This is a genomic window from Paenibacillus sp. CAA11, assembly GCF_003060825.1.
Lineage (GTDB): Bacteria > Bacillota > Bacilli > Paenibacillales > Paenibacillaceae > Fontibacillus.
Window position 1 is genome coordinate 187526 of the sequence record NZ_CP028922.1, and the last position, 230686, is coordinate 418211.

Below are 230686 nucleotides of genomic sequence, written 5' to 3' on the forward strand. Positions count from 1 at the left end.
CCGAGCGAAGATCGTCGTTCATGGTATCGGCGATGCGATGGAGATGGCACGAAGACGTAAGCTGGACAGTGAAATGGTAGCCGTGCTTCGACAGGAAGGGGCTATCGCGGAATCATTTGGCTATTACTTTAATGAACAGGGAATTGTCGTCCATAAGATGCTTACCTTGGGGCTAAAGCTTGAGGACATCATGACTACGGATACCGTAATCGGTATAGCTGGAGGACGCAGCAAAGCCAAAGCCATTCACGCCGTGCTCCGGTTCGGCCATGAAGATATTCTGGTCACGGATGAGGCGGCAGCCTTAAAGATTGTCAGCGAGCTCGATTAACTATGGTTACTCATGACAGGCCTCACGGTCTGTCTTGAATAAATAAATTAAAAATACAATTTCTGGGAGGATCTATCATGAGTGTAAAAGTAGGTATTAACGGATTTGGACGTATTGGACGCTTGGCTTTCCGCCGTATTCAAGAAGTGGAAGGCATTGAAGTAGTAGCAATCAACGACTTGACCGACGCTAAAATGTTGGCTCATTTGCTTAAATATGATACAACTCAAGGTACTTTCAAAGGCGACGTTGAAGTACATGACGGCTTCTTCAAAGTAAACGGTAAAGAAGTTAAGGTTCTGGCTAACCGCAACCCTGAAGAACTTCCTTGGGGAGAGCTTGGCGTAGATATCGTTCTGGAGTGCACAGGCTTCTTCACAACTAAGGAAAAAGCTGAGCTTCACCTGAAAGGCGGCGCTAAGAAGGTTGTTATCTCCGCTCCAGCTACTGGTGACATGAAGACGATCGTTTACAACGTAAACCATGACATCTTGGACGGAACTGAAACTGTAATCTCCGGCGCATCTTGCACAACAAACTGCCTGGCTCCTATGGCTAAAACTTTGCAAGACAAATTCGGTATTGTTGAAGGCCTGATGACTACAATCCATGCTTACACTGGCGACCAAAACACTTTGGATGCTCCGCATGCGAAAGGTGACTTCCGTCGTGCTCGTGCAGCGGCTGAAAACATCATTCCTAACACAACTGGTGCTGCTAAAGCCATCGGTCTGGTTATCCCTGAACTGAAAGGCAAATTGGACGGCGCTGCTCAACGCGTACCAGTACCTACTGGTTCCCTGACTGAGCTGGTATCTGTTCTTGAAAAGAACGTTACTGTAGAAGAAGTTAACGCAGCTATGAAAGAAGCTTCCGATCCACAAACTTATGGATATACTGAAGACGAAATCGTATCTTCCGACATCAAAGGTTTGACATTCGGTTCCCTGTTTGATGCTACTCAAACTAAGGTTCTGACTGTTGGCGACAAACAACTTGTTAAGACTGTTGCTTGGTATGACAACGAAATGTCCTACACTGCACAGCTCGTTCGTACTTTGGAACACTTCGCTAAACTGGCTAAGTAATTTAAATATTACTTGTCAGAGCTTCGCGAACTATAGAGCGGAAACATATTATCTGTTTCCGCTCTTTATACATGAAATGGTTTTTCCTTGAATTGCAGATATGTAAATTTTAAGGGTGCGGAGGAACAGTGATGAATAAAAAGAGTGTACGTGACGTAGAAGTAACCGGAAAACGCGTGTTTGTACGCGTGGACTTTAATGTACCGTTTGAAGATGGAAAGATCTCTGATGACAAGCGAATCCGTGAAACACTCCCAACAATCAATTATTTGATTGAAAAGGGTGCGAAAGTGATTTTGGCGAGCCACCTGGGTCGTCCAAAAGGTCAAGTAAATGAATCCATGCGTCTTACTGCTCCTGCAGAACGTTTGTCCGAGCTGCTCGGCAAACCGGTTCAAAAAGCGGATGAAGCTGTAGGCGAAGCTGTTAAAGCAAAGATTGATGCAATGAACAATGGCGACGTGCTTGTGCTTGAGAATGTGCGCTTCTACCCTGGCGAAGAGAAGAATGATCCAGAGCTTGCGAAGCAATTTGCAGAGCTTGCGGATCTGTTCGTAAATGACGCTTTTGGTGCTGCTCACCGTGCCCATGCTTCAACAGAAGGCATTGCTCATTACCTGCCAGCTGTATCGGGTCTTCTGATGGAGAAGGAACTGTCCGTACTGGGCAAAGCCCTGTCCACCCCAGATCGTCCTTTCACAGCTATCATTGGCGGATCCAAGGTAAAAGACAAAATCGACGTGATCGATAACCTGTTGAACATTGCAGACAACGTGCTGATCGGCGGCGGTTTGGCTTACACCTTCTTCAAAGCACAAGGCCATGAAATCGGCCTGTCTCTGTGTGACAATGATAAGCTTGATGTGGCCCTCGGTTTCATCGAGAAGGCTAAGAAGCTCGGCAAGAACTTCCAGCTTCCAGTGGACATTGTGATCGCTGACGATTTCAAAGTAGATGCAAACACAGATGTAGTAGGCATTGATTCCATTCCTGAGAAATGGGAAGGCGTGGACATCGGACCTAAGACTCGCGCGAAATATGCTGAGATCATTAAGAACTCCAAGCTGATTGTTTGGAACGGACCGATGGGCGTATTTGAAATGGAACCATTCGCTAATGGTACGCGTGAAGTTGCTGAAGCTTGTGCAACTACAGAAGGCTACACCATTATCGGCGGCGGTGATTCTGCAGCAGCTGCAGAGAAATTCCACCTTGCTGACAAGATGGACCACATCTCTACAGGCGGCGGTGCTTCCCTGGAATTCATGGAAGGTAAAGCACTCCCTGGCGTTGTGGCATTGAATGACAAGTAATGAAACCTTTATACTTATAGAGTCATGAAATCTGCAGCCTGTCCTACTTGGGTTGGGAGGGGCTGCAGATACGAAATAGAACAACAGGAGGGATGAGCCGCATGAGAACACCAATCATTGCAGGGAACTGGAAGATGTTCAAGACTGTTCCCGAAGCCAAAGCCTTTTTCGCGGAAGTGAAAGGCAAAGCGGAAGTGGAAGGCGTAGAGTCCGTAATCTGCGCTCCGTTCACGAACTTGCCAGCTCTGGTAGAAGCGGCAAAAGGAACTTCGATCAAGATCGGAGCTCAAAATTTGCATTTTGAGGATGAAGGAGCTTTCACAGGCGAAGTCAGCGGTGCCATGCTGAAGGATCTCGGTGTGGATTATGTCATTATTGGACATTCAGAGCGCCGTGCTTATTTCGGAGAAACCGACGAAATCGTCAACAAGAAGGTTCATGCTGCATTCAAATACGGCATCACTCCGATTCCTTGCGTAGGCGAGAAGCTTGAAGAGCGTGAAGCTGGCCAAACCAAGGACGTTGTAAAGGTGCAAACCACTGCAGCGCTGCAAGGACTGACTGCTGAGCAAGCTGCTCAAGTTGTCATTGCTTACGAACCAATCTGGGCCATCGGCACAGGCAAGTCCTCCACTTCACAGGATGCCAATGAAGTGATCGCGTACATCCGCAGCCTCGTTGCGGACCTGTATGACAGTGAAACTGCGGGCAAGATCCGTATCCAATATGGCGGCAGCGTGAAGCCAGAGAACGTAAAGGAATATATGAGCCAAAGCGATATCGACGGTGCGCTTGTAGGCGGAGCCAGCTTGCAACCGGCATCCTACATCTCGCTGGTTGAGGGGGCAAAGTAAGATGTCTGCACCAAGACCTGTAGCATTGATCATTATGGACGGCTTCGGTCTTCGCAACACGGTGGAGGGCAACGCGGTTGCTCAAGCCAAGAAACCGAACTATGACCGTTATCTGAAGGAATATCCAAATACGACTTTGACCGCATGCGGTGAAGCCGTAGGTTTGCCTGAAGGACAGATGGGCAACTCCGAGGTAGGTCACTTGAATATCGGTGCAGGACGCATTGTATATCAAGACTTGACTCGGATTTCCAAGTCCATTCGCGAAGGTGAGTTCTTCGACAATGAGACGCTGGTAGAAGCTGTACGTGTAGCGAAGAAGAACGGCAAGAAGCTGCACCTGTACGGGCTGCTGTCCGATGGCGGCGTGCACAGCCACATCGACCATCTGTTCGCAATGCTTGAGCTAGCTAAGAAAGAGGATATGCACGAAGTTTACATCCATGCATTCCTTGATGGACGCGACGTTGCTCCAGATAGCGGCAAAGGCTACCTGCAGCAGCTGATCACTAAGATTGAAGAAATCGGCGTGGGTAAAATTGCGACCTTGTCGGGACGCTATTACTCCATGGACCGCGACAAGCGGTGGGAGCGTGTTGAGAAGTCCTATCGTGCCATCGTGTATGGCGATGGACCGAAGTACACGGATCCGCTTGCAGCTGTTGCTGATTCTTACAACAACTCGGTATTCGACGAGTTCATGGTTCCTACCGTTATTGTCGACGGACAAGGTAATCCGGTGGGCCCCGTGGAATCCGGCGATTCCGTCGTATTCCTGAACTTCCGTCCTGACCGTGCTATTCAGCTGTCTCAGGTATTCACCAACCTGGACTTCCGCGGCTTTGACCGTGGTCCGAAGTTCCCTGAGAACCTGCATTTCGTCTGCCTGACGCTCTTTAGTGAGACGGTAGGAGGATATGTGGCTTACTCTCCGAAGAACCTCGACAATACGCTGGGTGAAGTGCTGGTACAGCATAACAAGAAGCAGCTTCGGATTGCAGAAACCGAGAAATATCCGCATGTTACGTTCTTCTTTAGCGGTGGACGTGATGTAGAGCTTCCTGGAGAAACTCGGATTCTGATTAACTCACCGAAGGTTGCGACCTATGACCTCAAGCCAGAAATGAGCGCTTACGAAGTAGCAGCTGCAGCTGTGAAAGAGATCGAAGAGGAGAACTTCGATACCATAATCCTGAATTTCGCGAATCCGGATATGGTAGGTCATTCTGGTATGCTTGAGCCAACGATTAAAGCGGTTGAAGTAACAGATGAGTGCGTAGGTAAAGTGGTGGATGCAGTAGTTGCCAAGGGCGGCGTAGCAATCATTATCGCTGACCATGGTAATGCGGATATGGTATTTGATGAGAACGGCCGGCCGTTCACGGCACATACCACCAATCCGGTTCCATTCATCGTAACTTCCCATGATGTAGTTCTGCGTGAGAGCGGTATTCTGGCCGACGTAGCGCCTACAATTCTTGACCTGATGCAGCTTCCGCAGCCTGCGGAAATGACAGGTAAATCTATGATTGCAAGCCGGAAGTAAGCCTTCCGGAATACTTAACATCAATTAAAAAATAACCTTTAAAAGGAGATCTTTCACATGACGATTATTTCTGACGTATACGCACGCGAAGTCCTTGACTCCCGCGGTAACCCAACAGTAGAAGTAGAAGTATACCTTGAGTCCGGTGCTATCGGACGCGCTATCGTACCTTCCGGTGCATCCACTGGTGCTCACGAAGCCGTTGAGCTTCGCGACGACGACAAATCTCGTTACCTGGGCAAAGGCGTTCTGAAAGCTGTTGAGAATGTTAACGAGCTGATCGCTCCAGAAGTGATTGGTATGGACGCTCTTGACCAACTTGGCATCGACAAGCTGATGATCGCTTTGGACGGAACACCTAACAAAGGTAAATTGGGTGCGAATGCAATCCTGGCTGTATCCATGGCTGTAGCACGTGCAGCAGCTGACGCTCTGGACCTGCCTCTGTACGTATACCTTGGTGGATTCAACGCTAAGCAGCTTCCAGTACCAATGATGAATATCGTTAACGGCGGCGCACACGCTGACAACAACGTTGACGTTCAAGAGTTCATGGTTCTGCCAGTGGGCGCACCTAGCTTCAAGGAAGCACTTCGTATGGGCGCTGAAATCTTCCACAACCTCAAATCCGTACTGAAAGGCAAAGGCTTGAACACTGCAGTTGGTGACGAAGGCGGCTTTGCTCCTAACTTCACTTCCAACGAAGATGCTCTGTCCTCCATCATCGAAGCGATCGAAAAAGCTGGTTACAAACCAGGTGAAGACGTATTCTTGGGTATGGACGTAGCTTCCACTGAGTTCTACAAAGACGGTAAATACCACCTGGAAGGCGAAGGCAAATCCTTCACTTCTGCTGAGTTCGTTGACCTGTTGGCTTCTTGGGTTGACAAATACCCAATCATCACGATCGAAGACGGCTGCTCCGAAGACGACTGGGAAGGTTGGAAATTGCTCACTGAGAAACTGGGCAACAAGATCCAACTCGTGGGTGACGACCTGTTCGTAACGAACACTGAGCGTCTGTCCAAAGGTATTGAAGATGGAATCGGTAACTCCATCCTGATCAAGGTTAACCAAATCGGTACCCTGACTGAAACCTTCGACGCTATTGAAATGGCTAAACGTGCTGGTTACACAGCTGTTGTATCCCACCGTTCCGGTGAATCCGAAGACAGCACAATCGCTGACATCGCGGTTGCAACGAACGCTGGCCAAATCAAAACAGGTGCTCCTTCCCGTACAGACCGTATTGCGAAGTACAACCAATTGCTCCGTATCGAGGATTCTTTGGGAGAACTGGCTCAATACAACGGCCTGAAATCCTTCTACAACCTGAAAAAATAAGAAGCCTCCCCGCTTCATAGGGAATAAGCTTCTGAGAATAGCCCAAGACCCCAGGTTCTGCTTATGAGGACCTGGGGTCTTTTTTATTCGGAGAGGCATTATAGATTCGACAAGTAACTCGTCATAGAAGTGTCGAACTGTCCCTGTCGTGAATCAGGTATAATGGAATTAGTGGCAACCGTATATTTATATCAAATGGCAAAGGGGGGAGAACGGATGAAGCATACTTTTGAGCTGAATGCGGTCTGGAACGGCGGGCGCAATAGCGAGGGGACAATTGAAGCAGGCAAACTGAAGACACAAATCTCCATTCCAACGGAAATGGGTGGCCCGGGTGTAGGCACTAATCCGGATGAGATGCTGCTGGGAGCGGCGGCGACCTGCTATTTGATATCTCTTGCGGCTATGCTGGAGCGGGCAGGCATTGAGACAGTGAGCCTGACTCAGCAGTCTGAGGGGATTGTAGATGTTACAAATAACATTTTTACGTACGAGCGGATCATTCATCGCCCTCATATCGTACTCAAAGCAGGCAGTGGAGAGCGAGAGGTTGAGCGGGCCCGGCTGCTGGCAGGCAAGGCAGAAGGCTCATGCATGATCTCTCGCGCTATTAACGGCAATGTAGGGCTATCCACAGAGCCGATCATTCGCATAGCTGAAGCTGAAAAGAAATGAAGATACGAAGATCTGATCAAAGGTAAAAGGCTGAGATCCGGCTGGCTCATCAGGAGCGCAGGGGATTTCAGCCTTTTTTATTCATGATGCAGTTAGCCTTGAAGCCCCATCGTCTCGGCAATCAGATGATAGGACCGCAGGCGTGCATCGAAATCATGGATCGGTGCATTGATCAGCAGTTCATCGGTCCGGTACTGCTTCGCTAAGAGCAGGAGCTTCTCCTTGACCTGTTCGGGAGTGCCGATCACGCGGAAGCTCCTTGCTTGCTGGAGACGGCCACGATCATAGTCCGAGTAATGATAGGCCTTGGAGGTGGCGACAGCAGGCAGGTATGGCATCTCCATGCCCTGCTCCAGCGCGAGGAAGTACAGCTCTGTGCTGCTTGCCAGGTCGCTTGCTTCTTCTTCAGTCTCCGCACAGATGGCCAGAACCGCGGCCAGGGAGCGAGGCTGCTGCTCCATTAAGGAAGGAGCGAATTCTTCGTGGTACATGGCCGTCGACTCCTCCCCGCCGGGCGTACCGAAGAATTGGGCGAACGCATAGGACGCCCCTACCTCGGCTGCAAGCTTAGCTGTACCACCGCTGGAGCCGAGGAGCCAGAGCTCGGGAGCCGTAGCTACGGAAGGGGAGGCCAAGAGACCCCTGAACCGGTGGCTGTCCGGCAGAGCATCGTGCAGGTAGGCGACAAGGTCAACCACCTGCTGGGGATACGGGTCGGCCGTATGGTAGCGGCCCTCCTGCAGCGCTCGGGTTGACAGGGGACGCCCACCGGGCGCCCGGCCCACACCGAGGTCGATTCTGCCGGGATACAGCGCTTCAAGCAGCCGGAAATTCTCGGCGATCTTATAGGCGCTGTAATGCGGCAGCATGATGCCTCCCGAGCCTACCCGGATGCGGGAGGTATGGGAAGCCAGGTGAGCGATGAGCACCTCGGGGCTGGAATGGGCCAGGCTGCGTGAGCCGTGGTGCTCGGAGACCCAGTAGCGCGAATAGCCCAGCTCTTCGGCTTTCTTGGCCAGCCGGGTCGTATTCGTGAGCGCCACAGCGGGGCCGCTGCCTTCTAATATATGAGATTGGTCAAGAATACCAAGCTTTAACATGTTAATCACCTCGTGATTCACTTTATCAGACCGCTCTGAAGAGGTCAAAATAGGTGTAATAAGGACAAGGTATTTTCCTGGACTTGTATAAGTATTCTTGTTTTCAATATGGAGCTGTGGTACACTATAAGTACTGTTTATGTTCACGGACTTATGGATAGTATGAGATAGATGTAACCAAGCTTAGGAGGTGGATTGAATGGATATCTTTTTGAAGGTGCTGCTTGTTATCTTTTCTATCGGTTTGATTACGGTCGTTCTTCTGCAAAAAGGAAAGAGCGCGGGCCTTTCCGGTGCCATCTCCGGGGGTGCGGAGCATCTGTTTGGCAAGACCAAAGCTCGGGGTATGGAGCTGGTTCTGGAGCGCGCAACAGTGGTTATGGGCGCTGGATTTTTCATCGTCTCCATTGTCGTCGCAGTTTTTCAGTAGTCATAAATAAGCTAATGATCGAAGCCTTCGTCTTCCTTTCGGAAGAGGGGGCTTTTTTTATTGCCTGTTCTGCAGGCTGCGCCCGAGAAAATAAGGAAGGTAGCGTCAACTTTTTTCCCTTGTCGTTTTTCTCCGAAAATATTACAATTTTATTATACAACTTGGAATACATGACAAAAACTTACGGTGAACAAGGAGTCTGAAGAGAGTCGGAACTTAGTTCCCTTCAGACCGCTTGAAATTAGAAAGAAGTGGAGGCGTTTTTGCATGTACAAGCTGGTGCAAACGGATAGGGAGCTGCAGCAATTTAATGGAATCTGGACCAAGGCCTGGATCGAGAAGGGATTTGAACTGGAATTTTCGGAAGGAATCGTGGACCGGATTTTGGTCTATGACGAACTTTGCCAGCCGGTGGGAACGGTGGAGATTAAGCCCTATCTGGCGGGCAGCCCTTTGGATGAGGTTGCGCCCTTTCAGGAGCAGGACATTCTTCAAGAATCCCGTGAATGTGGGTTACTGGCAGAGGTAGACAAGGTCGCGCTGCTCAAAGAGCACCGGGGCAAGAACATTAACCGCCTGCTTTCGACTCTGACGCGGTATGCAGAGGATCATGACATTCACTATTACGTGTCTTTACTGGATCCAATTTTGTACCGTGCTCTGCGTATCACCTTTCATCTGCCAATGGACCGGGTAGGCGGCAAAATATTTTATAAAGGAGCGGATGTCATCCCTATCATAATTCATGCCAAACAGATTTATAGCCATAAGGGGGATTATGACTGGTTCTATGTACCTGCTGCATCAGAGCAGACTATGGTACTAGGTTAGCAAGGAAAAGCACCACTGCATACATAATAAGCACACATACGCAGCAAAATGAGCTTGGATAGCAGTAAATAGAGGCCTTTCCCGGAGAACACCGCGGAAAAGGCCTCTTCTTCGTTGTATAGGAAGCGGATTACATCAGGATGGGTGGATTCTCGTGCTGTTCAGTCCAAGCGCTATCCTGGTGTGGCTTGGAAGGGTCCGCGCTCTCTGCGCTGCCCATCTCGGACTTCTTGTTGGACAGCTTCACAATAAGGTCATTTAACTCCTCATAGTGATTCACAATCTCGTTGATCTTGCTGTCCTGGGTCTCAATGCCGGCGAGGATCTCTTCTACAGCCCCCATGTTTTGCTGCGTGCCCTCGGCAAGGGTTAAGATCTCAGCGGTAATGCGCGCATGGCTCTCATGAATCTGATAAACGGATGAATTCATAAGGCCGGATTGCTCATGAACATGAACGGCATTGCGAGATACAGCTTCAACAAGCTTCTGTACCTCCTGGGTTTCTTCTTCGCTGTTATGTATAGCTTGGTGGCCCAGCTGAATCTGTTCAGCGGCCTGTCCAATCTTATTCATGGTATCGTTAAGGATTTGGTCAATTTCAGCTGTGGAGCGGCGGGAATCCTCGGCCAGCTTACGGATTTCTCCGGCTACGACAGCGAACCCTTTGCCGTGTTCCCCGGCATGAGCGGCCTCTATGGCTGCATTCATGGCCAGCAGATTGGTCTGACTGGATATATGCTGGATGGTCTGAACCATTTGTCCAATTTGCTGGTTCTTCTTATTTAAGTCTTCCATAACTTCTACCGTAAGTGTGGTCATATGCTGAATCTGGGTGATTTGCTGAGAAAGAGAAGACATACGTTCACCTGCGGCGGAGGTGCTGGCCAGCGTCTCTTCAGAGATCCGCAGCAGCTCGGCAGAGCCTTCGGTGGTCTGTTCTACCATAGTATTCAAGCTGTGAACCGATTGCGTCATATCCTGCATGCTCTGAGATTGGCGTTCCATCGTGCCTGTCACTCCGCCGAAGGTCAAGGTCACTTCTTTTGAGATCGAGCTGGTGACATTTACATTGTCACGAAGCTGAGTACTGAGCCTGTTCAGAATCTGAATGGATGACTGCAGTTCATTCAGCAGGGATTCACTCTGCATCCGGGCCTCTTCGGTGTCCTTCTGCTTCTCCAGGACGGTGCGCTGGAGCTTCTCGCTAAAGCGCGCAGCAAAGGCTAAAGCCGCTGTAATGAAGGCCAGGAATAGCAGCAGATAGCTGAGCATCTCTCCCTCAAATAGCTTATCGTGATAAAAGGGCACCTCAAAGAAATAAGTTGTGATCCCCATGGCAAGCACACCGGCATAAATAATGGGTTTGTAGTTCGCATAAAGCGTCATGAGGCCGATGTTAACGTACAGCAGGAGATAGGTGCTGATGAGCGGGTCCGGGTCGTGGTAAATCAGAAGAAAGGTAAGCAGAGAGGAGATGGTCGGGATGACATACATGACATAAAGGGTGCCCTTCTGTGCGTAGGTCATGTAGGTAGCTACCGTGCAACAGACTCCGCCGATAACCAGCAGGGTCAGCAGAATAGAGGTTTCCACGCCGATCATCAGATCTGTCAGGACCCCGAGAGCGACCATAATCCAAATGATCTTCACAAACATTTTGTTGCGTTTTTGGAGTATGAAGTTGTTTTCCATGGTTCCACCTTTTCTATAGAATATTGGAAATGAGGCTCCTTCTCTTTTGTCGGCTAACAGGGAGGTTTTATTTAGAGAAAGAAGGATAACAAACGATGGGGTGGGCTAACAAAATAGACTTTATTAGTTTAGACCCCTAGCAAACGTAGAGCAGTTCATTCTCGTGATGAATTGTGTTTGTTGCACTGTGTAAAATTATGACTCCTATACCATTATAAAGACAGATTAAGCAGATTGCGATATGGCTAAAGAAATCCATGCTCTGCCTCGGGTTTATTGGCTGTGCTTTGAGACATACGATTTTGGGGCTCTAGCAGGATGTGGAGGGTTGATTTCGTGTATACTAGGGTATATAGATGAAGAAGAAATTTATGGAACAATTAAAACGCACGGAGGGCGAAGTGTAGTAGTTCCGTTTTTTCCTATTCGTACAATAAATTAACGGCGGATCTAATGCGTATTGAAGCTATCGCTGACGGAATACTACATATTATTTGGCTAAATAGACAAGCCGCCTTGAGGTGAGATAATGATTACAGAATCAACATTGCTTGATTTCATGCGGGAGACCGCTTATAAACCAATGACTTATCAGGAGTTAGAGGAGCATTTTCAGATTAAGGACGCTTCGGAGTTCAAGGAGTTCCTCAAGCTTCTCAACAGATTGGAGCAGGAGGGGAAAATCCTGCTTACCCGCACACAGCGCTACGGCGTGCCAGAGCGTATGGACCTGGTGCGGGGACGCCTGCAGGCTCATGCCAAGGGCTTTGCCTTCTTGATTCCCGAGGATCGCGAGCATCCGGATGTCTATATCCATGCGAACGATTTGAAGAGCGCCATGAACGGAGATACCGTTCTAGTGCGCGTCAGCGCCAGAAGTGTTGCCGGAGGCAAGCTCGAAGGAGAGGTTGTTCGTATTGTAACCCGGGCCGTTACTCAGGTTGTTGGAGTATTTCAGCATCAAGAGACCTATGGCTTTGTCGTGCCGGATGATAAGCGGATTAACCGGGATATCTTTATTCCGGGTGATAAGTTTGGAGGCGCGGTCGAAGGGGAGAAGGTCGTTGTCCGGATCGTTAACTATCCGGAGGGACGAGCGGCGGCAGAAGGAGAAGTTATTGAAATTCTAGGTCATAAGGATGACCCGGGTGTAGATATTCTCTCCATTATTCGCAAGCACCAGCTGCCGGAGGCTTTCCCCGATGAAGTCATGGAGGAGGCACAAGCTGTTCCTGATACGATTGACCAAGACGAGATTGTAAGGCAGGGACGGCGTGATCTGCGCGACAAGGTGATCGTGACCATTGACGGTGAAGATGCTAAGGACCTGGATGACGCGGTCAACGTGGAGCGGCTGCCGAACGGGAATTACCGTCTTGGTGTGCATATTGCCGATGTAGGCTACTATGTGCAGGAGAAATCGCAGCTTGACCAGGAAGCCTATAATCGGGGCTGCAGTGTCTACTTGGTAGACCGGGTGATCCCGATGCTTCCGCATCGCTTGTCCAACGGCATATGCAGCTTGAATCCGAAGGTGGACCGTTTTACCCTGTCCTGTGAGATGGAGTTTAACGAGCATATGAAGGTCGTGAAGCACGACGTCTTCACCAGCGTAATTCGGACCAAGGAGCGGATGACGTATACAAATGTCCGCAAAATCCTTCAGGATGAAGATCCGGAAGTGACTGAGCGTTATAGTGATCTGGTGGAGAACTTCAAGGACATGCGCGACCTGGCGCTGAAGCTCCGGGCGAACCGGATGCGCCGCGGGGCGGTTGACTTCGACTTCGAGGAATCCAAGGTCATTGTGGACGAGACGGGAAAAGCGGTCGACATTGTGAAGCGCGAGCGCTCCATTGCTGAGCAGATTATTGAAGAGTTCATGCTGGCAGCTAACGAGACGGTGGCGGAGCATTTCCACTGGCTGAAGGTTCCTTTCATTTACCGGATTCACGAGGACCCGGATCCCGAGAAGCTGATGAACTTTATGGCCTTTGCGGCCAACTTTGGCTATAGCGTGAAGGGTAAAGGCAACTCTATTCATCCGCGGGCCTTGCAGACCTTATTGGAGGACATTCAAGGGACAAAGGAACAGACGGTGATCAGCACGATGATGCTGAGATCGATGAAGCAGGCGAAATATGATGCTGAGAGCACCGGCCACTTTGGGCTGGCAGCGGAGTTCTATACGCACTTCACCTCGCCAATTCGCCGGTATCCTGACCTTGTGATCCATCGGGTGATCCGTGAGGTGATCGAGAATGGCGGGACACTGCCTGCGGATCGTCAGGAATATTTGGCGAGTCGTATGAAGGACATTGCGCAGCAATCGTCCGAGCGGGAACGCGTCGCCGTTGAAGCCGAACGGGATACGGAGCAGCTGAAGAAGGCGGAGTTCATGCTGGACAAAGTCGGCGAAGAATTCCCGGGGATTATCAGCAGCGTGACAAGCTTCGGTATGTTCATCGAACTGGAAAATACCGTCGAAGGCTTGATTCGTCTCAGTGCCTTAACCGACGACTATTATCACTTCCATGAGCAGCATATGGCGCTCATCGGGGAGCGCACGTCGAAGATCTTCCGGATCGGAGACGAAGTGAAGATCCGCGTGGCGCGCGTAAATATGGACGACCATACCATCGACTTCGAGATGGTCGACATGAAGCCGCGCAGCCGGGAGGATCGGCCGCGCGGAGGCGGCGGAGGCGGCCGGGGCAAGGCCGGCCGTAGCAAAGCCGGCGCGGGCGAGGCGGTCTTCGCCGGCGGCGGCAAGCGCGGCAAGAAGAAGCGCGGCGCTGGAGCCGCCGCGGCGGGTGCTGAGCCGCGCAAGGGCAAAGGCGGGCGCAGCGCCGACAAGGCGCCTGCTGCCGCGAAGCCGGCCGCGCCGAGCTTCGGCTTCGGCAGCGGCAAGGGCGGCTACGCCAGCGGCTCGCCCGAGGGCTACTCGCGCGACGGCGGGGCCGGTGCGCCGGGCGGCGGATCGCGCCGCAAGAAGACGTCGGCGAGCGGCATCTTCAACGCCGCCGGTGATGGAGGCGGCGCAGCGGGTGAGGGTGCGCCGCGCAAGAAGCGCAACAAGGGCGGCCGAGGCAAGGGCGCGAAGAATAACGCGACCGCCGCTTTTGTTCGCAAGAAGAAATAGCAATTTCTTGTGTTGAATGAAGGGTGTAAGAGGGTCCCGGAAATGCGGCATTCGTCGCCTTCCGGGGCTTCTTGATTTTGACGGGAGCAGTTGGTACAATTGAGGTCTAGTCTGAAGTCGGGTGTGACTTAAGATAGGAATCTGATTGAAGGAGTGAGAACATGGGTAAGAAGAGTGACGGGAAGGTTCTGGCCCAGAACAAGAAGGCTTCCCATGACTACTTCATTGAAGATACGATTGAAGCCGGCATGGTGCTGACCGGGACGGAAATCAAGTCGCTGCGGGCGGCGCGCGCCAATATTGGCGATGCTTTTGCCACCATTCGCAACGGGGAGATTTTTGTACACAACATGCACATCAGCCCTTTTGAACAAGGGAACCGCAACAATCCTACCGATCCGACACGTACCCGCAAGCTGCTGCTGCACAAGTCGCAGATCAGCAAGCTGCTCGGTCAAGCGAAGCAGGAAGGCTACACCATTGTGCCGCTCAAGGTCTATGTGCGCAACGGGTATGCGAAGCTGCTCCTGGGACTCGGGAAAGGGAAGAAGCAGTATGACAAGCGGGAATCCGCGGCGAGAAAGGATGCACAGCGCGATATCCAGCGGGCGCTGAAGGAGCGCCAGAAGATTGCCAGATAAGACTGAAGTTGGCTGAAGTGATGGTCTTACAGAAGTGGCATGAATTATGCAGGTTTCCAGTAAGTTTGCAAGCATTGTGTTGTATGGTATGCTATAATAAATGATATAAGCACGGTACAGCATGATGGATATACGCTATACCGGAAGACGTCCAATTTTTTATGGAGGAATTGGATGGTCTATTGATTTATCGTTTGCCTATTGCCGGGCACCGATTGATCCTTAAGCAGTACCCTTTTTAATTCGGGGGCGTTTTTGGATTCGACGGGGGTTGTTCGAGCATGGGTAGCGGGTAGTGGGGACGCGTCCACTTCATCAACGCTAAAGCCTATTAAACGGCAAACAACAACAATCTTACGCTCTCGCAGCTTAATAACCTGCAGACGTGCTCTCGCTCTGTATCGCCCATGTACCGGGATGAGGGCTCAACTTTAGTGGGATACGCTGTCTAGTCTCCGCCTGCGGCTAGCTGAAGAAGACAAACAGGCTGACCCTTTCGAGATCCGGTTACGGGGAGCTTGACTGGGTGACATCAAAACTGTGACTACACCCGTAGAAACCTATGTGGCGTTGCCTTCGGACAGGGGTTCGACTCCCCTCGCCTCCATACTTTATTAGAGAAAAGCGGCCGACACGGCGGCTTTTTTTTCGTTCAATTAACTCTCACCAGCTAAGGTTATGTAGGGACATGGTTAACAAAGAAGTGGGAAGCTGGCGGAAATAAGATAGAGTTGTAAATTGGATTCAGTTGTGTTATAGTTAACTTATTGGAATTTCAACCTGAGATCACATATTGTAGAGGGTTATGATTTTGATTAAGTAGCCTTGTACAATATGTGATTTTTTTTTAGAAGTTGAAGATCATGTAAATATAAAAATATGGAGGTAATTGACCATGCAAAAAGGAACAGTAAAGTGGTTTAATGCAGATAAAGGCTTTGGTTTTATTGAGGTTGAAGGCGGAGACGACGTATTCGTACACTTCAGTGCAATTGTTAGCGACGGCTTCAAATCGTTGGACGAAGGTCAACGCGTTGAATTTAATGTAGTACAAGGCAATCGAGGCCCACAGGCCGAGAATGTTGTTAAACTATAAAATGGTTGTTAGAAAGTCCCAAACTTAGTGTTGGGGCTTTTTTTCGCTCATTATTCCAGAAGAGAAAGAGGGTTACTGTTTGTACTATTCAAGGAAAAGACCGATGATTGATCTTCCACAGGAAATGACAACTATATGGTCGTGCACCAATGAAAAGTGCAATGGATGGATGAGGGATAACTTTGTTTTTTTGAATCAACCCATATGTGGCCAGTGCAACTCCTTCATGGAGAAGAGTGAGAAAATGCTGCCTATTTTGGCTAATACAAGTCCTAATCAGACGAAGCACTAATAGTTGAGGATCAGTGACATCACAAATGTCACACTACACCCGTAGAAACCTATGTAGCGTTGCCTTCGGACAGAGGTTCGACTCCCCTGGCCTCCATAAAAGTAAGACGAAAAGCCTTCAGCCATTGATGTGGTTGTTGGCTTTTTTATTGTGATATAATAATGTTCAACAATTAACGGAAAGCATTAAGGAGGTCATTGTTATGGCAGTAGATCGAGAACAGCTTCAGAATATACTTAAGAAAGCCAATCAGCGTGCTCGTCAACAAGCCAAGCAATCTGGAGCATCCCTTTACTATATAAAAGATAACAGACGTATTCGTGAAGATGCAGAAGGTAATAAATTCGAGATTGTTTTCGATTCCCAAGGAAAGCGGACGGAGCGGAAATATTTTGAATAATAATAAACCTGTCATGACGATATTTGCCGGTACCAACGGTGCTGGTAAAAGTACAATAAGCTTGCAAATGAGGGAGTTTATTGGAGAGGTTGTTGATCCTGATCAAATTGCTATGCGGCTCAATTCTGAAGATCCGCGAAGTGCGGATTTGTCAGCAGGTAAGGAAGCGATCAAAAGGATCCGAGCACTGATTCACTCTAATAATCATTTTGCTGTGGAAACGACACTTTCGGGTACATTTTTTTTAAGACATATGCAGCTAGCGAAGGAAAAAGGTTATGCAATTGTAATGTATTATATTGGCCTTCAGGATGTACAGATGCATATTGATCGTGTGGCTTCTCGTGTAGAGCAGGGAGGTCATTGGATTGCAGAAGAGGATATCCGTTGGCGTTATGGACAATCGTTGCAGAATCTAAAGCCTGCTGTGAGCATAGCAGACCAGCTCATTATTATTGATAATACATTTGAACCTACGATCATTGCGGAAATTCGGCAAAATCAATTAATTTACCAAACAAATCAAATACCGAGTTGGTCAAAAAGTGTACTCGATCTATTTAGGAGTCGTTGACATCAAAACTGTGACTACACCCGTAGAAACCTATGTGGCGTTGCCTTCAGACAGGGGCCAGGCTTTCCTTGCCTCCATACTAGAAGCCCGCTCTGTTGAGCGGGTTTTTGCTTTTTAAAGAGTGAAGTTGAAAATTAAATGTAGACATCATCATTTTGAACCTGACCAACGCTCTGATAGACTTTTGTCGTTTAGATTCCATATCCTTTTTCCGTTCAAAAGCTGCGCCAGCGATTTTTGAATTCAAATCTTTTGTATGGTGTCCTGGAATGCGCCATACCCGTTTGTTTTTGCAAACTTATCAAAATTCTGACCTTTTATCATATTGGATAAGCTCGATTTTCGAATAAAACTGCAGCTGTTCTCATATGTCTCTCTAATAGGGAGTCAATTATTTCTGTTTATTCTTTGCAGCTGAATGATCTTAATTTGATATTGTAAGTTTATTCCCATCCGTTTATATTGGGGGTATGATTAAAATGTAAATAATGTAGATAATTGGTGCAGATACACTTAATTATTGATCAGATTTCATTTCTGAAGTCATCGTTAAATGATAACGCTTCAATCTCAAAAGTATCATTATCGTTTGGGATGACATCCCTCAGAATACGACATTCCTATTACCGGATGCATACGGTCGAAGAGGAGGTGCTCCGTTTCTGTAGAGCTAACGGCTCACTTTGCTGTACAAGGATTTTTGAAATCCTTGTGTTGAAAACGCTAACATCTGGGTGAACGGGAAAACAGTAAGGGTAACCGGTCTGCATAAAGTGAATTGGACTCAACTGCTATGGGGTGATCCTCTACGATGAGTGGAAGTTTACAAACACACGGTAGAATTTGAACTAGCAGGAGGGGAAGAAAGGATAAGCAGTTTGCGATCTTGGGATTTAACTGTGCGCTGTGATCCATTCGTTTTGGAGGAAAATATGAAAGGAGAAAATAGAATGAGAATAACAGCTCCCGAAGGATACGATCAGTACAGGGAAAATATAGCCCGTGGAAACGTGGAAATGGTGGAGTATATCTCTAGGGCGGTAGGGAATCCCCGTAAAACGAGGATATATACGCCCCCAGGATATTCTCAAGACCAAACGTATAACGTGCTGTACCTTTTGCACGGTATTGGAGGGGATGAAAACGAATGGTTTAACCATGGGCAGCCCCATATCATTCTTGATAACCTGTACGCTGACGGCATGCTGGAGCCCATGATCGTCGTATTTCCTAACGGCCGAGCCATGCCGGATGACCGTCCTGTTGGAGATATTTTTGATCCTGAGAAGATCCAGGCGTTTGAAAGGTTCGAATTGGACCTGCTCCAGGACCTGATCCCATTTATTGAAACGAATTATAAGGTATCGACAGACCGGGAGGGGCGTGCGATCGCCGGTTTGTCCATGGGCGGAGGGCAATCCTTGAATATTGGCTTGAATCATCTCGATCGGTTTGCCTGGATCGGGGCCTTTTCCCCGGCACCTAATACTAAAGCTCCCGAGCAGCTCATTCCGAATCCGCAGGAAGCGGCAGCCCTTCTCCGACTGCTTTGGCTTTCGTGCGGCGATGAGGATAATCTCAAGCATATCAGCGAACGGACTCATGCTTATTTGGCGGAGCACGGTGTGCCTCACATCTGGGCGGAGGAAAGCGGCGGCCATGATTGGCCCGTATGGAAAAACGATCTGTATCATTTTTCCCAACGGTTATTCAAAGGTACAAAGTGAGCGGAAAGTCTTGCAGTTCATAAGGAGGGTGTAATGATAGTGAAAAAACAAGGATTGAATCCCTATCTGCCATCATGGGAATACGTGCCTGACGGAGAACCGTATGTTTTTAACGGCAGAGTTTATGTGTATGGTTCGCACGATCGTTTTAACGGACACGCTTTTTGTTTAAATGACTATGTGTGTTGGTCGGCACCCGTGGACGATTTGGGTGACTGGCGATATGAAGGTGTGATTTACAAGAAAACGGATGACCCGCTTAATCCGAACGGGAGCATGTGCCTATATGCGCCGGACGTTACCGTCGGTCCAGATGGGCGGTATTATCTCTATTATGTTCTGGATAAGGTTTCGATCGTTTCAGTAGCCGTCTGTGATACGCCAGCTGGCAAGTATGAATTCTACGGTTACGTCAAGTATGCAGACGGCACACGCCTGGGTGAAAGAGAAGGCGATGAGCCCCAGTTTGATCCGGGTGTGTTGACGGAAGGGGAGAGAACCTACCTGTATACCGGTTTCTGTGCAATTGGAGACAAATCCAGACACGGTGCAATGGCCACGGTGCTTGGCCCTGATATGCTGACGATTATAGAAGAACCGGTATTTGTCGCGCCGAGCGAACCTTACAGCAAGGGCAGCGGGTTTGAAGGACATGAGTTTTTTGAGGCTCCTTCCATAAGGAAGAGAGGCGATACCTATTATTTTGTCTATTCCTCGATCGTCATGCATGAATTGTGTTATGCTACCAGCCAATTTCCAACCAAAGGATTTGTCTATCAGGGGGTTGTCGTAAGCAACAACGATCTTCATATGGATTCCTCCAAGCCAGCGGACAAACCGATGTATTACGGCGGAAATAATCATGGCAGCATCGTCCACATCAATGAGAATTGGTTTGTGTTTTACCATAGACATACCAACGGTACAGCTTTTTGCCGGCAAGGCTGTATCGAGCCGATCGTATTCCGGGAGGATGGAACGATTCTTCAGGCGGAGATGACCTCCTGTGGTCCAAACGGGGGACCGCTTGCGGGCCGAGGGGAATATCCCGCTTACCTGGCATGCAATCTGTTTTGCAAAGATGAGCAGATGTATACAGGGGGGTTCGATCAATCCGGGGCATGGCTGGATAGCCGTTTTCCGAAAATAACCCAGGATGGAAAAGACGGGGATGAAGAAGTCGGGTACATCGCCAATATGACGGATTCCGCTACGGCCGGTTTCAAGTATTTTGACTGCCGTGGAATCCGGAAGATTAAAATCAAGGTGCGCGGATATTGCCACGGCGCCTTTGAGGTGAGAACAGCTTGGGACGGCCCGGCCCTCGGAAGTATACCGGTTAATTCTTCGAATATCTGGACGGAGTATTCTGCTGATCTCGTCATACCGGACGGCATACAAGCGTTATATTTTACATATGTAGGCTCGGGAGGCGCAAGCCTGTCCTCGTTTACATTACTTGGAGATGAGTAGGGATATCATGTAAAAAAAATCGGCCTTGTTCGCACCGTATGCGAAGAGGCCGACTTTTGTTCTTCTTCAGTTTGACCGAATTATATCGATCATTCGTTTTTAGATTTACTTATTTCAATTTCCCTGCACGGATGTCGTCAGTCATCCCTTTATAAGGCGCTTTGGAAATGAGTTCTTCATTGTCAATACCGGCATTTTCCAAAAATGTGATATCGGCAAATTCAGGAACAACATACTTCGGATAAGTTTCATATTTTTCGCGCGCTTCTTTCATTAATTCCAGATGATCATTTTGATAACAAACCGTAATTTCGGGATGTTCATGAACCCATTTTGGGAAGAAAATAACACCGTGCATTCGTTTTTCATTCGGCATAAAGTTCAAGGAAACGTCTGTCCCTGTTGGCTCGGTCCATGATACTTTATAAACGCCTTCTGTTAATTTTACAATATCAACTTCCTGGTCGCGCACCCAGCGGCCCGCAACCATGCCGCTATGGATACGATAATCAATGGTATGGTCATTCTTGATGTAGATTTCGTATTCCCAACCAATTTCATAAGTATAAATCATATGGCTTCCTACAAAGTCTTTTAAAGCTTCTTTCGGTTGCATATGGATTTCTCCTTATTTAAATATTTGTCTGCATGAACAATGTTATTTCATATCCCGCCAGTTTTGGATATTGTTCTCCCAAATATATTTATATTTTCCAATAATATCCCTTGCTGTTTTTGGCTTTTGTCCAGTCAAAGTCTCAATAGCATTGGAGTGAACGTTTAAAAGCCCTTCTTTGATGCTGGCATCGGTTGTCACGAGATCATCGCCGCAGAATGGAACAGGCGAGCGGGAGAAATCTCCGGTAATTTCCCTAGGAATGTGCATTTTTTCTAGGTGTTTATAATATTGCTCCGCATCTACAGGAATATATTCCAGGTCTCTACCTGAAACTTCTTTAATGAGGTTGCACAGATCCCTTACGGAAACAGATTCTGATCCTACGATATTATAAGCCTCGTTGTCTTTACCTTTTCCGAGTAGGGCTGCGGCTGCTGCCCTTGCGCAATCATCTTTGTGAACTAAAGTAGCTCGTTCTTCACCGGCAGTGCTTAGCCATTTATTGTCGGACATGAGTGCCAACATCGTATACATCGTCAGATAGTTTTCTAAATATAAGTTATTTCTCATTGCATTGTAAGCAATACCTGTTGACTTTAAGTAGTTTTCAGTTGCTGTATGGTCTGGAGTTACAAAAACGTGAGCGTAATTAGGATCTGTTGCACCTATAAATGAACTATACGTAATGTGAGAGATTCCTGCTTTGATTGCCGTATCAATCGCATTTTTGTGTTGTTCGACTCTTCTGCCTACTTCAAGGCCAGAGACAATATAGATACGGTCACCATCTTTGAAAGCCCGTTCCATGGATGGAATGTCATCGTAATTGATTTCAAAGATTTTGACTCCCGCATTCTCCCAACGTTGAACCGTGTCTTGGGGAATTCTGTCTTTCTTCATGCATGTGAAGGTTAAATTGCGGCCATCTACTTCTGCGAGCACCGTTTCCGCCACACGGCTTGCTAGTTGACCATCTACGCCTGTTATAATATAACGCATGTTTATTCCTTCTTCCCTAGTGATTTATTTCACAAGGTAAGAATAGCATAGGTTGACACTAGAGTGAAATTACCCTATGTTATGATTTATAAAAAAGATTTATTATTAAAAGGATGTTTTAAATGAATATTCAGCAATTAAAGTGCTTTGTTTCTCTTGCCGAGACCCTGAATTTTTCAACAACAGCTGAGAAGTTAAATTTGACACAACCTGCTGTAAGCCATAACATAAAAAGTTTAGAAAATGAGCTGGGAATCATTTTATTTGTTCGCAACAAAAGGACTGTTAATTTGACTTTAGCCGGCAATAGTTTTTACGAAGATATGGAAGGACTTCTGTTTAGATTAGACCAATCGATTAAGAAAGCAAAACTGCTATCGGAGAAATACGAAAGCACTTTGGTTATCGGATACACGGAGACTGTTTTTGAGAAGAAAGTTTTGCCGGACATGATTAGGCGATTTAAGGAAAAATACCCGCAGATTCAAATTCAGTTGAAAAAGTCTAATTTGACTAGAGAGAAAGAAGACTTATTAAACCAAAAGTTTGACGTCATATTTACTTCGGATGATAATTTAGGAAAGGACATCGATTTTTGTTTTTATCCGGTACTTCAAGGGTTCTATGTTTGTGTATTGCCCCAAAATCATCCTTTCGCGAATGAAAGTGTGCTGGACATCGAACAATTAAATCATCAATCGATCATTTTATTTGACGAGCACCAATCCCCCCCTACTCTAAAAAGGATGAACAAGAAAATTACGGAGAATTGTCCTGATTCCATTTATACCTATGGAGATACCATAAATACAGTGCATACCATGATAAAAAGTGATCTTGGCGTTTCGGTTCTGCCGAACTTTGTGATTGGGGAGGACAGCGAGATCGCCGTTGTTCCTTTAAGCTATACTGAAGAAGTGGTCTACGGTCTTGCTTGCCTTAGAAGCGAAGAGCGCTTAGAAGTAAAACGCTGGATTTCAACTATAAAAGAGTTGCTCACTTAAAGGGATGAAATTTTTAAAACTCCTGTGTGACTTTGTAGAAAAACTGTAGACCAAAACAATGGAAGAGAATAAATGGTGGCAGTAAGAGTCTGTCAGGATTTAGTAACAGAAGCTGCGATGGGGTAAAAAATCAAGGACGAGAGTTCGACTCCCCTCACCTTCATAGGTAGGATGAGAAAAAGCGACCGTGATTGGTCGCTTTTTGCATCTTGGAAATTAAAAGTTGCCAATGCCCTCTAATAATTTCGGTCAATTCCTCGAAAGTGAATGGGGTTCAGTATTGAGTTAAACCCTTGATCCCGATTAATTTTAAAGGGAATTTATGAGCTATCCATGGCACCTAATGCGAGGGCGGATAATTAATTTTATAAGCAAAGAATTTCATTATTAATTAACTGAAAAGGAATACATATTTTTTCTTGGCCGAGATGTGACATAATCCCTACCACGGTAGTGCCAGAGAAACCTTTATATTTGATGAAATAGGAAGTAGAAATAATACGGTAAAGTAGTGACTCAAAAAACTAGGTCTAAGGGTAGAAAAAATGTTAAAAAAATGAAACTTAAAAATCAAAAGAAATCATAGTATGTGGTAATATGTAGAAAAGGGGGAGATAGTTTTGAGAAAGACTAGTTTAGGGATTTTAACTTTGGCACTGTTATTACTGGTTACTGCATGTGGCGATGCCACATCTACATCAACAGGAAAGCAGAATGCTAATACTTCTGTAAAGGATCAAGGCACTGTAAAGAACGTAAATAATGAGCAAACAGGTGATGCTGTTAAAGCAGAACCGGCTAAGGAACCTGAAGAGCAGAAAGAGGCTGTCTACAAAGTAGGGGACAAGTTCAATCTAGGCAATTGGAAAGTTGTTCTTAACTCCTTTGAGTTCAATCAAAAAGTCAGTGATAAATACTTTTCTTCTAGTGCTGATGAGGGCAATAAATTTTTAATTTTAAATTATACAGTTACTAATGAAGGAACGGAAGCAGACAACTTTACGTCAATGATTGGCGGAGTCGAAATGAAGGCAATATTTAAAGACAAGTATGAGTATAAATATACGATCACGATGATAGATAAAGACTTTGGCAAAGAAAGTATTAAGCCACTATCTTCAAAAACTGGATTTGTTGTAATAGAAGTTCCTGACGAAGTATCTAAATCAAAGGATGGTTTGATTCTAAAGCTTGCAAAAGATAAAGACAAGGCCACTATTAATTTAAGATAGCTGAAGTTGCTGCCACTAGTATGAAGGAACCGCGAGCTTTAGGGAGAAATCCCTTACGCTTGCGGTTTTTTTGGAGTTCCACCACTTTGTGTCCATTATCGCTTCCTTGGACTCGACGGGGCTGGGTAAACCACTTCTGCTCTAAGTCTTCGGGTTTCTCTGAAGTCGAGTACGACATCCTCAAGTCTGCAACAAAAGCCTTCAACTGGCCTTTCTTTTTTTAGAAAACAACAACCCAGCACCTTATCGGTGCTGGGTTTGTTATGTTTCCCTCTAAAAACAAGTAAATGACACAATGCTTCTGAGATCGACTCCAGTAAATACCCATATTCGACCGGTCCATCGAAAACCTGCAACGGATGTACGCCCTACAAAGGTTGGGAAGAACCAGAATGAGTTCCCATTTCTCAGCCACACATAGGTGTTGCGGAATAAACAACCGACAATAGCTCCGGGATCAATGGCGAATGCTGTAGCAGCGGGCTGTGGTGGTGTAAATGCTGGAGGAGGCGAGGAGGGGGGCTGCTGTGTTCCTTGTGGTCCTTGAGGCGGTATGAATGACATAAGACTTCACTCCTTTTAGGATTGATTAGGCCTATAACAATGAAATGGTGAGTAAATTGAACAGCACTAGGGGTAAAACATAACCACTTTGGAAACCAGGAACAAAGCCTCGACTAGCCATCTGGCTTGGTAATCTTAAGTACAAAATTCCTCTTTCGCTGTGAATAAGTAATCCTTCAAAAACATCACCATCTACGGTTTCCACTCGAACAAGTTTATTAACATGGATTTTACATATACTTGCCATGTGGTCTTGAATGGATTTTAAGTTATGCATAGTAGCTGGGTCCATTTGATATAGTGTTGTTTGTTCTTGTTGTCCCTGCTGTTGTAAGCTCATGGTCTTGACCTCCAATTCAGATTCATTCATTTTCTTCATCGTATGCAGATGCCTATAGGTGAGTGACTAGCTGCAGCGTGATTATGTATGAAATTGTATTGACAAGTAGAATAAGGAGGAAGATAATTGCTGCAAATTAGGCAGTTAATTCCAATACTCAGAAGGCGGCAGTTTCTATTCAGTGTATAAATTAAGCTAAAGGCCTATCAAGCAATCCTAAATCTATTAGCATGAAGGATGATGGTTATGAACGCTTTGGAAATGAAGCAGGTTGCCAAGCAGTATCGGATTCACGGGAACCGTAATACCATGGCTCTGAACCATGTGGATATGGTCCTGGGAAACAACGAGTTTGTGGGGATCATGGGAACCTCGGGCAGCGGGAAAACGACTTTATTAAACGTGGCATCCGGCATCGACAAATGCGATGAAGGGGAGATTCTCATCGGCGGCTGCAATATCTGTGAGATGAAGAAGAACGAGCTCTCCTTGTTTCGGAGGAACCATATCGGCATGGTATTTCAGGATTTCAATCTGCTGAACAGCTTGACGGTTCGAGAGAACATCCTGGTTCCGCTGATTCTGGACAAGAATACGGAGAAATTGGAGGGGGGGGAGGCGGAGATAGAGCGTCTGGCGGAGATGCTGGATATCGGGTCGATTCTTGATCAATATCCATATGAGATTTCCGGCGGGCAGCAGCAGAGGGCGGCCATCTGCCGCGCGATTATCAATGATCCCGAGATTGTGTTTGCCGATGAGCCTACGGGAAATCTGGATTCTCAGTCCTCCGAGAAGGTCCTGTCCTATTTCGAGCTGATCCATCAGACCCGTGAGGCGAGTATTCTCATGGTGACGCATGATCCTTTCTCCGCCCGCCACTGTCAGAGGGTGATCTTCTTGCAAGACGGTTCCGTGCTGGGTGAGATCCGCAGGCAAAGCGACGATAAGGAGAAGTTTATGAATCGAATTCTGGATGTGCTGCAAAGAGGCCGCGTATGAGAACGCTCGCTCTCAAAATGTTCAAGGCGAACATTCAGCAATACCGTCTGTTTATCCTGTGCAATTTGGCGTCGGTTGCGATTCTATATAGCTTTATCGCCATTTCTGTCAATAAATCCTTTAAAAACCCTACCCTAGTCGATTCCATGATTTCGAGCAATATATATGCTCCGACGGCGCTGGTCGTCCTGTTCAGCTGTCTGTTTATTCCCTACACCCACAGTGTATTTATGAAGGTTAGGTCTAAAGAGTACGGCATATTGCTGACGCTTGGCATGACGGAGAACGAGGCAAGAGTTCAGGTTCTGATCGAGAACCTGGTGCTGTGCATTTTCTTTCTGGTATGCGGACTGGGCGCGGGTACCCTGCTGTTGTTGTTCTTCTGGAGATTTATCCGGTATGGAATTGGAATTTACGGCATCCCGATGACGGTCTCTCTCACAGCCTATAAACTGACAGCGCTGTACGCGGGAGGCATATTCATGCTGTCGTTGGCCGTTAATCTGCTAGGCATGCTGAAGAGCAGCATATTAGAGAAAATCAAATATACCGATAGAACGGAGAACGGTGGACATGCCAGGGTCTGGCTGTGCGTAGTCGGTGCAGGGTTAACGGTGGCTTCCTTTACCATTATGTTTTTCTTTTATCATATTCAGAGCAATATTTGGTTCGTCAGCTTGCTGGTGTGCGTGCTGGGCTCGCTGCTGATTTTTTTCAACGGGAGTGCATTGATTGATTACTTCAAGCGCAAGCACCCTAAGCCGTATCTAAAGCGGCTCTTTCTGCTGTCGGACATGAAATATTATTATCGCAAGAACCGAACCATTTTTTTTGTGACGAGCTGGATATTCTTTGCCATCCTGTTCTTTATCATGTTCAGTCTGGTAACCTACCCCAACTTTACGCGTAACGCGGTTACTTACCATCCGTACCATATGGTTTATACGGAGATTGAAGGCAGCTACCGGCCGTTGGGAGATCATGAAGTCCAGAAAATTGCAGAAGCTCATGATAATCGGGTAGTCCGGGAGGACAGCATAAAATTCGTCAGGAATAATGCCTACACGGTCTTCGACGTTGCGGATATCAACAAGCTGTTGGCAAAAAGCTACAAGGTTCAGAAAGGCTCGGTCCTCTATGTATATCCGTATGATGTCAACGATGGGTATGAACATGTGACGGATAGGAATATTGCTGATTTCCGGATGGATTCATCCGAAGGGGCTAGGTCTTTTTCTGTTCAGGATACGGTAACGGACCCCTTGTTTGGACAGGTGGGCAGTATATCCGGCCGGATTTTGGTGGTCAACTCGCAGGACTATTCATGGATTGCCTCGCATAGTGACAGCTATAAAATCAGCGGGTTGCTGCATGCTTATCATTTCGCCGACTGGAGGCATTCGAAGGGCGTTGTAGAGGATGTAGCGAAGAAGCTGCACGAACAGAATGGGGGCGATCCGCAGGATCGTTTTTATCAGATTAGCTCCCGAATAGCGGCTTACCGAACCGCGCAGCAAAGCTCCAATTTCTTAACATTTGCCGTGTTGTATGCCTGCTTGTTGTTATATTTCTCCGCGATCGCTATGATTCACTTCAAATTGAAGATGGAATCTATGAGTGACAACAAGCGGTACCAGGGCTTATATCGAATTGGATTGTTGGACGGGGAACTGAGGACGATGATTGATCGAAAACTCCGCGTAATTTTTGGCGTCCCATTTGTTTATGCTGCAGTTCTAACGATCGCGTACAGCTATTATATCAACAGCTCTTACGGCTACGGCCTAATCGGCCTGGCCAGTGCCGCTGTAACCGTATCTATCTTCCTTCTTCTGCATATTACAGTATATCGCTGCTATGCGCGCAGCTCCTTTCGACAAGCGGTGGCGGGGATAACGGGGATTAAGTGAGGTTTTGAACGGCATAGGACATGATCCTTCTCCTACAATCTTGCTGATTCCCAAAGAAATAAACCGCCCTCTGCACTTAAGACAAAGACAAACTCGCCCTCATATGGAGCGTGAATACGCCGTGGAGTTTGTTATAGACATTGCTAAAAACTTACATCTGTTATAAACAATTTCTCATATTTTGAAAGAACATTCTGAAGAAAAATAAACAAGCATCCGTTCCTTCTTCATTGAATTGATAATTTCAGTTCCTTTCTTATTTTAAACCTAGTAATCGTAAAAATAATCCAGGTAACTGATTACATTATATGTGGGGGTATTAAATTGAGAAAAAGGTTAATTTCTTTGTTCTTATGTCTGCTATTTTTGAACAGTACACAGTTAAGTATGACCTCAAAAGTGGCTGCAGCGAGTAGTTATAATGGGGCGTAGGGACAGGCAACTCTAAAATATAAAGATGAGTATAATAATGGGCAACTAAGCATTCAAGCATTAAATAACGGTGTTAAAATAACTTGGACTGGAAAGGAAACATCGGTAAATTCATTCCCAAAGGGTACTTTCAAGCTAGTAAAAGAAGTCACTATTGCAAATACAGAAATGAAGAAAATTGGAACCTTCTTAAGTAATTTTACTGAATTACATATAGAGCGTTTAAACTCGAACAATTTAAAAGATGCAGATTTAATTTATTTCGGAGTATGGCATAACTTTGTAAATAATTTCAACTCCACAATTTCAAACTATAGTGGTGGTCACCTGTTTATTTCTAAAGCCAAGATCGAGCAGTCGATAAAGAAGTTTTTCAATATTAAATTTAAAAGTCACAAATCTATACAAGGAATTAAGTTCAATGGAAAAGGCTACGTGTTTGATGGAGCATCCGGGGATCCGGTTGATTACGTTAAGGTAATTAATGTATATGATATGGGATCCAGTACGTTTGAAGTTTATGGTGAATTATATGCTGATCCTTATAGCTGGGTAGAAGCCGTTATTAAAAAGATTACAGAGAATAAGAAATCGAGGTATATTTTAATATCCTTATCAGTGAAGAATTAGAAGTGAAGAAAGGGCTCGCTACAGGGCTGTTTGGCCTTCATCTGTGGTTTTTTGGTTTTCATTGAAGGGACATTTATATGCTCAATTCATTCTGCCACCATCCATAGCACCGTGAGTGCTTTTTTTTTGTCTTCTTTTCCGGACTGCAGCTAGTACTGCGTTCAGATGACGGCGATTGCTTCTGACAGCAGCCTTTTAAATTTTTCTTCATGGGGATTTGTCTATACAGCGGAGAAGTCTCATGAATATGCTCTCTATATCTAAAATCCCAAGAGGGTAGGGTGATATCGTTGACAATTGGGAAAATGAAAAAGTACAGGGAGATGCTAAGTATCCCTGGTTTACGTCCACATTTACCTGAAACTCACTGGGCGACGAATTCCAGGATTTTAAGGATGCTGAAGGTCCACTCCTCCCTCTTTATAAAACCTAACCATGGGAGTGGTGGGAGTGGAATCATCCGTGTCAGGAGATTAAGAAGGGGGTATGAGGTTCGGTGTGGTTCAAGCCGGAAAGTTGTTGGACCGTCCTCCGTTTTAAGAGCAATTCATTCATTTCGGAAACCAAAGCATCGCTATTTGGTGCAGAAAGGTCTGCGATTAGAGAAGTATCATGGAACGATCTTTGATATCCGTGTATACCTGCAAAAGCCAAAACAAACTTGGATGATTGCGGGTGTAGCCGCACGTATTGCCGCACCCCATAAATTTGTGACCAATTACCATAAGGGGGGGCATGCAGAATCTTTGCAGAGGGTCCTCTTAAGTCTGTTTCAGAATAATCAAGCGAAAGTGGATGCCTATCATCAAAAAATAAAAAATATATCCATCACTGTTGCCCGAACCGTGAATAGGAGTCATCCCATTCATGAATTAGGAGTTGATCTTGCTATAGACAAGAATGGCCGGATTTGGATCATTGAAGCTAATTCACATCCGGGCCATATGTTGTTTACTCAACTCTCCGATCACACCATGATCAGAACGATTATGCATAACAAACGACTCATCGGGATATAAGCCTCGTATTGTTCACTTTATAGGCAAGGAGCAGAGTTTTAATGAAAAAAACAAAGGAGCTTAGAAACCTGATTGAATCCGAAAAGCTTGGATTTATCATGGAAGCCCATAATGGACTGTCTGCCAAAATCGTTGAGGAGGCAGGCTTTAAGGGGATTTGGGCCAGTGGATTATCGATCTCTGCGGCGATGGGAGTAAGAGATAATAACGAGGCCTCTTGGACACAGGTCTTGGATGTATTGGAATTTATGAGCGATGCGACGTCCATTCCGATTCTGCTGGATGGAGATACAGGATACGGTAACTTTAATAATGCTAGGCGCCTGGTCAAAAAGCTGGAGCAGCGGGATATTGCAGGGGTTTGTATAGAAGATAAGCAATTTCCTAAAATGAATTCTTTCATAAGCGGCCAATTACAGCCTATGGCGGATATCGAGGAATTTTGCGGAAAAATCAAGGCGATGAAAGATACGCAGACCGACGATGATTTTATGGTTGTAGCTAGAGTAGAGGCATTTATTACAGGGAGAGGACTCGGCGAGGCGCTGCGGCGAGCGGAAGCATACCGGAAGGCAGGTGCCGATGCAGTGCTCATCCACAGCAAGCGGCCAGATATTATGGAGATTGAGGCGTTCATGAAGGAATGGGCGGGAAGATTGCCCGTAGTGATCGTGCCTACGAAGTATTATTTGACGCCAACCGCCAAGTTTAGAGAGCTGGGGATTAGCCTTGTGATTTGGGCCAACCACAACTTGAGGTCATCCATTAAGGTTATGGAACAAGTGTCACGCAAAATCTATCAGGATGAGAGTCTTGTCCATATCGAGAAGGATATCGCAAGTATAGAAGAAGTGTTTAGGCTCCAAGGGGCAGAAGAACTGAAGGCTGCCGAACAGAAATATCTCCCGGCATCCAGCCCCGGCTCGAACGGGGAGATGTAATGGACACAGGAATTTTTGGAGAAAATCTCAGACAATTAGGATATACCTTCTACAGCGGAGTGCCCTGCTCTTACCTGAAAAATTTAATCAATTATGCGATTAATGAATATGATTATGTGGCCGCGGCCAACGAGGGGGATGCCGTTGCTATCGCATCTGCTGCTTATCTAGGAGGGCAGAAGTCGGTTGTGCTTATGCAAAATTCAGGTCTCACCAACGCGATTTCACCGCTATCCTCCCTGAACTACCCTTTTCGTATTCCGCTGCTTGGATTTGTCAGCCTTCGCGGAGAGCCAGGTGTCCCTGACGAGCCTCAACATGAACTTATGGGCAAGGTCACGACGCAAATGCTGGAATTAATGGACGTGGAGTGGCAGTATCTCTCCAGGGATTTGGAAGAGGCCCAGAAGCAGCTGATTCAAGCCGATGAGCTGGTTGCGCAGAATCGGCCCTTCTTCTTTGTGGTTAAGAAAGGGACCTTCGATACAGAACCTTTGAAAAAGCAGCAAAACCTCATTCATTCAAACGAGATTATTCGTCGTGTGTATAAAGACAATCAGAGGCCTACACGGCATGAGGCATTAGCTGTGATCAATTCGGTCAAGGACAAGGAGACGGTACAGCTTGCAACCACCGGCAAAACAGGACGAGAGCTCTATGAAATTGAAGATTCCGCCAACAATTTGTATATGGTGGGCTCTATGGGATGCATTAGTTCCTTCGGACTTGGACTCGCCCTAAGTCAGCCTGACAAAAATATTGTGGTGATTGACGGAGATGGCTCTTTATTAATGCGCATGGGAAGTCTGGCGACAAATGGGTACTACAGCCCTGGCAATATGATTCATATTCTGCTCGATAATAATGCTCACGAATCGACAGGCGGACAAAGCACAGTGTCCCATAATATTGATTTTGTAAACATCGCCGCTTCCTGCGGTTATACGAAGTCGATCCATGCCCATAACCTCGAAGAATTGGAAGCTTGTATGCATGAATGGAAAAAGACTAAAGGGCTTACTTTCCTGTATATCAAAATATCCAAGCAGTCCAAGGAGCAGCTCGCTCGTCCGGCTATAAAGCCTTACGAAGTAAAAGAACGATTACAGCGGTTCCTCCAGATCGATTCCATAGAGATCAAGGAAGTGGATGGCTCATGAGTCCCGCCGTAAAGAGAAATATTTTGCTCACTCCAGGTCCGGCAACGACAACAGAAAGTGTGAAATGGTCCCAGGTAGTCCCGGATATATGCCCCCGCGAAGCCGTGTTTGGCGAAATTATGGAGCATATTTCTACGGAGCTTACTCATTTGGTTGGGGACCCGGAACATGATCAGACGGTACTGTTTGGCGGATCAGGTACTGCAGCTGTTGAATCCATGATTAGTTCCGTCCCGGGTCATAACGCCATGATCATTGTGAATAATGGCGCTTATGGAAAGCGGATGTGCGAGATCGCCGAAGTCTACGGCATCAATTATTTAGAATTCAAGAGTCCCTATGATGACGCTCTTGATTTGGATGCGTTAGAGAAGTATATCCAATCCTCTGACCGCATTATTTCTCATCTGGCCGTAGTACATCATGAGACAACAACGGGTCTGCTGAACAATGTGGAGGAAATCGGCTTATTGTGTAAAAAGCATCAGATCGACATGATGGTGGATGCGATGAGTTCATTTGCCGCCATCCCGCTTCAAATGAAGAAGATGAACATTTCGTTTCTCGCATCGAGTTCCAATAAGAATTTGCAGGGGATGCCCGGGGTTTCATTTGTGATAGCAGAAAAAAGTAAACTAGAAAATTTGAAGGAGAAGAAACCGAGAAGCTATTATTTGAATCTGTACGCCCAATATCAATATTTTGCTGAAAAGGGACAGATGCGTTTTACACCACCCGTACAGACCTTGTACGCGCTTAGGCAAGCCATTCAGGAGTTAAAGCAGGAAGGTGTGGCCCAACGTTACGAAAGATACAAGGCATCTTGGAAAACTTTAATCAGCGGCCTAAAGAGGCTGGGATTAACCTATCTCGTCCCTGATGAGTATCACTCCAAGATAATTACGTCCATTCTTGAACCTTATTCGGGTTTTGATTTCGAGTCGATGCATGATTATTTTTATAGCAAAGGCATTATGATTTATCCTGGCAAACTAGATGGACTGAAGACGTTTCGGATTGCCAATATCGGGGATATCACGTCCAAGGATATCGAGGTATTTTTGGAATTGCTAACAGATTATCTGGGCAACACGAAGTGAACATGAGAAAGGTGGACTCCCATGAGATCGTTAACAAAAAATAAATGGAAAAAGTATTTGTTTTTAAAAAACTATGGTCCCCTCGTTCCATATTTGCCCGAAACTCAGAGGTTGAGCGGCCACTCCTTTAACGCTCTTTTGCAAAAATACCATAATGTCATTGTGAAACCAGTATGGGGGAGCCGCGGCCGAGGTGTCATTCAAGTCTCCTATTTGGGGCACAACAGGTATGCCATACACTATGAAAACGTGAGAAAAGTTGGGCGAGGAAGAAGGAATGCCTATCGTTATATCCGGGGAAAAATCGGTCCTGCCGAATATATGATCCAACGAAGAATTCATCGCCCGACCATAAACAATAGACCCTTTGATATGAGAGTGATCGTTCAACGGAAACAATACTCCTCTCAATGGGTAGTTACGGCAAAGGTAGTCAAGGTCGCAGGCAAGGGCTACATTGTCTCCAACAATTCGCGAAGTAAGGGGCAATTGCTTAAGTTTAGTACGGGTATTCGGAATTCATCCATTAGGCACCTGCCTATCAATGCTTTGGAATCGCAGATTAATGGAGTTTCAATTCTTACCGCTAAGAGATTGGCAAGGTTTTTCCCTGGGCACCGTATTTATGGCCTGGACATTGCAACCAATCAGCATGGGCGTGTTTCCATTATTGAAGCCAATCTTTATCCGTCAATGTCCCATTTTTATAAACTGAAGGATAGAACGGTGTATCAGCGAATACTAGCCTATAAGCAAGGATGGTAGAAGCAACTTTATGACAACCAGTTGGACAGGGAAACAACTCTAACGTTCCCCTATGAATGATAAAAAGGTGACCTGAATAGGTTGCTTTTTTGTTATTTCAAAAGGAGATGGAAGATCTGCGTAGTATGTTTTAATTAACAGTAGTTTACTTCTAAGGGAGGTATAATTTGGATAACACTTGAATTTGCTGAAAATCTATTTTGGAGAAAATCCGGAGGGGATGTATGAGTAACTATAGTTTGAAATTTTCTCTGTTAGGCCTGTTGGTATACGCATTACAGCTGCTTCCTAATATCATTTGGAAGCTTGCGCCCCCAGCGAATAATGTACTTACGAAAAACAGCTCTCCCTATAATATACTAAATATTATAGAGGGATTGTTTGGGATGATCACCGTTATTCTTATGATTGTTCTGATCAGTAAAGGTGAAGGAAAAAGCAGCAGCCTTTATATTTGGCTAGCTATTATTTTTTTGGCAGCCTATTATATTTCTTGGATTTTCTATTACAGTGGGGTGGTTTCTCCATGGTTATTGATCCTAGGGATTGCCGCCATGCCGCCTTTGTATTTCTTTTTTGCCGGGCTTTGGATGAGAAACTATGTTCTTCTCGTGCCCTGTGCTATTTTTGGGGTTGTTCATATTTTAATTACGTGCAGTACTTATTTGAAAGCTTGACGCATTATCTTAACACCTACGCAGTATATTCACTCCCTTCATCAGTTCCCGAAGACCTTGTGGTTAGATCATCAGGTTTCCCCTGAGGACGGAACTTTCTCTGTCAGGCTTGCCTATAGATCCGGCGGGTTATGGAGTGTGCTAACCTATTGGATTTCTTCTGGCTGCAGGCAGTCTTCAGGCGAACTTGCGAGTATCATTCATGGGTCAAATTAAAAAAATCCACAATCTGTGAGGATTGTGGATTTGCTCTTCTATAGTAATGCAGTTTATGAATCTTAATTGAAAAAAACTAGCTATTTCGCGTTCTCATCCGGCTGATGAATGCCGAAGATATTGCCTTCTGTGTCGATGTAATACCCTTGCCAAGCCATTCCGGGCAAAGCATGTTTGGCCACAGCCACCTTGCCTCCAAGATCAAGGATTTTTGCCTCAGTAGAATCATAATCTTCAATTCCCATGGTGCATGCGTAACCATTTACGGCCTGACCAGGTTCTGGAGCAGGGCCTTGGCGCTGCATTAAAGCTCCGTTAACTCCAGGCTCACTTGCTTCGCCAGTTACAGCTCCGAAATAAGGAACTCCCGCATAGTCAGTCCAATCCTGAAACGTCCATCCAAATACCTCACCGTAGAACTTCTTGGCACGCTCCATGTCATCCACATGGATTTCGAAATGAATTAATCTGCCCATCATTGCCCTCCTCTAGAGTTTGCATGAACTTCTACATCTACTTCTACCTGCAGGATGAACTCTCCTTCTCTAATATTAAGAATAATCCTTGATTGATTCTAATATTACAGTGGTGTTATAATACACGCATGAAATATTAACGATGAGGAGTCTCTCCATGAACCAGCTTTCGAATGTTGAATTTATGCTATTGCAAATTATTGCGGAATGCAATCAAGCGTCAGGTTACGACATTAATAAGTTAATCGATCAACGCGGCTATCGGGAATGGGCGAATATCGGTACGACTTCGATTTATGCAGGGCTGAAGAAATTGAGCAATAAAGGATTGATCGAGTCTGAGGATTCACGCGAGAAGTCCGGTAAAGGACCTATGCCGATCCGATTTGTCATAACGGAAGTCGGTATGACTACGCTGAGGAATGAAATCATCGCCTGCCTATCTTCTTCGCGAGAGCGCGATAACCGATTCGATCTAGGGCTTGCCGCTTTATCCTTTATCGATAAGGACGAAGCGATTGACGCTTTGCGGAAACGGCTAGATTTTCTTGGGGAAACTTTAAAAAATATAAGGCAGAAGTACGAATCGCAAGGCCACACTCGCTTGCCGCTGTACGTAAGGGTACTTTTCCTTCATCCGATGAGTCTTATTGAGAGTGAGCAAGCTTTTGTTACGAAAATAATCAATGAATTGTTGGAGGAGACGTAAGGTCATGCCTAATATCATTGAAGGTTTCAGTCCTTTTCAAGGGGAACATTGCGAGACGACAACAATAGGCAATTTACTTCAATTTGCGGGAGTCCGACTATCGGAGCCGATGTTATTCGGCCTTGGGCAAGGGTTGGGATTTATTTATTGGGATTCGAAGGGGATGGACTTTCCTTTTATAGGGGGAAGGGTAAAGCCGGATGAATTAGCTGCTTGCCTAGCATCCCGGCTCAACTTCATCATCAAGGCGAAAGAAACTTCGTCCGTTGAAAAAGCGTGGCAGAACGTACGGAGCTTCATCGAATGCGGAATTCCGGTGGGGCTTAAGTTGGACTCCTACTATTTGGATTATTTCACGAACAAAGTGCACTTTGCAGCCCACTATGCGGTAATATACGGCATGGATGACGAATACGCCTACATGGCGGATACTAGACAACAGGGAGGACTTGTGAAGACGAGCTTGGCCCATCTGGCTATGGCTAGAAACGCAAAGGGACCCATGAGCTCCAGAAATCGTTCCTTTACGATCGAGCCGATCGGCACCCAACCGCCGCTTCTGCCCGCTATACGTTCATCCTTAACCAAGAATGCATATGACTATTTGAATCCGCCTATTCGCAATATGGGCAATAAAGGCATTATAAAAATGAGCAATGAAATCCTGAAATGGCCTTCTCGCAGCAAGAACTTTGAGCATGATCTATGCTTGACTGCGTTATTAATGGAAAGAGCGGGAACCGGCGGCGCTTTGTTTCGGAATCTATATCGAGATTTTCTAAAAGAATGCGTGGATCTGTTTGGAGACTCAAAAGTAGAACAGGCATACTTGCTGTTTACTGAAATCGCTCCAATATGGGTTAACGTTTCTTCTTTGATTGACCTTGCAGGAAGAACGGGAAACCCGCTGGAGCTATCCCAAGCTTCCAAGCTTTTGCTCGAGATTGCGGATAAAGAACGCATAGCTATGGGGTTCTTATGTAATTAAGAGGCTGAGTTCCTAGATAGTTGTTGCTTAGGAAGCCATTTTCTGAATTTCGCGCTGGCTCTGATCCTCCATGCCGAAGAATTGTAAATCAGCAGATACAATGCTAACATAGCAGCAACCGAGCATATAAGTTTATTGTTGAAAAGGATGTGCAGAATATGCAGCTTACTCTGGAGAAGGTAGAGACAAAAGATCAGGTAGCTTCACTAGCGCAAATGGCGGGTGAGATCTGGCACGAATATTACATTCGTATCATATCTAAGGAGCAAATTGATTACATGGTGGAGAAGTTTCAGTCCGTACCTGCCATTACTCAGCAGATGGAGTCGGACGGTTACGAGTATTATTTCCTGAATGCAGGCGGTACCAACGTTGGATATGTGGGCGTTAAGCCAGAACAAGACAAGCTGTTCCTGAGTAAATTCTATGTTTTGCAGGCACAGCGGGGAAATGGATATGCCAGTCAGGCGATGACTCTTCTGGTCGATATGTGCAAGCAGCGGGGTCTGCGGGCCATCTGGTTGACGGTCAACCGGCATAATGATTCTACGATTGCTGTTTACGAGAAAAAGGGATTTAAGACCGTCCGCACCCAGGTTGCGGATATAGGTGGCGGCTTTGTGATGGATGACAATATTATGGAGAAGACCCTCGTATAATCAATATTTGGTGAATCAGCTTAGGAGCCCCAGATAGTCATGAGAGATGACTTAGGGGCTCCTTTTTGTGAGTTTAATTTCTTTAGTTCATTTTATATAGCTACGTGGTGCGCATAGGGGAGCCTAGGATTTACATGCTTACCTTTTCCCCTGTAATTGCTGACCGCTCGATGGCTGTGATTAGTTGATGCAATTTCCATGCCTCATAAAAATCCGGCGTTTCACGGGTATGGCAGAGGATATCCTTCGCAAAAGACTGGTGGGCCCGATATACATTGGTAAAAGGAGCTTTGGACTCATCCTCCTTAACTACGATGAAATCATCAGGTTTACTGCTTGCAATACTCTGAGATGAATCATACTTCGCCAATGCGACACGAAGCCCGCCATATTGCGGATGGCCGATAGACTTGGGCTGGGTGAGTCTGATGACCCCGCATTCTCCTTGGATCTCCAGGCAAAACTCCGGATAAGCTCCTCCTTGCAGATGAACGCTGATGGGGAGATACCCCTTTATTTTCCCTTGGATGAGGTATTGATCTTCGGTGTTCTTGTCGACGGTGCCGTCATGATCTGTCAGCCGGGCTTCTGTATAGTGCCTGTGATGGCTTGCTTGAACCTCGGTAAATGGGCCGAGAACGTAGGTTGCGATATCTAGCGCATGTCCTCCATTAATGCTCAGCAGGGTCGCTCCATTTCTTCGATCAAGGATATAGCTGCTGGCCTGGTCCACCCAATTGCCCTTGGCCTGTGTGGAGACCTTCATATGGACCGACAAAATTCTGCCGATCTCGTCATGGTCTATCATCTGCTTGACTAGCTTCACCTCATCAGACTGGCGGGATTGGAGGCCAATTGCATGCTTGACGGGAGACTGCTTGAGCTCCTTCATGATCATCTCAGCTTCGCGGTGATCTGCGGCGAGAGGCCACTCGCAATAAAGGTGCTTGTTCGCCCGGATCGCCTCTTGTACGATTTCCTTGTGAAACGGAGCTTTGACGCTGATAACGACCATATCTACGTGATCTGAGGCAAGCATTTTCTGATAATGATCGTAAGCTTCGATGTCTCCAAGCTGTCGTGCGGCTTCTTGGGCAGAAGCCATATTTGTGGTAGCAACAGCCGTAATCTGATGGTTCTTGCTCTCGATTAGGGCGGGAATATGTGTGGCGCTGGCCCATCGGTTCCGCAGGGAGCCTCCGATAATGCCAACTTTGATTCGTTCATCGTTCATGAAGCTTTCCTCCTCTTATGCAGGTAACAGCAGTATAAAACGTTGTAGATATCATGAATAATGTTTATATTTGATGGAGATATCATTTATTTTGATAGGAGAGGGGCGGGACAAGTTGGATATAGAGAATATGAGGGCCTTCATTACTGTGGCAGAACATCAGAGCATCTCTACGGCTGCCAGAGAGCTTCACCAGCTCCAATCGAATATGACTGCGAAGATCAAGCGAATCGAAGGCGAATTTGGCAGAGAGCTCTTCTACCGAAGGCCAAGAGGGGTGGAACTGAACGAAGAGGGGAAGAAGCTCTACCTACAGTTCAAGAAGATCGTGGCCTTGTGGGAAGAAACCCGCAGTATGATGCACGAAGAGGCTCCGCTGCTGAGGCTTGGGCTCATGGTCAGCAAGAACCCTGCGAGCTTTGATGAGGCCATGCAGGAGTTATATGAGAAGTATCCGAACCTGGGCGTGACGATTAGAACGGGAAGTGCCTCCAAGATTGAAGAGGAAATTGCAAGTGCTGTGATTGATCTGGGGTTTCTCGTCGGGACAACGCATCATGGATCGCTTCATTTCAGAAAGTACGGTTCCGAGAAATTGGTCCTGGTCGGCAAGAATATCCATAAGCCTCTTGGGGAGATTTTAGCCCACGATCAGCTCATCGTATCCTCTCAGAACTGCTACTATAAGAAGGTATTTGACGTTCTACGGGAAGAGCACGGCGTGTCAAGATCAGACTTTGTTGAAATTGCCGCACTGGAATCTATGATCAAGATGTGCCAGTTGGGGATGGGGGTAACCTTAATCCCGAAATCCGATCTGGCCAGATTGGGAATAGCCAAATTTAGAGAGCTGGATCATAGCTGCTGCATCATTGAGAAGTATATCTGTACCCGAAAAAACCACATCGTCACAGGGATTGAGCAGCAGCTGATCCAGAGGATCGTCACCACCAGTTAAGGCTAGTGATGTGATAAATGTCACGGAAAGCAGATGTCTAAATTTTGAATAATAGCGCTAGTAATAATAATACTCAAAAGGAGGCATGGGAACGTGACAGCTAGTCGTGATTCCGTGGAGCAAGATTACATTATTGAGCATCTGAAAGATCGATTTGGATGCAGGGTGCTGTGGAGCGAAGGGCGTCCATGCCTGGAGTATGAGAGCGAAGAACAGCTGAGTCAAATCACTGAGTACATACAAGTTAAATTTGAGGTAGAGCTGCTGGATGTGTTTTTTACCGCTGTTGAGAGCCTGCCGATCGAACCCTAGAGTTTCATACAGCCGGAGTTCCTGATAGTAGCCGGCCCAATGCATGAAGGCTCATTCCTTCTTATACATCAGTTGGAATGAGCCTTATTACAAAGTGAGATATTTAGTTCTTCCACGGCAACGTGGTATACGACGGTAAATCGACGGACCAGTTCACATTTTTGAACTTCTTCTCTACAACGGTTCGTTTCAGCGTTAGTGTTGAGATGTTATCCGGTACACCTTTTACTATGAAATTGAATTCATCCCAGAAGTTCTCCCCATTTTCCATGGCATGTGAATATCCCTCTCGCTGAACGGAGTACTCGGTTCCTTTCGAATCAAGGGCAACCCATTCCTCTGAATGATCCACGTTTGTATACAAAGCGGTACCGCTTAAGCGGAGGTTCCTTGTCCCCGTATCAGGATCTGTTTCAACACGCTGCTTCTTCAGGGTAATCTTGTCCCCTGCATCTTCAAATACGACAGGCTGCTTTAGTAGCTTGGCCAGGTCAATTTTAACCGAAGCCTCTTGGTTTATCGGCAGACTGTACCCATCAAGTACAAACCGGACGTGTTTGAGCTCTGGTGATACTATTTTTGTTAACCATGTTCTGGACCAATGGACCACACTTGAGTTAGGGTTGTATACTTGTCTAACTTCGAAGGGGCGGGAACTATCGCCAAAATACTTCACCTTCTCCTGGGGATCGTCGGTTTCGAGATGATACCAAAGCGTAACATAGCGTCTCCAGTCCGGGCCGACCCGTCTAGCCAGTGCTTCATTTAGGCTTAGATCGATATCCAGTCGCAATCCGTTCGGGGTCCGAAAAAACTGCTTCATCCCCATCTGCAGCCCTTCCGGCGTAGTATAGCTCACGCTCAGCTCCTCTTTATTTCCCAACTTTTTGGCTTGGGCCATATCAAGAGTGAACTCAAAATCCCATTTTACCCCGACTTTTTCGCGCTTCATACTGTCCTTCTTAGTCGCCCAAATATGATCCGCTTTACCCTGGACGATAATCTGATCTGGCGGCGTGTCTGTGAACAGGAATACATATTCCTCAAAGTTTGGACTTACGCCTCCTAATGAGGTTGCTGGACTAGCAACCACGTTACCGGCCGGATCCTTGATATAGATGCCGCCATCCTCAAGCGGAGAATGGAGGAACTGGCCGTCCGGACCAAAATGCTTAGCGATGATCACGATCCGCGAATTGTCGACCATCACATTTTCAATTTCAAATCGATATCCCTTATTCTCTAATTTAATGTTCGGATGGGTGACGAGGCCCAGTTGCTTGGAAGTCATGTAATCGTCGTATCCCATCCAATCCTTCATATCAGCCTCGGTAGAGACGGAAGCTGATGCGGCTTTATCATCGCCCTCCACCTTGGCGTTGGTTAGAGTAATGCCCACAATTATCGCGATGATGATAAGGCTTAGGGCCGTTCGTTTTACTGAAGATTTTTTAAATAACGCAATCATCGTAATTCTCCTTTTGATTTCCCGGCGGTTCTTGGAAAAATAGGCGGCAGCAAGCAGCCCCGGCGGCCTTCCCGCCAAGGTTTCGAGCAGCTTGATGAGGGTGTATCCATATTGCCTTGCTTCATCCGGATCGATATACGAAACCGTCTTGGCGTCGCACGACAGCTCCTGATCCTCTCGCATTTTGCGATAGGCGTACCATAAGATCGGATTGAACCAGTGAATGATTAGAAAAATCGTCATGGCCCAGTTGAAGGCAATATCCTTTCTTTTGTGATGAACCAGTTCATGGAGGAAGATATACTTGATTTCATTCGCTGAGAATTTGTCCACGAGGGTCGTGGGCAGCAAGATGCTCGGTGACCACAGTCCGTGCAGTGCCGGGCCAACACCTTGCCTTGTCATCCGCAGCGAGATTGAACGTCGAATGCCCAGCTTGTCTTTACAAGACTGAAGCAGCTTCAGAAGCTCTGGGTTGGTCGTGTCAGAAGAGCCATTAACCATACTTCTGGTAAATTTCCGGTTAACCCGGATAAGGTGAATGGACAGCGCGAGGGCTCCTATAAGCCATATTCCAAACAGGACAACATAGGTGATATCTGCTGTAGTTAACTCGACGTGATGATGGGATGAAGGGTTCGCCGACTCTACCTGTGCGTCTGCTGACGCTGTACGGTATGCTGGGTTGCCGCTAACATCGATGTTGCTGCTTGGCACTGTACCTTCTGTTGCTGGTTTTGCCTCACCGGCGCTCTTCAGTTCTCTGTCCGCTGCTTCCCCCATCCACGCGTCTATCCTAGAGCTTGGCTCGGAAACGGAGAACAGATTGTAGATGCTGATTGAGCTTTCAGGGACCCACGGAAGCAAAGCCCGAAGGAGGACGACCAGCCATAGTGCATACTGCCACTTCACCGGAAGCCTAGTCTTTAGTGTCCATTTAAGAAGCAGCACCAAGCCAACCAGGATACTGACCATGACCGAGGTTTCGAACAGCCAGTTCACCAAGTGGGGAATCCGCAACTGAGCAGTCATCACAGCAGTCACTGCCATATTCATTGCCTATCCTTCTTATTGTCGAGAATTTGCTTGAGTTCCTTAATTTCTTCCTCGGTGAGCCGCTCCTCTTTCAAAAATTGCGCAAACATCGGCTTAAGCGCGCCTCCGAATAGCCGCTGTAGAAACGATGCACTTTCTGCTCTGACACATTCCTCTTCTGATACAAGAGGGGTGTAGTAGTAGGTCTTTCCTTCCTTGTAAAAGTCCAGTGCCTTCTTCTTCAGCAGACGATTGATCAAGGTCTTAATGGTTGCTGGCTTCCAGTCTTTATCATCACTTAGAGCGGCAATGACGTCATTTGCTGTGGCTGGTGATATTTGCCAAAAAATCTTCATCACATCCCATTCGCTTTCGGATATCCGTGGAATTTGCGGCATACTAAATCCTCCAATTAAAATTTACAAGCGTAATCGATCGATGCCCTAAAGTTTACAACTGTAAACGGACCTTTGTCAATAACCCGTGGGAAGTGACTTATTTGCTCTAAAACTTGATGCACACGGGGAAAGGAGCGAGCCCCTCACTCACGCAGAATGTATCGTGCAAGGCTAGACGAGGGGGGAAAGGACAGCTGGGGCTGCAGCAGCAGCTGCCAGCGACAGATCATTAGCGGAATACGATCCTCACCGGGTGTATATGATATTGAACAGCTGCTGAAATTAGAGGATATTTTGCCATCAATCGAGAAGTTTATTTCAATACAGTTTAGGATTCATGAGGAGGGGGAAGCATCGAAAAATAAATTATGAAGACTTGATGAAGTCGTTTGACAATGAGACTCATTCGCATATAATAATTATTATAAATAAAGTTTAGGACGGAGGACGGTTTAATACTTGTCTTTCAAGTTCTATACTAATAACGAATCAAAAATTTCTAGGAGGTATAGTTACCATGGCATTGATTGGAACAGAGGTACTCCCTTTTACAGCACAAGCATATCACAACGGTGAATTTATTGAAGTTACTGAAGCAAATCTGAAAGGAAAATGGAGTGTAGTTTGCTTCTACCCAGCAGACTTCACATTCGTTTGCCCTACAGAGCTTGAAGACTTGCAGGATCAATATGCAACATTGAAGGAACTGGGTGTTGAAGTATACTCCGTATCCACGGACTCCCATTTCGTTCACAAAGCTTGGCACGACAGCTCCGAAGCTATCGGCAAAGTAACTTACATCATGATTGGTGACCCTTCCCACACGATCTCCCGTAACTTTGACGTGTTGATCGAGGCAGAAGGTGTTGCTAACCGTGCAACCTTCATTATCGACCCAGATGGCGTGATCCAAACTGTTGAAATTACAGCTGATGGCATCGGACGTGATGCAAGCACATTGATCGACAAGATCAAAGCTGCTCAATACGTTCGCAACCATCCAGGTGAAGTATGCCCTGCAAAATGGAAGGAAGGCGCAGAAACTCTGAAGCCAAGTCTTGATCTTGTAGGCAAGATCTAAGGAGAGAATAGATTATGAAACTGGATGCAGACATAAAACAGCAACTGGAGCAATACCTTCAGCTTTTAGAAGGCGATGTTCTGCTGAAAGTTAGTGCTGGAACGGATTCGGTATCCAATGACATGCTGGACTTGGTTCATGAACTGTCCAGCATGTCCAGCAGAATTACAGTAGAGCAGGCATCATTGCCTAGAACTCCAAGCTTTAGCGTGAACCGTGGCGCAAGTGAAGACATGGGGATCACGTTCGCTGGGGTTCCGCTCGGCCACGAATTTACATCACTAGTTCTCGCTTTGCTTCAAGTTAGCGGAAGAGCTCCTAAGGCTGAACAAAGCGTAATTGACCGGATCAAAGGCATTCAAGGTGAATATCACTTTGAAACTTATGTAAGCTTGTCCTGTCACAATTGTCCGGATGTCGTGCAGGCGCTGAACATGATGAGTGTTCTGAATCCGAACATTACCCATACCATGATCGACGGTGCAGCTTTCAAAGAAGAGGTAGAAAGCAAGGAAATTATGGCGGTACCTACCGTGTATCTGAACGGGGAATTCTTTGAGAGCGGCCGAATGACTATAGATGATATCCTCTCTAAGCTGGGGACTTCGGATGATGCATCTGAGTTCGCAAGTAAAGAGCCTTACGATGTATTGGTTGTCGGGGGCGGACCAGCTGGGGCAAGTGCAGCGATTTATGCAGCACGCAAAGGGATTCGCACAGGGATCGTTGCCGAACGCTTTGGCGGACAGGTCAATGATACCTTGGGCATCGAGAACTTCATCAGTGTGAAATACACCGAAGGGCCTAAGCTCGCTGCAAGCCTTGAAGAGCATGCGAAGGGTTATGGCATTGACATCATGAAGGCACAGCGTGCGAAGCGTCTTGAGAAGAAGGACCTCGTCGAGATTGAGCTGGAGAATGGCGCGGTTCTGAAGAGTAAGACGGTCATTCTCTCCACGGGTGCCCGCTGGCGCAACCTGGGGGTTCCTGGTGAAGCGGAATTCAAGAACAAGGGCGTGGCTTATTGCCCGCACTGTGACGGTCCTCTATTTGCAGGAAAGCATGTAGCAGTCGTTGGCGGGGGCAACTCCGGCATCGAGGCAGCGATTGACCTCGCAGGCCTTGCAGAGCATGTGACCGTGCTGGAATTCATGCCAGAGCTCAAGGCAGACTCTGTCTTGCAGGAACGTCTGAACAGCTTGCCGAACACGACCGTCATCAAGAATGCTCAAGTGAAGGAAATTACCGGAACGAGCAAGGTTGATGGTATCAGCTACATCGAACGCGAGAGCGGCGAAGTGAAGCACATTGAGCTGCAGGGTGTATTTGTGCAAATCGGCCTCGTGCCTAATACAGACTGGTTAGGGGATACCGTTGAACGTACACGCACGGGTGAAATTGTGGTGGACGCTCATGGGGCAACTAACATTCCTGGAGTATTTGCAGCAGGGGACTGCACCAACACACCTTACAAACAAATTATTATCTCGATGGGATCAGGCGCTACAGCGGCGCTAGGCTCCTTCGACTATCTTATCCGCCATCAGTAATTTTTTATATTTGGGGTATATTAGAAAGGCCACCTATAGAAGGTGGTCTTTCTGTGTATCCGTAAGTTGGACGGATTGCTGCTCTTTAATACTTAATTTTGATGGTGTCCCCTTGGACATATACTCCTTCAGATCGTGCAATAGGCAGTTTCTGGTCTGCGGTGAAGCCGATCGTCTCCCCATCCCGCAGTGTCACATCTTCTTCTACCACATAAGCGGAAATGGTAATGAGGAAATCCCTCAGCTCATTAGGTGAAGCCTGGCTGTTTAGAATTTCAATTTCGTCTTTGCCAAAGGTGCTTAAGCCATAGGTATATCCGCTGACCCCTTCCTCTGTGGCTACAAGGCCAAAGTGAACCAGGTTAAGCAGAGGTACGACCTCGTCAGACTTCATCATATTAGCAAATTCTATGTAAAGCTCGGGTTGAAAGACGGTGCCAGAGGTATAGATACCTATGGCATTCGGCAGCTTCAGGCAGCTGGCCGCCACTTTGGTGTAGAGCTTGCCGCTCTCAAGCGGAGAGCCGGAACGGGTGAATACGGCCAGAATGATCTGCGCGACATGCGTCCGGGTGACCTCTGCGGCTTCTTTCCATAGGTAATTCCCCTGGGCAAAATACTCAGCTTCTCCGTCCGGTACAGGAGCCTTCACAAAGCTTAAGGCCACCATGAAGTCATCTGCATTGAAGACGAGAATTCCTTCCTTCCCTTCCTCTGCACTAGATTCTTCCCCTTCGGGAGGGGAACAGGAGATATTCCAGTCTTGAAGCAGATTATTCTTGATCTGGTCCATGTCGCATTCAGGGGAATTCAGCAGAATAAATCCGTTGAAGATGCCGGAAGAGTCATCATCATCCCCGCCGGATTCCTGCTGTGCTTGCTCTTTTTCAATAGCAGCCGCCTGCTGCATCCAGTATTCACGGATCATCTCTACCATGGCGATAGCTTCTTGCTTGGCTGTGGCCGGATCATAGGGCTGCATCTCGCTGAAAATATGGCCGCAGTGCTCTGTATCGGCTGCATGCTCGTAGCCTCCGCATACGCCGAGAAGCCACTTGCCGAGCATATTTTTCTTGTACCGGAAAATATAGTAGTGCATGCCGTGCAGATCAAATTCCTCGGCGATTTCAATTCGGCTGGGTTTCCGGCCGAGCTCGTGTTCGTCTGCCAGCCAGTCAATCATAGACTGCATGGCTGCTTGCTGTTGGTCTGTCATAAGTTTCCCCCTTTGCAATGGCGAGTATTGCTGATTCTTATTGTGGCCAAAGCTTATTTTGTGTAGGCATATCTGGAGTTGAAGGTGTTATGGCTCCACCAAAGGTACATTCTACCAATTGCAAAGGCGCGATTCAATAGATTGGCTGTTCAATGAAATTTGGAATAGAACAATTTCAATTTGAAATATTTGATTTTCATAAGATATGTCCCATAATCCTTGAAGATCCTCCACAACTTTTTTTATATTATTTAAGCCCAAACCATGTCTTGACTTATCTTGCTTGTTTGATATGAACAAACCTTTATGATTTTTTATGATTTTATGGGTATAAGGGTTTACGACCTTTATAAAGAGAGAATCATTCATGTAATGAATGTAAATATTTATATAGGGCTTAGAACCACTTATTTTTCTGCAAGCATCAATTGCGTTATCCAGAATATTTCCCAAAATGATACTCATTGCTATACTATCTAGTTGTAGGCTAGGCGGAATCTGTATGTCCAAATGAACCGGAATATTTAATTCGCGAGCTACTCTTTGCTTATAGTTGATGATGGAATCAATAATAATTGAGCCCGTATTACAACACTCTGACGTTTCATTAATGGTACCTAAAAGAGCATCCAGCTGCTTCATACTGGTTGTCTCATTTCCGGACTTTAATTGCGAGCGCAGGCCTAATAGTATATTTTTAAAATCGTGCTGAAACCTACGCATTTCCTCTTCCCTACTCTTGGTCACTAGGTATTGATGAATGTAATAAGCATTTTGCTGTTCCAGAAGGCTGTTTTTGATGTGGGCAGATTGGATACGCAGGATACGGTCACACAAGACCAGGACCAATAAATTGATAAATAGTAAGCTGCCTGAAAGAACAGGGAACATAGCGGGGTATAATCGATACCATGGATTTGCAGAGATTTGGTGAATTCCTATGATACTGAATAGCGGGCATAAAAAGAGGATCATCCAATACCACTTGCTTAAGTGTCCTTCTCCAATAAATTGGGCTAGTCTTAATATCATTTGCAGAAAAATAAATATAAGAAATTTTGAAAAAAATAATGTAAAGATATATCCTGTCATATCTTGAGCCTGAGCAAGGACAGCTGTATCAGTTAGTATAATCACCACGGTTATTACAAAACCTATCCCCATTTTCCATGCTATTTGACCTTTATAAAGGAAGTTGCATAATAGGATAAGCCCGATATTAAGGCATAAGGTAAGGGCTCCCGACAAAGGGCTGAAGTGTAACGTTAAACTAAGCATATAATATAAGCTATACCCTAGAAATATGAGGGATTTACCAAATACACTTGTTCCAAAGACTTGCTTATAAAAATAATGAATAATAAAAGGAATCGAAATAAATGTGATTGAATAAAACAATTCCTCAATGAGAAAATTGTCCAATTAGATTCCCCCTGAAGTTTAAATAGCTTTTTTTAACGGAAGCTGTATATCGCTCACTAATAGGAATTTCCCGGCCACTTAGCAGTATTATCTTTTTTGCAGTGATTTGTTTCACATGATAAAAATTTATAATGTAAGATTGGTGAATCCGGATAAATTCATCACTAAATAATTTATCGTTTTCCTTATTTAAAGTACTGTAGTACTCAATCGATTGTGTTGATGTGTGAAGAATGACTTTTCGGCAGTTGCTTTCCAGATATATGATTTCCTTGAACGGAATGAGGAGCTCACTGCCTCTTAGTTGTACTGGCAGCAGCCGTCTTCTGTTCGATCTGCGTTTAATTTTTTGGATGGCTATCTCTAACTTTTGCTCAAATTTGGTAGACTGTATAGGTTTACTAATAAAACCTGACGGTTGTACATCAAAAAGCTGCAAGTGATATTCCTCATGACTTGATATGTAAATAAGCTGCACCAGGTCATTATCTTCATCTTCTCTGAGTATATGCCCTACGTCTATTCCATTTAGTCCACTCATTTCAATATCCATCAATATAATTTCATATTGACAGCTATGCCGAATTTCTTCAGTTAGTTTCTCTCCGGAGTAGAATATATCGATCTCTAGGGCCACCTCGTTTTTTTGTTGAAAGGATAATGCTAATTCTGCAATCTGCTCTGCCATTTGAACATCATCTTCGCAAATAGCAATACGAATCACTAGAACCCGCTCCTCTATAATCAATCTATTTTTCCTTTTTATAGATCTAATTAAATTATAATCATATATCTACTTATTTTCAAAAATAATCCAAAACAAATAAAACCGCAAAAATTACATTTTTAATCTCACTTTTTACATCAGGTGCTAACCTTGTTTCGGATTGATGTATTATTCAGTCAGGCAGAATTATTGTTACAGGAAGAGGGTGCGAGGACTTCTTGAATATTCCGGTTTTTGAAGCTAGGGGATTAGGCAAACGATACGGAATGGCATACGCCCTGCAAGATGTTGATATGGTTATAGAACAAGGCGATATCTATGGGCTTATTGGAGAAAATGGTGCAGGCAAGACAACCCTAATGAGGATTATAAGTGGCTTGGTGTATCCATCTGAGGGAAATATAGTCTTATTCGGTCAAAGCAAACCAAGAGATATTATTCAGGCTAGAAAACGACTGGGGATTTTTATTGAGAGACCAGCTTTATATCCACATTTAAGTGCATTTGGTAATCTAAAGTTTTATAGCGGATTATATGGATTTGGTAATAATTCAAGAATTCGTGAAGTTTTGGAGTGGGTATCCTTATCGGATGTAGGAAATAAAAGAGTGTCACAGTTTTCCTTAGGGATGCGTCAAAGATTAGGGCTTGCTATTGCGTTGCTGAATCATCCGAAGTTCCTTATTTTGGATGAACCTATTAATGGGCTTGACCCCGCAGGGATCGTAGAAATAAGAAATATACTGACTAGATTAGTTCATGAAAATGGAGTTAGCATTCTTATTTCTAGTCATATTTTGAGTGAGTTGCAGCTTCTGGCAACGAAGTTTGCTTTTATTCATAAGGGACGATTAATAAAAGAACTAACGCATGAAGATCTGATCCAATCATCGCAAGTACAATATCGAATTAAGACTGCGAACACTTCAGCTGCAGTACAAATACTTCAACAGGAACTCAATATACCCAATATTATGGTTTCCAATGGTTCAGAGGTTTTTATACCAAAAAACAAGATTGAATTAGAGGCTTTGTTATCTATATTTCTTAAAAATGAGATACAGATTGAGGAAATTAGTCTTTCCTCAGTCAACCTTGAGCAATATTACATGGATCTAATAGGGGACAAGTAATATGAAGAATCTTCAAAGGACATTGACTTATTATATCTGGCGCGACCAGACATTCATGGGAATAAGTTTATTTATCCTAATTGTCGGATTTATGCTTCCTATCTGGGTGGGGAATAAGACAGGATTTCAGTTTGATAACTGGATGGCACCATTAACCTTAGTTACCCCATTGTCACTGTTTTTTTATTTTGTAATTCCTCTGTATTTAAGCTTTTTCCTTACAGAGGGCTTCGAGTATGGTTCAATCAAACATGTTATTGCTTCTGGTTATAGCAGAACAAACTATATAATGGGGAAATACCTATCATCAATAAAAGTGATTGTATGGTGGATAGTTCAGTTTTTCGGAGTCTTCTATATTGTATATTTATTAGCCGCTTTGGTGTCCGGTTCGAGTATAAAGCACGTGAATTTAGGGCATGACTCGATGGTCTCCGTAAGTGTAATATTGCTCAATGTTCTATATTTAGCTGCTTATGCGGCGATTATTATGCTAATAGGTGTCATGGTAAAACGAACAGCAACTGCTGTAGTTGCAACTTTCATCGTGGTATTTGGGGATTTTATGATAAGCGGGTATTTTAGGGAGAGCTCGTCAGATTTCTTATTGTGGTTATCTAATCATACATTTACAACACAGATTATGAAATTTTCAGGAATCTACGTCTTAAATTCCGAACAAATTTTACTATCCGGAATTTCAGAATATTCTATGACACTGGTTATTCCCCTTATCTGGATAAGCTTGTGCTTAAGTCTAACCTACCTACTATTTAGAAGACAGGATATCCAATTCTAGGGTTAAATCACATTTTTTACTCCTAGGATCCTGGTGTCCATTTCTATGGTATTGATTTAACAGACTGGGGGAATTTAATGTGAGTCAAAAGGTGTATTTGAGTGTCTTAGAACTTTTTAAACCTTATAAAAAAAATATTGTTGTGATCAGCATTGTAACATTACTAACCTCAGTGGGGAGCTTTCTAACTCCATGGCTAACCCAACAGCTTATTGATAAAGGGATTATGCAATCGGATTTTAATCAAGTTTTACAATTGGTTACTTTACTTTTTCTGGTTTTCCTTGTTCAGCAGATTTTTGGCCTTATTCAATTTTACTTTTATCGAGACCTAAGTGTAAGAATTCCTTACGACCTAAATTATAAAGCTTGCAAACATGTATTGAAACTGAAATCGAAATATTTTAAAGAAAGAAACTTTTCAGAGGTAATGTCAGAGATATTTCAGGATATTAATAATATATCTTCGCTAACAGGGAACCAATTTTTAACTTCATTCGTCAGTTTGTTCAAAATAGTAGCAGGTTTAATTGCATTATTTTTTATAAATTGGAAGTTGACATTAATTATGCTTGCAACTATACCAATAAAGTTGCTAATTAGCGTATTCTTTTATAAGAAACAAGTCAGGATTTACGAGCTCATTATGTCTTTACAATCAAAGTTCGCTGTTTGGCTTAGTGATACCATTAGCGGAATGACTATCATTAAAATGTGGGGAATAGGTAATCAACGGATAAAGAAACTGCTTAATATATTGGAAGATAGTAAAACAGCAAAAGCGAAATTAATGTGGTGTAGCTATGTAGACAGTATAGCCAGTTCTTCTTTAGTAACAGTGTTTACATTTCTATTGTATGTATTTGGAGCTTTACTCATTAATAAGAATGACATAACAATAGGGGGACTTGTATCCTTTGTGGCTTATACTGCTTTAGTTTTTGAGCCAATAAATATATTGTCGTACCTAATGACACAATTCTCTAGTGTAAAACCAGCATTTACAAGATTCATAAAATTTATTAGTACAGATACTGAAAATGATAAGAGTAATTCGGCTCATCTACCCTCTAGCGTTCAGATTGAGAATATAACCTTTGATCATGTTTCCTTATTCTATGATAAGGAGAGAGTCTTAAATAATATTAGCTTCTCTATTTATAAAGGAGAAAGAGTTGCTATTATTGGCCCAAATGGTAGCGGGAAATCTTCTCTTATTAGTTTATTACTAAGACTTAATGATCCAGATGGAGGAAGGATAGAGATTAACGGTACAGATATAAGTGATTACACTTTTGACTCATACAGGGCATTGTGGAGTTATATGGCTCAAGATAATTACATTTTCAATGATACAATAGCCAATAATATTAATATCGATGAAACACTAACTAAAGGGCAAATCCTCGAAAGCTGTGCAAAATCAGGAGCTATGAACTTCATTGAGAAGTTACCTAATAGACTTAATACCCCTGTAGGTTTTAACGGATCTAAATTATCTGGAGGACAACGTCAGAAGGTTGCGTTAGCTCGGGCACTTAGTAAAAGAAACACAAAAATTCTAGTGCTTGATGAGGCAACTTCTAATTTTGATTATCCTTCAGAGCAACTATTTTTTGACACAATTATGGCCTCGGAAGACCGTTATATAACAATCATAATTACTCATAGACCAGAATTACTTAAGAAAGTGGATAAAATTATTTATTTAAATAAAGGAAGTATTGGTGGAATAGGAACTTTTGAATTTCTTTATTCTAATTCAGATAGTTTTAAAGATTATCTTGAATATGTTAAGAAAGAGGAGGACCAATATGCCGTTTATTCCTTTTCAAACCAGACCTAGTCTCTTTTATGTTTATGATATGAATAAAAATAGTATCTTTAAAATTAAAAGCCAACAATTTGAGTCGTTAATAAATATTAGTAATGGATCTACTGATAAAAAGGATTTGGAGATATATGAAGAGTTTCGAACAAAAGGTATGTTGTTAGATTCACCAATTGAGAAAGTTGAACATCCCGCTACAGAATTACTGGATCAACAGCTGGAAAGATGTGTGAATTCTATCACATTTCAGATGACACAGAATTGTAATTTAAGATGTGGTTATTGCCCATACTCAAATTTTGGTATCTATGATAACCGACCCCATAGTTCAAAGCATGTATCCCTGGAAATATTGCATAAAGGTATAGATTTTTTAATAGATCACTCTAAAGATGTGGATCATTTACATGTTTCATTTTATGGAGGAGAGCCGCTATTAGCAAAGGATTTAATAATTGAAACTATAAAATATACAAATAATAGGGTGAATGGTAAAGGGATTTCATATGGAATGACTACAAACGGGACTTTGCTTAAAGATGATTTTATCAGGCAAATAAAAGATTTTGATATTTCAATTATGATTAGTTTAGATGGTCCTGAAAAAGTTCACAATATCCACAGAACCTATGTTAATGGTAAAGGTTCGTACGAGACAGTATACGAAAATATCAATTTCATAAAAAAGAGCTATCCAGAGTTATATAAAAAAATAAAATTTAATACTGTAATTAGTCCTGGTAGTAACTATGAAGAAATTTATCAATTTTTTAGAAACGAAGAATTAGCTGACTTTTCAAAAGTAAGTCTTAATACCCTTTCAACAAACTATACTGAGGAGACTTTCTATTATGGGTCTAGTTTTTTCGAAGAGAGAAACTTCGAATTATTAAAAACGATTCTTTTATTATTGGGAAAGTTAAAAAATGAACCAATTACACATCATAAGAATGACATTGAATCTTTATTTAGCTTGAAAGAATTTTTTACTCCGATAAAGGAAACTTCGAAGGTTGCTCATCCCTCTGGCACCTGTATTCCGGGGCTAAAAAAACTATTTGTTGATGTAGATGGTAACTTCTTTCCATGTGAAAGAATTGATGAGAATTCAGATTTTATGAAATTGGGGAGCGTTGATAAAGGTTTTAATATTGATAAAGTACGAGAAATTCTAAACGTTGGAACGGTGACTGAGGATGTTTGTAAAAACTGTTGGGCTTTCCACTGTTGTTCCTTCTGTCCTGCTTCAACTGATAATGGAAAAGAGAATAAGTATGTAAGAAACTATAAATTAAAAAAATGCCATAAAGTAAAAGAACAAGCCTTGGAAAAGTTAAAAAATTATACTCTTTTGAGAGAATATAAATTCCAATTCAATAAGGAGTTGATTTTATGAAGGAGCGTATCGCTATATATCCATTTACGAGAGAATTAAGTTCTTTTATTTTATACAAAGATCAACTTAAAAATTACGAATTGGTTTTTGCTATTACTCCTAGAGGATGGGATAAGTTTGAAGATCAAAAGGATCGGTTTGCGAAAATAGTACTGGATGAAGACACATTTTATTTAAATCAATGTATTAATTATGTTGATGTTTTATTACTTTGCAAACCGATCTTGAATGTTGACCTTTCCTTATATGAGAATATCATAAAGCTAGCAAAAATAAATGGAGTCAAAGTAGTATATGTTGAAGAATTAGAAGCATTACTCATAAATAGGATTCAAAATAACTGGGAATGTTTAAAGTCACATGAAATTGTAGAAGTAAAAAGGCAAGAACAATCGAGTATTGAGGTACCCGTCATTTCAGTTATAGGTATAGGGGAAAATTGCGAAAAATGGGATGTTCAACTCGGTTTACGTGACTTTTTTCTCAAAAAGGGCTATAAAGTCAGTTTAATATCTAACAACAAGCTATTAAAATTATTTGGAGCATCCATTTTTCCTCCAGTTATTAATAGTACCGAATATAAATTTGAGCAGCAGGTTGGAGCAATAAATTCTTATATAAAGAAAGTTGAATTAATGGATTCTCCAGACTTGATAATTATTGGTGTCCCCGGAGGAATAATGAGATATAACAGGTATGTTCATAATGGTTTTGGATATGCTCCCTTTTTAGTAAGTAATGCGTTTATACCTGATATCACGGTTGTTAGTCTCTACTGTGGTTATTATGAGAAAGAACAATTAGAAGAAATAAAAAGAACCTGCTTGTACAAATTAGGAGTTAATGCAAACTACTTTCATATTTCGTCTAAAGTTAGCCAATATAATTTGGAGTCTAAACAAATAGATTATTTTTCTATTGATCAAAACTATGTCAATGAACTTGTTGAAAAAAATAGTATTAACGGCGCCTTTTTCAACATTAATAAAGAACCAAAAGAAGTATTTCAAAGAATCCTGGAAGAACTACATCATAATATTCCTGTTATGTAAGGGGGTTAAATCTGATGGATCAAAATCATCTCTATAAAATTATTCGGGAAACAGTTTCTCTATATATTGAAGAATATGATGATGATACAAATCTATTGGGAATCACACCAGTTAGAAATATTATATACATTTTATCAGATTTAGAAAAAGGCTTAAGTTTCGTAATTGATGATTTCTTTATAAATGAAGTAAAGCAGTTTAGTATTGATAACTTATGTAAAGTGATACCAAAATACTTATTTCAAACAGCGAATAATTAAAATTCACTATGAGATTGTTAGATATAAGAGATGTATTCAAAACAGAAGATCAAGCTATAGAAAGAGGTGAAAGACATGCTGGAATTGAATAAAAATGCATCGCAACAAGCTGCTCCTGATGTATCGACATTTGCAACTTGCTGGTGTATGTGTCTATGCCTTATATTTACTGAGAAAAGACATAACGATCAGTTAGACGCGCTCAATGGTGTTAAAAACTAATACTGTTTTAGCTAACGTTATATCTATATCTTTATAAGTTAACAATTGGCAAGCCTTTTCTATAAGAAATTAGTTTTAACTTCTGTTTTGGATACATCCCTTATGTTTAGCATTTTCCTTGTATTTAGAAGAAGTACGACAACTAAGTTTTAGTGAAGTAGCCGTATATAATATAGATATTTATTTGTTTGTTGACACTTTTATTGGAGATAAACCTACAACCATATACTTTTTTTGAAAATAAAAAAACACCTTATAAGAGTATGAAGTGCACCCCTTAGAATAGGCATTGGAAAAACCCCAGGGTTAACCGATGAATTCTAAGGGGGTATTTTTATGGAAACTAAAGGTCAAAAGTTTAAGATTAAATTGAACTATTTTACTTTTAGAATATGTTGGAATCCCTATGAAATACTAAATATAACGGATTCTCGATTTTGTTTACCCAATCCAGATCCAATGAAGTTTATCTTATACGAAGGTAATGATGATACCCTATATATAACTAAAGAAAAGGAGATAAGCCAGCAAATTTCGGAAAAGGTGCTGAATGAGGGGCTGAAGGTGCCTGTGATTGGCCTCGGAACATACAGTCTTAAGAGAGAAAAAGGTGTTAAGGCGATGGCGGGGGCTATAGATGCCGGTTACCGTCTGCTTGATTCGGCGTTTAATTACGAGAATGAGGGGGCACTTGGTAAGGCGATTCGGCAGAGCTCTGTTCACAGAGAAGAGCTGTTGGTCTACTCGAAGCTGCCTGGGTCCTTATTCAACTAACAACAACGGATTATATATTTTTACTTTTTGGAAAATCCCTTAGTTTTCCGTATAATTAAAAAGGTGATATTTGGGAAGGGAGAGATACTGTTTGGCTGACAGACAAAAGCGAGTTTCATTTTTTAAAAAATCTTGGGTATCAAAAATTAGTGTATTTGTATTGTCACAAATCATTTTTATTTTCTTTGAAAACACAGGGTGGATGCCAAATTATAGAGATATTGATGGAACATTTTTTGGGAGAATTACGGAGTCGTCAATTTTTAAAGAGTGGTTTACCTTTTACGAAACACCACAATTGAATTTGCTAACCGTCTTTTTCGCCATCTTTTTCCTTGTGCCTGGAATAATTAGTGCGATAATTTCGCTAAGTAAGCAAACTAAACATGAATAAAGGTTATCCATAGCAATCCAGATCCGGTGAAGTTTATCTTATACGAAGGTAATGATATCCTATATAACAAAAGACAAAGGAGGCTTTCTTAAGATGAACCAGCAAATTCCGGAAAAGGTGCTGAATGATGGGCTAAAGGTACCTGCCATCGGCCTGGGGACATACAGTCTTAAGGGAGAAGAAGGTGTGAAGGCGATGGCGGGGGCTATAGACGCTGGTTACCGGCTGCTAGATTCGGCGTTTAATTACGAGAATGAAGGAGCTCTTGGCAAGGCGATTCGGCAGAGCTCTGTACCTAGAGAAGAGCTGTTAATCTGCTCGAAGCTGCCTGGGCGCCGCCATGCTTATCAGGAAGCATTGATGGCCATTGAGGAGTCGCTATATCGGGCAGGCCTGGATTATTACGACCTCTACCTGATTCACTGGCCTAACCCCAAGCGCGATCAGTATGTGGAGGCCTGGCAGGCTATGATCGAAGCGAAGAAGCGGGGCTATATCCGCTCGATTGGGGTTTGTAACTTCCTACCGGAGCATAATGAGCGCCTTATTCAGGAGACTGGGGTAGCGCCGAGCCTGAACCAGGTGGAGCTTCATCCTTTCTTCGACCAAGCTTACCAGCGGACGAAGGATGCGGAGCATGGCATTGTGACTGAATCATGGAGCCCGCTGGGCCGCGGCCACAGCATCCTGCAGGATGAGAAGATCGGCAAGGTAGCTGCCGCTCACGGGAAGACGGTCACTCAAGTCATTCTGCGCTGGCATATCCAGCTGGGAGCGATTCCGATTCCCAAAGCGGCCTCCTTGAAGCACCAGAAGGAGAATCTGGAGATTTTTGGTTTCGAGCTGTCGGAAGAAGAGATGAGTGTCATCTCCTCATTCAGCCGCGAGGATGGACGTCTATGGGGACAAGATCCGAGTGTTTATGAAGAGCTGTAGCTACATAGCTAATGTATAGCAGAGAAGCATCAATCCCAAGGGATCGGTGCTTTTTTGCTGTATTCATATTAACCATAATGACAAGATAGTTAATGTAACAAAACTACAAGATTTTGCAACAAAACGCGAAAAAGTAGTGTTTGCTTGGTTTAGCCTATAATATGGGTTTTGAGAGAGGAGGACATCGAAATGCAGTTCATATTTGAGGCGGATCCCGGCATGGACCAGGGGACTGCCAGAGTTACCACCCATCCCCAGGAGAAAGCACAGTGGGGGAGCATTAAAGAAGCTATTAGCCAGACTGAGAAGAAAATTATTGCGATCAGAGCCCGGAACAACCGTCAAATTCCGCTCCCGGTGAGTTCTATAGCTGTTATCCAATCCGAGGATCGGATGTGCTGCGTCCGAGTGATTACGGGAGAAATGTACCTGATCCCAAAACGATTAAAATTTGTGGAAGAAGACCTAAGCAAGTCCTGCTTCTTGAAGATCAACAATCAAACGGTGATCAACACTCGTTATATTAAGGAGTTCTCCTCAACCGAGCATGCGAGAATCGAAGTTACGCTGAAAGATGGCACCAGCTATTTAGTAAGCCGGCATTATATCAAGAAATTTAGGGGGAGTTTGACATGATTCATCAGTTAAAGCAATCGTTTTTTCAAGTATTCACCATCACCATGTTGTGGGTCATTCTGTTGTTAACGGTGTTCTTCAGAGACCATCCCATCCCCATGCTCTATCTATGGAATGTGGCGGGTATCGCTTTGATTGCTGCTGCGCTGTTTGGGGTTATGTACAACGCTTTGTGGAATTATTTCACGTTAAAGCCGGCATGGAACATCCTGATTTCTTCATCCTTCAACATCGCTGGCGGGTTAGCCGGAATATGGCTGTTCTCTACAGATATGTTCAGCATAGTTATCCCTTGGTGGCCAGGAATGCTGCTCTTATCGGTCATCCTGCATACGATAGCCTTCTATTTTTATGCTAAGAAGGACAGCAAGAGAAGCGCGGAGGCGCTGAATCGAATTCTTAAATAGAGATGTTAAAAATGGGGGAATCGCAGTGATTCCCCCTGTGTTCTATATTATGACGGCTCAACGCCATAGATTAGCTTGCCTTTATAGTACACCGTTATCCGCTTATTCGCGGAATAATCGGTCATGGCAGGAACGAAGGAGTAGTCGTCTGCCTGATTGTATGCGGCCCAGTTATCTTTGTGTATGCGGAACTGAATATCCCCAGTGCTGCCCAAAGCGGCCAGATGGCCTGCATCAGGTGCGAATGAAAACTCTGCATACGTATCAGCTCCAGCAACAGGAGTCTTGAGCGGAACAACCTTTGTGAGCAAATGCGATTTGCCTATCTGTGCATAATCGATTTCAACCGTCTGAGCCGAGCTGTCTTCACTTGTATACCAATAGCGGATCGTCAGCTCATGCAGCGGTAGTGGAGTCTTGGAACCATTATGAAGCTGCAGACTGGCCCGAATGGCATTCGATTCGGAATTCGTCTCCCCGGCACGGTAGAAAGGGGTCGCCTGAATAGACTCCGGCTCCGGCTCTCCTCCAGGGCTGCCAATAGGCGTGAAGGTTACCGGTTTCATGAGGCGCTTTAGCATCTCCTGCTTCGGCCGGTTCCAGGTGGCCCAGTCATCGAGCAGCAGCCCTCCGGTGTCTCCGCTGTTCGGGTTCAGCGTCCAATAGGTCCAGTACAGCTTATGGTCTTTGATATAATCTACGAGCGCATTTTGCCACTGGCCTTCCGCGGAAGTGGTATCGACACTTCGTCCGCCAAATTCGCCTACAAGTAGTGGTGCAATGCCTTCCCTACTAATATAACCCCAGGTTGCATCCCATAGGGCAGGCAGATTCGCGGGAAAGCTCGGGTCGCTGAACCAGGACTGGGAGGCTACGCCAGGACCGTAATCATGCGGGGAGTAAACCAGCCGCCCAGGCACCTTCAGCTCTACGGGATAATTCCGTACACCCGTTAAATTGCCGCCCCACCAATACTTACTGTCATTGCCCTTTACGTTCTTCTCAATTCCTTCAACGATGATCAGCCAGTTCGGGTTCGCTTCCAGAATGGCATTCCCTGCCCGCTGTGCAGCAAGGCGCCAGTCTGTGGCTGGATCGCCCGTTCCCCAGCTGGCCGGTCCATGCGGCTCGTTATGCAGATCTGCCCCAATCACTGTAGGGTTGCCTGCATACCGCTTAGCCAGCATTACCCAGTCGCTGATCCAGCGTTCTTCAGGATAGGCAGCCGTGTACCACAGCTCGGATTGGCCGCCAGAATCTGGCCGGTGCCGGTCCAGGAAGATGCGAATGCCGCGCTCCCCGGCCTTCTCGATCAGCTTATCCATGATCTCGATAGGCTTCAAGCCCGCCAGATCAGGGTTCTTGGCAACATCGATACTGTTGGCCCGGGAGTCGGCATCGAACATTTGGCTTGAGAAGGGCAGCCGGATCAAGTTATAGCCCTCGGCTTTTACCTGATCCAGCATATCATCCATGGAACGAGACCAGAGTCCGTGTGGAGAGTAGTTGCTGGTCTCAAAGCCAAACCAGTTCAGCCCATTAAATACGGCCGTGTTCCCATCAGCATCCACAATGCGGCTGCCCTCGGTGTGGAAATAGCCTGGGGCTCCTTCCGCTTTCTGTGCATGGGCATTTCCGCCCGCATACGTTAAGGCGCCAGCGAGCAGCGTAAGTGCTAAGAGCAGCTTCCCGGTGCTTTTTAATTTTAAGATCATGCTCTGCCTCCTCATTCTTTAGGAATTGTATCAAGACTGTATATCATACGAGGAGAAGGAAAGCGTATTCACGTCCTCTGTAAATTTTACTGTTGACGATCTTGTGACATGGTCGTAAAGAAAGCTCTACGGTCTATTCAATAATCAGCATATCATTCTCATCAAACTGCCAGGAATCCGCATAGGCCACTTCCCAGTAATAGCCGTCCGGATCTCTGAAATACCCGCTATAGCCGCCCCAGAATACAGTCTCAGGCATTTTGGCAATGCTTCCACCGATCTCTTCAATCTTTTGAAAAATGGCGTCGACTTCTTCCTTGGACTTGGCGTTGTAGGCTAAGGTGATCCCTGGAAATCCAGTCCCTGGCTGCGGCGGGGCGTCTGCATGGATATCCTTGGCCAGCTCTTCCAAGGGGAACAGCTCCAGCTTGGTGCCGTTGTTGTTGAAGAACACGATTCCCGGCTGCTCCTCTTTGCTGGACGTAGTGAAGCCTAATCCATCCCGGTAAAAAGAACGGGACTTGGCAATATCACGGACTCCTAAGCAGATTAGATTGATGCGGTTCATAGGCAAACTCCTTTAATTTATTTTTTTAATAGTACCACTATATAGGGAAAGGACATATACGTTTATGGTAATATTTGGTATATGGGTAGGCCTGTTGAACATGATGTAAGGGGGGGGGGATAGTGCTTGAAGAAGAAGATCCTCGTGTCGCTTGCCGCGCTTTCGCTGTTAGTCCTGATCGTCTGGACGGTGGATTATACAGTCAAAGATAAGCGGTTTGAGAGGCAGCTCGATAAAGAGTCGAAAGTGCTAACTCAGCTTTTTATCTCAAAGGTTAAGGATTTCCTTCCGCTGAGTCAGGAGGAAAGGAAGCTTGTCGAACAATATAGAGCGAAGTACACGGACGATGCCAAGTTCAGCCAGGATCAAGAAAGGTTGGCTAGGGATATTGCAGAAAGTAGATTGGATCAATTCAACAGCTATTTGCAGGAACTCAGGGAGGAATTGCGAATATAGGGGGGAGCTTCTCTATTTATATAAAAGGAGATCTGGATATGGAGATCAAGGTGCTTAAACGTTATACATTGGAAGACCAAAGGGAGCTGGGGGAATATGGCTATACAACTTTTGAGAAATATAAGGTCAAGAAGGAAGAGACGGCATGCAAGACTACCATCACTGTAGAACTCGTTCATTTAGAAGAAGCGTATGTGAAAGAATACGAAAAAGACGCTGCAGACTTTGACAAGTATGAACAAATCCTTTCCTACGGCTTCTCCCTCGGGGCCTTCGCCAATAATGAGCTGCTGGGCGTGGCGATCTGCGAACCTTATTATTGGAACAACACTTTGTTTATATGGAATTTCCATGTGTCAGGAAGGCACCGGAGAACCGGTGTAGGCAGAAGGCTCATGCAGGCTGTGGAGGAGCTGGCAAGACGTGAAGGATTCAGAGTGATCGGGCTGGAGACTCAGAATACAAATGTGCCTGCGGTTCAATTTTATAAGAGCTGTGGCTATGAACTAGGGGGAATCGATTTGTCTTACTATACTAATGATGATGTTGAGAACGGGGAGGTGGCTATTACTATGAAGAAGAAACTAGACAGAACATAAAAATAGTACTAGATTCGTACGATTCTATTATAGAAATAGCTGTCGTTTTCTTATATGATCTACATAAATACAGGAAAGATTTGGAGGATGAGTAGATGAGTATAGAGAAAATTGGAATTCCATTGGAAGGGTTTCCAGAGTTCAGCAGAAAGGTAGCAGCAGAGGGTGCCGTATTGTTGAAGAATGAAGGCCAGGTGCTTCCCATTCGAAATGATGAAAGCGTTTCGATTTTTGGCAGAACCCAGGTGAATTATTATCGAAGCGGTACGGGATCAGGGGGCAGCGTGCATGTGGCGTATACAACCCATCTGCTCGGCGGCTTGCGGGATAAGAAGAGCATTAAGGTCAATGAGGAACTGGCCGCAGTATACGAGAAATGGATTGAGCAGAATCCATTTGATAATGGCGGAGGCGGATGGGCCGCAGAGCCGTGGCATCAGAAGGAAATGCCCTTGACGGATGAGCTGGTTGCAGAGGCCAGAAGCAAGTCCGATAAAGCTGTTGTAGTCATTGGACGGACAGCAGGTGAAGATCAAGATAATGCCATTGAGCCGGGAAGCTATCTGCTGACCGAAGACGAGAAGGCGATGCTGAAGGCAGTCACCCGGCATTTCGAACAGACCGTGGTTGTGCTGAATGTATCCAATATTGTGGATATGAGCTGGTTGAGTGCTGCCGATTACGTACACCCGATTGCGGGCGTTATCTACGCCTGGCATGGCGGCATGGAGGGGGGAAATGCCATTGCCGATGTGCTTGCCGGAGAGGTGACGCCAAGCGGTAAATTAACCGATACCATTGCCTATTCCATTGAGGATTATCCATCGACCCGCAATTACGGGAACGAATTCAAAAATTTCTACCAAGAAGATATTTATGTGGGCTACCGGTATTTCGAGACGTTCTGCCCGGATAAGGTGCAGTTCGCATTCGGGTTTGGCCTGTCTTATACGGAGTTCAGTGTGGAGCCTGAAGAGGCCAAGCTGACTACCAGAGACGGAGAACTATATATTGAAGTGACTGTTGCGGTAAAAAACACGGGCAGCACCTTTGCAGGCAAGGAAGTTGTTCAGGTCTATGTGGAAGCGCCGCAAGGCAAGCTGGGCCAGCCGGCCAGAGCACTGGCTGCGTTCGGGAAGACCGGCCTGCTGCAGCCGGGACAGTCGGAGCGTCTGACGATCAGTTTCCCTGTAAGAGCTATGGCTTCTTATGATGATGGCGGTGTAACGGGCCACCGGTCCGCCTATGTGCTAGAAGCGGGGACATACAAGGTCTATGCGGGCAGCAGTGTGAAGAATGCCGCGCTTGTCAGTGTAGACGGACAACCCGGCTACGTGGTGGAAGAGCTTCAAGTGGTGGAGCAGCTGGAAGAGGCGCTGGCGCCGACGGAGAGCTTCACCCGGATGAAGCCGGGTGCGCGCAAGGAGGATGGCACCTATGAGCTAACCTTCACAGAGGTGCCGCTGCAGAAGGTTTCGATGGAGGAGCGGATCAACAGCCGGCTGCCGCAGAGCTTAGAGCAAACCGGCGACCGCGGTTATAAGCTCAAGGATGTGGCTGCGGGCAAAGTGAGCCTGGAGGCCTTCATCGCTCAGCTTAGTGATGAAGATCTGGCCGCGATTGTTCGCGGCGAAGGGATGAGCAGCCCTCTTGTTACGTCGGGAACGGCCTCGGCTTTTGGCGGCGTAAGCGACCAGCTGCTTGGCTACGGCATCCCGGTGGGCTGTACGGCGGACGGACCATCCGGAATTCGGATGGACAGCGGGGAGAAGGCTACCCAGGTATCTATTGGTACCCTGCTTGCTGCCACCTGGAACGTGGATTTGGTTGAAGAGCTCTATGTGATGGAGGGCCGGGAGCTGGTAAGGAATCAGATCGACACCCTGCTTGGGCCGGGTCTCAATATTCGCCGGAGCCCGCTGAATGGGCGGAACTTCGAATATTTCTCAGAGGACCCGTATGTATCCGGCGTATTTGCCGCAGCCTGCACCCGCGGCATTCGGAAGGGCGGCTCCCATGCGACGCTGAAGCATTTCGCCTGCAATAATCAGGAGAAATACCGGAGCAAGGTGGATGCGATTGTCTCCGAGCGCGCGCTGCGGGAGATTTATCTGAAGGGCTTTGAGATCGCCGTGAAGCAGGGCGATGCTCGTTCCGTCATGACTTCTTATAACCCTGTTAACGGGCATTGGGCGGCTTCCAACTATGATTTGAATACGACCATTCTTCGCGGGGAATGGGGCTTTAAGGGTATTGTTATGACCGATTGGTGGGCCGTGATGAACGATGTGGTACATGGAGGGCCTGCGGACAGGAAATATATGAACTGGATGGTTCGCGCACAGAATGATCTATATATGGTCGTGGCAAACTATGGTGCAGAGACCAATGTGTGGGGAGACAATACACTGGAATCTCTAGAGAACGGCACTTTAACCCGTGGGGAGCTTCAGCGCTCAGCGATGAATATTTGTAACTTCCTCATGGAGGCCCCTGTGTTCTCCCGGGATCAGGTGATCGAGGAACATGTGCAGGTCTTCAAAGCTAATGCAGCTCTGAAGGCGGAGCAGGCTCAAGGCTTGGCTGAACAGAATCAGATCAAGTTAACCGCTGATTCGGCTCTGATGAACGTAGTACAGCCCGGAGTATATCGGGTCTTCGTGAATCTCATGTCGCAAGGCAGTGAGCTGGCCCAGAGCGCATGTAATTTGTCACTGAACGGACAGCTGGTTACGACAGTTCAGACGAATGGGACGGATGGGCGCTGGATGACCCAGAAGCTTGTGAAGGTTGAACTTGAGACGGGGCTTTACGAGGTGAAGCTGGATCACATGAAGCCAGGTCTTCAGATCGACTGGATTGAATTCAAGAAGCTATAATCTGAGGTTAACAACATCGGGCGAATCACGCGGCTGACAGGCGGCGTGATTCGCTTTTTTTGTTATGGTCTAGAGCAGCGAATCTCGAAGGAGTGGCAGGGTGCAGCAGTGAATGCCCCCGCCCAGCTTCTCGATTTCGGATATATCTACAGGAATCACCTCAATCCCATGGTGTGACAGCAGGTCCATTGTGTATTTCCCGCTGCTGGAGAACAGCACTCGCCCAGGAGCTACAGCGAGTCCGTTTATGGCAAGGGCCGGGTCTCTAGGATCGACGTGAAGCATTTCGATATGCCTCTGATGAAGCCCGTCCAGGAACCAGAAAGGCAGCAGGGCAATGTTCACCAGAGCCTTATTCTGATCAACCATCAGGAAGGCTTCATCCAAATGAATGATCGATGCCGGGAGCTCCACTGCGATGAGTTCAATGTTCTGGATGGAGAGGATCTGCTTGATCTGCTGAATGCCCTCCGGGTTTACCCGCTCCGACCGGCCGATCACGGCCGTATGCTTGTCCAGCATGATAAAGCTGCCGCCTTCTGCGAAGCCACCTCCCTGAACGGTGCCCAGAATCGGTACGCCAAAGCGGCTAAACGTCTGCTCGGCGAGCCTCGTCTCCCCATAGCGGATGTACAGAGTGAAGCGGGACAGGATGACCCCGCCTGGAATCATCATTCCGAGGTCCCGGGTGAACATCGCTTCCGGCCAGGGATCCGTTTGTCCTTCCAGGTAGACGATCTCGGCTCCTTCCTTCTCAAGCGCACGGGTCAAGGCCTTGTGCTGTGCCTTGACCAGCGCGGGGTCGGGCAGCTCTGATGGGGAATTATTGTGGGTATTTCCTTTAATCTGGTGAAGCAGCAGCGGCCCTGATTCAATCTGTCCGCTCTGCTCATGCAGCTTGGTGATCTCATGACCTGGGCGATGCATGAGCACCTGTCGGATCTGGCCGGTAGGATTGTCGACTCCGAAGTTCTGCCCCCAGATAGTCTCCATGAGCATACGGTTATGAGAATCCTCGCTTACAAGTTTTCTGGACAAGTAAGGGAATTTATAGTGCATGAGATGGTTCTCCTTTACAGCCGGTTTGGATAAATATCATCATTCCCGTTATTGGGCAATTCATAAGTGTGCCACTAATTCACTTGATTGCGCTTGGGTTCTGTCCTTTTCTGCACCTTGAATCGAAGTTTTAATATTAAATTACTAGGAGAGCATATTTTGTAAAAGTATGAAGTTTATATGAATCAATAGGTATATTTCTTTACGAATGGAATAAAAAGTAATTTACTATACTGTATAAGTTGAACTATTGATTTACGGTAGCCGTCCCAGATCTCTTAATTCGCTTCTTCAGAATCATTTCACAATCTTATCCTTTGGTAATTTTTAAGTTCAACTTATGTAGAGGTAATAGTAGGGGAGTTGGATAAAAGTGGATAAAAATTATTTGGTTCGGCATGTATGGGAACACAAGACTAAATTAATTGTTTGTTTTATATTGCTGGTTATGATTACACTACTTAGCATTGTACCTGGAATATTAACTAAGAACATATTTGATAAAGGGATAATGGTTGAGAATTTTAGATATATCTTCATCAGTGTTGTTATGCTGTGTGCAACTTATATCTTAAACGGGGCTTTAACCTATATTTCTAATAATCTGAATATAAAGGTTACGCAGAATGTTTTATCTGAAATATACAAGGAATTGTTAGTAAAGATTTTGAAAATGCCAATGGATTTTTTTAAAGATAAGGAAAGCGGGTATATACTAAGCCGTTTAAATGAAGTGAACCAATTGAGCTCGATATTGTCGCTTACAGTTCTACAATCCGTTATTGGTGTATTCCAGTTTCTTGGTGTATATACGATTTTAATTATTACAGATTACAAGATTACATTACTTTTCACGGTCATAATCCCGCTATTTATAATAGTGCCCAAATATTGTAACAGCAAACTGACTGGTTATTCCAAGAACGTGTTCGAAAAAAACTCCGTCTTGCAAGGGAAAGTTGTACAAGCGATTAAAGGAGTCGAAGAAATTAAGACCTTATCTTTAGAAGAGGATAAGTCGAAGGAATTGAGTGAGATTGTAACTGGGCTAAAGACATTTCAAATTAAGCAAGCGAATGTTTTTTCAATAAGTTCTGTTTTTTCGTCGGGATTAAATAATATCGTAAGCGTCTTAATTTTATTGGTTTGCGGTTATTTCGTCGTGTTTCATCATCTTTCACTAGGTACCTACATGATGTTTTCTATGTACATTCCAATTTTATGCGGCAGCATTCAATCGATTACAACAGTCTTCGTTCATTTGAAACCTACTATGATCAGTTTTAAGAGAATTGAAACATTTTTTTACGAGGTTGAGGAGGAGGAAATGAATTGTAAACTCCCCATCGATGAAATCAGAACGATAACGATCGAAAACTTAAATTTTAAATATGCTAACCATCCCAATCTCATTATAGAGGATCTGAATTTGACGATTGAGGCGAACGATAAGATTTTAATAACGGGTAAAAACGGCTCTGGAAAAACAACTTTGTTAAGACTCTTGCTAGGTTTATATCGCGTTGATGATGGAAGGATCTTGGTAAATGGTATGAATATCAATGATATAACAAGAGATTCGCTAAGGAATAGAATCAGTACGGTATCTCAAAAAATCCATTTATTTAATGACAGTATTAAAAACAATATAATTTGTCATTATGATGTTGATCCACAGCAATATTCAAAAATCTTAGATGCCGTTAATTTAGCAGACTTTATTCAAACGTTAGAATTAAAGGACGATACGCTTGTCGGTGAGAATGGGGTTAACCTATCAGGTGGTCAAATTCAGAAAATTGCCATTGCAAGAGCCTTAATTCGCAATGCGGATGTGTTCCTTTTTGACGAATTTTTAAGCAATGTCGATGATGAGAGCAAATCAATAATAGAAGTGCTACTTCAAGATATGCTGAAAGATAAAATCTGTATCTTTATAGAGCATCAACCGCTATTCGATAGCATATGCAATAAATTGGTTAATATGGAGAAGGCTAATTACAGCTTAGTCCAGTAACATGAAGGCTTGTTTGCGACTGCTTGCTACGAAAGCTGAGTTAATAAATAGTCATTTATAACTATGAATTTATATGGTAAGGAGGATGGCTTCCTAACAGTCATTTTTTTACAATGTTAATGCTAATTATTAGAAAGAGGGATTCGAAGGGGGCTGGAGGCCAAACAATATATCGTTATGATCTGCTGAGGTACTTTTTTGGAAAATGGGAGGGAAAGGGATGTTAAAAAAGGTAGTTCTCATCTCAGCTTTGCTGCTTGGCAGTCTGGGTCCAGGATTTACAGCAACAGCGGCTGAGGATAGTGTGACCAATGAGATTAAGGATTCTATTGTCTTAGCGATCGACAGCTCCAAAGCTTATATCAACGGCAAGCCAGCTCGAATTGATAACAAAGACCAGAGCATTGTCCCTATTGCAGATAAGGGAAACACACTAATTCCACTGCGGTTTGTAGCGGATCAACTCGGCGGCAGCCTGACCTACAATGCTAAGAGCAAAGAAATCACCATTAAAGCAGGCGGCAATACAGCCAGAACCAAGGTGGGTGATTCCGTACTATACATAAATGAGAAGAAGACAGCCATGAATACAGCAAGTAAAACAGTAAACGGAACCACGTATCTGCCTTTGAGAGCTGTAGTGGAGGATGTGTTCCATAAGAAGCTGTATGCAAAGAACGGCATTATCGTCATCAGCAACGAGCCTAAGACCCTCACGGACAGCACGCTTACCAAGCTTGCGAAGGAGCTGAAGCCGTATCTTATCTATACAGGCGGTGAACAGCTGCTGAATATATATTCCGATGGAACTTATACTTATCAGGAGTTGGCGAGGGATGATACGGAGATCATTAATGACGGCTCTAATAGAGTGGTGGATATAGTCAACGGGTACTATTATCTTGAATATAATAATTACCAGCCAAACAATTATATGATTCATAAGGTAAGTCTGGATGGGAGCTATGTGAAAACCCTGAAGCCGAATATTCAGGAATATGATTCTCTACAGGCCGTTGGAGGCGGTTATCTGTACTTTCTGAATCCTAACCATAACATTACTAGAGTTAATGAGAACAACCTCTCGGACCGCAAGGTAATTGGTAAGGGGTATTTCTTAAGAGATCAGGCTTATATTAGGAATGACCAAATTTGGTTTACGGACCAAGGGGATGATGCTGACCAGGCTATCTATACGATTTATAACGGGAAGAAGACCCGGATTACGGGGAAAGACTGTTATCTCTATTATGTTCATGATAATTGGATCTATTATGGGCATTATGAGAATAAAGGATGGGTTTTGTACCGGATCACATTAGGCGGAGGGAAGAAGACAAAGCTAAGCGGAAATGAGGATATCCTTGAATCTGTGATTTCCAATAACAAGATCTATTACCTGGACCACCGTTCCAAGACGGTTAAGGAAATGAACTTGGACGGTTCGAACAAGAGAGTGGTCTGCAAGCTAGGAAAGCTGGGTGGAAGCATATTTGCAGGCAGTAAGGGAAATATTTATTTTACAGAAGAGGATCAGTACCTGGTTGGTTCTTCTCAAGCATTATACAAAGTGAACACGGCGACCGGGGCCAAGAAGCAATTAGTTAATATTGATCTCGATTTCTCTTCTTATTGGAGACGCATTCTGAATGTGCAGGAGCTTGGAGATAATGTCTATTATACGGTGTACAGCAAGGTCTATCGGGTGAAAAATGACGGGACCGGGCTAAAGCCGATTGATCATTATTTGGATGGGTATCGTGATCCGGTAGGTCTAAGAATCAATTGAAGATGAATCAGAACCCCTTTCTGTCCTTGCAGGCAGCAAGGGGTTCTTTTTTGCAGCATTACATATAATAGTTGTCGCTTCTTACAGGAGTTCCCGCCGGGGTTGTGCCATAGGCATGAATATAGGTATTCATAGTTGTATCTTTGAGGGTTGGAACTTGATAGTACCCTTTTTGATTAGCGTATTGAAAAGCCTCATAAGCCATATCTGCAGCTTTGTTGGCAGCCGCCTGCATGGTTTGGCGAAGCACCGGATGGGCCATCTCAAGCGTGGCTTTCATTTTCATGTTAGCGGATTGCTTATGGCAGCCTACAAGACAGAGGGCCACGTCCGCATCGTCAATCTGATCAGTGTTCTGCACAGGGGCTTGAGTCTGCGGCTGGTGCAGACCGTACATAGGCTGGAACGAGTTGGTGGCAAACGGTCTAACATTGACCATGTTTTTTTGCATACGCTGCGGCATGGCTTGGGAGGCCCCTAACGAATGTGCCAGCTGCACCATGTTATTGTACTCCATGGTACATGCATTGAAATGGTTGTTGATCATGGTTTGCAGCTGTCCTTCTCTAGCAAAGGGGCGATACAGCTGCAGGGTGTTCAATCCTTGGATCGTCTCGTTCAAAACTTCATGCAATTCCAGAACCTCGTGTGCACCAAGTGTGTTCATGATTGTGCGAACCCTCCATAAAGATAGTTTTTTTACTTTATAAGTCTGTACAGAAGGAGGCTGGACCATTCACCATTTAAGGAGTAATTAGGTAATTTATCGCAACATTCAAACGTTGAGGCCGTCTGTATACATGAGGTGATCCAATGAAGAAGCTGGGATTTTTATTGATGATAGCTTGCATTGTCCTGACCGGATGCAAGAGCTCCAAGGATAGCGAGAGCACCTGGCCGGAACCGGGTAGAGTGCAGGAGGGTGCGAACCAAGACCAGGCGGGCGGCAGCCAGAATGGCAGCCTTCATGTAACAGAAGAACAACCGGCTGAACCGGCAGATGCAACGAACAAGCCGGTTACAGGCAATGAGCATGATAGCACACAGCATTCCGCAGCATCGGCTGGGGAAGGGGAAGCTGGAGCTGGAGCCGATACAGGCACAAGTACAAGCACTAGCAAAAGCACTAGCAAAAGCACTAGCAAAAGCAAAGGCGACTCTAAAGCACAGTCAAACTCCTCGCAAGTAAAGACTAAGCAGGCTTATCTTCAGAAGCTGGAAGACGTGGAGAACAGCCTTTCCGACCTGGAAGAGTTGGACGCTGGAGATATGGTAGAAATGAACGAAGCTGCTGCAGAGAGGTACAAGCGCTGGGATAAGGCGCTTAATGAGATATATGGAGCGCTGAAGAAGCAGCTGTCCAAGGAAGAGATGGCGAAGCTGAAGCAGGAGCAGCTTAAGTGGATCAAACATCGGGATGACCAGGCTGAGGAGGCCGCATCGGATAATGAGGGGGGGACTCTGGAATCGTTCGCGCGGGTCTCAACACAAGCAGAGCTGACTAGAGAGCGATGTTATGAATTGGTTAAGACTTATATGAAGTAAAGGAAGGCGCCTGGATCAGGCGCCTTTGCTTGTTGGACGACTACTCGAATACCGTTATTTGAAGTTTAGGACGCTGGCAGCGCTAATTCTTGAGCAGAGCAGGACCATTCAAATCTCGGTAGGCCTCGGCTGTCCGCTCCAACTCTCGGAACCATAGCCATCGCATCTCTATCCGTTCTTGTTCTTGGATGCACCACTGGGCTGCCACGAAGAAGCACTGCATGGCAGATAGCTTGTAGTCAAGGAGCAGTAACTCCCAGGAATAGTCTGTGACTCCAAGCTGAACTAGCTGTTCGTAGTAGGCTTTCAAAACGGCAGTTTCATATTGCCGTCTAAGGGCAGGCTCCCACCAGAGGACCATCATATAGGATAGATCGCTTGGGCCCAGCCAGCTCGTTAGAGACCAATCGAAAGGCTGCCGATCAATCAGATAGATCTCCTTGTCTGTTGCCTTGGAGGACAGGATGTTGCCAGGATTCAAGTCGCCATGAACCAGGGTTCCCTGGTCTGGGAATGTCTCCTGTCTTCGCAGCATGGCCTTCGGCAGATCGTGAAATACCTGCTGAATCATGCTGCGGTATTCCTCATATTCACTTTCCGGCAGAGCCTGTAGGATAGGGGCCAGTCCTTGCTGCATATAGGACAGATACCGGTGAATCTGATCGGAGCTCATGGAGGCATAGCCTGGATCCTGCTTGTGGCGAGTCCCCCAGTAATAGCTGTGCAGCTTGGCGGCAGCGCGGGCACAAGCCTGCCCGTATTCTAATGTAGGCTGGACTTCCCAGCCATTCTGATGCGTGGAAGATAGATCTTCCAGAAGCAAATGATAACCGGAGTGTTCATAAACAGCGTCATAGCAATAGGGGATGGGTGCATCCGCCAAACCAGCATAGTCCCTGGTATAGTAGTGAACTTCAGAGCTCCCGAAGGGGCCTTGGCATAGCTTAAGAATCAGACTGTTCGGAAGCCCGGTGCCTGCATTCTGATATTGCAGTGAGATCTTATACACAGTGGAGTTCTTAGCCTCCAAGGGCTGAATGGTGAAGCTCGCAATTTGATTGCTATTAGGCAGCTTCCCTGCTCTGATCAGGCAGCGCTGAAGGTAATCCAGGCTAAGCTGTGCCTGGTCTGTTGGATCTGTAATAAGATGAGATCCCATATCACCAATTCCCCTTCCAATATACGGATATCTTGATGGTAGCAGATCATTCAAGATGTATCCAATATAGGGGGACGGGATTTTTCTATGTTACAGCGATATAAAAAGAAGGCCCGCCGAAATAAGCAGGCCTTCACTTTCTTATGACGAAATCAGTGGTTGGTATTCACAACCAGCTGGGATACCTTCATATTCTTCAAATAGTATTTGCCGCCAACCTGGAAGAAGGTGGCGTTAGCCGTTATCGTTCCGCCCTTGATTGTAACGGAGGTGTCATCTTCCGGCTGTATCGAGTATTGAGAGTATCCGTGATCGTACTCGTTGGCCATCTGGAAGACAGCTGTGTATTCTTTGAGCTGGTTAAGTACACGATCGGTTTGAACCAGGCCGCGCAAGGTCTCCTCATCTGGATAAGTCAGGCCGAAGACCAGGCATTTGGCCGCACCGAGCAGACGCTCACTGGAGAATACTTCGTTTCCTCCGGTAATCTGTGACTCCTGTGTCTGAAGCTCTCCAATACGAATAGCCTTCTTGTCCTTGGACAGCTGATCGTACAGCTTGTTGAGGTCCTCCAGGGAAGAATCATCGACATAATCGGTGGCACCTGGGGTCTCCTGGGCATCGGGCACCTTCTCTTCCAGCGCTAGTTCACGAACATGGAGGGTATATTTCCCAGCCTGGTCAGGCTGGAAGGTATAAGCTTCCGTGGAGGTAACTCCGAACCGGATATACCTGAACGGTTGAGAGGAGTCCTGCGCTTCTCCCATCAGTTGCCGCGGATAAGAGCCGTCCTTGTTCATCCAGTAAAGTTGACCATCCCGGTCATAGAAGATCTTGCCGTTATGAATCAGAAACTGGCCTACGGGTTCCTCATTCAGCTGCACGATATTGCTTCCAGAAGTGCTCCGTTTGTAGAGCCTCGAATTCTCTGTATAGTAAATGGTGTCCCCGTCCACTTGGAAGTTACTGAGATGAATGCCGTCAAACAGCAGCTTCCGGGTGTAGGAAGGGTCATTAATATTAATAGCGTACATGTTATCCTTCTGCATGGTTTCTTCGGAAGAGTAGTACAGGGTATCGTGCGCCAGGTTGAAATGAAGTGCGGCTCTGCCGTCATCGGACAGCATTTTGACATTGCTGCCATCCACATTGGCTACGAGCAGCAGGTCCTGCTTGGCCCGAATGCCGACCTCGTCTTTGGAGATGAAATACAGCTTGCCGTTATAGACCAGTGCCTCAATGATGATGTGTTCCTTCCCATCCGAAAGTGTGATAGGCTGAGGCTTCTCATGGGGTCTTACCTTCCATAGCTTTGAATTGTTAAGATAGTAGATCCAATCTTGATCCATCCCGATCAGGGTGATGTTGCCATACTCTCCCTCGGCGGAATCGAGCAGATAGTTGGTGTCGTCAGGATTCTTGGCGTCCCAACGCAGATTCTTGTCATCGGACAGAATTACAGCCTGCTTGGTTTCTACGGCGAACAGATTTGGGGTGATCGTGCCGTCTTGATAGCCTATGGTCAGATTTTCAAAATCTAGCTGGTCTGAAGCCTTCTTGGTTTCTTTTTCTGAAGCTTGGCTTCCCTGCTTCTGTGAGGTGGATGCTGTTGTTCCCTGGTTATTGTTCTGGTTCTCCTGGCTTTGACAGCCGCTGGCCAGCAGGCTAATCGCCACTAAGCCAGCTAGGGGAAGTCTTCTAAGCTGTGCGTTCATTCTGCTATGTGCTCCTTCTAGTTGTTGTGATCCTTGATGCCTAGTTGATACTGAATGAATAGGACAAAAGATCCATTCATATCATATACTACCAAGGATAAAAATAGTATAACTATTGTGAATCGTGAGCGCCGGTTTTACGAAACAAATTAGAGAACTGTACGAAACAGCCTCTGAAGTTACAGGTTGAGCCGTTAGGCCATCCAGTAGCTTCAGAGGCTGTTTGCTATAAGCTATAAGCCTTCTATTAGAGCTGAGTTACAGTTCGTCAGCGATCCCAAGCAACGCGATCCCTATAATGACACACACGATCACGGCATACTGCACCTTGTTCAGTCTCTCCTTCAGGAAGATCCGAGAGAGGATAACGGAGACTATGCTATAGGATGCGATCAGCGGAGCTGCGATAATTGCATTGCTCGACATGGCGAAGACATAGAAGAACTGCCCGGTTGTCTCAAATATAGCTGCATATCCTTTTACACGCTCGTGAAAAAGATTGAAGGATTGCTTGCGCACGATCCGAAGGTAGGCATAGGCCAGTACAGCGCAGATGAAGAAGGTATATTCATAGGCAAGCAAGGCAGCGTCCTCTTGAATGAGCTTCAGCTCATCCAGATAAATGCCATCCGCAAACGTGCCGAGTCCATCAATAATGCAGTAGAGAATTGGGAACATAATGGCCATGAAGCCAATCTGATACTTCTTATCCGCCTGGGTTAGATTCGCCTGCAGGGCGCCTTGTTCAGACCTCTTCTCCAGCACCGCAATGCCAATCACACCTGCGGTAATGATGGTGATGCCAAGGATTTGAATGACGTTCAGTGTGTGGGTGAAGAAGATGAACAGGAGCAGCGTAGTGACCGCCCCGGAGGAATTTTGCACCGGAGAAGCGATGGACAGCTCAATATACCTAAGGCCAATATAACCGATGGCCATAGATAGGATATAAAGTGCCGATACGGGGAGGTAGCGCATCATATCGGCCGGGTGAAAGTCGAGCCCTTTGAACAGCATGTAGCCGGTGGCATGAACCCCCATGACCAGCCCGACCATGATTACAATGCGAATATGGCTGAATCGGTCGTCCGGATCGCTGCCCTTCTTATAGAATAAATCGGCGGCTCCCCAAGCTAGGGCCGTTAATAGAGCAAATGCAAACCACATGAACAGAACTCCTTGATAAAATTCAGATTTGCCCAGGTACCCTGAGCCTACTTATTATAAAAGACCACCGGGTTCTACTGTCAATGACATAGATAGGCAATACGGCTGACTTATTGATTAAGTTTAATTTTCAAAAATAGTCATGATCCCTGGTTGAAAAAGAGACGCGGAATAGGTTAGTATAGCTATATAAGATGCAATTATGTTAATTTATTAATAATTATATTAATGAAGTATAGGAGAATGACCATGACCACTTTCCGAAATGAATTGATTGCACATTACAGGTTCGACGATGCAAGCCATGTTGCTAAGGACAGCTCAGGCCAGGGACAGGACGGCACCCTAGCAGGGAAGACTCCGCCTGTAGTGTCAGAGCTGGGCGGCAGAACTGCGGTTACTTTTGCAGGCGGCAAGAGCGGTACTTCTTATATTCAGCTGCCGGCGGATTTACTTAAAGATGTAAGCGATAACACCGGTGTAACGGTGACGGCGTGGGTGAACTTCGGCAATGGCTCTGATATGTGGGAACGGATTTTTGACTTTGGAGGAGGAGACGGCTCACCTTATCTTTTCCTGAACCGAAACCTGCGGGGCACCCTCTTTGCTGGCGAGGAATTGTCCGTGGACCCGGGAAGAGGCTTCGTGCGCGATGAATGGATGCATGTAGCGATCTCTGTGCTCGGTACGAAAGGCGGTACCCTAAGCAGCGCAGGCGCCACGCTTTATGTCAATGGTGAACTGATGGCCGACGGAATGATCAGCCAGACGTCAAGCGGCAATTACGCTAAGCTGCGCAGATGGTTCGAAACCTTTGCAGACTCTTCCAATTACAGCAGCAACTATATTGGACACTCTCAGTTCGAAGTGGACTCGGACTTTGCCGGTGCTTTGTCAGACTTCCGTATTTATAAGGCAGGCTTATCCATGGACGAAGTCATCGATGTCATGTGTGAATCACTGACCGATGAAGAGGTCGTGAAGCTGGCCAGAGATAAATATTTGACCTTCCCGACCCTGGTGGTAACCAAGGATCTGTCCTTGCCAACTTCACTGATGGGCGGCAAAGTGCGGGTGGCCTGGAAGTCCAGCCATCCGGAGGTTTTATCGAATAGCGGCCAGGTGCAGGCCATTACGTCAGCGCACGGCGTAACCGTAACAGCGGTGCTGACTCGGGGCACAAGCTCCATTGAGCGAAGCTTCCAGATTTCGGTGCTGCCGAAGGAGCTGCCGCCTTATACGCTGACCATTCATGGCGGCAAGGATGCGCTGGATGTCAGCGAGGTCATGTATGGGCTGTTCTATGAGGATATTAACAATGCAGCCGATGGCGGAATTTATGCGGAGCTGGTACAGAACCGTTCCTTCGAATCCTTTGCATTTGATACGTATAATCATGCATCCGGTGAATGCGGCTGTTCCACAGGCCGGAACCGCGAGCCGCTGTTCGCCTGGTCGGGCGATACCGACAAGATGACGCCGAAGAACAGCGGGGGCTTGAATGAATTTTTCGGGATTACAGACAGAGACGTGAACGCTTATTACGTGACGGTAGCGGATGGGGCGACGATCCGTAACAAGGGCTTTGCTGACAGCAACCAGCACTGCGCTATGTCGATTGTGGAGGGTTCCAAGTATGACTTCACGATCTGGGCAAAGGCGGAGTCGGCGGGCACCATTACCCTTCAGCTGGAAGACTCGGAAGGCCATGCGATCAGCGACTCGGTAACCGTAGAGGTGGAAGGCGGAGGCACCTGGAAGAAATACGGAGTGGAATCCCAGCTGGTGCTAACCGGTAATAAGACAGTGCTTGGACAGCTTGTCCTTACCTTCAGCGGCGAAATCTCCATGGATATGGTATCCCTGATGCCGCGTGACGTATGGGGTGCGGAGGAAGAGGAGCGCTCGCAGTCAGCGCATGCCAACTACCTGGGCAACCCGAACTACCGCCTGAGAAAAGACCTGGTGAATGCCTTGGTGGGCCTGCATCCGAAGTTCCTGCGCTTCCCTGGCGGATGTATCTCCGAAGGATCATTTATCTGGGAGAACGTCTACGATTGGAAAGAGTCTGTTGGCCAAATTGAGCTGCGCAAGGAGAATTTCAACGTCTGGGGCTATATGATGACCATGGGCCTTGGCTATATGGAATACTTCCAGCTGGCGGAAGACCTGAATGCCGCCCCCCTTCCGGTCATGGCCTGCGGTGTGCTGTGCCAGGCGCGTTCGGACTATGCTCATCCGGCTGGCGGAGCGCTTAGAGATTACTATATTAAGAACTTTACCGATCTCATTGACTTTGCGATCAGCACAGACTTCGAGAACAACGAGTGGGCAGCGATGCGGAAGTCCATGGGTCATGAAGCACCGTTTGATCTTCGCTATCTGGGCGTAGGTAATGAGAACTGGGGCACTGAATTCTTCGCGAACTTTGAAGTCTTCAAGACATCCATTGATGAATACATGGAGAAGAACTACCCTGGCTATGAGCTGCACATTATCTCAACGGTTGGCGCGCAGGCCGATGACGATGCTTATCAGCAAGGCTGGAAGTTCCTCAGCGGGAACATGACCGGGTCCGCGAAGGTTGCTTTTGCAGACGGTACGAAGGTTATTGAAGAGACGGTAACCTGGTACGGCAAGCAGAAGGACTATATGGATACGATTGCGGATGAGCACTATTACCGTTCCAATGATTATTTGCTGAATAACGTAGATCGTTACAATTATTACTATAGAGCCTATAACAGGGATGGCAGCATAGATTGGAAGAAGACTTCCAAGGTATTCGTAGGTGAGTATGCTTCCACGGATAAAAATACACTGGCAGGCGCGGTTGCTGAGGCGGCCGTAATGACCGGCTTTGAGAACAACGCCGATGTCGTGCGGCTCGCCGCTTACGCGCCGTTGTTCAACAAGGTGCTGACCGACGGCACCTACCGCTGGACGCCGGACTGCATCTGGTTCGACGATGAGACGGTATGGTTCACGCCGAACTACTATGTGCAGCAGCTGTATGCCAAATATCTGGGCACCAAGGTGCTAAGCACTTCCTTCTCGACGTATCGCCACGGCAAGAAGGTGGAGCTGATTCCTTACGGCGGCATTGAGATTGCTACAGGCCAAGCGGAAGTGGCCGTGAAGCGCGTCACGGTCACCTCGAACAAGGATGGCAGCATCCTGCTGGACCAAGACTTTACACAAGAGCTGAATCCGGCATGGCAGACCATTCCTGGATCTGCAGGCTATACGATCGATGCGGAGAAGGGGCTAGTCTTGAAGGCACAGGAGAGCGGCCTGAACGGCTTGTATATCCTGAACGACAGCTGGACCAACTACAAGGTAGAGGTCGTAGCAACCCGGATGTCCGGCGTTGATGGCTTCTATGTAGGTGCAGGCCTTACGGATATTACGCCGGATAACAAGGACGTTATCGAATATGCCATCGGTTATGGCGGCAACGCTACCGGCGTGAAGGTTTATAAGCAGGGAGTCGAGGGCTATACTTTGGGCGATTACTCGTCCAGTACGGCGGCCGGTAACATGAGAGCCGCCAATTATGAAAAGCTCTCGGACAATACGGAATACACGATTACGGTGAATTACGGTGGCGAGACGGGAGGCAGTCTGATCTGCTCCTATACGGACGGGCAGACAACGAGCAAAGTGCTGGACTACAAGCTTGAAGCGTATAACCGTGACGTGTTCAACTCGGTGACCTGCGACAACGAGCATGTCTATGTGAAGCTGGTCAATGCGGACGCTGTAGATAAGGCGACCCAGCTGGAGCTGGAGGCGCTGGAGGTGGCGCCATCCGCGAAGTTGATCACTTTGACAGCGGACGCTTCCCTGGTGCGGGTGCCGAACGTGAACAAGAAGAACGATGAGAAGGTCGTGCCTAGCGAGCAGTTTGTACAGCTTGATGGAGGCTCCATTCTTCTGAATCTGCCTGCGCATTCTGTCAATGTGCTGGTACTGGACTTCAAGGCGTAAAGATCGAATAGCATAGAGGTACAGGGCCGCCTTCAGTAGGTGTTAACTACTGGGGGCGGCTTCTTGTATTGCCGGGAATAAGATCTATTATTTCGTGCCTATTGCTAATGTGCTTTGATAGGTTCCATTTCTCATAACGAGAAAAGGGAGATCGCACCAGACTGAAAGTGCTACTCCGTAATCTACGGATCCGCCTGTCTGACCCGTGAGAGGCTTTGAGGAAATAGGGCTGCTTGCGGGTTTTTAGATTAATGTCCAGAATAAGTGAGAGAAAAGCGGATGAACGCCAGTCTTAGTAGTGACATAAATGAACATGCCACACCCTAAGAGGAGGGGAGCAAGTGGGGCTAACTGATGATTATTCTATTATTGAACAGGTACTGGGTGGTGACAAACAGGCGTATGCAGAGATTGTCCAGCGTTATCAGAATAAGCTGTATGGGCTATTTCGCAGGATGGGTTCATCCGAGGCAGATGCGGAGGACCTGACCCAGGAGACCTTGGTCAAGGCTTACCGCAAGCTGGCTTCGCATCGTCCGGATCGGAGCTTTGCGGGCTGGATTTATAAGATTGCCATCAATCTGCAGAAAGACCGCGGACAGAGGAAAAGGCTGGATGCAAGCTCACAGGAAGAGCGAAGTGAATCGGAGACGCCGGAATCCAAGCTGCTGCAGAAGGAGCTGCGGTCCGAGCTGGACCGCCTGCTGGAGAGTCTGCCCGACCATTACCGGCTAGTGCTGATCTTGCGGTACACGAATCAGCTCAGCCATGAGGAAATCGCCGAGATGACCGGCATGTCTGTGCGGAAGGTGACCAATGTGGTGTATCGTGCGAAAGATCGTCTGCGCAAAATGCTAAGAGCGAAGGAGGGACACGGCTATGAATTCCTGGGATCGTACAAGAATAAAGAAAGCCGATCTTAAGAAGCGAGCAGGTCAGGTCACAAGCAATGACCGAGCCTGGGAGGAGGCGCTCTTCGAAGAGAGTTTGGACAGTGATTTTACGAACCGTGTGATGCGGGCTCTTGAGGGTGCTCAGATAGAGTCGGAAGGGGAAGGGGCGAAGAGAAGCGGCCTCATGGCGGAGGCGTTGACCCAGGAGCCTACTCTATCTGCTGTATTGTCTGAGCCCATTGCTCACGCCTTGAAGGAAGCGGCTGACCTGGAGGGGGCCTCCTCCATCGCAGTCCAGGCAGCGCGGCAGCGGAAGAAAGAGCGTACTGCTCGGCGCAAGGTCTGGAGCGGGGCTGCGGCGATCATATTGCTTGCAGGCGGTGTATTGCTCTATACGCAGCCTACCCTTGCAGACATGGTGCGTTCGCTTTTTGCCCAGGGGAGCTATATTGATAAAGGCATGGAGCAGGTCAAGGACGCCGGATTGGTTCAGATTTCAGGGGTCAGTGCCGAGGACCAGGGGTACACGCTCAAGGTCAATGAGGTCATTGCGGATTCTACCCGGCTTGTGATCGGCATTGAAGCTGCGGATGCGAAGGGGAACCCCGTGTCTCTTGAAGGTCTGACGTCGGAATATACGATATTTGATAAGCAGAGAGGCGAGCACGGACTTATTCCTTATACAACCAGCTCAGGCGGAAACAACACGGTCCAGAGAATCAATTTTACATTCATGCGGCCTGTTTTGACCGATCAGCTTCAAGTCAATGCGATGATTAATGGATTCTACATGCGTACCGGTGAAATGGATACAAAGCGCATCGAGGGGGTGTGGGACCTGAAGTTTGATGTGGATCTGAAGAAAGCCAAATCGCTCACCCTGCTGACACCCTTAGACCAATCTTACGAGACACCGGGCGGTGTGAAGATTCATATGCAGGGGGCCAGCCGAACCCCAAGCGGTGGTTCGCTTGAGCTGACCACAGAGCTGTCTGCGGCGGCAGCAAAGCGAGCGGAAGATGGACAGAGCGGCTTTCACGAACTGGAATTTCACTTGGAGGATGCCTCGGGGAACCTTATTGGCGAGAAGCCGGATACCAACATGGAGTCGCAGCGGCATTATGAGCTGGATCGCTGGAGCGGGGAGAGACGATGGTTCTTCCAGTTTGATAATTTTGCTTATGACAAGCAGCCTATTAAGTTTGTGCTGGATGGTTATCTGATTCGGGAGAAGAGCGCGGAGACGATTGAACTGAATACGGCTCCATCCGCCTCCTGGCCTGTCCATTATAAGGATGACTATGATGACTTCCTGCTGCAGAAGATGAAACTTGAGCCTGATCCCGAGCATGAAGGGAAACAGGTTATGGTGATCCCGGTCAGCGGCACATTTAGCAGCTACCGGTTTGAGAAGGATCAGTGGGTGGCTACAGACGATAAAGGGCAGGAGTATTCGGTGAGTTACCGCGGTGGTTATACTATGGATAATCGAACGAAGCTTGCTCAGCCCACAGAGGATGCGGGGTTTCATGTAAAAGGGCTTAGGGAAGTGCCGAAGAAGCTGACCCTCAAGCGTACCGTGGTCAATCGCTTATACAGAGACGCGCATTGGTCGTTCTACATTCCGCAGACGGGAACGAGTGGCGTCATTACGGAATAAATAAACTTAGGCGGCACCCCGTGAAGGGTGCCGCCATTTATGCCTTATATCATATTGCTGCTTACGACCTTTTCCTCCGCCGCATTCTCGGTTGATGGCTTATCCTCCTTGTCGCTCATGTTCATGGCGAGCCGGATTCCGAGCCCGGCAAGGCCTAAGACAGCGGATAGCACGAGGATGTAGGTTTGCGACAGCTCCCACTCCTTGAAGATAACCAGTTCGCTAGCGCGAAACGCAAGGTATGCTGGGATAAATCCTGCGGCGAAGGACAGCATTTGCTGGTTGTCCTTGGAGAGGGAACTCTTCTGAATACTGTAGACCATAAACAGGGTCAGGTAGAATAGCGTCAGCAGGGTCAGTCCCAACTGGTAGAAGATCAGTTCGCTTGGTGAGGCTACGCCGTCGTCAATAACTTTTGTAAAGAATTGTACAATTTTAACCGCGAGCACCCATCCTCCGAAGAAGAACAAGATTTCAAGCAGCGCTCGCTTAAGATAGCTTTCCTTCAAGAGCCCATCCTTCTTCTCACGGATCAGCTGAAAGAGAACTCCTAAGAAAATTCCTCCGCACCAAATGTAGAAATAAGCTGGCAGGTGTCCGTCAAAGAAGTCCGACAGCTGCCGGATTCCCTCTTTAAAGGTTAAGGCAATGAATGCGATCATGTTGATTCCCCCTAAAGTCTGAAATGAATTTGCGTCATCTTCGCGTCTTTAAATGAGCCGCTGTGTTCATTACCTATCGTAGCAGGCTGAGTTTAACGGAAGCTTACCTCATGTTAAATCCGGGCTGAATTATGACCCTGGGGGCTGGAGCATTTGGCTGGTGAGGAACAGGAGCTGTAAATAAATTATTAAGCCACCCGGGTTAACTGTACAATCCTCTTCTCGAATCTCGCATTTAATAATAGCGATAGAAGCGAAAGGAGAGGATATATAGATGAGCCGGAAGCAAGCGATATATTCAACAGGTATCTTGCGACGCCCGGGCAATGTCAGATATGCTCTGGTCGATGTGGTGAACCTGAATCGGACCACCAGTCGCAATGTTACGGTGGAGGTGTTCGACTGGTCCAGCGGCTCGCCTGTTGCATTGCAGATACAGCCGACTGGAAGTCAGCGGTGCAAGGTAAAGGTAGGTCCGAATCAGACTGTATATTTATACGCAGATATTTCAAATGTGAGATTTAAGTATGAGGTCCGTGTAAGCCGGATTCTGGACCGCAGACTGATTGCTAATGTGTTCGGGGTCACGAATGTTCCATATGCGCCACAGGAAGGCGGAACAGTGCTTCAGCGCAATTTGGTGAAGATCAATAGAGTTTGCTAGGATAAATGAATATTGCTTCATAAAAAAACTGGTGGCCGTAATAGCGGACACCAGTTTTTTCGGTAGTTTTATTAACTTTCATTCCATAAATATTCCCTTTTAGGGGCTTGATAAATTATTTACTTGGGATAAAAAATACCCCAGTTATGTAACTAGGGTATTTTATAGGTGCCGAATTATTTGCTGACGTAGACATTTCCACCCGTAGCCACCGATGCCGAAAGGTTATTTTGCGCTTTGATTATATATGTCCCGGCATTAACATCTGTAAAGGTTTTAGAAGCTGGGGCTCCAAGTGCTCCTCCTACACTCGCACTAACAGTGAAAGATACGGACTTACCACTTACAACGTTGTAAAGATAATAGGTTACGTTAGCAGCCTGGCTACGATCTTCATTTCCGTTAGTGTCTTTTACATATTGATCTACCATAACAGTGACAGTCCCGGAAGATCCCACTTTAAAGCTCTGGCCTACATTTACAGTGTCCTCTCCCTTTAAAACAGTGTGCCAGTTTGAAACCGAGCTTGCTGCGAAGGTAGGAGAAGAAGCAAACAGGACAGAGAACAAAAGTGTAAAAACAGCCAAAAACGGAATTCTAAATCTCTTCATTACTGCCATAACTGTAACAGCTCCTTTATGTAATAGATTTGCGGTTAACAACCGCTGAGATAATACTATCAAAATATTCCATATATTTCAACAAAAATATAAAAATGTATAATTATGTTATTCTATATCATAGAATGATTTTGGATAACCCTTTTAACCATTACTGAGTTTGGCATCGTCCATCTGTAAAACCTATATCAACTGTGGCGAACACTAGCGATTTCCTGGAACTCCTCTTGATTTCCAAGCGGACGGGACAGCTCGTGACAGCGGACAATTTGGGGGCCATCCAGCTCATAGATTGCGATCAGCTCGACTTGTCCGCGGCTGCCGTTCTTCTTCACGATTTCTACGGTGTAGCGTAAAGCAGCTGTCTGTGAGGACTGGTCAAACAGCATGTCCTGGAACGGGGATAGAGTGAGACTCTCCACCAGCTCCCTGAGCGTAGCAATATGGCGGATGAGCTCCGCGCGGTCTGACCGAACGCCGTCCGTAATCTGGATATACTCTTCCTTGAAGTAATGTGGAATTTTATCTGTGTTCATCTCAATGACAATGTCTTGATACATGCGTGTTAGCAGTTCGACCGCTTCGGCCTTGTTCATCATAATCACTCCTAGCAAGTTAAATGAGTTTGGACCATTCGCCGAGGAAACGGAGGATGACCGCCAGCTCTTCATCAGAGAAGCCGTCCAGCAGCTCGTCATACCTTGCTCTGACCTGCTGATGCAGCCTGTCGTGCTTTCCGGCCAGCTCCTTACCCTGGCTGGTAATGTCGTAGTAGACTTCCTTGTGACTCGCCGCTGTCCTGATGGCTGTGATCAGCCCATGCTGGGTAAGCAGGTTTACGGCCTTGGTAACGGCAGGCTTGGACACGTTAAGCTCCGCAGCCAGCATCGTGTTGTTCAACTCGCGGGGTTTTTGGTTCACAAGGGATAAAATGTGCAGCTGGGTCACGCTCCAGGCTCTGACGGTGTCTTTAATATCCTTAGCCAGCCTTTGTTCTAGCGTGTTCTGCGCCTGTATCTTTTTCTCTCGCTTGAGAACAAACGCCTGAATGGCCTGAAAGACTTCTTCGTGGTGGTTCTTAGATTTCATGAGGAGGCCTCCTTAAATAATATTAACCGGTTAACTATAGTTAGTTTACTGGTTAACTTTATTTGTGTCAAATGCATATTTATTTAATTCTATTAGTTTTTGAGGGGTTCAGATATTCAAATTAAGGGCTAGTTGATTAGTTTGCGAATATAGATTGACATTTGAAATTTCGGCTTTTATAATCGTTACCAATAACAGGCACCGATCAAAGACATGGTTTCCTTCACGAGCTGCCCAGAGAGAGAAGTAGAAGCTGAAATCTTCTCCAGCAACCGGATGCGAAGCTACCCCTTTGTAGCCGTACCAGGAACCCGGACGCGCCATAAACGGCTCGGCGGAAGTAATGGATACCGGTTCATCCCCGTTAGCGGATGCACGTAATGAGGATCTGGCAGAGGTAAGCGGCCGGATCGAATTAGGGTGGAACCACGAGATTGAACGCACTCGTCCCTTAGTGGATGCAGTGCTTTTTTGCGTTCAAATCTTATGGATAAAGAGGGATAACTTATGTCAGTACAAGTCACTTTGCCGGACGGAAGCGTTAGGGAGTACCCTGTGAAGACAACGATTTTGGAGATTGCAGAATCGATCAGCCCAGGGCTGAAGAAGAATGCGGTGGCCGGGAAGCTAGCAGGTCAGCTGGTCGACCTCAGCCGGGAAGTGGAGCAGGATGCGAAGGTAGAGATCATCACACTCGATTCGCCGGAGGGGCTCGAGGTATACCGGCACAGCACCGCTCATCTGATGGCGCAGGCGATCAAGCGCATCTATGGCGGCAAAGCAGTGAAGCTCGGGATCGGTCCTGTCATTCAGGATGGATTCTACTACGATATCGATATAGATAAGCCGCTGTCGGTGGATGACCTGGCGGCCATCGAGAAGGAAATGGCGAAGATTGTGAACGAGAATCTGCCCATTGTCCGCAAGGTGGTGAGCCGGGCAGAGGCACAGGCGATGTTTGAAGCGGCGGAAGAGCCGCTCAAGCTGGAGCTCATCCGTGATTTGCCGGAGGATGCTGTTATCACGATTTACGAGCAAGGAGAGTTCTCCGATTTGTGCCGGGGGCCACATCTTCCGTCTACAGGCCGAATCAAGGCCTTCAAGCTGATGAGCGTTGCCGGTGCTTACTGGCGCGGGAGTGCAGATAACAAGATGCTTCAGCGAATTTACGGAACAGCCTTTCCGAAGAAATCCCAGCTGGAAGAGCACCTGTATCTGCTGGAAGAAGCCAAGAAGCGGGATCACCGCAAGCTAGGCAAGGAACTTGGGCTGTTCATGTTCTCCGAGGAGGCGCCAGGCATGCCATTCTATTTGCCGAAGGGGATGACCCTGCGTAACGAGCTGGAGAGCTTTGCCCGCGAGCTGCAGCGGCAGCGTGATTACAGTGAGGTACGGACTCCCCTGATGATGAACAAACGTCTGTGGGAGCAGTCGGGCCACTGGGACCACTACCGGGATGATATGTATTTCACTCAGGTGGATCAAACAGAGTATGCGCTCAAGCCGATGAACTGTCCGGGCCATATGCTCGTGTTCAAGAACAGCCTTCACTCCTATCGCGATCTTCCCATCCGCATTTCGGAGTTCGGCCAAGTTCATCGTCACGAGATGTCAGGGGCGCTCAGCGGGATGATGCGGGTGCGGACCTTCTGTCAGGACGATGCCCATTTGTTCGTGCGTCCGGATCAGATTGAAGAAGAGATCAGCCGGGTGATCGATCTGATCTCCCATATCTATAAGGTATTCGGCTTTGAATATACAATTGAGCTGTCGACCCGTCCGGAAGATTCCATGGGCTCCGATGAGCTGTGGAATGAGGCAGAGCAGTCGCTGAAGAATGTGCTGGACCAGTTGGGCATTGATTACCGCCTGAACGAAGGGGACGGCGCTTTCTATGGCCCTAAGATCGACTTCCACATTCTAGATGCCCTGAAGCGCAGCTGGCAGTGCGGCACCATTCAGCTTGATTTCCAAATGCCGGAGAAATTTGATCTGTCCTATATTGGCGAGGATGGGCAGAAGCATCGTCCAGTGGTGATTCACCGGGCGGTATACGGCTCCATTGACCGCTTTATCGGCATTCTGACCGAGCATTTCACAGGGGCCTTCCCGGTTTGGCTGGCTCCGGTTCAGGTGAAGCTGCTGCCCGTATCGGATAACTATGTCGATTACGCGCTTCAGGTGAAGAAAACGCTGGAGGAGGCTGGCATTCGCGTGGAAGTGGATATTCGCCGTGAGAAGCTGGGCTACAAAATCCGGGAAGCGCAGCTGGAGAAGGTGCCTTACATGTTCGTGCTGGGTGAGAGCGAGAAGAACACCGGCGCCATTTCCGTACGCAAGCGGGGAGACGGAGATCTTGGCACGAAGAATACGCCGGAGATTGTGGAGATGATCCTGGAGGAGATTCGGGTAAGACAATAAAATGAATATTCCGCTTTCGGGATAGGGATTAAGTTTCCTTCAGATGATCCTAAGCGAGCAGCAGACAATAAAGGTCTGCTGCTCTTTTTTTTATTTCTGGACACGCAAATTTACATATGCTTAATGAATCTCATTACTATTTTATATAAATTTCCATTTAATTCTAGAATTTGGGCGATATACTCATCCCTTAGCAAGAATTTTGTCGAAAGATTAACACTGCATCAACAAAGTCCTGCCGATCCGTTAACAAGTTTAATATATCGTTGATTACATAGTACATAACTGAGATAGGAACCGATTATGAAGTGTTAAGAATACGGGGAGGACTGTACAACCATGAAAACGTCAAGAAAAAGCAAGATCACGGTCGGCTTATCGCTATCCTTGCTGCTCGGCACGCTGGGCAGCGGTTATGCGGGTTATGCGGGTGCTGCCAGCCTGCCAAGTTCCGTAGAACCGAAGGAGCCGGCCTATGGGTATTTTGTAGATCATTACAAGAATAACACGAAGGATAATAAGACCCCGGAATCCAATCCGACCATCGGCGTGCTTGCTGGTTTCGAGAAGCTTTGGAAGCCCGGGGCAACTTGGGACGGCGGCACCAAGCTGAATCAGCAGCTGCTGGATGCTAATATTCAGAAGGTTGTGGATATCACCACCAAAAGGACGCCTGAGGAAGCTGAGAGAGCTTATCTCGACGATCAGCGGAATCAGAGCTACAGCATGATTGACGGCTTGGGGCCTCTTACTGACGTATACAGAGCCCAAGCGGGTGCTACGACGACAATTCCTGCTGTTCCGGCGGATGCCACTGTGAAGAAGTATGAAGATGAAGGAACGAATTCGGGAGTGAAGGATTCCAGCTTAGGCAACATGGTGAACTTGGTGAACACGTTGCGGGGCAATTACTCCTCTACCAATCCGGCTAAGGCCTACTTCAACTATCCTCGTCCTTTCCGCTGGAGTGAGGATGTCAAACTGCTGCCTACCCTGGTTCCGGCTAAAAAATCCGATCCGAGCAGTGACGGCGGCTATCCGAGCGGTCACACCAACGCTGCCTATCTGACCGCCTTCGCTATGGCCTATGCCGTACCGGAGCGCTACCAGGAGCTGCTTACCCGTGCCTCCGAACTCGGGAACAACCGCATCGTTGCCGGCATGCACTCGCCGTTTGATGTGATGGGCGGACGTGTAATGGCGACAGCGCTGGCTGCCGCCATTCTGAATGATCCGGACAACAGCAGCCTGAAGAAGGCGGCTTATGAGGAGGCGCACACGAAGCTGCTGACCCAGAAGGGCAGCTCTGTAGACCGCTACAGTGACTATAACAAGAACAAGCAGCAGTATACCCAGCGGCTGACTTATGATTTCCCGCAAGCAGGCGCTGCCACTGAATCCATGGTTGTACCGAAGGGAGCGGAGGTGCTGCTGGAGACACGCCTCCCGTATTTGGACAGCACACAGCGCCGCTGGGTGCTGGCGACGACCGGTCTCCCATCGGGGTATCCGGTACTTGATGATGCCGAAGGCTGGGGACGATTGAATCTGTTTGCTGCGGCCGATGGCTTTGGGGCCTTCGTGAAGGACGTAACCGTGAATATGGACGCATCCAAAGGCGGCTTCTATGCCAAGGACCGTTGGCGCAACGATATTTCCGGCAGCGGCAAGCTGACCAAGCAAGGAACAGGCAGCCTGGCCCTTGCTGGCAATAACTCTTACACCGGCGGCACACAAATCGACGGCGGTACCCTATCCGCCGAATCGGCGGCTGCGCTCGGCAGCGGCAATGTCACGAACAATGGAGGAACGCTCAGTGAGAGTGTCTCCGGCAAAGTGACCATCGTCGGTGATTACAAGCAAGCGGCAAAAGGCACCTTGGAGCTGACCCTTGGCAGCCAGAGGGATGTGCTTCGCATTAAAGGTAAAGCGGCATACGGCGGCAAGCTTCGCCTGCACTTTACGAATAATTATGTGCCTGCCGGCAAGGTGATGATTATCACCAGCGGCATGCGACAGGGTCAAGCGGCCTTCTCTTCCGTGGAGACGACCGGATTACCGGCCGGCTACAAGGTGAAGTTAACCTATAACGCTCACAGCATTCAGCTGGAGGTTATCAAGAAGAAGTAATCTATCTTTAACAATGCCAGGCTCCAAGCTTTAGGGTCCCTCTGCCACTTTCGGCGGGGGGACTTATCGATTAAATATGAGTCTCTTCGTTGACATCTCCGGCGCCCGGTGGTAACCTCTACCAGAGGCGCACTATGACCTTTGTTCATTCTAACCCGCAGGTAGAGATACCTGACTTTTTTATGATTGCAAGTTGTATGATGACCGCAGGCAGGACTCTTCTATAGGAAGAGTTTTTTTCAGGTTTACAACCCATTATAAGCGAAGAATGTGATCCTATGGCTCAGCCCAATGTAGTGCTTAGAAAGCAGAAACAAAGCTTTTTGGATAAGTATTTCTCCGGAACGTCCATGAATTACCGGCAAATGATTGCTCTATTCCTGCCGCTCCTGATCGACCAGGCCTTTATTGTAGGCCTTAATCTGGTGAATACCGCGATGATCAGCTCGGCGGGTATGGCTGCGGTCAGTGCGGTGAACATGATTGACTCCCTGAATATTTTTCTAATCAACGTATTTGTGGCCGTATCTACCGGGGGAACGGTGGTAGTTGCGCAGTACAAAGGCAGTCGCAATGAACTGATGGTCTCCAGAGCTACTGCCGGAACCGTCTCATCCGTCTCCTTAATGTCTCTCTGTATCGGTCTGCTAATGATTGTATTCTATAATCCGGTTCTGAGTCTGCTATTCGGCAGCGCATCAGCGGATGTCATGACAAATGCCAGGACCTATCTGATCGGCAGCTGTACTTCCTTTCTGGGAATTGGCATCGTGGAAGCGGTTTGCGGTGCTTTGCGGGGAATCGGGAAGACGCGGGCATCTCTGTTCCTGTCGCTGATTATGAACCTGTCTTATGTCGCACTAAATATCGTGTTTATCAATTGGGCGGATATGGGTGTGTTCGGAATGACCATCGCTGTCAACATTTCCAGATATGCGGCGGCAGTCTGTGCCCTAGTCTACTTGATTCGTGTTGATGTTGACCTGCAGTATCGCTTGAAGGATTTATTGTATTTCAATTGGAAAATGCTGAAGAAAATCCTGTTCATCGGCCTGCCGTTCGCTGCAGAGCAGATGTTCTTCAATGGCGGGAAGATTCTCACCCAGATTTTCATTGTCAGCCTGGGCACATATGCCATTGCTACTAACGCAATTTGCTCTTCGCTGGCCGGTGTGTTCCAGATTCCAGCGAATGCCCTGTCCCTGACCATTGTGACAGTCGTCGGGCAGTGTATCGGCAGCCGGAATATTGCGGATGCGCGGAAGTTCACCAAGTCCTTCTTATGGTTGTCCTCCGCATCTTTTATAGTGATGGGCCTGCTGCTGCTGCCGTTCTTCAAGCCGCTGGTAGGGCTGTTCCATCCGCCTGCCGAGATCGTAGATGATATTTTCCTGGTGATCCTGGTCAATACCATTGCTCAAATTCCGCTCTGGTCCATCAGCTTTATTACACCATCTGCGCTGAGAGCAGCAGGGGATTCCAAGTTCACCTCGATCACATCCATGCTCTCCATGTGGCTGTTTCGGGTAGTGCTTGGCTATATCCTCGGCATCGTGTTAGATTACGGAATTTTAGGTGTCTGGCTAGCGATGGACATTGAATGGGGAATCCGGGGCGCGGTGTTCCTATGGCGGTCCCGAGGGAATAAATGGGAGCAGCACCGGTTGATTGATTGAATTGTATATAAGGGTTTGCTAGGATTTAAGGACGCCTTTGGTAGGCGTCCTTTTTCTATGGGTTTCTATGGGACCTATTCCCCCCTTGGTTCCTAATTCCTCACCCGATGAGTCTGTAATAACCAGAACTGTTTGGCTGAATATTGTGGTGTGTAAGGAGCGAAGCGGGCTTCATTTCTGGTTCCTCTGTTAGGCCCTTGCTTTAGATAGCGAACTTAACCGCCCCTAATCTGTCGTTTGATCAAGTTCCTGATTAGAGCTATAATAGGAACCAAATGTGTACATTTACAAGTGAAAGAGAGCGAGAACACTATGGGGCGTAAGTGGAATAATATTAAGGAAAAGAAAGCATCCAAGGATGCAAGTACAAGTCGTATATATGCTAAATTTGGACGTGAAATCTATGTGGTAGCCAAGCAGGGCGAGCCGGATCCGGAGTCGAACCAGGCTCTGAAGTTCGTGCTTGAACGCGCGAAGACCTACAATGTGCCGAAGGCGATCATTGACCGCGCCATCGAGAAGGCCAAGGGCGGTTCGGATGAGAATTACGATGAGCTGCGTTATGAGGGCTTTGGACCGAATGGTTCCATGGTTATTGTGGATGCCCTCACGAATAATGTAAACCGCACAGCGCCAGAAGTGCGTTCGGCCTTCAGCAAGAACGGCGGAAGCCTCGGCGTTAGCGGATCGGTGAATTACATGTTCGATTCCACAGCGGTAATCGGCGTAGAGGGTAAGACCGCCGATGAAGTGCTCGAAATTCTGATGGAAGCGGATGTGGATGTGCGCGATATCCTGGAAGAGGACGAGTCCATCATTGTGTATGCAGAGCCGGATCAATTCCATGCTGTGCAGGAGGCCTTCCGGAACGTTGGGATCTCCGAATTTACAGTGGCAGAGCTCACGATGCTTCCGCAGACGTTCGTGACGCTGCCGGAAGAGAGCAAGGCACAGTTCGAGAAGCTGATTGATGCTCTCGAAGACCTTGACGATGTGCAGCAAGTCTATCATAACGTAGATTTTGAAGACTGATCGCTGACGACCAATTCAAGTGATGCGAATAAAGGGACAGGCCTGTTTAGAACACTAAAGCAGGCTTGTCCCTTTTTTGTTTTTCCTGAACATCTACACCGTCCCCCTCTGAATCAGCCTGGCGGTGATATTCATCATCTTAAGGCATAATGCTCTACCTTCTCGGTCAACTGAAAATGTAAGGGATGAAACGCGCGTTCCATGTCAAACCGAAAACAAGAAGCCGAGCCTTGGAATGAAAGAGCAAGTCTAAGCACATCCTAATGCAGTATCCGGAAGAGACCTTTTGACCCCGAAAGAGAGGAACAGCCAATGGGTGAACAGCATGTAGAGCAGCATTCAAGCCGTCCATCTGGACGGACAATTGTAGCCATCGGGTCCATTCCCCTGATCATGACACTGGGAAATTCCATGCTTATTCCGATTCTGCCAACGATGAAATCCGAGCTTCACTTGTCATCCTTCCAGGTGAGCTTGACTATTACAGCATTCTCTTTGGTGGCAGCCATCTTTATTCCGATTCTGGGCTATTTATCCGATCGTTTCTCCCGTAAGGCCGTTATTATTCCTGCTTTGATTCTATATGGGGTAGGCGGAATATTGGCGGGGCTGGCCGCCGCTCTGATCCCGCACCCCTACGCCTGGATTATGGTTGGTCGAACGCTTCAGGGGATGGGGGCTGCAGGGACGGCACCCATTGCGATGGCGCTTACCGGGGATTTGTTCAAAGGCAGCGATGAGAGCCGGGTTCTCGGACTGGTAGAAGCCTCTAACGGCTTCGGCAAGGTACTATCCCCAATTCTGGGTTCACTTGTCGCTTTGCTGATTTGGTACGGAGTGTTTTTTGCTTTTCCCATCGTGGTGCTGGTGTCCATTATTCTGACCTGGCTCTTCATTAAGGAGAAGGAGAAGAAGAAGGAGCCGCCCAAGCTTAAGAAATACGTGAGCGGTCTGTTCAGTGTGTTCAAGCATGAGGGCAGATGGCTGTTTACCGCTTATCTGGCCGGAGCTACCTGCCTGTTTACACTGTTCGGGATTTTGTTCTTCCTGTCGGACGTGCTGGAGAAGATCCACCATATTGATGGCGTAGTCAAAGGATTGGTGCTGGCGATTCCTCTGCTGATCATGTGTACAACATCCTACATTACCGGCAGTAAAATAGGGCAGAACCAGCGTTTGATGAAGAAGCTTATAGTGCTTGGCTTCGCTATGCTTACCGTTTCTTATGCGCTTCTGTCTTTTATAAATAACCTGACGCTGTTTATTTCCGTGCTGGCGATCAGCAGCTTGGGAACAGGCCTGACACTCCCTTGTATTAACAGCTTTATTACGGGGGCCGTAGGCAAGGAGCGAAGGGGCTTTGTCACCTCATTGTATGGTTCTGTTCGGTTCTTCGGGGTGGCCATAGGCCCTCCGCTATTCGGATGGTTGATGGAATGGTCCAGAGTAGGCATGTTCCTGTCCATCGCCGGGCTTACTTTTTTGGTGGGGCTGCTGGCTCTGTTCTTGATCCATGGCGGAGAAGCGAAGAGTGGGGAGGCCCAAGGTAAGGGGAAGGGCGAGAAGAAGAAGCGCCGCAGGGTGATTCGCAATTTGAACCCGATGGGCGGCAGTTAAGCAGTAAAGGCAAGAGGCTGTCCGCTAAACAGGACAGCCTCTTATTTCTTGCGCCAGCCCTGGGCGGGCAGAAAGCTTGGGTACAATCGGCGCAGGGGAAATTCGTGCAGCCAGCTTACAATCCGGGTGGATAGCCACTGGCAAATCAGTGCCTGAATGATGATGGCCCAGTCGATGACATAGGCGGTGATGAGGAAGATCAGACCGTTCATCCAGAACAGGGATTTACCGGGGTTTGTGCCCCTGTACTTGGCGATGGCCAGAGAGACAAATCCGATCCCCCCGTTAGATACACCTTGTCCGTACAGAACGGAAATCCCTGTTCCGAGCAGCACGGAGCCGACCAGCAGATCGATCCATACATTGTGGAAGGGTGAATGGAAGAGAACTTCAAAGACCTTCACGGACATGGAAGTGACAGTGATGACGCCAAGGGTGCCAAAGGCGCTGATGCCCCCGAGATATTTAATCGCCAGCAGCAGGAACGAAAAGTTCGTGATCCATAGGCCAATGCTCAAAGGAATTTGAAACCCGTAATTAAGCAGCACCGCTAGCCCTGCTCCTCCCCCTGAAGGAATGGCATGAGGGAAGAGGAAGACCGCCATCGCATAGCCCTGGAGCATGGATCCGGCGAGAATCAGAAGGCTTTTGGTGCACAGGCGGCGAAATCGTATCGCTGTGAATCTCATTCGGCGGGGATTATTGTTCAAGGGGGATCATCCTTCATCCTAGGCTAGTCCTGCTTGAAACTAATGTATGCGTCCCCGAAGATATAGATGCCACAAATATGAAAATATGAGAACGGCCATCTGGCCGGAAGCGGCCTCTAAAAGAAGCACTTCCGGCCGAATGGCCGTTCTAACAATGGATACCTATTCGAAATAGGGATTCCCAGAAGATCAGTTCGCTTCAGGAACCGCCGCATTGAAGGCGAACTCCCGCTCTTCACTTCGCGGCTTGGACCGTGGGGTAGGCTCAGGCTGCCCGATAATTCTCCGCAGGATCTGGTTGACGACCGAGGTGAAGGCGGCATGATCCCGCTGTCTGGGGCGCGGCAGCAGAATCGGAACGTCGGCTTCAATGCTGCCCTCTTGAAGCAGAATGACCCGGTCTGCGAGAGCCACCGCCTCCTCCACATCATGGGTGACAAGGAGCGCCGTAAAGCGGCTTCCTTGCCATAGCTCCTCTACCAGGCTCTGCATTTCGAGCCGGGTAAGCGCATCGAGCGCGCCCAGCGGCTCATCGAGCAGCAGCAGGATGGGCTTATGAATCAGAGCGCGGGCCAAGGCGACGCGCTGCTTCTGGCCGCCTGACAGCTTGGCAGGCCATTCCTCCTGTTTGTCTTCGAGTCCTACACTGCGCAGCACTTCCTGGGCCTCCTTCCGCCGGTCGCCCTTCAGGCCTAGCATTACGTTGTCCAGCACCTTTTTCCACGGAAGGAGACGGCCGTCCTGAAACATCATGCAGGCCTCGGTATTGAGGCCGCTGAGCGGCCTATCCTGGATCAGGATCTGGCCGCTGCTGGGCTTCTCAAGCCCGGACAGCAGGCGCAGCAGCGTGCTTTTCCCGCAGCCGCTCTTGCCGACGATGGCGATGAATTCCCCCTGCCGCACGGTCATGTCCAGCTGCTTCAGAACCTCAACCTGATGATAGCTTTTGTGCAGATTGTCCAGCATCAGATGGACCTGGTTGTTCACGGTCATCATGCACTCCTCCTCAATGTCTCTCTACCCGCTTTTTTCTGGTAGCCGGGATGCCACTTCAGCCATCTCTTCTCAAAGTAACGAGCGATGACATCTGACAGCTTGCCTAGCAGGGCGTATATTAAGATGCTTAGGACAATGACATCCATCTGCATAAATTCCCTGGCGTTCATAGCCATATACCCAATGCCGGAGGTAGAGGAGATCGTCTCTGCCACAATGAGGGTAATCCACATAATGCCTAGCGAGAATCGGATTCCGACCAGAATGGAGGAGAGTGCGCCGGGGAAAATGATATGAAGGAACAAAGGGAAGCCTTTGAGTCCATACATGCGCCCCATCTCAATCAAGCCTTGATCCACGGACTTAATCCCGTGATAGGTGTTTAAGTACACTGGAAAAAGCACGCCCAGGGCCACAAGGAATATCTTGGCCTCCTCGCCGATCCCGAACCAAAGGATCACCAGGGGGATCAGGGCGAGGTGGGGGATATTGCGCAGCATCTGGATGGAAGTATCGAGCAGAACCTCAGAGCTGCGGAACAGTCCATTGAGGAGGCCCAGCACGAAGCCGATGGAGCCTCCGATCAGAAAGCCGATGGAGGCTCTCCAGAGGCTGATCCACACGTGATGAAAAAGCTCACCGTTCTGAATCAGCTGAACGGCTGCCAGATATACATCCGAAGGAGCGGGGAGAATTCGTGTGGGCACAATCCCCATCTTCGTGGATAACTGCCACACGATCAGCAGCAGGAGCGGAATAGCCCAAGGAAGCAGCTTATATAGAATTTGGGAATAGGATGGCTTCAACGGGACTCATCCTTTTCTTTAAATTTGTAGACCCGCTCCGCGATGTTCACCTTTTTCGGAATGATCTTGAGCTCATAGAAGACGTCTGCAATTTGCTGCTGCTCGGCAATAATCTCCTCATTTAGAGCATCAAGGCCGTACTCCCGGCGTTCAACCGCTAACTGCATAGAGGCTTCATCAATGCCGAGGATGGAGGATAGCAGCTTGGTCAGCTCGGCAGGATGTGCATTGGCCCAGTCCGAGGCCTTTTGAATTTCCTCAACAACGATCTTAACGAGATCCTCATGCTGCTCCGCGAATTTCTCGGAAGCCAGGAAGAAGTCACGATCTGTCGTCAAGCCTTCCCCGCTCACCAGCATGCGTGCTCCCGCAGCCTTTTCTGCATCTGCTGTGAAGGGGTCCCACACGATCCAGGCATCAATCTTGCCTTGCTCGAAGGCGATTCTGGCATCCCCTGGTGACAGGTAGGCTGGCTTGATGTCGCTTGGAGTCAGACCTGCCTCAGCCAAGGCCTCCACGAGGAAATAGTGGGAGCTGGAGCCCTTGGCAAAACCGATCGTTTTGCCCTTTAGGTCCCCGATCGTCTTGATAGCAGAGCCCTGCTTAACGAGGATGCCGGAGCCGCTGGACTTAGGCTTGCCTACAGCTACGTATACCAACGATGAGCCTGACGCCTGAGCAAAAATGGGCGGAGAGTCGCCGGTTCTTCCCAGGTCCAGACTGCCCGCATTGAGGGATTCCAGCAGCGGCGGGCCTGAAGCGAATTCATACCACTCCACGGTGACGCCAAGCGGCTTCAATCTCTCTTCAAGCGTCCCTCGGGTCTTTAAAATAATCAGCGGCCCATTTTTCTGATAGCCAATGCGAACGGTCTTCTTGGCATCTGCTTTGGCCTGCTTGGAAGCTTCCCCGATAGAGCAGGAAGACAGCACGGCAGTCATTAGGAGCAGCAGGCTGAGCCAAACGGCCAAATACCTTTTTGTCGGCATGAAAGTAACCACATCCCCTCTTTGTTTGTTCTTGCTAAGACCATGGCGGCGACTGCGCCATCAGTTACTTTATAGGGTATGCGCCCGCAGCGGATAGGTACCTGTCTAGGAGAAGAAGGAGGTTCTTCAGCTAAGCGAATGGCGTACATGCTGTATTCCTTCTCGGTGACAGGCTTAAGCGGCCTGAGAAGGTTACTGCCTGGAAGGAGTTCTGTGAATGCCAGGACCGAGAAACAAAATGACAAAAGCCCCGCACCCTATTTTAGGCAATAGGGAGGCGAGGCTTCTCCAAACTCACATTCATGTCATGGCCGAAGTCCTTGGAATGCAAGGCGGACGAGACGCTCTACATATTCGTCATTCAATACTTCGCCGGTAATTAGTAATCTGTAGAAGATAGGGCCGTAGATAAGATCCGTGTATAATCCGGCATCCAGGTCCTTGTCCAGTTCTCCCCGCTGCGCGCCGCGTTCCAGCAGCTGCCTTGCCTCCAAGCGGCGAGGCTGAAAGTATCTGGTCCGGTAGACATCTGCCAATGCAGGATCGGACTGTCCTTCTCCAATGATCTGTGCAATGATCTTGCCCTCACGGCTTGTCATAAAACGGGTGACATTCGTGGCATGGATGAGAATATCATCGAAGATTGAGCCTGTATCGGGTATGGGCAGCCGCTCTGAAGCCGCTGAGAGGAATCCGTCCATCACAACGGCCGACTTATTGGGCCACCACTTATAGATCGTAGCCTTGCTAACACCGGCCCGCTCCGCAATTTTCTCTACAGTAATTGCTGCAAAACCCTTCTCTAGCAGCAGTTCGTAGGACGCGTTCAAGATGGACTTCTGAGTTTCCATATTGCGTGGACGCCCTCTTTTTGCAGTCATAAGCTACACTCCCTTGCAAGATGCCCTTGTAAAATACCGTACAAAAAGAAACCATACGTTCATTATACAAAATGTTTGTTAAAAAAACATCAGCGCGCCTATTTACAAAACGATACGTTCAGTATATTATTTAATCATAATTAATAAACTAAACGTTTAGTATTGAAAATCGAAATGGATGCTTCAAAGTGGGTTTAACCTTATCCTTAAAACGAAATGAGGGAGTTATTATGCAAAATCAACAAAGCGAAAATGTCCCGTCTATCTCCAGATGGATTACGTTCCTGTTAGCGGCAGGCTGCGGGATTATCGTCGCCAATCTCTATTATGCTCAAACCTTGATTGGGCCGATCAGTGCAGCTACCGGCCTGTCCTCGGCGGCTGCAGGTATTATTGTCACGATTACTCAAATTGGCTATGTGCTGGGGCTGCTGTTCATCGTGCCGCTGAGCGACATTTTGGAGAATCGACGTCTTGCTGCAGTATCCTTGGTTGTTGTCGTTATTGCCCTGGCGGTTGCGGCTTTCTCCGGCCACGCCTCACTCTTCCTGACCGCCTCCTTCTTCATCGGACTGGGCTCGGTAGTCGCTCAGATTCTTGTGCCTTACGCCACATACCTGTCCTCGGAGGAACAGCGCGGCCGCGTGGTAGGGAACGTGATGAGCGGCCTTCTGCTCGGGATTATGCTATCCCGGCCGCTTGCCAGCTTTATCGCCAGCTTCTGGAGCTGGCAGGGTGTATTTATTCTGTCGGCCATTTTAGTTCTGCTGCTGATTGTCGTGCTCTTCAGAAAGCTTCCGGAGCGTGTGCCAGCCCGGACGATATCCTATGGCCAGCTCATTGCTTCACTTCCGGCGCTTCTCGGCCAAATGCCTGTACTTCGTCGCCGCGCTCTGTATCAAGCCTTCCTGTTCGGGTCCTTCAGTCTGTTCTGGACGGCGGTTCCCTTGCATTTAAGAGATGAGTTTGGGCTGTCCCAGCAAGGAATTGCTTGGTTTGCCTTAGCAGGAGTAGGGGGCGCTGCAGCGGCGCCGATCGCCGGAAGACTGGCTGATAAGGGATGGACCCACAGACTGACCGGTCTTGCCATCGTGATTGCTGTACTGTCCTTCTTGCTGGCCTTCGTTCTTCGGGGGCATTCCACTTGGGTCCTTCTCCTGCTGGTTCTTGCAGCGATTACACTGGATATGGCGGTATCGGGAAATTTGGTTCTAGGGCAGCGGGCCATTTACTCCTTGGGAAATGAAGCAAGAGGCCGCCTGAACGGTCTGTTCATGGCCATTTTCTTCATGGGGGGAGCCGTCGGATCATTTGTGGGGGGCTGGTCGTATGCGCATGGCGGCTGGCATCTTACATCCTTAATCGGAATGATCCTGCCTCTGATCGCTTTGCTGTACTACTTTACAGACAAAAGAGCTGCCATTCAGCTGGCTGGCAAATGACTCAATTGAACTCAGCCTGCTGCAGTTTTTGAACTAGGCAGTCTATAATGCAAACGGACTCCCATCTTTGGGAGTCCGTTTGTTGTGAAGCTGTTGCTGTATAGATAGAGACTTTAATTCTCGCCCCAGTTACGGTCACCTGACAAATACTTCTCCGTCAAGATCGAGAGCAGCTGAATTCCGACCTCGTTCTCCCCGCCTTCTGGAATGATGAGATCGGCATATTTCTTGGAGGGTTCAATAAAGGCTTCATGCATCGGCTTCACCGTCGTCAAATACTGCTGGTGAATGGACTGGATGGTCCGTCCGCGCTCCTCGATATCCCGAAGCACCCGGCGCAGAATCCGTACATCGGGGTCCGTATCGACAAACACCTTAATGTCTAACAGGCTGCGCAAATTCTCGTCAGCCAGCACAAGCAGGCCTTCAAGAATGATGATATTATTCGGCTTCAGCTCCACGGTCTCGGTTGTCGAGCGAGCATGCTCTGAGAAGTTATAAACCGGTGCCATGGCAGCTTGTCCATTTCTTAAAATAGTGAGATGCTCAATCAGCAGCTCATTATCGAAAGCGAACGGGTGATCATAATTGATCAGACTTCGTTCTTCGAGGCTTAGATGTGAATGATCCTTGTAGTAGTTATCCTGAGATATAAACGTCACTTTGCTTGAGCCAAGGCGCTCAATGACAGAACGGGCTACGGTCGTCTTGCCGGAGCCGGTGCCGCCGGCGATTCCAATAATAAGCATGTGTTTCAATGACCCTCCTAAAGTATTCCCTTTGCAATTCCAGTATTGTAGCATAGTAGGCGCTTTTTTTCATCCTGACAAGGGGGAATCGGCCGCGGTATCTTTTATAAATTTCGACAATATTATGGAGGAACATGCAAATTCAAAAAAAGACGAGCCTCCCTATGAAGATCATACATAGGAGGGACTGGAAGCCGGACAGCCTAATTTCATTCGCTCTTTTGGCTGCGGCAGCTTGACCGAATAATAAACAAGAGAAACTCTTTCTTTCTCGTGACGAAGAGCTTCTCTTGTTATGCATAGCTTCATTTGGATAATGTTCCTGAACAGGAGTTACCCGCCAATCCCTTGCCGCAGGGTAAACAGGTCCTTCAGCTCCTCGGTTGACAGCTCGGTGATCCATCCTTCGGTGCTTGAAATGACATTGTCGCTGAGCTGCTGCTTGCTCTCCAGCATCTCATCGATCCGTTCTTCCAGTGTTCCTAGAGCAATGAACTTATGCACCTGTACATCCTTTGTCTGGCCCATCCGGTAAGCGCGGTCTGTGGCCTGATTCTCCACGGCGGGATTCCACCACCTGTCGAAGTGGAAGACATGGTTGGCTGCCGTCAGATTCAGGCCAACGCCTCCCGCTTTGATGGAGAGGATGAATACATTTGGCTGCTCCTCCGGAGGAAGCGACCGGGATTGGAACTTGTCAATCATCTTGTCCCGGGCGGTCTTGGGGGTGCTGCCGTTCAGATAGAGCACCGGCTCTTGAAGCTCCTGCTGGAGCACCTGCTGGAGCAGCAGCCCCATGCCGACATATTGGGTGAAGATCAGACAGCGGTCGCCTTCTTCCCGAAGCTCCTTCACCATGTCGAGCAGCCGTTCCAGCTTGGCTGAGCGGGAAACCGAGCGCTTACGGTCTTCCGGGTCCCATCCGTCTTCGGCGCTTAAGGGCAAGGCTTCCTGGGTTAGCAGTACCGGATGGTCGCACAGCTGCTTGAGCTGGGTGAGGGCGGACAGGATGGCTCCCTTGCGCGCTATGCCTTCAAGCTGCTTCATGCGCTCCATCAGCGCATGTACTGTCTGCTCATAGAGTGCGCTCTGTTCAGGGGTCAGCGGGATATAGATCTTCGCTTCATTCTTGTCCGGAAGGTCAAGCTGGATCGCCGGGTCCTTCTTCTTGCGCCGGAGCATGAAGGGGTGAACCAGCTTCTGCAGCTCCTTGGTGCGGTCTCCATTACCGTCCTTCTCAATCGGCTGGATGAAGCGGTGTTGAAACACACGGGCACTGCCGAGGTAACCCGGATTCATAAAGTCATACAGCGACCACAGCTCGGTCAGCCGGTTCTCAATGGGCGTCCCCGTTAGCGCAATTCGGTGCCGGGCCGGAAAGCTCTTGACGGCGGCGGACTGCTTGGTCTGTGCATTCTTGATATTCTGCGCCTCATCTAGGCATATGGATGCCCAGGTTACTGTGCACAGCAGCTCCTGGTCCAGGGTAGCTGTGGCATAGGAAGTCAGCACAATATCAGCCTGCTTCACGGCCTCCTGAAATGCTTCTCCGCTTAGGCGGCTCGGGCCGTAGTGGATCATGATCCGTAGGGAAGGCGCGAAGCGGGCCAGCTCTTTCTGCCAGTTGCCCAGCACCGAAGTCGGGCAGACCAGGAGGGAGGAAGCCTGCGCGGCTTCCCGGCTCTCCTGAAGCTGGAGCAGATAGGCGATAAACTGGACGGTCTTGCCGAGGCCCATGTCATCCGCGAGGCAGGCCCCGAGGCCGAAGCGGCGCATCAGGGAGAGCCAGGAGAAGCCTTCCCGCTGGTACGAGCGCAGCTCGGCACGGAGCCCTGCGGGCTGCGGCAGCAGCGGCAGCTCCGAATGTCTGCCGAGCTGGGCGATGAGCTTCGTCAGATGCTCGTTCAGCTCCACCTCCAGGCGCACGGGCGCATCGGGGCTCTGTTCAGGCTCCTCTGCCTCCGCCTGTGCCTCGGTCTTGCCGCGCTGGTCCTGGCGATCCTGCGTAAGATGCAGATGCAGGATATCCTGGAAGGACAGGCCCTGCTCCTTGTCCACCCCGTTCATCGCCCGGTGAATCTGGGCGAGCAGGGCCGGGTCCAGCGGAACCCACTGGTCCCGGAAGCGGACAAGCCGCTCTCCCCGGGCGACCAGCTCTTCGAACTCGCCTTCGGTTAGGTCGCTCTCCCCGATGGAGATGCGCCAATCGAAGCTGATGATAGAGTCCAGCCCGAATAGGGAGCTGCCCCGGCTGCCTTGGGCCTGGGAATCGCCCTCCTCCGGCTTAACCTTGGCCTTAAGCCGTGGCTTCTTCCGGCGGGCCGCTTCCCACCAGGCGGGCAGCAGCACCTGCCAGCCCGCCTCCAGCAGGCGCAGGCTGTGCTGGGTAAGGAACTGCCATGCGCCTTCGCTGCCGAGCGGGCGGCTTAGCAGATCGTCCGGGCTGCCCGTGAGCCACGCTCCGGGCAGGACGCTGCGAAGGCGCTCCAGCCAGCTGGCGGAGCGCTCAGCCGCGTGGCCGTTCCAGGCTTCCGGCCACGCACCAAGGGCCTGTCCGCCTTCGTTCAGCTGGACAGGATAAAGCGCTGCAGGGTCAAGCTTGTCCTGCAGCACTAGATTGAGCCGCCAGGAGTCATGCTCCTCCTCCGGCTCCAGAAGCTGCAGCGCAGGCCGGAAGGGGGCTAAGTCGGTACGCCAGCCGATCGCCACCAGCCAGCTCTGCGCGTCTAGGCCAGCGGCAGGTATGCCGGCCCTGGAGAAGAGCTGGGGATATTCCCTGCGCAAGTCGGCCGCAGCTTCCTCTGTGCCATACCAGCGGTCGTACACGCAGGCAGAGAAGGCAGCGGAGAGCCCTTGGCGGAATTCGTCTATTTCGCTCGCCTCGAGGAGAAGGTTCAGCTCATGCGGCTCAAGCCCTGCCTCATCCCAGGTCCAGACGAGTCTTCCGGTAGCGCGAAAGTCTACGAAGCTGGGCAGATATCGCTTGGCATCAATACACTTCATCAGCACCGGAGCAGCCTGAGCCAGCATAGAGGCTTCTTCGGCCCAGCTCCATTCCATATGCTGAAGCAGCTGGGGATCCGCCCAGAAGGGGAGGACCTGCTCGGCTGGAAGCAGGATCAGATCAATGTCTTGTACCTGCTTAATCTCTAAGGCAGTGCCGTAGAAGGAGGCCTCATGCCATGCGAATAAGCGATCCTTCAACTGTTGTCCGTTCAGGCTGCCCAGCTGCTGCGCTGTCCCGTGGATCAGCGCGTCTCCGTGGGTGCTCAGTGTAACCTGTATGGTGATATGGTCTATATAAGGGTTCATCATAACAGCTTTCCTCTCTGAAGCTCCTCTTGGAAGGCGCGAAGCCGGCTGTAACGGCCGATCAAGCCTTCCAGGAATTCCTCCCATCTTGCTTCCTGCTTCAGCTTCTTGTACAGCTTGGCCAACCGCTTCAGCAGCTTGACCGCGTCCTTGTAGCTGTCCCGATTCTTGTGCAGGATGTATCGCTGCACCGCTTGATGGTAGAAGGGAAGCAGCAGCTCGGGAGCATTCTTCTCTACCGGCGCAAGCTCGGTCACTCGGAACTCAAGAGGCTCCCGGCCTGTGCTGAGCTGGTAGTCCATCCATCGCTGCCACTTGCCGTGCTTCAGCAGGGCTTCCTGATAGATGCTGCTGGCGCTGGGCAGCATGCGGATGAGAGATTCCCACATGTGCGACTCCGCCTCCGGCAGCTGCTTCGTGACCTCCTCCCAGTAACTCAGATAGTCATTCAGCATAGAAGCGCGAGCGCTTGTGAGCAGAGGGCCGATCTCGATCAGCCATCGCTGAAGCCTATCCCAGGCCTGGAGATGCTGCAGCTCACGAAGGTAGTAGAACAGCCTGCCGGGATGAATATGGAAGCTGTTGTTCGCTTCCCTTAGTTTATCCCAAGCCTCCTCATCCTGATGAAGATAGAAGTGCATGGAGCTTTGAGCAAGCAGCCAAGACAGGCGGGACAGGGCGGGGCCTATGGAATCCTCGGCCGTCTCCAGCCGGCTAAGCTCCTCACGGTATGCCTCTGTGCCTTTAAGACCCGGCCGGTTCCAGGTCTGCCAGAGCTGCTCATAGAAGCTCAGAAAATAGCTGGAGCTCTGGGGTTCGGTGAGCATCTTATCTCTTAGGTAATCCAGGGTCTCCTGAAGGCGCTGCGCCTCTTCCGGCGCTTCTTCAGCTTCAAGCTCCAGCTTCTGCTGAAGAAGCTGACTCACGGCATGGGTCAGGTCATCGGCGGCAACCTGTGTGTAATAGCCCAGATGGAGATTGGTGTGTAGACCTTGCTGAACAGGCTTGATCAGCTTGTCCAGGACAAACAGATGGGCATGCAGCTCATACAGCTGCTCCAGCCCTGGAGCAAGTCTAGGGTTCAGCGCAAAGATAAAGTCCAGGGCGCTCTCTGCATACCGGCTGCCGGCTCCTGCCGTTCCGATAGGCGCTGTACAGGCCTCGAAGAGCTCGTGCCACTTGGTGACGGGCATTCTTGCGAGGCCGCTTGCCTGGTCTCTCCACCTCATCGCAGCCGCGGCCTTCAGCTCACCCTGTTGGGCGCTGCTTCGGCTGAGGGCCGCTTGATGAGAAGGTGGGGGCGTACGCTCAAGGGCTAGAGCGGAATGAGCGTTCACCAGGGCAGGGACAGACCGCTGCTGGAGGTGAGCGTACTGCATCAAAGCCGCGGCCATATGCTTGCAGCACTCGCCGACCGGGCAGCTGCACCGGCTGCTTGTGAGAGAATTCAGCTCGATGTTGACCTGGTAGAGCTCTGTTCCCTGAACACTTGCCTCAATTCGTTCAGGTTCTGGCATGCTGAACTCCCGAATGCGCTCTTGCTTATAGTATTGGAATCCGCGTTTGAGTGTTAAGTCTTGGAACGAAGTGGCGACATGGGAGCGAAGCTCCTGCCACTTTGCGTCGTTAATAGGATAGATAGATATCATGATAGATCTGCTTCTCCTAGAAGAGATTTAGGTATAATCTAATCTATCACAGTGACCGTATGATGGAAATGCCAATCCCTTCCTTATGAAGGCGAAGCAGAGTCATTCTTCTTCTGGCTTGGCCGCTTTTTTTTTCGAAGCAGCATAACGACTAGCAGCAGAAGGGGAAGGACCATCTGAAAGATTGGAGATGTCCAGCTGACCGTGATGTGGAGCCCTACCCATAGATATTCTGTGTAATTGTTGGACAGAAAGGATAAGGCCAGAATGACCAGCCCTGCAGGGACCGCCCATTTCTTATAATTAATCCCGGTAATCCGTTGAAATCCAACTACGGCACCAGAGAAGAAGGCGGCGATCTTGATGCCCAGGCCAAGGAACAGGATTAGGGTGAAGAGGGCGTCCGTACGCTCAAATACCTTGGCGATCTGAATGAGCTGGACAACCTCTAGCAGCGGGTAAGTAAGATCGGCGGCGATCGCAGGGCCGAGCACTAGAATATTGATCTGATTCAGAATCATCAGGATAAGAGCTATACTAACGTAAGCAGTCAACACGGATCTGTTTAATTTGGGGTGTGGTGTTACAAGCTTGAAGAAGACCAGGAAGAGCACGAGCTGGCCGAAGGGAAAGGAGACGATTTCAGGTATCGCAGCCTTCAACACAGGGCTCCATCCGTTGTCGAGAACCGGCTTCATGAGCTCCCAGTCGGCCATTCCCCTGGCCAGTACGAAGAAGACAATCACTCCATAACCCAGTACCATAATAGGAAGCAGGGATGTGCAGACTAGCATGAGCATCCTAGGGCCATAGCGTATCGTGTTGGTGACTACAGCAATGGCGATGACTAGAATGAAGGCTAGAGGCGTACGGTTCAGCAGGGTGAGAACCGTCAGTTCTCCCAGGTCACGCAAATTTCGTGAAGCTTCATACAGGAAGTAGCCAATGAATAGAAGCCCGATGAATCGCCCCAGCCATTTCCCAAAGTAATTGAGGCACATTTCATATAGATCCCTCTGGTTATCTAAATGCTGAATTAGCAAATACATCAGCAGCAAGATCAGTCCTAGACCTGCTCCGATGGCTACAGCCAGCCAAGCATCCTGCTTGGCTTCGGCGCCGATTTGGAACAATGTTGTGCTTCCGACTTCGAATAGAGAGAGAGTGATGACAACTTCAGACAGACGGGTATTTCCTTTATTCATCGCATAAGCCCCTTTATCATTGAACCAAGTGATTTCCTATCCCGTGCATCTTTATGAGTTCTGCCATAGGGATCTGAAGGACTTCTGAAGGATGCCTGGCCGTTTGATCGTTGCATCAACATGAATGTCCAGCTCGATTTGAGCCAGTTCCTCGGCCCACCGCTCTTTAATTTTCCTCCAGTCCCGGGGATATTTCCGATGCACCTTGTCGGCGAAGCCTGCAACATCGACCCGAAGCCTGCGAATCGCCGTCATTCCCGTCTCCATCTCTTGGGCAATTCGCTTCTCCAGCTGGGTTTGCAGCTGCTTGATCACGCGGGGCTTCGATAAGTCTTCTGTAACGTCTGTTCCCAGCAAGACTCCATTTACTTTGGCCTTAACTTGCATTACATAGTGATCGTCCCTCTTGATCGGCTTGATTCTAATGCTGGTAGATCTGATTCGAACTGAAGACAGTTGACTGTCTGCTTCAGACTCCTCCGCATCAGGAAAGGGGATAGAGATGACCGATTCTTTGGTTTTCCCGATCAGCCAGGTTATGCCCCTGCTTTCTGCAGGATCTAGTAGGTCTACGATCCGGTCGCCTTGGAAGATAGCCAGCTTGGTCAGCTTGATCTTCGCGGGCGGAGAAGTAGACTTGTTAACATCAAGCGATTCAAGGGATTCCCTGCCCTCGGTGCTGTCGTCCCCGGCAATAGAAATAACAGGAATAGCGGCCCCTTTGGCATCCGAATTCAGCCTTTGTCCAAATTCAAGCATGTTGATCGAGGGATAGATGGAGGCGGTTTCGTTCTCCTTACGAATAATTTCTGCAAGACTTGCGCCAGGTAATTTCTCTGGAGGGATGAGCATGCGCAGCATCTCTTCGGCTGTTCCCTCCGTGACGAACAGCAGCACGGTCTCCCGTTGTTCAGTATTCCGGAAATAAACATCGACAATGGGGCTAATGCCTTGCCTTGCCGCTTCTCCTCCGATCACAAGTGCGTTGTTATGAGACACATAGAGCCGTCTCGCATTTTCCAGATTCGTATAGTTGTTAGCTTCTTGAATGGTCTTCGCCTGGGTGGAAAAGGTATGCACGGCCGGCTGGGAAGAGGAGCCGGAGGATCCTCCTCCCGATCCTGAAGACATGACAGAGGGAACGATCATTTGATAGGAGACCCTCCACTCCTTATCTTTGCGATCCAATCCGGTTGCGGATGTAATCCCCAGTTCGTTGAGCTCTGTACGATTCCAGCACCCGGACAGGCTCATTCCCATAGCTAGAGATAGGCAGGCTGCTTTAAGTAATCGCACTCTAGTTCCCTCTCCTTCATGGTAGTTGATCGAAATTCTCATCTTCAGCAATATGCTGGGTCCGAGGCTCTTGGTGCGCTGCTTGCCGATAGCGGCTCTTTGTGATAATGACAGGCCGGGTCTTCATTCTCCACCAAGGCAAACGGACTATGAAGTCCTTCATGTTGGACCAATCCAGTGGCGCGAGCGGAACCATATAAGGAACTCCGAAGCTGCGAATGGATACCAGATGGACCAGAATAGGGACCAGTCCGACCAGAATACCAAATAGGCCAAGGGTTCCAGCCAGCAGCATGAGCGCGAACCGGAGAAGCCGGACGGCGGAGGCCATATTGATCGCAGGCAGCACGAAGTTAGAAATCGCCGTGAATGACACGACGATGACCATGGCGGCAGATACCAGACCGGCCTGAACGGCGGCCTGCCCCAGTACGAGAGCGCCCACAATGGATATAGCCGGGCCAATCGCCCTGGGCATCCGAACCCCTGCTTCACGAATGACCTCGAAGGTCAGTTCCATCACCAGGGCTTCCAGCAAGGCGGGCAGCGGTGTTCCCTCACGCTGCGCGGCCAAAGTAATCAGCAAGGTGGTAGGGAGCATTTCCTGCTGGAATGTGGTGATGGCTATATAAACAGCGGGAAGCATCAAGGCAACAATGAATGAGACCAACCGGACCAATCTAAGGAAGGAGGATATGTCGTACCGCTGGTAATAGTCCTCACTGGAGGCAAAGAACCTGAAGAAGGTGACGGGAGCAAGCAGTGTAAACGGAGTTCCGTCCACAATAATTGCTACTAAGCCTTCCAGCATCCCTGCGGCGACGGTATCCGGACGTTCTGTATTGTAAATGGTCGGGAAGGGTGTATAGGCCCCGTCCTGAATAAATTCCTCGATATAGCCGCCCTCCAGGATGCTGTCCGTATCAATTCTATCCAGCCGGGCCATCACCTCATCGACCACGTCCTTGTTCGCAATTCCATTGATATATCCCACGGCCACTTTGGTCTGGGTATATTGTCCGAGCGTCCGGGTTTCAAACCGCAGGTGAGGAGAACGGATTCTTCGCCGCAGCAGGGCAATGTTCGTCCCGATTTCTTCTGTGAATCCCTCCTTAGGGCCGCGGATGACTGTCTGGGTGGAGGGCTCTTCAATCGAGCGACGACTTCCTCCGGGGATGGAGAAGGTAAAGGCCTTCTTCATTCCATCGATGATGACGGCAGTCTGACCTTCCAGAATGGACTGAACAAGCGGCCCGTCCGATTTCACAACACTGATTTGGCTGACAGGAATATGCTCTTTAAGCCATTCCTCAGGCTGTGGATTCTTGAGCGTCTCTTCTAGAGAGAGGGAGAGCAAGGACCGCATCAGCGTGGATAGCAGCTTCGTATCAACAAGACCGTCAACATAGCAGACCGCTATCCGGTGCAGCTTATGGCTTGCATCTCCAAGCTCCTGAAGGATAATGTCTGGGCTGTTGCCTAACTGGCTTCTCAGAAATTGAAGGACTTCAGGAACCGAGCCGCTTTGCAGAATACTGGAATTGCTCTCATCAGAGGGCATGTCCTGGGTAGCATTCCGTTTAGCGCGTTTGCCTGAGAAAAAGGTTTGTATGATTCGGAGAAATATAGACATGGCAACGCCTTCCTTTTTATTGTTACACTTAATTTGCTTGAAATTGGATTTTTTATACGGATTATCATGCTAGATTGGCTAGGGGATGGCTAAATCTCCAATTTTACCGGTGAATGTGATAAGTTAGAGAGAACAATATTTGTTGCTAAGACAACTAAGGGGGCGGCGATTTAGGATGAGTAACATCACATTGGCAGAGGCCTTCGGCCGTGCTGTGTATCCTCTGACCGGGCATGGAAAGCGAAATGTCCAGGTGCTGAAGGATGTGCTGAAGAACGTGGATGGAGATTTGGATAGTGACTTTTACGGGAAAGGGGATCTGATCTCAGAGTTCGAGACGAAGCTCGCAGCTTATTTGGGCAAGGAATCCGCGGTGTTCTTCCCAAGCGGAACTATGGCTCAGCAGATCGCACTTAGAATATGGTGTGACCGCAAGGGAGTCGCAAGAGTAGCGTATCATCCGCTGTCTCACTTGGAGATTCATGAGGAAGATGGGCTTAAGAAGCTGCACCATATAGAGCCGATTCTGCTTGCAGAACGGGACCGGTTAATTCGCCTGGAGGATGTCGTTAACTTACAGGAGGAGATCTCTTGTTTGCTGTTAGAGCTGCCGCAGCGAGAGATCGGCGGCCAGCTTCCGGCTTATGAGGAGCTTGAGCAAATATCCGCGTACTGTCGGGACAAAGGGATTAGGCTGCATTTGGACGGGGCCCGGCTGTTTGAAATCGTACCTTATTACGGGAAGTCCGCTGCTGAGATCTGCAGTCTGTTCGATAGTGTCTATGTCTCGTTCTACAAGGGAATTGGCGGTATTGCAGGGGCAATCCTGGCAGGGAGCAAGGACTTCACTTCGGAATCAAAGGTGTGGAAACGCCGGCACGGAGGGGATCTGATCAGCCTTTATCCTTATATCTTAAGCTCGGATTACTATTTCGAGCAGAGAGTGAACAAGATGGAGCAGTATTATGAGGAGGCGAAAGAGCTGGCTAAGCTGTTCAATGGCTGCCATGCAGTATCTACCTTGCCTGCGGAGCCTGTATCTAATATGTTCCACGCTTATTTTGCAGTGCCCAAAGAGGTTGTTGAGCCGATTCTGATCGAGGTTTGCGAAGAGACAGGCGTGGGAATTGCCGCCTATCTTGCTGAGCGGGAAGGGAATCGCTGTACTTACGAAGTGAGTATCGGAGAGCGCTATGCGAATGTGCCGAAGGATCGGCTTCGCGAAGCATTTAAGCTGCTGGATGAGAAATTGAAACAGATAGGAGCGTAAGACCCCGACAGGTCTTATGCTCCTGTATCCGGGAGAGTCCGGCACGCCTTAAGTGCCGGGCTTATATTCGTTTGGAGATGAAGCAGGGAGGAGAAGAAACGTGTGAAGATATCTGGATTTTGGACCTCAAGGTTGGCCCGATGGGTCGTTACGATTCTAACAGCAGGTATAGGAGGCGCCTTATTTACTGTCCTTCAGCTGCCCATTCCTTGGCTGCTTGGCCCGATGATTGCCGCTCTGATTGGCGCAAGTATCTGGAGAAAAGGATACGACTGGCCGCCCCAGGCTAGGGATACGGGCATGATCATCGTGGGTTACACGATCGGCCTATCCCTGACTGCCTCGGCTCTTCGGCAAATGGCGGGTCAGCTGCCGAGTATGCTGCTCATGACTTTGCTGCTGCTGACGATGTGCTCGGGAATTGCCTTTGTCGTATCCAAGCTGTCGGGGGTGGACTATATGACGGTGCTCATGGGCAGCATCCCTGGCGGACTGACCCAGATGGTTGCTCTGGCGGAAGAGACCAAGGGAATTAACATCACTGTTGTTACCGTAACTCAGGTGATCCGGCTGATGATGATCATTGTCAGCGTGCCCCTGCTCGTATTCAGTCCTTTGCTCGGGCTGACGCATACTGGCGGGGCAGCCCCCTCGGCGACGGCTGCCCTTCACCATGGCTGGGGAGAGCTGTTTCCTGCAATGCTGATCTTTGCTCCGGTGTGCGTGCTCTGCGCATGGGGCGGGAACAAGATCAGATTTCCGACCGCGTTCCTGCTCGGACCAGCCCTTGCTACCTGCACTTTGCAGCTGCTTGGCTTGGAGGGCCCCCAGCTTCCAGCGCTGCTGGTGGGTGCGGCCCAATTGATGATCGGCACTCATGTGGGGCTGATGCTTAGACCCGGTCAGCTCGCAAATAAGGCCCGCTCCATATCGCTGGCTCTGGCAAGTGCGATTGTGCTTATAGCAGGCTCTGTAGGCCTCAGCCTGATCTTGTCCGGGCTGGAGCACGTGTCGCTGGCGACCGCCCTGTTAAGCCTGGCTCCCGGCGGCATGGATCAGATGGGCATCATGGCACAGGAAGTCGGCGCCAATTTGTCCATGGTGGCCGGTTATCAGCTGTTCCGCACCTTCTTTATCTTCCTCGCCGTGCCGCCGCTCCTGCGGCTTCTGATCAGAGGAGCATCCCGACGTAAGGCCCGTATGGGGGGAGAAGAGCTTAATGAAAATGCCTGAACCACTTGGGCCTACAACCGTTTATGCCCGGCTCGTCTGATCGGAGGCGACTATGTCCGGTTCGTCTGATCCGGGGCCAGTTGGCTCTCTAGCTGAAGCGCGAGGCGAAGAGAACGCGCAGCTTGTTCCAGCGTGAGGAGTGATTCACCGGGCTTGGCAAAGCACTCTAAAGCGTGCTTCAGGCTTGCTTCGTAAGGATTTACCGGTGTCAGAGACAGCACACGCTCCCCGGAAGGGGTGTATTCCTGAAGAGAGGAATGAATCTGCCCGTTTCCGTCGCTTTCCCGGTAGCTTAATTTTCCCTCTTCAAAATAGGCGTCATACCCCACCGTGAAGGGATAGGCCTCGGGCATTTGCGAGGAAGCTAATACTTCAGCGAAGGTACCTCTCGATTGGTAGAAAGCCCGAACGAGAGATTGCTCGGGCCGATCCACGGGCTGACTTCCCCAGAGGTTCATCAGCTCGGGGGCTTCTAGGAGCCATGTGAGCATATCCAGCTCATGGATCATCAGCTTAACCGCAATGGCATCCAGGCCCAGATTTCCCCATAGCGGGGGAGTCTCCCGGAACAGGCTAACGGACAGGAGTTTGCCATAGGTCCTGTTCTGAACCGCTTTATGCAGATAAGCATAGGCGGGATCAAACTTGATGAATTGATTCACCAGAATCAGTCTTCCATGCTCCTCTGCCGCCTTTCTCATAAGCTCTGCCTCCTCTAGTCCGCAGCAGACAGGCGTTTCACAGAATACATGCTTCCCTTGCTTGACCGCCTCTACCGCGAAGCGGCTGTGCAGTGAAGAGGGCAGGCAGATGTCAACGGCATCAATGCTCGGGTCCAGCAGGATATCATCGGCAGAGCTGGTCACTGTAACACCAAGTTTGTCCCTCAGCTGTGTGAGCTTCGATGGATTTCTTCCGAAGACAACGATTTTATCCACATCCTTGATTTGTGCCAGCAGCTTTGCGTGATAAGCGCCAAAGCCGCTTCCTAAGATCCCGATGTTCATTTCCAAGAACCCCCTTAGTCATCCTAAGGTTCATGATACAATTTCATTGTTGCCAGCTGTATGTCAGCATTTCGTAAGGTAAGAATAAATTAATTCCAATTGTTCATATTGGAGGCTTGTTATGAGAGTGCACCGCTTAATTGCGATACTTCTTCTTATTGAATCTAGAGGGAGAATGAAGGCGAAGGAGCTGGCCGAGGCTTTGGAGACTTCGGTACGGTCAATCTATCGCGATGTCGATACCCTTGCGGAAGCCGGTGTTCCGATTGTGGCGCTTCCCGGTCCGCAGGGAGGGATTCAGCTGATGGAGGGCAGTCATGTTGCTCTGAACGGGCTTCATGGCGATGAGGTGATTCACCTCTATTTAACGGGCATGGGGATCTATTCCCCCGAGTCTACCAGGGCTGGGCTGAAGCTCAAGAATGCGCTCCTGAAACTGGAAAAGACGCTTCCCGACTCTTATCAGCCAGACCTTGCTAAGGCCAGAAGCCGGTTTTATTATGACGAACGGCCCTGGTGGTCAGAGCGGGCGCAGATCCCTTGTCTGGAGACGCTTCGAACCGCAGTCTGGCGGTCCAGGCAGGTGCTCGTGAAGTACGGGAAGACAAGCGGTTATATCTCGTCCCGTCTTCTCTCTCCCTATGGCCTGGTGGTTAAAAGGGGTGAATGGTATTTAGCCGCTTTCTGCCGGGAATCAGGTGGAGTTCGAACCTTCAAATGCGAACGTATTCTGGAAGCAAGGTTAACAGATGATACCTTTGACATTCCGGAGGCCTTCACCCTGCAGGCGTACTGGCATAGTCAAGAGGAGCAATTCAAGCAGGAGACTCGGGCTGCAGAGCATTATGCTGTAGTCTTAAAAATAATCCATACCGATGCTTCAGCCAGCCTTATGAGCAAGCTGGACGTTATGAATATTCGTCAGGAAGGAGAGAATCTGTTCCTGACGGTTAATATGTTTGGAGAGGCTGCCGCCAGACGGGACGTGTTGGAGTTAATCGGTCAGGCACAGGTACTGGAGCCGCCAGAGCTGAAGGCATATGCCCGAGAGCAGCTGCAGCGGATCTGCATGCTGTATGAAGAGAATTTATCACCCAGAATCTGAAGAGAGGTGCTGGTCATGAATATGGAGAAGATTCCGAATCAGGGCGGGAGCGGGGACAGTCTTCCCGCAATCTTCGTCAAGGAGGGGGCGCTCCAAATTGCAACGCTGGGGATGGGATGCTTCTGGAGCCCGGAAGCGCTGTTTGGGCAGCTGCCGGGTGTCGTGCGCACCCGGGTCGGCTACGCTGGAGGGACAACTCCGCATCCGGTATATCGGGAGATGGGGGATCATTCGGAGACCGTTCGGCTGGAGTTTGACCCGAATCAGATTACGTTCCGCCAGCTTCTGGAGGTCTTCTGGGCCCATCATAATCCTGCGAATATCAACGGCTACAAGGGACGGCAATACTTGTCCCTAGTGCTGTACCATGATGAGGAGCAGCGAGCGGCTGCGGTGCAGCTGATGGCGGAGATGACCCGCGGCGGGAAGGAACAGCCGGCTACGGAGGTCGCGCCTTATGCTGCTTTTTACCCTGCAGAGGACAGACACCAGAAATACTATTTAAAGAGATACCCGGATGCCGTAGAGAAGCTGAGCTCGCTGTATCCTTCAGAAGCCCTTTGGGTGAATTCAACGCTAGCGGCCAGATTGAACGCAATCGCTAAGGGCTATCTTAATTTAAGCGCTCTCCAAGACGAGATTAGCGGGTGGGAAGCCGGACAAACAGACCGTGAGCGGATGCTAGGCGCCATTAGGCAGATTAGATGGTGAGAGCCGTAAGAACACATATAGGCATTTTTTATCTTGCCTCCTTAGCCGTCTGAAGTAGAGAATAAGCCTTGAGAGGGACGGGGCACTGTACCCGGCTGACAGGAGGTAGATCGTGTGAATACAAGGCTCGTCTTGGTAGAAGGCTTACCTGGCTTCGGCAAATCGACCATTGCCCGGCTTATGAGCGAGGTGTTGACCGAACAAGGAATGAAGGTCCGCTTATTTGAGGAAGGTAATTTGGAGCATCCAGCGGACTATGATGGAACCTCGTATTTTACAGATGACGAGTTCGCTGAGCTGATATCGGAGTTCCATGCTTCTGAAGAATTTGAAGGGCTGCTTCAATCATGGGCGGTAAGGCACGGGGGTGGATGGCTGCTTCCGTACCGCAAGCTGCTAGAAGGAGCAGGTTCGCAGCTGCCCGAAGAGCTTGTCCGCCGGATGGCCGAGGGCGATATCTACGAGCTTCCGTTCAAGCTAGGGCGTGAGCTGATCACCGAGAAATGGAGAAGGTTCGGCGCTGCTGCTGCCCAGGAAGATTGTGTGTACATATTTGATTGCTGCTTCATCCAAAATCCGGCGACGCTGGGGATGATCAAATATGATGCCCCGAAAGAGGAAGTGGCTGGCTTCGTGATGGACCTGGCCGAAGCCGTAAAGGCGCTGAATCCGCTGCTCATTTATGTCAATCGGGATAATCTGGAGGCTGCCTTCTTAAGGGCGGTTAAGGAGAGACCCGAGGCATGGTCGGAAGGGTTCATTCCCTATTACACAGAGCAGGGTTACGGCAGACGCCGGGGTCTTAGGGGGCTGGAAGGAACACTGGAAGTTCTCAAGAGCCGAAGGGAGTTTGAACTGGAGCTAATTGAGCAGCTGGAGATGAATAAGGTGCTGCTGAATAACTCGCAAGCAGATTTGCATGCAGCTAAGCTTGAACTGACCCGGATTCTTCCGCAGTTCTAGATTCACTCCCCAAGCAAGCAGGCATATTCACTTTATTGACATCTCATGCTTTGCTTGTTAAAGTTCTTGTATAAAGTAATTTTATTAGAGTTCATCCATACGACACTGGGAATGTTACCATTTGGGCATAACCTGAACGCTTCTGCTGCATTTTATGATGCAGCGGGGGTTGTTCAGGTTTTTTTATTGGCCGGAGATGGTAAGTTCCCACAAGAAGCTAACCACTCATTTGGAAGGAGAATGAATATGTCTAACTTTAGATTTCCTGAGAATTTTTTATGGGGAGGCGCCATTGCTGCGAACCAGGCTGAAGGCGCTTACCTGGAGGATGGCAAAGGCCTGTCCTCAGTAGATTTGCTGCCTACAGGGGAGAACCGCAGAAGCATTATGAAGGGGAATGTTCCTTCATTCACCCCGCTTGAAGGTGAGTTCTATCCTTCTCATGAAGCGATCGATTTCTATCACCATTACAAAGAGGATATGGCTCTGTTTGCAGAGATGGGCTTCAAGGCGCTGCGCGTGTCGATTTCCTGGGCGAGAATTTATCCGACGGGTGAAGAGGCGGCTCCGAATGAGGCTGGCTTGAAGTTCTATGATGATCTGTTCGACGAAATGCTGAAATACAACATTCAGCCTGTCGTAACACTGGCTCATTTCGACGTGCCTGTGGCCCTGGTTGAGAAATACGGCAGCTGGAGACACCGCAAAATGGTTGAGCTGTTCGAAACCTACTCCAAGACCGTGTTCGCTCGCTATAAGGACAAAGCGAAATACTGGATGACCTTCAATGAGATCAACATGCTGCTGCACCTGCCATTCCTGGGAGCTGGCCTTGCGTTCAAGGAAGGCGACAATATCAAGCAGATTCAGTATCAAGCAGCGCATCATCAGCTGCTGGCCAGCGCCTTGGCTGTTAAAGCCTGCCATGAGATCATTCCGGATGCCCAAATCGGCTGTATGCTCGCTGCCGGCAGCTTCTACCCGTTCACATGCAATCCTGAAGATGTGTATCAGGGCATGGAGAAGGACCGCGAGTCTTATTTCTTCATTGATGTTCAATCGCGCGGAGAATATCCAGGCTATGCGAAGCGCTTCTTCCGGGATCACGGGTTGAACATTGAGATGCAGCCGGAGGATGCAGAGATTCTCAGAGAGGGAACGGTCGACTACATCGGCTTCAGCTACTATTCCAGCCGGACGACCAGCACAGACCCTGAGGTGAACAAGAACATGACGACCGGCAATGTGTTCGGCTCGGTGGCGAACCCTTATCTGGCTAAATCCGAATGGGGCTGGACGATTGATCCGAAGGGCTTCCGCATTACGGCTAACCAGCTGCATGACCGCTATCAGAAGCCGCTGTTCGTCGTTGAGAACGGATTCGGTGCCAGCGACATCGTAACACCGGAAGGCGAAGTGAATGACGATTACCGGATTGACTATCTGAAACGGCATGTTGCGGAGCTGGGCGAAGCGATTCAGGACGGCTGCGAGATCATTGGCTACACCAGCTGGGGGCCGATTGATATTGTCAGCGCCTCTTCCGGTGAGATGAAAAAGCGTTACGGCTACATCTACGTAGACCGTGATAACGAAGGCAAAGGAACGCTGAAGCGGATTAAGAAGAAGAGCTTCAGCTGGTACAAGAATGTGATTGCATCAAACGGCGAGAATCTCGGCGAATAATACTCTTGATCCTAAAGATACAGAAGAAGCCCTGGTTATCCAGGGCTTCTTCTGGCTTTCAGCAGGGGAGGGAAAAGGCCCCGGCATACTTTAATTGATGCAAAATATAGCCTTGTTCACTTGTTCTCTTGCACCACAAGGTCCTCGCCGATCACGATAACCTCTGTCTCCAGGTTGACATTGAACTTGCGGCTGACGGTCTCCTGAATCAAGGCGATCAGGTTAAGATAATCCTGTGCTGTAGCATTGTCCACGTTGACGATGAAGCCGGAATGCTTGCGCGACACTTCGGCGCCGCCGATTCGGGTACCCTGAAGCCCGCAGTCCTGAATCAGCTTGCCGGCAAAATATCCTTCCGGACGCTTGAACACACTTCCGCAGGAAGGATACTCAAGCGGCTGCTTGGATTCCCTCGCATGGGTCAGCTCATCCATTTTGGCCTTGATCTCGGCCGGATGCCCGAGCTCCAGCTTCATAGTAACCTCAAGGATGATGTAGGGTCTGCCCATAAATACGCTTGTTCGATACCCGAGCAGCAGCTCCTCGCTCTGCAGGGTCACGATGTCCCCTTCCGGGGTAACCACGACGGCGGATTCCACCACATCAGACATTTGGCCGCCATAAGCTCCGGCGTTCATGTAGAGTGCACCCCCCACTGAGCCCGGGATGCCGCAGGCAAATTCCAGACCGGTCAGGCTCTCGGCCAGCGCCCGTCTGGAGACGTCTATGATGGCAGCTCCGCCCTGCGCGGTCAAGGAATGCCCATCTATCCGGATGCTATTGAGGTGCTGCAGGGACAGGGTGATGCCGCGGATACCGCCGTCCCTGACAATCATGTTGGAGCCGTATCCCATCATGGTCAGCGGAATGCTGTGCTCAGCGGCTCTCTTCACGACAGCGGCCACTTCATCTACCGTGGTTGGAGAGATGAGCACATCGGCATCCCCACCGAGTCGTGTATATGTGTAATTTCGAAGCGATTCGGAATATTTAATATGGTCTGCGTCAAAATCCTTAAACAGAGATTTGCATAACGATTGATAAGCGTTCATCTTATATACCACCTTGTCTTGAAAACATCGTATAGGTTATTATACGCTAGCTGGCCTAATTTTGCCGCAGATATCCGAGCGATACTAAGGATGAGTATAGGAAAAGCCGCTAATAATGCAGCTTTGCTATGAATGAAGCAAGCAGGTGCATGTGGGGCGGCGCAGCTTTTTATTCTGGGTGAAAGCGTTGACAAGGTTATTGGCACCAGCTAAACTAGGACGTAATCGAATAGATCCTATTTAGGGTTGTTACTGCAAGGCAGGCAAAACCTAAGCCGATGAAATTTAAGATCTTAAGGATCTTAGTTTATTTTGTCGTGCTGATGGTTTTTTCTTTTTTTCAGTAAAGTAGAATAGAGCAACAAGTCCAGATTGAGGGTATGAAGGATGGGGGACGGCATGAAAATAGCTAAGGTCATCAATAACAATGTTATCAGTGTTCATCAGGCAGACGGATCAGAGCTGGTCGTTATGGGCAGGGGGATTGCATTTAAGAAAAAGCCTGGCGATGCAGTGGACGAAGACCGGATTGAAAAGGTGTTCGCGCTCAAGAACAAGCAGACCTCTGATAATTTCAAAATGCTGCTGCGGGAGGTTCCCATTGAGCTGATCGTAATCGTTGAGGAGATCATTGATTACACCAAGAAGAATCTGGGCAAGAAATTGAATGAGAATATATATGTATCGCTAACGGATCATATCAACTTTGCTGTAGAGCGCCACCAGAAGGGACTGGAGATTAAGAATGCCCTGCTCTGGGAAATCAAGCAGCTGTACAAGGAAGAGTTCCAGATTGGGCTGAAGACGCTCGAGCAGATCAAGCGGAAGCTGGACATTGACCTGCCCGAGGACGAGGCGGCCTTTATAGCAATCCATATTGTCAATGCGGAGATGAATGAGGAAGTCCGCACAACGATGGACATCACCAAATTTATGCAGCAGATTATCAATATCGTCAAATATCATTTTGGCACGGAGTTCGAAGAGGAGTCGCTGAGCTATTTCCGGTTTATTACGCATCTCAAGTTTTTCGCCCAGCGAGTGTTCAAGGGTACGCACTATGAGGATAACTATGACCATCTGTACGATCTGATTAAGGAGAAGCACAAAGAGGCTGCGCTGTGCACCGAGAAAATCAAAATGTTCGTGGAGAAGGAATACAGCCACAAGCTGACGAACGAGGAAATGCTGTACTTGACCGTGCATATCGAGCGAGTGGTCAACCGCTAAAGGCTAAACATGTCGAATTATATAAGTTTTACATTGAACTTTCTATTTTCACGGCCTAATATGGCCCTATAACGTTCATTTCTTTAGTTCATTCTATATAGATAAAAAAATGAAATGTATGCGTTGACAAAGAAAAGAAAGCGTTATATTATAGAGACATCAAAACTGAATCACATCCATTGGGATTGTTACTGGTTATGCAGGCAAAACCTGAGTCGTGAAAAATAGCGAGACTTATGCTCGTCTACTATTTTTCAAGGCTTGGGTTTTTTTATTGCCTATATTACCCAATTAAATCCTGTTATTCAAGAAAATAGGGAGGTCTTGGGCATGAATTATGAGCAATTAGCCAAAGAAATAGTGCAAGGTGTAGGCGGAGAGAAAAATGTCGTCTCACTCGTCCACTGTGCAACACGCCTGCGTTTTAGTCTGAAGGATTTGTCCAAGGCGGACAAAGCGAAGCTTGAGAAGACCGATGGAATTATCACAGTCAAGGAAAGCGGCGGACAATTCCAGGTGGTCATCGGTAACAAGGTGCCTGAGGTCTACAATGCGATCGGGCAGGTGTCCAATATTCTAAGCGATTCCAAGACAGAAGAGAAGGCTCAGGGAGGCAAAAAAGGGATTGGCGCTGTAGTCGATGTTATTTCCAGCATCTTCGCCCCGCTGCTTGGCGTGATGGCGGGAGCCGGTATTCTCAAAGGCCTGCTGCTGATCTTCAGCAATTTCCACTGGCTGGAGAAGACGGATACAACGTATATCATCCTGTATGCTGCAGCCGACAGCCTGTTCTACTTCCTGCCATTATTGTTAGCGGTTACAACGGCGCGGAAGTTTGGCGGTAATATCTTTACGGCGCTAACCATTGCCGGAGCATTAGTCTATCCTACGATTATTCAGTTGAAAACAGACGGAACCGATACGCATTTCTTCGGTATTCCGGTCGTCATGATGAGCTATTCTTCTACGGTTATTCCGATTATCTTAGCCATTATCGTTATGAGTAAGCTCGAGAAGTTCTGTAACCGCGTTATTCATGAGAGTGTGAAGAACTTTATCACACCATTGATCTCACTTGTAGTGATGCTGCCGCTGACCCTGATCGTATTCGGACCGATCGGCGTGTATGTCGGCAATGCGATTGCCGATGGCCTGCTGGCTGCCTTCTCGTTCAGCCCGCTGCTCGCTGGTGCTATTCTGGGTGCATCCTGGCAGCTGCTCGTTATCTTCGGGGTTCACTGGGGCCTTGTGCCCGTGTTTATTAACAACATTGCTGTATATGGCAAAGACGGCATCAAGCCGGCCGCAACGGCATCTGTCTTCGCACAGACCGGCGCTGCATTCGGCGTTATGCTGAGAACGAAGAACAAGAAGCTCAGAACCCTTGCAGGTTCCGCAACACTGTCCGCCTTGTTCGGCATTACGGAACCAGCGGTATATGGGGTAACCCTTCCGCTGAAGCGTCCGTTCATTGCTGGGCTGGTTGGCGGAGCCGTTGGCGGTGCCATCATAGGTCAAGCCGGCACCCAGGCCTTCGCTTCCGGCGCACCTGGCCTGCTGACCCTGCCGATCTTCTACGGTCCAGGCGGACAAGGCTTCCCTGGCCTGATTATTGGGATCGTGGCTTCGTTCCTGATCTCTGCTGTACTGGCTTATGTGCTTGGCTTTAAAGATCCGGTTGAAGAAGACAACAAGACAGAAGTACCTGCAGAATCGGTTGCTCCTGTGAATGGCGATTCAGATAAAGTGAGCGAGAAAGCGCTTAGCCCGCTCAGCGGAACTGTTGTGGCTCTGTCAGAAGTACCTGATCCAGCCTTCTCCTCGGAGGCTATGGGTAAAGGCGTGGCGATTGAGCCCACATCCGGACGTGTAGTGGCTCCGTTCGACGGAACGATCACTGTCGCCTTCAAGAAGAAGCATGCGCTGGCTGTCGTGTCGGACAGCGGTGCTGAAGTTCTGGTTCATGTAGGCATTGATACCGTTAAGCTCAACGGGGAGCACTTCACCTCCCACATCAAGGAAGGTGATCGGGTAACAGCAGGACAGCTGCTGCTCGAATTCGACCTCGAGAAGATTCGTGAGGCTGGCTACCCTACCGTTACACCGGTCATCGTAACCAATACGTTTGACTATACAGATGTGCTTCCTCTCCAGCAGGGACAAGTCAAGGAGCAGCAAGAGCTGCTGCAGATTGTCGGCAATGACAAAGAAGCGGAAGCGTCGTAAGAAAGAGCAGTATTCCGCAAGCTCAGGAGTTGTGTACTAGGATAGTAAAATGACAGCAGGCTGCCAGGTAAAGGCAGCCTGCTGTCGTTATGAACATTATAAATGCAGCTGTTGATTGGCTCATTTCCGTCAGCAGGACTGAACCTGTCGTACGTGGTGAAGATTACTAGCAGACTTAATGCTCTCTTTCAAAAGTGATTGTTTTCACAAAACATCAGGAGATTATGTGGTATTCTCAAATAAAACAAACACATACAACATGATAACAGGTATTTAATGACCAGAACAAAGACAGTTTGTCTATTTGAGATAGAAGACCTGTCTTAAAAGTCCAAGGAGGAATAAGGATGAGTTCAACACATGTTGTCTATGTACCCAGCACGAACCTGATGGGAAGAGGCTGTCTTGCTGATATGGGGCCCTATGTTGCAGAGCTAGGCTGCAGGAAGGCGCTGCTAGTCACGGATAAGTTTCTGAACCAGAGTGGAATTGCGGACAAGGTGAAGCAGGTGCTGAGCGGTGCTGGTGTAGAGGCTGTGGTCTATGATGAAGTGAAGCCCAATCCTACGACGAAGAATGTCCAGGACGGGGTGGAATTGTTCCAGGAGTCGCAGTGTGAATTCATCGTCTCCGTTGGCGGAGGCTCGCCGCAGGATGCGGCCAAGGCGATCGGCCTGGTGGTGACGAACGGCGGGGATATTCGCAGCTATGAAGGCGTGGGGAAGACCCGTCACAAATCCGTTCCGATTATAGCGGTGAATACAACCGCAGGCACCTCCAGCGAATATACTATTAACTATGTGATTACCGACGAGGACCGCGGCGTAAAGATGGTGATGGTCGACAAGAACAGTCTAGTGACAATCTCGGTCAATGATCCTGAGCTGATGACAGGCAAACCGGCTTCTCTGACGGCAGCCACCGGTATGGATGCCCTGACACATGCCATTGAGGCAATTGTGACCCCGGGCGCTTTTCCCGTGACAAATGCCACAGCACTTGCCGCGGTAGAGATTATCTTTAATTATTTGCCCAGGGCTGTAGAGAAGGGAGAGGATATCGAGGCGCGTGAGCAGATGACCTATGTCATGTTTCTTGCTGGGCTTGCCTTCAACAATGCCGGGCTTGGCTTTGTGCATGCGATGGCTCATCAGCTGGGCGGAATGTATGATCTGCCGCACGGGGTCTGCAATGCCATGCTGCTCCCGATTGTAGAGCGGGAGAATGCGAAGCGCAGTCCGGCGAAGTTCCGGCTAATTGCTAAGGCCGCAGGGCTGGACCCGGCCGGCAAGTCTGATGCTGAGTGTGCGGACGAGGTCATTAAGGCCATTCAGGACTTGTCTGTGAAGGTGGGCATTCCTTCCAAGCTGAGCAAGCTGGGCATTCAGGAGGTAGACCTTGAGTTGCTGGCAGACAATGCGCTGAAGGATGCCTGTGCTCCCGGCAATCCTTATCAGCCGACGAAGGATGAAGTTATTGCGATGTTCAAAGAGATTCTGTAATTCATAATAGATTCATAATAAAGCGGCGGTCCAAGGTTAGTGCTTTGGGCCGCCGCCGTTTTGTCTCTAGCTAATCAGGTGGGCACTTGCTTAGAAGGGATTAGGCGAGAAGCCAAGATCAAGAGTTCATTTATAGGCAGGATTGGGGTAAACTAGTTAGATAAACTTGTACAAGCGGCGGGTTTACCAGAATTTTAAGAGCAGGTGATATCCTCATGAAATTATTAACACTGAACACGCACTCTTGGCATGAAACCGAGCAGCTGGAGAAGATCCGGCAGCTGGCCGATTTTATTCTGGATCAGCAGGTCGATGTGATCGCTCTGCAAGAGGTGAATCAATCGATGGAGGAGGCGGAGGCTGAGCCTTCGGTTTTATCTAAATTTTATGCTGCCGATCCGGGTGTGCGAATTAAGCAGGATAACTATGCACTGCTGCTTCAGCAGCAGCTGTCCGATGCGTATCATTGGACTTGGGTTCCGGTTCATATGGCAGCGGGAAAATATGATGAGGGCGTGGCGATCTTGAGCAAGACGCCGATTAAAGCAGCCTTCAGCCACTATGTATCGGACATGCAGCTATATGATAACTTCCGTACCCGCAAAATTCTCGGTATAAAGACTACCATCAAGGGGCAGGATACGTGGTTCGTGAGCGGCCATTACGGCTGGTGGCACGATCAGGCAGAGCCATTCCTGGGGCAGTGGGTGCGCACGGAAATTATGCTCAGCCGCTATAAGAAGGAGCCGCTCTTTATACTGGGCGATTTTAACAATGCTGCTGAAGTCAGAGGGGAAGGCTATGATTACATCCTCGGCAAGGGCTGGCATGATCTGTACAAGCAGGCAGCGGTTCGCGATGAAGGGGCGACGGTGGTCAAGGCGATCGCAGGCTGGGAGAACAATCAGGAGACGCTGCGCATCGACTATATTTTCTCCAACCATCCGGTGAAGGTGAAGTCTTCCACGGTAGTGATGAACGGCAAGAACGGAGCCGTCGTGTCGGACCACTTTGGGGTGATGGCCGAGTTGGGATAGGATAGTTGCCCAGCGAGAGGTAAAGTAAGGAGCTGTTGTTCACTTTGAAGACTAGTGAACAGCAGCTCCCTTTTTTGATTGTGCTAACAACCTCTAATGATAGGATAAGCCAGGTCTGCATAAGGTGTTGAATAAATTCGGGAGCAATTTCTCACGCTAAGAACCATCATAGGACAAGGTGGGGTAACTAAAGGTATGGATACAGAAATGGAATACGGCAGCGATTACAAGTATATCCCGACATCTTCCATGGGAAGCGGTCTTGGCACTGAAGTGCTTCCGGATTTATATTGCCATACGATCCAAATTGTTAACGTCTGCCTGGTTGGAAATTCAGGGGCGAAGGATTTTGTTCTCGTTGACGCAGGCATGCCTGGATCAGCGAATGAGATTATCTCTATGACTGAACAGCGTTTTGGGGCCGATTGCCGCCCTGGAGCCATTCTTCTAACTCATGGACATTTCGACCATGTAGGAGCCGTGATTGAGTTGGTCGAGCATTGGCAGGTTCCTGTGTACGCCCATGAGTTAGAGCTCCCTTTTTTAACAGGGAAAATGAGCTATCCGGAGCCAGATCCAACTGTAGAAGGAGGGCTTGTCGCCAAGATGTCTCCGATGTTTCCTAACGAACCTATAAACCTGGGGGATCATGTGCAGCCTTTCCCGGCTGACGGGAGCGTGCCCCAATTGTCAGGCTTTCGCTGGATTCATACGCCGGGACATTCACCAGGGCACGTCTCTTTCTTCAGAGAAGCTGATCGGGCGCTGATTGCAGGCGACGCTTTTGTTACCGTTAAGCAGGAGTCGCTCTATAAAGTTCTAACTCAAGAGCAGGAGATCAGCGGCCCTCCGCGTTACCTCACTACAGACTGGCAGGCGGCTTGGGACTCCGTAAGAAAGCTAGCTGATTTGCAGCCAGCGGTAGCGATTTGCGGACACGGTATGCCGATGGCTGGTGAAGTATTGTCAAATGAATTGGAGAAGCTGGTTAATGAGTTTGACCGAATCGCTATTCCTGACTACGGTAAATATGTTCATTGACATTAAGCAAACCGGAACAGACCGGCCAATGGCCGGTCTCATGCTTAGTGCAAAATATTTGAAAGAGGGCTTCGGTAGGCGCTGGAGAATCGCCTAATTCGTCCGAGTGAGTGTTTTGGTCATTATATAATCAACTTGCTCTTCATCCCCCATATAGAAAGAGTGAGCTCCCGTTTGAATAAAGCCCATTTTTTGATAAAAGGCTATAGCGTTCTTATTCTTCTCCCAGACTCCTAGCCAGACCTTCTTCTTATTCCGTTCTACCGCAATTTCTATAGCTTTATGAAATAAATATTTCCCAAGTCCCTGTTTATGATATTTCTTCCTTATATAGATCCTCTCGATTTCAAGAGAGTCATGGTCCATTTCCTCAGATTGAGCCTCATCGGTGTTTACTTTTAAGTACCCCGCAACTTCCCCATCCGCATAAACAAAATAAAACTCGGAAGAGAGGTTAGTCAATTCTTGTTTTAATTGCTCCACATGAAATGCTCTTTCCAAGTAGGCTTTCATATTTTCGGGGGTATTCTGATCTTTAAAAGTCTCATTGAATGTCTCAATACTAATTTCTTGAAGTAGGCTTAAGTTTTCTAATGTGCATTTTTTTAGGGTTGGGGTCATAGCTAGTTGTCCTCCTCTTAGCAAATCAGTAAATTCTCTTATTTCCTTTTTTTACGAACTCCCAATCTTTCTCTACATTTTTTCTGACCCTTTGCAGCAAGGCAAAGATGGTATCTATTTCACTTTCGGAGAATCCGGCTAATGCAACGCTGTTGGAATAATCGTTTTCCCTTCTAATAAAAGGGTAGACCGATCTTCCCTTCTCTGTAGGAAACAGTTTTTTTATTTTTTTGTTGGTGGGATCATCCACCTTCTCAATGAACCCATTGATTTTAAGCTTCTGGATGGCGCGAGCAGCTGTTGTTCGGTCTACCTTGATCATTTCGGCCAACTTTTCTTGAATGATTCCTGGATTTTCACATATGCGAACGAGGTACAGGTACTGCCCTTTGGTAAGGTCATATTGTTTAAATTCTATATTGCTGATGGAATCCAATGACCTGGCAATCATTCCAACCTCACGTAGAACTTCCTTCATGTTTGCACCCCCCCCCCCGCTAATCATTTATTTTTCATATAAGGTAAGAAAAGAGTACACTATTTTTGTTGTATTTACAACAAATTTCCCTTGTTAGTTTATGTATATCATTTCAAACAATAGCAAAAAACGACGGCAGGAATCGCTCCGTAGAGTGCGAAATTACCTTAGTGATCTAAGAAAATTCACATGTAAATGGGGAGCCTTCGCATGGATATGGAACAGAGAAAGGCCTGGAATGCCGGGCATAAGCTGCTGACTTCAATCATCCTCAAGCCAGAGGAGCATGCCAGGGCCCAGGAGCTGGCCTTAAGCCAGCATGCGGCCTTGTATTCCTCGCAGGTGCGTTCTACCGGAAAGTCTACTCTCGAGGATGTTCTGCTGCAGGATCTGAAGGAGGACACCTGGCGTAAGTACCCTGTGGTGACTCCGGATACGAAGAACTCTATCGTGTGGCATCTGTGGCATATTGCACGGATTGAAGATATTACACTCAACCTGCTCGTGGCGGGGACTCCGCAAACCTTGGATATCGGCGGCTGGAATGAGCGGATGAACATCCGTTTTCGCCATTCGGGCAATGAAATGACAGAGGAGGAAATTTCGGAGCTGACTGCGGGAATGGACCTGGAGGCACTCATGGCTTACCGGGTGGCTGTGGGCTTAAGAACAAGGCAGATTATTCAGAATTTGCAGCCCGGCGACTTTAAACGGAAGGTGGAGCCTTCCCGGCTCAGCAGGTTACAGAAAGAGGGGGCCTTAAAGCCGGAGGCGCAGTGGCTCCAAGATTATTGGGGCGGAAAGATCACTGCCGGACTGCTGCTTATGCCTGCTACAAGGCATAATTTTGTACACCTCAATAAATCCCTGAGGATTAAGAACAAGTTGCAAAAGTGAAGTAAGGTCTGCAGATCCTAGCAGAACCGCTATTCAAGGAACTGGCATAACAGGATCATTTTTGAAACACTACATAAGAACGAATACGGAAGGGAATTGCAGGATGATACGCAAACCATTAAGCAGGGGTCAGCGAATCTTTTATTACTGGCTATGGGCTGCTTAACATTGTCTTTCATCGGCCGGCATGATCAGCTGTCTGATTCTCTTGCAGGGCTGCTGCTATGGAGCATCAATTGGGCTGAATCTCTTGGTCCTCAGCGGGAGGAAGTTTCGTTTTCTGAGATAGGAATTCTGAAGTGACAGAGGTGTTCAATTGCAGCTTAAGTGCCTGGCAACCGGTTTGTGCCGGACCGGGCTTTTTTTGTAGGGAAGGGAGTGAGGTTGGAGCTGTACGTCTAGCTGGCCCTCTTCCTAACTTTAGTTCCTTGCCGCTTCATGGTATGATTTGTCCTGCAAATAGAGAAATGGAAACGACCGATAAGGAGGCTCCGCCCTAGAATGGAAGCATCCGCACAACAGGTGGCGCAGTGGATGGTGGAAGAGATCCGGAACAAAGGAACTCTGCACCAGGCTGATGCCATAGCGTATGTTAAGGCGCATTTTGGAGATGAATTTGTTTTTGTGAATGAGAACGGCAACTCATCACTGTCCAAGGACGTGAAGAAGGCCTTTCGCAAGCTGCATGGCGGCAGAATTGCCTGGGACCGTGACGGTTTCTTCTGGGCTTGGACTTGAATAACACTTGGTAAAGGGGGGAGAGTCATTCATGGCACAGCAGAAATATTACGTAGTCTGGGTCGGTGTCCAGCCGGGCATTTACACGGACTGGCCGTCGTGCCAGGCCCAGGTGCAGACGTTCAAGGATGCGAAATATAAATCCTATACTTCACGAGCTGAAGCAGAACGAGCGTACCAGGAAGGCTGGAAGAAGCACTGGGGTCAGAAGGCGGCCGGTTCGAAGACCAGAGAGAGTAGCTCAGGTGCGGGGAAGACGGTGAGAGGCGGGAGCTCAACAGCCGCGGCACCGGCTTCCACGGCGGAGATTGATTATGACAGCATCTCGGTGGATGTGGGAACCAGAGGGAATCCCGGCCCCATCGAATATCGGGGAGTCGATACCCAGACGGGGGAGACTTTGTTCGCTAGAGGCCCGATTCCGAACGGAACGAACAATTTGGGGGAGTTTCTTGCGATTGTCCATTCCTTGGCTTATTTGAAAAAGCTGGGGAGCAAGAAGACAGTCTACAGCGATTCTCGTACTGCCTTGAAATGGGTACGGGAGAAGAAGGTGGCTACCAGCCTGCCGCGCAACGCTTCGACACAGGAGGTCTGGGACCTTGTGGATCGCGCGTTAAGCTGGCTGAAGAACAACAGCTATGAGAATAAGGTGCTGAAGTGGGAGACCCAGGAATGGGGCGAGATCAAGGCGGACTACGGACGGAAATAAAATGAGGATACCTTAGAATGAAAGCATAAAGCAGGGGCTGTGCCATGGATCAAGAGATCTTGATCCTGGACAGCCCCTGCTTTTGCTGTTAGCTGTGTGCTTCCTGGGTTAGAATGTTAGAGCTTCAGGAAGCCTGTTACTTAATCTCAATGGTGTGCTCTGCCGTGCTTACGGCCCCTTTGTCATCAGTAACGGTCAGCGTAACCACATAGGTGCCGGATTCCTTGAATTTGTGACGGACGGAATCTCCGTCATCCTGCTTGCCGTCGCCGAAGTCCCATGCGTAGCTGACGATTTCACCATCTTCGTCATAGGAGTCTTCCGCGCTGAATTCAACATTCTTCTTCTTCTTGGCTTGATCCGGTGCGCTGATGACCGCTACCGGGGCCAGGTTGTCTTCGCCGCCGCTGCCTTCGCTGCCAACGTACAGCTTGCCTGGAGCTTCGACTTGAGTCTCGTTCCCGGCAGCGTCGCGAATCTTGATGACGATGAGTCCGCCATCTACGACCAGCTTGGCTGGAATCGTATATTCAGCCTCATAGTGTCCTGGCTCAGTCTCCGTAAGCGGAATGCCGCGTGCCGAATCGAGGGAGAGCGGCAGCTCCACGTGGAAGCTAGCGGTCAGACCTGGAGCGCTGTCGAAGGAGACGCGAAGCGTCTCGCCTTCCTTCAAGTTTACGTCGCTTTCAGGCTTAATATTGGTGATCTCAGGAAGCGCGAGATCTACATGAACCGTCCGAGTGACGGTTGTCTCATTGCCTGCGCGGTCTTTGGCGATCACGGTGATCGTATTCTCGCCTGGATTCACAAGCAGGCGATGTGTGAAGGCGTGATCGTCGCCGACCGTGACAGCTTCGCCGTTCAGGGTTACCGTGTCCAGGAACTCATCCGTTACAGTTCCTGTAACTGTGAGAGCCTCGGAGTTGATGCGGGCCCCGTCCACGGGAGAGGTAATTGTAAGTTCAGGCAGTGTCTGATCGAGAGTAACCGTAACCGGAAGGGAACGGTCGGTAATCTTGCCGTTTACTACGGCTTCAGCCGTAAGCTCGTTTACTCCGTTGGCCAGCTCCACTTGCAGGCTGAACTTACCGTCCTTGACCTCACCGGTTCCGGCTATTGCCGTACCGTTGTATATCTTCACCTCAGCGCCTTCCACAGGCAGGGTGCCTGTAACCGTGACTGTGGATTCTTTGGTGAAGCTGTTTGCCTCCGGCGAGGTGATGACCGGAGCGTTGACTGGGTACCGCACTACGGCGCGGATCATGTAGTTGCCTTCATCTTCCGGAGATTGGCTCCAAGCTCCGCTCACCTGCTGCCAGCTGCGCAGGGCATTCGGGCTGCTCTCGTCTGTAGCAAGTCCCGGTGCGGCAGTCCCGGCAGCCGTCTGTGTATAGACGATATAGAAATCGCCTTGAACGGTAACCGGCTTCTCTAGTGTGACTACCGTCCACTCGTTGTTGCGGAGGGCGGTGCCGTCATATGGGCCGGCAAGCAATCTTCCCGGTGCGCCGTTTGCGCCGGAAGCGTCATATACGGAGTATTTGAACGCGGTGCCGCCTGGGACCGGCCATTCGGTATTCCAGAAGCGGAAGGAAGCTCCGGTTACTTGAGTGGCTTCGGCCTGATCCGGCGTGAATCTTACCGCCCAGCTGTTGCCTGCGGCGTTGAAGGATCGCGCATTCTCAGGGGTGCCATCGTCATAGCTAATCTCGCCCGGGAAGCCGATAAATGGCTTCAGTTCAATTTGAACCGGCGTAGACTCATTAGGAGCTACGGTAACCGGGACATCTTTGCCGTAATATTCATCGGCAGATACAACCAGGGTATAGCTGCCTTCCTGTACATCCAGGGTGAAGGTTCCATCTGCTGCGGTCTGAACAGCCGCAACCCGCGGATCTTCAAGGACGAATACTTGCGCACCGGCAACCGGCTCGCCGCTGCGTTCGTCAACAATGGTGCCCTCAATGATGCCATGAGGAATAGGCTTCAGGCTGAAGTTCACCTTGGCTGTGCTTCCGTTGGCAATCTTGACAGGCTGCGTCTGCGGATAGTAGCCATATGCTTCGGCCTTCAGCGTATAATCACCTGCTACATGGGTGAAGTTATAGCGCCCTGTAGCGCCGTCAGTCTTCACGGAGCGACCTGTTTCGACCACCGTGACGGTAGCGCTGGCAGGGAGGCTGGCTGGGCTGATTACGCCTTTGCCGTCCTTGGCGGAAATGCTGTCACCGGCCTGCACGGCTTGACTTGCAGCCTGGCGGGCAGCAAGTGCTGCACTGTCTGTGGTGCTGGTAATCTTGAAGAGCGGGCTGTCGTATTCAGGCTTTGCTTTATAACGGTCCAGCTCTTTGGTTGGAGCCGGCTTCTTGGCGCCTTCCGGTGCAGCTACGCTCAGCACACTTACATTGTCAATGTACCAGCCAGCCTTCACGACAGAGTTATCTGCCTTCAGATGGAATCTTAGCTGCACTTCATGACCTGTATAGGCGTCCAGATCATAAATGGCAGTCTGCCACTGTTTGCCTTCCGTACTGTGAGAGAAGCGTCCCAGTTCGGTCCAAGTGCTGCCGCCGTTTGTAGTGATCTCAACGGTTCCAGCGTCATACTTGGTCTCAATTTCATACCAGTGGGAGAAGCTGAGCGCCGCATGGCTTTGAGCACTCAAGTCGATGACTGGGGAGACCAGGGAAGCATCTGTGCCATTCTCATAAGTAGAATCCAGGTCGGTGCCCCATACATTCGGTTCGGAGACAGCCGCTGCTGGTCCGGGTGCGCTAGGTACTCCGCGCTCCCATTCATCTCCTGTACCGGAATGGGTCCAGCCACCATCGGAGTCCCTGTCGAAGTTATCGCTGAACAGAACTTCGGGCAGTTGAACCGTAACAGAGGCTTCCGTGGAGCGTTCGCTCTCATTGTCGCTGTAATCTTGAGCGGTAACCGTGTAATAGTAAGTGGTATTGTCCTCCACATTGACATCCGTATAGGAAGTGCCAGGAGTTACTGCAATTTCTTCATATCCGCTTCCGGAAGTCGTGGAGCGGTATACTTTGTACTGCTTCAAGTCCTCCGCTTCGCTGGCGTTCCAGGTCAGATTCACTTGACCGAGGCTTGTTGTCGTGGCGGTCAGTGAGGCAGGAGCTGCCGGAGCTTCCGCATCCGGATTCGTGACGGCAATGTCGTCGATGTACCAGCCAGCCTTCTGTACGCTGGCATCGCTTGTAATGTTGAACAGCAGGTGAATCTGCTGTCCGGCATATGGACGCAGGTCTACGTACTGCTTCTTCCAGCCGCCGCTTGCGCCGGTGAAGCTGGCCAGAGGAACAAGCTCCTGGCTATTGCCTTCTGTTGCGAGATAGAGGGTGCCGCGGTCCACATTGTTCTCAAGATCATACCAATGCTTGAAGGAGAGGAAGGCTCCTTCCGGGCTGTCCTTGAGATTGATAGTCGGCAGGGCAATATACGCATTGGAGTTGGCGGCGTAGGTGCCTGTCAGGTTGGTGGCGATTAGCTTGTTGCCGGAATAGGCAGCTCCAGGTCCGCTGACAGGAGTTCCCCAAGTCCAAGCGCTGCCGGTTCCTCCGGTGGTAAAGCCTGCGTTATCTGTCTCGAAGTCTTGGAAATATTCCGGCTTCACGCCGTCAGAGACCTGTACGGAATACACTTTGCTTTCCAAGGAATTATTGCCGTAATCATTAATGCGGAAATAGTATTCCAATCCGGCGCTTTTGATCAGGCTAGCCGGTATAGTAGTCTCGTACTGTCCGTCGGTGCTCGTGCCGGATACGCGTTCCAACGGAAGATATACATAATGCCCGCTGCCAGCCGTTCTTGCAAAAACTTCGGCAGAAGTCACCGAGACGTTGTCGGTAATACGGGCGGTAATTTTGGCATCGACGCCGCTATAGAGAAGTGTAGGCGCAGTGTGCTCAAGCACAGGGTCCGCCTCATCCTCTCCAGCTGTCGTCACCTTGCCGGACACGCTTCCCACGCCTTGAAGGATAGAGCCTACGGCATCCAGGGCATTAATGATGCCGTGTCCGTAACCATTATTAGGCGAGGTCGGGAATTGGCTGTCCGTACGCGGCGTAGCCGTGTTTTGGATAATTTCCTCCAGCTGGTCCACGGTCAGAGAGTGGTTGGCCTGCAGCAGCAGAGCAGCCAATGCGGTCGTATGGGGACCGGCCATGGAGGTGCCGTTCCATCCGCCCTCATAATTGCCGCCAGGGACCGAGGAGCGAATATTGACGCCCGGTGCGGACACCTCAGGCTTCGTCTCTCCGTAAGGGGAAGGGCCTAGGAGGGAGAAGGAGCCCAGGTTCTGGTTAATATCGGTGGCGCCTGTAGCGAACGATTCCGGATAGTTCGCCGGGTTGGCTACAGAGCCGGGACCTCCCGGATTGGTGAGGGTCGTGTTGCCGGCGGAGAACTCAGGGAAGATCTGCGCAGCTCTCCAGGCTTGCACCATCGGCCGGAACCACTCATCCATACCGGCTCCGCCGCCCCAGGAGTTGTTCACCACGTCCGGAGCAAGCTCAGGATGGAGGTTGCCATTGCGGTCAACCGGGGCAAGCAGCCACTGGCCGCCATCCAGGATGATGGAGTCGGTGGTCTCCGGATTGAAGATGCGCACGGCGATCCATTTGGCGCCAGGGGCGACCCCAATCTGGTTGCTGCCGTTCTCTTCAGAGCCGACCATCGTTCCCATGGTATGGGTTCCGTGACCGTCGCCATCCTGCGGGAGACTGGCCCTGCTGTGCGGGTCATACCAGCTGAGCTCCGGATTTACGACGTTGCCGGAAGCATCGAGGCCGCGCCATTTCCGGGCGAGCGCAGGATGGGTGTAATCTACGCCCGTGTCCAGGTTGGCAACGACAATGCCTGTGCCGTCGATGCCCTTTGCCCAAACCTCGGGAGCATTAATCTGGGCGATGTTCCATTCGATCTGATCTGAGTTCGCTGCCGGTTTGGAGGCAGCATCCTTAGTAGGTGTGCTGTCCTTGGAAGCAGCGTCCTTAGTAGGTGAGCTATCTTTGGCAGAGGAGTGGTTCTTGGTATCTTGAACAGCTGGAGCGGTAGTCGCCTTGGAGCTGCCAGCAGCTGATTTGTCGATCTCAGCTTTGTCCAGGTGTCTTACCTCATCGGGCAGAATCTTCTCTACCTCGGAAAGCTGAGAGAGGCTCTCCATGACATCCTTCGTACTGGTCACGGCAAAAGCGTTGACGATAAAGTAGCTCTTAAACTCTTTGACTTGCCCTTTCTTCTGCTCTTGCTCCAGCAGCTTCTCTACCTGGGATTGGCTGCGGGCCGCTGTCTCGCGCAGTGCGCTTACGACCGAGGTGCGGGCCGACATTTTGGCCGCAGACGGAGTGGCTTTGTTCAGGGTGGCCTTCTGGAGAGCGTTCTTGGCGACAGAGACGGTATCGGTCTGTTCCTTCATTTTGACCAAGTAAGTAACATATTCATCGCCTTCAAACAGCTTCTGAAGCTTCTGGCTGATCTTCTCCTTGGCAGGCAGCGCGGAGCTTGTAGACAACCCGGACTTCAGAGAGATGCTGGGCTTCTCGGCATAAGACGTAGGGGCCAGGGTCAAGGTAAGAACCAGGGCTAAGCCGAGGGAAAGATGCTTGCGAAAGCCTTTTCCAATCATGTTTACTTTTCCACTCCTTTTACTTGGTATTGTAGTGCGAACAAGCTCTGAGCGGATTCTAGGAAGTTAGAGTACAGCTTACGGTCAGATGCCTCGCCTATGACGGGCAGCGCTACTCACATCACCTCCCTTCAAGTGGAGAATGAGATCTATAGGTAGAGTTCTTAGATGATGATATAAAGTATTTCTTTAGTTCATTCTATATAGATGGTGAAAAAAGGAGTTGAGCTAGAATGACATGCAAGGTGGAGAGTGAATCTATATACAGGTGAATGTATGTGAGCCATTTCGGCGAATTGAGTAGAGTGAAGGATAACAATCGGGTATTGAATGTGATTGGATATGTAGGAACCAAGCTATGAATTTAGAAATAGTATAATATTGTAAATTTACATACACAAGATATTTTTTTACATAATATAGAATTGAATCTTGAGACATGCAAAATTAAATTTATCGCTGCGATGGATATAGGTGTGCTGTCAAAAAATCAGGATTTAAGAACTAGGCAGCAAAGAGGACTAAATACGGATTAAATAGCGGTGATACATTTTTTCTTCAAATTAAATTGTTAAAAGTAGGGGATATGGGCGGCGAGAAGGGTAAATGATACGAAATAGATATTTAATCCAAGGAGGGTTGCAGTATGCAAAAAACGAAGATCATCTGTACACTTGGCCCGGCCTGCGATGACCCTGAAGTGCTGAGAGGGATGATTGAGGCTGGAATGACCGTCGGCCGTCTGAATATGGCCCATGGGGAGCTGGACGATCATGTGAAGCGGATTGATAATGTCCGCCGGGTGGCGAAGGAACTGAACACCTTTGTACCGATCATGATGGATATTAAAGGGCCTGAAGTCCGTATTGGCAAGCTAAAAGAGTCGTCGGTGCTTCTGAAGGCAGGGGATGAGCTGACTCTGACCTCGGAGCCGGTGCTCGGAGATGCGAGCCGAATCTCTGTCAACTACCCGGATATGCCTACGGTGGTTAAGCCTGGCGACCGTATTCTGATTGATGACGGGCTTATTGATCTGACCGTTCAAACGGTTGAGGGCACAGAGATTCACTGCACCATCGTCAGCGGTGGGGTGCTTAAGCCGACCAAGGGCGTCAATCTGCCGGGGATCAAGACGACGCTTCCCGGTGTGACGGAGCGTGATATTCGCCATATCGAGTTTGGGCTTGCCCATAGTATCGAGATGATTGCGGCCTCTTTTGTGAGAAAAGGGGATGACATCCGGGAAATTCGCAGTATTTTGCAAGAACATAATGCGCCGGATGTGCAGATCATCTCTAAGATTGAGAATGGGGAAGGAATGGAGAATCTCGACGATATCATTGCGGCTTCTGACGGAATCATGGTCGCCCGCGGCGATCTCGGGGTAGAGGTCCCAATTGAGGAAGTGCCGATGCTGCAAAAAGAGATGATCGACAAGTGCAACCATGCCGGTAAGCCTGTCATCGTGGCGACCCACATGCTGGAGTCGATGCAGGTGAATCCGCGACCAACCCGCGCAGAGGTAGGAGATGTCTTCAACGCGGTTATGCAAGGGGCGGATGTAGTGATGCTGTCGGGTGAATCGGCAGCTGGGAAGTACCCGGTTCAGGCAGTGAGAACTATGGCAGCAGTGGCCCGTAAGGCGGAGAGTGTGATGGATTACCGGGAGCGGTTCGATAAGAAAAGAGCGCGCCATGCTTCCGACATCACTGAGGTTATCAGCCAAAGTGCAGTCAACGCCTCCCTGGAGCTGGATGCGAAGGCCATTATTCTCTCGACCGAGAGCGGATTTACGGCCCGCATGGTGTCCAAATACCGTCCGATGGCACCGATTATCGCTGTAACCCCGCATCAGGAGGTGCTGCCGAAGATCTGCCTGCTGTCAGGTGTGATTCCCGTGCTCGGAGATAAAGTGACCACCACCGATGAAATGTTCGAATCAGCGATCCGGAATGCGGAGAATACAGGCTATATCAAGAAGGGCGACACCGTTGTCCTCTCCGCCGGTCTGCCTGTAATGCAGGCGGGCACGACCAATCTGGTCAAGGTACAGCAGGTGTAAAGGGTAAGCGGCGAACGTCCTCCGATTGAAGGAGGCTGGCGAGCTGTATTTATATCTGTATCGCTGGATAATATCCCATCCGAATAAAGGGCAGTTCCAGGTCATCGCTCAAATGACCCGGAACTGCCCTGTTTGTTGTTACTAGGCTGAAGTTGAAGACGCCTTGGAAGGCTGCCTGAAGACACGACGGCCGACCTTCCGGCTGCTAAGTGCTAGCACGACTGCTTTGGCTGCCCCAAGGCAGAGTAGTAGAATTGAAAGGATCAGTAGTGCATGGGCAATTCCCGGCATATAGGCCAAGGCTGCAGGCCAAGGTCCAAGCCACTTGGGACAGAGGACGAGCACTGCTATCGGCAGCAGCAGATTAAGCAGGACTGCAAAGGTCCCATGCCATGCGAGTCGTGAGGCAGGCAGGGGCGAGCTGTGCGCCCATTTGAACAGGTTATATACCGTCCTTGCCATCATGATTATAACTAGGAGAAAAGCGGCTGCGATCAGCCCATAACTCAGCGAATAACTGGGCAGGCCGTGATACGAAGGAGACCGTCCGTCCTGAACCATGGCATCCAGCTGATTCGCAATTTGGTCGTATCCCGAGATATTCAGCGGATCCATGGAGTTGGCGAGAACAACATACCCGTAATCCCCTCGAACTTTCAAGTAAGAGTAGCTGTTCTCCGTATTTCCCTGGATGTACATGGCATCATTCTGAAGTACCCAGCCCATGGCGTAGAACTTGCCATAACCCATCGGAGCGGCTTGCTTATGGAGCAGAGACAGCCCCTGATTCGATATTAGAGTAGGGGTTTTAAGCGCCCGGGCATTGAATTGAGCAATTAAATACTGGCTCAGATCCTCCGCGCTGGAGGCGATGCTTCCCGAAGGGGCTCCTCCCGGATGGTTCCTCCAGGGGGTTGGTGTCATATCCCCTAAGATGGGCTGGTACCCTCCGGCTAGGCCGGCCCTTTTCGCTTCATTCAAGGAGGCAAAGCTGTTCTTCATATTCAGCGGCAAAAAGATGTGATTACGCACATAGTCGGCATAGCTCTCGCCGGACACCTCTTGGACGATTCCGCCTAACAGGTCGTAATTAAGCTTGGAATCCTGATACAGGCTTCCAGGCGGTGTCCTCAGGGCGTAGGGGTTCATGCTCTTCAAATGGTCGAACAGACGCTTATGGTCATAGATAAGAGAGCTGAGCCCATCAGCGGTTGAAATTCCACTGGTCTGGTGCAGCAGGTGCATGACCGTGACCTGGCCGGAAGCCTGCTCCCCCTCCGTTCGGAACCAGGGCAGATAGCGCTGAACCGGGGCTTTTAGATCGAGCTTACCCTGTTCCGCCAGCTGCATGACGGCAATGGCGGTTAGAGATTTGCCCGATTGACCGAGCATGACCGGTGTCTTGGGAGTCATTCGCCGATCATGATCATCGGCAGTCCCATAGCCTTGGAGGTACAGAATCCGGCCTCCCTTCACAATGCCTAGGGATAGTCCGGGGATGCGAAGACGCTTCATCATTTTATGGATATAGCGGTCTACCCGGGCACTATCCAGCTCTGCGGAAGAGGAACTGGCCTTGGCAGTTCGGCTTAGCCAGGGGTTGATCAGAATGGCTACAATGAAAAATATGGACAGAAACTTGCTCATGTGACCTGTGAAAAAATTGCTTAGGGTACTGCTCATGTAGTAATTCTCTCCTTTTCAGGACGTCAACAATATTTATGTATTGTCATTATCTCTCTATATTGTAAAGGAATTGGTGCCATCTGAAACTAGACTCTGGTCTAAGCGTGGGGGAGGCGAAGGTCTTGCTCTCGTCCGGCCCCTGGTCTGGGTATCTCTGCCAACCCGGCTTCCTTGCTCTTGTTGTTTCGTACGATAATAAGTTATGAAAATACTATACTTCATAGTAACACAGGCTGCAGGGCCTGTTCACCTCTTCAAATTTAATGGGTCGCGGGGCGGTCAAACACCATTCGGTTCTATTATTTGTGTACACAGACTCTAGGATCTGGCTCACCGGGGTTTCATACTTCTCCCATCACGTCTTGATGGCCGAGCCGGTAGCATACAGCTTTTTATCTTTCCCCCATGGATCACATATTCCTTTTCGAACAACTTGGTTTTCAGGTCATGGTCATACGTTAGAACTCCTGCTGTTAATTCTGTTGTTGTGGTGATGACGACCTTGCTGTTGAATACAAAACCGTCCTTATACTTGGGCATCTCTACCAGTATTCCTCCCGTAATTCAGTAAAGACATTCGTCTGCCAGTTGGCTTCACTATACGAGGCCATAATCAGCAGAACATTCTGCTCCTTCACTTCCTCGAAGTCCAATCTTTAGGATAACGAAATTGAAGCCCTCTTTGTTTATCTTTAGGGAGTAGAAATTTGTCCATATCTGTTACAGACGGGCTTGATGGGTTGAAACGGGCGTCATCATCCGCGGAGGCTGAATGTTATAGGGCCGTATAAGGCCGTTATATATAGAAAGTTCAATGTAAAACAACTTTAGTTCAATCTGTATAGCCCCTTTAATGGTGTTCCCTTCTTAATCATCGGCTTGTTTCCATTTTCCAATTAGGGCCTGTCCGCAAGCCATCTTCTCAACACAGACAGTCGCTAAAGGCTGTCTATTTCGCTGTTTCCAAGTATAAACAGAGATAGTTAACCTTATTGTTAATAAATATAATTACATATTTACAAAATTATTAATTATTGCTACAATGCTATTTGAAAGCGCTTAACAAGCGTGTGATTAACGATTTTACAGAAGGGAGGTTCATCGCTTCAGCTTGACGCTTTGATGTCCGAAAGAGGTTGGATTACCAATTTGCGAATTAGAAAGGGGTAAAGTATGCGGCGTAATTTCCTGTATGTACTTAGTGTAGCTGCCCTCTCGGCAGCAGTAGTGCTGCCAGGATCGGTCGTGGCGGGCAGCCCGAACGCGTCTTCTTCAGTGCAGCAGCAATTTATCCATAAAGCTAAGGGGCTGGCTCCTGTGTTTGAAAATGCATCGGTTCATGATCCTTCGGTCATTAAAGTTAATGATACCTACTATGTATTTGGCTCCCATTTAGCGGCTGCAAAGTCTAAAGATTTGATGAAGTGGGAGACGATAGCCTCGGGCGTTCAGGATGGCAATCCGCTGATTCCTAATGTCACTACAGAGCTGTCTGAGGCCTTGAAATGGGCACAGTCCGATACGCTTTGGGCGCCGGATGTCATTCAATTGAAGGACGGCAAGTATTACATGTACTACAACGCCTGCAAGGGTGATTCTCCGCGTTCAGCCATGGGGATTGCAGTGGCCGATAAACCGGAAGGGCCTTATAAGGATATGGGGATTTTCCTGAAATCCGGGATGTGGGGCGAAGCGAGCGAGGACGGCACGATCTATGATGCTGCCAAGCATCCGAACGTTGTCGATCCGCACGTATTTTTTGATAAGAACGGGAAGCTCTGGATGGTGTATGGCTCATACTCCGGGGGGATCTTCATCCTTGAGATGAATCCGGAGACGGGCAAGCCGCTGCCTAATCAGGGATATGGGAAGAAGCTGACTGGTGGCAATCACAGCCGGAGTGAAGGGCCTTACATGCTGTATAGTCCAAAGACCGATTATTACTATCTGTTCCTGTCCTTTGGCGGGCTGGATGCCGTTGGCGGTTACAATGTCCGTGTTGCGCGTTCCAAAACGCCTGATGGGCCGTTCTATGATGCGGCAGGCAACGATATGCTTCAAGTGAAAGCAGATCCCGCTAAGCCCCTATTCGATGATAAGTCGATCGAGCCTTATGGGGTCAAGCTGATGGGCAACTATCTGTTCCAACGGGAGCTGGGGGACCCTGGGACGGGAAGTGGAACCGGGTATGTCTCTCCAGGCCATAACTCTGCGTATTATGATGAAGCGACCGGCAAGCATTTTCTGATCTTCCATTCGAGGTTTCCGGGAAGAGGGGAAGAGCATGAGATTCGCGTGCATGAGATGTACATGAATTCCGAAGGCTGGCCTGTGGTCGATCCTTACCGCTATTCGGCGGATGCTCCAGAGCTTCGCAAGCTTAATAAGCAGGAGATTGCCGGGGAGTATGCTTGGGTTAACCATGGCAAGGAGATCACTGCGGATATTAAGCTATCTCAGTCTGTCCAGCTCAGCAAGGATGGCAAAGTCAGTGGAGCTGTAAGCGGCACATGGACCCTGGTGGGTGACAAGGACATCCGCCTTACGGCTGGAGGCAGCGTATACTATGGGGTGTTTGCCCGTTCCTGGGCACCTGAAGCTGGGGCGTATGTACTTACCTTCAGCGCCTTGTCGTCCGACGGAGTTGCCGTATGGGGCAGTCAGAAGCCAGTTCTGAAGGACAAGGAAGTTATCGCTGCCGTTAAGAAGGAATTGACCCTTGGGGACACCAGCAATGTATTCTATAATCTTCAGCTGCCAAGAGAGGCCACGCACGGAAGCGTCATCAGCTGGCAATCTTCCAATCCGTCCGTCGTATCGCCAGAAGGAATGGTCAGCCGGCCGGCTCCCGGCTTGGGAGATGCGACCGTGGAATTGACGGCTACTATCCGCAAAGGGAAGGAGTCTGATACGAAGCGGTTCCGCCTGACTGTTCAGCAGCAGGCATCTGGTCCGCTGCTGGGGCAGTATAGCTTCCCTGAGTCAGGAACGGGACTGGCCAAGGACACCAGCGGCAATGGCTATCACGGTCAGCTGTTCGGAGGTGTTACAGGGACCCCGGACGGGAAGCTGGGTGCAGCAGCTGTGTTTAACGGAACCGACAGTTATATTTCGCTCCCCGGTCTGATCGGCGATGCTGAAGATTTCACCTTCACAGCTTGGGTTTACTGGAACGGCGGGGGAGCATGGCAGCGGATCTTTGACTTCGGGAACGGGATGACGAAGCATATGTTCCTGACGCCTTCCCAGCATACTGGAGTGCTTCAGTTCACGATCCACGATCAGGGTCAAGATCAAAGTCTGCTGGCAGCCGAGGCTCTTCCGAGCAAGCAATGGGTTCACGTAGCCGTAACCTTGCAGGGAGACAAGGGAACACTGTATGTGAACGGTAAGGAGGCGGCTGCCAGTGACAAGATCACTTATAATCCAAAGGAGCTTCAAGTGAAGGAAGCCTATCTGGGCAAGAGCCGCTATACGGCAGATCCATTCTTCCAAGGGAAGCTGGATGAAGTGAAGGTTTATAACAAAGCTCTGACGCCGCTGGAAATCCGGCAGCAAGCAGGACTTGTACCGGCCTCTTCCTAAGGCCGAAATGAAAGAGGGGTGCTGATCAGGCCATAATTGACCTGATCAGCACCCCTCGGCTGTTAATTACATCTTGAATTTGCTTACTGTCTCTTGGAGCTCCTCTGCCATTCTGCTAAGGAGAGCCGAAGAAGCGCTGACCTCCTCCATGGAAGCGAGCTGTTCTTCCGTGCTCGCTGCGACTTGCTCGACGCTGGCTGCGGTATCCTCTGAGATCATGGCTACCGCTTCAATGGATTTAAGCACCTTCACCGAATCGGCGACCATAGTCTTCGAGGCTTGGGAGACCTGTTCGATCTCACGGGTCACTCCGGTAATGGAGTCAAGAATATGTCCGAAGGCAACCCCTGCAGAATCCGCCCGGTCAACGCCTCTTAATACCTCTTGAATCACCTGTTCCATGCTCGCTGCAGTCATCTGGGTATCCCGCTGAATCGCAGTTACTGATTCGGTAATATGACTGGCCGAGCTGCCGGATTGATCTGCAAGCTTCTTAATTTCGGAGGCGACTACAGCAAATCCTCTGCCTTGTTCCCCTGCTCGTGCGGCTTCAATGGAAGCGTTCAGTGCCAGCAGATTGGTCTGCGTGGCAATCTCGGTGATGACTTGTGTGAAGCTGTCGATTTCCTTGGATCGTTCACCAAGGCTGGTTACTTCCTGTGCCAGCTTTTTCACCGTCTCCCCAATAGCCTTCATCTGATCCACAATGGATTGAACACTGGAGTTGCCTTCTTCGGCAATCTTCTGCGTATGCTCCACGGATTGCACTACGTCCTGCGTGCTGTGCGAGATCGTCTGCATTTGGTCAGCCATCCGGTTGATGTCTTCCCGGGTGCTGGCGATCTCATTCACCTGCATGCCGGTGCCGAGAGATACCAGCTGTGCCGTTTCGGCCACCTGTTTGCCAGATGCTGTAATTTGCTCGGAGCTGGCGGACAGCTCTTCAGCAGAAGCGGCCAGCTGCATGGAATTGTCGTTGACTCTGAAGAGCAGAGAGCGCAGCGAGGCTGCCATCGTGTTGAAGTTTTGGCCCAAAATCCCCAGCTCATCATTTCGCTTGACGTTAATATCCTCTGTAAGGTTGCCCTCGCTGATCGCCAGAGAAGCCCGGCTGATTTGGCCGAGGGGCCGCAGGATAGAGAAAATAATCAAAACGACGAGCACGGCGCCTACGATCAAGGAAGAGACCAAGACGATGACCGTAGATTTGAGAATTGGAGCGGCCTGCGATGAGACCTCGGACTGGTACATGGTAGCGGCAATTTTCCAACCGGTAGATGAGTTGGTGGTGAAAATCATCTTTTTTGCCTGATGATCAATTTCATAGTCGAAGCTTCCGCTCGCATCCTTGTAAATGCTCGTGATCATGGGGTTGTCTTCGGCTTTAGAGCCGATCTCACTGGTTGGATGATAGACGAACTTTTTATCTTGATCGAGCAGGAATACGTAGCCTTCAGCTCCGATCTGAACACTCTTCGTAACTATGGACATTTTCTCAATGGTAACGTCTATTCCCACCACGCCCTGTCCGTCTTGCGTGGCTTTGGCCACGGTAACGACCTGGTTGCCGGAGGTTACGGATTTATAGGGAGAGGTCACAACAACCTTCCCCTTGTTAGCCATTGCTTGCTTGTACCAGACTCGCAGAGTCGGGTTATAGTCTGCTGCTATTTTGGTGACATCCGAGGAATCCAAATATAAGCCTTGACTTGTTGCAGCGTATACCAGCTCAGTATCATTGTCTGTGCCTTTTAGGATTCTCAGCTGCTTACGCACAGTGTCACTGGTTCCAAGGTTGGATTGGCTTCCCGTCTGGACGCTAGTCATATCTGCATTTTGTGCTAAAATCTCTACTTCTCTCTTCTTACCGTCAAAGTAGTCGTTAAGCAAGGCGTCGAGCAGCCGAACATTCTCTTCAGCGGTCTGCACCATCTGCTTATCTACATTCTGCTTGGCGGTCTGGTAGGACACGATAGAGAGCAGAATAGTAGGTACAATCAGGAGGAATGCGAAAGCACCGATCAGTTTATTCTTAATGGAGAAGAATACGATTTTATTAGTGGATCCCTGACTTCCCCTGATGCGTTTGTTCCATAGTTTTGCCATCGGTTGCGTGCACCCCTCTATTAATGAAATATTATTATGATAATTATCGACAAAAATCGTCATTTTTTTTAGTGTTTCATAAATAAAGAATTTTTAAGGAAAGTTAGAGCGCTTAGTTGCTGACTACTTAAGCTGCTCCCCTTGTGAAGGATTCCAAAAATGCATAAAAAAATGACCCTGATGAATGAAAAGATCATCTGGGTCATAGTTCAAGAATCTGATGGGTCTTCTACTTAGATGAACATAGATGAACATAGATGAATATAGAAGAATCATGAGTTATCGCTGCTTTATTGACTGGGTGTAATTTTAAGTATATATGTAGGATGTTCTAGGCCTGTTGCTTCATAATATTCATGGCGGGTGTACTCAAAGCCAAGCTTTCCGAGCAATTTGGCGGATGCTGTATTCTCCGGATGATGTCCTGCCACGATGTAATCTGTATTCAGATTATGCCGGGCGTGATCTAGTACTGCGGATGCTGCTTCAAAAGCGTATCCTTTGCCCCAGTATTCGCTTTTGAGATGAAAACCTAATTCAAATGCTTGTATTTCCTTATTGTATGGCCGCAGTCCACAACAGCCTATCATTTTGCCATCTTCTAGTTCAAATAAAGGCCAATACTGAACCTGATAATTTAGATTATTTTGAATCTCTTTTAATAATCTTTCGCTAATCTCCTTTTTGGAAAACGCACCCTTCGCGCTAATGAATCGGGCTACTAGCGGATCTCCCCATAAATCTATGGCCAAATTCAAATCACTTGAGTGCCATTCTGAAAACCCTAAACGAATGGTTTGAAAAATAAACTCTCTCATCAAAAGTCACGCCTTTCCCGGGGATTGTGATCAATTCTAATAGAAGTCTAATCAGCTTATGAAAAGGCATAGACAGCTGCTGTCTATGCCTTATCTCGCGTTCAAAAGCTGCTTTAATTAACCATCCTACCCTAGCTGCAAACTTAGATAATGTTGTACGGGGTATGCACACTCTGGGTCACAACTTCTCTCAGCTCAGCCAGATGATTTACATATTGCTCCTGTGAGATGAGTCCGGCTTCAAAGCGCGATTTCAGCTGGGAGGCCAGCTCCTTCACCTGAAGATCTACCACTTCCAAGGGATCGGCCTGATGACGTTCGGCTAGCATTGCCAGGCTTTGCCCGCTATAGAGTGCGTCCTGAAGCTCTTTGTCCTCCGACATGCCGAGTAATGGGAGCAGATCGTCCTCTTCATCCTGACCCTGTGCCACCGCGACGACAGGCACCTGGATGAACGGATAAGCCATGGCTTGATGGCCCCATGCTGCACCGCCAAGACTGAGGAAGAAGGTCAGAGTTCCCACGATCAACAGACGTTTTTTATTCATAAGATAACCTCATTTCTATGTATATAACATGCAGTTCATTTGATGATTTGAAGGAAGTGTCTATATGTATATTAACCATTCAACCTTAGGATTACCTTAAAGGCGGTTGAAAGATCCATAAAGCTTCGCCCGAAGGTGAGGCTTGCTTCATTTACGAAGCAATCTTACAAAGGTTTCATATTGTCTTGATGATCCACTAACATTAGCTTGGTAAATTGGACTTGCAATCCCAAATTAAATACAGCAGGGTCTGAGTCCTGGAGAAAACCCTCTTTCGGTATGGTCACGATCTGTGTGCAGTTATTATTATGCTGCCGCAGTGGTTGCTGGTGCCGAAGTGAGGGTTATTTTGCGTTCCTAAAAATATAGGGCTCAAGCCTAATCCAGGGTGAGGGAGGAAAGAGCGAGCTTAGTTACAGGAATGCCTCGTCAGAATTCCGCAAATCTTATTCATAATGGAGAAGGAGGATGGTAATGAAGAACGGTTCCAGGTACTTATCCATATTCATGCTGATGACAATGGTGGGCGGTACGGTCTTGACAGGTCTAGGTGCACCCCATGCTTATGCGGATTCCCCGTTCCCGGGTACGGAGAGGAAGGCTATGGAGGTCCGCAAGGCTGTATCAGCTCCGGTGGTGGACGGAAGGCTTGAGGAATCTGCCTGGCAGATTGCGACCCCGCTGGACGTAGCAACGGTGCAAGGAGCAGCCGGGGGCGGCGAGTTCGGCCTGCTGTGGGATAATGATTACCTGTATGTCGGAGTGAACCTGAGGGATGACCAGCTGATTTATAACGGTAACGGAGCGTGGTTCGAGCAGGACAGTATCAGTCTGTTCCTTGACCCTACCAAGCATCAGTCTGCTCCGTTTGCGGAGCAGGATATGCAGCTGGGGATTGTATACCAGCCGGATACGATGGAGCCTGAGTTTCACTTTGGAGCGGCGCTGGACAATCACAGCGGCAAGGACGAGAGCCGGATTCGCCGTGCGATCAGTAAGACCGGCATGGGATGGACGGCGGAGATAGCAGTCCCATGGGATATGCTTGGCTTCGATCCCCGCCGGGATAAGGAAATGGGCTTTGAGATCTCGGCAACGGATCGGCAAAACGCAGACGATTCGTCAGCGCAGGTCACAAGGTATTGGACCGCTTATCAGAAGACCTCCTTCTGGAACGATACAGAAGGCTATGGGGTGATCACCTTCCTTGATCAGCCTGTGGGCGGAGATGAAGGGGGAGGCGGCAGTGACAATTCCGTGCTGCTGAGTGAATCCTTTGACGGATATGCAGCCGGGGAAGCGCCCGCGGGCTGGAGTCCCTTCAGCAGCGGCGGTGCCCCGGCCATGACGATCGTAGAATCTCCGGAAGGCGGAGGAGTGCTTCAATACGAAGGAACTTCCCCAGGGATGCTTGGCGGGATGATAGCCCCCGTCCAAGGTTCGGACTATACGGTGGAGACGGACATCAGGTTCGAGGAGGCTGGGGAAGAAGGCGGCGCCGCAGTGCTGTTCGGCGGCAGCAACAGCGGGTTCGACTTCCATTACTTGAAGCTGAAGCCGGGTGGCAAGGCCGAGTGGGGCCAGCTGTCAGCGGCGGGAGGACGCCAAATGCTAGCCGAGGCGGATTCCGCTCCCTTGGATCTCGGGAAGCGTTACAAATTGAAGCTTCGTGTCTTTGGCGAGCAAGCCCAGGCTTCAGTTATAGATCTGGAGACTGGTGGGGAGCATCAGCTGGGTAAGCAGACACTGCCTGCGCTGCCTCCCCAAGGCCTTATTGGGCTTGGTGCGGAAGCAAGCAAGGTACAGTTCGATAACGTGAAGGTTACACGCCTTAAGGCCGAGCGCCTGGACCTTGCGTTGGAGGATTCCTTACAAGCACTCACAGGCCCAGTAACGGTCACGGGAAGTGTCTATTATTCGGACGGTGCTACTGAGGAGGTGGAGCCTAGCTTAATGAAGCTGTACTCTTCGGATGAGAGTACTATCAAAGTGGTCGATAACCAGCTCTATCCAATTAAAGAAGGCAGCGCGGTGATCAAGGGGGTGTTCCGCCAAGCCGAAGCTGAACGTACGGTCACGGTGACCCCTTCTATAGGCGGGGTGTCTGTCGTTACTTTGCGTCCGGAATCCGGTTATGTGCTTGCGGTCACAGGCGAGCCTATGGATATTTCCAAGCTGAATTTCAGCACAGAGCTAAGCGACTTCTCCAAGGGAACACTTCGCGGTGATGAATTGGAGTGGAGTTTTGACAGCGCTGCGGTCCGTTTGACGGATGGCCGCATCCGCGTGCAGCAAAAGGGAGTCTACACAGCCACGGTCAGCAAAGATGGGGCAACTGCGAAAGTGGTCATTGCCGCTAAGGATCAGGCAGATTCTGAATATGTTCTCTATGAAGAGAACTTTGACCAGCTTCAGAATGGAACACTGCCTGACGGATGGACGCGCATTGAGGGAGCTACGGCCTCTAAGGCTGCAGTTAAGGACGGAGGCTTTGAGATCTTAGCCGACCAAACCCCGGATAATCCAATCCGTGTGCTGCTTCCGCATGTTTTGGAGGTATTCGGAGACTATACCATTGAAGCGGACATGAGTTTCTTGTCGGCTAATGATGCGGCAAGATGGAACTCCCTCATGTTCCGTATTCAAAATCAAAATTACCCGTACTACCAAATGGCGGTTCGCAGCGACGCGACGGCTGCCAACGGTGTGGAATTCGCTGAACGAACCAAGGCTAACTCTTGGAATGTCATGGAGCGCGGCTCCCATACCGAACGGCTGGAATTCGGCAAACCTTATCATTATGCCGTAAAGGTTAAAGGTGCCAGGGTACAGGAATGGATCGATCATCGGCTGATTATTGATACGGATCAAGCGGGAGCCTATCTGCAGGGAGGCATCGGTCTACAGGCGAACGGCAGTACCCTGCGCGTTGACAATCTGCGGGTCACGCTGCAAGATAAGGCGCTTCCAGCCCTTCCGGCCGAACGGTTCGTGCAGGTTACTGAGCCGCAGACGCAAATTGCTGCAGCCCCTTCGGTTGTAACCGAGATTCAGAGCGCAGAGGATCTTGCTAAGCTGCAGGGGTCGACGGTCCCGGCCACCGCCATTCTGCATGTGAATGCGAAGCTTGAGGTCACCGATGCGGCGGGCAAGAGCAAGCTCGGTCAGCTGGAGCAGGTGTTAAATGCGCTTGGGGGGAGAAGTATTCCGGCCTTCTACATTCGTGATGATGAGTCCGTAATCCCTCTAGCGGATCTGCTAAAGAGCCAGGGGATTGAGGATGCCTTCGTGATCTCGGACGATGGAGAGCTGGTGAAGCGGCTGAGAGCCGCCGTGCCGATGATCCGGGGGATCGTTGATTTTACCGGGAAGACCGTGAAATCCGAAGAGGATCTGATGGAGATCCGCAGGGAGACTACGCTCAGCCAGGCGAAGATAGCTTTGCTGTCACCAGAAGCAGCAACCCGCAAGAAGACCGATTATTTGGAAGAGCGGACGATTGTAGTATGGGCGAAGGAGGACGGGAAGGAGACCACTGGAAATCTGTCACTGCACCGCCTGATTACCGCAGGGGTAAACGGCATGGTCACATCTCGTCCGGAAGCGGCATTCCAGGCATTGGAGCTCTATAATCATGAGGCTACGCTCATCCGCAAGCCGTATTTGATCGGTCACCGCGGCATGCCGGCGAATTCTCCAGAGAACACAATTGAGAGCAATCTGCTCGCGTACGAGGCAGGAGCCGACTTCATTGAGAATGATATGTATTTAACCAAGGATGGGAACATCGTCATCATCCATGATTCGGTCCTGCAAAATACGACGAACGGCAGAGGCAACGTCGAGGATTTCACTGTAGAAGAACTGAAGAAGCTGAATGCGAATAAGCCTTATCCGCAAGGGTTCCCGGATGTTAAGATTCCGACGCTTGGCGAGCAGCTTGATCTGGTGAAGAGCAAGGGAATTATGCTGTATGCCGAGCTCAAGACGAGCACGCCGGAGGCGGTGGATGCCTTTATCCGGATTATGAAGGAAAAGGACGCCGAAAGCGCAGTGAACACGATGTCCTTCACTGCAAGCCAATTGAAGCGCATGGCCGAGCTGATGCCAGAAATGCCGCTGGGACTGCTGACGGGCGGATATGCCAGCGAGACGAATGTGAACAAGTCCCTGCGTGAAACGCAGAAGCTTCTTCAAGGCTTAAATGCGACCTTTAATACGAGCTACGGCGGCGTAGGTAAGAACTTCGTTGAAGCTGCTAAGCATCGCGGAATTCTGATCTCTCCATGGACGCTAAATAACAAAGCGGAACTTATGAAATTTTTCAAAATGGGTGTCTATGGATTGACGACAGATTACTCGCTGTGGATGTCAGACTGGGCTGCCTCTGTGAAGCCTGAGCAGGACAGCTACAAGCTTCGCGCTGGGGAAGCACAGAAGCTAAAGGTGCAGGTGCAGACCTACAAACGGGAGGAACAGCTTCAGGCGCCAGAAGTCGTGGTCATTGACGGACAGGATGTGATCCAAGCCAGCGGAGACACAGTGACTGCGAAGAAGGCGGGGCAAGCGCATGTGCTGCTTCGGTATACGGCTTCGCTGGAGCCGGGGAATGTGTATGATCTGTACTCCGAGCCCGTTGCGATTACAGTAACAGGCAGCGGAAGCCCTGGCGGCGGTTCGGGAGGCGGCAATGATGGAGGTTCCGGCTCGGGTTCCGGCGGAGGAAATGCTGGAGGGTCAGCAGCGGGAGCTTCTGGAACAAGCAGTTCTGGGAATTCCGGCAGCCAGCCGGGGAATGCCTCGCAAGGCAAAGGCTCTGCCAGCAGCCCGCTGGCCGCTGTGGAGGGCAAGCTGGACGGAGCGGCTGTGAAGCAAGCCTTTGCGGAGCGGTCAAAGGTGTATGCCACCTTTGAGGACGCAAGCGTTCAGCTTCCGGCTAGCGCCTTGCGCGAAGCCGCCAAGCAGTCTGGGGCCAGCTTGAGCATTGGCAACAGCAGCGGCGCTTATCAGCTGCCGGTATCGCTGCTGGACCCTGCTGTCCTCGCGAAGCTGCTCGGCGCCAAGGAAGAAGAGCTGAGCCTGCGCTTTACCATTCGCGAGCTTGGCGCAGCGGAGAGCAAAGCGGTGACGCAGGCGATCACCGCAGCCGGCGGCACGCCAGCAGCCGGCGCTGTACAGTTCACCGCCGAGGCGGTGAACGCAGACGGCCAGGCCCGGCCGATCAACTTCGGGCCGGCCTATGTGACGCGCGAGCTGCGGCTGAAAGGCGCCGCAGCTCCGGCGGGAATAACCGGGCTCGAATATCGCCCGGATAAGGGCGAGCTGCGGTTCGTACCGGCCTTGCTGGAGAATGGCGCAGGCTCGGCAGGGCCACTGGCCTTGCTGAAGCATAGAGCGAGCAGCGGCATCTATACGGCTGCCGTGTTCAACAAGAGCTTCGCCGATCTGGATGGCCACTGGGCGAAGGAGAGTGTGGAGCAGCTGGCAAATAGGTTGCTGCTTAAGGGAACAGACGCCTCACGCTTTGAACCCGGCCGCGAAGTAACCCGGTCGGAGTTCACCGTGATGCTGGTGCGGGCGATCGGCCTGCTGCCGGCAGCTTCGCAGGCTGGCTACGCCGATGCCGGAGCCTGGTATGCAAGCGATGTTGCCGCAGCAGCTGCCGCAGGAATTGTTACCGGTCTTGGCGACGGAAGCTTCCGTCCGGATGACAAGCTGACGCGTGCGCAGCAGGCCGTTATGATTGCCCGTGCACTTGCGGCAGCGGGCTCTGAGGTGAAGGTATCCGAGGCCCGTCAGCAGGAGCTGCTGGCACGCTTTGCGGATGGCGGCAACCAGGCCTGGGCTAAGCAGGAGGTCGCAGCTATGCTGGAGGCTGGCCTGATGAAGGGGACTGGAAGCGGAAGGCTGGATCTGGATCAGCGGTCTTCTCGGGCTGAATCGGCCGCGTTGCTGGCACGTATGCTGATTCATCTGGGCTTCATGAAATAGAGGTTAAGACGGAGTTACATTAGAGCGAGCAACGAAAGAGCGGGCTGCGAAGCCAAGTGATCTTATAGATGACTTGCGGGCAGTTCCGCTTCTTTTAATGGTGTTTTTTTGCCTAAGCTTACATAGCAATGACATTAGCTTGGTAGAGTAGAGAAAAGCGGCAGTTATAGGAGGCTGCCTACTCACTTTACTTTTAACCAAAGATGAGGAGAGACAACTATATGCTGAAGCAGGATTTGTACCATTATTGGGACGCTGCCAGGATTATTCCAGCTGTACGCAGGGCTCACGATTTGGAGGCGGCGTGCCAAAGCCCGTGGCCGGTTATATTTTTGCTTATTGGAGATTTAATGACAGCGGAGGACTATGTGCGGCAAGGACTTGCGGCAGGCAAGCAGGTGTTTCTTCATGCGGATTTTATCTCCGGCCTGGGCGGAGACCCGATTGTTATGAAATACATCGCGGAACGTGCTCGCCCAACAGGCATTATTTCGACGAAAAGCCATTTTGTAAAGCACGCGAAGAAGAATGGCATGAAGGCGATTCAGCGAGTATTCTTGATCGATACATCTGCACTAGAGCATGGGATTCAGAATATTGAGCAGAGCGCACCGGACGCTGTGGAGATCATGCCGGGGCTGCTGCCCAAGGTTATCGGCCGGATGAGCTCGGCTACCAGGCTGCCGATCATTGCTGGCGGATTGATTCAGGATCGAGCCGAGGTGGAGCAGGCGCTAGCCGCTGGAGCGAGTGCCGTGTCCATGGGTGCAAGGCAGCTGTGGCAGTAAGAATAGAACGAAATTTTACCAAAACCCGCGCCCAGCTTAACGCTCTGATAATAGTTCTTCCTTATAGTGAAGTAGTAATAGACAACAACCACATAAATTAGGGTGCGAGCCATAAGAGAAAACCCTTTATCAGTTGACTGGAAGAACGTCCGCCGTCATTTTGGACGCCTGTTTTCCTGTGCATATTGATAGAGGGTTTTTTTGTGTTGTCAGAAGGGAGCTGCTTAAGAGACTTGCGGGATTTAATGAAGTATGACGGTTATTTCTTCGATCTGGATGGGACGGTGTTCCTTGGTCAGCGGCTGCTGCCCGGGGCAGCAGAGGCGCTGGAGAGTTTGCGCGCTCAAGGCAAGCGCCTGCTGTTCCTGAGCAATACCACTACACGCACCCGGGAGGAATGCTATCTGCGGCTTACCGGGCTTGGCATTCAGGCCCACCGACAGGAGATGGTGACCGCCGGATGGATGTCGGCTCTTTATTTAAGGGAGCAGGCAGGGGAAGTGCGGGTCTATGTCATTGGAGAGCCTGCCCTGGTGCTGGAGCTGGTTGAACAAGGCGTGCCCATCACGCTGTATGTGGAGGAGGCTACCCATGTACTCGTCGGGATGGATATGCACTTTAACTATGACAAGCTGCACGCGGCCGCTAAGGCCGTCCGCAGAGGTGCGGCGTTAATTGCTGCCAACCCGGATACATGCTGCCCAGTCGAGGGCGATTTGCTCCCGGATACCTGGGCGATTGTACAGGCGATCGTGACGGCAAGCGGAGTAAGGACGCATGCGGTCATGGGCAAGCCGTCCAGCTATTTCGCCCAGAAGACGCTGGAGTGGAGCGGCCTTGAAGCTTCCCGGTGTCTGATGATCGGCGATCGGCTGGATACCGATATTGCCTTCGGGCTGAAGCATGGGCTGGGGACCGCCCTGGTGCTCACCGGGGTGAGCGGCGGAAGCGAGCTTGCCGCATCGCCTATCCGTCCTGATTATGTCTGGGCTTCGCTGCATGAGCTGGCTTCGGTATTTACCGTGTAGATGTAATTTAGCGCTGGCTTCATACTGCCATGACCCCGGCTTCACATTTGACTGCTAGAGTTAGAGGAAACGGCAGATACGATCATTTCAATTTGAAGGAGATGAAGGAAACATGCGCTTTAAGCGACTGAAATGGATCAGCCTCATTCTGAGTATTCTGATGGTGACCGCTTGCGGCAGCGCGGCATCCTCGAACAAGAATAATACGGCATCCCGGAATAAGGAAGATGTCTCCGCGACCAAGACGGCTTCAGCTTCCGGAGATAAGGTGGAATTAACTTTCTATTATCCAATCTCTGTCGGCGGTCCGCTGACTCCCACGATCGAAGGAATGGCTAAGGACTTTATGGAGGAGCATCCGGATATTGTGGTTAAGCCGGTCTATACCGGCAGCTATGCGGATACAGCGGTGAAGACGCAGGCTGGCGTTCAGGCCAAGACGCCGCCTGATGTAGCAGTGCTTCAGTCGACTGAGCTGTTCAGTCTGCTGGATATGGACGCGATTCTTCCGCTGGATGACTTTATTGCCAAGGAGGGCGGCGACAGTTATCTGTCTGATTTCTATCCGGCCTTCCTGTCCAATTCCCAAACTGGCGGTAAGACGTACAGTATTCCGTTCCAGCGCAGTACGATCGTCCTCTATTACAACAAGGAAATGTTCAAGAAAGCCGGGCTGGACCCTGAGAGAGGACCGAAGAGCTGGGACGAGATGAGAGAGTATGCTAAGAAGCTGACGAAGGATGGCGTCTGGGGACTTGAAATTCCAGTTACCGGCTTTGCCTACTGGATGCTTCAGACCTTCTCGCTGCAGAACGGCACGAACCTGATGACAGAGGACGGGAAGAAAGTCATGTTCGATAATCCGCAGGTGAAGGAAGGTCTGGAGTATTGGTCCAACCTTGCGCTGAAGGACAAAGTCATGCCGGAAGGCGCCACGGACTGGGGCACGGTTCCGTCCGACTTCCTGGAAGGCAAGACGGCGATGATGTACCACACGACGGGCAACCTGTCGAACGTGAAGGCGAATGCGAAGTTCGACTTCGGCGTCTCCTTCCTGCCAATGAATAAGAGCTATGGCAGCCCTACCGGCGGCGGCAACTTCTATATCTTCAAGGGCATCGACCAGAAGAAACAGGAGGCGGCCTGGGAATTCGTCAAGTTCATGACGGAGAGTAAGCGGGCAGCCCAGTGGAGTATCGACACCGGCTATGTAGCGGTTAAGAAGTCCTCTTATGAAACGGATCTTATGAAGAAATATACGACCGACTTCCCGGCTGCACTGGTTGCTCGCGATCAGCTGGAATATGCGGCAGCAGAGCTGTCGACCCACAACAATGGCAAGGTGATGAAAGCGCTGAGCGATCAGGTTCAAGCCGTGCTGACAGGCGGCATAGCCCCGGCTGATGCTCTGAAGAAGGCGCAGGAGGAAGCGGACCGGGCTTTGGCCCCTTTTAACAAATAGGGATTACTAACCCACAGGGAGGACTACCCTTGCTAAGCAAGAGATCCATATTAGCTTGGAAGAATAATGCGTTTGCCTGGCTGCTGCTGGCTCCGTCCCTGCTCTTTTTGTTCTTGTTCACCTTCTATCCAATTGGGCGCACCCTGTGGCTGAGTCTGCATCAAGCAGACTTGGCTGCTCCCGCGCCCCTGTTCATAGGTGCGGACAATTACAAATGGCTGGCGGGAGACGGTCTGTTTTGGAAGGTGATGCAAAATAACCTTTGGTTCGCGATAGGCACGGTGCCGACGTCGCTGGCCTTGGGGCTTGCGATGGCAGTGCTGGCTAATAAGGCGATTCGAGGCACGAGTTTCATCCGGGTCTCCTTTTTCTACCCTACGATGATTCCGATGATTGCTGTAGCGAATATCTGGCTGTTCATTTACACTCCGCAATACGGTCTGCTAAGCCGGCTGGTAAAGTCCATGAGCTTGCAGGATATGAACTGGCTGGGCTCACAGGATGTGGTGATGTGGGCCATGATTGTGATGATTGTATGGAAGGAAGCCGGATACTTCATGATTTTCTATCTGGCCGGCCTTCAAAATATCTCTCCGGAGATTTACGAATCGACCCGGGTGGATGGGGTTAGTCGGTGGAAGGTATTTCGCAAGATTACCTTTCCGCTGCTGATGCCGACAACCCTGTTTGTGTCCATTGTTGCCTTAACGAACTCCTTTAAGCTGGTCGATCATCTGATGATTATGACCAAGGGAGGGCCGGATAACGCAAGCAATCTGCTCCTCTACCATATTTACGAGACAGCATTCAGTTTCTGGGATCAGGGCATGGCCTCTGCGCTAACAATCATCATGGTGGCGATTCTGCTGCTGCTGGCAGCCTTCCAGTTCTTCGGACTGGATAAGCGAATCCATTACGAATAAGAGGTGAGCGTGGTGCGAAGCGGACAATTAACTTTAAGGCAAGAACGGAAGCTAATCAGAGAGAATAAAAAAGAAAGCATGCGCTTGCAGCGCATGGCCCAGAGGGCGGGGCGATGGCTGCTTTATCTATTTGCGGCGGTGTGGCTAATCCCGCTGGTATGGATGACCATGACATCGCTGCGTCCAAAGCAGGTCGCCCTGTCGCCAGGGTTGTCTCTGGACTTTACGCTGGAGAATTTTAGACATGTCTGGTCGGCAGCCCCCTTCACCGAATATTACCTGAATACGGTGCTCATTGTGGTCGGGGTGTTCGCCGTGCAGCTGCTGACCGCCACGATGGCGGCTTATGTCTTTGCCCGGGTCGACTTTTTCGGCAAAGATTTTGTGTTTATGCTGTTCCTTGTTCAGATTATGGTTCCGGCAGATGTGCTGATTTTTCCGAATTATACCGTCTTGAAGGATCTGTCTCTGCTTGATACGAAGCTTGGCATTATGCTGCCTTACTTCGCCTCGGCCTTCGGCATATTCCTGCTGCGGCAGATGTTCAAGTCGATCCCCCATGAGCTGGATGAGGCGGCTACGATGGAGGGTTACTCCCGCTGGAGGATTTTGTGGAAAATCTATTTTCCGCTGGCCCGGCCAACCTACATCGCGTTCGGCCTTGTGTCGGTGAGCTATCATTGGAACAATTTCCTATGGCCGCTGATCGTGACGAACTCGGTAGAGAACCGTCCCCTTACAGTGGGGCTTGCGATCTTCGCCCAATCGTTCGAGACGGGAGCACAGTGGACAGAGGTGAGCGCTGCAACACTGCTGGTCATAGCGCCGCTTGTGGTCTTGTTCCTAGTGTTCCAGCGACAGTTTATGAACAGCTTTATTCAATCGGGAATTAAGTAAGTGAGAGCACTTTGGAGAGTGAAGGAGTGAAGGGATGACACAACCTATGAGAGCTTCAATCTCGACCTATGCCTTATCCGATCTTCCGCTCGAGGAGGCCATTGACAGGCTCATTCAGGAGGGCTGGAGAAGCATTGAGATCATGGCAGAAGGGCCGCATGGCGAGTTGCTGGGATGGACGAAGGAGAAGGTGGATGACTTAAGGCGGATGGGCAAGCAGCATGGCATAAGCTTCTCCATCCATGCGCCGATCAAGGACTGTAATCCTGCCGCAGCGAGGCCGGATGTTATCCGTGCTGCGGCAGAAACTGTCCTGCATACACTGCATCTTGCAGAAGAGCTGGGCTGCATCTATATCGTCCTGCATCCCGGCGAGCTAGCCGGGGGCAGCTCAGCTCAGCCGGGGCGTTCCTTGGAAGACGAGACGCTGGAGCGGGTGATTACCTTTCTGCAGGTGATTCTGCAGGCGTCCGAGGATTCCAAGGTGATCATTGCGCTGGAGAATGTGCCGCCTTATCCGGGCCTGCTTGGCACAGAGCCTGGTTTTCTGGAGCGAATCGTTCAGCGGCTCGCTTCACCGCGCATCAGGCTGATCTACGACTGCGGGCATGCGCACCTGCATGGGGATGGAGCCTGCCTCAGCATGCTGAGAGCCATGCTTCCCTACCTTGTCGGCTTACATCTTAGCGACAATTTAGGGCTTCAGGATGACCATTTGGCGCTTGGCACGGGAACGGTTCCAGTGGAAGCAGTGCTGGCCCTGCTGCAAGACTCTGGCTTTACGGGTTCCAGCGTGCTTGAGGTTCGCGATTATGCCGCCGTAGAGGCATCCCTTCCCCTGTTACTTCACCCATTTGCCAATCGCGTAGCATACCGGAATCAGAGCAATCCATATGATCAGATGCATGGAGAAGAGCACGATATGATCCAGACTAAGCACGAGAACCACCGAAATAAGTAAGATGGCAGCGGCAGCAAGCATACCCCAGACCACGCGTTTAGGGTATGTTTTTCTTTTGGGCGCATGAACCTCTCGTTTGGCTTGCTCTGTAAGGGAGAAAGTCTGCTTGCCAATGAACATAACGATCAGCCAGGCCGCAAGAATGATGAAGGCTGTGGATGAGACAAATCCTAGGGTGACAGGAATTTGATAGCCGCCATCTGCATGAAATCCGTTGCGCAGCCATTCTCCTACAGGTTTGGAACTAAGAAGCTGAATGAAGAGCAGTATAGGTAAGCAGGCTGCAACGATGGAGAGCCCTTCACGAATGCGCTGGCCCGGCGTCTTGGGCGTAGCATTTTGAATAATTTCGTCGCAGAATGCACGGTAGTCTGTTCCGAATACCTTGGCAAGATCATCACCCCGTTCTTGTGCAGACAGTGCCATATCCAGTAGATCCTCTCTAATTCGCTCTACCTGTTCATCAGGGAGCGCACTGACGCGTAGATAGACGACCATGTCGGTCAGAATGTCCGCGTTATGCTTATTGAGCTTCTGATCCAGCTCGTTGTTGGTCCTGCGTAGGTGATTCAAGGTTTGATAGTTCATCATAATTGTCTCCTTCCGATGTGAATAACCGCTTTACAGCGGAGGTGATCTGTATCCAATTGTTCTTGAATTGCAGAAGGGATTGCTGCCCCTGCTCGGTCAGCTGATAGTATTTCCGCTTCGGTCCAAGCGGGGATTTCTTCTGCTTAGCTAGAATGAGCCCGTTCTTCTCTAGGCGCATAAGCAGCGGGTAGATCGTTCCTTCCGAAATATCGGGAAGGCCGCTCGCTTTGAGCTTCTCGGATATTTCATATCCATAGGTTTCGCTTTGACTAATGACGCGAAGGATGCAGCCTTCAAGGGTACCCTTTAGCAGCTGTGACTTCTCGGCCATCTCATCACCTACCTTGTAATACATAATAGATATGCTATATTGTATAACATAGTAGTTGTGTTGTCAAAATACACCTTTCTAATTTCTGTGAATGAAGTGTGGAAATTGCTTGAAACCCCTCATTTTTTTGACCAAAAATCCCAAATAAACAGCAAAGTTGGTCGATATAATAGTAGAACATTAATTTCTGGAAGAGGGTACATAGAAAATGAACACTCTAGATGCAGTTATCGCGGCAATGCCCGTGGTGGAGCAATTGCTTCAGGAAGATGCGACCGTAACGATTTATGACCGAGAGAAAATTCTATATGTTCTGCGGAATCCATCCGGCCTTAAACCGGGCGCTCCCCTCTTGGAGAGAAGTCGGAATTTTGGTGATCTGAAGAACGGGAGAGAGAAGACGGTGCTTTATTACCCGCCTGAAGTGTTTGGCCTCCCTCTGAACTCCTTGCAGGTGCCTATTATGGACGAGCAGAATGAAGTTATTGGGGTAATTAACGTTACTTACAACTTAGAAAACCAGCAGAATTTACAGAGGTTAATGAATCAATCGGAGGAAATCATCGGCCGCCTGGTGGACAGCGTACAGCACGTGGCTGCACACTCGGAGGAGCTGAACTCCACGACTGATGAGATGCTCCATAATACGAAGCGGGCGGTCGAGAATTCATCGAATGTGACTGAGGTAGCCAGCTTTATTCGGGAAATCTCGGAACAGACGAATCTTCTGGGGCTTAATGCGGCGATTGAAGCGGCCCGTGTGGGGGAGGCTGGTGCTGGATTTGGAGTAGTTGCTAAAGAGATTCGCAAGATGTCTGTCGATACCAAGGAAGCTACAACGAGGATTGAAGATTCTCTGAAATCTGTGAAGACTTCCATGCATTTGATGGAGACGGAGCTCTCTGAAATCGCAGCTTCTTCTCATGAACAAGCTCTGCTTGTTACAAGCTTCATGGAAGCCATCGAGCAGTTGAACACGACGAACAAAGAGCTGAAGGAATTTGTGGAGAAATTTATTGATCTTCAGGAGTAAATATATAGGATCTAGTTGGATTAAAGCTAAAGCTAAAGCTAAAGCCTGTGTTCCCTGGAAAGGGCACGCAGGCTTTTTTTGATCTATTACTTAGTTCCATTTTTCTTGTGAAAGAGGAATATCACCCACCACAGCAAGATGAAAGTGGCCCAAGATTGTGCAGAAAATTATAGGATGTAAAAGACACCATGACCCTCCGGAGTTTGATGTTGAAGTACTAAAAAAGAACTATTGGTAGATATTTACTACCGAGGACTCTAGGCCCTTTTGGAGAGAAGCTTCATTACGTTAGGATAATGTACGGAGCTTAAGCGATAATGAAAAGAAGGATGGGAAGAACGTGAATCAAGGGAGAGGGTTTCCGGCCTATGACAGACTATATCCTGTTGAGCCGATGAGAAGGGCGTGCTACGGATATGGCTTCTCCATCGTGGTTAGAAGATGGGCAGCTGCGGTCATTGATTATATCGTGCTGGCCGCGTTGGTTGCTGGGTTGGTCACGATTAATCTATGGACCGGCATCCCGGAATGGCCGGGCTTTATAACATTTATGGTCACTTTTACCATGTTATTGGTATTTGCCTATTATTGGCTGCTGGAGGGGTTCACCGGCTTCACCATCGGTAAATTTCTGCTGCGCATTCGGGTACTGCAGGGAGATGGCCGTGTACCGGGACTGCTAAAATCCCTGCTTCGGACCTTGCTGCGTCTGATAGAGCTTAATCCGTTCCTGTTAGGCGGACTCCCGGCGCTAATCTGTACAGCAGCGACGCAGAGCAAGCAAAGACTCGGCGATATGGCCGCGCATACATATGTAGTAAAGCTTGAATCCCTTCCTGCAGAACAAAGAGGCAGCACAAGGGTGCTGGTTAGCGCCTTTTCCGTGGCAGGCATTCTGGTATTAGTCATGGCTGCACTAGGAATTAGAGAGATCATTCATCGTGAGACAGCTACACAACCTGTGATGAGTAAGGATATGCCCATACAGTTGTCAGTGCAGAAGGACTGGAAGGTCTTTGAGGAGATGTCAGGCAAGAAGCTGTTTTCCCTCACCAATGAGAAGGAGGACAGCGACGTTATGGTGGCATCTGAACCTCTCGAGAGCTTGGATGGGGACGTTCAGCTTCAGGATTATTTCCGAATCATGAGGGAGACCATGCTTGGGGAAGCTGCGAATGATGACTCCAGCATTATTGAGGCTCCTCGGATGCTTGAAATTGACGGTCATGAGGCCATTCTGTTCAAGTATAAGTCTAGCTTAGGTGAAGATAAAATGAATTATGTCTGGAGTGGCGTGCTGAAGACGGATAAATATATCTATCAGCTGAATGCCTGGACACCAGAATCAAGCAGTGAGAAGGTTCAGGAGGAAGTCGAGAAGGTGCTGCTCAGCTTCCGCGAAGTGGACCCGGAGGGAGACAGCATCTAGGGAGCAACGATGAATAACGCCCGAAAGGATGATTCACATCAAAACAGTGCTGATCAGGTACCTGCAGCTGGTTGGCTGGGGATTGCTGGTGGCCGTGGGGCTGTTTTTTTACTCTTGAAATAGCGGCCATGGGTGTATTAGCTCTTTATGATTTCAAGTATTGAATAGATCTAGAACTTGGTAAGCTAAGCCCAAAGGAATGGCAGTTTAGGAGAACCCTAGACTGTCGTTTTCTTGTTTTGAAAAAGCCCCTTCTTTTCCAGCCCTATGCAGGGCGGGGAAAAAGGGGCTAAAGAATAAGTAATAAGTCCGCTCTTATTCGAATTGCGCCATGTGCTTATCAATACCTTTGAAGTATTGGTCCAGCAGCTTGCGTCCGGCGTCAATTTTGGCATTAGCTTGTTTGTATAGGTTTGTGTTGATTTTACTTGAATAGAGTGCTTTCTTCATCAAGGTTAGCCCTTGCAGCTGAAGGGACACACCCTTGATGTAATTGTTGTGATTTTGGGCCAGGAAGCTGTTCGAAGTCTTCACCGTCTTCAGGCTGCCCAGGAATTTGGTGTAGTTCGGAATGATGGTCCCGTTAAAAGCGTAGTATGCCTCTTTTCTTGTTTTAGAGGTTACGTAGCGGTATTTATTGTACGTATCCAGCGCCTTAGTCTCATAAGGAATGATCTTCTCCAGCTGTGCCATGTAATTCTGCGTCTGCTGCAGGAGGAGCAGGTAAGCAGGATCATACTCCGTGGAACTGGAAGGATCTGTGCTGCTGCCATTGTCCGCCGGTGTGCCTGTAGAGGTTCCAGTGTCTGCTACTGTGAAATTAAATTGAACCGGATCATAGCCGTTAGCACTCACAGTGACAGAGCTTGTGCCTGGGCGGAGGGCCTTGACGGTCACGCCGCCAATACCGTCCATTGTCGATACAACTGCTGGATTTCCGGCTTTGCTGGAAATGTCGGTGTACAGCACTTGCTTCAAATCGCATTGTAGTTGGATATAGCCGCTGCCTTTGGAATAATCGTCAGAGACGATTAAGTCCGTCTTGTCTACCGTAATTGTGCAGACCTCCTTGAGCGACTTGGTGGCCGCCGCAGAGGCACCAGCAGGCAGAACCGCCATGCTGACCAGCAGGAATGTGAGGAGTCCTGCCATCATTTTCGTAAACTTCATGTGTCGTTTTCCCTCCAGACAATCTTGAAAGTTATGGCCTGGGTGCATGATTGTAACCAGGTTATATTTACCACTGCTTATGATAGTGACATCTGTTATCGGCTGCAAGACCTAAACCGAAAGCTAGGTCTTAAGACCTGGTTGATGTACTGAGAAGGTCGGGGAAAGTGGGGGCTAAATGGACTGGGCCAGGCGAAAGCCGAGGTCGTCTATACGAAAGGTGGGATGGCTGCGCCGGCGGCATGTAGCCCCGCAGCCCCTGGCTTCTTCAGCCCAGCTGCCTCCCCGGAAAATGCGGTAAGGGCCGTACACCTTCTCATCATATAAATCCCAGCACCATTCCCATACGTTGCCTAACATATCATACATGCCCCAGGCATTCGGTTCCTTGCTTCCTACCTCATGGGGTCCCCCTCCGGAATTCTCCTCATACCAGGCAATCCGGTCAAGTTCTCCGTACCTGTATCCCGAACTTCCTGCTTTACATGCGTACTGCCACTCAGCCTCAGAAGGAAGCCGGTAACCGTCTGCATCTTCATCCCATGCTACGTGTTCGCCATCTTGGCTGAGGACATAGCACTCTTTCAGACCAGCCCTGCGAGACAGCATGTTGCAAAAGCTAATGGCCTCGTTCCAGGAGATATTCACCATCGGTTTAAGCTCATCTTCCATAAGACTATGAGAGGGGTCCATAACAGAATAGTACAGACCGTTCGTTACCGGATGAGTGGCCAGGCGAAAGGGCTTAATGTGGATGGTCCAGGTGCTCTTAATTCGGTCGTCTCTTAACTCGATCTCTCCCCCGGGGATTTCCGCCATGGGGAAGGGGGACATAGCATGATTTAGCTTTTCAGACACGCTGTAGCCTCCTAATTAGATTTTTTCATGAATCTTACCTTATATATGTTGGGCCATCAATGGCAATTGCAATGATAGGGAGAGATCCTATAAGGACGCGATGGAGAAGCTATCATCTCCGGCATTTCTAGAAGAGAGGCAGCACCTTAACTTAGAAAGTTGGAAGCTGCCTCTATTTAAATTGAAGGGAGGTCTTTTTTCGTGAGCCTAGGCTTTAATTAACGCTATAGGTTGTTACAAAGGAAGGGCGAGGGAAGATGGAGGGTTTCTGCTCGGTCAGCCCGTCCTGGCTATCACGCTTGCGATGTGCATGGCTATATGCCTGAGAGTTCTGCCAAGCTTCAAAGTCGGCTTCTTCTCTCCATAAGGTAAGAATGACATAGGTATCGCTATTGAGCGGGCGAAGCACGCGAATGGCGATGAAGCCGGGCTCCTGTTCAACCTTACGAGCCCGGTTCATAAACCGCTGTTCAAAGGTGCTGTGTCCTTCCTCTGTGACAGGGATATTATTCAGAACAGCAAAGCCGGCTCCAGATAGCGTGCCCACGGCGTCAATGGCCTCATAGTATGCCGGACTGCTTGCAGGCTCAAACTCAAGGGGGGTATTCGATTCAATCAGATGCAGCTTATCCTCCGCCCCTCCATAGAGAGTAAGGGATGTGTGAGCCTCTAACTCTTCGGATAACGGTGTGCTTGCCAAGTAGATGTACATCGTCTATAACCTGCCTTTCCTGCAATAGATGGTATGGGTCTTGTAGTTGTATTGTAACTAGCCGCCAATCGAAAAACAAACGAAGGGCAGAAGAAGAAAAGAGCAGCCCCACAGGTTATATCAACCTCTGAAGCTGCCCCATCTTACTTAGCGATTAGTTTACCTTTTTGATTCTTCCATCAACCTTGGCCTCGATGTTCTTGCCTTCAAATTTCTTGCCTACATACTCAATGAATGCATCTAGGTCAACTGGACCTGGGGTCCGGTTGGTTCCCTCTGTCAGCTTCGTATAACTGTCACCGCCCGAGGCCATGAAGTCATTTACAACGATGGTGTAGGTTGCTTTGTCGTCCAGCTTGGAACCGTCTGTTTTCTTCATCTCAACGATACGCTGACCTACAGGCTTGCTGTCATCATAGCTGTAGGTGAAGCCGGAAATTTGGCCGATTCTGGTCTTGGAACCTTCCCATTGCTGCTCCATCAATTCCTTCATTTGAGCTCCGGTCAAGGTTAGCTTGATCAGCACGTTGCCGAAGGGCTCAATGCTGAACATGTTGCCGTAAGTAATGTCACCTTGCGGCAGATCGTTGCGGATTCCGCCAGAGTTCATGAATCCAAAATCCGCACCCATAGCTTCGCGCATGCTGTCAGCAATCAGGTTGCCCAGTGCGGATTCACCGCTGGCGCTTGCTTCACGGGTAATGGCTGCGGCTGTCTTACCTACCGGTGCATTCATAACGGGCGCATTCTGTGCCTGGTAATCTGCAACCATCTTCGTAATTTCAGCATCTGGCGTGATGCCTTCCTGCTTTACATTTACGATTTCCGCTTTTTTGGCTACGACATCCTGTGTGGCACGGTCGATCTCTAGGTCAACGTCGGAGAAGGCTGTGCCGTAAGAATAGGTTTCAATAATAATTTTACCGTTCACTACCGTATTCAGTCCGCCATGGTCATGGCCGCCGAAGATGACATCGACTTCAGGGTCCACGCTGTTCGCAAGATCGACAACTTCACCGGTTGGTGCTGTGCTGGACCCAGCGAACGGATCATGGGCAAGCACCACGATGGACTTGACGCCTTTGGCTTTCAGCTCGGCTACTGCTTTATTGACGGCCTCCGTCTGATTGGTAAAGGTGAGTCCTTTGACGCCCGACGGGCTAACGATAGTAGGCGTGATATTGGTGATGACGCCGATAAATCCGATTTTTACGCCGCCTACTTCCTTGATCACATAAGGGTCCAGGAAAGGTTTGCCGTCAAGCAGAACATTTGCTACGACATAAGGGAAGCTGGCGCCCGCAAAGTCATTACCCGATTTAGGGTTCTTACCGCCATGGATTAAGCGCAGCGCTTCTTGCGGGCCTTTATCAAACTCGTGATTTCCTACCGTACCGACAGCGAAGCCGAGACGGTTCAAGAAATCAATCGTGGGCTCATCCTGAAGGAGGGCGGATACCGGGGAGCTGGCTCCTACGGCATCCCCTGCATGAACGAGCAGGGTGTTCGGATTGGTCGCTTTGTATTTCTTCAGGTAGGCTGCCAGGTAATCGGCTCCGCCCAGGGTGGAGGTTACCTTACCGCTGGCATCCTTCACTTCTTTCTTATAGTCAAGCTGACCGTGGAAATCGTTGATCCCGAGAAGCTGTACAGCAATGTTCGTGATCAGCGTATCCACAACTTTGGCCGCCTCGGCGCGTGTAGCCACCGCCTTAGGCACAAACAGATTTGCTCCGCGCCCGTTCATCACGCCGCGGTCTACAACTACTTGAATATCATCCTTAGCCCAGCTGCTGATGTTTGCACTATCGCCATAAGAAGCTGTGGTGCTGACCTTGATCTTCTCGCCTGCTTTGTAATCCAGTGCACGCTTGGCGAGAACAGCCATCTCCTCACGGGTAATCGGCTGATTAGGTGCAAATTGACTCTTGCTTACACCGGAAATCAGACCATTCGAGGCTGCGGCTTCAACCGCCTTGGCGTACCAGCTGGATGCCGGCACGTCTGTAAAGGCTGCCTTGCCGTTAGATTTAAGATCCAGCGCCTTCACCAGCAGGCTGGCGAATTCCGCGCGAGTGATCGTGCCGCTCGGGTCGAATTGTTCAGCTGTTTTGCCTGAAGCGATATGCTTGTCTGCAAGGTCAGTAATGTAGCTATGAGCCCAGTGGGATGCAGAGACATCTTTGAACTGAGCGGAAGCAGCTGGGGTTGTCTTAGTTGGAGCAGGAGTAGGAGCCGGTTCGGACGGCTTAGCAGGTTCGCTTGGCTGAGCCGGTGCTGCCGCTCCTGCCGCTGCCGGCGATTTGCTCAGATCCAGCTTGAAAATTCCGAAGCCCTTATCGTCGGTTTTGCCTGTATAAGTAATATTGTTCGTTTGCTTGGCGTACGCTTCCGCTTTCGGTGAAGATGTGAACGTTACATTCACGTCCCCACTAATCGGAGCGATGGACCAGTTGTTGTCTGCAGTCGGATTAATCTCCTTGTTGGCAGAGATATAATCCATGAGAATTTGGCGGTTCTCATCCGGCCCGTCAATGACATAGGTGCTGCCTTTGACACCCGGGAAGTTGCCGCCGCCGCTTGCGCGGTAATTGTTCGTAGCGATGATAAAGTCCTGATTCGGATCAACCGGCTTACCGTTATACTGCAAATTGATGATCCGGCTTGCGCTGGCATCGTTCACAGTGCCGTCGGCCTTGTATTTCGCCGGCTTGGTGACATCGATCTGATAGGTTACGCCGTCAATAACATCAAAATTATAGACCGGGAAGGCGGCATTCAATAGAGGCTGCTCTTCCTTCTTACTTGGATCAATCTGATTGAACTTGGCCGCAGTCATTTCGAGCCATTCCTTCACCGTTGAGCCCTTAACGAGGATAGCCTTCAGGGTATTGTCATACAGATAAAGGTCTCCGGCACTCTTGATGGCCAGCGGCCCCTTGGCAATATCCGTATACTCTTCCGGACCATTACGGCCCGCTTTGAATGGAGCGCCTACGGACAGGATCGGGGTATTCGCATATTGCGGGAGATTTTTCTTCACATAATCCGCGACGTATTCCTTCTGCGCGTTGGTTACGATCTGAACGGAAGGGTCGTCCTGCACCAGTGCGAAGTAGCTGTGAATCGGCGCGGTTGTCGTTCCGATGGGGCTGTTCGTGTACTTAATGGTAGCTTCATGGCTTGATTTCACGGCTTCCGCAATCGCTGGATCAGGATCAGCCAGTGATTTCTTAGCTGCAGTGTCGTAGATCGCCTTGGTGGACGACTTGGAGGCTGCAACCTTCCATTTTCCGTTCTCTTTCTCCAAGGTAAGATCAATGATGCCCAAGTTGCTGCCGCCGTAGCCTGCTTGAACAGCCGGAACGCCGTTGATGGTTCCTTTTGCGTTATCTACAGCAGGGTTAACCTTACCGGAAGCATCCTTGAACAGAGCATCCAGGGATTTATCATCATTCGTAGGGAAGACCTTGTGGGTATGGGAGAAGGTAATGGCATCTATGCCGGGCACCTTGCTCAGCGGCAGGATCACGTCTTCATCCATAACGCCTGCTTTGGCATTCCCATTAAAGCCGGAATGTGCCATCACGATGACAACATCAGCACCCTTGCTCTTGATCTCAGGAACAAACTTCTCTGCAGTGGTCACAAGATCCTTGGTGATGACCTTGCCTTCCAGATTGGCTTTGTCCCATTCGGTAATTTGCGGAGCTACAAGGCCGAGCACGCCAATCTTGAGCGTCTGCTCTTGGCCGGCTTCATCTTTATAGGTTTTCGTAAGAATTTGATAAGGCTGATAGCGATTTACATCGTTGTCCGGATTGTTATCTTTGTCGTCAACATAGATGTTTGCATTCACATAAGGGAACTTCGCGCCTTTGATGACTTGATCAAGATATTCCAGGCCGTAGTTGAATTCGTGATTGCCGAAGGTAGCGATATCATAACCCATGATATTCATGGCTTGGTATACCGGATGAACCTCCGTTCCCTTCAGAGGGTTAATCAGAGCCTCATAGGTTCCAAGCGGTGTTCCCTGGATCAGGTCGCCGTTATCGACAAGCAGCGTATTGGGGACTTCTTGTCTGGCTTCCTTAACCAGTGTGGCAGTTCGGGTAAGGCCTACAGTAGGTGCATCGGCGCTCTTGTAATAATCGTAGGACATGATGTTGGTATGAATGTCCGTGGTCTCCATGATTCTCAGCTTAAGGGAAGCTTGGTCTGCAGATGCAGCTGAAGCCAATGCTCCGCTAAATGGCATAACCAGAAGGCTGAAAGTCAAGGAGGTTATTACAGCTTTACTTAGTTGTTTCCTGAACCCTTTCCTCACGAAAAAACTCAATCCTCTCCATGTAATTTTATGTAAATCGATTTAACTACCTTACTATCATATAGGAGATTGAGAGAAATATATAGGCTTTTTCATAATAATGTTCATAAAAATGAGAGTTGTAAGCGATTTCTAGTAAATATATCGCATTAAAATTCACCAAAACACGAACGTTATACGCTATAGGTCATGGGAATGTAGAGTTATTTTTCTGGTAAAAAGGAACTAGAAATGAGTCCTTTGGGCAGGGAGGAAATTGGGATCCCTTCCCGATCGCTAAGGGAGGAAGAAATTTTTTTCCTTGCTTAAGGAAACTTTTCCCTGGGAACGCGCGTCTAGTTTAGCGAGATAATCTCACGAACCCTTTGGGAGGATGACAAAGTGAAAAAACTATGGATCGCCCTGACGGCGGGCGTAATGATGTGTTCGGTCCCTTTTCCGACACCAACACATGCCGCAACGAGTAAGAAGAGCATTGCCATTTATATTGATGGAGTGAAGCTGGCAACGGATCAGCCTCCGGTTGCTGTGCAGGGGCGCACCCTGCTCCCGTTCAGAGCGATATTTGAAGCGCTGGGCGCACAGGTGAACTGGGATCAGCGCACGAACACCGTATCCGGCTATAAGGCAGGAAAGTCAGTATCACTAAAGTTGGGCTCGAAGACCGCCAGCATTGACGGACAGAAGGTAAGCCTGGATGTACCTGCTCAGGCGCAGCGGGGCCGCACGCTGGTTCCGGTTCGCTTTGTTAGCGAGGCGTTAGGACAGGGAGTAGACTGGAATCCAGCTACGCAGACGGTAACCATCACTTCTTCTACTGTAGATGAAGGAATTACTGCAGCTTCCTATGTGAGTGCAAGAACTATAGGAAATAGTGGGGATGGACGTGACATTCAGGTCGGCTTTGCTAGAGTAAGCAATGAAAGACCGATCGCGCAGTACCGGGTGCTGATGGTGAAGACGAGTAAAGCTTCTTCCTTTACGTTAGCTGACGCTAAGGCTGTACCTAGCGGAAGATACACGGTTACTTATCCGAAGGGAAGCGATCAGACCGTGAATTTGACTGCCCAAACCCAGGATACGGATGGAGAAGTGCTGCGGTCGAACCAGAGCTATACGGCTTTTGTGCTGAGTGTGGGCTCTAGCTCAAACCAGTATGCGCTGTCCAGCGGTTCTCCGTCTGTGGCGCCGAACTCTGGCAACTCGGTGGCTGCAGCTACGAATATAAGAGCTATGGATACGGCCGATTATGGAGATGGCCGTGACTTAACGGTGAGCTTCACCAAGGCTTCGACAGAGAGCGATATCAGTGGATACCGGGTAATGGTCGTGAAGACCAAGGATGCCGGTAAATTCGATTTGGCTGCCGCCAATGCGGTATCTTCTTCGAACTGGACTTCGGTTTCGAAGAACGGAACGACCTTATCCACGGTGCTATCCTCTTCTTCCCGCGATACTTCCGGTGAGCTGATTAAGAACGGGGTGCCTTATACCGTGTTCGTGCTGTCCGTCAGCAATTCGAATACGGTCGCCAATAAGTTGTCGGCGGGCTCGTCTTCGATTACTTTAGGATATGGCTCTGGCTACTTAGCCGCTCCTGTCATCACGTCGGTTAGTGATGTCAGCGATTATGGAGATGGGCGTGATCTAAGAGTGAGCTTTAACAGATCCTCGGACGAATCACGCATTGGCTCGTACCGCATCATGGTTGTCAAAGAAAGGGATGCGGGCAGCTTCAGCTTGTCTTCGGCGAATAATGTATCCAGCTACAATTATACGGTCGTCGGCAAGACAGGATATAATATCAGCCAGGTTCTATCCTCTTCGGCTAGAGATGTGAACGGGGATTATATCCGCAGCGGCATCAGCTACCGGGTATTTGTCCTGGCGGTTGGTGACTCTTGGCAGGGCACAAATGTACTGTCTGCTCCATCGAACTCGATTACGCTGTACAGTAACACAAATGTTGGGGCGCCTAGCAATGTGAATGTATCGGACATCAGCGATTACGGGGATGGCCGCGACCTGCAAGTGGCCTTCACCCGGGCGGCGAATGAATCGTATGTAAGTTCCTATCGCATTATGGTTGTTAAATCGTCAAGGGCCGGCAGCTTTAATCTATCCGAGGCTAACTATGTATCCAGCTATAATTACACATCCGTCTCAACGACAGGTTATAACCAGAGCAAGGTCTTGTCGGCAGGCGCGAGGGATGTTGACGGTGATTTAATTCGAAGTGGCGTAAGCTACCGAGTATTCGTCATGTCCGTGGCCTCGAACAGCTATACGGCCAGCAATGCGCTCTCTTCGCCTTCTGGATCAATCGTACTGTCGAATCAGGTTAACATACCGGCAGCTTCGAATGTAAAAGCGGCGGATGTTGCTGATTATGGAGATGGCCGTGATCTCAAGGTTGCGTTCGATCGGGCTTCCAATGAGTCGAATATCGGAAATTACCGGGTTATGGTCGTGAAGGCTTCGAATGCCGGAAGTTTTAACCTGTCCGTAGCTACTGGAGTCTCCAGCTATAATTATACGCTTGTCAATAAGAACACCAATAATCTGACGCTCACTCAAAATACGAGGGATGTCGATGGGGACATGATCCGCAGTGGGGAAAGCTACCGGGTGTTTGTGCTGTCGGTGGGAATCGGCAGTTCGTCAGGGACTTACGCACTGTCCTCTCCTTCTAACGTTGTTCAGCTTGCAGCGAACCAGACGATGCCTGCGACCAATGTAACAGCGAATCTGGCTGGGAACGGCAAGGCGGTTACAGACATTCAAGTAGGGTTTGCACGTGCTGTAAATGAAGACAATATTTTAGAATACCGCTTGATGTTAGTCCCGGATTATAACTGGAATTCATTCAACCTGGATGCGGCGAATAGAGTGCCAGCCGGCAGCTATATCCAAGTCTCCAGAGGAAATGATTACAATAGTTCGCTGGACGCCTCCGCTAAGGATGTTAACGGCCAGCCTATCACTGCGGGAACCAGCTATAGAGCCTATGTATTGTCTGTTGCTAAGGCTAACGGGGCTTCGAACACCCTGTCTGCGCCTTCTTCCGGATCTGTTCTGCTGCCGGTTCCTCAGCAGCAGGCGCCTGTAGAGGTTCAAGCGGTGACGAATGTAGGAACTTCGGCTAATGCGAATAAGATCTCCGTAACCTTTACAGCGCCGCAGGATACGAGAGGAATCACCAGTTACAAGGTATTTGTTGTTCCTGTGACGCAGGATGGCAACTGGGACGTGAAGCAGGCGAAAGAAGCTGCGCAGCTGCAGCTGGGTGCGAATAGTACCGAATTAACCGAGCAGCAAGCAGATATCCAGAACGCACCGCTCAAGAAGGGAGAGGCTTACAAGGTATATATTCAATCCGTGGCTGATGGGCAAAACACGGTGAGCAAGCTGTCCTCTGCTTCTCCAGTAGTATCGATCCAGCAATAATAGATATTTATCCGTTTAAGAACCGGCAGGATCCCTGATCCTGCCGGTTCTTCTTTTTTTACCTAATAGAGGGTTAACTGAATTGATAAATGACAAAATTCGGCAATTTTCATTATTTCTTCATTAATAAAAGGTACTAACTTTTAAAAAGTGTGTTTCAATAGGAGTAGAAGTGATTAATAGGATATATGTACTAAAAATTTATGCAGAAAGGAATTGAAACTAGGTCATAATGACTGTTATTTGTGTCTTGGATTTCATTATTACAGAGAGGAAGGATAACAAAGAACTATTGTCAGTATTTCAATTTATATAGAATGAACTAAAGAAATGAACGTTATAGGACCGTATTAGGCCGTAATAACAGAAAATTCAATGTAAAACTTTAGTTCAATCTATTTAAACAGAGAAATTACAGGATAGAGGGTTATGAAGATGAACATACGTAATAAACTATACTGCGGATTTATAAGTGTACTGTTAATCACGTTTATACTGGGAGCCATCAGCTTGGTCGAGCTTCGAAGGGTAGACCGTACATATTCTGATTTAATTGATGAGCGAGTCGCTAAGATCATGCTCTTGGATGATATTAAGTTCATTTCGGCCAGTCAGGCTGAGAATTTACGGGGGTATTTAATTACAGGCAGCGAAGAGGGGTTGCAGGAGTTCAAATCAGATCAGGAGCTGTTCACAGCAGATCTGAATAAGCTTGCGGGGCTGGTGTCGTCCTCGCAGGTTAAGGGGATTATAGAAGAGCTGAATCAAATGGAAGCGAAGTACAAGGACGTAGGCAGCCGATTGATCTCCTTGAGGGAGAAGAACGATCTGGCCGGTATAGCTGAACTTGTCGAGAAGGAGTGTATTCCGCTTGCTGCGCAGATGACTAACAAAGCCGAAGAGCTTAGCCAGCAGCAGCAGAAACTGCTGAACCAAGCGAACGAGGACACCACTGAGCAGGTTATGGGAATTCAGAGCTTGATATTCTATCTCATTGTTATATGTATCATTGTAGGCCTGGTCATTGCCTATGTGATCAGCAGAATGATTTCACGTCCGGTGGCGTCCATCGCCGCAAAGGCGAAGCAAATTGCCCAAGGAGACCTCACCGGAGAAGACCTTGCTATTAAGAACAAGGATGAGACCGGAGTGATGGCAGCATCCTTCAATGATATGAAGCACAATCTGAGAGAGCTGATTGCCCGCATTAATGACAGCTCAGAGCAGGTTGCGGCCTCTTCCGAGGAGCTCTATGCAGGTGCGGAGCAGGCTACCGCCGCTGCGAATCAGGTGGCGACAGCCGTTCAGGAGGTTGCTGGAGATGCGGATCGCCAAATGAGCAGCACACAGGAGAATAAGAAGGCCCTGATCACCGGGGCTGAGAGTATCCAGTATATTGCGGAATCAGCGGCTCACGTAATGGAGATGTCGGAGAGCGCCCTTCAGAATGCGGATCAGGGGGCGAAGCTGATTGATCAAACCATCGAACAGATGAAGAAGGTCCGTCGTTCTGTGCAGAGCTCTTCCATTGTGGTGAATACGCTTGGGGAGCATTCCAAGCAAATTTCAGGTATCGTGGATATTATTCATGATATTGCAGGACAGACGAATTTGCTGGCGCTGAATGCTTCGATTGAGGCGGCCAGAGCTGGAGAACAGGGCAGAGGTTTTGGCGTTGTCGCAGGAGAGGTCAAGAAGCTGGCTGAACAGGCCAAGGAGGCCTCTGAACAAATTGCCGAGCTGATTCAAGGGATTCTGGAGCAGGTTGAAGGAGCTGTTACGTCAATGGAAGCCGGGGCAGAGGAGGTTGCTGGAGGAACGGATCTGGTGAATCAGGCTGGAACAGCCTTCTACGATATTCTATCCGGTTTGCAGCATGTGACAGGACAGGCCCAGAAGGTTGCCGAAGCAACAGAGCATATCTCTGCCGCCACGCAGCAATCCTTGGCCAATGAGGAGATGATGGCATCCCTTGCTGCGAAAATATCGGATAACTCTCAAGGAGTAGCGGCTGCCTCGCAAGAGCAGCTAGCTTCAATGGAGGAAGTTTCCGCCTCCGCCGATTATCTGAGCAAGCTGGCACAGGAGCTGAGGGGCGAAATTCAGCGTTTTCAGGTATAACAGTGAGATCAAAGGGACTACAGCCTCTGCTTCTGCTTCGGCTCTAGTCCCTTTTTTGTTATTACCAAATTTAGGCCGGAACACTCTGCCTAGCCTTCTGCAGCAGATCGGCAATTTGCTGCTCATAGCTCACTAGGTTCTGCTGATGCTGAACAAGCTGTTTTAAATCAGCGGTCAGAGCGTTCAGGGTTCTGGCTGCAGCAGAGGGGTCCGTTTTTCTCAAGGCCTGCTTGAAGTCCTTCCAGTGTGTTCCGGTTCTCTTGGCTACGGTGCTGAGTCTGCTCTTTTCCGATTTGATCTTGGATTTATAAGAAGTTATGGGGGAGAGCATACCTTTGGCCTTCTTGACTTGCTGGGTACGTGCCTGTTTAGCTTCACTAAGCATCTGCTGTTTAAGTTTGATCTCGGCCCGGGCGAGCTGAACAGCCACCTTCATGCCTTCGGCCTGTGTCTTAAGGATGGCATTAAGGTCTTTATCCTTGAGCCGTTTGGCGGACGTGATCCTGCGGTTGAGAGAGGTGTAGAGGTCAAGCAGCGGCTGGTACCTCGCTTTGGTCTGACTAAGCTCACGTTCCAACTGGCTGATTCGAGACTTTCCAATCTCTTGAATCTTCTTGTTGAGGAGCTGCTGCGTGGATTCATTGCTTAGATGCATACTCTTCACCTTGGTCTCCTGATTCTGCTCCTCCTGATGAAGGGACGAAATGCTGCGAAAGCCTGTTTGCAAGACTGTCTTATCGTCCTCCTTGGCCTTTGCAACGGTCTTGTTGAAGGACTGCTCCAGCGCTGCTGTGAATTCTAAGGGAGAGGCAGCGAGGAGCCGAGGGGCGGGCAGCAGCATCAGAAGAACGATGATAGCCCCTGATAGGGCCAGCTTAAGATAAGATTTCATAGATTAACCTCCTGTCTTCTTATACGTCCTGGTATTAAGCGCAAAAAAGCACCGGGGGGAAAAGCGGCATGCCGCTCTTTCCCTCCGGTGCTTCCGTAAGGTGTACGTATAAGAATCGTTTTGTTTTGTAAAATATAACCAATTCCTGCTTATTTGTCAATCTTTGATTCAAGATAGAGCATACCCTATAGCCATCCGCTAGAAGTCAGACAGCAGCTCCTCTAATCTTAAAATACCGATTAGATGTTCCTCCCGGCGCGCGATGCCGAGAAAGTAACCTCCAGTGATACCGCCGAGAAAGCTGGGAGGCGGCTCGATCTGCGGATAATAGACAACCCGGTTGGCCTGGTCAGCAATGAGGCCGAAGGTCTTTCCGAGAAGCTTAACGATCACAATCCGGGTGGTCTTGGAAGGCAGAACTGAGCTGAAGCCGAACATTCTGCGCAGACTAATTACGGGAACAAGCTGGCCTCGTAAGTGGGTGATCCCTTCGACTGCAGGGTGGCCTGTGGGCAGCTCGGTAACCGGAGCCATTTTAATAATCTCCTGGATTTCATGTATCGGAATCGCATATACTTCCTTCTCCACCATCAGCTCAATATATTGGCTCTGCTGTAAAGAGGTCATGTGCTTTCCCCTTTCGTAATCGTGGATCATTGGATTCTAAAGATAGCTACAGACTGATTCAGCTCTTCTCCCAGGCGAGCAAGAGTCTGGCAGGTAGCTGCGGTCTGCTCGGAAGCAGCGGCTGATTCTTCGCTCGAGGAGGAGATGGCCTCTACCGATGTCATTACCTCGGTTGCCTGTGCGGATTCCTCTTCGCAGGCTGCTGCAATTTCGTTGACCTTCAGCGAGGAGTTGTTCACCATATCGATGATTTTGCCGAAGGCCGCGCCAGTTTGCTCGGACTGGGCGACACTGTCCAGAACGGCTGACACGCTCTGCTTGGTGTTCTCCTGCATGTTCTTGATAATCGAGGTGATTTCCTTGGTGGCGCTGCTGCTGCGCTCGGCAAGCTTGCGAACTTCATCTGCAACGACGGCAAAGCCGCGTCCTTGTTCTCCGGCCCGGGCCGCTTCAATGGCGGCATTGAGGGCGAGCAGGTTCGTCTGATCCGCAATATCATCAATGACCTCAATGATGTCACCGATCTTGCGGGAATCCTCTTCCAGCAAAGACATGGAGGTGCTCACGGCTTGCATTTTATTCAGGGAAGCTTCAACAACCCTGCCGCCTTCATGCGCGGTTTCAACGGTGGTGTTCGACAGGTCGGCGGCTTCCTCTGCGCTGTGTGCCACAGAGTCAATAGCCACGGACAGCTCACGGAACAACTCGGTAATGTTAGCTGCTGAGCTGGCCTGCTGCGAGCTGCTGCTGGCGATCTCTTCGGTGCTTGCCGAGATCTCCTGTGAAGAAGCTGCCACGTTCTGGGCGCCGTCGATGATGCCGCCGATCAGGTCGCGAAGACTATCGATCATCCGATTGATGGAGGAGGAGAGAATTCCTACTTCGTCCTTGCTGTCAATCGTAGACTTGCTGCGCAGGTCCCCATCGGCAACTTTAGCGATCAGCGCTGAGATTTTCTGTAGAGGTCCGGCAATCGAACGAACGATCAGGATGCCGATCAGTACGCTGAACAGAATGGCAACTAGAACGATAATAATCATCAAGGTTAACGAGGAATGATAGGCATTCGTGGATTCTGTGCTTGAATCCTGAGCCAAATCGGAATTGATTTTGATTAATTGCTCGAGGAAGCCAACAACTTTATTTCCGCCTTGCGTCAGCTCCCCGGCTTTGAAAGTATTAAACTCCGTTGGATCTACGGATCTTCCCAGGGTGACCGCCTTTTGAGTCAGCTCAGCATAATCTGTGATCGCCGTCTTAAGGTTCGCCAGCGCCTCCTGCTCTGCTTGAGTGGTGGCAAGGGGCTCGTAAGATTTTACTTTGGCATCCATGGTTTTCTGCTCTGTCTGAATGGTCTCGATGAACCGGTTCATGGCCTCATCATTTTTTTCTGTGCTTAAGTCACGAATGGCGACTCTGATTTTCTGGAAGCTGATTTCAGCCGCGGATAGATCGCGTACGGAGATCAGATTGTTCGAGTACATCACGGTGCTGTTGTTATTCATGAGACTTAAATTGCGGTAGGAAATCACTCCCAGCACGCCCATCAGCAGGGTGACCACCAGAAAAGCCGACATGATTTTTGCTGCTGTCTTCATGTTAAGAAACCACTTCATTTTACCATCTTCCCCCTAGTGCATCTGAGTCCTTATTGCGACAAGAAAACAGATATAGTGACATATTAGTCTATATTTCGACAACATTATTCAAAAAGTGAATAGATATTTTAAAATTTTCTTTTCAGGTAAAATCATAGTCATAATAGCAATTAGATTCCAATTGTTGTAAAACCTTAACCGTTTTGATTTTCGACAGGAGTGCCCCTGAAAATTCAGTTGCGGCCGGGCTGGACATTTACTATGATCAAGACAACTAATATGTGCTAGTAGCTTATAGGTACTGACATCAACAGAGATGCAGCCGAGGTAGGTCGGCTTGCCGCAATAGAGGAGGCCCCATAGATGAGTTGCGGAGCGGATGACCGCATGATCTTCGAACAATTGTATGCAAAAGCTCCTATAGGAATGGTTGCCGTCGTGTCTGATCCGGATAGAAGAGTATATTGCAATGAGGCCTTCTCCAGGCTGCTCGGATGGACAAGGGAAGAGATGGAGTGTCGTCTTATGTCGCCTTCCGGAGATTCGGAGCGAAGAGAGCTGGACAAGGCTTGGAATAAGCTGCGAACAAGTACAGTTTCCGAGTTGGTTATTGAAGGTGAATATCCCCATAAGCAGGGTTATGATGTTCGTATTTCTTTGCACTGCCATTCCATCCGGGCTGAGAGTGAGCCTTCCCGGATAACTATGATTGCCTATGCGAGTTTGGTTAAGGACAGGGAGGTGATTGATAAGCAGACGATCCAGGGAGAGCTGTTCTCTCTGGTGACCAAGAATGGACAGGATCTGATCACCGTCAGTACAGCCGATGGAGTCATTCAGTCTGTCTCGGGTTCTGTGGAGCGTCTGCTTGGCTATAAGCCTTCTGAGATGGTGGGTCGCCATCGTTCAGACTTCTATCATCCAGAAGATGTGAAGGAGATGATGCAGCCGGGCAAGCTTTATTCCGATCATGAAATCTTCACGCGCAGAATCCGGCATAAGGATGGAAGATATCTGTGGTTTGAAACCTCATTTCAGCTGATGCGGGGTGATCAGGGGAGAATTGAGCGGGTGCTTGCGATCGGGCGCAACGTGACTGAGCGCAAGGTCAGTGAAGAGACGCTTGCCCAAGCACAGCGTATTGCAGGGGTTGGTTCGTGGAACTGGGATATTGTTCAACGGAGACTGTACTACTCAGAAGAAATGCGGCGAATTTTTGGCTATGGGCTGAAGCCGGTTGAGGAGGATTATTCAGGGGTGCTGGCTTGTGTCGTTCCTGAAGATTATGAACGTCTGGATAAGGCGGTGCAGCAGACACTTCGCGATGGATCTGCCGGCGAGATTTCCTATCGGATTCAGCTGCCGAGCGGGGAATTAAGGTATGTTAGAGCCCAATGGGAATCAACGAGAGGTTCGTCAGGAGAAGCTGTGTATATGGTGGGAATGATGCAGGATATTACGGTATTTAGGGAACTGGAGCAACAGCTGCGTCAGAGTGAGCGGAATTATCGGATGATTACCGAGAGCTCCCGTGACTTCATCTCAAGAAACACGATTGAAGATTATACCTTTCTATACTGCTCCTCGGCTTGCAGCCGTTTGCTTGGCTATGGTCCGGAAGAGATGCTGGGGCAGAGCGCATTCTCTTATGTACATCCTGATGATGTTCCTGTGCTCAAAAGATATCAGACTGACAGTCTGCACAGCGGTACGATGCTGCCTGTGTCCTTCAGATACCGGCATAAGGATGGCAGCTACGTCTGGTTCGAAGCGAACAGCCAGTTTATATATGATGATGAAGGCCGGCCGCAGGAGATCATCTCGATTGCGAGAGACATTACGGAGCGCAAGCTGTTTGAATTTATGCTCAAGGAGAGCGAGCAGCGCTACAGATCCCTGTTTGATTATAACCCTGCAGCGGTATACTCCATGAATCTTGATGGGGACTACATGACCGCAAATGCGAATTTGGAGAAAATTACAGGCTACACCCTTGAAGAGCTGCTCGGGATGTATTTCGGACCCCTTGTATCCGAGAAGGACCTGCCTAAGACTTTGCATCATTTCAACTTGGCCAAGCAGGGGCACCCGCAAAGTTATGATCTAACTATTATTCATAAAGAAGGCTACCCTGTCGAAATTAATACGACGAATATACCGATCATTGTAGATAAGGAAGTAGTCGGGGTCTTCGGCATTACGACAGACATTACAGAGCGCTCTCGCCACATTGCTGAGATTGAGAAGCTGAGCAATGAGTACACGCTGATTCTTAATGCGGTGTCCGAAGGCATTATCGGCCTGGACCGGGACGGAAGAACCCGGTTTATCAATCCAGCTGCTGTATCCATACTCGGAATGGAAGACGTAGAGGAAGCAGAGCAATTCAGCTTAAGTCATATTCGGGAGATGAGCACTTCCGGCAGCTATGAGCTGCTGGAGCACTCCCCCATGCTTCAGGCCGTTCGGAACGGAAAGCATATTTCCGGCAAGGAGGTTGCCTTCTGGAGAAAGGATGGCACCAGCTTTCTGGCCGACTATCAGGTTACGCCTCTGTATGATAAGGGAGAGAGGATCGGCGCGGTTGTCGTGTTCCGCGATATTACAGGGGAGAAGGAAATTATTCGGGCCAAGGAATCGGCAGAGCGGGCGGATCAAGCGAAGTCGGAGTTCCTGGCGATCATGAGTCATGAACTGAGAACGCCGATGAACGGTGTGATGGGAATGACCGAGCTGCTGCTGGATACGGAGCTGACTGAAGAACAGCGCAGCTATGCGGAGATCATTAACCAGAGCAGCTCCTCCCTGCTGCATATCCTGAATGAAATTCTGGACTTCAGCCGGATTGAGGCAGGGAAGATGATCCTGAATCATGAGCCGATTGATACCCTGTCCGTACTCCAAGGCGTGCTGGATCTGTTCCGGTTGAAGGCTGAGGAGAAGGGGGTTGCGCTTGACGGTGAGATGGATGAGCGGGTACCCGCTGTCATTATAGGGGACAAGGTGAGGCTGCGTCAGGTGCTGGTGAACCTTGTGGGCAATGCGGTTAAATTTACGGAAAAGGGGCGAATTGACGTCAGCATTTCTCTTGCTTCAAGCAAAGGGCAGCGGCCAACCTTGATTTTTCGTGTGAAGGATACGGGCATTGGCATTCCGTTGGAGCGTCAGGACCAGCTGTTCCAATCCTTCTCCCAACTGCACCCCGCTATTAACCGGAAATATGGGGGAACCGGACTGGGGCTGGCCATCAGCAAGAAGCTTGTGGAGCTGATGGGCGGTACGATTGGAGTAGAGAGCCGGGAAGGACAAGGTGCTTCTTTCTTTTTCACATTGCCTTCAAGCTCGCTTGAGGACTCGGCTAATGCTTCAGGTAGGGAGTCTAAGGAGGGAAATTCGGGACCGGAGAGGGGGTCCGCCGAGCATGCAGACAAAAGCAGCGCCCTTCCATGCAGAATTCTTATAGCTGAAGATCATCCAGTGAATCAGAAGCTGCTTCTGACCCTGCTGCGCAAAAAGGGCTATGAGCCCGATATGGTCGAGAACGGGAAACTGGCGGTGGAAGCCGCCTTGACCAAGGAATACGATCTAGTCTTCATGGATCTCCAGATGCCTGTGATGGATGGGCTGACAGCCTGCCAGCTAATCCGAAGCCAGCTGGCGGAGCAGCCGCAGCCGCGAATTGTTGCTGTAACGGCGTTCGCCAGACGGGAGGATCAGCAGCAGTGCCGCCAAGCGGGCATGGACGATTTTATCGGCAAGCCTGTTCTAGCCTCGGAAGTTGACCGGGTGCTTAAGAGATTGGGATTTGGAGTATAGAAGCAACAAAGCACAAGTGGCGCCATAAGTTACGAAAGCGCCGCTTGTGCTTTGTCATGCCGATTATTGCATGATCCAGTATTGATGGATTAGATTATAACGGTTAACGGTCTTGTAAGAGTGGCCCCCCTCGAAGGAGGATCAGGCCTCAGGCTGATATGAGGCAGGCTTCCGGGCCGCATGGGCCGGCGGCTTGCGGTTGACCAGCAGGATGCTTGTAACAATAAGAATAAGGCCAAGCAATAGGTACATCGTAAAAGGCTCGTGCAGAAACACGATGCCGCAGACTATGGCTACAAGCGGAATCAAGAATGTATAGGAAGCAACCTTGCTTGCTTCTCCCGCATTCACAAGCTTATAGTAGATCAGCCAGCCGATGGCAATGACGAAGATCGAGATGAAGAGCAGATCCAAGGTGAATGGCGTATTCCAGTGGATGTCGCTCCACTTCTCTGTAGCTAGGCCTCCGGCCATCAAAAGGATACCACCGATCACACACTGCAGGGTAACGAGCCAGATGGAATCCACACGTCCGCCGATCTTCTTGACGTAGATCGTGCCAAGCCCCCAGCTCAGTGCAGAGCCGATCCCCAGCAGAATCCCTGCGATGGAGATATGGCCAGATACACCTCCAGCACTTACAGCGGCTACTCCGGCAAATCCGAGGATGAAGCCGATAATTTTGCGCAAGAACATCGGCTCGCCCAGCCACAGCCAGGAGAAGATACCGACGAAGACCGGCTGCAGGAACACGATGACCGAGAACAGTCCGGACGGCAGGTAACGCAGCCCGATCGTTTGCAGTCCGTAATAGAGCGTCACATTGACTACAGCGGATATGAAATAAATCGACCAAGTCTCACGGAATCGCAGCTGTTTAAGCCTTGGCAGAGCAACAAACAGCAGCACCAGGCCGCCCAGCAAGGTGCGAAGCCCCGAGAAAAGCACGGGGGGTGTGTATGCAAGGGCATATTTGGACAAAGGCCAATTGATACCCCAGATGAGTATAAGGACCGCTAACAGCAGAAGGCTGCGCGATCTGGATAGTTTAACCATGACTTTTGTCACTCCTTATAAAGTCGATCCCTTCATTATGCTACAAATTCGTCCAGAAATAAATGTAAAGGCTTGGTACTCACGGAGCATGCGCTTACATTCTGACAAGCGTTATAATAAAAGGATATGAAGCCGTAGACTTGGTCCGCGAGAGGATGACTTCGGCCGAGGAACTTAAGAGAAGCGGAGGAATGACAGATGAAGCCGACCGATTATTCAGAATCAGGACAGCCTATATATAGGTATGAAGATCAAGAGACGAGAGAGTGGTCCCCGGCAGAATATGGAGAAGAGGGTTGGAGCGAGAAGATTGTGGAGCACTTTGAGAAGCATATCGGGAAGATAGATATGGTGTTCCATGAAATTGTCTCTGAGACGATCCACGTAGATGTGTATCACATTCTGCCAACACCAGAGCGGAATTTCCACACCCTATTCACCACGGGGATGAGCTATCTTCCAATGAACACTCCCGAAGAGCTGGAAGGCGGGCAGTATGCAGAGCTGATGATCAGCCTGCCGCCCACCTGGCCGATCAGCGAAGAAGCGTTCAAGAATGAGGACTGCTATTGGCCGGTGCGATGGCTTAAGGTGATTGCCCGGTTTGTTCATGACTACCAGACCTGGATGGGCTTCGGGCATACAATGCCAAACGGCGATCCGGCAGAGCCCTTATCCAGCCAGACGAAGCAAAGCGGTATCGTACTCTTGCCGCCCATCCAGGTGCCGGAGTCATTTGGAGAATTGCAGATGGATGAGGAGCGGAGTGTTAACTTCTATTCGATCGTACCGCTTTATCCAGAAGAGATGGATTTCAAGCTAAAGCATGGCATTAATGCACTGCTGGAGCGCTTTGATGAGCATGGTATTACAGAACTGGTGGATTTGAAGCGCAAGAACGTATGTAAGCCGTCTTCTCTTTTGAAGTTCTGGAAGAAGTAATACAGCTGCTAGGTATAGATAGAGCTAGATATAGATAGAATAGTTCTTCATGAAGCTTGCTATATCATGAACCTAACTACATCATGAACCTAACTACATAAGAAGGGGCAGTCCCAGAAGTCATGCTCATGACCTTGGGATTGCCCCTTTTACGTTGCTGTTTAAGATGCTTGAGGTTTGATTTAGTTATACAAGGCTTCGAGCTCATCCACGAGAGAGCCTACATACGCCACAGCCCGGGAGATCGGCTCAGAGGTAGTCATATCGACACCCGCCAGCTTCATCAGCTCAAGCGGTGTCAAGCTGCCTCCCGCCTTGAGCACCTGAAGCCAGCGGTCTACAGCTGGCTGGCCCTCTTCACGGATCAGCTGGGCCGCTGCGGTAGAAGCGGTAAGACCGGCTGCATAGGTGTAAGGGTACAGGCTCATGTAATAATGAGGCTGTCTCATCCAGGTCAGCTTAGCTCCTTCATCCAATTCCAGCTCGTCGCCCCAGAACTCCGAGAGCACCTCGCCCTTCAGTCTCGACAGCGTATCGGCCGTAATCGGTTCATTTGCTTCAGCAAGCTTGTAGACCCTGCGCTGCAGCTCGGCCTCCAGCAGGTGAGTTACATAATTGTGATAATAGGTGTTCAGCAGCTGCAAAATGATCCAGCGGCGCATTCGCTTGTCTTCGGCGCGGGACAGCAGATGATCGGCGAGCAATAGCTCGTTCATAGTCGACGGCGCCTCAATGAAGTACAGAGACGGACGGGCATTGGTCAGGCGCTGGTTGCGGGCTGCCAGCATCAGGTGACCGGCATGGCCTACTTCGTGCGCGAGCGTAAAGGTGCCGCGCATATTGTCGGCCCAGGTAACCAGGATGTAGGAGTGCACGCCATAGATGGACGAGCAGAAAGCGCCCGTGGATTTACCGGCGTTATCGGCATAGTCAATCCATCGCTGGGAGAAGGCGGACTCTACAATTTGATCGTACTCGGGACCCAATACCGCGAGAGCCTCCCGAATGGTGGAGCAGGCCTCCTCATACGTAATGGACGGGTTAAACTCCGGATCGAGCGGCGCTTTGAGATCGCAGAACATCAGCTTATCCAGGCCCAGCTCCCGCTTCTTGAGCGCGGCCAGTCTGCGCATATGCGGTGCCAGCTCCGTGAGGAGCGTATCGTGGATATTGTTATACATCTCCCGAGTAACCTGCTGCGGCTGAAGCAGCATATCTGTGACCGAGCTGTATCCGCGGAGGCGGGACAGAACGACCTGTTTCTTTACTTCTGTAGCATAGCTCTCCGCAAAAGTATGCCGCGATCCATGCAGCGACTTGCTGAACGAGGCGTATGCCGCCCGGCGCAGATCCGTATCTGCAGACATCTCGTATTTATTCTCGTACAGTCGGAAGGAGACAGGCTTGGTGCCCTCACGGGTCGTTATATCGTCAAATGTCATGTCCGACAGCTTGCCGCGAAGATAGATGCGGTACGGCGCACCGAGCACCTCGCCAAGCGAGGCCAAGGCTTCTTCCGTCTCCGGGCTCAGTCTGTGCGGCTTCGTGTCCAGCAGGCGGCGCAGGCTTCGCTCGAAGGGGGCAAGCCCTGGTTCTTCTGTAAAATAGCGCTCGATCAAATCTGCCGGCAGCTCCAGAATCTCGGACTCGATGAAGGTCAAAGACGATTGAATGCCGGACAGCACATCCCCAATCTTGGCCGAATTGGCCAGGTTCTTAGGGTTCGTCCCGTCTTCAGACTGGCGGAGACGCGCATAGGCACCGACTTTGCCTGCCTGCTCTGTCAGAGCTTCCTGCTCAGTCAGGCATTCCAGCAGCAGCTGGGCGCTTTCGCCCAGACGGCCCTTAAATCTTGTCAGCTTGTCAGCCTCGGTCTGTACAGCCTTCAGGCCGGCCTCCCAAGCCTCCTGAGAGACGAACAGGTCATCCAAATTCCATGTGGCAGCGGTAGGCACCTCGGAACGTGTCAGAATTTTGTCCATATAACGATTGCTCCTCTCTGTTATGTAAGTATATCTATCATAGCATAAATATGCAGACATACGCAGATCGAGCAGCAGAAAAGTTAAAAATAATTAAACCGGAATCTCCCGGGTTCCGCGGTGCATGTCGGCCTTGCATAACGGGCAGGCCTTATGAGTGAGCCGGGCCTCCTTGTCGCTTGCGATCCGCACCCAGGCGATGCAGCCCGGCTTGCTGCAGACCCAGGCCGGCACGGTGTGAGTCCGGCGCGCCCGCGCCGGGGCTTGAGCCTGCTCGGCCCCGGACCCATACGCCGCCCGCCGCGCTCCAGGCGCTGGAGGCATCTTGGCGGAAGCGGCAGTTCGTGCCGTGCCGCCGCCCATGCCGCCCGTGCCGCTCTTGCCGTCCGCAGCGCCAGGCTTGGCAGAGCGGAACGCCGAGAGCAGGAAGCGGGAGACGTCGGTCTTCTTGCCGCGATACCGGGCAGGGGAGCTGAGGAACAGCTCCTCCCGGGCCCGGGTAATCGCAACATAGGCCAGGCGGCGTTCCTCTTCAAGCGCGGCTGCGCCTTTCTGCCCGGCGTCCAGCTTCGGATGAATATCCTTCATCCGATCCGCATCGAGGGCCGAGCTGTGCGGGAGGCTGCCTTCCGAAGCGCCGATGACGAAGACGACCGGGAATTCCAGCCCTTTGGAGCGGTGAATCGTCATCAGGGCAATCCGGTTGCCTTGTTCCCGCAGCGTCTTCGGCCGGTTCTGCTCAGTCCTCGCAATGAGGTCTTCAACGAACTGTATGAACTCGGCCACCGTGCTGAAGCGCTCTGCCGAGGTCTCCAGCTCGTCGAGCAGCTCCTTGAGCATTTCCCGGTGCATTGTTAGGGCTCCCCGATCATCCGCCTCCAGGTAGCTGTTGTAGAAGCTGGTACGGATGTGAAGAATCGCCTCGTTCGGCTTCATGGTGCGGAGGGAGCGGATCAGCTCCAGCCGGTCCTTGATCTTGGCCAGCTGGAAGTCCTTGAGGCCCGGCAGGGTCAGCAGGTGAACCAGCGGTCCTTTCTTGGCCCGGATGGCCTCCTGCTCCAGAATGTGGGCCATGCCTTTATTCCGGTTAATGTACATCGACGGAAGCACGCTTTCCATGGCCAGGAAGTTGCGGCGGTCAAGGGAGAGCCGCAGGTAGTCGATGACCGGCTGCACGATCCGGTGCTGGTACAGCAGCTGTCCGTCGCCATAATCAATGTAAGGCAGATTCCGCAGGATCAGCTGCTCCAGGATGGCGCGGTTGTTGCTGGCTGCCCGGTACAGTACGGCGAAGTCGCCGTAGCTGCGGCGTCCGCTCAGAACCTCCTCCTCGATATGCTCCAGAATGAACTCCGCCTCTTTGTCCGTCGTATACGGACGAATATATTTCGGGAAGGCGCTTCCTTCTCTAACCGTCTGCAGCGTCTTCACCCGGCGCTTCGCATTGTGGCGGATCACATCGTTGCCCAGGCCCACAATGGCGGAGCCCGACCGGTAGTTGATATCGAGCGTAATGACCCGCGCGTCGGGGAACTCTTTGTCGAAATCGAGGATGAATTCGCTTCTCGCGCCGTTGAAGGAATAGATCGTCTGATCATCATCTCCGACGACCATGAGATTGCGGCGCTCCCCTGCGATCATCTTGACCAGCTCATACTGAAGCAGGTTGGTGTCCTGGAACTCATCCACCATGAGGTAGCGGAACCGGTCCTGCAGCCACCGCAGCTGACGCGGCTCATCCTTGAGCATTCGGTAGGAGCGGAGCAGGACATCATCGAAGTCGATCTTCCCGTTCTCGATTTTCCAGTGCTCATAGGCTTGGAAGATTCGCTTTACCTCTCGCTCGGACTCTGTCTGCTCCGGGAGTTCCTGAACCTCGATGAGGTTCATTTTATAGGAAGAAAGCAGGGAGAGCAGCGTCTCCGGCTGGTAGGTATCCTGGGGCAGCCCTTGCTCACGCATGATTTGCTTGAGCAGCAAATGCTGGCGTCCGGTCTCGGCGAAGATCTCGTCCGTTAGTCCGCGGCTGTAGAGGAAACGCAGGAAGAACGCGTGAAAGGTTCGCGCCTGCAGGCCGCTCAGATTATAATTCTCCAGGCCGGGCAGGGTGCTGATCCGTTCGCGCATCTCGGCGGCTGCCTTGCTGGAGAAGGTCACCAGCAGAATGCTGGACGGCTGGATGCCGCGAACGTCAATCAAATAGCCGGTGCGGCATACCAGCACCGAGGTCTTGCCGGAGCCGGCGCCGGCAAGGGTGAGCAGCGGTCCGTTCCCATGGCGGACCGCTCTGAGCTGTGCACGGTTCAGCAGGATACCGTGCTCCTCCAGACGCCGGAAATAGCCGGCGTCCCGGTCTTCCGCGCTGACCAGCTCCCGGCTGGTGCGCGCGGAGGCGAGCCGTGCGCGGGGGATGCTTCCTTCCGCGCCGAAGGGTCTATTTTGAAATAATCCAGATGGCATCTTATTCACCTTGTTCTAGTAGAAATTACGGGTGCTTTCTGAAGAAAGCGCATTTCTCTAATATAACATAGACGCTCGGCCCAGCGTGCGGGAAATATCGGGAGCAAGCTAGGAAGTGTAAGGATTGTGGCGGATGTTTAGGTTTGCTGCAAAAAGGGAAATAGGTTTAGGAGAAGCGAATTCAAGCTTAGGAGGAATGAAAATGAGAGAGACTATTCAAGAGGGCAACGGCTTTGTGATGAGGGAAGACGGCGAGGCTGTCGCTGAGGTGACCTATATTCCGCAAGGCGATGCCCTTGTGATTGACCATACCTTTGTCTCTGAGGCATTGCGGGGGCAGAAGGTCGGGGAAGAATTGATTAAGCGCGTAGTGGAGCATGCTAGGGAATCGGACATGTTGGTGGTCCCGGCTTGCGCCTATGCCCATGCGTTGTTTAAGCGGCATAAAGAGTATGGTGACGTCTGGAAAAAGTAGCTTTATACACGTTTTGAGATCAGCCTTAAACCTGATGGGAGGCCGCCTTTTGTCCGGGTGGCTTTTTCCAGCTTGAGAAGTGATTGAGACCCGGGACGGAATAGGGTATGATGAGCTTTGGATTATTCAAAATTATAGATGACCTGCATACAAACTTTATAAGAAATGAGTTGATATAGATGAAACCAGCAGAGCAGAATTACAGTATGCCGCCGGAATGGGCTCCGCATGAGCGCACCTTCATCTCCTGGCCTGTTCAGGAATCCATGGTGTATCCGGAGGATTATGAAGCCGTCTGTGGCGGCTACCTGGAATTGATTCGGGCGATTGCCGAATTCGAACCGGTATCTGTAGTGGTGAACCCGTCCGATGTGTCCCGGGTGCGCGCGTTGTTTACGGAAGACAACATTGAGATTCTGCCGGTGGAGCACAGCGATGCTTGGCTTCGTGATAACGGCCCTACCTTTCTGGTGAACGAGCAGGGGGAGCGTGCCGGGGTGAATTGGATTTTCAACGCTTGGGGCGGTAAATACGAGCCGTGGGACCTGGATGATCATGTTGCCCCGCAGCTGCTCAGCCGCTTTGGCATCAAGCAGTTCGATGCTCCGCTTGTGATGGAGGGCGGGTCTTTCCATGTGGATGGGGAAGGCACGCTGATTACCACAGAAGAATGTCTGCTCAATGACAATCGGAACCCGGAAATGACCCGGGAGCAGATTGAAGCTGCGCTTAAGGATTACCTGAATGTGCAGAAGATCATCTGGCTAAAGCGCGGTTTAAGCGGGGATGAGACGGACGGTCATGTCGACAATGTTGCCTGCTTCGCGCAGCCGGGCAAGGTTCTGATGCAGGTTTGTGATGATCCTACGGATGAGAATTATGAGATTACACGGGAGAATTTGAATATTCTGAACACGGCTGTGGATGCTAAAGGGCGTCCGCTTGAGGTGATCCCGATTCAGCAGCCGCCGATGGCGAGCCATAATGACTCGCGTCTGACGCTCAGCTATTTGAATTTCTACTTTGTTAACGGGGGGATTATCCTTCCTGTATTCGGCGGAGCCGCAGAGGCTGCAGACCGCCTTGCAGCACAAGTGCTTCAAGAGACCTTCCCGGATCGCCGGATTCGCACAGTGAACGGGATGGCAGTGATCCGCGAGGGCGGGAACGTGCACTGCACCACCCAGCAGATGCCTGCAGGGAATGCTGTGTAAGGCCTATTCTATATAGATTGAACTAGAGTTTTACATTGATCTTCCTATATATAAGGGCCTAATAAAGCTCTATAACAATGATATGAGGAAAAGAGGCGAATTTTTGTGAGAAAAGTAAAAGTGGCAGCGACTCAGATGAGCTGTTCCTGCAACGTGGACGAGAACATTGCCAAAGCGGACTCCTTGGTTAGACAGGCGGCAGAGAAGGGAGCCCAGATCATCCTGCTTCAGGAGCTGTTCGAGACACCTTATTTCTGTCAAAAGGAAAAGTCGGATTACTATCAATATGCCACCGAGATGGAGAGCAATAAGGCGATCAACCACTTCAAGAAGCTGGCCAAGGAGCTGAAGGTTGTGCTCCCGATCAGCTTCTATGAGAAGAAGAACAACGCCCGCTACAATTCCCTGGCTGTTATTGATGCAGACGGAGAAGTGCTTGGCCGTTACCGTAAGAGCCATATTCCCGATGGCCCGGGCTATGAGGAGAAATTCTACTTTAATCCCGGCGACACCGGATTCAAGGTTTGGAACACCCGTTACGGCAAGATCGGCGTCGGCATTTGCTGGGACCAATGGTACCCGGAAGCGGCCCGCTGCATGGCTCTGATGGGTGCAGAAATGATCTTCTATCCGACAGCCATCGGCTCTGAGCCGCAAGATTCCTCCATTGATTCTAAGGATCACTGGCAGACCTGCATGCTGGGGCATGCTGCATCCAATCTGATGCCAGTGATCGCATCCAACCGGATCGGTGTGGAAGAAGATGAGGAATCGAAGATCACCTTCTACGGCTCCTCCTTCATTGCAGGACCGCAAGGCAACAAGGTTGCGGAGGCGGGACGCACCGAAGAGACCGTGCTGGTTGCCGAATTTGATCTGGATGCGCTGGAGACCCAGCGAATTGAATGGGGCATCTTCCGCGACCGCCGTCCGGATCTGTACAAAATTATTACATCCTATGACGGCGAATTGATGATATAACACATGTTAGATATACTTAGCCCTGTGAGACCCACGTGCACAGGGCTTCTTTCTTTCACGGCAGATAAGAAAGGGATTATTCTTATTTGCCAATTCATTTTCTATTTGATAAGGAGGATACATACGATGAAGCTTATGCTGATCTCAGACATTCACGGCTCGGCAGCTTGGCTGCGCAGGGCATTGGAGAAGGCGGACGAAGAGCAGCCTGATTACTTGATTATGGTAGGGGATTATTTATACCATGGACCGCGCAATCCGCTGCCTGACGGATATGACCCCAAAGAGGCAATCCATTTGTTGAACTCACGCAAAGAGCGGATTATAGCGGTTAGAGGCAATTGTGATTCCGAAGTGGATCAGATGATGCTTGAGTTTCCAATGATGGGCGACTATGCTGTGGTGCTGGATGAAGGCCGGCGCATCTTTGTTACACATGGTCATCTGCACAGCATGGACCAGCTGCCGCCGCTGAAGGCGGGGGATGTGTTTGTGCAGGGGCATACCCATGTGCCCGTTGCAGAGAAGCAGGAAGGAATTTATCTGGTGAATCCCGGTTCGATCACTTTGCCCAAAGAGAACTATCCACCGTCCTACGGCATTCTGCATGCGGGCAAGGCGGAGATTAAGAGCTTTGAAGGTAAAGTGATCAAGAGCATTACATTTGATGAATAGTTATACAGTAAGCCATCCAATTTTGATAGAAAGTTACAATTTTTTTGTTGGTTAGTTTTGCTTCCATCCGTTAACCTATAAATAAGCTAATTATTAGAAATTTACATAGAAATTTATAGGAGAGAGGAAGGCTGGCATTGAAACGGAAAGCTTGGATGGCCTTAACAACTTCCGCCTTATTGCTTCTGGGCGGTTCGGCAGCTGTCTATGGAGCCGGCGTGATTCATTTGCGGATCAACGGAAATACACCTGTTCAAATTTCGGCGAATGCCGTTGATGGACATATGATGGTCCCTTTGACGGAAATCGCCTCCGCCTTGGGGAAGAAGGTTAAATATGATGCCAAGACCCGTACCGCATTTCTAGATGATCAGGAATCTGTTATTGCGAAGAAAGCAGGAGTTCTGGAAATCACCGGGACGAAGCAGGATGGTATGTATGTAAATCTCAAGCTCAAGCATAATGACATCGTGCGCAGCCCGGGATGGATGAATATGGCGAATCCCTCTTACGCGCCTCAGATTGTTCAGGCCGACCTGAATAAGGATGGTGAACAGGAGACGGTGATCGTTTTGAATGAGGGGTATGGAACAGGCGTCTATTTGACTAAAGCCCATGTGATGGATTCTCATCTCATCGAAACTCCGCTCGAGGACCCGCTGATTGCCGTTGGCAGACAAGTGCACATGAGCTTTACAAAGGATGGCGCACGCTTGGACTTGAATGGTAAGACCGTCACCGTTCCTTCCAGTCGCATCGTCAGTGAACCCAGTTACCGATTTGAAGCGCCAGGGGTTGGTGCAATTATTAGGTATTCCATTCAGGACGATCAGCTAAAGGCAACGCTTCCGGTGCAGGTGTCACTTGGAGAGTTTATTGGTGATCTCGAGCTGGAATATGGGTATGACAATGGCATTTATCAAGTGAAGCGAATGACCTTTGTGGAAGATGCCTTGAATTGAATATAGCCCTGAATTAAATATAGTTAGGATAGCTGAGAAGAGTCCCCTCGGTGCCAAGTTTCGAGCTAGGCTGAATCCCTTTATAGGTTCAGCCTGAGCCTGCTTAGCTGGAGGGGATTTTTGCAGTGGATTCGTTTCAAGGGTCCATTTCTATGTATACTATATAAAATGAACTAAAGTTATAGGGCCGTATAAGGCTGTTATATAGAGAAAGATCGATGTAAAGCTTTGGTTCATTCTATATATAGAAAATAGATAATTTGCAGATTTGCTGCAATAGTTTGTAGCCCTTGCTGCGTACGGCGGGGATGCATTTAGCTAGATCCGAAGCGGCCTGATACCGGGTGCGGTATCACGGAGGACAAGCATGAATTGCTTCATTCCTTCTCGCTGCTGCATCCCCAGCTGAACTGACAAAAGCGGAGGTACCGGCTGTTGACTACCATCTGCAAAAAGCTTGCCCGAGCTGATGGGGGATCTATTGTCATAGACAGCAGGAGAAGGGGATGGTTTGGTCTTTCCGCTTCTTTCTGCCCTTCGGCCAGATTCAACTGCCTGAGGAACAGAAAGCAGATGCGGCTGTTACCTTGACCTGTATCTGGAAAAATTATAAGGGATCTTTGTCTACAACAACATAACAACATGTGGTGATGAAAATGGATAAATGGGAACAAATCGTCTCCGCAGATGGTTATTTGATACCGTACAACCTGAGCTTCAGGGAGTCATTGTACCAAGGGATGAACGGAAGACATGTGGAACGGTTCAAATTGGCGTCCGATGCAGAGACAAGCTATATCTTTAAGCCGGTCACGCAGGTGGGGCAGGCGGAGCGGGAAGTCTGGGTATATGAAAATGTGCTTCCCTTGCTTCCGAAGATTTACCCGAGACTGCTGGCGAGGTCCTTAGATCCGGCGGCAGGCTGGATGATCTATGAGGATCTCGGGCACCTAAGTCATGATCATGGGCCCGAAGATCTGAACGCCGTAATAGAGGCGATGGCTCAGTGGCACCGCCTGCCAACGGATAGCTGGATAGGTGCAAGACTTGTTCCGCCCAAGCCAAGGGTTGAGGCCATGGCGGGCGAGCTGCTCCAGCAGGAAGCCAAGGTAGCGGGCTTCATGAAAGAGCTGCATTTGCCGGGGCGGTTGCTGGGTGATATTGCTGAAATTAGTTCAGGATTAGGTAGGAACCATGTTCCCTTGGTTCTGTCGCATGGAGATCTTCATGCAGGCAACTACACAAGAATAGAGGGGCGGCTGTATGTGCTCGATTGGGAGCATGTACATCTGAACACGCCCTATTGGGATTTGTATCATGTGCTGGACATGTCTCATCCCATCTTTCCGCGTAAGGCTCCGCTGACCCACAAGGTGAGAGACCGGCTGCTGCGGAGGTATTGGCAGCTGTATGTACCTCGCAGCAGTGATGCATCCGGCCGTATATTTGCCAGGGAATATTATCTATTTGCCATGGTATTCTCGCTGTGGATGCTCTTGCTGATCGACAAGGACCTCTCTCACGGAGGAGGACCCTGGTCTTCGGATCAGCTTCGGATACAGCAGGAGGAGACAAAATATAGCCTGCGGAGCTGCGCCCGCAGCTTGATGGAAAGCGACAAGGCGGCTTCTGGCGGTAAGAATAATGAAGCTGCTGGATAAACTAGGGTAAGGTGATGAAGATGAGCAAAGTTGGATTAGTAATGCGAAAAATTCAGTTCACGGAGGCCCAAGGCCCTAGGGTATTTGCAGAACGGTTACAGGCAATTGGCCGTGAGCTGGGTGTAGAGATTGTATTCATTTCTCCTGAAAGACATGTAAGCGGCCATGACTGGCTGCCAGGCTATGAGCATGAGAAGGGTGACCTCGTAAACTACGATATTGTGCTGGACCAGATTTATGCGCAAGGAATTGAGCATGTTATATACACGGTGTCTGGTTTTACCTTTTTGAAGATGTTTATCAAGAATAGCGTCCTCTTCCCGCACAGCTTTCCCGACCCGGCCCTAACCGGGTATGAAATGATGAAGCCGTTCTACACGATGGTAGATAAGGCGGTCGTGCAAACTGACTTTCTGAAGCGGCAGCTCGCCTCCCAGTTCGGGGTGACAGACACCACGGTTATACCTATAGGCTTCAGTGAGAGCCTGGCGGAGAAGCACTTCGACCCCAGTCAGGTTGTAGAAAACAGAATTCTGTGGATCGGCAGGGATGAAGAGAACCGCCGCCCCGATCTGGTGCTGGAATATGCACGGCGCAACCCAGACAAGGAAGTGTTTATGGTGTTTGGGGGCGAAAGATACAGGGAGAGCACTAAGAAATATGATATTCCCGGCAATGTGAAGCTGCGCTTCGCGTTAACCCAGTCTCAGGTGTTCGAGCTGATGAACTCGGCCAAGGTATATTGGAGCTGCTCCAAATTCGATACCTTCGCGATGCCGCTTACCGAAGCGCTCGCCATGGGGAAGATTGTTGTGAAGCCGGAACATCCTTGTTATGACCATATCAGCTCCAGCCATGCCTTTGCAGGGAATGAGAAGAACTGGTTCGAGCTGGTGAATATGGCGGCTGCTTCTCCGCGGAGTTGGTCTGCCGAGAACCGGGACTATGCCTTTGAGAAATTCTCCAGCCGCGTCATGAAGGAGGGCTACCAAAGCTTCTTCAGCTCTTGGTTAAGCACAACCAGATAAAAATATAGGTAGTGAGAAGTACTAGGAACTCAGCTTTTAAGCATGGAATAGGCTCGTTCGATAATCGTACTGGATTGGCGTTCCCAGCTGAGAATATGTTGCTGCTGAGCACTTGCCTCGCGCAGCTTGGCAGCAGCTGACGTTAACGCTAGGAGCGCCTGCGCAGCGCTTCCTTGCTTGACGGCTGCATGGAAGGACTTCCAAGCCGCGCTCCTTCCCTTCTTCAAGGAAGAAATGTCAGCTTGTGCTGTCTGAACCTTCTTCTTGAGCGGTGAAATTTCGTCCAGCACAGCCTTGATTCGCTTTACCTCGGCTGCCGCAGCCTTCTTGGCGGTGCGAAGGGCGGCTTGTCTGCTCTTGATATCAGCCTGTGCCTGTTTCACGGAAGGCTTTAAGCGGTTGATCTGCAAACGAAGCAGATCGGCCGCTTTCTTGTCTTTGCGGGAGTTGGCTGCTTTCAGCCGCTCGCTCAGCGATTTGCTGCGGGCAAGCAAGGGGGCGTGGCGGCTCTGGGCTGCTTTGAGCTCGGCTTCAAGCTGTCTGACCTCAGAACTACCGACAAGCTTTAATTTCTCCCGCACGGACTTCAGCTTAAGATTGTTGGCCTTGCAGACGGCTTGAATAGCAGCGTCTGTCGTTGTAAGGGCCAGCTCCATGCCCTGCAGGGTACTATAAGCAGCATCCAAGGAAGTTAGTTCGGGATTGGATAGCTCTGTCGTCTCCGCTTCAGCTGTGAGAGGCTGGGCAGCGGCGCCCAGGATAGAGATGAACAGAAGCAAGGGGAGCAGCCTGAGGAATGAGCGGGTACAGCGTGTAATAAACATGGGGAAACCTCCTTATAAATACAAAATGAAATTGGACAAGATGCACGCAAAAAAGCACCACAGGAGAGCAGCGCCTTATGGCGGCTCTTACGTGGTGCTTCCAACGTGATAACATTAAGTTATTTGCTGTTACCAATTATATACAGACCTCAGGTAGAAGTCAATGAAAAACGAACTTATGTTCTAGTTTGATTTGTCTCTGAAGTTTAATCGCCTAGATTGCTTTGGGTTTAGGCTTGTTCTTTCACCAGGGCAGGTCCAAGGTTCTCAAGCTTCCGGATGATCTCCTTCTGCCACTTCAAATCACCGAGCTGAACCGCGAGATTCAGAAGATCCAGATAGTCATCAACTTGTAGTGTGCATCTTTGAACAGTCTTCATTAATCAGGTCTCTCCTTTGGAAGTAACTAAGAATCACAGATTAAGTTCTATATCGCCAATAATGATAATCATTATCAAATTCTTTTTTTATATTATGCACTAATTTTCAGGATTTGCAAAGTTAAAAGTGGGAAAAGTCATAGATAATTATGAGAAATTCATGAATACGGTTCCTTCAGACAGGTTTCATGAAGCAAAGTTTGTGTTATAGTACGGGAAATAACTGTTAATGCGGAGGGACCATGGAGACAGAATCTTTATTTAAAGTTGAGGAGCTGGCTTTAAAGAAGCACAAAATTTTCAAGCAAAGCTGGATTCGTTATCTCGCGCGCTCTATGCTGGCCAGTATGTTTATTGGCTTCGGCGTCATCGTGGCCTTTAAGACAGGCAACTTTTTCTATTTAGAGCACTCCCCGCTGACCTATCCAATGGCAGCCATAACATTTGGGGCGGCCATAATTCTGATCGCTTACGGCGGTGGAGACCTGTTTACCGGGAACACCTTTTATTATACTTATGCTGCGCTGCGCAAACGGCTGGGCTGGGGAGAGGTGCTCAAGCTGTGGGGCTCAAGCTATTTAGGGAATATCTTTGGTGCGTCGGCCTTTGCACTGTTGATCTTCTTAACCGGGCTTTTCAATGATTCGTCGGTTAACGGCTTTCTCTTAAGTGTTGTGGAGCATAAAATGCATGCACCGACTATGGAGCTCTTCTTCCGGGCGATTCTCTGTAATTGGCTTGTCTGCCTGGCGTTCTTCATTCCGATGTCGCTCCAGGGCGACGGGGCGAAGATGTTCGCCATGATGCTGTTCGTGTTCTGCTTTTTCATATCGGGATATGAACACAGCATCGCCAACATGTGCACATTTGCCATTGCGCTTGTGCTGAATCATCCGGGCACGATCTCCTTCGAAGGCGTGGTGTACAACCTGATTCCGGTAACTCTCGGCAATCTGGTTGGCGGCGTATTGCTGATGGGCTTCATGTATTATTTCGTGAACAAGCCGTTCCTGGATGAGGAGCAAAGCAGAAATAAACTTCATTAAGCATTAGAGGGGGACAAGATGAAGGAACATCAACTAGGGGCTGCGCTGTCTGAACTGCTCAGCGGGCAGAATCTGAAGGACAAGCAGGGGGAAGCGATGATGCTTCTTACAACCGATGAGGATGGATGGCCGCATGTGGCGATGATTAGTGTTGGAGAAATCGTAGCTTTAGAGGACGGCAGCTTGCGCATCGGCTTATGGCCAGGCACCGCCACCAGCAGCAATATTCGGCGGACGGGCAAGGCGACGCTGGCAGTCTTCTATAGCGGAAGCGCCCATTATGTTCGGTTGGCTTTATCGCCGCTTACGGCATCCAGCGAGTCTGCCTATCCTCGGGATCGTTATGCGGCTGAAGTCGTAGCAGCCAAAGAGGACAAGGCGAAGTACGCAGACATCATCAGCGGGGTAACCATTCGTCTGAAGGAGCCGGAGGAAGTCATTGCTCGCTGGCAGGAGACTGTACGTGATCTGAAGGATGACTCAGTCAGGGATAGTTGACAGTGAGATAGAGATCAGCAGCCATTCATTGGTGGGCTGTATAAAGGAGCACTGATCGGTACAATGGCCGAGAGGTGCTTTTTTGCATCTATTAATTAATATATTCATTAATATATTAGTGATGTTATTGACCTGAATGTGGAACCATGCTACATTATCTTTGCAAATGTATAGATTATTAATTAATAAAAACATTAACAAAATTATAACAGTGGAAGGAAGATGAGGAGATGACTTCAATGCTTAAATCTCGAATGGTTGTAGACAAATCGTTTCGCATCGCTGAGGTGGATTCCCGAGTCTATGGGTCATTTATCGAACACTTAGGACGCGCGGTTTATGGCGGGATTTATGAGCCTTCTCACCCGACGGCAGACGCTGACGGATTTCGCGGTGACGTTAAGGAGCTGCTTAAACAGTTAAATGTGCCGATCATCCGTTACCCTGGGGGCAATTTTGTATCCGGTTACAATTGGGAGGATGGTGTGGGACCGGTAGATCAGCGGCCCAAGCGCTTGGATCTGGCATGGAGAACCGTAGAGCCCAATGAAGTGGGCACTAATGAATTTATCAAGTGGGCGTCAGGGATTGGATCTGAGGTTATGATGGCCGTCAATCTGGGGACGAGAGGGATCGACGCGGCTCGTAACCTGCTGGAGTACTGCAATCATCCGGGCGGAACGTATTGGAGTGATCTGCGGAGCAAACATGGAGTGAAGGAGCCGCATCGGATTAAGACCTGGTGTCTGGGGAACGAGATGGACGGTCCTTGGCAGATCGGACATAAGACCGCTGAGGAATACGGAAGATTAGCCTTGGAGACAGCCAAAGTCATGCGGCAGGTAGATCCAAGCATTGAGCTGGTGTCCTGCGGAAGCTCGCATACCGCAATGCCTACTTTCCCTCAGTGGGAGGCAGAGACATTGGACCATACTTATGAAGCAGTAGATTATATTTCTCTCCATCAGTATTACGGCAATCGGGATAATGATACTGCTAACTATTTGGCGAGATCCATGGACATGGATCATTTCATTCATACCGTGACTTCCACCTGTGATTATATTAAAGCTAAGAAGCGCAGCAAGAAGACGATGATGCTGAGCTTTGACGAATGGAATGTATGGTACCACTCTAACGATGCCGATACGAAGCTTGATCCTTGGACGATAGCTCCGCCTCAGCTGGAGGATGTATATAACTTTGAGGATGCACTGCTTGTTGGCAGCATGCTGCTGACCATGATCAGACATGCGGACCGCGTGAAGATGGCTTGCCTTGCCCAATTGGTGAATGTCATTGCACCGATCATGACCGAGAATGGGGGACGTGCTTGGAAGCAGACGATTTTCTATCCATACCTGCATGCTTCCCAGTATGGACGTGGCGTGTCTCTGATGCCGGTTGTAGATTCCCCGGTTTATGATGCGCAGGACTACACGGATGTTCCTTATTTGGATAGTGCCGTGGTGTACAACGAGGAGAGCGAGGAGCTGACCATCTTCGCTTTGAACCGCCATCTGGAAGAAGGGATGGAGCTGGAATGCGACGTCCGCAGCTTTGAGGGCTATAAGGTCACCCAGCATCTGGTACTGGAGCATGAGGATCTGAAGGCTGTCAATACGGCTGCCGAGGAGAAGGTTAAGCCGCACGCCCAAGGCGATGCGATCTGCCAAGATGGGAAGGTAACCGCACATCTCTCCAAGGCTTCATGGAACGTGATTCGTTTGAGCAAATAAGGCTTCGTATAAGATGCAAAAAATGAAGCGGGAGCTTCTCTTCTCCCGCTTCATTTCGTTTATTCAAGCGCTGCGGCTTGGACTAGCTTGTCATAATACAACCGAAGCACAATATCCTGGTTGTAGTTGCCGAAGCCTCTGCCGTACAGGGTCATTCCTCCGATATTCTTGGCATTCTTCTCTACAGCCATGCGCAGGGTCCACTGCTTATCACGGACATTGATCTGGTTAAGCGTCACACCGGATAAGTAATGCCCGTCCATGAACGAGCCTTCCTTGGTAATGGTCAGATGCTTGAGCAGTCCATATTGGTTGATGCGGTCCGGCCACCAAGCCGGGTTATATTTCCCGCGCCGGTCTCCGTAGTCTCCAGGACTTGTCCAAGTGCCGATGTACACCTCATTCAAGTAGAACGAGATATCGGACGGCCAGCTGTTATCGGTCAGAGGAGCTTCTGATGCGATTTCCATCGTGATAACAAGCTCCAGTGGATCTTCGGTGGAGAGAAGGAAATTGGGCACCTTGTATTCCACAAAGCCTTCGTTGAACCATAAGATCTTGGCTTGGAAGCGTTCCGGATCGAAGAAATAACGGGGATCATCCAGTTCACCGATGAATTTGTCAGGGCTGGCAAGCCCGCAGGTCGGTTCTACCTGAAGATCAGTGTAGTGACCGATAGAAACTTCGGTCTGATGGAATTCACGGATGTGCTCCATCTTGCCGGGAAAGAGAATAAGCGCTTCTTCTACCTGCAGGCTGCAGATCTTCTGTACGCCGCCCCTTCCGGGCTGCATGCTGGTGCTGATTAGGCCGGCTTTCTCCAGCTTTTTGATATGCATGGTCATGATGGCGCTCGTTAAGCCTACCGCTTCAGCAAGCTCACGAATATTCATAGGGCGCTTGGCCAACAGGTGAATAATTTTATGTCTGACACTGCTCGCAAGAGCTTCATATACAGGCAAAGATTTATCTGAAATATCAAGATTCATGGGGGAGCCTCCAATAATAATCAGTCCTCATATATTAACAACTATATCTTTATATTAATAAAAATACAAACGATTTAATCGCTTTGAAATGCAAAAAAGGGAGGAATTGTTCATGAGGCACCATGAGCTGGCGGTAACACCGCCTTTGGGCTGGAATAGCTGGGATTGCTACGGGGCAAGTGTCACCGAGGAGGAAGTTCGGGGAAATGCCGAGTATATGGCCCGCAATTTGAAAGAATACGGCTGGGAGTATGTAGTGGTCGATATTCAGTGGTACGAACCGGGGGCGAATTCCTCTCGCTATCGTCCGTTTGTACCGCTGGAAATGGATGAGCATTCCCGCCTGATCCCCGCCTCTTGCCGGTTCCCTTCAGCGGCGGACGGACAAGGCTTTAAACCCCTCGCGGATTACGTCCATGACCTTGGTCTGAAATTCGGGATTCATATCATGCGGGGCATTCCAAGACAGGCGGTGCATGCCAATACTGCGATTAAGGGCACGCGCGTCAGGGCTCGTGATATTGCACACCCTAACTCGATATGTCCATGGAACACGGACATGTACGGGGTAGATCCACAGGCGGAGGGAGCGCAAGCTTATTATGATTCCCTGTTTGAACTGTACGCACAGTGGGGCGTGGATTTTGTAAAAGTAGATGATATTGCCGATTCGCGCCTATATGGGTATCATGCGGGAGAAGTGGAGCTGATCCGCAAAGCGATTGACCGCTGCGGCAGAGAGATGGTGCTCAGCTTGTCGCCGGGCCCTGCCCATCTCGATCAGGCTGAGCATCTGGCAGAGCATGCGAATATGTGGAGAATGACCGATGACTATTGGGATTACTGGGAGCTGCTGAAGGGCATGTTCGAACGCTGTGAGAAGTGGTATCCGCATGTGGGACCGGGACACTTCCCGGATTGTGACATGCTGCCGCTCGGCCATCTGGGGATCCGCTCTGTGGATGGCGGCGGGGATCGCTTTACCCGCTTCACACCGGAGGAGCAAGTGACGATGATGACCCTGTGGTGCATCTTCAAGTCTCCGCTCATGTTCGGGGGAGAACTGCGGGATAACGATGCCTGGACGCTCTCCCTGCTCACGAATCGGGACGTGCTGGAGGTGAACAAGCGGGGAATGGAGCCGCGGCCGCTGGTTCGGGAGGAGGATTTCACCGCCTGGATTTCCCGCGGGAAGGACGGATCAAGGTATGTAGCTGTCTTTAATCTCGGAGACGAGCCGATAATCCGTGAGCTTCCGCTTCCGCTCATAGAGCAGAATGGCTTTATCTGCCGGACAGCCAAGGAGCTGTGGAGCGGCCGGATAACGGATGTTGAGGCCGGCTGTCCATTCGAGCTTCCCGCACACGGAGCGCAGCTTTACCGGCTCGAAGGCTTGTAAAAGGACAATCTTCAAGGCTTCAGGGACATGTATCCCCTGAAGCCTTTTTCACATCGTTTTTGGGTTGAATTTAGACCTTCTTCCCTACAGCAATCCATCGTCCGTCAACATCCTCAAATACAAATTCCTTGTTATTGTAGTCCGTAACTGACAGGGGCCGCACGATCGTAACCCCCAGCTGTTCAAGCTCGCTCTCTAATCCTTTCTGATCGTCCGTAATAAAGTATCCGTCATAGCCGTAGCCGTGAAGCTCCCGGTTAGGCACAAATGACTTATGCTTCGATTGGGTGAGCACGATTTCAATGGAATCTCTATAGAGACAGATGTGAGGCTCTGCTGCATTCAGGTAATGGACTGCCCGGAATCCAAGCCGCTCGTAGTAATCGGCCGTCCGCATTATATCAGGCGCAGGGAAAATTTGCAGACAAGCTAAGAAGCCCTGTTTCATCGCTATTCTCTCCATCTTATATAGTAGTATTGCAGATCGGGTGATGTCTCTCATAGACTACCATAGTCAACGAACCTGCTCTAGGTAGAAAACAATTATAATGCTCCTATTAGAAGATTAAGGCCTAGAAAGCGGAAACTTACTCATGAAAATAGAATATAGCCGAATTTTCTGGGGGGATGGTTTGTATCAATATTGTACTATTTCTATTTATATAAATATCATTTCGTTCCTGAGAAGGAGCAGTTATAATATGGTGTAAATTTAGACTGTGACTGATTCGGATCGGAGGGAGCACTATGAACAATGTGACTCAACTAGGATATGCAGCACTGCTCCCGAGCTGGATGCCGGACATACTGGCCTTGGACAGGCCGGTGGTTGCCTGCTCCTGGGCGCTCGCGGCAGCAGCCACTGCCGGTATGGCGGTGGCTGCGATCGTCCTTAAGGCATATGTGAACAAGCTGCGCCGTCAAATTGCTGTGGAGCGGAGCGAGCACGAACGGAACATAAGGCATCTGGCTTATTACGATGCCAGCAGCGAGCTGCCTAACCGGCTATCCCTGCAAGAGGAGCTGGCCCAGGTGCTAAGCCGGGCCAATCTGAAGCAGGCCGTGCTGATGTACATAGATACGGACCATTTCAAATACATTAATGACACGATGGGCCATTCATTCGGAGACCGGCTCATGCGTGAGGTTAGCGGTCGGCTTAAGCTCTTGATCCCGCCGGAAGGCTCGATCTTTCGGATCGGCGGTGACGAATTTGTGATTTTACTGGAGAGCACCGTAGAACAGCCAACGTGGTCCAGTCTGCCCGAGCGGATCGTCAGAGGTTTTCATCTCCCTTTCATCATCGGAGAGCATAAGATGTTTTTGTCTATTAGCATGGGAGTTGTATTCTACCCCGAGCACGGGAATACGCCGGATGAGATGCTGATCAGTGCCGAGCTCGCCATGTATCGTTCCAAGGAAGCGGGAAGAGCTTCATATACGCTTTACCACCCCTCCATGCGCCAGGCGCTTAGCGACCGGATGAATCTGGAGAAGCATCTTCGCGGCGGGCTTGACCATGATGAATTCCAAGTGTATTACCAGCCTCAGATTCTGGCGGAGACCGGGAGAATCACCGGGTTTGAGGCGCTGATTCGCTGGATGAGCCCGGAGCTTGGCACCGTCCCTCCAGCTGAATTCATCAAGGTTGCGGAAGATAGCCGAATGATCATTTCCATCGGGGAATGGGTGCTTCTTACAGCCTGTGCGTTCCTTAAGGAACTGCATGATCATCATCCGTCTCATTCCGAGCTTATGATCTCGGTCAACATTTCGGTGATTCAGCTTCAGCAGGATGACTTCGAGGGAACGGTATTTGGCATTCTGGAGGAAGTGGGCCTTAAGCCAAGCTTTCTGGAGCTTGAAATCACAGAGTCTGTCTTTCTGGAAGCCACCGACTGCCTCACAGATAAGCTGCAGCGGCTGAAGGAGGCAGGAATCCGTATTGCCTTAGATGACTTTGGAACCGGATATTCTTCGCTAAGCTATTTGCAGCGCCTGCCCATCTCAACACTCAAGGTAGACAAGGCTTTTATTGATCAATTCACCGAGAGCGGGAAGGGGAGAGCGCTTGCGGAATCCATTATTCTAATGGGACAAGGTCTGGGACTCGAGGTTGTCGCCGAGGGCGTGGAGAAGCCCGAACAATATGCTCTGCTGAGAGAACGGCATTGTGACCGGCTTCAGGGGTATTTGTTCAGCAAGCCGATCCCTGGGACAGAGGCGGCAGCTATGCTGGCTACTCAGGTTTGATGCTCAAGGCGAGAAGGTCAGGGCGGAGTCTGTTGCTTCACTAACGGTATAATGCGGAAGAACAGGCCGGCCTTACCCGGCAGAAATGCATGATATCATTTAGCCTGAAGAACCTCGGGGGGCAAGAACGTGGGAATCGGCAAGTTTTACAGAAATTATTATAAGAACAATTTGTTCATGAAGATGATCCTTCTCTTCTCAGTTATAACGATCGTGACGATTATCGCGTTCTCCTACTTTATGTTTATATCCATGTCACAGACCGTGATTCGCCGTGAGTTGGACAATCAAAAGGCTGCGATGGAGAGCGTGGACAATTACATTCGTCTCCGCTATGAGTCGGTTCAATCTATGGCGCTGGGCATTTACCGCAATGAGGCGCTATCAGCGAATGTGGCTTATTTTCTTGAGCATCCGTATCAGCAATATCTTCAATACAGCATTGATCAGTATTACAACTCGGCAGGGAGCTATTCTTCCGATGCGCTGCAATATTTCAAAAATCAGCTGGACGAGCATGGAGAAATCCGCAACCTTATGCTGTACAGCTCGGACCAGCAGAATCTGTACACTTATGATCAGAACAAGCAGTTCAAGATGATTTCCACCAATTATGTCAGGTCCTATGTTCCGGATGCGATGGCGCTGGAGACCAAGAATGTGGCGCCGCCGAACTATTGGGTACGCAAGGCGATTGGACAGATGGACCCCCGTCTGTATGCCGTGAGAGTGCCGCTGAATAATAAGCAAACACTAAAGAATATCGGCCAGCTGCTGGTATACTTTGATTCTGAGCAAATTTCGAATGCGCTTACAAATTATAAAGACAGCTTAAAAGGGACGATTGTTGTGCTGTCTGCAGAAGGACAGGTCTTATATGACTCGTCTGGACGCTATTACGGCCAGAAGTATCCTTACGCGCAGCAAGCTGAGATGTTCTATGAAAGCTCGGAGTCAGGCACGGTCCGTGCCGGGGAAGAGATGTACATCAGCAGGCTGGCATCGACAGAGGGCGGGTACCAGATCGTCGGTGCTGCTCCAGGCAGGGAGATTTCCGCCGCCTATGCAGGACTGCGAAATACTATTATGACCATCAGCGCCATCTGCATCCTGTTCGCTGTGCTGATTCCTTCGTTATTTGTCATTAATTATGCCAAGCGGACTAATCAAATCATCAAGTTCACACGCAGGGTGAAGAACGGAGATTTGAAGGCCCGGATTCAGGATTACCGGGAGGATGAGCTGGGCCAAATCTCCAAGAGCTTTAATGACATGCTAGATGAGCTTAACTTGTATATTGACCGAGTCTATAAGGCGGAGATCAAGCAGAAGCACACCGAGCTTGCGGCGCTGCAAGCGAGGATCAACCCCCACTTTCTGTACAATACGCTTGAGGTTATCCGAATGCGTGCTATCTCTCAAGGAGCAAGGGATGTAGGGGAGATGATCTACAGCTTATCCGTTCTCTTCAAGAGCTTTGTACAGCAGAAGCGGATACAGACGCTGAAGGATGAGCTTGAAGCCTGTCGGCTGTACCTGGAGCTGTTCCGGATCAGGTACAAGGATAAGTTCTCTTACTCTATTGAATCGCCTGCGGAGCTATCCTCCAAGCGTATTCTGAAGCTGTCGCTTCAACCGATCATAGAGAACTATATCGTTCATGGCATTCGCACGGATGCCGAGGATAATCGGCTCAGAATTGCGGTTTGGCGGGAGGGAAACACCATCAGGGCGATTGTGGAGGACAATGGAAGAGGAATTGATTCTTCGCGTCTTGAGGAGCTTCATACCGCTATCAACCAGCCGGAAGAAGAAGCGGAAGGGTCCTTCGGGCTCCGCAGTGTGCATGCAAGACTGCGTTTTCTGCACGGGCAGCCTTACGGCCTGTCCATTGAAAGTGAGCAGAATGTAGGAACCCGGGTGACGATTGTCTATCCGCTGCTGGAAGGAGAGAGTGCAGAGCATGTATAGAGTTTTTATTGTAGATGATGAGCCGTTCATCATAGAGGGGCTGTACGACATTATAGATTGGGCTGATTACGGTCTGGAAATTGTCGGCCATGCGGGCAATGGACAGAAGGCGCTGGAAGCTTTGAGGCATACGCCGGTGGATGTCCTGATTACAGACATTTCCATGCCGGTTATGAATGGGCTCGACTTGATCCGCGGCGCCAGACAACAGCGACCGGAGCTGAAGGCGATTGTACTGAGCGGCTTCAGCGAGTTTGAATATCTGAAGGAAGGCATGAAGCTGGGCATTGAGAATTACCTGCTGAAGCCGATTAATGTGGATGAGCTGTCCTCTACCTTGACAACGACAGTAGCGAAGCTGCACAGCTCCAAGACCGATTCTTTGCTGGATGCTTACGGCAAGCAGATCTTAAAAGACAATACGCTGTACCGCTGGCTGATGGGCCAGATCGCCCCTGCAGAATTCAGAGAACGCGCTGAGCTGCTGGGCCTCTCCTTGAATCAGCCCTATATTGCCGTAGCAGTGCTGCACCTGCAGCGGGGAGACTCGGGTCGACTGCTTGAGAAGCTGAACGACAGGCTTAAGGATAAAGAATCTTACGCCGTTTTTCGGGATGTGGACGGGGATCTCGTCATAGCGGCTGCTCTGCCTCATTGGGTCGAAGGGAAGCGTGAGTTCCTGGAGCTGATGGCTGAGCTGGGCGAAGAGCTGGAAGAAGAGAACCCGGTTCAAATCGGAATTGGCAGTATTGGGCAGCTGCCGGATGAAGCGGTGCTGAGCTATGAGGAAGCTAAGAAGTCACTTCAGTATTTCCTGATCTATCCCGAGCACCGTCTGATCGACTACAGCCTGCTGCCTGCGAATGAGCGCATAAGCCGCCCTGAATTTCCGGTGGTCTGGCAGGACTATGCCAAACTGATTCTGGCCAAGGATAAGGATCAGCTGCTGGCGAGGATTGCGCAGGACTTTGAGGACATGCAGGCGATCCCTGGCGTGACACCGGAATACGTTCAGGATGCAGCTTTGGAGCTTATGGTGAGGTTCAAAATGACACTTCAGGACATCAAGCATACGGAAGAGTCGGATCTGTTCCGGCAGGGGTTTGACTGCATCCGCAATGCCTCGTCCTATACAGAGCTGGTTGAAGCGATTGGGGACGTCGCGTGCCGCGTGATTGAGTCCCTGGTCAAGGATGTAAAGAGCCCTGTCGTTCACCAGGTGCTTCGTTATATTCATGATCACTATGCGGAAGAGCTCTCTCTGAAGACGCTGGGAGCTCATTATCATATTCATCCCGTATATCTCGGACAGCTGTTCCATAAGGAAGCGGGCGAGACCTTTACGGAGTACATCAACAAATATCGGGTAGAGCGGGCGAAGGAGCAGCTTGTGGCGACGAATTTGAAGGTGCATGAAATTGCTCGGAGTGTGGGGTACTGGGAGACAGGCTATTTCTATAAGCAGTTCAAAAAGTACGTGGGCATCTCACCGACCGAATACAAAAGCCTGCATTAATATACAACCGTTGTGTTTGTAATTTATTGAATAGTCTGATGAGAGAGTTGGCTTATCCCATTTATGCCCGACAGCCTACGCAGAGGGATTCAGAGTTTATGCAAAACTGAACATGCGGCTAACATTTCATGTAAGCGTTTATCTTGTTTTTGTGGGGGAGCGTCCTAAGACGATCCTCTTTCTTTATTTTGTACATGAATTTATTAAGTTTCTCTTCTATTTGAAAATGCTTTCATTGGTTACAGTTAGGTTAGTTCCTAGAGAACAGACGGACCATCGAAGAGATTAGAGTCTGCCTTTGGTCACAGTCCGAAACAAGCTGAATAGCCATTCAAAAGGGAGGATTCATTGATGAGCAAGAACAGAAAAAGTTTCTCATTTGTACTCGCCATGTTGATGGCGGTTACACTCATCCTCAGTGCATGCGGCGGAAATAAAGATAACAGCAGCAACAGCGCAGCTACCGGAGACAGCGGGGGAAGCTCGGATAAGCCGGTTGAACTGATCTGGTATACCATCGGTACTCCACAGAAGGACGTTGACCGGGTGATGGAAGAGGTCAGCAAATACACGAAAGAGAAGATTAACGCCACCATCAAGATGAAAATGATTGACTGGGGCGACTATCAGCAAAAAATGCAGGTGCTCGTAGCTTCAGGCGAGCCCATGGACATTGTCTTTACCTCTTCGGGCGGCTTTGATTATGTGCAAAATGCAAGAAAGGGCGCCTTCCTGGCACTGGATGATCTGCTTCCGAAATATGGTCAGGACCTGGTAAAGACCATTGATCCAGCGTTCCTGAACGGGTCCAAGGTAGACGGACACAACTACGGCATTCCAGCCAATAAGGAGCTGCCGCAGCAGGAGGTATGGCGCTTTAATAAAAACCTGGTTGATAAATACAAGCTGGATATTTCCAATGTACGCAGTTTGGATAGCCTAGAGCCGCTGCTGAAGACAATCAAGGAGAATGAGCCGAATGTAACTCCGTTTGGCATGGATAAGAACTATGTCCCTTATGTTCCATATGACTACATCATTCAGAATTTGCCGATGGCGGTGAAGCTGGATACGACAGACTACAAGATTGTGAACATTCTGGAGACTCCGGAAATGAAAGAAGCACTAACGACGATGCACAAATACTATAAAGCCGGTTATGTGTCTCCTGAAGCTGCTACCACAGGATCTACACAGGATTTGACTACCTCCGGGAACTGGCTGCTTGACCGTGCACAGACCCAGCCGCTGGCGGATAACTCCTGGAGCGCAAGCTATGGCTATCCTGTAGTATCCACTCCAGCAAGTGATGCCATTATTACTAATACCTCCGTACAAGGCTCAATCATGGCGATCTCTGCGAACTCTGAGCATCCTGAGAAAGCGATGGAGTTCCTGAACCTGCTGAATACGGATACTAAGCTCCGCAATATGGTGGACTCCGGGATTGAGGGTGTTCATTATAAGCTGAACGGCAACAAGATTGAGAACCTTCCAGAATCCAAGAACTACGATATGCCATCCTACTCGCTGGGCAACAACATGCTGCTCTACCTGAACCCGAACGATCCGGATAACAAATGGGATGAGTTCAAGAAGTTCAATGCGGAAGGCAAGGATTCCCCGATTCTGAGCTTCAACTTTGACAGCACCAAGGTAGCTAGTGAGATGACGGCTGTGCAGAATGTCAAAGAACAGTTCTGGGCCTCTCTGATGACAGGTACAGTAGATCCGGCAACATACCTGCCAAAGACGATTGAGAAATTTAAGCAAGCGGGCCTTGATAAGGTAATGCAAGAAGCGCAATCCCAGTTAGACGCTTGGAGAACCGAAAACGGCAAATAAATTTCTATCAACAGACGACCAAAGGATCGGGCGGGTGAGCTAACGCCCGGTCCCTTTTTCTATACGATACTTCATTTCCATTAGGAGGGAATATACACGATGGCTGCGTTCTTCAAGAACCTCTTCAAAAATAAAGTGATGCTGTTCATGGTGCTGCCGGGTGCGGTTTGGTTCTTCTTCTTCTCCTATCTGCCGTTGGTAGGTACCATCGCAGCCTTTAAGCAGTACCGGTTTAGCCGAGACGGCTTCTGGGCGAGCCTGATGGACAGTAAATTCGTGGGCTGGGATAACTTCAAATTCCTGTTCAGCACGGATGATGCCTATGTCATCACAAGAAATACCCTGCTGTACAATATCGCTTTTATCGGCCTGGGGCTGGTGCTGTCTGTCCTGATGGCCATTGTTTTGTCCGAGCTGGTCAATAAGAAGATGGCAAAAATTTATCAGACCGGCATGTTCCTGCCGTATTTCCTGTCCTGGGTTATCGTCGGCTATTTTGCATTCAGCTTCCTGAGCATGGACCGCGGCCTGCTGAACCAAGTTCTGGGCTGGTTCGGAGTTGAGAATATCCAATGGTACTCTGAAACGAAATACTGGCCTTATATTCTGATCCTAGTCAATCTGTGGAAGGCCATCGGCTATAACAGCGTCGTCTACCTAGCCTCTATTATGGGAATTGACCGTTCGCTGTATGAAGCAGCCATGATTGACGGCGCTAACAAGTGGCAGCAGATTCGCAGAATCACTATTCCGATGTTGTCGCCGATCATTATCATCATGACCCTGCTTGCGGTCGGCAAAATCTTCTATGCGGACTTCGGCTTGTTCTATCAGGTGCCTAGAGATTCAGGGACGCTGTACTCCGTTACCAACGTTATTGATACGTATGTCTACCGCGGCCTAAAGACCACCGGGGAGATTGGAATGAGCACGGCAGCTGGCCTGTATCAATCTATCGTGGGCTTTGTGCTGGTGATGATCTCTAACTTTATTGTGCGCCGGGTCGACAAGGACAGTGCCTTGTTCTAAACATCAATCGAAGGGAGTGTGTCACCTGTGGCTGAGGCTATTCGAAAAAAAGTTCGCGACTTTCATAATATCTCAACAGGCTGGAATGTCATTTTTAATCTAATCGCAGGCATCTTTGCCTTCCTGTGCGTATTCCCGTTCCTGTTCGTCGTTATCATCTCCTTCACGGATGAGAAGACTCTGGCTTCAGACGGATATCGTCTGATTCCTGCAAAATGGAGCCTTGAGGCTTACCGCTACGTGTTCCAGACAGGCGATATGCTGCTTCGCTCTTACGGGGTGACCATCCTCGTTACGGTGATCGGCACGCTGATCAGTCTGGTGATGATCTCGCTCTATGCGTATGCCATATCCCGCAAGAGCTTTGCTTACCGGAGATTCTTCTCCATCTTCGCTATTGTGACCATGCTGTTCAACGGCGGGATGATTCCAACCTATATGGTTGTCTCCCAATTGCTCAGCATGAAGGATACCATTTGGGCGCTCGTGCTGCCGCTGGCCATGAACGCTTTTTATATCATGATTCTGCGCACGTTCTATGCCACCAGCGTTCCGGACGCCATTATTGAATCCGGCAAAATTGACGGAGCTGGCGAGTTCCGCATCTTTCTGAAGCTGGTGCTGCCGCTGTCCCTGCCGGGCCTGGCGACGATCGGGCTGTTCAGCACGCTCGGTTATTGGAACGACTGGTTCAATGCTTTGCTCTATATTGACAACCCGAATCTGGTGCCGCTGCAATCTATGCTGATGCGGATCGAGTCCAGTATGCAGTTCATTCAGCAGAACTCCCAGAACAGCTCGATCAGCATGGCTGCGCTGCAGAACATGCCGCAGGACACCTCGCGCATGGCGATGGTTGTGCTTGCTACCGTACCGATTATTTTTGCCTATCCGTTCTTCCAGCGTTATTTCGTGCAAGGCCTGACGGTTGGCGCCGTGAAGGAATAAGATCACTTTAGTCAGGTGGGGGAGATTAAATGGAGACTATTGATTACAAAGATAAGACTAAGCCTGCTGCAGAGCGAGCGGAGCATCTGCTCAGCCTGATGACTACGGAAGAGAAGGTGGGCCAGCTGGTACAGCCCTTTGGCTGGCACATGTATGAGCATAAGAATGGCCGGATTACGTTGACGGATTCCTTCAAAGATCAGGTGGCACGCGGCGGAATCGGCTCCCTGTACGGCGTGCTGCGCGCCGATCCCTGGACGGGAGTGACGCTTGAAAAGGGTCTCTCCGCCAGGGAGGGAGCCGAAGCGGTGAATGAGATCCAGCGCTACGCTATGGAGCATTCCCGGCTGGGTATCCCGATTCTGATCGGGGAGGAGTGCTCTCATGGCCACATGGCTATTGACGGGACGGTGTTCCCGGTGCCGCTGCTGCTGGGCAGCACCTGGAATGTCGAGCTGTATCGCGACATGTGCCGGGCGGTAGCACGGGAGACCCGCGCTCAGGGCGGCGCGGTGACATATTCGCCCGTGCTGGATGTGGTGCGTGACCCCAGGTGGGGACGCACAGAGGAGTGCTTCGCCGAGGACCCCTATCTGATCGGCGAGTTCGCCGCCGCATCGGTGGAGGGGCTGCAGGGCGAAGCCTTGGACCGCGTAGACAGCGTAGCCGCTACGCTGAAGCATTTTGTCGGGTACGGCAGCTCCGAAGGCGGCCGCAATGCCGGGCCGGTGCATATGGGCTGGCGCGAGCTGCGCGAGGTGGACCTGTACCCGTTCAAGCGGGCTGTGGAAGCTGGGGCGCAGTCGGTCATGCCGGCTTACAACGAAATCGACGGCGTGCCTTGCACCGTAAGCCATGAGCTGCTGGAGCAAATCCTCCGCAAGGAATGGGGATTTGACGGAATGGTGATCACGGACTGCGGCGCGATTGATATGCTGGCCGCCGGACATGATGTGGCTGAGGACGGCTTGGATGCCGCAGTTCAGGCCATCCGGGCAGGGATCGATATGGAGATGTCCGGAGAGATGTTCGGCAAGCATCTTGTCGAGGCGATCCGCCTTGGCCGGCTGGAGACCGAGGTGCTGGACCAGGCGGTTCGGCGGGTTCTGCTGCTCAAGTTCAAGCTGGGACTCTTCGAGAATCCGTATGCCGATCCTCAGCGGGCGGAAGAGGTGATCGGCCGTGAGGAGCATGTCCGCCTTGCCCGGAGGCTTGCCGCCGAAGGGGCGGTGCTGCTGAAGAATGAAGGCGGGCTGCTCCCGCTGTCCAAGGAGATCGGCCGCATCGCCGTGATCGGCCCGAACGCCGATCAGGGATATAACCAGCTGGGCGACTACACCTCTCCGCAGCCGCGCTCCAAGGTAGCCACGGTGCTGGACGGGATACGGGCCAAGCTGGGCGCAGACGAGGACCAGGTGCTGTATGCGCCAGGCTGCCGGATCAAGGGCGACTCAAGGGAGGGCTTTGAGACAGCCCTTGCCTGCGCGGCCCAGGCTGAGCTTGTGGTTATGGTTGCCGGCGGGTCAAGTGCCCGTGACTTTGGCGAAGGCACCATCGACCTGAGAACAGGAGCCTCCAAGGTTTTGGATAACTCCTGGAATGACATGGAATGCGGGGAGGGAATCGACCGCATGACCCTGAGCCTTGCCGGGGTACAGCTGGAGCTGATTCAGGCCATACACCAGCTGGGCAAGCCGGTTGTGGTGGTCTACATCAACGGCCGCCCTATTGCAGAGCCCTGGGTGGATGAGCATATTCCGGCGATTCTGGAGGCGTGGTACCCGGGCCAAGAAGGGGGACATGCGATTGCCGACCTGCTGTTCGGCGACGAGAATCCCTCGGGCCGGTTGACCCTATCCATTCCGAAGCATGTGGGGCAGCTGCCCGTCTACTATAATGGCAAGCGTTCCCGCGGCAAACGCTATCTGGAGGACGATTCGCAGCCGCGGTACCCGTTCGGCTATGGCCTCAGCTATACGACGTTCCGCTATGCCCATCTTCAGCTGAGCGCAGCGGAGATGGCTGTAGACGGTGAGGTCATGGTGACGGTCGATGTCACCAATACCGGTGACCGGGAAGGCGCAGAAGTCGTTCAGCTGTATATCTCCGATGCTGTGAGCAGAGCGACCCGTCCGGCCAAGGAGCTGAAGGGCTTCCGGAAGGTATGGCTGAAGCCGGGCGAGACGCAGACGGTGCAGTTCAGCGTAGGGACTGGGCAGCTGCAGTACATCGGACCGGAGCTTACGCCCGTCTGTGAACCCGGCTTGTTCCGTGTTCATGTAGGAAGACATGTCAATGACACATTAAGCGCCGATCTTATCGTGCGGGAGGGCTGATTATGGAACGGATTACACGCTTTATCCGCGAGTTGTCCGAGCGGCAGTGGCTGGAGCAAATGGAGCTGCGCAGCTGGGATATAACGCGTTCTACTTATATACGGCCAGGGGTGTATGAGGATGTTGCCCCTTATCCAGAAGGGAAAGGCCTGGATCGCTTTCCGAGCAATCAGGGTACTACCTATTTCTTCAGAACCCGGTTAAGTGTGCCGGAAGCCTGGCATAGCCAGCCGTATGGTCTCATTTTCGCCTCCGGCGGCGAGGGACTGCTCAGAGTGAACGGCGCCTCTTATCAGGGGCTGGACCGCAATCACACTTATGTGACGCTTGACCCTGAGCGGGTTGGCCGATCGCCGGAGCTGGAGATCGAGCTGTTCGATCCGATTCCTGAGCCGGTTGACCCGCTTAATCAGCAGGCGGTCATTCAGCCGTCGATTACATCGGTAACGAGCCTGCTGGTCCGGCCGAATTATGCGGTGCGCAGTCTAATGTACACGGTAACCGTTGTCCGTGATTCTGCGCAGCTGCTGCCGGATCAGGACTTCCGCAAGGTTCGTCTAGCGGAAGCTCTCTACCGCACTATGGATCGCTTCATTCATCTGGAAGAGTGCGAGGTGCAGGAAGGGAGCCTGATCACAGAGATCGAGCGCTTGCTTGTAGGCGAGGTTCGGGAGATCGGCGGCAATGCCGAGGGTTTGGAGCATATGGTGGGCCAGTCGCATATTGATATCGCCTGGCTGTGGCCGGCCCGGGAGACGGTCCGCAAGACGAGCCGGACTTTCTCTACCGTCGATGCGCTGATGAACGAGTATCCAGAGTACCGATACACCCAGAGCCAGCCGCAGCTGTTTGCCTATTTGAAGGATAATGATCCCGAGCTGTATGAACGGGTTAAGGCCAGAATCGCTGAAGGGCGCTGGGAGCTTGTCGGCGGCATGTGGGTAGAGCCGGACCTGAATATCCCGAGCGGAGAGTCGCTGATCCGCCAGATGCTGTATGGTCAGCGCTTCTATCAGCAGGAGTTCGGCAGAACTTCGCATATTGAGTGGCTGCCGGATACCTTCGGATACTGCGCTTCCCTGCCGCAAATTCTGAAGCACGGCAAAATTGATTATTTTATGACAACGAAGCTGGGCTGGAATGATACCAACGTCTTCCCCTATGACTTATTCCACTGGGTAGGGATTGATGGAACATCGATGCTGTCTTACCTGAACCATGGGGTGAATGAGCATACGCTGCCGAAGGATATTCATGAGCACTGGCAATCCTTCCGGGAGAAAGCGAAGCATAACGAGCACATGCTGCTGTACGGGCATGGAGACGGCGGCGGTGGCGTCACCCGCGAAATGCTGGAATATATCGACCGCTCTGAGCTGATGGTGGGCCAGCCGGCCAGTCGGTACAGTACGGCTGAGCAGTTTTTTGACAGCATAGGGGTGGATCGTCCGGATCTTCCAAAATGGCATGGGGATTTGTACTTGGAGCTGCACCGGGGGACCTATACCACGCATGCCCGCAACAAGCGCAACAATCGGAAGGCAGAGATTCTGTACCGTGAGGCCGAGCTGTGGAGCGCACTGGCGGCGCAGGATATGGATGCAGGAACAGAACTGGCAATCAGGAACAACCTTCACGAGGGCTGGAAGCTCATTCTGCTGAACCAATTCCACGACATTATTCCAGGGTCGGCCATTACGGAGGCCTATGAAACTTCGGAGAAGGAATATGAGCAGATTTTTGAGAAAGGGAATGCGAGCCTTAAGCAGGGGCTCACAAAGCTCATTGCCGAGATATCAACAGAAGGCGGGCCTGAGGGAACTCCTTATATTGTCCTAAATGGGCTTGGCTGGTTGCGCGACGGCTTGATTACATTGGAACTGGAGCCTCGGGCCGGGCAGACTTGGGGTTTCTATGACGAGCAGGGCGAAGCCCTGGAGTTTGATGAGGTTGAAGACGGCGTATGTGTGCGAGTGCCGAAGATTCCTGCATTCGGCTGCAAGACGATTTGGATGAAGGAGCTGGCAAGCGCAGAGGATTCTTCTGCGGCATTCCTCAAAGCCAACGAAGGGCACCGGGCTACTTCCGCAGTCGCCTCGCCAAAGAAGCCAGCCATTTTCGAGGATACTTGGGAGACGGAATTCTACCTTGCGGTCTTTAATGAGCAGGGTGAGATCATCCGCTTGTTCGACAAGCAGGCCGGCCGTGAAGTGGTGAAGCCGGGTGAGCGGGCGAATAGCTTGCAATTTTTCCATGACCGCCCGACTCTGTGGGATGCTTGGGACATCGACCCTCGCTATGAAGAGCAGGAAGCGGGAGAGGCACAGCTGCTAGAGAAGCGGCTGGTGCTATCCGGCAGAACGAAGGATGTACTGCGCTTTAGCTGGCAAATTCACCATTCCAAAGTCACGCAGGATATCATCTTCTACCATGCGGATCGGCGGATCGATTTTAAGACCCATGTAAGCTGGAATGAAGCGCATAAGCTGCTCAAAGTAAGCTTCCCTATAGATGTGGTCACAGAGAAGGCCACTTATGAGATCCCATTCGGTGCGCTGGAGCGTCCGACCCATCGAAATACAAGCTGGGAGCAGGCCCAGTATGAGGTATGCGGTCATCGCTTTGTGGACGTGTCCGAGCACGGCTATGGCGTCAGCCTGCTGAATGACTGCAAATACGGCTATGACGTGCAGGGCAGCACGATTCGGCTGTCACTGCTGCGGGCGCCGAAGTGGCCGGATCAGTGCGCGGACTTAGGCGAGCATGAATTTACATACTCGCTGCTTCCGCATCTGGGAGATTGGCGTACAGCCCATACGGTACGGGCCGCCGCAGAGCTGAATCATGAGGTTGCCGTGCAGAAGGCAGACCGCAAGTACGGCCGGCTGCCGAGCGCTGGATCCCTGATCCAATTTACAAGCCAGCATGTTGTGCTGGATACGGTGAAGTCGGCCGAGGATGGCAGCGGCACGATTCTCCGGCTCTATGAATCTGCGGGAGGGCGTGAAGCGGTAAGGCTCACCTGGCCGCAAGCCTTCAAGCAGGCTTATGTGTCCAATGCGCTGGAGGAGCAGGTTCAGAAGCTGGACAGCCAGGCAGGGACGCTGGAGCTGAATTTTGCCCCTTATGAGATAAAGACGATCAAGTTGGAGCACGATTAACCCTATTTTTGCTGAGTATACGAGTAAAGGAGAGACGAACTTTGGAACAATTCAGACTTCCCACAATTCCAATGCCCAAGCTGCAGCTGCCGAAGGCCATTCAAGAGGTGCTTCAGGAAGCGGAAGAGCAGCTGGCGCATCGCCCGAAGCTGCTCCAGCTGTTCAAGAACACGTTCCCGAATACGCTGGAAACGACGACCAAGCTGATGGAGGATGGAACCACTTTTGTTATCACCGGGGATATTCCGGCCTCATGGCTGCGCGACTCGGTGGAGCAGGTGATTCATTATGTGCCTTTTGCCAAGGAGGATGCAGAGCTGCAGCGGATCATCAGCGGTCTGATCAAGCGTCATATTCACTATGTGCAGATCGATCCTTATGCGAATGCGTTCAACGAGTCGGCCAATGACTGGCACTGGAATACCACGGATGAGACGGAGATGTCTCCTTGGGTGTGGGAACGGAAATTCGAGATAGACTCCCTTTGCTTTGTTGTTCGGCTCGCTTATACCTATTGGAAGGAAACCGGAATGACCGATATTTTCGATGCAGGCTTTAAGGCGGCTATGCGTAAAATCGTGGAACTGTTCAAGACAGAGCAGCATCACGCTGAGTTGTCCCCTTACCGTTTTACACGCAATAACGGGATTCTGACTGATTCTCTCCGGAACAAGGGAATGGGAATGCCTGTGAACTACACCGGCATGGTATGGTCGGGATTCCGCTCCAGCGATGATGCCTGCGATTTCCACTATAACATTCCGGGCAATATGTTCGCCGTTGTAGCCCTTCGTCAAATCCAGGAATTTGCGGAATGGGTGTTCCGGGATATGGACTTCCTGAAGGAGCTTAAGGAGCTGGAGACCGAGATCGATTACGGCATCAAGCTGTACGGCATTTACCGCCATCCTGAGTTCGGCCCGATTTACGCCTATGAGACGGACGGCTTAGGCAATTACTGCCTGATGGATGATGCGGGCACCCCGGGACTTATGTCCATTCCTTATCTGGGCTATGTAGGGGCGGATGATCTGATCTATCAGAATACAAGACGGTTCGCCCTCAGCAAAGAGAACCCGTTCTATTATGAAGGCAAAGCCGCCAAAGGCATCGGCAGTCCGCATACTCCCGAGAACTATATCTGGCACATGGCGCTCTCCATGCAGGGATTGACGGCAACGACTGCGGAGGAAAGGCTGGAGATGATCGCCATGCTTGAAGCCACCGATGCGGGAACGGGGTTCATGCATGAGGGCTTTCATGCAGATGACCCCAATATCTTCACCCGATCATGGTTCGCCTGGTCCAACAGCCTGTTCTCCCAGCTGGTGTATAAGGCGATGAAGGAAGGGCTGTTATGAGCCGCCCGGTGATCATCCTCTGCGACCCTGGTTTTCCTGCGGAAGGAACGCTCCCTGAGGAAGCGCTCCTTCGAGGAATGGGCACCGTGGTTCGGGCGGAGGGACTTGCGGAAGCTCTAAGCTCGGCAGCCTCGGCAGCTGGCGGGACGTTTGTGAATTTGCACGCTCCCTATTTCCCTAAGCAAGCATGGACAGCCATTCTCAGCTTCCTGAAGCAAGGCGGCGGGCTCTTGAGTATTGGCGGAGCTCCTTTCAAGTTTCCGGTGCGCCGTGAACAGGAAGGGTGGAAGGTCGAAGCGGAACAGACGGCCTACCATCAGGAGCTGTACATCCATGAGGCTCTGCGTGTGGACAGCCGCAAGGTTGCCGCTCTCGCGGCGTCCGAGACGATTCCGCTGTTGGCTGGGCAGGAGGAGCTGTTTCCTGTGTCCGATACTTGGAACCTGATTCCACATACGACCCGGGATGCCGATCTGCCCCAGCAGATGGGATCTGCCGGCACGATGAGCACACAGATTTACCCGTTGCTCACTGGCATTAGTGCAGACGGACGCGAGATCGCTGCCCCGGTCGTGCTCTGGGAGAATTCCCGGGGCGTCTTCAAGGGCTCACGCTGGCTGTTCGTCCATCTCCCCTTGCCCTTGGGCTTCTGGAGTGAAGAGGGGCTCCAGGCGCTGGGGAAGTGGATCACTTATTGTGCCAAAGGGGTTACCGAACTGTCGCTGAAGCCGAACTATGCCAGCTATGAGCCGGGAGAGCGCCCGCTGCTTACCCTGCAGACCGAACGGCTGACGCGGCAGGAGCATCCTGCGGGTCCTGCGGAGAAGTGGTCCTTCAATCTGACGGTGGAGCCGGAGAACAACGGCAGACCAGCCTGGAACCATCGCTTCCATACGCTGGTATCCAGCGAGCAGAGTTATATGCGGATTTCGGTGCCGCTGGAGGTGGAGAGCGGATTCCATCGTATTACCTGCCGGGCAGAAGCTCCGGATGGTGAGGTACGCATTCTTCGCCAGGGCTTCTGGGGTCATGATGCCCGTCTGTTGGCCGAAGGCGAGCCGGTTCGCGCAGGGCGGGATTATTTTGTGAAGGAGGGCCGTCCTTTGCCAATTGTGGGCATGACCTATATGGCATCGGACGTCGCCCGCAAGTTCCTGTTCCTGCCGAATGCGGATGTATGGGATCGGGATATGGACCGGATGGCCAAGGCCGGCATCAACTGGATTCGCACAGGGGTGTGGACCGCCTACCGCAATATCATGCAGGTGGATGGGCATGCCTCGGAAGAAGTGCTGCGTGCCATTGATGCCTTCTTGCTGACGGCGAAGAAGCATGGCCTGCAGGTGACCTTCACCTTCTTCTCCTTTACGCCGGAGACGTGGGAAGGCGTGAATCCTTATCTTGATCCGCACAGCGTGGAAGCGCAGAAGCGGTTCATCCGCTCGATCGTCAGCAGGCACACGGCGTCCACCCATGTGGACTGGGACCTGATTAACGAGCCTTCTATGTTCGATCCACCCCGGATTTTCTCGTACGGTCCGCGCTCAGCCCGCGATGGGTTCGAGAAGGAGGCCTATATCCGCTGGATTAAGGAGCGGCATGGCATGATTGAACTTCTCCAGGAACGCTGGAATATGTCGCCGCAGCAGCTGCCGGACTTTGGGTCTGTGGAGATTCCTGAGGCGGAGGAGATCAACTTTGATATCCAGGACATGCGTGACGGGAAAAAGGGGACGCGCTGGCTTGATTACTGCCTGTTTTCCATGGAAATGCACAATGTCTGGGCCAAGCAGCTGACGGCAGCGATCAAGGACCTGAGCCCGGATCAGCTGGTTACGGTGGGACAGGATGAAGCGCTTGGAGCACAGCGGCCTTCCCCGTTCTTCTATGAACAGGCCGTTGATTACACCACGGTGCATTCCTGGTGGTTCAATGATTATCTTGTCTGGGACAGCGTCTTCGCCAAGACGCCGAATAAGCCATGTGTTGCCCAAGAAACCGGCATTATGTACGTGGAGACGCCTGATGGCCGGGCCAAACGGACGGAAGCGGAGTTGAAGTCGCTCTTGGAGCGCAAATATGCGTATGCGTTCTCCACCGGCGGGGCGGGAGCGATTCAGTGGATCTGGAATACGAATTTCTATATGAACAATGCCAATGAATCGCATATCGGCGCACTGCGTGCGGATGGGACCGAGAAGCCGGAGGCAGAGGTCTCCTATGATTTTGGACATTTTATCCGCGAGGCTCGCGATTTGTTCACCGGACGCCAGTTGGAGGATATTGCGGTGATCTTCCCTTATTCGAACGACTTCTCGAACCGTTCGTTGGCCTTTGCCGCGACCACGCGGCTAATCCGGGTGCTGTCCTATCAGCTGAAGCTGCCGCTGCGGGCGGCCTCGGAGTATCATCTTGAGGCGCTTAGGGAACATCCCGCAAAGCTCATCCTGCTGCCGAGCGTACATAACATGGACGATGCGGCGATGGCTGAGCTGCTGGAAATCGTGAAATCAACGGGGGCAACGCTGCTGGCAACAGGACCGCTGGGCCTTGATGCCTACTGGCATCCGTCGGACCGTGTAGATGAACTCCTGGGCAAGCGGAAGTTGGGCAATGTCCGGCGTGAGGAGATGCTGATCCTTGCTGGCAAAGAGCTGCCCGTCTCCTTCGGTCATCGCCGGATTGCTGAGCTGGCCAAGGAGGTGCCGGCTGAATCTGAAGGGCCTGCCCAGGAAGGTGAGCCCACCGCGAAGCAAGCGCTCATGGACCAGGTGGTAGAGCTGCAGCTGGGCGCTGGGCGCCTGATTTGGAGCCCGCTGCCGGTGGAGCTGAACGACCGCGATGAGCCGATTGCCGAGCTGTACCGCTATGCGGCCAGCCGCGCGGGAGTTCGTTGCGAGCTGGAGTGGATTCAAGGCGGCGAGCTGCCGGGCATTTATGGTCAGAAGCTGAGCATGGATCGCGGCAGCCTGTATGTGTTCGTCTCCGAATATGCCTGGGACGCGGAGGTAGAAGTGAAGGACCGAACTACCGGGACGGTGTACCGTTTTCTGCTGGAGCGGGAGCGGAGCGTCTTGTTCACCGCCGACCTTAAGGGAGGCCTGCTGTCTGTGTACCGCCCGCATGAGGTAACCGTTCATGAAGGGCGGAACTAACAACGAAAAGTCAGGGGGAGTCTAACGATGAGCAAGAAAAGAACGGCGCATATTATTTCCCATACGCACTGGGACCGGGAATGGTATCTGCCCTATGAGAAGCATCATGTCCGGCTGGTCAGCCTGGTTGATGCTCTGCTGGATAAGCTGGACGAGGGTTCGGAGTTCAAAAGTTTCTACCTTGATGGGCAGACCATCATCTTGGAGGACTACCTGCAGGTCCGGCCGGAGCAGAAGGAGCGCCTGGAGAAATACATACGTGAAGGCCGGATCTTCATCGGGCCTTGGTACATTTTGCAGGATGCTTTCCTCACCAGCAGTGAGGCCAATGTGCGGAATATGCAGGTAGGGCATAAGGATGCCGCCCGCTACGGCCAGCCTGCGAAGGTCGGTTATTTTCCGGATACGTTCGGTCTGACTGGTCAGACCCCGCAGCTGATGCTGCAGTCGGGGATTACCAACGCCATCTTTGGCCGCGGGGTGAAGCCTACCGGGTTTAATAACACTGTCTCGGACGGCGGGTTTGAGTCCTCCTTCTCCGAGCTGATCTGGGAAGGCCCGGATGGCTCGAAGGTGCTGGGGATTCTGTTCGCGAATTGGTATTCCAACGGCAATGAAGTTCCGGTGAATGCCGAGGAAGCGAAGGTCTATTGGGAGCGGAAGCTGGCGGATGCGGAAAAATACACTTCTACGCCTGAGCTTCTCTTCATGAACGGGGTGGATCATCAGCCGGTTCAGCTCGATCTGCCGGAGGCGATCCGCACGGCGGAAGAGCTGTACCCGGACACCCGGTTCATCCATTCTAATTTTGCCGATTATCTGAGCTCGGTAGAGCGGGCGATAGATCGTGAGCTGTCCACGGTGAAGGGCGAGCTGCGCAGTCAGCGCACAGATGGTTGGGGTACGCTTGTGAATACCGCATCGGCGCGCATCTATCTGAAGCAGATGAACCAGCTGGGCCAGGCGCTCCTTGAGAAGGTGGCGGAGCCGCTGGCTTCCTTCGCGCATCTGCTGGGGCGGGATTACCCGCACCATCTGTTCACCTATGCTTGGAAGACGCTAATGCAGAACCATCCGCATGACAGCATCTGCGGCTGTAGCGTCGATGAGGTGCACCGCGAGATGGTGACCCGGTTCGATAAGAGCCGTCATGTCGCGGAGGCCATTATCGACGACAGTATGCGGACCTTGGCAGAGGCTGTGAATACCAAAGTCTTCACGGAATACGGTGAAGATGCGATTCCGGTCGTCGCCTTCAATACGTCCGGTTGGGAGCGGAGCGGTGTCATTACGCTGGAGCTGGATGCCGAGCGCCTGTATTTCCGTGAGGGGCATACGCTGGAAGAGACCGCACGTCGGATGAACGCCGTTGATGTGAGCGGCTATGTGTTGGTGGATGAAGAAGGGAACTCGATCGCGAGTCAGTTGGAGGATCTGGGCCTGCAATTCGGCTACGATCTTCCCGACGACAAGTTCCGTCAGCCCTATATGTGCCGCCGAATCCGCTTGACGTTCGAGGCTGAGCAGGTGCCTGCACTTGGCTTGAAGACGTATGCTTTAGTGCGGGGCGTGCCTGTGCCAAAGGCTGCTTCTCTGTTGTCCGGTAAGCGCCGAATGGAGAATGAGCTGCTGAAGGTAGAGATTACCGCAGATGGCTCCTTCTCCGTGACGGACAAGAAGACCGGCCATACTTACCGGGATTTGGGAGTCTACGAGAATGTAGGGGACATCGGCAACGAATATATGTTCAGACAGCCTGAAGGGGAACCGGTGCTGACCACACAGGGTCTGAAGGCTAAGATTCAGGTGCTGGAGGATTCGCCTTACCGTGCTTCCTTTGAGATTGTTCACCACTGGGAGATTCCAGCTTCGGCAGATGCCACGCTGGATCGTGAACAGCGAGAGCTGGTCTACTACCCGCACCGCAAAGCACAGCGCTCTACCGAAAAGGTGACGCTTGTGATTCGCACCGTAGTCTCCTTAAGCCGCAGAGGCCGAGGGGTAGAGATTGAGTCCTCTTTCAATAATACGGCGAAGGATCACCGAATCCGGATGCTGTTCCCGACCGATCTGAGGGCGGATGACCATCAGGTGGATTCGATGTTCGAGGTGGTGCGGCGGAATAATGTTCCCGCTGCCGAATGGGAGAACCCGAGCAATACACAGCACCAGCAGGCCTTCGTAGACGTGAGTGAAGCAAGGAAGGCTGGACTGACCGTAGCCAACCTTGGCCTGAACGAGTACGAAGTGCTTCGTGACGGTCGCAACACCATTGCGATTACGCTGCTTCGGGCCGTAGGCGAATTGGGGGACTGGGGGCTCTTCCCGACCCCGGAGGCGCAGTGCCTTGGCGAGCATACAGTCCGGCTGGAAGTGATTCCGCACGATGGAGACGGTATCGCCTCCGGTGCATTTGCGGAAGGCTACCAGTTCCAGATCCCTTGGATAGCCGTGCAGACCGGAGTGCATGATGGGCCTGTCCCAACTCAATTTGCACCGCTGTCCTGGGAGAGCAGAGAGCTAGCTTTCTCTTCGCTGAAGATGAATGAGGAGACGGGGGACCTGCATCTGCGCTGGTATAATATGTGCGGACAGGAGACGGAGCTCACCCTTAGCTCAGGTATTGAGCATAGGGCTTTCCACAAGAGTAATATCCTTGAGGTACCGGGTGAGAAGCTGACAGCCAATGCCGCTGGCGGACTGTCCCTACCTGTGAAGCCGTATGAAATTATTACGGTGCGTATTGAGCGCTAAGCTTCGTCAATTAACTGTAGATGAAAAGGATATACTATCCAAGAACGCTCTACCGAGGTCTCGGTGGAGCGTTCTTTAGGTCTGTGAGTGAATTTCATCTCACCATTTGGAATTTCCGATCACATTGCTGGAAGCAGTAACCGTTAGACCCTCCTGCCCCTTCAGAGTCATGGTCAGATTGCCTGCGGATTTCTGTCCGACCCACCTGATCATACTTTCTCCCTTAGGAATTTGGATCGTAAGAGCTTTAGTCTTACCGCCCTTCCATAAGGTCTCTACTTTATCTGCAGTCACAAGAATCAGCTTGAAGTTGCCAAGCTTCTCCTTGCCTTCAATCTGAAGCGTTGTGGTGGTGTCTTTGGTGCTGCTTAGATGCCATGGCGTGTAGACGCCTGAGAAGCCGCGGTATTTCAGCCGGACCCGCTCTGCCGTGACCTCGCCTTCCTCGTCAACGAAGGTATAGCTGTCGCCCTCCTCCGTGAGTCGTTCCTCATCAGAGTAGATGCTCATTTTGCTCTCACCAGCGCCACATCCATACAATGAAAATGACATAACCCAAATTAGTATAACGCTTACATAACGTTTCATCTACTTCTCGTCTCCTTCTATGAATTGAGGGAAAGAAAGTGTAGGAATATTCTAGAGGATACAAATATTATAAACCGTTCCTTCACACGAAGGAACGGTTTAGTAGTAACTTTTCTCATTTATTTCCAAAAGGGTGCTTGAATGTTCTAATTTAGTCTTTTAAAAGTTCTGTTCTAAGCTCTGCTTGAAGTCCTTTCTGAGGCGCCAATTCCAAGTGAAGCTTGCCGGATGCACGTTTTCCAACCCATTTGATCGTCGTGGTCCCCGGAGGAATTTTGACCGATAGCTTGCTATCTCCATCTCCCTCCCATAAGGTGACCAGCTGTTGGTCTGGCGTAACCTCGATCAGTTTAAACTTTCCATGCTGGATATTACCGCTGATTGATAAGGTTGTGGTTAGTTCTGAGGAGCTCGTCAGATCCCACATGGAATATAAGCCTGTGAACCCCGAGAAGCTGACCTCAGCCTTCTCATTGGTGACTTCGCCTACCTTGCTTCCGAAGGTGTAGCTGTCACCTGACTCAACCTGCCGCTTCTCATCATTAAATATACGGCTTTGCTTACCGTTCATGATTTCACACGCGGATAAAGAAAAAATTAATATTAGAGCGATCAACAGAGCCTTGCCGGGTCGATTCAATAGGAAGCTCCTTTCTGCCTGGCCCTAATCCCCAGAACCATTTTATTCAGCTAATACGATATTTTCGTTCAAGTGATAATTTAAGAGTAGCTTAATCTCAAATATATTTAAGGGGGGGAGTGAAGCGTTATTCCAAAAAAAGAGTAAAACCAAAAGAGCCCGACAGATTATAGTCGAGCACTTTTGGTTTTTACACCATTAAGCAGTAGTTTTGTTACTATAAGGTTCTGCTTTTATTGTACAGGATTTTGTATAACAATATGTTTTGCACATATCTCCCCAGTATGCAATACAGGTTGATTGTGTTTGACAAAAACTACCATTTCCATAGCAAGTACAATTAAAGTCGTTAGTTCCCACATTTGAAACAGGATTAATTAGAAATTCCATCTTACAGCCTCCTATTAATTATATTATTATGTAAACTCTCCCCAGCAAAATTACTGTGGAGTTTGCATAATCTACGGGTTATTTTCCTACAAACTTATCTGTAGGCAAGAATAGTAAACAGTTTGAAAATTTAAATCTACCGTTTTCTTATCAAATTTTAACCTGTATGGATATAGGATTGAGTAATGGTTTTTTTCACAAAAAGATATTTAGGTCACATCGGCATTTATTGTTAATAATACACAATATTGGTATACTGTTGATAATATATATTTTTGTTGGATTATTCTGTGACAATTAATACAAATAATAGTAAATAATAAGTTTAAAAACTTTTTATTCTATTGTCACTCCAAGTGTGCAGTTACTCTGTCGAAAATCTAATAAATATTTCAGTTCTTGTCCGTTATCTCATTTACTAAAAGGTCTATTAGGCAACAGATTTGAACAATAATCCACCACGTAACAAAATATAATGAAGCGAAGTCTGCTATTTTTTTGTATAAAATAGAGGCGAATCGTAATATATACCAGGTTGCTCTAAGTTGAAAGAAGCTCCTTTTTTTACGATATAATCTTTCATAGAAGCTTTTTCGGGAAAATTGTCATTATCGGATTATCTACGTGGATAAAAGACAAATCTTTGATTCGCTTCGATTTAGCCTTTAGTACAGCTAATACGGTGGGGTCTTTAGTAATTGGTTTCTAGGAGGGGTTTGTCACGAGAATAGAAGGAGTGACTTTGACTTCATCTTCGATGGAGCCATCCGCTTGGATTTCCATTCCGATCGGCATTCGAAAAACTATGCCAATGTTTGGCATGGTGACCAAGATAGGCTCCGTCCCAATTCCGTCTCCTCCTGTTTGGCTGCCTGCTAGCGTTGCCCACCCAGTTTGTTCTGTTGAATACTGCCCATGATTCGGAGGCGGAGTAAACACTTTAATTTACAAGCAAATAAATTTTTTCTTTAAAGTGGATAGACTCTTTTGGACTTATTTCTTTTTCAATTTTTATGTACCTTTGTAAATCCGTGAGAACTTCAGAGGGAAGAGCAGGTAGATTTTCTTCTCGCAGCTTTTCAATGGGTATGAGAACGCTAAGTATTTTTTTGCAGATTTACTTCTATAAAAGGGAGGGAATATTCACCAACTCGATATATAGAATATATATGATAACTAATTGGCTTATTAATTAGCATTGAAACAAGATAACGGCTCCAATATGCCTCATCTCCTCCGCCATTACCGTGAATATTGATAATTAATGTTCGAGAATGACTAGCGCTTCGCAAAAATGGTTTGATAACCTTCGTATCAGGCTTAATCTGAAAATAGCCTAAGGTTGGGATCTTTAGATAGGCAATGTTGCAGTAGCCTTACTGGGGCTGATGAGGACTGCTCTAACTGCTCTATGAGGTTGTCTGACCTGAAACACTTTGTTTGAGATGGTATAGAGGCTTTTATAGTTTACATAGTCTGAAGTATTTAGTACGTTAGTATGCCCGTAATTTAATTCACGAAGTATTGTAATTACAATGTTGGCTAAACTGTTGTCATCCCTAATTCTCTCTATCCTTTTGCGATAGTTCTCTTTTCTCTTCAACCAGTCGATACCACTGACTTGTTGATTCACCTTCAGAAACAGTAATTCTCTTCAACAATTTTGTAAATGTACTCGAAATCCTCAAGCTTCTGCTCGGTGGTAAGCTGGCTCTCGGCTTGCTTGGTAGACTTTTTGGGAGTAATATCATGCTGACTACCTCCATCCTTGGGGGCAGGAGACCGAGGTGAGTAGCAACAGGAGCGAGGCAGCAACTGTAATCGTTGCAATGTTCATGAGGAGACTCCTTATTAGAAAATGGGGGAATCATTATTTAATCTTACTTTTATAATTCAATAATTTTAACCTTATTATGCATGTCTGAAAATCAACCAACTTTAGTAGTGTTAGAAGTGGTTTTGGGAAAGATATTTTATCCATCCAGAACACGCAGAATGGATGATACGCACTAACTTTCTATAAGCATTTCTACAGGAGATAGATTGATCACCCGATCACTCTCGTTAATTATTCTTGAATCGTGGGTGACGATGATAATGATCATCTTTGATCTTAATTCTCTAAGAGTGTGAAGTAGTACTTGAACACTATGGTCATCCAACATGGAAGTAGGCTCATCCATGATCAGAACATCGGGCTCCTTTAGTAACGCACGAATGATAGCTGATTTTTGTCGCTCTCCTCCAGATAAAGATAGTTTATCAGAACTGTTTTTATTAGCAGCTTGTTCTAGCCCGAACATTGTAACATAAGTAGAATACTTTTCTGTATCTACTTTTTTCATATCCAGACCATAGGTAACATTTTTGAATAGGCTATTTTCCATTATCAAGGGATCTTGTACTACAATGGCAAGTTTAAGTTTTCGCAACAAATCCACATTTAGATCAGTCAAAGGTATGCCGTTATAGTAAATACAGTTGTTATGACCTGTATATAATCCGGCGAGTATTTTGATGAGGCTTGATTTACCGGTTCCATTCCTACCTATTATGGAGTACAAAAAACCTTGGTCAAAAGTATAACTAAAGCTATGAATTAATTTCTGATTTTGATTATAGGAGAATGATAGCTCTTTAATTGATATTTGTTGGATATAGTTAACTGTTGTATCCTTGAATGTCTCTTCTTCAACTTGCCAATGCTGTGTCATTCTAAGTAATGAAACATTAATTTCTTGATAAGATTGAATGAAGTTAAGAAAATACTGGAGAGATCCTACTGTAATATTAAAATAAGAAGTTATCATTGTCAGTTGACCAAGTGTAATTTTCCCTTCAATAACACCTATACCACCAATAAAAAGACAGATTAAGTTGGTCAGCATAATCATAAAAGAGTTGGTTGTAGAGAATAAATTGATAACTTTGATGTTTTTTAGGAATGACTTGAAGAAAGAACTTGTGGCGGACTGAGCGTCCATATGCAAAATTGAAGCCCAGGAGTTTAGTTTGATTGAGTCAATATTCATTAGTTGTCTGTTCATTTCTGAGAAGAAAGCGGATTGTTGATTCTTGAATTCTAGAGAGACGGTATAAATTTTGTCTTTGAACGTTATATAGATAAACACATAGATAGGCAAACTGATTAGAAAAATAAGAAATATGACTACGTTTATTTTGAATAATAAAACTGCAGTAGCTATAAAAGTGATGACTTTTGTACTACCATTCATTAAAAACTCTAGCAGGAAGGAAACTATAGAGTTGCTGTCGCGATTAATTTGTTCAGTGGTAAATGCAGAATCAAGATTGCCTGAATACTCCACGGAGGATGATTGAATATGTTTTGTTGTGTCTAGAATTACATCTAAGGCGATTTTGGTATTAGTTACAGCGTAAAAAATATTACTAACAAAGCCAATAATCATGTTAAAGATATTGAAGAAGATAATAAGGGCCAAAATTTTGAATACAGATTTATATATAGGTGTTGTCGTTAAGGTGTCAATAAACTTACCGGTGAGCAATGGAAGTACTAATGTTCCCGCTAGAGTAGATATTAAGGTAACTATAAAGAGAAATCCTACTCTGCATTTGTGTTTCATAAAGTAACAATAAAAAACACGATGTAAAGTCATAGGAATGGCTCCTCTTGATTTCGTAATGGTAGTGAAGTAAACGAGCTCGAATATTTTTTCGAGCTCGTTTACTTGTTGCCACCTAATTAGGCACTTCTCGCTCTAAAGGTCTGCCTTCAGTAAAATAATTTCGACTTAGAAAAAAGTATTGAAAATTTTGGTTGTCCATTAGCTCTCAAACCGCTTGGGGAATAAACAGTGTGATCCCAGGTTCATCCCATTTCTTTTTTATTGTTTCAAGATTTCACGAGCTCTCTATTCGATATTGTGAAGTCTGCGTAATCAAGTAGCTTTTTCTCCATAATGTATTTGTAGTTTGTGCAACGATCTACTGTATGGTGAAGTCTAGAGTGAGGGCATCCTCCCATACAAACGGGTAGATATTTGCAGTCCCGGCACATTGGATCCTCAAAAGGCTCATACATTAGATAATCAAGAAGTTTCGCAGTATTGCCCAAATGCTCTAAATTGACTAAGTTACCTACGGCCTCTTCTTTGTTTCCAATATCCACCCAACACTGATAAATAAATCCCTCTGGGTCAATTACGAATGAGGAGTTAGAATCGGCAGTACAAAATGAGCCTTGTGGACTTGGAGTTGAAATATGACCTGTATTGAAGCCACGGTTAGCGGCCTTTTTATCAAATTCATATCCTGTATGAGAATAGGATTCAGTTGTCAAGCACATGTTGGTTGAATAGCACTCGTTAGAATTATGGACATGCCCCAGGTAGACTACGGTTTTTTCTTTGAGGTTATATTCCTCTAATACATCGAGCAGGCTGTCTAGTTCCATTTTGTTGGTCTCATCTGTATTGATCCGAATGGATATGGAATTCAGAATATTCGAAGCCTCTTTAGTATTTTGGAGTATTTTCTTGAATGTAGGTTGCCCACCAATCAGGGGACGGCGTTGATCATGAATATGCTCTGGTCCATCTATCGTAATTTGAGCAAAATTTACTTTATAGTTTTTTAGCTCTTCAGCAATTTTTGGAGTTAGTAGATAACCATTAGTGATAATTCCTGCGTTGTATTCGATGTTATGTTCTTCACAGATTGACATGAACTCCTTGGATAGATACCTAATAGTATCCATTCCAATTAGGGGTTCCCCCCCGTACCACGTAATACCTAAAGTGGAAATTGTATTTGCTCTGCTTCTAACAAAATTAATAATGGCTTGATGGACTTCATCGCTCATTTTGAAGGCATTTTTGTTGTCTTTCTCATAGCAGTATGTACAGCCGAGGTTGCAATTGATAGTGGTGGCGATCGTTAAGCCGAGATGTTCTGTTGAATATCTGCTAGACATTAAGTTTAACTTAATGAGCTCGATTTCATCGATGTTGTCTTCAACAACAAATCCCCCACGTTTTAAATCAGTAAGAAGTTTCTCATCCATATCTGAAATCAAATTATGCTGAAAGTAATCATTAAAAACGGAGTATTGGTCATTCTTCATTAGTGCTAGGGCACCCGTTCTAGAATTGTAGGCTAGTATCTTTGATTCACTCGGGTAATCATAAAAAAAGTTATAGTTCGACGCTTTCATAATTCCCCTCCTATAAATAATATAAGGTTCTGCCAGGTCACTTTAAGGTCATTAAAGCCTATATTAAGTCCTTGTAGGGTTCAGCTTTTGGACTGCAGAGTTTTCCCCAGCAGTGTGACTAACAGGGGCCCACATATCCCATACAGTATGTTGTTGAAAAACAAATACAGTTAGTAGGACACGCACTAGCAACAGTAGAATTTTCATTTAGCGGAGCAATTAAGTAAATCAATTTAATCTCC

177 protein-coding genes, 1 other RNA gene and 1 pseudogene (1 of these 179 only partly in view) are annotated in these 230686 nt (G+C 49.3%); 115 read left to right on the forward strand and 64 right to left on the reverse strand.

Annotated features, from left to right (window positions below; all coding sequences use genetic code 11):
• From DCC85_RS00955 to DCC85_RS00985, 7 genes are all read left to right on the forward strand, one after another.
• Window positions 1-331 carry the 3' portion of a sugar-binding transcriptional regulator gene (locus tag DCC85_RS00955; RefSeq protein ID WP_108463880.1) on the forward strand. Its footprint begins 698 nt before the window's first position, so 331 of the gene's 1029 nt are visible here — the last part of the coding sequence; its start codon lies off the left edge, out of view; its stop codon occupies window positions 329-331.
• 77 nt (window positions 332-408) lie between these two features.
• Complete coding sequence (gap, locus tag DCC85_RS00960) at window positions 409-1419, forward strand: type I glyceraldehyde-3-phosphate dehydrogenase (protein ID WP_108463881.1); 1011 nt, start codon at window positions 409-411, stop codon at window positions 1417-1419.
• Window positions 1420-1550: 131 nt separating this feature from the next.
• Complete coding sequence (locus DCC85_RS00965) at window positions 1551-2732, forward strand: phosphoglycerate kinase (RefSeq protein WP_108463882.1); 1182 nt, start codon at window positions 1551-1553, stop codon at window positions 2730-2732.
• A 101-nt stretch (window positions 2733-2833) separates the two neighbouring features.
• Window positions 2834-3586, forward strand: a complete 753-nt coding sequence (tpiA, locus tag DCC85_RS00970; protein WP_108463883.1) for a triose-phosphate isomerase — start codon at window positions 2834-2836, stop codon at window positions 3584-3586.
• Window position 3587: 1 nt separating this feature from the next.
• On the forward strand, window positions 3588-5132 hold the full coding sequence (gene gpmI / locus DCC85_RS00975; RefSeq protein WP_108463884.1) for a 2,3-bisphosphoglycerate-independent phosphoglycerate mutase: 1545 nt from the start codon (window positions 3588-3590) through the stop codon (window positions 5130-5132).
• Window positions 5133-5189: 57 nt separating this feature from the next.
• Window positions 5190-6476, forward strand: a complete 1287-nt coding sequence (gene eno / locus DCC85_RS00980) for a phosphopyruvate hydratase (RefSeq protein ID WP_108463885.1) — start codon at window positions 5190-5192, stop codon at window positions 6474-6476.
• A 216-nt stretch (window positions 6477-6692) separates the two neighbouring features.
• Window positions 6693-7151, forward strand: coding sequence for an OsmC family protein (locus tag DCC85_RS00985; RefSeq protein ID WP_108463886.1), 459 nt, complete (start codon window positions 6693-6695; stop codon window positions 7149-7151).
• Window positions 7152-7243: 92 nt separating this feature from the next.
• Here DCC85_RS00985 and DCC85_RS00990 read toward each other — a convergent pair whose 3' ends face one another.
• Window positions 7244-8251, reverse strand: a complete 1008-nt coding sequence (locus DCC85_RS00990) for an LLM class flavin-dependent oxidoreductase (protein ID WP_108463887.1) — start codon at window positions 8249-8251, stop codon at window positions 7244-7246.
• A 199-nt stretch (window positions 8252-8450) separates the two neighbouring features.
• Between DCC85_RS00990 and secG the strand changes: the two genes are divergently transcribed.
• Together secG and DCC85_RS01000 are read left to right on the forward strand one after the other, a co-directional pair.
• Window positions 8451-8681 carry a preprotein translocase subunit SecG gene (secG, locus tag DCC85_RS00995; RefSeq protein ID WP_108463888.1) on the forward strand — a complete coding sequence of 77 codons (231 nt, stop codon included), beginning with the start codon at window positions 8451-8453 and terminating at the stop codon, window positions 8679-8681.
• 267 nt (window positions 8682-8948) lie between these two features.
• Complete coding sequence (locus DCC85_RS01000; RefSeq protein WP_108463889.1) at window positions 8949-9512, forward strand: hypothetical protein; 564 nt, start codon at window positions 8949-8951, stop codon at window positions 9510-9512.
• A 130-nt stretch (window positions 9513-9642) separates the two neighbouring features.
• Here the strand turns inward: DCC85_RS01000 and DCC85_RS01005 are convergent, their stop codons facing one another.
• Window positions 9643-11205 carry a methyl-accepting chemotaxis protein gene (locus tag DCC85_RS01005; protein WP_108463890.1) on the reverse strand — a complete coding sequence of 521 codons (1563 nt, stop codon included), beginning with the start codon at window positions 11203-11205 and terminating at the stop codon, window positions 9643-9645.
• Window positions 11206-11734: 529 nt separating this feature from the next.
• Between DCC85_RS01005 and rnr the strand changes: the two genes are divergently transcribed.
• The 9 genes from rnr to DCC85_RS01050 all read left to right on the forward strand — a co-directional run bounded on the left by rnr (window position 11735) and on the right by DCC85_RS01050 (window position 20550).
• Complete coding sequence (gene rnr, locus DCC85_RS01010; RefSeq protein ID WP_108463891.1) at window positions 11735-14347, forward strand: ribonuclease R; 2613 nt, start codon at window positions 11735-11737, stop codon at window positions 14345-14347.
• 161 nt (window positions 14348-14508) lie between these two features.
• The gene (gene smpB / locus DCC85_RS01015; protein WP_108463892.1) at window positions 14509-14988 is read left to right on the forward strand and encodes an SsrA-binding protein SmpB; all 480 of its coding nucleotides are present in this window, start codon (window positions 14509-14511) and stop codon (window positions 14986-14988) included.
• 245 nt (window positions 14989-15233) lie between these two features.
• Window positions 15234-15598: a transfer-messenger RNA gene (gene ssrA, locus DCC85_RS01020) on the forward strand.
• Between the two features lie 285 nt (window positions 15599-15883).
• Window positions 15884-16084 (forward strand): cold-shock protein, encoded by a 201-nt coding sequence (locus tag DCC85_RS01025; RefSeq protein ID WP_108463893.1) that lies wholly within the window; start codon window positions 15884-15886, stop codon window positions 16082-16084.
• A gap of 79 nt (window positions 16085-16163) precedes the next feature.
• A complete protein-coding gene (locus tag DCC85_RS01030; protein ID WP_108463894.1) occupies window positions 16164-16376 on the forward strand; it encodes a cold-shock protein in 213 nt (70 codons plus the stop codon).
• 202 nt (window positions 16377-16578) lie between these two features.
• The gene (locus DCC85_RS01035; protein WP_108463895.1) at window positions 16579-16776 is read left to right on the forward strand and encodes a hypothetical protein; all 198 of its coding nucleotides are present in this window, start codon (window positions 16579-16581) and stop codon (window positions 16774-16776) included.
• Entirely contained in the window at window positions 16769-17350 is a 582-nt protein-coding gene (locus DCC85_RS01040) for an ATPase (RefSeq protein WP_108463896.1), read from the forward strand. Before DCC85_RS01035 ends, DCC85_RS01040 begins: the two co-directional genes overlap by 8 nt.
• 950 nt (window positions 17351-18300) lie before the next feature.
• Window positions 18301-19077, forward strand: coding sequence for an alpha/beta hydrolase (locus DCC85_RS01045; RefSeq protein ID WP_108463897.1), 777 nt, complete (start codon window positions 18301-18303; stop codon window positions 19075-19077).
• Window positions 19078-19110: 33 nt separating this feature from the next.
• Entirely contained in the window at window positions 19111-20550 is a 1440-nt protein-coding gene (locus tag DCC85_RS01050; protein WP_442789510.1) for a family 43 glycosylhydrolase, read from the forward strand.
• Between the two features lie 109 nt (window positions 20551-20659).
• On the opposite strand, the gene DCC85_RS01055 is transcribed toward DCC85_RS01050, so the two are convergent.
• Both DCC85_RS01055 and DCC85_RS01060 read right to left on the reverse strand, forming a co-directional pair.
• Window positions 20660-21166 carry a phenolic acid decarboxylase gene (locus tag DCC85_RS01055; RefSeq protein ID WP_108463898.1) on the reverse strand — a complete coding sequence of 169 codons (507 nt, stop codon included), beginning with the start codon at window positions 21164-21166 and terminating at the stop codon, window positions 20660-20662.
• A 42-nt stretch (window positions 21167-21208) separates the two neighbouring features.
• Window positions 21209-22168 (reverse strand): NmrA family NAD(P)-binding protein, encoded by a 960-nt coding sequence (locus tag DCC85_RS01060; RefSeq protein ID WP_108463899.1) that lies wholly within the window; start codon window positions 22166-22168, stop codon window positions 21209-21211.
• 122 nt (window positions 22169-22290) lie between these two features.
• On the opposite strand from DCC85_RS01060, the gene DCC85_RS01065 reads away from it, so the two are divergent.
• Window positions 22291-23172, forward strand: a complete 882-nt coding sequence (locus DCC85_RS01065) for a LysR family transcriptional regulator (protein ID WP_108463900.1) — start codon at window positions 22291-22293, stop codon at window positions 23170-23172.
• Between the two features lie 620 nt (window positions 23173-23792).
• On the forward strand, window positions 23793-24404 hold the full coding sequence (locus DCC85_RS01070) for a DUF4352 domain-containing protein (protein WP_108463901.1): 612 nt from the start codon (window positions 23793-23795) through the stop codon (window positions 24402-24404).
• Window positions 24405-24999: 595 nt separating this feature from the next.
• On the opposite strand, the gene DCC85_RS01080 is transcribed toward DCC85_RS01070, so the two are convergent.
• Window positions 25000-25308 carry a hypothetical protein gene (locus DCC85_RS01080; protein WP_108463903.1) on the reverse strand — a complete coding sequence of 103 codons (309 nt, stop codon included), beginning with the start codon at window positions 25306-25308 and terminating at the stop codon, window positions 25000-25002.
• Between the two features lie 246 nt (window positions 25309-25554).
• Here DCC85_RS01080 and DCC85_RS01085 point away from each other — a divergent pair, with 246 nt between their 5' ends.
• The 9 genes from DCC85_RS01085 (at window position 25555) to DCC85_RS01125 (ending at window position 34944) form a co-directional block, all read left to right on the forward strand.
• Window positions 25555-26310, forward strand: coding sequence for an ABC transporter ATP-binding protein (locus DCC85_RS01085; RefSeq protein WP_108463904.1), 756 nt, complete (start codon window positions 25555-25557; stop codon window positions 26308-26310).
• A complete protein-coding gene (locus DCC85_RS01090; RefSeq protein WP_108463905.1) occupies window positions 26307-28220 on the forward strand; it encodes an FtsX-like permease family protein in 1914 nt (637 codons plus the stop codon). The genes DCC85_RS01085 and DCC85_RS01090 overlap by 4 nt, the downstream gene beginning before the upstream one ends.
• 600 nt (window positions 28221-28820) lie before the next feature.
• Window positions 28821-29282: a hypothetical protein gene (locus DCC85_RS01095; RefSeq protein WP_108463906.1), complete on the forward strand. Its 462-nt coding sequence runs from the start codon at window positions 28821-28823 to the stop codon at window positions 29280-29282.
• 290 nt (window positions 29283-29572) lie between these two features.
• Window positions 29573-30301 (forward strand): YheC/YheD family protein, encoded by a 729-nt coding sequence (locus DCC85_RS01100; RefSeq protein WP_108463907.1) that lies wholly within the window; start codon window positions 29573-29575, stop codon window positions 30299-30301.
• Between the two features lie 41 nt (window positions 30302-30342).
• A complete protein-coding gene (gene aepX / locus DCC85_RS01105; protein WP_108463908.1) occupies window positions 30343-31242 on the forward strand; it encodes a phosphoenolpyruvate mutase in 900 nt (299 codons plus the stop codon).
• Window positions 31242-32402, forward strand: a complete 1161-nt coding sequence (aepY, locus tag DCC85_RS01110; protein WP_108463909.1) for a phosphonopyruvate decarboxylase — start codon at window positions 31242-31244, stop codon at window positions 32400-32402. Before aepX ends, aepY begins: the two co-directional genes overlap by 1 nt.
• Complete coding sequence (locus DCC85_RS01115) at window positions 32399-33502, forward strand: 2-aminoethylphosphonate aminotransferase (protein ID WP_108463910.1); 1104 nt, start codon at window positions 32399-32401, stop codon at window positions 33500-33502. The genes aepY and DCC85_RS01115 overlap by 4 nt, the downstream gene beginning before the upstream one ends.
• 21 nt (window positions 33503-33523) lie before the next feature.
• Window positions 33524-34267: a YheC/YheD family protein gene (locus DCC85_RS01120; protein WP_108463911.1), complete on the forward strand. Its 744-nt coding sequence runs from the start codon at window positions 33524-33526 to the stop codon at window positions 34265-34267.
• Between the two features lie 224 nt (window positions 34268-34491).
• Complete coding sequence (locus DCC85_RS01125) at window positions 34492-34944, forward strand: hypothetical protein (RefSeq protein ID WP_108463912.1); 453 nt, start codon at window positions 34492-34494, stop codon at window positions 34942-34944.
• Between the two features lie 296 nt (window positions 34945-35240).
• On the opposite strand, the gene DCC85_RS01130 is transcribed toward DCC85_RS01125, so the two are convergent.
• Window positions 35241-35636 carry a VOC family protein gene (locus DCC85_RS01130; RefSeq protein ID WP_108463913.1) on the reverse strand — a complete coding sequence of 132 codons (396 nt, stop codon included), beginning with the start codon at window positions 35634-35636 and terminating at the stop codon, window positions 35241-35243.
• A 157-nt stretch (window positions 35637-35793) separates the two neighbouring features.
• On the opposite strand from DCC85_RS01130, the gene DCC85_RS01135 reads away from it, so the two are divergent.
• The 3 genes from DCC85_RS01135 to DCC85_RS01145 all read left to right on the forward strand — a co-directional run bounded on the left by DCC85_RS01135 (window position 35794) and on the right by DCC85_RS01145 (window position 37992).
• Window positions 35794-36345, forward strand: coding sequence for a PadR family transcriptional regulator (locus tag DCC85_RS01135; protein ID WP_108463914.1), 552 nt, complete (start codon window positions 35794-35796; stop codon window positions 36343-36345).
• 4 nt (window positions 36346-36349) lie between these two features.
• Window positions 36350-37333, forward strand: a complete 984-nt coding sequence (locus DCC85_RS01140) for a BtrH N-terminal domain-containing protein (RefSeq protein WP_108463915.1) — start codon at window positions 36350-36352, stop codon at window positions 37331-37333.
• A gap of 158 nt (window positions 37334-37491) precedes the next feature.
• Complete coding sequence (locus tag DCC85_RS01145) at window positions 37492-37992, forward strand: GNAT family N-acetyltransferase (protein ID WP_108463916.1); 501 nt, start codon at window positions 37492-37494, stop codon at window positions 37990-37992.
• Window positions 37993-38122: 130 nt separating this feature from the next.
• Here DCC85_RS01145 and DCC85_RS01150 read toward each other — a convergent pair whose 3' ends face one another.
• Complete coding sequence (locus tag DCC85_RS01150) at window positions 38123-39226, reverse strand: Gfo/Idh/MocA family protein (protein ID WP_108463917.1); 1104 nt, start codon at window positions 39224-39226, stop codon at window positions 38123-38125.
• 115 nt (window positions 39227-39341) lie between these two features.
• Here DCC85_RS01150 and DCC85_RS01155 point away from each other — a divergent pair, with 115 nt between their 5' ends.
• Both DCC85_RS01155 and DCC85_RS01160 read left to right on the forward strand, forming a co-directional pair.
• The gene (locus DCC85_RS01155; protein WP_159081729.1) at window positions 39342-40184 is read left to right on the forward strand and encodes a LysR family transcriptional regulator; all 843 of its coding nucleotides are present in this window, start codon (window positions 39342-39344) and stop codon (window positions 40182-40184) included.
• 93 nt (window positions 40185-40277) lie between these two features.
• Window positions 40278-40496, forward strand: a complete 219-nt coding sequence (locus DCC85_RS01160) for a hypothetical protein (protein ID WP_108463919.1) — start codon at window positions 40278-40280, stop codon at window positions 40494-40496.
• A 103-nt stretch (window positions 40497-40599) separates the two neighbouring features.
• On the opposite strand, the gene DCC85_RS01165 is transcribed toward DCC85_RS01160, so the two are convergent.
• Entirely contained in the window at window positions 40600-43020 is a 2421-nt protein-coding gene (locus tag DCC85_RS01165; protein ID WP_108463920.1) for a M56 family metallopeptidase, read from the reverse strand.
• Window positions 43017-43397: a BlaI/MecI/CopY family transcriptional regulator gene (locus DCC85_RS01170; RefSeq protein WP_108463921.1), complete on the reverse strand. Its 381-nt coding sequence runs from the start codon at window positions 43395-43397 to the stop codon at window positions 43017-43019. Before DCC85_RS01170 ends, DCC85_RS01165 begins: the two co-directional genes overlap by 4 nt.
• 517 nt (window positions 43398-43914) lie before the next feature.
• Here DCC85_RS01170 and ahpC point away from each other — a divergent pair.
• Window positions 43915-44478 carry an alkyl hydroperoxide reductase subunit C gene (gene ahpC / locus DCC85_RS01180; RefSeq protein ID WP_108463923.1) on the forward strand — a complete coding sequence of 188 codons (564 nt, stop codon included), beginning with the start codon at window positions 43915-43917 and terminating at the stop codon, window positions 44476-44478.
• Window positions 44479-44492: 14 nt separating this feature from the next.
• On the forward strand, window positions 44493-46028 hold the full coding sequence (gene ahpF / locus DCC85_RS01185; RefSeq protein ID WP_108463924.1) for an alkyl hydroperoxide reductase subunit F: 1536 nt from the start codon (window positions 44493-44495) through the stop codon (window positions 46026-46028).
• A gap of 85 nt (window positions 46029-46113) precedes the next feature.
• Here ahpF and DCC85_RS01190 read toward each other — a convergent pair whose 3' ends face one another.
• The 3 genes from DCC85_RS01190 to DCC85_RS01200 all read right to left on the reverse strand — a co-directional run bounded on the left by DCC85_RS01190 (window position 46114) and on the right by DCC85_RS01200 (window position 49390).
• On the reverse strand, window positions 46114-47244 hold the full coding sequence (locus tag DCC85_RS01190) for a DUF4261 domain-containing protein (RefSeq protein ID WP_108463925.1): 1131 nt from the start codon (window positions 47242-47244) through the stop codon (window positions 46114-46116).
• A 111-nt stretch (window positions 47245-47355) separates the two neighbouring features.
• The gene (locus tag DCC85_RS01195; protein ID WP_108463926.1) at window positions 47356-48666 is read right to left on the reverse strand and encodes a sensor histidine kinase; all 1311 of its coding nucleotides are present in this window, start codon (window positions 48664-48666) and stop codon (window positions 47356-47358) included.
• Window positions 48647-49390 (reverse strand): LytR/AlgR family response regulator transcription factor, encoded by a 744-nt coding sequence (locus DCC85_RS01200; protein WP_159081730.1) that lies wholly within the window; start codon window positions 49388-49390, stop codon window positions 48647-48649. Before DCC85_RS01200 ends, DCC85_RS01195 begins: the two co-directional genes overlap by 20 nt.
• A gap of 221 nt (window positions 49391-49611) precedes the next feature.
• Here DCC85_RS01200 and DCC85_RS01205 point away from each other — a divergent pair, with 221 nt between their 5' ends.
• The 11 genes and pseudogenes from DCC85_RS01205 to DCC85_RS01255 all read left to right on the forward strand — a co-directional run bounded on the left by DCC85_RS01205 (window position 49612) and on the right by DCC85_RS01255 (window position 59233).
• Entirely contained in the window at window positions 49612-50526 is a 915-nt protein-coding gene (locus tag DCC85_RS01205; protein WP_108463928.1) for an ABC transporter ATP-binding protein, read from the forward strand.
• A 1-nt stretch (window position 50527) separates the two neighbouring features.
• Complete coding sequence (locus tag DCC85_RS01210; protein WP_108463929.1) at window positions 50528-51325, forward strand: ABC transporter permease; 798 nt, start codon at window positions 50528-50530, stop codon at window positions 51323-51325.
• Between the two features lie 79 nt (window positions 51326-51404).
• Window positions 51405-53171: an ABC transporter ATP-binding protein gene (locus tag DCC85_RS01215; RefSeq protein WP_108463930.1), complete on the forward strand. Its 1767-nt coding sequence runs from the start codon at window positions 51405-51407 to the stop codon at window positions 53169-53171.
• Complete coding sequence (locus DCC85_RS01220) at window positions 53140-54552, forward strand: radical SAM protein (protein WP_159081731.1); 1413 nt, start codon at window positions 53140-53142, stop codon at window positions 54550-54552. Before DCC85_RS01215 ends, DCC85_RS01220 begins: the two co-directional genes overlap by 32 nt.
• Window positions 54549-55604, forward strand: a complete 1056-nt coding sequence (locus DCC85_RS01225) for a TIGR04066 family peptide maturation system protein (protein ID WP_108463932.1) — start codon at window positions 54549-54551, stop codon at window positions 55602-55604. The genes DCC85_RS01220 and DCC85_RS01225 overlap by 4 nt, the downstream gene beginning before the upstream one ends.
• A 14-nt stretch (window positions 55605-55618) precedes the next feature.
• Window positions 55619-55864 carry a hypothetical protein gene (locus DCC85_RS01230; protein WP_108463933.1) on the forward strand — a complete coding sequence of 82 codons (246 nt, stop codon included), beginning with the start codon at window positions 55619-55621 and terminating at the stop codon, window positions 55862-55864.
• Between the two features lie 741 nt (window positions 55865-56605).
• Window positions 56606-56845: pseudogene (locus tag DCC85_RS01235) on the forward strand (aldo/keto reductase); the annotation flags it as partial.
• Between the two features lie 106 nt (window positions 56846-56951).
• Complete coding sequence (locus DCC85_RS01240) at window positions 56952-57254, forward strand: YfzA family protein (RefSeq protein ID WP_108463934.1); 303 nt, start codon at window positions 56952-56954, stop codon at window positions 57252-57254.
• Window positions 57255-57347: 93 nt separating this feature from the next.
• Window positions 57348-58190: an aldo/keto reductase gene (locus DCC85_RS01245; protein ID WP_108463935.1), complete on the forward strand. Its 843-nt coding sequence runs from the start codon at window positions 57348-57350 to the stop codon at window positions 58188-58190.
• A 189-nt stretch (window positions 58191-58379) separates the two neighbouring features.
• Window positions 58380-58826 carry a LytTR family DNA-binding domain-containing protein gene (locus DCC85_RS01250; RefSeq protein ID WP_108463936.1) on the forward strand — a complete coding sequence of 149 codons (447 nt, stop codon included), beginning with the start codon at window positions 58380-58382 and terminating at the stop codon, window positions 58824-58826.
• On the forward strand, window positions 58823-59233 hold the full coding sequence (locus tag DCC85_RS01255; protein WP_108463937.1) for a hypothetical protein: 411 nt from the start codon (window positions 58823-58825) through the stop codon (window positions 59231-59233). Before DCC85_RS01250 ends, DCC85_RS01255 begins: the two co-directional genes overlap by 4 nt.
• A gap of 47 nt (window positions 59234-59280) precedes the next feature.
• Here the strand turns inward: DCC85_RS01255 and DCC85_RS01260 are convergent, their stop codons facing one another.
• Together DCC85_RS01260 and DCC85_RS01265 are read right to left on the reverse strand one after the other, a co-directional pair.
• Window positions 59281-60948 (reverse strand): cellulase family glycosylhydrolase, encoded by a 1668-nt coding sequence (locus DCC85_RS01260; RefSeq protein WP_108463938.1) that lies wholly within the window; start codon window positions 60946-60948, stop codon window positions 59281-59283.
• A gap of 133 nt (window positions 60949-61081) precedes the next feature.
• Window positions 61082-61516, reverse strand: coding sequence for a VOC family protein (locus DCC85_RS01265; RefSeq protein ID WP_108463939.1), 435 nt, complete (start codon window positions 61514-61516; stop codon window positions 61082-61084).
• A 126-nt stretch (window positions 61517-61642) separates the two neighbouring features.
• Between DCC85_RS01265 and DCC85_RS01270 the strand changes: the two genes are divergently transcribed.
• From DCC85_RS01270 to DCC85_RS01280, 3 genes are all read left to right on the forward strand, one after another.
• A complete protein-coding gene (locus tag DCC85_RS01270; RefSeq protein WP_108463940.1) occupies window positions 61643-61972 on the forward strand; it encodes a hypothetical protein in 330 nt (109 codons plus the stop codon).
• A gap of 38 nt (window positions 61973-62010) precedes the next feature.
• Window positions 62011-62571, forward strand: a complete 561-nt coding sequence (locus tag DCC85_RS01275) for a GNAT family N-acetyltransferase (RefSeq protein WP_108463941.1) — start codon at window positions 62011-62013, stop codon at window positions 62569-62571.
• A 95-nt stretch (window positions 62572-62666) separates the two neighbouring features.
• Window positions 62667-65450 (forward strand): glycoside hydrolase family 3 C-terminal domain-containing protein, encoded by a 2784-nt coding sequence (locus DCC85_RS01280; protein ID WP_108463942.1) that lies wholly within the window; start codon window positions 62667-62669, stop codon window positions 65448-65450.
• Between the two features lie 69 nt (window positions 65451-65519).
• On the opposite strand, the gene DCC85_RS01285 is transcribed toward DCC85_RS01280, so the two are convergent.
• Window positions 65520-66509, reverse strand: a complete 990-nt coding sequence (locus DCC85_RS01285) for a dimethylarginine dimethylaminohydrolase family protein (RefSeq protein WP_108463943.1) — start codon at window positions 66507-66509, stop codon at window positions 65520-65522.
• Window positions 66510-66882: 373 nt separating this feature from the next.
• Between DCC85_RS01285 and DCC85_RS01290 the strand changes: the two genes are divergently transcribed.
• Entirely contained in the window at window positions 66883-68526 is a 1644-nt protein-coding gene (locus DCC85_RS01290) for an ABC transporter ATP-binding protein (protein ID WP_108463944.1), read from the forward strand.
• Between the two features lie 220 nt (window positions 68527-68746).
• Complete coding sequence (locus DCC85_RS01295) at window positions 68747-70315, forward strand: DUF5050 domain-containing protein (RefSeq protein ID WP_159081732.1); 1569 nt, start codon at window positions 68747-68749, stop codon at window positions 70313-70315.
• Between the two features lie 58 nt (window positions 70316-70373).
• Here DCC85_RS01295 and DCC85_RS01300 read toward each other — a convergent pair whose 3' ends face one another.
• Window positions 70374-70982, reverse strand: a complete 609-nt coding sequence (locus DCC85_RS01300) for a spore coat protein (RefSeq protein ID WP_108463946.1) — start codon at window positions 70980-70982, stop codon at window positions 70374-70376.
• A gap of 146 nt (window positions 70983-71128) precedes the next feature.
• Here DCC85_RS01300 and DCC85_RS01305 point away from each other — a divergent pair, with 146 nt between their 5' ends.
• Complete coding sequence (locus DCC85_RS01305) at window positions 71129-71860, forward strand: lysozyme inhibitor LprI family protein (RefSeq protein ID WP_108463947.1); 732 nt, start codon at window positions 71129-71131, stop codon at window positions 71858-71860.
• 82 nt (window positions 71861-71942) lie between these two features.
• Here DCC85_RS01305 and DCC85_RS01310 read toward each other — a convergent pair whose 3' ends face one another.
• From DCC85_RS01310 to DCC85_RS01320, 3 genes are all read right to left on the reverse strand, one after another.
• Complete coding sequence (locus tag DCC85_RS01310; RefSeq protein WP_108463948.1) at window positions 71943-73019, reverse strand: phosphotransferase family protein; 1077 nt, start codon at window positions 73017-73019, stop codon at window positions 71943-71945.
• Between the two features lie 152 nt (window positions 73020-73171).
• Complete coding sequence (locus DCC85_RS01315; RefSeq protein WP_108463949.1) at window positions 73172-74734, reverse strand: DUF5050 domain-containing protein; 1563 nt, start codon at window positions 74732-74734, stop codon at window positions 73172-73174.
• Between the two features lie 258 nt (window positions 74735-74992).
• Window positions 74993-75901, reverse strand: a complete 909-nt coding sequence (locus DCC85_RS01320) for a DMT family transporter (protein ID WP_108463950.1) — start codon at window positions 75899-75901, stop codon at window positions 74993-74995.
• Window positions 75902-76150: 249 nt separating this feature from the next.
• Between DCC85_RS01320 and DCC85_RS01325 the strand changes: the two genes are divergently transcribed.
• The 3 genes from DCC85_RS01325 (at window position 76151) to DCC85_RS01335 (ending at window position 82444) form a co-directional block, all read left to right on the forward strand.
• The gene (locus DCC85_RS01325) at window positions 76151-79891 is read left to right on the forward strand and encodes an alpha-L-arabinofuranosidase C-terminal domain-containing protein (protein ID WP_108463951.1); all 3741 of its coding nucleotides are present in this window, start codon (window positions 76151-76153) and stop codon (window positions 79889-79891) included.
• A gap of 341 nt (window positions 79892-80232) precedes the next feature.
• The gene (locus tag DCC85_RS01330; protein WP_108463952.1) at window positions 80233-80814 is read left to right on the forward strand and encodes an RNA polymerase sigma factor; all 582 of its coding nucleotides are present in this window, start codon (window positions 80233-80235) and stop codon (window positions 80812-80814) included.
• On the forward strand, window positions 80771-82444 hold the full coding sequence (locus DCC85_RS01335; protein WP_108463953.1) for a DUF4179 domain-containing protein: 1674 nt from the start codon (window positions 80771-80773) through the stop codon (window positions 82442-82444). The genes DCC85_RS01330 and DCC85_RS01335 overlap by 44 nt, the downstream gene beginning before the upstream one ends.
• Before the next feature lie 44 nt (window positions 82445-82488).
• Here the strand turns inward: DCC85_RS01335 and DCC85_RS01340 are convergent, their stop codons facing one another.
• Window positions 82489-83106 (reverse strand): DUF5823 family protein, encoded by a 618-nt coding sequence (locus DCC85_RS01340; protein ID WP_108463954.1) that lies wholly within the window; start codon window positions 83104-83106, stop codon window positions 82489-82491.
• Between the two features lie 274 nt (window positions 83107-83380).
• Here DCC85_RS01340 and DCC85_RS01345 point away from each other — a divergent pair, with 274 nt between their 5' ends.
• Window positions 83381-83770 (forward strand): hypothetical protein, encoded by a 390-nt coding sequence (locus tag DCC85_RS01345; protein ID WP_108463955.1) that lies wholly within the window; start codon window positions 83381-83383, stop codon window positions 83768-83770.
• Between the two features lie 176 nt (window positions 83771-83946).
• On the opposite strand, the gene DCC85_RS01350 is transcribed toward DCC85_RS01345, so the two are convergent.
• The 4 genes from DCC85_RS01350 to DCC85_RS22820 form a co-directional block, all read right to left on the reverse strand.
• Window positions 83947-84390 carry a hypothetical protein gene (locus DCC85_RS01350; RefSeq protein WP_108463956.1) on the reverse strand — a complete coding sequence of 148 codons (444 nt, stop codon included), beginning with the start codon at window positions 84388-84390 and terminating at the stop codon, window positions 83947-83949.
• A gap of 188 nt (window positions 84391-84578) precedes the next feature.
• A complete protein-coding gene (locus DCC85_RS01355) occupies window positions 84579-84986 on the reverse strand; it encodes a nuclear transport factor 2 family protein (protein WP_108463957.1) in 408 nt (135 codons plus the stop codon).
• Window positions 84987-85005: 19 nt separating this feature from the next.
• The gene (locus tag DCC85_RS01360) at window positions 85006-85479 is read right to left on the reverse strand and encodes a MarR family transcriptional regulator (RefSeq protein ID WP_108463958.1); all 474 of its coding nucleotides are present in this window, start codon (window positions 85477-85479) and stop codon (window positions 85006-85008) included.
• Window positions 85480-85587: 108 nt separating this feature from the next.
• A complete protein-coding gene (locus DCC85_RS22820) occupies window positions 85588-85923 on the reverse strand; it encodes a hypothetical protein (RefSeq protein ID WP_159081733.1) in 336 nt (111 codons plus the stop codon).
• A gap of 63 nt (window positions 85924-85986) precedes the next feature.
• Here DCC85_RS22820 and thrS point away from each other — a divergent pair, with 63 nt between their 5' ends.
• From thrS to DCC85_RS01385, 5 genes are all read left to right on the forward strand, one after another.
• Window positions 85987-87900, forward strand: coding sequence for a threonine--tRNA ligase (thrS, locus tag DCC85_RS01365; RefSeq protein WP_108463959.1), 1914 nt, complete (start codon window positions 85987-85989; stop codon window positions 87898-87900).
• A gap of 339 nt (window positions 87901-88239) precedes the next feature.
• A complete protein-coding gene (locus tag DCC85_RS01370; RefSeq protein WP_108463960.1) occupies window positions 88240-90030 on the forward strand; it encodes an acid phosphatase in 1791 nt (596 codons plus the stop codon).
• Between the two features lie 350 nt (window positions 90031-90380).
• Window positions 90381-91706: an MATE family efflux transporter gene (locus DCC85_RS01375; protein WP_442789530.1), complete on the forward strand. Its 1326-nt coding sequence runs from the start codon at window positions 90381-90383 to the stop codon at window positions 91704-91706.
• Between the two features lie 312 nt (window positions 91707-92018).
• Entirely contained in the window at window positions 92019-92738 is a 720-nt protein-coding gene (locus DCC85_RS01380; protein WP_108463962.1) for a YebC/PmpR family DNA-binding transcriptional regulator, read from the forward strand.
• Window positions 92739-93050: 312 nt separating this feature from the next.
• Window positions 93051-94355: an MFS transporter gene (locus DCC85_RS01385; RefSeq protein ID WP_108463963.1), complete on the forward strand. Its 1305-nt coding sequence runs from the start codon at window positions 93051-93053 to the stop codon at window positions 94353-94355.
• A gap of 41 nt (window positions 94356-94396) precedes the next feature.
• Here the strand turns inward: DCC85_RS01385 and DCC85_RS01390 are convergent, their stop codons facing one another.
• The 5 genes from DCC85_RS01390 to DCC85_RS01410 form a co-directional block, all read right to left on the reverse strand.
• Entirely contained in the window at window positions 94397-95044 is a 648-nt protein-coding gene (locus DCC85_RS01390) for a YitT family protein (RefSeq protein ID WP_108467653.1), read from the reverse strand.
• Window positions 95045-95254: 210 nt separating this feature from the next.
• Window positions 95255-96058: an ATP-binding cassette domain-containing protein gene (locus tag DCC85_RS01395; protein ID WP_108463964.1), complete on the reverse strand. Its 804-nt coding sequence runs from the start codon at window positions 96056-96058 to the stop codon at window positions 95255-95257.
• Complete coding sequence (gene ssuC, locus DCC85_RS01400; protein ID WP_108463965.1) at window positions 96058-96867, reverse strand: aliphatic sulfonate ABC transporter permease SsuC; 810 nt, start codon at window positions 96865-96867, stop codon at window positions 96058-96060. Before ssuC ends, DCC85_RS01395 begins: the two co-directional genes overlap by 1 nt.
• Window positions 96864-97856: a sulfonate ABC transporter substrate-binding protein gene (locus DCC85_RS01405; RefSeq protein ID WP_108463966.1), complete on the reverse strand. Its 993-nt coding sequence runs from the start codon at window positions 97854-97856 to the stop codon at window positions 96864-96866. Before DCC85_RS01405 ends, ssuC begins: the two co-directional genes overlap by 4 nt.
• Window positions 97857-98161: 305 nt before the next feature.
• Window positions 98162-98737: a TetR/AcrR family transcriptional regulator gene (locus tag DCC85_RS01410; protein WP_108463967.1), complete on the reverse strand. Its 576-nt coding sequence runs from the start codon at window positions 98735-98737 to the stop codon at window positions 98162-98164.
• A gap of 230 nt (window positions 98738-98967) precedes the next feature.
• Between DCC85_RS01410 and DCC85_RS01415 the strand changes: the two genes are divergently transcribed.
• A complete protein-coding gene (locus DCC85_RS01415; protein ID WP_108463968.1) occupies window positions 98968-100179 on the forward strand; it encodes an MFS transporter in 1212 nt (403 codons plus the stop codon).
• A 113-nt stretch (window positions 100180-100292) separates the two neighbouring features.
• On the opposite strand, the gene udk is transcribed toward DCC85_RS01415, so the two are convergent.
• From udk to DCC85_RS01445, 6 genes are all read right to left on the reverse strand, one after another.
• Window positions 100293-100928: a uridine kinase gene (gene udk / locus DCC85_RS01420; protein ID WP_108463969.1), complete on the reverse strand. Its 636-nt coding sequence runs from the start codon at window positions 100926-100928 to the stop codon at window positions 100293-100295.
• A 333-nt stretch (window positions 100929-101261) separates the two neighbouring features.
• Window positions 101262-104240, reverse strand: coding sequence for a DEAD/DEAH box helicase (locus DCC85_RS01425; protein ID WP_108467654.1), 2979 nt, complete (start codon window positions 104238-104240; stop codon window positions 101262-101264).
• Window positions 104240-105889, reverse strand: a complete 1650-nt coding sequence (locus DCC85_RS01430) for an SWIM zinc finger family protein (RefSeq protein ID WP_108463970.1) — start codon at window positions 105887-105889, stop codon at window positions 104240-104242. Before DCC85_RS01430 ends, DCC85_RS01425 begins: the two co-directional genes overlap by 1 nt.
• A gap of 83 nt (window positions 105890-105972) precedes the next feature.
• Window positions 105973-107094 (reverse strand): GerAB/ArcD/ProY family transporter, encoded by a 1122-nt coding sequence (locus DCC85_RS01435; protein ID WP_108463971.1) that lies wholly within the window; start codon window positions 107092-107094, stop codon window positions 105973-105975.
• 51 nt (window positions 107095-107145) lie between these two features.
• Window positions 107146-108390: a Ger(x)C family spore germination protein gene (locus DCC85_RS01440; protein WP_159081734.1), complete on the reverse strand. Its 1245-nt coding sequence runs from the start codon at window positions 108388-108390 to the stop codon at window positions 107146-107148.
• 16 nt (window positions 108391-108406) lie between these two features.
• On the reverse strand, window positions 108407-110023 hold the full coding sequence (locus DCC85_RS01445; RefSeq protein ID WP_234414289.1) for a spore germination protein: 1617 nt from the start codon (window positions 110021-110023) through the stop codon (window positions 108407-108409).
• 175 nt (window positions 110024-110198) lie between these two features.
• Here DCC85_RS01445 and DCC85_RS01450 point away from each other — a divergent pair, with 175 nt between their 5' ends.
• Window positions 110199-111293, forward strand: a complete 1095-nt coding sequence (locus DCC85_RS01450; RefSeq protein ID WP_108463973.1) for a threonine aldolase family protein — start codon at window positions 110199-110201, stop codon at window positions 111291-111293.
• Between the two features lie 102 nt (window positions 111294-111395).
• The gene (locus DCC85_RS01455; RefSeq protein WP_234414290.1) at window positions 111396-112526 is read left to right on the forward strand and encodes an AbrB family transcriptional regulator; all 1131 of its coding nucleotides are present in this window, start codon (window positions 111396-111398) and stop codon (window positions 112524-112526) included.
• A 50-nt stretch (window positions 112527-112576) separates the two neighbouring features.
• Here DCC85_RS01455 and DCC85_RS01460 read toward each other — a convergent pair whose 3' ends face one another.
• Window positions 112577-113533 carry a Gfo/Idh/MocA family protein gene (locus tag DCC85_RS01460; protein ID WP_108463974.1) on the reverse strand — a complete coding sequence of 319 codons (957 nt, stop codon included), beginning with the start codon at window positions 113531-113533 and terminating at the stop codon, window positions 112577-112579.
• A gap of 121 nt (window positions 113534-113654) precedes the next feature.
• Here DCC85_RS01460 and DCC85_RS01465 point away from each other — a divergent pair, with 121 nt between their 5' ends.
• The 4 genes from DCC85_RS01465 to DCC85_RS01480 all read left to right on the forward strand — a co-directional run bounded on the left by DCC85_RS01465 (window position 113655) and on the right by DCC85_RS01480 (window position 117998).
• Window positions 113655-114638, forward strand: a complete 984-nt coding sequence (locus DCC85_RS01465; RefSeq protein ID WP_108463975.1) for a helix-turn-helix transcriptional regulator — start codon at window positions 113655-113657, stop codon at window positions 114636-114638.
• Between the two features lie 15 nt (window positions 114639-114653).
• Window positions 114654-115349 (forward strand): peptide-methionine (S)-S-oxide reductase MsrA, encoded by a 696-nt coding sequence (gene msrA / locus DCC85_RS01470; protein WP_234414291.1) that lies wholly within the window; start codon window positions 114654-114656, stop codon window positions 115347-115349.
• A 114-nt stretch (window positions 115350-115463) separates the two neighbouring features.
• Window positions 115464-116312: a P-loop NTPase family protein gene (locus DCC85_RS01475; RefSeq protein ID WP_108463976.1), complete on the forward strand. Its 849-nt coding sequence runs from the start codon at window positions 115464-115466 to the stop codon at window positions 116310-116312.
• Window positions 116313-116558: 246 nt separating this feature from the next.
• Window positions 116559-117998, forward strand: a complete 1440-nt coding sequence (locus DCC85_RS01480; protein WP_108463977.1) for a 6-phospho-beta-glucosidase — start codon at window positions 116559-116561, stop codon at window positions 117996-117998.
• A 116-nt stretch (window positions 117999-118114) separates the two neighbouring features.
• On the opposite strand, the gene murB is transcribed toward DCC85_RS01480, so the two are convergent.
• The gene (gene murB, locus DCC85_RS01485) at window positions 118115-119050 is read right to left on the reverse strand and encodes a UDP-N-acetylmuramate dehydrogenase (RefSeq protein ID WP_108463978.1); all 936 of its coding nucleotides are present in this window, start codon (window positions 119048-119050) and stop codon (window positions 118115-118117) included.
• Window positions 119051-119449: 399 nt separating this feature from the next.
• Here murB and licT point away from each other — a divergent pair, with 399 nt between their 5' ends.
• From licT to DCC85_RS01510, 5 genes are all read left to right on the forward strand, one after another.
• Window positions 119450-120280, forward strand: coding sequence for a BglG family transcription antiterminator LicT (licT, locus tag DCC85_RS01490; RefSeq protein ID WP_108467658.1), 831 nt, complete (start codon window positions 119450-119452; stop codon window positions 120278-120280).
• A 330-nt stretch (window positions 120281-120610) separates the two neighbouring features.
• Window positions 120611-122506, forward strand: a complete 1896-nt coding sequence (locus tag DCC85_RS01495; RefSeq protein ID WP_108463979.1) for a beta-glucoside-specific PTS transporter subunit IIABC — start codon at window positions 120611-120613, stop codon at window positions 122504-122506.
• 347 nt (window positions 122507-122853) lie between these two features.
• Window positions 122854-124008, forward strand: a complete 1155-nt coding sequence (locus DCC85_RS01500; protein WP_108463980.1) for an iron-containing alcohol dehydrogenase — start codon at window positions 122854-122856, stop codon at window positions 124006-124008.
• Window positions 124009-124223: 215 nt separating this feature from the next.
• Entirely contained in the window at window positions 124224-125045 is an 822-nt protein-coding gene (locus DCC85_RS01505) for an endonuclease/exonuclease/phosphatase family protein (RefSeq protein ID WP_108463981.1), read from the forward strand.
• A gap of 195 nt (window positions 125046-125240) precedes the next feature.
• Complete coding sequence (locus DCC85_RS01510) at window positions 125241-126086, forward strand: MBL fold metallo-hydrolase (RefSeq protein ID WP_108463982.1); 846 nt, start codon at window positions 125241-125243, stop codon at window positions 126084-126086.
• Between the two features lie 93 nt (window positions 126087-126179).
• On the opposite strand, the gene DCC85_RS01515 is transcribed toward DCC85_RS01510, so the two are convergent.
• Window positions 126180-126707, reverse strand: a complete 528-nt coding sequence (locus tag DCC85_RS01515) for a spermidine/spermine N(1)-acetyltransferase (protein WP_108463983.1) — start codon at window positions 126705-126707, stop codon at window positions 126180-126182.
• Between the two features lie 25 nt (window positions 126708-126732).
• Window positions 126733-127185 carry a MarR family winged helix-turn-helix transcriptional regulator gene (locus DCC85_RS01520; RefSeq protein WP_108463984.1) on the reverse strand — a complete coding sequence of 151 codons (453 nt, stop codon included), beginning with the start codon at window positions 127183-127185 and terminating at the stop codon, window positions 126733-126735.
• Window positions 127186-127401: 216 nt separating this feature from the next.
• Between DCC85_RS01520 and DCC85_RS01525 the strand changes: the two genes are divergently transcribed.
• From DCC85_RS01525 to rnhA, 3 genes are all read left to right on the forward strand, one after another.
• A complete protein-coding gene (locus DCC85_RS01525) occupies window positions 127402-128082 on the forward strand; it encodes a DinB family protein (protein ID WP_325048398.1) in 681 nt (226 codons plus the stop codon).
• Window positions 128083-128583: 501 nt separating this feature from the next.
• Window positions 128584-128820 carry a DUF6953 family protein gene (locus DCC85_RS01535; protein ID WP_108463987.1) on the forward strand — a complete coding sequence of 79 codons (237 nt, stop codon included), beginning with the start codon at window positions 128584-128586 and terminating at the stop codon, window positions 128818-128820.
• 31 nt (window positions 128821-128851) lie between these two features.
• Window positions 128852-129532: a ribonuclease H gene (rnhA, locus tag DCC85_RS01540; RefSeq protein WP_108463988.1), complete on the forward strand. Its 681-nt coding sequence runs from the start codon at window positions 128852-128854 to the stop codon at window positions 129530-129532.
• Window positions 129533-129668: 136 nt separating this feature from the next.
• On the opposite strand, the gene DCC85_RS01545 is transcribed toward rnhA, so the two are convergent.
• Window positions 129669-135179: a S8 family serine peptidase gene (locus DCC85_RS01545; protein WP_108463989.1), complete on the reverse strand. Its 5511-nt coding sequence runs from the start codon at window positions 135177-135179 to the stop codon at window positions 129669-129671.
• A gap of 646 nt (window positions 135180-135825) precedes the next feature.
• Here DCC85_RS01545 and pyk point away from each other — a divergent pair.
• Complete coding sequence (gene pyk, locus DCC85_RS01550; RefSeq protein ID WP_108463990.1) at window positions 135826-137241, forward strand: pyruvate kinase; 1416 nt, start codon at window positions 135826-135828, stop codon at window positions 137239-137241.
• Between the two features lie 141 nt (window positions 137242-137382).
• Here pyk and DCC85_RS01555 read toward each other — a convergent pair whose 3' ends face one another.
• Complete coding sequence (locus DCC85_RS01555) at window positions 137383-138924, reverse strand: serine hydrolase domain-containing protein (RefSeq protein ID WP_108463991.1); 1542 nt, start codon at window positions 138922-138924, stop codon at window positions 137383-137385.
• A 1176-nt stretch (window positions 138925-140100) separates the two neighbouring features.
• Between DCC85_RS01555 and DCC85_RS01565 the strand changes: the two genes are divergently transcribed.
• Window positions 140101-142512, forward strand: a complete 2412-nt coding sequence (locus tag DCC85_RS01565; protein ID WP_108463993.1) for an arabinan endo-1,5-alpha-L-arabinosidase AbnB — start codon at window positions 140101-140103, stop codon at window positions 142510-142512.
• 66 nt (window positions 142513-142578) lie between these two features.
• Here the strand turns inward: DCC85_RS01565 and DCC85_RS01570 are convergent, their stop codons facing one another.
• The 3 genes from DCC85_RS01570 to DCC85_RS01580 all read right to left on the reverse strand — a co-directional run bounded on the left by DCC85_RS01570 (window position 142579) and on the right by DCC85_RS01580 (window position 145984).
• Window positions 142579-144618 carry a methyl-accepting chemotaxis protein gene (locus tag DCC85_RS01570; RefSeq protein ID WP_108463994.1) on the reverse strand — a complete coding sequence of 680 codons (2040 nt, stop codon included), beginning with the start codon at window positions 144616-144618 and terminating at the stop codon, window positions 142579-142581.
• A gap of 290 nt (window positions 144619-144908) precedes the next feature.
• Complete coding sequence (locus DCC85_RS01575; protein WP_199909960.1) at window positions 144909-145436, reverse strand: GNAT family N-acetyltransferase; 528 nt, start codon at window positions 145434-145436, stop codon at window positions 144909-144911.
• Between the two features lie 143 nt (window positions 145437-145579).
• Complete coding sequence (locus DCC85_RS01580) at window positions 145580-145984, reverse strand: hypothetical protein (RefSeq protein ID WP_108463996.1); 405 nt, start codon at window positions 145982-145984, stop codon at window positions 145580-145582.
• 474 nt (window positions 145985-146458) lie between these two features.
• On the opposite strand from DCC85_RS01580, the gene DCC85_RS01585 reads away from it, so the two are divergent.
• The 7 genes from DCC85_RS01585 to DCC85_RS01615 all read left to right on the forward strand — a co-directional run bounded on the left by DCC85_RS01585 (window position 146459) and on the right by DCC85_RS01615 (window position 158034).
• A complete protein-coding gene (locus tag DCC85_RS01585; protein WP_108463997.1) occupies window positions 146459-151975 on the forward strand; it encodes a glycerophosphodiester phosphodiesterase family protein in 5517 nt (1838 codons plus the stop codon).
• Window positions 151976-152196: 221 nt separating this feature from the next.
• Window positions 152197-152763 carry a glycerol-3-phosphate responsive antiterminator gene (locus DCC85_RS01590; protein ID WP_108463998.1) on the forward strand — a complete coding sequence of 189 codons (567 nt, stop codon included), beginning with the start codon at window positions 152197-152199 and terminating at the stop codon, window positions 152761-152763.
• A 233-nt stretch (window positions 152764-152996) separates the two neighbouring features.
• Entirely contained in the window at window positions 152997-153791 is a 795-nt protein-coding gene (locus DCC85_RS01595; RefSeq protein WP_234414292.1) for an HAD-IIA family hydrolase, read from the forward strand.
• A 112-nt stretch (window positions 153792-153903) separates the two neighbouring features.
• A complete protein-coding gene (locus DCC85_RS01600) occupies window positions 153904-155253 on the forward strand; it encodes an ABC transporter substrate-binding protein (RefSeq protein WP_199909961.1) in 1350 nt (449 codons plus the stop codon).
• Window positions 155254-155282: 29 nt separating this feature from the next.
• Window positions 155283-156176 carry a carbohydrate ABC transporter permease gene (locus tag DCC85_RS01605; protein ID WP_234414293.1) on the forward strand — a complete coding sequence of 298 codons (894 nt, stop codon included), beginning with the start codon at window positions 155283-155285 and terminating at the stop codon, window positions 156174-156176.
• A gap of 93 nt (window positions 156177-156269) precedes the next feature.
• Window positions 156270-157073 carry a carbohydrate ABC transporter permease gene (locus tag DCC85_RS01610; protein WP_108467661.1) on the forward strand — a complete coding sequence of 268 codons (804 nt, stop codon included), beginning with the start codon at window positions 156270-156272 and terminating at the stop codon, window positions 157071-157073.
• A 34-nt stretch (window positions 157074-157107) separates the two neighbouring features.
• Entirely contained in the window at window positions 157108-158034 is a 927-nt protein-coding gene (locus DCC85_RS01615) for a sugar phosphate isomerase/epimerase family protein (protein ID WP_108464000.1), read from the forward strand.
• Here DCC85_RS01615 and DCC85_RS22825 read toward each other — a convergent pair.
• Both DCC85_RS22825 and DCC85_RS01620 read right to left on the reverse strand, forming a co-directional pair.
• Window positions 157915-158625, reverse strand: a complete 711-nt coding sequence (locus DCC85_RS22825) for a DUF1129 domain-containing protein (RefSeq protein ID WP_159081736.1) — start codon at window positions 158623-158625, stop codon at window positions 157915-157917. The genes DCC85_RS01615 and DCC85_RS22825 overlap by 120 nt on opposite strands.
• The gene (locus tag DCC85_RS01620) at window positions 158558-158956 is read right to left on the reverse strand and encodes a PadR family transcriptional regulator (RefSeq protein ID WP_108464001.1); all 399 of its coding nucleotides are present in this window, start codon (window positions 158954-158956) and stop codon (window positions 158558-158560) included. Before DCC85_RS01620 ends, DCC85_RS22825 begins: the two co-directional genes overlap by 68 nt.
• A gap of 208 nt (window positions 158957-159164) precedes the next feature.
• On the opposite strand from DCC85_RS01620, the gene DCC85_RS01625 reads away from it, so the two are divergent.
• Both DCC85_RS01625 and DCC85_RS01630 read left to right on the forward strand, forming a co-directional pair.
• Window positions 159165-159989 carry a methyl-accepting chemotaxis protein gene (locus DCC85_RS01625; RefSeq protein WP_108464002.1) on the forward strand — a complete coding sequence of 275 codons (825 nt, stop codon included), beginning with the start codon at window positions 159165-159167 and terminating at the stop codon, window positions 159987-159989.
• Between the two features lie 340 nt (window positions 159990-160329).
• A complete protein-coding gene (locus tag DCC85_RS01630) occupies window positions 160330-161418 on the forward strand; it encodes an RDD family protein (protein WP_108464003.1) in 1089 nt (362 codons plus the stop codon).
• Window positions 161419-161733: 315 nt separating this feature from the next.
• Here DCC85_RS01630 and DCC85_RS01635 read toward each other — a convergent pair whose 3' ends face one another.
• The 4 genes from DCC85_RS01635 to DCC85_RS01650 all read right to left on the reverse strand — a co-directional run bounded on the left by DCC85_RS01635 (window position 161734) and on the right by DCC85_RS01650 (window position 168419).
• Entirely contained in the window at window positions 161734-162588 is an 855-nt protein-coding gene (locus DCC85_RS01635) for a hypothetical protein (RefSeq protein ID WP_108464004.1), read from the reverse strand.
• 174 nt (window positions 162589-162762) lie between these two features.
• Window positions 162763-163422 carry a formylglycine-generating enzyme family protein gene (locus DCC85_RS01640; protein WP_234414439.1) on the reverse strand — a complete coding sequence of 220 codons (660 nt, stop codon included), beginning with the start codon at window positions 163420-163422 and terminating at the stop codon, window positions 162763-162765.
• 238 nt (window positions 163423-163660) lie between these two features.
• Window positions 163661-164158: an antibiotic biosynthesis monooxygenase family protein gene (locus DCC85_RS01645; RefSeq protein WP_108464005.1), complete on the reverse strand. Its 498-nt coding sequence runs from the start codon at window positions 164156-164158 to the stop codon at window positions 163661-163663.
• A gap of 154 nt (window positions 164159-164312) precedes the next feature.
• Window positions 164313-168419 (reverse strand): bifunctional 2',3'-cyclic-nucleotide 2'-phosphodiesterase/3'-nucleotidase, encoded by a 4107-nt coding sequence (locus tag DCC85_RS01650; RefSeq protein ID WP_159081737.1) that lies wholly within the window; start codon window positions 168417-168419, stop codon window positions 164313-164315.
• Between the two features lie 450 nt (window positions 168420-168869).
• Between DCC85_RS01650 and DCC85_RS01655 the strand changes: the two genes are divergently transcribed.
• A complete protein-coding gene (locus DCC85_RS01655) occupies window positions 168870-171935 on the forward strand; it encodes a copper amine oxidase N-terminal domain-containing protein (RefSeq protein WP_108464007.1) in 3066 nt (1021 codons plus the stop codon).
• Window positions 171936-172370: 435 nt separating this feature from the next.
• Window positions 172371-174056 carry a methyl-accepting chemotaxis protein gene (locus tag DCC85_RS01660; RefSeq protein WP_159081738.1) on the forward strand — a complete coding sequence of 562 codons (1686 nt, stop codon included), beginning with the start codon at window positions 172371-172373 and terminating at the stop codon, window positions 174054-174056.
• Window positions 174057-174126: 70 nt separating this feature from the next.
• Here DCC85_RS01660 and DCC85_RS01665 read toward each other — a convergent pair whose 3' ends face one another.
• From DCC85_RS01665 to DCC85_RS01675, 3 genes are all read right to left on the reverse strand, one after another.
• The gene (locus tag DCC85_RS01665) at window positions 174127-174948 is read right to left on the reverse strand and encodes a hypothetical protein (RefSeq protein ID WP_108464009.1); all 822 of its coding nucleotides are present in this window, start codon (window positions 174946-174948) and stop codon (window positions 174127-174129) included.
• Window positions 174949-175146: 198 nt separating this feature from the next.
• Window positions 175147-175575, reverse strand: coding sequence for a chemotaxis protein CheW (locus DCC85_RS01670; protein WP_159081739.1), 429 nt, complete (start codon window positions 175573-175575; stop codon window positions 175147-175149).
• A gap of 26 nt (window positions 175576-175601) precedes the next feature.
• Window positions 175602-177191 (reverse strand): methyl-accepting chemotaxis protein, encoded by a 1590-nt coding sequence (locus tag DCC85_RS01675; RefSeq protein ID WP_108464011.1) that lies wholly within the window; start codon window positions 177189-177191, stop codon window positions 175602-175604.
• 345 nt (window positions 177192-177536) lie between these two features.
• Between DCC85_RS01675 and DCC85_RS01680 the strand changes: the two genes are divergently transcribed.
• Window positions 177537-180989, forward strand: coding sequence for a PAS domain S-box protein (locus DCC85_RS01680; protein ID WP_159081740.1), 3453 nt, complete (start codon window positions 177537-177539; stop codon window positions 180987-180989).
• 141 nt (window positions 180990-181130) lie between these two features.
• Here DCC85_RS01680 and DCC85_RS01685 read toward each other — a convergent pair whose 3' ends face one another.
• Window positions 181131-182045: a DMT family transporter gene (locus DCC85_RS01685; protein WP_108464012.1), complete on the reverse strand. Its 915-nt coding sequence runs from the start codon at window positions 182043-182045 to the stop codon at window positions 181131-181133.
• Between the two features lie 198 nt (window positions 182046-182243).
• On the opposite strand from DCC85_RS01685, the gene DCC85_RS01690 reads away from it, so the two are divergent.
• Window positions 182244-182987, forward strand: coding sequence for a suppressor of fused domain protein (locus tag DCC85_RS01690; RefSeq protein WP_108464013.1), 744 nt, complete (start codon window positions 182244-182246; stop codon window positions 182985-182987).
• Window positions 182988-183169: 182 nt separating this feature from the next.
• Here the strand turns inward: DCC85_RS01690 and pepF are convergent, their stop codons facing one another.
• Window positions 183170-184969 (reverse strand): oligoendopeptidase F, encoded by a 1800-nt coding sequence (pepF, locus tag DCC85_RS01695; protein ID WP_108464014.1) that lies wholly within the window; start codon window positions 184967-184969, stop codon window positions 183170-183172.
• 93 nt (window positions 184970-185062) lie between these two features.
• Window positions 185063-187429 carry a UvrD-helicase domain-containing protein gene (locus tag DCC85_RS01700; protein ID WP_108464015.1) on the reverse strand — a complete coding sequence of 789 codons (2367 nt, stop codon included), beginning with the start codon at window positions 187427-187429 and terminating at the stop codon, window positions 185063-185065.
• Window positions 187430-187631: 202 nt separating this feature from the next.
• Here DCC85_RS01700 and DCC85_RS01705 point away from each other — a divergent pair, with 202 nt between their 5' ends.
• The 8 genes from DCC85_RS01705 (at window position 187632) to DCC85_RS01735 (ending at window position 194425) form a co-directional block, all read left to right on the forward strand.
• Entirely contained in the window at window positions 187632-187904 is a 273-nt protein-coding gene (locus tag DCC85_RS01705) for a GNAT family N-acetyltransferase (RefSeq protein WP_108464016.1), read from the forward strand.
• A 179-nt stretch (window positions 187905-188083) separates the two neighbouring features.
• Entirely contained in the window at window positions 188084-189118 is a 1035-nt protein-coding gene (locus DCC85_RS01710; protein ID WP_108464017.1) for an agmatine deiminase family protein, read from the forward strand.
• A gap of 105 nt (window positions 189119-189223) precedes the next feature.
• Window positions 189224-190099: an N-carbamoylputrescine amidase gene (aguB, locus tag DCC85_RS01715; protein WP_108464018.1), complete on the forward strand. Its 876-nt coding sequence runs from the start codon at window positions 189224-189226 to the stop codon at window positions 190097-190099.
• A 126-nt stretch (window positions 190100-190225) separates the two neighbouring features.
• Window positions 190226-190774: a phosphodiesterase gene (gene yfcE / locus DCC85_RS01720; protein ID WP_108464019.1), complete on the forward strand. Its 549-nt coding sequence runs from the start codon at window positions 190226-190228 to the stop codon at window positions 190772-190774.
• A 137-nt stretch (window positions 190775-190911) separates the two neighbouring features.
• Complete coding sequence (locus DCC85_RS01725; RefSeq protein ID WP_108464020.1) at window positions 190912-191736, forward strand: stalk domain-containing protein; 825 nt, start codon at window positions 190912-190914, stop codon at window positions 191734-191736.
• A gap of 506 nt (window positions 191737-192242) precedes the next feature.
• Window positions 192243-192374 carry a hypothetical protein gene (locus DCC85_RS23540; protein ID WP_267896066.1) on the forward strand — a complete coding sequence of 44 codons (132 nt, stop codon included), beginning with the start codon at window positions 192243-192245 and terminating at the stop codon, window positions 192372-192374.
• An 18-nt stretch (window positions 192375-192392) separates the two neighbouring features.
• Window positions 192393-193397 carry a phosphotransferase family protein gene (locus tag DCC85_RS01730; RefSeq protein WP_159081741.1) on the forward strand — a complete coding sequence of 335 codons (1005 nt, stop codon included), beginning with the start codon at window positions 192393-192395 and terminating at the stop codon, window positions 193395-193397.
• A gap of 20 nt (window positions 193398-193417) precedes the next feature.
• Window positions 193418-194425 (forward strand): glycosyltransferase, encoded by a 1008-nt coding sequence (locus DCC85_RS01735; protein ID WP_108464022.1) that lies wholly within the window; start codon window positions 193418-193420, stop codon window positions 194423-194425.
• A gap of 29 nt (window positions 194426-194454) precedes the next feature.
• Here DCC85_RS01735 and DCC85_RS01740 read toward each other — a convergent pair whose 3' ends face one another.
• Together DCC85_RS01740 and DCC85_RS23085 are read right to left on the reverse strand one after the other, a co-directional pair.
• Entirely contained in the window at window positions 194455-195249 is a 795-nt protein-coding gene (locus DCC85_RS01740) for a hypothetical protein (protein ID WP_108464023.1), read from the reverse strand.
• Between the two features lie 230 nt (window positions 195250-195479).
• Window positions 195480-195629 carry a hypothetical protein gene (locus tag DCC85_RS23085; protein WP_199909962.1) on the reverse strand — a complete coding sequence of 50 codons (150 nt, stop codon included), beginning with the start codon at window positions 195627-195629 and terminating at the stop codon, window positions 195480-195482.
• 242 nt (window positions 195630-195871) lie between these two features.
• On the opposite strand from DCC85_RS23085, the gene DCC85_RS01745 reads away from it, so the two are divergent.
• The 3 genes from DCC85_RS01745 to arfA all read left to right on the forward strand — a co-directional run bounded on the left by DCC85_RS01745 (window position 195872) and on the right by arfA (window position 198912).
• On the forward strand, window positions 195872-196675 hold the full coding sequence (locus tag DCC85_RS01745) for a formate/nitrite transporter family protein (protein WP_108464024.1): 804 nt from the start codon (window positions 195872-195874) through the stop codon (window positions 196673-196675).
• An 18-nt stretch (window positions 196676-196693) separates the two neighbouring features.
• A complete protein-coding gene (locus DCC85_RS01750) occupies window positions 196694-197173 on the forward strand; it encodes a pyridoxamine 5'-phosphate oxidase family protein (RefSeq protein WP_108464025.1) in 480 nt (159 codons plus the stop codon).
• 230 nt (window positions 197174-197403) lie between these two features.
• Complete coding sequence (gene arfA / locus DCC85_RS01755; RefSeq protein ID WP_108464026.1) at window positions 197404-198912, forward strand: arabinosylfuranosidase ArfA; 1509 nt, start codon at window positions 197404-197406, stop codon at window positions 198910-198912.
• Between the two features lie 59 nt (window positions 198913-198971).
• Here arfA and DCC85_RS01760 read toward each other — a convergent pair whose 3' ends face one another.
• Window positions 198972-199901 (reverse strand): ArsR/SmtB family transcription factor, encoded by a 930-nt coding sequence (locus tag DCC85_RS01760; protein WP_108464027.1) that lies wholly within the window; start codon window positions 199899-199901, stop codon window positions 198972-198974.
• A 112-nt stretch (window positions 199902-200013) separates the two neighbouring features.
• Here DCC85_RS01760 and DCC85_RS01765 point away from each other — a divergent pair, with 112 nt between their 5' ends.
• Complete coding sequence (locus DCC85_RS01765) at window positions 200014-201300, forward strand: glycoside hydrolase family 27 protein (protein ID WP_108464028.1); 1287 nt, start codon at window positions 200014-200016, stop codon at window positions 201298-201300.
• 70 nt (window positions 201301-201370) lie between these two features.
• On the opposite strand, the gene DCC85_RS01770 is transcribed toward DCC85_RS01765, so the two are convergent.
• Window positions 201371-201748 carry a VOC family protein gene (locus DCC85_RS01770; protein ID WP_108464029.1) on the reverse strand — a complete coding sequence of 126 codons (378 nt, stop codon included), beginning with the start codon at window positions 201746-201748 and terminating at the stop codon, window positions 201371-201373.
• Between the two features lie 299 nt (window positions 201749-202047).
• Here DCC85_RS01770 and DCC85_RS01775 point away from each other — a divergent pair, with 299 nt between their 5' ends.
• From DCC85_RS01775 to DCC85_RS01825, 11 genes are all read left to right on the forward strand, one after another.
• Complete coding sequence (locus DCC85_RS01775; RefSeq protein ID WP_108464030.1) at window positions 202048-203553, forward strand: putative bifunctional diguanylate cyclase/phosphodiesterase; 1506 nt, start codon at window positions 202048-202050, stop codon at window positions 203551-203553.
• A gap of 177 nt (window positions 203554-203730) precedes the next feature.
• A complete protein-coding gene (locus tag DCC85_RS01780; RefSeq protein ID WP_199910003.1) occupies window positions 203731-205524 on the forward strand; it encodes a sensor histidine kinase in 1794 nt (597 codons plus the stop codon).
• Window positions 205517-207040, forward strand: coding sequence for a response regulator transcription factor (locus DCC85_RS01785; protein WP_108464032.1), 1524 nt, complete (start codon window positions 205517-205519; stop codon window positions 207038-207040). The genes DCC85_RS01780 and DCC85_RS01785 overlap by 8 nt, the downstream gene beginning before the upstream one ends.
• Window positions 207041-207391: 351 nt before the next feature.
• Window positions 207392-208885, forward strand: a complete 1494-nt coding sequence (locus tag DCC85_RS01790) for an ABC transporter substrate-binding protein (RefSeq protein WP_108464033.1) — start codon at window positions 207392-207394, stop codon at window positions 208883-208885.
• A 99-nt stretch (window positions 208886-208984) separates the two neighbouring features.
• Complete coding sequence (locus DCC85_RS01795) at window positions 208985-209914, forward strand: ABC transporter permease (RefSeq protein ID WP_108464034.1); 930 nt, start codon at window positions 208985-208987, stop codon at window positions 209912-209914.
• A 27-nt stretch (window positions 209915-209941) separates the two neighbouring features.
• On the forward strand, window positions 209942-210862 hold the full coding sequence (locus tag DCC85_RS01800) for a carbohydrate ABC transporter permease (protein ID WP_108464035.1): 921 nt from the start codon (window positions 209942-209944) through the stop codon (window positions 210860-210862).
• Between the two features lie 29 nt (window positions 210863-210891).
• Window positions 210892-213198, forward strand: a complete 2307-nt coding sequence (locus DCC85_RS01805) for a glycoside hydrolase family 3 N-terminal domain-containing protein (RefSeq protein WP_199909963.1) — start codon at window positions 210892-210894, stop codon at window positions 213196-213198.
• A gap of 2 nt (window positions 213199-213200) precedes the next feature.
• Complete coding sequence (locus DCC85_RS01810; RefSeq protein WP_108464036.1) at window positions 213201-216359, forward strand: alpha-mannosidase; 3159 nt, start codon at window positions 213201-213203, stop codon at window positions 216357-216359.
• Between the two features lie 41 nt (window positions 216360-216400).
• Window positions 216401-217720, forward strand: coding sequence for a glycoside hydrolase family 125 protein (locus DCC85_RS01815; RefSeq protein WP_108464037.1), 1320 nt, complete (start codon window positions 216401-216403; stop codon window positions 217718-217720).
• Window positions 217717-220875, forward strand: coding sequence for a beta-galactosidase (locus tag DCC85_RS01820; RefSeq protein ID WP_108464038.1), 3159 nt, complete (start codon window positions 217717-217719; stop codon window positions 220873-220875). The genes DCC85_RS01815 and DCC85_RS01820 overlap by 4 nt, the downstream gene beginning before the upstream one ends.
• Window positions 220876-220902: 27 nt before the next feature.
• Window positions 220903-223629 (forward strand): alpha-mannosidase, encoded by a 2727-nt coding sequence (locus tag DCC85_RS01825; protein ID WP_108464039.1) that lies wholly within the window; start codon window positions 220903-220905, stop codon window positions 223627-223629.
• A gap of 99 nt (window positions 223630-223728) precedes the next feature.
• Here DCC85_RS01825 and DCC85_RS01830 read toward each other — a convergent pair whose 3' ends face one another.
• The 4 genes from DCC85_RS01830 to DCC85_RS01860 form a co-directional block, all read right to left on the reverse strand.
• Window positions 223729-224217 (reverse strand): hypothetical protein, encoded by a 489-nt coding sequence (locus DCC85_RS01830; RefSeq protein WP_108464040.1) that lies wholly within the window; start codon window positions 224215-224217, stop codon window positions 223729-223731.
• 151 nt (window positions 224218-224368) lie between these two features.
• Window positions 224369-224788 (reverse strand): hypothetical protein, encoded by a 420-nt coding sequence (locus tag DCC85_RS01835; protein WP_234414295.1) that lies wholly within the window; start codon window positions 224786-224788, stop codon window positions 224369-224371.
• Window positions 224789-227256: 2468 nt separating this feature from the next.
• Entirely contained in the window at window positions 227257-228888 is a 1632-nt protein-coding gene (locus DCC85_RS01855; RefSeq protein ID WP_108464045.1) for an ATP-binding cassette domain-containing protein, read from the reverse strand.
• Window positions 228889-229124: 236 nt separating this feature from the next.
• Entirely contained in the window at window positions 229125-230354 is a 1230-nt protein-coding gene (locus DCC85_RS01860) for a radical SAM/SPASM domain-containing protein (RefSeq protein ID WP_234414296.1), read from the reverse strand.
• Window positions 230355-230686: the final 332 nt, after the last annotated feature.

Coding starts and splice junctions, on each gene's coding strand:
- gap (WP_108463881.1), top strand. CDS start 409: ATGAGTGTAAAAGTAGGTATTAACGGATTTGGACGTATTGGACGCTTG.
- DCC85_RS00965 (WP_108463882.1), top strand. CDS start 1,551: ATGAATAAAAAGAGTGTACGTGACGTAGAAGTAACCGGAAAACGCGTG.
- tpiA (WP_108463883.1), top strand. CDS start 2,834: ATGAGAACACCAATCATTGCAGGGAACTGGAAGATGTTCAAGACTGTT.
- gpmI (WP_108463884.1), top strand. CDS start 3,588: ATGTCTGCACCAAGACCTGTAGCATTGATCATTATGGACGGCTTCGGT.
- eno (WP_108463885.1), top strand. CDS start 5,190: ATGACGATTATTTCTGACGTATACGCACGCGAAGTCCTTGACTCCCGC.
- DCC85_RS00985 (WP_108463886.1), top strand. CDS start 6,693: ATGAAGCATACTTTTGAGCTGAATGCGGTCTGGAACGGCGGGCGCAAT.
- DCC85_RS00990 (WP_108463887.1), bottom strand. CDS start 8,251: ATGTTAAAGCTTGGTATTCTTGACCAATCTCATATATTAGAAGGCAGC.
- secG (WP_108463888.1), top strand. CDS start 8,451: ATGGATATCTTTTTGAAGGTGCTGCTTGTTATCTTTTCTATCGGTTTG.
- DCC85_RS01000 (WP_108463889.1), top strand. CDS start 8,949: ATGTACAAGCTGGTGCAAACGGATAGGGAGCTGCAGCAATTTAATGGA.
- DCC85_RS01005 (WP_108463890.1), bottom strand. CDS start 11,205: ATGGAAAACAACTTCATACTCCAAAAACGCAACAAAATGTTTGTGAAG.
- rnr (WP_108463891.1), top strand. CDS start 11,735: ATGATTACAGAATCAACATTGCTTGATTTCATGCGGGAGACCGCTTAT.
- smpB (WP_108463892.1), top strand. CDS start 14,509: ATGGGTAAGAAGAGTGACGGGAAGGTTCTGGCCCAGAACAAGAAGGCT.
- DCC85_RS01025 (WP_108463893.1), top strand. CDS start 15,884: ATGCAAAAAGGAACAGTAAAGTGGTTTAATGCAGATAAAGGCTTTGGT.
- DCC85_RS01035 (WP_108463895.1), top strand. CDS start 16,579: ATGGCAGTAGATCGAGAACAGCTTCAGAATATACTTAAGAAAGCCAAT.
- DCC85_RS01045 (WP_108463897.1), top strand. CDS start 18,301: ATGAGAATAACAGCTCCCGAAGGATACGATCAGTACAGGGAAAATATA.
- DCC85_RS01050 (WP_442789510.1), top strand. CDS start 19,111: ATGATAGTGAAAAAACAAGGATTGAATCCCTATCTGCCATCATGGGAA.
- DCC85_RS01055 (WP_108463898.1), bottom strand. CDS start 21,166: ATGCAACCGAAAGAAGCTTTAAAAGACTTTGTAGGAAGCCATATGATT.
- DCC85_RS01060 (WP_108463899.1), bottom strand. CDS start 22,168: ATGCGTTATATTATAACAGGCGTAGATGGTCAACTAGCAAGCCGTGTG.
- DCC85_RS01065 (WP_108463900.1), top strand. CDS start 22,291: ATGAATATTCAGCAATTAAAGTGCTTTGTTTCTCTTGCCGAGACCCTG.
- DCC85_RS01080 (WP_108463903.1), bottom strand. CDS start 25,308: ATGAGCTTACAACAGCAGGGACAACAAGAACAAACAACACTATATCAA.
- DCC85_RS01085 (WP_108463904.1), top strand. CDS start 25,555: ATGAACGCTTTGGAAATGAAGCAGGTTGCCAAGCAGTATCGGATTCAC.
- DCC85_RS01090 (WP_108463905.1), top strand. CDS start 26,307: ATGAGAACGCTCGCTCTCAAAATGTTCAAGGCGAACATTCAGCAATAC.
- DCC85_RS01095 (WP_108463906.1), top strand. CDS start 28,821: ATGAAGAAAATTGGAACCTTCTTAAGTAATTTTACTGAATTACATATA.
- aepX (WP_108463908.1), top strand. CDS start 30,343: ATGAAAAAAACAAAGGAGCTTAGAAACCTGATTGAATCCGAAAAGCTT.
- aepY (WP_108463909.1), top strand. CDS start 31,242: ATGGACACAGGAATTTTTGGAGAAAATCTCAGACAATTAGGATATACC.
- DCC85_RS01115 (WP_108463910.1), top strand. CDS start 32,399: ATGAGTCCCGCCGTAAAGAGAAATATTTTGCTCACTCCAGGTCCGGCA.
- DCC85_RS01120 (WP_108463911.1), top strand. CDS start 33,524: ATGAGATCGTTAACAAAAAATAAATGGAAAAAGTATTTGTTTTTAAAA.
- DCC85_RS01125 (WP_108463912.1), top strand. CDS start 34,492: ATGAGTAACTATAGTTTGAAATTTTCTCTGTTAGGCCTGTTGGTATAC.
- DCC85_RS01130 (WP_108463913.1), bottom strand. CDS start 35,636: ATGGGCAGATTAATTCATTTCGAAATCCATGTGGATGACATGGAGCGT.
- DCC85_RS01135 (WP_108463914.1), top strand. CDS start 35,794: ATGAACCAGCTTTCGAATGTTGAATTTATGCTATTGCAAATTATTGCG.
- DCC85_RS01140 (WP_108463915.1), top strand. CDS start 36,350: ATGCCTAATATCATTGAAGGTTTCAGTCCTTTTCAAGGGGAACATTGC.
- DCC85_RS01145 (WP_108463916.1), top strand. CDS start 37,492: ATGCAGCTTACTCTGGAGAAGGTAGAGACAAAAGATCAGGTAGCTTCA.
- DCC85_RS01150 (WP_108463917.1), bottom strand. CDS start 39,226: ATGAACGATGAACGAATCAAAGTTGGCATTATCGGAGGCTCCCTGCGG.
- DCC85_RS01165 (WP_108463920.1), bottom strand. CDS start 43,020: ATGAATATGGCAGTGACTGCTGTGATGACTGCTCAGTTGCGGATTCCC.
- DCC85_RS01170 (WP_108463921.1), bottom strand. CDS start 43,397: ATGCCGCAAATTCCACGGATATCCGAAAGCGAATGGGATGTGATGAAG.
- ahpC (WP_108463923.1), top strand. CDS start 43,915: ATGGCATTGATTGGAACAGAGGTACTCCCTTTTACAGCACAAGCATAT.
- ahpF (WP_108463924.1), top strand. CDS start 44,493: ATGAAACTGGATGCAGACATAAAACAGCAACTGGAGCAATACCTTCAG.
- DCC85_RS01190 (WP_108463925.1), bottom strand. CDS start 47,244: ATGACAGACCAACAGCAAGCAGCCATGCAGTCTATGATTGACTGGCTG.
- DCC85_RS01210 (WP_108463929.1), top strand. CDS start 50,528: ATGAAGAATCTTCAAAGGACATTGACTTATTATATCTGGCGCGACCAG.
- DCC85_RS01220 (WP_159081731.1), top strand. CDS start 53,140: ATGCCGTTTATTCCTTTTCAAACCAGACCTAGTCTCTTTTATGTTTAT.
- DCC85_RS01225 (WP_108463932.1), top strand. CDS start 54,549: ATGAAGGAGCGTATCGCTATATATCCATTTACGAGAGAATTAAGTTCT.
- DCC85_RS01230 (WP_108463933.1), top strand. CDS start 55,619: ATGGATCAAAATCATCTCTATAAAATTATTCGGGAAACAGTTTCTCTA.
- DCC85_RS01245 (WP_108463935.1), top strand. CDS start 57,348: ATGAACCAGCAAATTCCGGAAAAGGTGCTGAATGATGGGCTAAAGGTA.
- DCC85_RS01250 (WP_108463936.1), top strand. CDS start 58,380: ATGCAGTTCATATTTGAGGCGGATCCCGGCATGGACCAGGGGACTGCC.
- DCC85_RS01255 (WP_108463937.1), top strand. CDS start 58,823: ATGATTCATCAGTTAAAGCAATCGTTTTTTCAAGTATTCACCATCACC.
- DCC85_RS01260 (WP_108463938.1), bottom strand. CDS start 60,948: ATGATCTTAAAATTAAAAAGCACCGGGAAGCTGCTCTTAGCACTTACG.
- DCC85_RS01265 (WP_108463939.1), bottom strand. CDS start 61,516: ATGAACCGCATCAATCTAATCTGCTTAGGAGTCCGTGATATTGCCAAG.
- DCC85_RS01275 (WP_108463941.1), top strand. CDS start 62,011: ATGGAGATCAAGGTGCTTAAACGTTATACATTGGAAGACCAAAGGGAG.
- DCC85_RS01280 (WP_108463942.1), top strand. CDS start 62,667: ATGAGTATAGAGAAAATTGGAATTCCATTGGAAGGGTTTCCAGAGTTC.
- DCC85_RS01285 (WP_108463943.1), bottom strand. CDS start 66,509: ATGCACTATAAATTCCCTTACTTGTCCAGAAAACTTGTAAGCGAGGAT.
- DCC85_RS01295 (WP_159081732.1), top strand. CDS start 68,747: ATGTTAAAAAAGGTAGTTCTCATCTCAGCTTTGCTGCTTGGCAGTCTG.
- DCC85_RS01300 (WP_108463946.1), bottom strand. CDS start 70,982: ATGAACACACTTGGTGCACACGAGGTTCTGGAATTGCATGAAGTTTTG.
- DCC85_RS01305 (WP_108463947.1), top strand. CDS start 71,129: ATGAAGAAGCTGGGATTTTTATTGATGATAGCTTGCATTGTCCTGACC.
- DCC85_RS01310 (WP_108463948.1), bottom strand. CDS start 73,019: ATGGGATCTCATCTTATTACAGATCCAACAGACCAGGCACAGCTTAGC.
- DCC85_RS01315 (WP_108463949.1), bottom strand. CDS start 74,734: ATGAACGCACAGCTTAGAAGACTTCCCCTAGCTGGCTTAGTGGCGATT.
- DCC85_RS01320 (WP_108463950.1), bottom strand. CDS start 75,901: ATGTGGTTTGCATTTGCTCTATTAACGGCCCTAGCTTGGGGAGCCGCC.
- DCC85_RS01325 (WP_108463951.1), top strand. CDS start 76,151: ATGACCACTTTCCGAAATGAATTGATTGCACATTACAGGTTCGACGAT.
- DCC85_RS01335 (WP_108463953.1), top strand. CDS start 80,771: ATGAATTCCTGGGATCGTACAAGAATAAAGAAAGCCGATCTTAAGAAG.
- DCC85_RS01340 (WP_108463954.1), bottom strand. CDS start 83,106: ATGATCGCATTCATTGCCTTAACCTTTAAAGAGGGAATCCGGCAGCTG.
- DCC85_RS01345 (WP_108463955.1), top strand. CDS start 83,381: ATGAGCCGGAAGCAAGCGATATATTCAACAGGTATCTTGCGACGCCCG.
- DCC85_RS01350 (WP_108463956.1), bottom strand. CDS start 84,390: ATGGCAGTAATGAAGAGATTTAGAATTCCGTTTTTGGCTGTTTTTACA.
- DCC85_RS01355 (WP_108463957.1), bottom strand. CDS start 84,986: ATGAACAAGGCCGAAGCGGTCGAACTGCTAACACGCATGTATCAAGAC.
- DCC85_RS01360 (WP_108463958.1), bottom strand. CDS start 85,479: ATGAAATCTAAGAACCACCACGAAGAAGTCTTTCAGGCCATTCAGGCG.
- thrS (WP_108463959.1), top strand. CDS start 85,987: ATGTCAGTACAAGTCACTTTGCCGGACGGAAGCGTTAGGGAGTACCCT.
- DCC85_RS01370 (WP_108463960.1), top strand. CDS start 88,240: ATGAAAACGTCAAGAAAAAGCAAGATCACGGTCGGCTTATCGCTATCC.
- DCC85_RS01375 (WP_442789530.1), top strand. CDS start 90,381: ATGAATTACCGGCAAATGATTGCTCTATTCCTGCCGCTCCTGATCGAC.
- DCC85_RS01380 (WP_108463962.1), top strand. CDS start 92,019: ATGGGGCGTAAGTGGAATAATATTAAGGAAAAGAAAGCATCCAAGGAT.
- DCC85_RS01385 (WP_108463963.1), top strand. CDS start 93,051: ATGGGTGAACAGCATGTAGAGCAGCATTCAAGCCGTCCATCTGGACGG.
- DCC85_RS01390 (WP_108467653.1), bottom strand. CDS start 95,044: ATGAGATTCACAGCGATACGATTTCGCCGCCTGTGCACCAAAAGCCTT.
- DCC85_RS01395 (WP_108463964.1), bottom strand. CDS start 96,058: ATGACCGTGAACAACCAGGTCCATCTGATGCTGGACAATCTGCACAAA.
- DCC85_RS01405 (WP_108463966.1), bottom strand. CDS start 97,856: ATGCCGACAAAAAGGTATTTGGCCGTTTGGCTCAGCCTGCTGCTCCTA.
- DCC85_RS01410 (WP_108463967.1), bottom strand. CDS start 98,737: ATGACTGCAAAAAGAGGGCGTCCACGCAATATGGAAACTCAGAAGTCC.
- DCC85_RS01415 (WP_108463968.1), top strand. CDS start 98,968: ATGCAAAATCAACAAAGCGAAAATGTCCCGTCTATCTCCAGATGGATT.
- udk (WP_108463969.1), bottom strand. CDS start 100,928: ATGCTTATTATTGGAATCGCCGGCGGCACCGGCTCCGGCAAGACGACC.
- DCC85_RS01425 (WP_108467654.1), bottom strand. CDS start 104,240: ATGAACCCTTATATAGACCATATCACCATACAGGTTACACTGAGCACC.
- DCC85_RS01430 (WP_108463970.1), bottom strand. CDS start 105,889: ATGATATCTATCTATCCTATTAACGACGCAAAGTGGCAGGAGCTTCGC.
- DCC85_RS01435 (WP_108463971.1), bottom strand. CDS start 107,094: ATGAATAAAGGAAATACCCGTCTGTCTGAAGTTGTCATCACTCTCTCT.
- DCC85_RS01445 (WP_234414289.1), bottom strand. CDS start 110,023: ATGTCTATATTTCTCCGAATCATACAAACCTTTTTCTCAGGCAAACGC.
- DCC85_RS01450 (WP_108463973.1), top strand. CDS start 110,199: ATGAGTAACATCACATTGGCAGAGGCCTTCGGCCGTGCTGTGTATCCT.
- DCC85_RS01460 (WP_108463974.1), bottom strand. CDS start 113,533: ATGAACATCGGGATCTTAGGAAGCGGCTTTGGCGCTTATCACGCAAAG.
- DCC85_RS01465 (WP_108463975.1), top strand. CDS start 113,655: ATGAGAGTGCACCGCTTAATTGCGATACTTCTTCTTATTGAATCTAGA.
- msrA (WP_234414291.1), top strand. CDS start 114,654: ATGAATATGGAGAAGATTCCGAATCAGGGCGGGAGCGGGGACAGTCTT.
- DCC85_RS01480 (WP_108463977.1), top strand. CDS start 116,559: ATGTCTAACTTTAGATTTCCTGAGAATTTTTTATGGGGAGGCGCCATT.
- murB (WP_108463978.1), bottom strand. CDS start 119,050: ATGAACGCTTATCAATCGTTATGCAAATCTCTGTTTAAGGATTTTGAC.
- licT (WP_108467658.1), top strand. CDS start 119,450: ATGAAAATAGCTAAGGTCATCAATAACAATGTTATCAGTGTTCATCAG.
- DCC85_RS01495 (WP_108463979.1), top strand. CDS start 120,611: ATGAATTATGAGCAATTAGCCAAAGAAATAGTGCAAGGTGTAGGCGGA.
- DCC85_RS01500 (WP_108463980.1), top strand. CDS start 122,854: ATGAGTTCAACACATGTTGTCTATGTACCCAGCACGAACCTGATGGGA.
- DCC85_RS01505 (WP_108463981.1), top strand. CDS start 124,224: ATGAAATTATTAACACTGAACACGCACTCTTGGCATGAAACCGAGCAG.
- DCC85_RS01510 (WP_108463982.1), top strand. CDS start 125,241: ATGGATACAGAAATGGAATACGGCAGCGATTACAAGTATATCCCGACA.
- DCC85_RS01515 (WP_108463983.1), bottom strand. CDS start 126,707: ATGACCCCAACCCTAAAAAAATGCACATTAGAAAACTTAAGCCTACTT.
- DCC85_RS01520 (WP_108463984.1), bottom strand. CDS start 127,185: ATGAAGGAAGTTCTACGTGAGGTTGGAATGATTGCCAGGTCATTGGAT.
- DCC85_RS01525 (WP_325048398.1), top strand. CDS start 127,402: ATGGAACAGAGAAAGGCCTGGAATGCCGGGCATAAGCTGCTGACTTCA.
- DCC85_RS01535 (WP_108463987.1), top strand. CDS start 128,584: ATGGAAGCATCCGCACAACAGGTGGCGCAGTGGATGGTGGAAGAGATC.
- rnhA (WP_108463988.1), top strand. CDS start 128,852: ATGGCACAGCAGAAATATTACGTAGTCTGGGTCGGTGTCCAGCCGGGC.
- DCC85_RS01545 (WP_108463989.1), bottom strand. CDS start 135,179: ATGATTGGAAAAGGCTTTCGCAAGCATCTTTCCCTCGGCTTAGCCCTG.
- pyk (WP_108463990.1), top strand. CDS start 135,826: ATGCAAAAAACGAAGATCATCTGTACACTTGGCCCGGCCTGCGATGAC.
- DCC85_RS01555 (WP_108463991.1), bottom strand. CDS start 138,924: ATGAGCAGTACCCTAAGCAATTTTTTCACAGGTCACATGAGCAAGTTT.
- DCC85_RS01565 (WP_108463993.1), top strand. CDS start 140,101: ATGCGGCGTAATTTCCTGTATGTACTTAGTGTAGCTGCCCTCTCGGCA.
- DCC85_RS01570 (WP_108463994.1), bottom strand. CDS start 144,618: ATGGCAAAACTATGGAACAAACGCATCAGGGGAAGTCAGGGATCCACT.
- DCC85_RS01575 (WP_199909960.1), bottom strand. CDS start 145,436: ATGAGAGAGTTTATTTTTCAAACCATTCGTTTAGGGTTTTCAGAATGG.
- DCC85_RS01580 (WP_108463996.1), bottom strand. CDS start 145,984: ATGAATAAAAAACGTCTGTTGATCGTGGGAACTCTGACCTTCTTCCTC.
- DCC85_RS01585 (WP_108463997.1), top strand. CDS start 146,459: ATGAAGAACGGTTCCAGGTACTTATCCATATTCATGCTGATGACAATG.
- DCC85_RS01590 (WP_108463998.1), top strand. CDS start 152,197: ATGCTGAAGCAGGATTTGTACCATTATTGGGACGCTGCCAGGATTATT.
- DCC85_RS01600 (WP_199909961.1), top strand. CDS start 153,904: ATGCGCTTTAAGCGACTGAAATGGATCAGCCTCATTCTGAGTATTCTG.
- DCC85_RS01610 (WP_108467661.1), top strand. CDS start 156,270: ATGGCCCAGAGGGCGGGGCGATGGCTGCTTTATCTATTTGCGGCGGTG.
- DCC85_RS01615 (WP_108464000.1), top strand. CDS start 157,108: ATGACACAACCTATGAGAGCTTCAATCTCGACCTATGCCTTATCCGAT.
- DCC85_RS22825 (WP_159081736.1), bottom strand. CDS start 158,625: ATGATGAACTATCAAACCTTGAATCACCTACGCAGGACCAACAACGAG.
- DCC85_RS01620 (WP_108464001.1), bottom strand. CDS start 158,956: ATGGCCGAGAAGTCACAGCTGCTAAAGGGTACCCTTGAAGGCTGCATC.
- DCC85_RS01625 (WP_108464002.1), top strand. CDS start 159,165: ATGAACACTCTAGATGCAGTTATCGCGGCAATGCCCGTGGTGGAGCAA.
- DCC85_RS01635 (WP_108464004.1), bottom strand. CDS start 162,588: ATGAAGTTTACGAAAATGATGGCAGGACTCCTCACATTCCTGCTGGTC.
- DCC85_RS01640 (WP_234414439.1), bottom strand. CDS start 163,422: ATGTCCCCCTTCCCCATGGCGGAAATCCCCGGGGGAGAGATCGAGTTA.
- DCC85_RS01645 (WP_108464005.1), bottom strand. CDS start 164,158: ATGTACATCTACTTGGCAAGCACACCGTTATCCGAAGAGTTAGAGGCT.
- DCC85_RS01650 (WP_159081737.1), bottom strand. CDS start 168,419: ATGCCATTTAGCGGAGCATTGGCTTCAGCTGCATCTGCAGACCAAGCT.
- DCC85_RS01660 (WP_159081738.1), top strand. CDS start 172,371: ATGAACATACGTAATAAACTATACTGCGGATTTATAAGTGTACTGTTA.
- DCC85_RS01665 (WP_108464009.1), bottom strand. CDS start 174,948: ATGAAATCTTATCTTAAGCTGGCCCTATCAGGGGCTATCATCGTTCTT.
- DCC85_RS01670 (WP_159081739.1), bottom strand. CDS start 175,575: ATGACCTCTTTACAGCAGAGCCAATATATTGAGCTGATGGTGGAGAAG.
- DCC85_RS01675 (WP_108464011.1), bottom strand. CDS start 177,191: ATGAAGTGGTTTCTTAACATGAAGACAGCAGCAAAAATCATGTCGGCT.
- DCC85_RS01680 (WP_159081740.1), top strand. CDS start 177,537: ATGAGTTGCGGAGCGGATGACCGCATGATCTTCGAACAATTGTATGCA.
- DCC85_RS01685 (WP_108464012.1), bottom strand. CDS start 182,045: ATGGTTAAACTATCCAGATCGCGCAGCCTTCTGCTGTTAGCGGTCCTT.
- DCC85_RS01690 (WP_108464013.1), top strand. CDS start 182,244: ATGAAGCCGACCGATTATTCAGAATCAGGACAGCCTATATATAGGTAT.
- pepF (WP_108464014.1), bottom strand. CDS start 184,969: ATGGACAAAATTCTGACACGTTCCGAGGTGCCTACCGCTGCCACATGG.
- DCC85_RS01700 (WP_108464015.1), bottom strand. CDS start 187,429: ATGCCATCTGGATTATTTCAAAATAGACCCTTCGGCGCGGAAGGAAGC.
- DCC85_RS01705 (WP_108464016.1), top strand. CDS start 187,632: ATGAGAGAGACTATTCAAGAGGGCAACGGCTTTGTGATGAGGGAAGAC.
- DCC85_RS01710 (WP_108464017.1), top strand. CDS start 188,084: ATGAAACCAGCAGAGCAGAATTACAGTATGCCGCCGGAATGGGCTCCG.
- yfcE (WP_108464019.1), top strand. CDS start 190,226: ATGAAGCTTATGCTGATCTCAGACATTCACGGCTCGGCAGCTTGGCTG.
- DCC85_RS23540 (WP_267896066.1), top strand. CDS start 192,243: ATGGTTTGGTCTTTCCGCTTCTTTCTGCCCTTCGGCCAGATTCAACTG.
- DCC85_RS01730 (WP_159081741.1), top strand. CDS start 192,393: ATGGATAAATGGGAACAAATCGTCTCCGCAGATGGTTATTTGATACCG.
- DCC85_RS01735 (WP_108464022.1), top strand. CDS start 193,418: ATGAGCAAAGTTGGATTAGTAATGCGAAAAATTCAGTTCACGGAGGCC.
- DCC85_RS01740 (WP_108464023.1), bottom strand. CDS start 195,249: ATGTTTATTACACGCTGTACCCGCTCATTCCTCAGGCTGCTCCCCTTG.
- DCC85_RS23085 (WP_199909962.1), bottom strand. CDS start 195,629: ATGAAGACTGTTCAAAGATGCACACTACAAGTTGATGACTATCTGGAT.
- DCC85_RS01745 (WP_108464024.1), top strand. CDS start 195,872: ATGGAGACAGAATCTTTATTTAAAGTTGAGGAGCTGGCTTTAAAGAAG.
- DCC85_RS01750 (WP_108464025.1), top strand. CDS start 196,694: ATGAAGGAACATCAACTAGGGGCTGCGCTGTCTGAACTGCTCAGCGGG.
- arfA (WP_108464026.1), top strand. CDS start 197,404: ATGACTTCAATGCTTAAATCTCGAATGGTTGTAGACAAATCGTTTCGC.
- DCC85_RS01760 (WP_108464027.1), bottom strand. CDS start 199,901: ATGAATCTTGATATTTCAGATAAATCTTTGCCTGTATATGAAGCTCTT.
- DCC85_RS01765 (WP_108464028.1), top strand. CDS start 200,014: ATGAGGCACCATGAGCTGGCGGTAACACCGCCTTTGGGCTGGAATAGC.
- DCC85_RS01770 (WP_108464029.1), bottom strand. CDS start 201,748: ATGAAACAGGGCTTCTTAGCTTGTCTGCAAATTTTCCCTGCGCCTGAT.
- DCC85_RS01775 (WP_108464030.1), top strand. CDS start 202,048: ATGAACAATGTGACTCAACTAGGATATGCAGCACTGCTCCCGAGCTGG.
- DCC85_RS01780 (WP_199910003.1), top strand. CDS start 203,731: ATGAAGATGATCCTTCTCTTCTCAGTTATAACGATCGTGACGATTATC.
- DCC85_RS01785 (WP_108464032.1), top strand. CDS start 205,517: ATGTATAGAGTTTTTATTGTAGATGATGAGCCGTTCATCATAGAGGGG.
- DCC85_RS01790 (WP_108464033.1), top strand. CDS start 207,392: ATGAGCAAGAACAGAAAAAGTTTCTCATTTGTACTCGCCATGTTGATG.
- DCC85_RS01795 (WP_108464034.1), top strand. CDS start 208,985: ATGGCTGCGTTCTTCAAGAACCTCTTCAAAAATAAAGTGATGCTGTTC.
- DCC85_RS01805 (WP_199909963.1), top strand. CDS start 210,892: ATGGAGACTATTGATTACAAAGATAAGACTAAGCCTGCTGCAGAGCGA.
- DCC85_RS01810 (WP_108464036.1), top strand. CDS start 213,201: ATGGAACGGATTACACGCTTTATCCGCGAGTTGTCCGAGCGGCAGTGG.
- DCC85_RS01820 (WP_108464038.1), top strand. CDS start 217,717: ATGAGCCGCCCGGTGATCATCCTCTGCGACCCTGGTTTTCCTGCGGAA.
- DCC85_RS01825 (WP_108464039.1), top strand. CDS start 220,903: ATGAGCAAGAAAAGAACGGCGCATATTATTTCCCATACGCACTGGGAC.
- DCC85_RS01830 (WP_108464040.1), bottom strand. CDS start 224,217: ATGAAACGTTATGTAAGCGTTATACTAATTTGGGTTATGTCATTTTCA.
- DCC85_RS01835 (WP_234414295.1), bottom strand. CDS start 224,788: ATGAACGGTAAGCAAAGCCGTATATTTAATGATGAGAAGCGGCAGGTT.
- DCC85_RS01855 (WP_108464045.1), bottom strand. CDS start 228,888: ATGACTTTACATCGTGTTTTTTATTGTTACTTTATGAAACACAAATGC.
- DCC85_RS01860 (WP_234414296.1), bottom strand. CDS start 230,354: ATGAAGAATGACCAATACTCCGTTTTTAATGATTACTTTCAGCATAAT.